The sequence below is a fragment of the Achromobacter sp. genome (genome assembly GCF_050285565.1).
Taxonomy (GTDB): domain Bacteria; phylum Pseudomonadota; class Gammaproteobacteria; order Burkholderiales; family Burkholderiaceae_B; genus Achromobacter.
Map to the genome: position 1 here is coordinate 458,018 of NZ_JBLZXG010000001.1, position 225,177 is coordinate 683,194.

Here is a 225,177-nt window from a genome sequence, read left to right on the forward strand (position 1 = left end):
GTGCGCGTCGTGCGAGTGTCCCGTAGTCGATCTCCTGACCAGTCTTGCCGTCGACGAGTGCGGTACGTTCCGGGTGCGATGCAGCTTGCCCGAAGACCGGAAGATGCAGCGTACGTGACGTGAACGGCGCATAGGTGGCGTTGACGGCGTCCCGAACTGCGCGCTGAGTGGGTGGAAGCAGCGATGGCAACGGCAGGTTCCAAACCTGCGGCTCGGACGAAAGCCGTTTGAGAAAACCGATATAGGCGTCGAACATCGCGTCGATCAGCCCCTCGGGAAACAATCCTTGCACGACATCCCAAGACAGCAGCAGTTCTCCATGATGCTCGTACACGTGGTGGTCGAGCCATACCTGCGGTGTTTCCGACAGGCCTCCGCCGGCCAGATCCGGAAAACCCGCCGGCAGGTTTTCAAGGAAACCATCGGCCAGGCCGAGCGTGCTGGTGAACACCACCGGCAGTGCGGCGGCCTGCAGTCCGACCGTTCGCGCGCGTTCGCGCTGCACCCAAATAGACGAGACGGCGCGATGCTCCAGTACTTCCGCGACACGGTGCTGCATATCTCGCGCGCAACCGAGCAGGTCGCTTCGGGATTGCGGGTCGAAGGCCACCGGCGCCAGCGCGGTGAAGTCGCCAAGTATCCGATGCACGTCCGGATGCACGTCGCGCCGGTCGAACAAGGTCAGGTTGAGCGTGTGTGCGGTGCCGCTACTCCACTGCGACAACACATGCGCATAGGCGGTTAGCAACAGGACCGACGGGGTCAGTCCATGATGGTGAGCGGCCTCGCGCAGGCTCTTCCAGCACGGTGCTGACAATCGGGTATGCCAGCGCGCGAATGTCGCGTGCCCAAGGGTGGCCGGCTCGCAGGCAAGCGGTAGCGCGGCCGTTGGCGGCAGGGTATCGAGCCGTTCAAGCCAGTAGCGTTTCGCCTCGTCTTGTGCGGCGGCGTCTGGAACCCACTGCGTTACGTAATCCCGAAAGCCCAGCCGCGGGGAAACAGGCACCTGCGAGGGGTCTCGGTACAACGCCGCGAGTTCGCCGAGCAGCAGCTTGATGCTGTACCCATCCAGTGTGAGATAGTCGAAGAACAGCCCCAGCCGGCAGCGACCGCCGGCATACGGCACCGCATGCACAAAGTGCAGTGGCGCCCGGCTGCGGGAGCGATCCCGTTTGTGCCAGCATCCAGCGATTCGCGCCTGTGCCGCGTCGGCATTCGGCGCGGGGGCGTCGATGTGCACAGTCACCGGTGGAACCTCTCGAGGTACGTGCTGGCGGCCGTTGTTGTCCACGCAGGCACGCAGCATGTCATGCCGATCCCAGAGCATGCGCCAAGCCGCGTCGAAGCGCTCCAGATCGACGTGTGCGCCATCGAGTTCAATCAGGTAAGTGGTGCCGCAGTGCAGCGGTAATCCATCGGCTTGCCCCATCCAGTACGCCCGCTGGACTTCGGTGAGTGCGAACGGTTCGTGGCGTGCGGATGCATCGGAATACAAGGCCGGAATGGGCGATGCGACCGTACCCTCCATCTGCCAGATCGCGGCAAAGTCCGCCAACACCGGTTGGGTGAAAAGCCGGCGCAGTGGTTGGGTGGCGTGCAACCCTTCGCGTTGCAGCCGGGCCACCACCTGGGTCGCAAGCAGGCTGTCGCCTCCAAGCTGGAAGAAATGATCATCGCGATAGATGCAGTCGCGCTGCAGCAATTCGCGCCAGACCGCAGCGATCATGTCTTCCAGCGGTCCGTCGGGTAGCGCCCGATCCGTAGCCGATGCCGAGAGCTGCGTGCCGATCAGCGTTTCCAGCGCGCGCCGATCAACCTTGCCATTGGTGCTGAGTGGCAAGGCATCAAGCACGTGCCAGTGTGTCGGCACCATGTAGTCCGGCAACAGGCCGCGCAACGCGGTGGCCAGCGTATTGGTGTCCAGTGTACCGTCGCCAACGAGCGCGGCCACCAGCGCCGACGGCTGCCCGGCGACCAGCGCGACGGCTTGGCGCACGGCCGGCTGCGCGAGCAAGGACGCTTCGATTTCGCCCAGCTCGATGCGATGTCCGCGCAGCTTGATTTGGTGATCGCGCCGACCGAGGAATTCGAGCGTACCATCGGGCCAGTAGCGCCCCATGTCGCCGGTACGGTACCAGCGCTTCCCATCGTGCTCGACGAAGCATTCGGCGGTGCGCTGCGGATCGCCGCGGTAGCCGCGTGCGACGCCTGTGCCACCGATCCACAGTTCGCCGGGTACCCAGTCGGGGCAGTCGCGGCCCTGCGCGTCGACCACCCGGAAACGCTGATTGGTTAGCGGTTTGCCGTAGGGAATCGAACGCCAATGGGCCGGGATCAGCCTTGGGACTTCGCACAGATTGGACCAAATCGCGGCTTCGGTGGCACCGCCCATGGCGATAAGACGGGTGCCGGGAGCCATCCGTTGGAGGTGTCGAGGCAGATCCAGTCCAATCCAGTCGCCGGAAACCATCGCCAGGCGTAGCGGTAAGGGTCGGCTGTCGCCTTCGGCGGCGACCAGCAGCATGTCTAGCAGTACCGGCACACTGTTCCAGAGCGTCACGCGGTGTTCGTGGACGAGTTGTAGCCAGGTCGCCGCGTTTCGTCGATCATCTTCTCCGAGCAGGACCACGGAGCCACCCACGCCAAGTAGACCGAAGAGGTCGTAGACAGACAGGTCGAAGTCCAGCGCGGAGACGGACAGTACGCGGTCGTTTGAGCCGACGGCATACCGCTGGTTGAGGTCATCAAGCGTGTTCGCGGCGGCGCGATGACTGATCTCGACGCCCTTGGGTTCGCCGGTCGAACCGGACGTGAAAATTACGTAGGCCGTATGACCCGGTTCGACGGACACAGGTTCTGGCAGTGGCGCTCTTTGCGCAGCCTCTGCGACATCGACCAGCGTGATGGAGCGCACACCGGAGTTTCGAACGTGTGTCGCATCCGTCAGCACATGCCGCACGCCGGCACGTCGATGAATGCGTTCCTGTCGTGCGGCGGGTTGCGCAATGCCGATCGGCACGTAGCACGCGCCAGCAGCGAGCACGCCGAGCACGCCGACGATCTGGTCGATGCCGCGGGGCTGCGTAACAGCCACGGGTTCACCGGGTTGTACCCCGCATTCGCACAGCAGCGCGGCCACCTGTAATGCCCGGTGAGCGAGCGTGCCGTAGTCGATCACATGGCCGTTCGTACCGTCGATGAGTGCGGTGCTTTCCGGGTGCGATGCAGCGTGTGCGAAGATCGGCTGATGCAGGGTGCGCGGCGTCAATGGAGCGTCGGTGGCATTGACTGCCTCGCGTATCGCACGCTGCGCAGGCGGTATTAACGCCGGAACAAATTCTTGCCACGTGCAGGCATCTCCGGCCAGATTTTCGAGCAGCCCGATATACGCGCCGAACATGGCTTCGATCAAGCCGTCGGGGAACAAAGCGTCTACCGCGTCCCACGCGAGCAGAACATCCCCGTCCATCTCGTAGACCTGGTGATCCAGCCAAACCTGGGGCGTTTGCGAGATCATGTAGCCGAGTTCACCCAGCGACTGGCGTGTGCAGGCGTCAAGCAGTGGCGTGCCAAGGTTGCAGGCGAATACGACCGGCGCGAAGCTGCGCTCGCCGTCGCCGCGCTGGGCCAGTTCACGCTGGATGCGTATGCCTGACCAGTCGCTGTGTGCGACATCGGCGTGGAACTGTGCTTGCAAGGCGCGCACGCGCGCCGCGAATGGTATCGACTCGCGGCAATCCACCTCGAGCAGCAGCAGATTGGTGAAGTCGGCTACCACGTCGTCCAGTCCAGGAGTATCGCCATGCCGGTCGAACAACGGCAAATTGAGCAGGAAATGCGGCAATGCGCTCCAGGCGGCCAGCACTTCCGTGTAGGCCGTCGCCAGGACCATCGCTGGGGTGACACGCGCCGCAGCGGCGTGCTGCTGGATGCGTGTCCACTGAGCGGCGGGCAATCGATGGCAGCGTCGCTCGAAGCGGGGTGTGGCGAGTGTTTCGGGGGAACAGCGCAATGGCAACGCGGGTGCGCCCGGCAATGCCGGTAGACGCTTGCGCCAGTAGGCCTGGGCACGGGCGAGCGAATCGGTTTGTCGGATAGCCTGCGTGTCGAGGTGATCGCCAAAGTGCCAGTCGGCGGGTGCGCGGGGCTCTGCGCCGCGGGCATACAGCGCGGCCAGATCGCGAAAGATGATGTGAAGGCTCTGCACGTCGGCGACCAGCAGGTCGATGTCCAGATGCAGTCGTGTCGCCCCGTTCGGCAACAGGCTCAGAGACAAAGCGGCGACCTCGCCTTCCTCTACCCGCAGGCGACGATGCGACAATCGCTCTCGGATCGCCAGCAGGGCTTGTTCGACGGCCTCTTGTGAACACTCCCTTAGATCCTGCACGTGAACCCGGCGGATGGTGTCGGCTGGCGCATCGGCGATCAACTGCCGTCCCTGCTGATCGAAACGCGCACGCAGCATACGATGGTGATCCAGCAGGCGCATCCATGCGTGTTCCAGGCGAAACGGATCAACCTCGCGACCATCTAGTTCAAGATAAGCGTGACACCCCACGCCACCGAGCACCTGCTCGTCACCGCGGCCAATCCAGTAGGCATGCTGTACATCGGTTAGCGCAAATGGTGCCGCGATGCTTTCTGCCAACGGTGGCGGTGTATCGGATGCGCCCTTGTGTGCAACGGGGCGGGCCAGGAGCGGCCACCACTCGCGCAGGTGGGGGCGTTCAATCAGTTGAGCGAAGCTCACGTCGGCGCCTGCCTTGCGCCACTGATTGACCAGGCGCATCAATTGCAACGAATCGAGACCGAGCTCGATCAGGTGATCGTCGTCGGCGAGTGGGGTATCTGGCTCGGTCAGCAACGCGCGCACCTGCGCGCGAATCCGCTCCGGGTGCAGGACGTGGGTGTCGCCCTTGTCGACCACGCGTCCGGCCGTCCGCGTTAGCCTCATGTGTGACTCCCCGCATTGACCAGAAAGCGGGACACGCTGGTCAGCTTCTCGCGCGTTTCTTCCAGCTCGCGCTCGGGAGTGGACATCGCGACGATGCCGGCACCCGCATGCAGCCAAGTGTGTTCGCGATCCTGGTATATCGAGCGCAGTACCAGCGCGGCATCCAGGGCGCCGTCGCTGTCGGCGATCATCACGCAGCCGCTATACAATCCGCGCTGAGCAGGCTCGTGGCGGCCGATGGCGTCAATCGCCTCGCGCTTGGGAATGCCCGAAGCAGTCACCGCCGGGAACAGGGCCTGGAATGCGTCCCAGGCGGTCTTGCCCCTTTCAAGGCGGCCGCGCACGCGCGAACCCAGATGCTGCACGGTTCCGCGCCGGCAGACCTGCATGAATTCGCCAACCTGGACGCTGCCTGGCGCGCACACCTGCGCCAGTTCCTCGAATGCCAACTTGACCGAGACTGCATGCTCGGCAATTTCCTTGGGATCGCTCAATAATTCCTCGCGCAACCGCGCTTCCTCATCGGGATCAGAACCGAGCGCACGCGTACCCGCTAGCGGCTGGGTGCTGACCCAACCATCGGCATCGACTTCCACGACGGTCTCGGGGCTGAAACCCGCACTGGCGAAATCGTCTCGACGCAATAGGAAAGAGCGCGCCGGCTGGTTGGCACGTCGTCCGACCAGATAGCTTGCGACCAGATCGACGGATCTCGGCACCGAGACCGCGCGTGACAGGATCACCTTGTCGTAGACGCGCGCCTGAATCTGCTGGATGGCAGCGGCTACCCGATGCCTGTACGGTTCCGCATCCGCGTGGCGGATGTCTACCGTCACGTTGCCGACGTGACACGACAGGTCATCGTTGGCCGGAAGCGCGTCGAGTCGCGCAAGCCATTCTGCCCACGCCGGCAGTGTGGTCTCGTCCAGCGCACGCAATGTGGCCCGCCCCTCCCGCAGACGTACTTCGATGGCTGGAGCAACCAGATGAAACAGCGGACGCGATGTCGGTACGGCAGGCAGCCCATGGAACAAGCGGGCCAGCTCGAAATCCGCCGTACCGTAGAGCCGGTAGCCGTCGACCGGTAACTCAGCCAGGGCTTGCGTGATCGACGTCGCAAAGTCGGCGAGCGGCCATGTTCGTCGTTCACCACGAAAATCGAGCGCGACATGTTGCGCATCGAGCGTGATCTGGGCCGTAGCGCCGACGCCAACTGACCATTCGCCATCGCGCTCATAGAGGATAAACGACGTATCGACCAGATCGTGCGCGACACGGGTGGCCAACACGAGCGGCGTCTGCGTGATCGAGAGGGTTCGTTCGTGATAGAGGGCTCGAGCGGTGGTGGTGGTTCGCTGGGCGAGCAGCGCCAGACGCCGCTTGTCGATTTTTCCCACGGTGGTCAGCGGCCAGGCCGCCGAGGTTTCGAGCTGGTCAGGCAGCTTGTGTCGCGGCAGGCCGCGCGAGCGCAGGAAATCGTGAAGCTCGCGCAGGCTCGGGGCATCGCCTTGCACGACGATGAAGGCACAACTGCGTTCGCCGAGTTCGGCGTCATCGAGCGCGATTACGACCGCATCCCGCACGGCAGGATGTTCGCGCAGGTGCTGCTCGATCTCGGCGGTGGCGATTTTCTCGCCAGCGCGGTTGATTTGTTCCTTCAGGCGTCCCTCGACGACCAGGTTGCCTTCTGGTGTGCGTCGTACCAGGTCGCCTGATCGGTAGTAGCCGTCTGCCGTGAAGGCGGTTGCGCCGCCTTGTGTACCACCGTAGTAGCTGCGGATGGTGTAAGGCCCACGCGTGAGCAACTCGCCGGTTTCTCCGGGAACCACATCGACGCCTTCCGCATCGACGATGCGAATCTCATCGTGGGGTGACAGCGGGCGTCCCTGGGTGTGATGGATCACGTCGTCCGAATCGTCCAGGCGGGTATAGCACAGCAATCCTTCGGCCATCCCAAACACCTGTTGGAGCCGACAACCAAGGACAGGTTTGATCTGTTGGGCCAGCGCCGGCTCCAGCCGCGCACCACCGACCTGCAGCCATTGCAGACTGGACAGATCCGTGGTGTCTCCCTCGCGAGCGTGCAGCCACAATTGCACGAGCGGCGGCACGAGCGCTGTCATGCTAACGCGCTCGCGAGCAATCAACGAAAACGCCTCGTCGCTGCTCGGGGTGCGCGCCATTACCACGCGGCCGCCGACAAAGAGCGTACCGAGAACACCTGGGCACGCGAGGGGAAAGTTGTGGGCAATCGGCAATGCCGCTAGGTAGACGCTGTTGGCAGTCAGGCCGCATAACGCGGCCGAGGCCTGGGCGTTGTAAGCGTAGTCGGCGTGCGTGCGCGGTATCAGCTTGGGCGCACCGGTCGTACCACCGGACTGGAGCAACAAGGCCGTGTCGTGGGGATGCGGCGCGGGATGCAGACCGAGCGGCGTGGCTTCCAGGGCTTCAAGCGTCAGGTGCTGTCCCGCATTCCCGTCGATGATCAAGTGTTGCAGGCACGGACACCGGGCTTGCAGGGCTTCGGCCATTGCGAGGTGGTCGAAGCCCAGGAAGCGATCCGGCATGATGCAGGCAACGGGTTGGGCTTGCGCGCACAGGCTTTCCAGGTCGCCCAGCCGTTGCGATGACATGGCCAGCAACGGCAGCGCACCCACGCGCATCAGAGCGAACAGCGAGGCCACAAACGCGATGCTGTTGGGTAATTGCAGCAATACGCAATCGCCGCGCCGAATGCCTAGGGTGGTAAAGCCTGCGGCGAGACGATCGGCGCGCTGATCCAGTTCCGCGTAGCTGCAACGTGAGGCGCCATCCACCAGCGCCACGCGCTCGCCATAGCGCTGCGCACACTGGTGCAAATGTTGACCGAGCGTCAGGCGCTGCCAGTACCCCTCACGTTCGTAGCATTCGATGCTGGCATCCGGCCAACCGCTGGCATGGGGCTTCATGGGTGACTCCCTGGCGCCGAACAAGGCGCACCAAATGATGATAAATAAGAATCATATCGATATCGTATGGCAGGACTACCCGAAAGGGGACCGCACTCCCCGCATCCGAATTCTTCTTTCATGAGGAATACGGTGCTTTGGTGGATGGACGATGAGCGCGCTATAAATCATCCGGTTCCGGGGAATGGGATGACCGAATCGGGTAGCAATACCCCCGCGATCCACGTACAAGATCAATATCAGAACCACGTGCCTGCTGCGTATCGCGTTGGGCACGCGCTATGCGTTTATCCAATGGAGATCGCCGCATGACCCAAACCCGTGCCGACGTACCGTGGCCTGCATTGCTCCGTCTGCTGCGCGGTTATCGCCTGCCTTTGGGGCTGGCGCTGTTGCTCACCGTTGGAGCGTCCGGACTGGAGCTGGTGCCCTATGTCCTACTGTGCGACTCGGCGATGCGGTTGCTCGCCCACGCGACGGCGCACGATTTCTTCCGTCTGGTGGGTTGGATGGCCCTTGCGCTGACCGGCAAATATCTGCTTTACACGCTGGCTTATTATTTGAGTCATCGCGCGGCATACCGCATTCTGATGCGAACGCGCCAGGTACTGGTGCGGTGTCTGGTGTGGGCGCCGTTGACCTGGCTGCAACATCATGGCTCGGGCTCCTTGAAGAAGCTGCTGATGCAGGACGTCGAACGGCTCGAACAGTTCATCGCGCACCATCTGGTGGAGATGACGGCGGCGATAGTCGCACCGATCCTGGTCGCTATTGTGCTGCTGTGGATCGACTGGCGTCTGGCCCTGGCGGCGGTGGTCACCCTGCCGTTGGCGATCCTGTTCCAGTCCATCGCCATGCGTGACATGAACGAACGCATGGCCGAATACCAGCAGGCGGTCGGTGAGCTGAACAGCGCCTCGGTCGAGTACCTGCGCAGCATGCCGGTAATGAAAACGTTCCGGCAGGATGCGCGTTCTTTCAGCCGCATGCGCGAGGGACTGGCTCTATATCACGATCTGGTAATTCGCGTGACGCGCAGCACGGTACCTGGCTGGTCGGTATTCATGGTTCTGCTCAATGCGAACATCGTGCTGCTGCTGCCGTTGAGCCTGTGGCTCGAACAGCATCACCAAATCAGCCTCGCGGAACTGTTGCTCGCCCTGGTGCTCGGCAATGGCATGCTCAAACCCCTATTCAAGCTGATGCGCTTCCAGGCACAGATCCGCGAGATACTGGAAGGCGTACGCCACATGCAGCCGTTGCTGGCTATGCACGAGCCCGTACCGCATATGCCTGCCGCCATTGACAGGTTCGACCTGCACTTCGACAACGTGGGCTTCAGCTATGGCAAATCATCGGTACTGCATGATCTATCGTTCAACGTTCCAGCAGGAAAGGTCACGGCTTTAGTCGGCCCCTCGGGTGCTGGTAAGACCACGGTGGCGAGCCTGCTCGGTGGCTTAATCGCGTCGGACTACGGCGAAATTTCCATTGGCGGCGCGCCGTTGATCGCAATCGGCGAAGCGCAGCGCGCGAGGCTGATCTCGGTGGTGGCCCAGGATACGTTCATCTTTCGAGGTAGCCTGCTGGAGAACCTGCGGCTGGGCCAGCCCGACGCGGACGATGCGCAGGTCCGCCACGCCCTGCGCATCGCTCAGGCCGAAGCGTTTGTCGACGCGCTGCCCGAGGGCTGGCACACGCAGGTGGGTGAAGCGGGCATTAGTCTCTCGGGGGGAGAACGCCAACGCATCGCGGTCGCCCGCGCACTACTGGCCAATACACCGATCCTCGTGCTGGACGAAAGCACGGCCTTTGCCGACAGCCGCACCGAGCGGCGTTTTTTCGAGGCTCTCCGCGAGGCCTGTCCAGATAAGACATTGCTGATCATCGCCCACCGGCTCTACACCGTGAAAGACGCTTCACAAATCGTGGTGTTGCAGGCGGGTAGTCTGCGCGATACGGGCGATCACGACAGTCTGCTGCGGCGCTGCGCCCTGTATCGGCAGATGTGGGAGGCCCAGGCACAGGAGGAGACGTGGACGGTTAGGGCCAGGGGGGGCGTCCCTCCCATCAGGGAGGTGGCGCATGGCTAATTTCGTGCGGGCCGGCTATCGCGTGATACATGCCAGCGGCCAATCTCCGGCGCGCATCTACGTGGGTCTGCTGCTGCGCGTGGTCGAGCGCGCTTTAGCGATTGCACCGCATTTCCTCGCCTGGTACTGGCTGTCGCGAATCGCGCCATTCGGCCCGGATACAACCGAGGCACGGGTGTGGGCCGTCCCGCTGGTTTGGCTTGTGTTCCTGCTGTTGGGGCAGATGCTCTTCTCGTACCTGAGTCAGATGAACTGCTTCCTGGGCAGTTACGCATTGACGATCGCATACCGTACCCGCGTGATCAATCACCTGCAACGGCTACCGCTCGGGGTATTCGCGCGCCAGCGCGTCGGTCATCTGGCTGCGGTGATAACGGACGACGTCAAGCGCATGGAGGACGTGTTCACGCACCTCATCGCTGAATTGCTGGCAGCGGTATCGGTTCCCTTGCTGTTTGCCGTGGCACTGGTCTGGATTGACTGGAGGCTGACGCTCGCCCTGCTGGCAACGTGGCCATTGGCGCTTGCGGTCATCAACGGTGCCAACCGGTTCTTTCTAGCGCGTGGTGCGCGCAAGCAGACGCTATTTCTGGATGTCAGCGGTCTGATTGTGGAGTTCATCGGAGGTTTGCGTACCCTGCGGTTATTCAACCGTGCGCAAGTGTGGCTGCAGCGGTTGGATGAGCGCTTTGCTCAGATCCGGCATCACAGCATGGGTGCCGAAGCCTGGGGCGGCGGTTCGGTGCAGGCGTATCGCTTCGTGCTCGAAGGCGGGTTGTTGCTGATGCTGGCCGTCGCGGGGTGGCTCGTCGCACATGCGACGCTGACGCCCGTGACCTGGCTGCTGTTTGTGCTGGTGGCCTATAAGGTGCTCGATCCGCTACTCGACGCCGCTGCCTACCTGATAGAACTACGCGCGTTGGTGCAAGGGGAAACACGCCTGCAACAACTCCTGGACGAACCTGTGTTGAAGGAAGGTGAGCGGAACGAAGCGCCACCAGGTCTGGCCGTGGCATATCGCGATGTGAGCTTCGGGTACGGCGCTGAATGTGTGCTGCACGACATTTCCTTTGATGCTTCCGAGCGCAGCGTGACCGCCATCGTCGGTCCTTCGGGGGCGGGAAAAAGTACGCTGCTGGAACTGCTCGCACGCTTCTACGATCCCCAGCGAGGCTGCATCACGCTTGGCGGCGTCGATCTTCGCGAATGGCGCAGCGATATGCTTTACCAGCAACTGGGCTTTGTTTTCCAGGACGTGCAGCTCTTTGACGGCAGCGTGATGGACAATGTGCGCATCGGACGCGAAGGCGCCAGCGACGAAGCCGTGATCGAGGCATGCCGCGCGGCCTGCTGCGATACCTTCGTCCAACGCTTGCCCGAGGGTTACGCGACACGCATCGGCGAGAATGGGCAGCAGCTTTCCGGTGGAGAACGCCAGCGCCTGTCCATTGCCCGGGCACTACTCAAGGATGCTCCGGTGCTGCTGCTGGACGAGGCGACCGCCTCGGTCGACCCACAATCGCAGCATGAGATCCAACAGGCTCTCGCGCGCCTAATCGCCGGGCGCACGGTCATCATGATCGCGCACCGCCTGCCTACCATCCGGCATGCCGATCAGATCCTGGTACTGGATCAGGGTTATATGCGGGAACGAGGCACCCATGAGACGCTGCTCGCGCTGGGTGGGCTCTACGCGGAACTGTGGCAGGAGCAGGCAGTTGAATCACTTTCCCCGGAAAATCATGCGCCTCTCATCTGAACCGGCGGCCACCGCGCAGCCCAATTCCCATCCCGCCCCGAATACGGTGGTTCCCCTGCATGACGGGGAAGTGATGATGGTTTGCGCACCGATCGCGTACGCAGCCACATGGCCGGTGACATGGCTAGATTTGCGGGAGCGGCAACGCCTTACCGCATACCGCTTTGCGGCCGATCGTCGACGGCATCATGCCGCCCATGCCCTCAAGCGGTGGGTGATCGGGCAACTTGTGAACCAACCTCCACAGCGCTTGGCCTTCACGGTGGATGGACGTGGAAAACCGCGGCTCGTGGAGCCGGCGCTGCACTTCAACTTATCGCACAGCGGCGGATGGGTCGCCATGGCGCTACGCCAGAACGCCGAGGTCGGCATCGACGTGGAGCAAGCACGCTTGCCAGCCGCCAGCCTGTCGTGGCCGACCATTCGCCATCCCGACGAATCGGAACTACCGGATACCGCGTCGTTCCTGAAAACCTGGACGCTCAAGGAAGCCGTTAGCAAGTGCTGCGGGGAAGGGCTAATGCTCGAATTTACTCGCCTGCGCCTTCGGCCAGATACGCAAACGGATTTCCGTTGTGACGATGGGCAACGGCACTGGCATGCCTGGCACGGGATGCTCGACGTCGACACCCATCTTGCCATCGCCTCGACCTCGGCGTGGTCGAGGCTGCGGTGGCTGCAGGTAGCGTGCGACTATTCCTTAAGCCAACGCTCTGCGACGCGCCTCGCTGGGCAGTGCGCCGAATTGCTTGCGAAAAGCATTGCTGAAATGGCTGATGTTGCTGTAGCCCAGTAGCGAAGCGGTCTCGGTGACACTATGACGCTGCAGGAGATGCCGGGCTCGCTCCATGCGCTCGCGCTGGAAAAGAGCATACACACTGATGCCGAACAGTAATTTAAAGCCTCGCTTGATCTTGAGCTGGTTCAGCCCTGTCTCACGTGCCAGTTGAGCAATCGTGGGCGGCTGGCTCAAGTTGCTAAGCAATTGCTCGCGAGCTACCAGAAGTTGCCGGCGCTCGCGTGGGCAGATGCCGGTGTCACCGGTTGCCGGCTGCAAGGATTTCAGGTGCCAGGCGAGGAACTCCAAGGCGGCGGAATGCACGAGCAGGGACGAGGGGCACTCGTCGGCCAGCAGACGACCAAGCCGGTCGGCTGCGTCGCGGATACGCAGGTTGTTGCGGTTGCGAAACAGGCAGAAATCGCGGCCGCGGGCAAGACACAACCGCTCGCATTCCTCAGCGCCAGCGAGCTGATTGAGCAGTTGTGGTGTAATTCGCAGCTCAATGTTGCAGCAATCCGCGCTGCATTCCAGTTGAAATCGTTTGCCCGGCGCGAAGACAGCCAGGACGTTGTCGCGGTCCAGGTCGAAGCTCTGACCGTCGTAGCAGACACGTGTTTCGCCACGCAACAGGCAATTGAAATGAACGCGTGCTCCTTCCTCTTCCGTCATTGCGCACAAGTCCTGCTCGGTGTCGAAGGCCTCCAGCGATACGGCCAGTCCTGGCTGCAGGTCGAGTGTCCGCACCTGTACGCCCGCGGGAGACAGCGACTGGCCTGGGCTGGTATCGAAGAACTCTGCCGACTTCAGTTCTTGCATGACGGACCTCCGGTGTGCGTGCTGTCGGCGCACTCCTACTGAGCGTAGTCCGAATGACACGGCGCGTCAGGGCAGACCACCCATCGGGCAGTACACCCTGGCGACGGCTGAGTTGACGGTGAAACGTCCTTGGCTATCCAGGAGGGGCGTTACGACGATATGAAAATAGTAATACGAACCGTTCGTATTTGAAATGGTGGCGAAGCACGAATGATGGATTTGCGCGGATGAGGCGTCCGATTGATCGATATCTCACCCGTACCGCTTCCTCGAAAATTCAACCGCCGTCTACGTCGCGTGCGCGTTGGTCTCTCAAATAGTCCCGTTCGGGGGAGTACAAACCTAATTGGGGTAGAAATGAAACTGGGAATCATTATCATTTTATGACTTGAGTTCTGGATTCCATCCCATGATCGCTACTTTTCCTCCCAGGTCTGTTTCCCTGCCTCGTCGACTGAACCTTTGTTTGGCATTGGCAGGAATCTTTATGGCAGCGCTATGCCACGCCCAAACCACCCCGGACAGTAATCAGACATCCGATTCGACCGATCATCACGTGCCCGTAGTGCCGGCTGTTGTCGTGACCGGCACTCAGCCGGGAGCGACGGCATTCCAGACGCCGGCCAGCATCAGCGTGGTCAGCGGACAGGCGCTGGAGGATGCCCACCTGGATACGCTGGGACAGGTAGCGCAACGGTTGCCCAATACGTCTGTGACCAGTTACACACAGACCAATCCGATCATCATGATCCGGGGGCTTGGCATCGATACCGACGAGTCGAACAGCGCCGCCATCCCGGTGCTGCTCGATGGCGTTCCGATATTTGGTCTGGCGGTGGGGCAGTTGTTCGATCTGGATCAGATGCAGCTACTGCGCGGCCCACATTCGCTGGATGGGCCGAGCGCGATCGGTGGCATGATCCTGTTGCAGTCGCGCGATCCGGATCGGGCCGCTGGCGGCAATCTTGCCCTTGACTACGGCAGTCACGGGCGTGAGCGCGCCACACTCAGTGGCGATCTGCCCTTATCGGATAGCACCGGCCTGCGTATTGCCGTGGGCGGCGAGCATGGCGACGGCTATACCGACAACACAACGCTGGGCCGAGACAACACGGCCGGCTGGAACAGCACCTTTGCCCACCTGAAACTACTGCACCGCGACGAGGCAGGCGGCGAATGGCGCTTTGGCCTGTATCAGATGAATTCGCGCGGTGGCAATGACTACTTCGCGATGCCGGGGCTGGCACGGGAACATCAATCTGGCGCCAGCGATACGGGGACGAACAAGACCGAGTTCACGTTGCTTTCAGGCAGTTACAACCGCGAATTCAGTGGGGGCACCAAACTCGCCGTTAATTTGGGTGCAAACCGGACGCAATGGAACTATTGGCTTCCTCAATCGCTGTTCGATGCGCGCAGTGGCTTCGACATGGTCACGCGCCAGTTCAGTGCCGAGGCTCGTCTGAGCGGGCAGCAGGGATCTATCGATTGGATGGTCGGCTTGTTCGACCAGCAAACGAAGCGTGAGGCGCCCTATTTGTACGACATGAGCCCGTACTACCGGAGCAGCACGCATGCGACCCTGGAAAGCAACTCGGCAGCCACTTTCGGCCAGGTTGGCTGGCGTTTCGCCCCGGCCTGGCGGATCGCGGCAGGGGTACGGGTAGAGTACGACCGCTCGCGCCTTGACTGGCGCGGCGATCAGGGCGGTCTGTACGACTCGACTGGCGACGGTATCCCCGATACGCCATTCAACAGTACCGAATTCGTCCAGGGCGCGCGGCTCAATCACACCGCCGTATTGGCGCGCCTGACGCTGGAGTACCAACCCAACGAACGCAACTATGGCTGGCTCACGCTCGCCAGAGGCTATGAGCCTCCGGGTTTCAATACCTACGCGAGCAAGGCCGATCAGGCCGGGCAACCTTATAACGCGGCGATCGCCAATTACATCGAGTTGGGCTATCGGTTGCGTGGGGTGGACGACGCCTGGGAACTGGGCGCCACGCTCTTCGACACGTTCCTGCATGACCAGCAGAACGTGGTCACGAGCAACGGCCAGACGGTGACGACCAATGCCCAGCGTTCGCACAGCCGGGGGGCGGAGCTCTCAGGTAAGTGGCGACCGTCGCGACAGCTTGAGTTCAATGCATTCGTTGGTCTTATCGACGCCAAATACGACGACTATGTGCTCAACGGTGTCAGCTATGCGGGTCGGCAATTTGCCATGACCCCGCGTCAGAGCGTTGGCCTGGCTGTTTCGTGGCATCCAACCGCGCAGTGGGATATGGGCGTGGGTGTGGTACGGCAGGGAGCGACGAACCTCTTTCCCAACAGCAATGTCGGCAACCACCCTTATACCCTTGTCGATGCGCACATCACTTACCGTGTCCGGCAATGGAGTATCGGCGTGTACGGCCAGAACCTGGGCAACGCGCACTATTTCACGCGTGCGGTTAACAATGGCTTTGTCGTCGCCGGTAATCCTCGCACGGCAGGCGTGCGCGTAAGCATGGACTTCTGATGGATCGCGAACTCGTCACTACCGACGGTGTGTTCGTTCCGTCCGGGCCGGCACACGCTAGCGAATACCTGGCGCTTGCCTTGATGTACTTCGCGCAAGGCTTGCCTTCCGGCCTGGCCTTCAATGCACTGGGTGCGCTGATTCGCCAGGGAGGCCATCCAGTGGCTGAGGTGGGACTCACTGGTCTGGCGTTCCTGCCCTGGGCTCTGAAGTTCCTGTGGGCCGGCCCGATCGATAACGCTTGCGCGCGCTGGGGCCACGCACGTCTGATCGGTGTGACGCAAACCTTGGCGGTGCTGCTGTATCTCGGACTGGCGCCTTTCCCGCCCGGGACATATCTGGTTGCGACCTTGATCGGCGTCATAGCGCTGAACAGCGTGTGCGCCACTCAGGATATTGTCACTAACGCCTATGCGGTTTCCCGTCTGCAAGGGCGCGCCGCTGGGCCGGCGAATGCGATCCAGGTTGCGGCGTTCATTGCCGGCATGCTCGCCGGCGGGGGCGGTTTGCTGGTGCTCCATGCCCACGTCGGTTGGGCGGACACAATGCTGCTCATGGCGTTGCTGCTGGTGCTGCTGTACCTGCCGTTAGGATTCGGCCGTCGCTGGCGCGATGGCACCGCGCCACGCCCAGCTACACAGCGCGTACGGTTGCGGGATCTGCGGCGGCACGCTGACTTGGGTTGGGCGCTGGCCATCGCACTACTGTTCAAGTTTGCCGGCACGGCCATCTCCACGTTGGTGCAACCCTGGCTGGTCGACCGCGGCCTGAGCCTGGCGCAGGTTGGCACATTGCAGATGAGCAACCTTATCGCCAATGCCGTGGGCGGCGTGCTGATTGGCGTACCACTGGTGCGATGGTTGGGCGATCGCCGCGCGGCGCTGGCGGGGTGTGTGATCGTTGCCATGCTGCTTGGCACTGCGTGGGGTCTCCAGGTCAACGGCTTGCATGACGCCCGCATCATCTATGTTGCCTTCGGCGTGCAGGCGCTGGGGGAGGGGGCGATGTATGTGGCCGTCTGGGCGCTGTTTATGAACTGGGCCTCGCCGCAGCGCCCCGGTACTGACTTCACTGCCATGCAGTGTTGTGAAAGCTTGGCTAATGGGTTGGCTGCTGGGGTGATAGGTGGGTTGAGCCAGCGTGTGGGCTACGGCCATGCTTTTGCCTTGGCTTGGCTGGCAGGCGGGATCGCGGTCGCGTTGATAGCGTGGTGCCTACCGCGCTTGAATTTGCTTCGGGAGTCGCGGGCATGATAATTATCTCCGACTAATTCCCTTTGACACGGATCGAGTTGCGTGTAGCCGCCCGATGCTGTTGCTGGAATGATCGGCTCTGATTTTGGGACCTCAGACCGGCCAGATGTCATGATCCGTCACGCGCTGGTTGCCATCACCATAGTGGGCCAGGTGAACATCGACCGGGAGATACACCCGGTGAGCGAATCCCTTATTGCTACAACCCTTGATGTGTACGAATGAGGGCCCTGCCCGACCCGTTCCGTCACTTCACGTGGCAATTGCAGGAAAGCGGTAGCGTCGTGACCTTCCCCCGCAAAGTGGACAGTTCAAAACTGGAGAGTGGCTGCCTCTTTGGGTTGCACTGACCACTTTTGAACGTACTCACTCGGGGTCAGATGACCGAGTGAACCGTGAGGACGATGATGGTTGTAATCGTCCTGCCAAGCTTGCAGTTTTTGCTGCAGGTCGTGCAGCGTGATGAATTCATGCACATTAAGGAATTCATCACGCAATCGACCGTTGAACGACTTGATGAGCCCATTATCCGTCGGCTTGCCTGGGCGTGTGTAGTCGAGTTTGATGCCGCGTCGGTATGCCCAGTCGTCTAATGCCCGAGACGTAAATTCCGTTCCGTTATCGACGGTGATCGCCTTGGGCCAGCCGCGCAGAACCGCAGACCGGTCCAGTGCCTGACCGACGCCCCGGCCCGTTTGCCGAAAGTTGGCCTCTAGACACACACTCTCGCGACTCCATTGATCGATGACGGTCAAGATGCGAACGCTGCGCCCATCTAGCATCTGATCATGAACGAAATCCATGCTCCAGTGCTGGTTCGGCCCAGTTGGCACCGGGGGCTTGCCCCGAAGTAGCGCAATGCGCTTGCGACGCTTGACCTTCATTCGCAGTTGCAAGCCTTCCAGGCTGTAAAGGCGATACACGCGTTTCTTGCCTACGTTCCAGTGTTCGCGTTGCAGCATCACTAACACGCGCCGGTAGCCGAACCTCGGACGACTCAGGGCAATGTCGCGAATGCGCTGACGCAGCGCGCTTTGGTCTCGCGCATGACTCTTGGCGTACCAGGTCGACCGTTGCAGCAACGCAAGTGCGCTGCACGCTGATCTGGAAGCGCTCGTGCATCCAAGCAGCCAGCTCGCGCCGCTTGGCGGCCTTCAGACTTTTTTTCGCACCACCTCCTGCAGGATCTGCTTGTCCAGTGTTAGATCAGCGACGATGCGCCGCAGCCGTGCGTTCTCATCCTCGAGCTGCTTGAGCTTACGCAGTTCGCTTACACCGAAGTCGGCGTACTTCTTCTTCCAGGTATAGAAGTTCGCCTCCGACACACCAAGCTGCCGACAGACGTCGACCACCGGCGTACCGCTATCTGCCAGTCGCAGCGCATACGTGATCTGCTCTTCGGTAAATCTCGACCGTTTCATGGCTTCTCCTCGCCCAAAGCGGGGCGCTGAGAAGCAACCATACCTCTAGTTTTGACCTGTACGGATATTCCCGGGGGCACGTCGTTTTCATGCGTACCGTGGCCTCAGAGCCGCTCCTGCATGATGCGGCGATACCACTCGTGGAAGTGCTGCATGCCGTCTTCCATCGGCGATTGATACGGGCCGGTCTCGTTCACGCCGCGCAGCATCAGCGCCTTGCGGCCGGCGTCCATGCGTTCGGCGATCTCGTCGTCCTCGATCGCCGTTTCCATGTAGGCCGCGCGCTGCGCCTCGACGAACTCGCGCTCGAAGGCGGCGATTTCCTCGGGGTAGTAGAACTCGACCACGTTGACCGTTTCCTGCGGACTCTTCGGGTACAGCGTCGATAGCACCAGCACGTGCGGATAGAGCTCGATCATGTGGGTCGGGAAATACGTGACCCAGACCGCGCCGAAGTCGGGCGCGTCGCCGGCGCGGAACGCCAGCAGGCGATCGTGCCATTGCTTGTAGACGTCCGAACCCGGCTGCGCCAGCGCGTTGTGCACGCCGACCTTCTGCAGGCTGTACCAGTCGTTGAATTCCCAGGTCAGGTCGTCGCAGGTGACGAAGCGGCCCAGGCCCGGGTGGAACGGGCCGACGTGGTAGTCCTCCAGATACACCTCGATGAAGGTCTTCCAGTTGTAGTTGCACTGGTGCACTTCGACGTGATCCAGCACGTAGTCGCCGAAGTCGAACTCGGGCCGCGCGAACAGCGGCGCCATGTCGGCGGCCGGGTCGCGCGGGCCTTCGAACAGCAGGCCATGGCAATCGCGCAGGCGGAACTTCTGCAGGTTCATGCACGGCGTGGTGTCGAACTGCGGCGCGCCCAGCAGCTCGCCCCGGTTGTTGTAGGTCCAGCGGTGCAGCGGGCAGACGATGTTGCCGCCGGTGGCCTTGAGGCTGCCGTGCGAATTGCAATGACCGGTGACGTCGCCGGCCTGACCGCCCAGCATCAATGCCTGGCGGTGGCGGCAGACATTTGAGATGAGTTCAACGCCCTGCTGGTTGCGAACCAGCACGCGCCCTCCATTTTCCTGGGCCAAGGTGCGCCAATCCCCGACCTCGGGCACCAGCTTCTGGTGGCCGACGTACAGCGAGGATTGCTTGAAAATGAGTTCTTGCTCGCGGGCAAAGAGGGCTTCGTCAAAGTAAGCACTGACGGGTAGCTGGGTGCGAGCTGGCACAACATGTGCCATCCGACCGATGTCGGTCATGATTCCCTCCGCTCGGATGAATATTTCCCCCAACGCCGCGCCCACTGTGTACTCCGTACCAGCTGGGCTGACTGCCCTCAATGGGGCCTCTTTCTGGGGCGGCCCGGCGTTAAAAAGCCAGGACGGCTTGAGCTTGGCCACGTCCCCACCGCGTTTGCTGTCTGCAATTGCGGTTTGCGAGAGGAGGGGCTAAATCCGTTCTGGCGCGAAGAAAAATCGGTGTCTGGCCGATCAAGTAAGCCGTCAATTGTACCCCAACCCTTTTTTCCACGCCCGTGAAGATCGGTGAAGCTTGGTCAAGCGCAAGCCGGGGCGGCCCGACCGCGCCAAAACCTGAATACCCTTGCGCGCCGTAGGTTTTTCAGACCAGCCTGCGCGTGGCGGGATGGCGTCGCAACAGCCAACTGCTGGCCGCCGACAACAGGAATACCGCCAGCGTCAGCAACGGCACGGCCCAGGCGTCGCGGCGCCCCCCGGTGATGGCGCCAGCCCGGTGCGCCACGTCCAGGAACAGCGGATGAATCAGGTAGACGCCGAAGGTCAGCGGGGCCAGCGCCGCCAGCCGGGGCAGGCGCGGCGACGATACGATGCACTGGAATGCCGCCAGCGACATGAACGGCACGGTCAGGCTGAAGTAGTCGTAGAAATAGGTGTCCAGTGTCCGGTCGCTGGACATGGTGTACACGCCCAGGGCGGTCGCGGCCACGCTCGCCCCCAGCACCAGGGCCGGGCGCGGCACGCGCAACTCGCCATCGAATATCTGGCGGCCCGCGACGAAATATCCCAGGTAGGGCAGGAACCACGTCAGGAAGAAGCCCGGTGGCGCGCCCAGCGCGCGCCGGTAGAGCGCATCGAGGATGGCCAGGCCCAGGATGCCGACCACCCAGAGCGAGCGCGAACGCGGCGTGCTGCGCGCATACAGCAGCCGCACCAGTGGGGCGAACAGGTACAGCCCCACGATCATGTAGAGGTACCAGAGATGGTAATAGGGCTGGCCCTGGGCGACCTTGCGCGGCCAGAACGAAAAATCGATGCGACCGCTGTCCCACCAGTCCAGGCCGGTGCGCCAGACCAGGTAAAAGAGGCTCCAGAACACCAGCGGCGTCAGGATCCGTGCCGCCCGTTTGCTGTAGAAGCGCCGCGCGTCCTGCGGTTTGGCGGGATCGAGCAGCAGGGCGCCGCTGACCATGACGAACACCGGCACGCACCAACGCGCGGCCGAGTCGTACAGGTTGGCGGCCAGCCAGGCGCCGTGGCCGTATGCCGCGGGTTCGCTGACGATCAGGGCGGCGCTGTGCAGCAGCACCACCGCCACGGCGGCGAGCCAGCGGGCGGCATCCAGTCGGGCGTAGCGGTCATCGGTCAAGGGCATCGGACTCCCGGGGCGGTTGCGGGGCGGGGACGTGGCCGCCGGGCGTCGCCCGGCGTGGCGGCTGTCCTGGCTTTCACCATAGCAGCCGGCGCCGCGCGGGGACTGTATCCAGGAGTTAGGTTGCGCATGAAAAACCGACAGGGCCCAGCGGGCGCTGTCGGTCGAAGGGGCCCTGGGGCACCGGTTCGCGGGGCCGGCGGGGCGCCGCGAACGTTTTGTCACGAAACCGGCGCGGCCATCATTGCAGAACGATGTTCGCTTGCTTGATGAGTTGCGAGACGACGGGTTGCTCGTTCTTGATCTGCTGGGCCAGTTCGGTGGGGCTGCCGGAGCGCGGGTCGATGCCCATTTCCAGCATGCGCTTTTTCACCGCCTCGTCCTTGAGCGTCTCGGCCAGGGCGGACTGCAGCTTTTCCAAGGCCGGGGCGGGCGTGCCCTTGGGCGCCACGAAGCTGAACCAGGCGGTCATGTCGAACCCCGCATAGCCCTGCTCGGACAGCGTCGGCAGTGTCGATTCGGTGGCCAGGCGGTTGGGACTGGTGATGGCGAATACCTTGACCTTGCCGGCCTCGGCCTGCGGCATGCCGGTGGCGACCATGTCGAAGAACAGGTCCACGTCACCGCTGATCAGGGCCGGCAGGGCCTGCGTCGCGCCTTTGAACGGCACGTGCAGGATGTCGATGCCGGCGCGTTCCTTGAACAATTCGCCCGCCAGGTGCGACGAGGTGCCGGCGCCGAACGTGGCGAAGGTCAGCTTGCCCGGATTCTGCTTGGCGTAGGCGACCACCTCGGCGGTGCTGTTGAACGGGCGCTTGGGGCTGGACAGCAGCACCAGCGGCCCCACGCCGACCATGCCGATCGGTGCGAAGCCGTCCGGGTCGTAGGGCAGTTCTTTATACAGATAGCGATTGGTCACCAGCGTGGAGTTGGTGGCCATCAGAATGGTGTAGCCGTCGGGCGCCTCGCGCGCGACGAAGGCGGCGCCGATCGAGGTGCCGGCCCCCGCCTTGTTCTCGACGATCATGGGCTGGCCCAGCGTCTTGGCCATGCGTTCGGCCAGGACCCGGGTCAGCACGTCGGTGGCGCCGCCGGCCGGGAAGGGCGAGATCACCTTGATCGGGCGGGACGGGTAGGAGTCGGCGTGGGCGCCCAGCGCGGCGACGCTGAGCAGCAAACCCGCCAGGAATGTGTAGCGCTTGCGAATCATGTTTTCCCCTTGAAATCGCGTGCATGAGTGGTTGGCCGGGCCCGGCTCGGCCAGCCCGATCCCCGCCGGGGCGGGAACGGAAGGCAGGCTTGCCAGGTCTCTTGGGTTGTTTTAAATTCCGTTAATTGGAATTTAATTTTGGTATTCGAAATAAACTATAAAAACGAAGCGAATAGAAATGCAATCTTTTTCTGACCCCAAGCGCATTGCCCATCCCGCCGCCAAGCCCGACCAGAAATTGGCGCTGAGCGCGCCGGCGCGCCGCAAGCGCGCGGGGGCGGTGGGCGAGGGGCCGGTGTCGCCGGACTTCATCACGGCGCTGGCGCGCGGCCTGGAAGTCCTGCGCTGTTTTCGGCCGGGGGTGGCGGCGCTGGGCAACCTGGATCTGGCGCGCCTGACCGGCCTGCCCAAACCCACCATCAGCCGTATCACCTACACCCTGACCGAACTGGGTTATCTGCGCTATCACTCGGACACCGGCAAGTATTCGCCCGGCTACGGCGTACTGGCGCTGGGGTTCGGCCTGTTGGCCGGCCTTGAGGTGCGTGAGCTGGCCAAGGCCTCGATGACCGACCTGGCGCGCAATACCGGCGGCGCGGTGGCGCTGGGCGCGTTCGACGGCGACGCCATGACCTACGTCGAGGCCATCCACGGTTCGTCGGCGCTGTACCTGCGCTTGCCGGTGGGCTACCGCGCCAGCCTCGACAGCGCCATGGGACGCGCCTATCTGGCCAGCCTGCCACCGGCCGCCTGCGCCGATGTGCTGGAACGGTTGGGCGCGGCCGCGCCGGCGGCGGCTGCCATCGAGCGCGCGCGCCGCGAATTGCGCGAGACTGGCTGCTGCTTCGCGATCGGCGAGTGGCAGTCGGGCATCAACGCGGTCGCCGTTCCCTTCGTATCCGTGACGGGCGAGGGCGTGTTCGTCATGAGCTGCGGCGGGCCGGAAGGTCTGTTGTCGGCAGCCGCGCTGCGCAGCCAGGTGGCCCCGGCGCTGCGGGCCGCCATCGCGGGGTTGGCGGGCGCCTGCGCCTGAGCGCGACGGCGCATCGGGGTGGGGACTTGGTATCTCGTACAATTCACGGATTGATCCACCCTTAGTGCCCCCGGAGGCCCGTTTGGCCAAACCTTCACAAGCCGATCCGCAGACCGACGACCGTCCCTTGCCCCAGGATTTCGAAACGGCCCTGGCCGAACTGGAATCGCTGGTCGCGGCCATGGAAGACGGCTCGCTGCCGCTGGAGCAATCGCTGGCCGCCTACCGGCGCGGCGTGGCCTTGACGCGGGTCTGCCAGGAACGCTTGGCGCAGGCCGAACAGCAGGTCAAGGTCTTGGAAGGCGACCTGCTGCGCCCGCTGGATCCCGCGGCGCTGGATGACGAATAAGAATCGGATGAAGCAAATTCAACTCGCTTTCCCGGAGTGGCTCCAGGGTCGAGTCCGGCAGGTCGAAGACGTGCTCGACGACCTCCTGCCGCCCGCCGACGCGGTGCCTGCCCGCCTGCATGAAGCCATGCGCTACGCCGTGCTCGGCGGCGGCAAGCGGGTGCGGGCCGCGCTGGTCTACGCCGCCGGCCAGGCCTGCCCGGTCAGCGGCAGCGTGCTGGCTGTCGAAGCCTCGCTGGACCGCGCTGCCGCGGCGGTGGAACTGATCCACGCCTACTCGCTGGTGCACGATGACCTGCCCTGCATGGACGATGACGTCCTGCGCCGCGGCCGCCCCACCACCCACGTGCAGTTCGACGAGGCCACCGCCATGCTGGCCGGCGATGCGCTGCAACCGCTGGCCTTCGACCTGTTGGCCTCCATGCCCATCGCCCCGGCCCTGATCGTGCAGGCCACGCAGTCGCTGGCGCGCGCGGCGGGCAGCCAGGGCATGGCCGGCGGCCAGGCCATCGATCTGCTCAGCGTCGGCCACCGCCTGTCGCGCGACGAACTGCAGCAGATGCACAGCATGAAGACCGGCGCCATGCTGGCCTGCAGCGTGGCGCTGGGCGGCATCGTCGCCGGCGCCAGCTCGGCCTCGCGCCAGGCGCTGGATGTCTACGCCCAGGCCATGGGGCTGGCATTCCAGGTGGTGGACGACATCCTCGACGTGACCGCCGATTGCGCCAGCCTGGGCAAGACGCCGGGCAAGGACGCGGCCGAGAACAAGCCGACCTACGTGTCGCTGCTGGGGCTGGACGAGGCCCGCGCGTTCGCCAGCGAGCTGCGCGAGGCCGCGCTGGCCGCGCTCGAACCGCTGGGCGATGCCGGCAAGCGCCTGGCCGAGCTGGCTGATTTCATCGTCCTTCGAGACCGCTGAACCGTGACCCGTCCGGGCTGGCCGCAGGCCGGGCATACGAACCCCATACAAGCATGACGACTGAATTACTGGATCGCATCCAATCCCCGGCAGACCTCAAGCGCCTGGATCGTCGCGAGCTCAAGCGGCTGGCCGACGAGTTGCGCGGCTTCGTGCTGGAGTCGGTCTCCAAGACCGGCGGCCACCTGTCGTCGAACCTGGGCACGGTGGAGCTGACGCTGGCGCTGCATCAGGTTTTCGATACGCCGCACGACCGTATCGTCTGGGACGTGGGCCACCAGTCCTACCCGCACAAGATCCTGACCGGGCGCCGCGCCGGCATGGCCAAGCTGCGCCAGCAGGGCGGCATCTCGGGCTTTCCCAAGCGCAGCGAATCCGAGTACGACGCCTTCGGCACCGCCCATTCGTCCACCTCGATTTCGGCCGCGCTGGGCATGGCGGTGGCCTCGCGCAACGCCGGCGTTCAGCGCCAGCACATCGCCGTCATCGGCGACGGCGCGATGTCGGCGGGCATGGCGTTCGAAGCCATGAACAACGCCGGCGTCACCCCCAACATCAACCTGCTGGTGATCCTGAACGACAACGACATGTCGATCTCGCCGCCGGTGGGGGCGCTGAACCGCTACCTGGCGCGGCTGATGTCCGGCCGCTTCTACGCCGCCGCCAAGAACGTCGGCCGCGCCGTGCTGCAGCACGTGCCGCCGGTGCTGGAACTGGCGCGCCGCTTCGAAGAGCACGCCAAGGGCATGGTCACGCCGGCCACGCTGTTCGAGGAATTCGGCTTCAACTACGTCGGCCCGATCGACGGCCATGACCTCGACGCGCTGGTGCCGACGCTGCAGAATCTGAAGGCGCTGCAAGGCCTGCAGTTCCTGCACGTGGTCACCAAGAAGGGGCAGGGCTACAAGCTGGCCGAGGCCGATCCGGTGCTGTATCACGGCCCGGGCAAGTTCGATCCGGCCGTCGGCATCCAGCAATCGAAGGCGCCGGGCAAGCGTACCTTCACTCAGGTGTTCAGCGACTGGCTGTGCGACATGGGCGAGCAGGACTCGCGCCTGGTCGCGGTCACCCCCGCCATGCGCGAGGGCAGCGGCCTGGTCGAATTCGAGAAGCGCTTCCCGCAACGCTACTTCGATGTCGGCATCGCCGAACAGCACGCCGTGACGTTCGCCGCCGGCATCGCCTGCGAGGCGCAGAAGCCGGTGCTGGCGATCTACTCGACCTTCCTGCAGCGCGGCTACGATCAGTTGATCCACGACGTGGCCTTGCAGAACCTGGACGTGACCTTCGCGCTCGACCGCGCCGGCATCGTCGGCGCCGACGGCGCCACCCATGCCGGCAACTACGACACAGCGTTCCTGCGGTGCGTGCCGAACATGGTGGTGGCCACGCCGTCGGACGAAAACGAAACCCGCCTGCTGCTGTCCACCTGTTATCAGTATCCCGGCCCGGCGTCGGTGCGCTATCCGCGCGGCGCGGGCTGTGGCGCGGCGGAAACGGCCGGCCTGGACACCGTCGAACTGGGGCGCGGCGTGGTGCGGCGCGAAGGCCGCAAGATCGCCATCCTCGGCTTCGGCACGCTGCTGCGGCCGGCGCTGGCGGTGGCCGACAAGCTCGACGCCACGGTGGCCGACATGCGCTTCGTCAAGCCGATCGACCGCGCGCTGATCCTGGACCTGGCCAGCCGCCACGATGCGCTGGTGACCATCGAGGATGCCGCCATCATGGGCGGCGCCGGCAGCGCGGTACTGGAGGTGCTGGCCGCCGAAGGCGTCGCGATCCCGGTGCTGCAACTGGGCTTTCCCGACGAGTTCATCGACCACGGCGACCAGTTGGCGCTGCTGGCCGGGATCGGTCTGGATGCCGCCGGCATCGAGCAATCGATCCGGGCGCGCTACGCTTCGCTGCTGGCCTGAGCGTCCGCGCACGGGGCCGGACAGCCGTTTGGCTCGTGTGGCGAAACAGTGTGTTCCGGCCCCGACAGCCTACGAATGAAAGGGTTTTCCCTGGCGCTGGCGGGACTTTGGGCGATAATGGCCCCCTCCTAAAGATTCCTGGGTCTGCGTGTTCACGCCACGCTCGTCGCCCAGACTGGTAAGCCGAAATGAATTCTCCGATCGACCCCGCCATCGTGATGCCCGACGTCCAGAGTTCGACGGACACGCGGCACATCCCGATCCAGCGCGTGGGCATCCGTGGCGTGCGCCACCCGATGCTCATCGAGAACGCCGACGGTTCGCCCCAGGGCACCGTGGCCAACTGGACCCTGACGGTGGCGCTGCCCCCCGAAGAAAAGGGGACACACATGTCCCGCTTCGTGGCGCTGCTGGAAAAGTACCGCAGCACCCCCATGACGCCGACGCTGTTCCGCGCCATGGCGGCCGACATGCTGCCGCTGTTGCACGCCGAACGCGGCGACATCACCGCGGCCTTCCCGTACTTCATCAACAAGTCGGCGCCGATCTCCGGCGTGCAGAGCCTGCTGGACTACGAAGTGCAGTGGATCGCCCGCGCACAGGGCGACCAGGTCGAGTTCGAACTGGTGGTGCAGGTGCCGGTGACCAGCCTGTGCCCGTGTTCCAAGGCCATCTCCGAATACGGCGCGCACAACCAGCGTTCGCACGTGACGGTCTCGGCCATCCTGGAATCCGACATCAGCATGGACGGCGTCATCCGCCTGATCGAAGACGAAGGCTCGTGTGAGCTCTGGGGCCTGCTCAAGCGCCCCGACGAGAAGTACGTCACCGAACGCGCCTACGACAACCCCAAGTTCGTCGAAGACCTGGTGCGCGACGTGGCGGCCCGCCTGAACGCGCATCCCGGCATCGCCCGCTACCGCGTCGAGGCCGAGAACTTCGAATCGATCCACAACCACTCGGCCTACGCCGTGGTGGAAGGCTGAGCCTTCCGTGCGTCATCCGGCGGCCACTGACTGGCCGCTCATCGCGCGGCTGCAAGGTTGGGAAGCGCGGCTGGCCGAGCAATTGGCCAGCCGCGGCCGTTTGGGCGTCGCCCTCTACGAATTCTTCCGTTTCGGGGTGAAGCAGGCCTGGGCCTGCCTGTTCGGCGGCCTGATGTGCGCGCTGCTGCTGGGCACGCACTGGTGGTATCCGCAAGATGCCTGGCTGGCGCGTTACGACTTCCTGACGCTGGCGGCGCTCGCCATCCAGGCCGCGCTGCTGGCGTTGCGCATGGAAACCTGGGACGAGGCCAAGGTCATCCTCCTGTTCCATGTGGTCGGCACCGGCATGGAACTGTTCAAGACGGCGGCCGGCTCCTGGATCTACCCCGAGTCCAGCGTGCTGCGCATCGGCGGCGTGCCGCTCTTTACCGGCTTCATGTACGCGGCCGTCGGCAGCTACCTGGCGCGGGTCTGGCGCCTGTTCGACTTCCGCTTCCGCGCTCATCCGCCCCTGGCCGCGACCGTGGCGCTGTCGGTGCTGATCTACGTGAATTTCTTCACCCACCACTTCATTGTCGACTTCCGCCTGGCGCTGTTCGGCCTGACGGCGCTGCTGTTCGCCCGCACCTGGGTCTATTTCCGCGTCTGGCGCGACTATCGCCGCATGCCGCTGCTGCTGGGGTTTGTGCTGGTGGCGCTGTTCATCTGGTTCGCCGAGAACATCGGCACCTTCGCCAACGCCTGGCGCTATCCCAACCAGTCGCAGGGCTGGGAGCTGGTCTCGATCGCCAAGCTGGGCTCGTGGTTCCTGCTCATGATCATCAGCTATGTGATGGTCAGCGTGGTCAGCCGGCCGCAGCCTATCGGTGTGGCGAATGCGCCGCGCCCGGTGGGGGGCGATAACGCGTCCCTGATTTCCTGAGTGCCGCCGGCTTGCGTCGGGCGAACCGATCGGCGATAATCGAGAGCTTTCTTGCTCGACCGCCCATGTTTTTTGGGCAGCGGGCTGCCCCTTGCAAGCCATACGCCTCGAAGAAAAAGACCAGTGATAGAGAAAGCACTGGAAAGCCGGAACCGCCCATGAAAGTGGGCAAACGACGGTGTCAGGCGGACGGTTGGCAAGACATCCTCAAGGAGTTTTACTCATGCGTCACTACGAAGTGGTGTTTATCGTTCACCCCGACCAAAGCGAGCAAGTGCCCGCCATGGTCGAGCGTTACCAAGCGCTGGTCACGGGCCAAGGCGGCTCGGTTCATCGCCTGGAAGACTGGGGCCGCCGTCAACTGGCCTACCCGATCCAGAAGCTCGTCAAGGCTCACTACGTCTGCCTGAACATCGAGTGCGGCCAAGCCACGCTGGATGAGCTGGAACACTCGTTCCGCTACAACGACGCCGTGCTGCGCCACCTGGTCATCAAGACCAAGAAGGCCCAGACCGCTCCCTCGATCATGATGAAGTCGGTCGAGCGCGAAGAAGCCCGCAAGGCTTCGGCGGAAGCTGTCGCGGCTCAGGCCGAGTAAGCAGGGCTCAGGCAGAGCCCATCCCATGAAGTCCCCTCGGTGCCTGGCAGGATGAACAAGCTGGAACTCAGCGCCCGCGTTCTCGAATGCGAGCCTTTGCGCCACACTCCCGCCGGTCTGCCAGCCCTGGAAATGGTGCTGGCGCACGAATCTGAGGTCATCGAAGCCGGCCATCCGCGCCGTGTCGAACTGACGATCTCGGCCGTGGCCCTGGGCGATCTGGCGTTGCTGTTGAAAGGAACGGCGCTGGGGTCTGAATTGCACGTGCAGGGGTTTTTGGCCCCGGTGCGCAAGGACTCCGTGAAGTTCAAGCTGCATCTGCAACAGGCGCGCAGGATCAGCGGCAGCGCAGGGCGCGATCCGCTGGTGGCTTGACGGGAAGGGCAACGGGCGCGCGAGCGCCTTCTGAATACGGATAGGTTACGGGGAGTCGGGCCCGATCAAGGTAGACCCGATCCTCTCAAACATAAGGCACATATCATGGCTTTCTTCGGAAAACGCAAGGAAAAACGCAAATTCACGCAGCAGAACCCGCTCTTCAAGCGTCGTAAGTTCTGCCGCTTCACCGCCGCCGGTGTCGAAGAGATCGACTACAAGGATCTGGACACCCTGCGCGACTTCGTGCAAGAAAACGGCAAGATCATCCCGGCTCGCCTGACCGGCACCAAGGCAATCTACCAGCGCCAGCTGGACACCGCCATCAAGCGCGCGCGCTTCCTGGCTCTGTTGCCTTACACCGACAACCACAACTAATCCGGGGCACTGAAATGCAAGTTATTCTGCTCGAAAAAGTCGTCAACCTGGGTAACCTCGGCGAAGTCGTGCGCGTGCGTGATGGCTACGCCCGCAACTTCCTGATCCCCCAGAAGAAGGCCCGTCGCGCAACCGACGCCGCCCTGAAGGAATTCGAAGCCCGCCGCGCCGAACTGGAAAAGATCCAGGCCGAGAAGCTGGCCGCCGCCCAGGCCCTGGGCGAGCGCGTCAACGGCTACCAGCTCAAGATCGTCCAGAAGGCCGGTGTCGACGGCCGTCTGTTCGGCTCGGTCACCAACGCCGACATCGCCGAAGGTCTGAAGAAGGCCGGTTTCGAAGGCATCGAAAAGGCGCAAGTGCGCATGCCCAATGGCCAGTTGAAGGCCATCGGCGAGTTCCCGATCCAGGTCGCCCTGCACGCCGACGTGGTCGTCGATGTCACGGTGCTGGTCGAAGGCGAACTGTCGTAAGCCTGACCCCGCGGTAGAAAAAAAGCCGGCCCGCGTGCCGGCTTTTTTTCTTTGCCCCTTGTTTCTCTTTGCTTTACCGGCTGTTATTTACGTGTAGTCTTGCGGGCTGCAATGCCTGTCTACGACGCTGTTTCCACCGAGGATCTCTTGACCCCGCCGCCCGTCCACCACAACGCCCCCCCCGGATTGCGCGCCTGGCTCGACAGCCTCGACGCCGAGCGCGAGCCGTCGGTGCGGGACGTCACCATCGATGGGGTGCGCTGCATCATCAAGCGCCGCCGGCCCAGCCTGGCGCGCGGGGTGAGCTACACGCTGCGCTACGCGCGCGCACTGTTTCTCGGCGTGGGCTGCAAGCTGTTCCTGGGCGAGTTCCCACGGCCCGGCATCTTGTTGCGCAATGGCCTGGAGCACGAGGCCCGGCGCCTGAAACAATTGCTGCAAGCCGGCAGCCGCGTGCCCGAGGTCTGGTGGCAGGAGGACGGGCTGCTGGTGCTGGAATTCGTCGGCGAGGACCTGGCCGACCTGATCCGCAACGAAGATACCACCTCGCGCCTGTGGCTGACGCGGGCGGCGGCGACCGATCTGGCCGCCTTCCATGCCCGCGGGCTGTGGCACGGTGGCGCACAAATCCGCAACATCACCTTGCGGGACGGGGAGCTGTGGCGCATCGATTTCGAGGAAAACATCGGCTCGACGCTATCGCGTCCGCTGGCCCAGGCCTATGATCTGTTCCAGATGCTGGCCTCGCTGGTGTCGTTGCGCAAATTGCCCGACGATGTCGGCCGCACACTGGGTAAACTGGCGCTCGAGGTCTATTTCGAATGCAACCCCGACCCCGAGGTCAAGGCCTGCCTGCGCCGCCTGACCCGGGTGCTGTCCTTCATCGCCACGCCGCTGCGGCCCCTGCTGGGCCGCCTGCCGTCGCGCGATGTGCAGGGATTCTTCCGCGTCGCGGACATCCTGCAGCCGTTACTATTGAAGCCATGAATACACCTGCCGATTCCCAGCTCGAATACCTGCGCGTTCCTCCCCATTCCATCGAGGCGGAGCAATCGGTGCTGGGTGGCCTGCTGCTGGACAACGCAGCCTGGGACCGCATCGCCGACGTGCTGGTCGAAGAAGACTTCTACCGTCATGATCACCGGCTGATCTGGCATCACATCGCCCGTCTGATCGGGCTGGCGCGGCCGGCCGACGTCATCACCGTGCATGAGTCGCTGGTCAGCGCCGGCAAGGCCGAGGACGCCGGCGGCCTGGCCTACCTGAACGCGCTGGCGCACAACACGCCGTCGGCCGCCAACATCCGCCGCTACGGCGAAATCGTGCGCGAGCGCGCCATGCTGCGCAAGCTGGTGTCGATCGCCGACGAGATCTCCTCGGCCGCCATGAATCCTCAGGGCAAGGAAGCGCGCCAGTTGCTGGACGAGGCCGAATCCAAGGTGTTCCAGATCGCCCAGGAAGGCGCGCGCGGCGCCGCCGGCTTTCAGGAAATCCAGCCGCTGCTGACGCAGGTGGTGGAACGCATCGACGAGCTCTACCACCGCGAGAGCACCTCCGACGTGACCGGCGTGCCCACCGGCTTCACCGACCTGGACAAGATGACCTCGGGCATGCAGGGCGGCGACCTGATCATCGTGGCCGGCCGCCCGTCGATGGGCAAGACCTCGTTCTCGATGAACATCGGCGAACACGTCGCCATCGAAGAGGGCCTGCCGGTGGCGGTGTTTTCGATGGAAATGGGCGCGGTGCAGTTGGCCATGCGCATGCTGGGTTCGGTCGGCCTGCTCGATCAGCACCGCATGCGCACCGGCAAGCTGATCGCCGAGGACTGGCCGCGCGTGACTCACGCGGTGCAATTGATGCAGGACGCGCAGGTCTACATCGACGAATCGCCCGCGCTCAGCCCGATGGAAGTGCGCGCCCGCGCGCGCCGCCTGGCGCGCCAGTGCGGCCAGCTCGGCCTGATCATCATCGACTACCTGCAGCTGATGTCGGGCAACGGCTCGGGCGAGAACCGCGCCACCGAAGTGTCGGAAATCAGCCGTTCGCTCAAGGGTCTGGCCAAGGAACTGAACTGTCCGCTGATCGCGCTGTCGCAGTTGAACCGCAGCCTGGAACAACGCCCCAACAAGCGTCCCGTGATGAGCGACTTGCGTGAATCGGGCGCCATCGAACAGGACGCCGACGTGATCCTGTTCATCTATCGCGACGAGGTCTACAACCCCGATTCGCCGGACAAGGGCACCGCCGAGATCATCATCGGCAAGCAGCGTAACGGCCCCATCGGCACGGTGCGCCTGACCTTCCAGGGGTCGAGCACGCGCTTCCTGAATTTCTCCGGCGCGCAGCCGCGCGACATGTACTGAGCGTGCGCCGCCTCGCCAAAAGAAACCCAAGCGGATCACTCAGGCCTTCGGGCTTTAGCTGACCGTCCAACTTCTGGGGGCAGTTCAGCGGGCGCGGTCTTTTCCTGCTGGCGTGGCGGATTCACTCTTCCGTTTCGGGCCGCTTGCCGTAGCGCGCGGCCAGCACGCCGCAGACCATCAGCTGGATCTGGTGGAACAGCATCAGCGGCAGCACGATGGCGCCCACCGCGTGGCCGGCGAACAGCACCTGGGCCATGGGAATGCCGCTGGCCAGGCTCTTCTTGGAGCCGCAGAACAGCAGCGTGATGCGGTCGGGCAGGTTGAAGCCGAACACCTTGCCGGCCAGCGCCGACAGCCCCAGCGCCAGCGCCAGGATGACCGCGCAGCACACCACCAGGCCGAGCAGCGCCGGGATCGGCGTGGCGCTCCACAGGCCTTCGTTGATGGCTTCCGAGAACGCGGTGTAGACCACCAGCAGGATCGAACCCTGGTCGACGAATTTCAGCATGGCCTTGCGCTTGTGCACCCAGGCGCCGATCCAGCGGCGCGCGAATTGCCCCAGCACGAACGGCAACAGCAGTTGCAGCATGATCTTGCCGACGGCGTCGAACGAGATCGGCGCGCTGCCGGCGTTGGCGACCACGGTGCCGACCAGCAGCGGCGTCAGGAAAATGCCCAGCAGGCTCGAGGCCGAGGCGCTGCACACGGCCGCGGGCACGTTGCCGCGCGCCATCGAGGTGAAGGCGATGGCCGATTGCACGGTGGCCGGCAGGCAGCACAGAAACAGGATGCCGAGGTACAGCTCAGGCGTGACCAGCGGTTCCAGCACCGGCTTGAGCGCCAGGCCCAGCAGCGGGAACATCAGGAAGGTGGCCGAGAAAATGGTGAGGTGCAGCTTCCAGTGGGTGAGGCCGGCGATGATGGCTTCGCGCGACAGGCGCGCGCCGTGCAGGAAGAACAGCAGGCCGACGGCGATGTTGGTGATCCAGCCGAACACCACCACGCCCTGGCCGTGGGCGGGCACGATGCTGGCGATGATGACGGTGCAGATCAGGTAGAGGGTGAAACGGTCGGGCAGGAGACGGACAAGACGTGACATGGAGGGGGCAGGGGGATGACGGAAAGCGGCGGCGCGCCGTGCGCGCCGGAATCGGGCCGTATTGTAGACGCGGGGGCGGGCAAGGCCGCGGGCAGGCCGGGGCGGATGTCCGCCTGCCGGGCCCTTGCCGGCTCAGGGTGTCATTGCCAGCGCCAGGTCGAACGCCGCGATCAGCGAGGCCTGGTCGGCCACGCCCTTGCCGGCGATGTCGAAGGCGGTGCCGTGGTCGACGCTGGTGCGTACGAACGGCAGGCCGACGGTGACGTTGACGCCGTGGTCCACGCCCAGGTACTTAACCGGAATCAGGCCCTGGTCGTGGTATTGCGCCACAACGATGTCGAACTCGCCGCGGCGGGCCCGCATGAAGACCGTGTCGCCGGGCCAGGGGCCGCTGGCGTCGATACCCTCGACGCGCGCCTGGCGGATGGCCGGCGCGATGATGTCGAGGTCTTCGCGGCCGAACTTGCCGCCTTCGCCGGCGTGCGGGTTCAGGCCGGCCACCGCCACGCGCGGCCGGGCAATGCCCATCTGGCGGCAGGCGCGGTCGGCCAGGCGCATGGCGGTCAGCTCGGCCTCGGGCGTGATGCGCGCCATGACGTCGGCCAGGGCGACGTGGATCGTCACCAGCAGCACGCGCAGTTCATCGTTGGCCAGCATCATGGCGAAATCATGGGTGCCGGAGCGTTCGGCCAGGATCTCGGTGTGGCCGGGATAATCGATGCCGCCCTCGTGCATGGACTGTTTGTTCAGTGGCGCGGTGACGATGGCGCGGATGCGGCCGGCCTGGGCGTCGTCGATGGCGGCGCAGACGTAGTCGTAGGCGGCGAGCCCGGCGGCGGCGTTGACCTTGCCGTAGGGCAGATCCATTGGCAAGGCCGCGCCACAGGCCACCACCTCGATGCGGCCGGCATCGCCACTGGCCTGGCCGACATGGGCGATTTCATGGATTTGCAGGCGGGCGCCCAGTGCGGCGGCGGCACGTCGCAGCGCGCCGGCATCGCCATACACCACGCAAGGCGCGTTCAGGCCTTGGGCACAGGCCTTGACGACGATTTCGGGGCCGATGCCGGCGGCATCCCCCATGGTGATACCCACGGGCGGGGGAGTCTTCACGATAGGTTCCCGGATCAGGGCTTCGGATTCTTGGGCGGTTCGATTTCGCCGCACTCGAACGTGACGGTGGCGCGCTTGGAGCCCAGGCCGGTGGCGTGGTTGGACGTGATCGCCGGCTTTTGCAGCTTGCGTCCGATCGACTGGCAGTACTGGTCGGCGCGTTGCAGCGCCTGATTCTTGATTTCGACCCAGGTCAGCAGTTGTGTGCCGGAGCTGTAGGTGACGCTGTAGGTGTTCTTGCCGGTGGGCGTCACTTCGCTCATGCTGGAGCAGGCAGCCAGCAGGGCGAGCATGGCGGAGGCGAGGGCAAGGCGTGCGAACATGGTGGATCCGTAAAAGGCGACAAATCACATTACAACATTATGCCGTCCGGACCGGGCGCCCGCCACGCCCGGGGAACGATGCGAAATGGGGGCGGCCGGATCAGGGCGCGCCGACGGCGCTGCGGCGGTCGACCTTGCGGCTGAGCACGATCGATGTCTGGGTCTGTTTGACGCCGTCGATCAGGCCGATGCGATCGAGCAGGGCGTCGAGCTGTTCATGGGTCTCGCAGCGCAGGAAGATCAGGTAGTCGTAGGGGCCGCTGACCGATGACACTTCCTCGACTTCGGGCATTTTTTCCAATTCGCGGATCACCGCCGCAGGCGTCTTGGGCAGCACGCTGATGAAGCAGTAGGCACGCACCGCGGCTTCTTCCAGCAAGCGTCCCAGGCGCACCCCGTAACCCGCCACGATATGTTCGCGCTCGAGACGCGCGATGCGCGCCACCACGGTGGTGCGCGCCAGCCCCAGCTTGCGCGCCAGGATCGCGGCGGGTTCGCGGGCGTTGGCTTGCAGCAGGCTGAGCAGTTGCCGGTCAATGGCGTCTAGGCGTTCGTTCATGCGCCCGACCATACAGGGGCGACGCGGCGCGCGTCAATGCGTGCGTCAGCCGTCCGATTCGGGCAGCAGGCCGCCGCGATAATCGCGCGCGGCCTCGCGCATCGCCGCGCTACGCTTCATGCAGGCGTGGGCGGCGGGACTTGCCCAGCGGTCGGCCCGTGCTAGGATTTGCGCCGACTTTATCGCCAGGAGGCTTACCCATGGACATCCAGGAACAAATCGCCGTCATCGTGCACACCATCTCGCACCAGGGCGGCCGTATCGACGCGCTCAATTCGGCACTGCTGACGATGCTGCATCTGGCCAAGGCCTCGCCCGGGCTGCGCGAGGCGATCGAGGCGCAGTTGGAGCAGAATTACTCCAGCCTGCTGGCGCGCTCCGAGAATCCCCAGTACGTGGCGGGTTTCGAGAGCGTGCGCGACCAGATCGTCGCCGCGTTGAAGTAGACCCCGGATCCGTCGGAGTTACCCACAGCTTCTGTGGACAAGCCTTGGGATAGCGCGGGCATAGAAAGCCTTTTCCCTTTGTTTACAACGGCTTGCGAGGGGCGATCAAAGGCGGCGCCAAAACCCGCCGTGGCCGGCCCGCGACAAGTGCCGGCAGAGGACACGCAAGCCGGGTAATATGCGGCCCCATGCGGAATCAGTATCCATTGGAACACCGGAACCGAGGCCTCGTGGCGCGGGTTTCGGAAGCGGCAAAGCTGGCGGCCTTCGACCCCGGCAAACTCTCTCCCGAGGCGCGCCAGAGCTGGGAACGCCTGGGCCATGATTTCAAGGCCTGGCACGACTTCGACCAGCGGCATCCGATCTTGCGGCGGTTGGCCCTGCTGCCGTTGATCGGCCGCTTGTACCGCGCGGCGCGCCGCCGCCACGTGTTGCGGGCCAGCGGCAAGCTGGTGTTCTGAGCCGGCCGCGGCCTCAACGGCGCCGCCGCCGCGCATACAACCAGTAGGCCAGCCAGACCGCCACGCCGATCGCCACGGCCACCGCCAGCTTGGTTTCCACGCCGTGCAGGCGCCCCAGCACGGACTCGATGGTCTGCCCGAACAGATAGCCCACCAGGCTGAAGCACGTCGCCCAGATCGCGGCGGCGATGGCATTGAGCACCAGGAAGCGCATGGGCGAGACTTGCGATACGCCCAGCGCCACCGGCCCCACCGTGCGCAGGCCATAGAGGAAGCGCAACGCCAGGATGAACCCGTGCGGATAGCGGTCGATCGCCGCCAGCGCCTTGCCGAACGCGGGCTGGGCGCGGATGCGCCGGACGTAGCGGTGCTCGCGGTAGCGCCGCCCCAGGTAGAACAGGCCCTGGTCGGCGAGGAACGAACCGGTGAACGCGCACAGCATCACGTAAGGCAGGTGCAGCAGGCGCTGGTGCGACAGAAAGCCCGCCAGCACCACCACGCTTTCGCCTTCGAGCAGGGTGCCTCCCAGCACGGCCCACAGCCCGTAGTCGACGATGAACTGGTGCAATGGGAGATTCATGGCTGGCGCTCGGCGACGATGCGCGCCAGCGTCGCCAGCGCTCGCGCGATCTCCGGCGTGTGGCGCTGGCCACAGCTGATGCGCAGGAAATGGTGGTAGCGGGTGCTGTTGGAGAACATGGCGCCCGGCGCCACGCGGATGCCCTGCCGCAACGCGGCCTCGAACACTTCCAGCCCAGAACGGCCATCCGGCATTTCCACCCATAGCAGCATGCCGCCCGTGGGCACGCTCAGGCGCGTGCCGCGCGGGAAATGCGCGGCGATGGCTTCGGCGGTCTGGTCACGCTGCATCTTCAGTTGCCGGCGCAGCCGTGTCAGGTGCCGGTCGTAGGCGCGCGAGCCGAGGTACTCGGCCACCGCCATCTGCGCCAGCGGCTCGTTCGGCCGGCTCTGCGCGAACTTCAGCATGGCGATGCGCGCCTTCCAGCGTCCGCCCAGCAGCCAGCCCAGCCGCATGCCCGGCGCCAGCGTCTTGTGCAGGGACGAGCAATAGATGACGTTGCCGGTCGGGTCCCAGGACTTGGCCGCGGCCAGTGGCGTATCGTCATCATTCAAGGCGCCGTAGGTGTCGTCCTCGATCAGCGGCACCTGTTGGCGTTCGCACAGGGCCACCAGGCGCGCCTTCTCGGCATCGGGCATGACGCAGCCCAGCGGATTCTGGAAGTTGGGCACCACCACCACCGCGCGGATGTTGCCGTGGGTCTGGAAGGCCAGGTCCAGCGCCTCGATGGACAAGCCGTGTTGCGGGCTGGTGGGGATTTCCAGCGCCCGCATGCCAAGGCTTTCGAGGATCTGCAGCAGGCCGAAATAGGTGGGCGATTCGACCGCGATGGTGTCGCCCGGCCGCGCCACGGCGCGCAGCGCCAGATTGAGGGCTTCGATGCAGCCGTGCGTGACGATGACATCGTCGGGCGTGGCATTGATGCCGTTTGCCAGCGCGCGTCGCGCCAGCACGGCGCGCAGCGACGGGTGGCCTTGCGGCGGCACCGGGCTGACCAGCACCTGCGGCGACTGCCGCAGCGTGCGGATCATGGCCTGTTTCAGGTCTTCCATGGGATAGGCGTCGGGCACCGCGGCGGCCAAGGCGAAGTTGGCGCTGACGGGATGGGCCTCGCACTTGGCGACGAAGTCCGACACGCGGTCATGGATGCCGACGTACTGGGCGGTGCCCAGCGCCTGGCGGATGTCAGGCTCGTTGACGGGTGGGATGCTGTTGCGGCGCGGCTTGAGGACGAAATAGCCGGAGCGCGGCCGGGCTTCGATCAGGCCATCGTCTTCGAGCAGCCGGCAGGCCTGCAGCGCGGTCGAGAGGCTGACGTGGTGGGTGCGTACCAGAGTGCGCACCGACGGCATGCGCTGCGCCGGGGCCAGGACCCCGGTCTGGATGGCGCGCCGGTAATGGTTCGCCAGGCGTAGATATAGCGGTTGCGGGTCCATGCGCCGATCATGCTCCCCGAGGTTGGGTTGAGGGTAGGCACAGATTTCCGCAAAGTACACCATAACAGTGCCGAAATCGATAGACTGCATCGGTACAGAAAGGAGGATTGTGTGGCTGTTGCGCAAAGCAGGGCGGGCGCAGACTGTAGGCGTCAGATTGGAGATGACCATGGCCCTTTTTCCCGCCCCCGCCCCCCGTTCGCAACGCTTCGACCTGCTGTGCGGTGCCAGCCGCCAGATGTACCTGCGGGGCGGGGCGACGGTGGTCTGCGTCACGGGCAGCCTGATGCTGGCCGAGCCGGCGTATCGCTCGGACGTGCCGCCAGGCGTCTATTTGCCGCCGCCCGCGCGCCTGCATGCGGGCGAGAGTTTCGTGCTGGCGGAGCGCGGTCCGCTGACGCTGACGGCGCTCACCCCGGCGCACGTGATTTGCCTGGAGCGCCCCGGTGCAATGGCCTGGATCCGGGCCATCGCCGGCTGCTGGCGGGGCCTGGCGCACAAGAATAATCCGGCCGGGCGGCTCGGTGCGCTGCACAACATTTCAAAATGATGTATGATTCACACATCAGACGCGGGGTGGAGCAGTCTGGCAGCTCGTCGGGCTCATAACCCGAAGGTCGTAGGTTCAAATCCTGCCCCCGCAACCAGTTTCAAGCAGTACCCGGCGCCCGGCGCGGCCCGTATTCCGGCCCGCCACCGCCCAGCAGAAAACCGCGACGCCAGTCGCGGTTTTTTTTCGTCCCGCGCTTGCCTTGTATCAAGCTGCCGTTCCAGTCGGGGCTTTCCCGGAGGCCGGCGGCCGCACAGCGTCCGAGGGCTGCGCTACCATGGTTCAGGCGCGCACGTCCGCCGCGCACACGAGGAGGGGCCATGGGCACGGCAAAATACGATCATCCCGGCTACGTTGCCGATACCGGTATCGAAGGCAAATATCACGTGGGCATCTGGTGCCCGCATGGCTACCCGGCCCACATCCATATCGGCCGGCCCGCCGAACGGGGCGATCCCCAGGCACTGCTGCGGTTGCGCATACCCGACGGGGTGTTCCAGTCGCTGCCCGACGATCCCGAGACCCTTTGCCGTCGCGCCTTGGGCCAGGCCCTGGACGCCGGGCTGCTGCGCGCGGTGGCGGTCGACGGCGAATACCAGGAATTGCGTTTCCAGCTCGACGCCGAGCCCTGGCCGGGCCCGATGCAGGCCGCGGGCAACACCTAGAAGGCAGTTCCCGTCAGTCGCGTCCCGCGGGGCGCGCCCCAGTTACCCACAGCGACTGTGGACAAGCCTTGGGATAGACGCTGCGCATGTCGCGATATCGTAGCAATATCAAAGGTTTGGCCACGGCGATGAAAAAATGCCCCATGCGGGGTTTTTTTTCGTCCGGCGCAAGCCGTGGCCGGCCCATGCGACAATCGCAGCCCCGGCGGTGCGTCCCACCCTGGTTTACCTGAACTTCGCTCCTCATGCCTTCCCATCCGCATCCCTCCCAGGACGCCCCGATCCCCTGCGGCAAGCGCGTGGCCGTGATCGGCGGCGGGCCGGCGGGCTTGATGGCCGCCGAGGGCCTGGCCGCGCGCGGCGCCCAGGTCGACGTGTACGACGCGATGCCGTCGGTGGGGCGCAAGTTCCTGATGGCCGGCCGCGGCGGGCTGAACCTGACGCACAGCGAAGCCGCGGCGCCGTTCCTGGCGCGCTATGGCGAGCGTGCCGCGCGGATCGAACCCTGGCTGCGCGAACTCGATGCGACCGGCCTGCGCGAGTGGGCGCGGCAGCTAGGCATCGAAACCTTCGTGGGTTCCTCGGGCCGCGTGTTTCCCGCCGAAATGAAGGCCGCGCCGCTGCTGCGCGCCTGGCTGGCCCGGCTGCGCGCCAGTGGCGTGCGCTTCCATATGCGCCACCGTTGGCTGGGCTGGCCGCCGGTCGTGGCGCCGGGCGCCGCCGAATTGCGCTTCGACACCCCCGAAGGCGTGCGCGGGCAGGCGGCCGACGCGGTGGTGCTGGCCCTGGGCGGGGGCAGTTGGGCCAAGCTGGGGTCGGACGGCGCCTGGCTGCCGGGACTGGCCGCGCACGGCATCGCCACGGCGCCGTTGCGGCCCGCCAATTGTGGTTTCGATGTGGCCTGGTCGGCGCACTTCCGGCAGCGCCATGCTGGCCAGCCTGTCAAATCGGTCACTTTGCGCGTGGTCGGGGAGGCCGGCCCCGGGCCGGCGCGCCAGGGCGAGTTCGTGGTCACGGAAAGCGGCATCGAGGGCAGCCTGGTGTATGCCCTGTCGGCGCCCCTGCGCGACCGGATCGAGGCTGCCGGGCACGCCATCGCGCTGCTCGATCTGGCGCCCGGCTGGACGCAGGAAAAGGTGTTGGCGGCGCTGACCCATTCGCGCGGCGCGCGCTCGATGTCGAGCCATCTGCAAAGCCGGCTGGGGCTCACGGGCGTCAAGGCGGGATTGCTGCGCGAAAGCGCCGGGGCCGAGACTTTCCGGGATCCCGAGCGTCTGGGGCGGTTGGTCAAGGCGCTGCCGCTGCGGCTGGAGCGCCCGCGGCCGATGGACGAGGCCATCAGCACGGCGGGCGGCGTGCGCTTCGAGGCGCTGACGCCCGGCCTGATGTTGCAGGCCGCGCCCGGCGTGTTCTGCGCGGGCGAAATGCTGGACTGGGAGGCGCCGACGGGCGGCTACTTGCTGACCGCGTGCATGGCCAGCGGGGTGGTGGCCGCGGCGGGCGTAGCGGATTTCCTGGCGGGGCGCTGAGCCGGGTCAGGAGCCGCGGGGATAGGAGGAGGCGCCCTGCGGCGGGCGCGGCGCGAGGTCATTGACGACATGGCCGACGACCGCGGGGCCGTCGGGCTGCGTGATGATGCCGATGACCCGGGTGACGGCGCTGGCGGGCACGCGGGTGCCTTGGCCTGGATCCTGCACCAATTGCCAGATCCTGGCGTCACCCACAGGTTCGCTCACGGGCGCGCCATTCGAGAAATCGAGACAATCGCGGGCGAATATCGACCAGTCCGAGGCGCTGCAAGGCAAGCCGTGCGCGGTGGCCAGGCGAGCCAACGCCAGAGGCGCATCCGCCTGGCTCGCGGCGTGCTGGGCGGCGGCGCCCAGCGAGACATCCAGCGACAGCAGGCGGAGGAACTCTACGACATTGTCGGTATTCATTCTGCGGTCTCCCTCTCTTGTTTGGGCTGTTCCGGGCGTCGGCCGGGGGGCGGCCGGGATGTCGGGTCAGCCGGGGCCTTGTCCCAGCATGGCGACCAGCGATTGCTTCAGGCGCGCCGAAAAAATGGGTACCGTGTGCGAGACGCCATTGCGGTCGATGCCTTCCTTGAGTTGCACCGACTGGCCCAGGAAGATGTCGGGCGCGCCGGCAATGGCGTTGTATCGGGCCAGCAGGTCGTCGACCTGTTCCTGGGCGTCGGCCAGGGTGCTGCTGGCGGCGAGGCGGCCGGCGGCATGGGCCTGGAGGATGCGGTGCAGATCGTCGATGAAGAGGGCCAATGCCGCCTGTCCGCGGCATTGCGGCTGCTCCCAGCCCCAGGCGTCGGGCATGGCGCCGCTGTTTTCCGATACGTGTTTCTTGGTCATTAGCGCATCCTAATCCATTGCCGCCAAATACGCGACAGCCGCGCGCGGCGAGGCCATGTGGCCGATGGCCAGCGCTTGCGTGCAGGCGCCAGGGCGTGGGCACCGCTGCGCAAATCGCGGCCTTTGCGGTATGCTGGCTCCGGTTTCCACGCCTCGACAAGGAGATGTCCATGAAGAACAAAGTGATTCTCGTCATGCTGCTTTCGATTGCCGCCATGTCGGCGGGGTGCAATACCGTTGCAGGGGCCGGCAAGGACATCCAGCGCGGCGGTGAAAAGATCGAGGGCGCCGCGACCAAGTAAAGGTGCCGGGCGTTCCGCGCGCCGCGTGCGCGACCAGGGCCACGTAGAAATGCCAGGGCATTTCGGGCGTGGCCTTTTTGCGGCCGCTGGCATAATCGCGGGAATCCGAATCCGATGGCAGGAAGAATCATGCGCAAGTCTGTGTGGGTGGGCGTCACGTTGCTGGCTTTGCTGGGCGGTTGCGCCAGCACCGGCGTGTACGAGTCCGAGGCCGTGCTGAAAGAGACGTTCAGCGTCGATACCAATTACCAGGCGGCATTCCGGCGCGCGGGCGAATACGTGCGGGCCTGCCATGTGAATGTGCAGCATCCCTACAACGTGGCCTACGCCTGGAAGCATGTCCTGGGCGAGAAGGGCGCGCCCGACGAGGTGCAGGTCTACAAAGTGGGTGAAACCGCCAAGATCCTCGAATTGATTTCGGCCGAGTCCGATGGCCCGGCCAAGGCCAAGGTCACTGTCACGGTCCTGGGCGAAGGCCGCTGGGATGCGGCCGAACTCGCCGCGGCGCGCGCCTCGATCCAGAGTGCCACGCCGGTCTGCCGCAAGGGCGGATAGGCATGGACGCACGCACCCGGCAGATCCGCGCCGCCGGCACGTCGTTCGCCTTGCTGGCGGGCGCGTTGCGCTTGCTGGGCTGGCTCAATGGCGGCGCCGCGCTGGGTCTGACGGCGTTCGCGCTGGGCATGGTGGGCGGCGATATCGCCGCCCCCGATCTGCAACTGCCTCTGATGCTGTTGCTGGCGGGCCTGCTGTTGGCCTGCCTGGGGGCGGTGTTCGCCTATCTGGCACAGGTCAGTCTGTTGCGCCAGGGCTACAACGGCCAGTGGACCCGCGCGCATCTGCCGGCGCAGGTACTGGGATTGCTTTGTTACCTGGCCAGCGCGCTGGCCTTCTGCGTCGGTTGCTGGTTGGCGGCCGGGCAGGCCACCACGGACGCGGCGCCGCACATGACGACCTACGCCCGCCGTTGAGTTTTAAGGGTAAACCCGTGTGCGCAAAAGTGTTGGACATGCACTTGCGTTGAGAATAATATGCGCAGTGCGTATATAAACCCCTCTCTCCGGGACCTGTCATGACCATTTCCCAGCAAGCCTTCCTGCGCGACGCCATGCGCCGCCTGAATCTCACGCGCGACGTGTTCGCGACGCGGATCGGCGTGAAACGCCGTGCCCTGGATACCTGGCTGTTGCCCGAGGGGTCGCAGGAATTCCGCGCCATGCCGGAGGTGGTGCAGCGCTTCGTCAGCGAAATCGTGCAGAACGGCGTCCTGCTCGAAAAATATACGCAGAGCGTACAAGATGGCCCGCTGCGCGAGCGTATCGCGGTGGAAGGCAAGCATCAGTTGCTGTCGGTGGATCAGTTCACGCGCGAGTCGGTCGAAGACCTGTTTCGCGTTGCCGACATGATGCAGCCCATCGCGCGTCGCCAGAAGGTCTCGCGCGTGCTCGAAGGCGCGGTGCTTGGGAACCTGTTCTTCGAAGCCAGCACGCGAACCCGCGTGAGCTTCGGCTCGGCCTTCTGCCGTCTGGGCGGTTCGGTTTGCGACACCACCGGCTTTACCTTCTCGTCGATGGCCAAGGGCGAGTCCATCTACGACACCAGTCGCGTCATGAGCGGCTACGTCGATGCGATGGTGATCCGCCACCCGGATCAGGGGTCGGTGGCGGAATTCGCGCGCGCCACCAACATCCCGGTGGTCAACGGCGGCGACGGCCCGGGCGAGCACCCCAGCCAAGCGCTGCTCGACCTGTACACGATCCTCACCGAGTTCTCGCGCCTGGGCAAGCTGCTCGATGGCGCGCACATCGCCATGGTCGGCGACCTGAAGTACGGGCGCACGGTGCATTCGCTGATCAAGCTGATGGCGCTGTACAAGAACGTCAAGTTCTCGCTGGTGTCGCCCAAGGGCCTGGAGATGCCGTCCTACATCATCGAGCAGGCCAGCCGCAACGGCAACATCATCGAGCAGAAGACCTCGCTGGCCGAGGGCCTGGCGGGCGCCGACGTGATCTACGCCACGCGGGTGCAGAAAGAGCGCTTCGCCAACGAAGAGAACGAAGGCTACACGCCCGACTTCCAGATCAACCGCGCCATCATCGATGCCTACTGCGGCCCGGATACGATCGTCATGCACCCGCTGCCGCGCGACAGCCGGCCGGGCGCCAACGACCTGAGCGTGGACCTGAACCATGATCCGCGCCTGGCGATCTTCCGCCAGACCGACAACGGCATTCCCATCCGCATGGCCATCTTCGCCGTGCTGCTGGGCGTGGAAGGACTGGTGCAGCACTCGCTGCGCGATGTGACGTGGCAGCACCCGTCGCACATCGGCCCGGACGACTCGGTGTTCCACGGCCTGGAGTAAGGCGCCCGCGGGGCGGCGCGGCGAGGCCGCCATGACGGCCGCCGCCGGCGATTTCAAGCATAATCCGCGCTGGTTTTTCCTGTCGCGTGTCGCTCCGAGACACGCCGGGGAATCTTCGGTCGGAAGGTCTTATGTCTTCGATTAGTCGCGCAGTCCTGTCTTCTCCTGATCCCGCCGGGCAGGGCTGTTATCTGAGCGCATCCAATGCCCAGGCCTGGGAGGCGGTCTATTCCTCGGTCGACGCCTATACCCGTGGCCAGGTCGCGGCGGTTGTGTCCGACAGCGCCAACGAACTGGTCGACGCCTTCTATTCCACCCTGCTGGGCGACGCCGAAGCGGGCCCGCGCCTGTCGCACGAGATCGTCGCCACGCGCCTGCATCAAGGCATGAAGGGCTGGCTCAAGGGCTTGCTGTGCGTGCGCGAGCAGGGCGACATCGCGGCGCTGATGGCGATCCAGAAGAAGGTCGGCGAGGTGCATGCGCGCGTGCATATCCCGATCCACCTGGTGATGGCCGGCGCGCGCATCCTGAAGAACGAAATCGCGCAGCGCCTGCGTGCCAGCGACCTGGACGGCGTGGCCGCATCGATCGCGACCCAGTATGTCTGCAACCTGTTCGACCTGGCGATCGAGCAGATGAGCCGCGCCTTCATGCGCGACATCAACCGTGGCGCCCGCAACGACGAGGCCTATCGCTTGTTCGCGCTGGGCCAGAACATTTCCACCGAGCGCGAGCGCCAGCGCGCCGCGCTGCTCGAATGGAGCCAGGCGGTGTTGATCGGTCTGCATTACCGCGCGCCCGAGCAGGTGCTGCCGCGACTGTCGGCCTCCGAGTTCGGCCTGTGGCTGCAACACAAGGGCGGCGTGCTGTTCGAGAGCGCGCCGGCGTTGCGCCAGATCACCGATGCGGTGGCGCGGCTCGATGACGTGGTGCTGCCCAGCCTGCTGCAGGGCAGTGCGCAGACGCTGCCCGACCAGGTGCGCGAGCTGCAGGAACTGGTGGCGCGCATCAAACACTTGCTCAACGGCCTGTTCGACATGGTGGCCGAGATCGAGAGCGGCAGCGATCCGCTCACCAACGTGCTGAACCGCCGCTTCCTGCCGTCGGTGATCGGGCGCGAGATCCTGATCGCCACGCGCGAGCATTCGACGTTCTCGGTGCTGTTGCTCGATATCGACCATTTCAAGGCCATCAACGACCGGCATGGCCACTCGGGTGGCGACCAGGTGCTGCGTCAGTTCGCGGAAGTCGTGCACCAGTCCTGCCGGTCGAGCGACTTCGTGTTTCGCTATGGCGGCGAGGAGTTCCTGGTGGTGCTGGTGGACACAGGCCGCGAGGCCGCGCTGGCGGTGGCCGAGAAGCTGGGGGCGGAGATCCGCCGCCACGCCTTCGTGATTGCGCAGGCCGGCAGCCTGCGCATCACCACCAGCATCGGCGTGGCGACCTTCGACGGGCATCCCGACTACGCCTACCTGATCGAGCGGGCCGACAAGGCGCTGTACCAGGCCAAGCAGTCCGGGCGCGACCGCTGCGTCGCGGCCTGAGGAGCTGCCCGGCGCAAGGCGGCCCAGCAGGCCCATGAAAAAGGCCGCCCGTTCCGGGGCGGCCTGTCGTGGCGGCGTCCGCGCGCGGGGCTCAGATCTTCTTTTCGCCGCCCAGCGCTTCGACCAGCTCGGCCAGCATCTTGGCCAGCTCGCCGGTCATGAGCATCATGTCGGAGTCGAACTTCTCGTCGTCATTGGCGGCGACGGTGTCGTTACCTTCCTTGAGCACGTCCAGCGGCGCGACGCGCTTGACGTCCAGGCCTTCGGTCAGCACGAACGAAATGCGGTCGGCCCAGGTCATGGCCAGGCGGGTGCACTGCTTGCCCGACTGGATGTGGCGGCGCACATCGTCGGCGTCGATCGAGTGCTTGACGTAGCGGATGGCCGCGCCGCTTTCGCCGGACGAGCGCAACTCGGTGTCCTGGTCGATGCTGAAGTTGGTCGGCGCTTCGTCCTCGGCCAGCCAGCCGGTCATGGCCGACGCCGGCGACTGGGCCACGTACAGGTTTTCGAGCGGGAACGGGTCCACGCACTTGGCCAACAGGCCGATCACTTCATCGGCTTTGGCCGAGGCGGCGGCATCGATCACCAGCCAGTGGTTCTGCGGGTCGATCCAGACGCGGGTGTCGCGGTAGACGCTGAAGGCGCGCGGCAGCAGCTCGTCGGTGACGCGCTCCTTGATTTCCTTCATCTGCTTGCGGCCCGGCTTGTAGCCCTGCTGCTCTTCGATTTCCTGGGCGCGCGCCTTGGCGACCTGGTTGACGACGGTGCTGGGCAGCAGCTTTTTCTCGGCGCGCAGATTCAGCAGGATCTGCCCGCCGACGACGTGGGCCAGCCCGCCGTTTTCACGCGGCGGCACCCAGCCCAGGCTCTGCATTTCGAGGTTGTTGCCGGCCTGGTAGGCATGCCGCGCGAGCGTTTCTTCAAGCTGCTCGCCGGTCAGCGTCCACGGCGAGGAAAGACGGTAAATCTTGAGATTCTTGAACCACATGAGCGTCGGCCAAAAGGGTTGATTCTATACGACGCAGACCGCTTTGCCGTCGCGGCAATACGATGGGGCGAGGCGACACGTTCTGTCACTGACAGGGACACAGCCATGCGGTAATGTCCGCCACATCCCTGTGCAATAGGAGAAGAAGCATGAAAATCGTCGGTGCCATCCTGATCGTGCTGGGCATTGCCGCCCTGGCCTACAAGGGCTTCAGCTACAAGTCCGAGGAAACCGTGCTGCAGGTCGGCTCGGTCAAGGCCACGGCCGAAACCGAGAAGTCCGTGCCGATCCCGATGTGGGCCGGCATTGCCGCGATCGTGGCCGGCGTGCTGGTCATCGGCGTGGGCATGCGTCGTTGAGGCGCCCATTGCGGAATACGAGGCGGCCGGCGATGGCCGCCTTTTTTCATGCCGGGGATATCCGTGGCGGCAAAAAAAGCGGCCCGGCTCAATAGAGGCCGGGCCGGTACGGGAGCACACAATACCGCGTCATAAAAGGCTCGCGGGGAACGCGGTATCGGTGTCAGAACACTAGCCCTGCAACCGCCTGGCAGGGGGATCAATCGCCGGGCGATGAGGCGCAAGGCCGTAATCTGAGGCGCCAGTCTAACGGGGGGGGTCTGACAGCGTCCTGAATCGGCCGGCGCGCTCATGCCGCGCGCGGGCGGGGCGCGGCGTTGCGGCAAAAAAAAAGCCCCCAAGGGAGCTTTTGAAAGGCCGGGCAGGCGCAGCAGTCCCGCCCGGCGGGGGATGGTCGGTCAGCCGTTGATGTCGTTGTCCTTGGATTCGCGCACGAACAGCGTGCCGATGACCAGGGTCATGACCGCGATGATGATCGGATACCACAGGCCGTCGTAGATGTTGCCGGTGGCGGCCACCACGGCAAAGGCGACCGGGGGCAGGAAGCCGCCGAACCAGCCGTTGCCGATGTGGTACGGCAGGCTCATCGAGGTATAGCGGATGCGGGTCGGGAACATTTCCACCAGCATCGCCGCGATCGGGCCGTACACCATGGTCACGTAGATCACCAGGATGGTCAGCAGCAGCACCACCATGACGGTGTTGGTCTGCGCCGGATCGGCCTTGGCCGGGTAACCGTGGCTGCGGATGGCGGCGGTCAGGGCCTTGTCGAGTTCAGCGGTCTTGGCCTTGAAGTCGGCGGGCGCCATGCCCTTGCCGTCGAACGAGGCGAACTCGTCATTGCCGATCTTGACCTTGGCGACCGCGCCGGCCGGGGCCGCTTCGTTCTTGTAGTTCACCGAATTGCGGGCCATGAACGACTTGACCACGTCGCACGAGCTGGTGAACGAGGCGGTGCCCACCGGGTTGAACTGGAACGAGCAGGTGGTGGGGTCGGCGATGACCGTGACCGGCGCGCTGGCCTGCGCCTTCTCGAGCGCGGGGTTGGCGAAGTGGGTCAGGCCCTGAAAGATCGGGAAGTAGGTCGCCGCGGCGATCAGGCAGCCGGCCATGATGATGGGCTTGCGGCCGATCTTGTCCGACAGGGCGCCGAAGATCACGAAGAACGGGGTGCCGATCAGCAGCGCGACCGCGATCATGATGTTGGCGGTGTTGGCGTCGACCTTCAGCGTCTGCGTCAGGAAGAACAGCGCGTAGAACTGGCCGGTGTACCAGACCACTGCCTGGCCGGCGGTCAGGCCCAGCAGCGCCAGCAGCACGACCTTCAGGTTCTTCCATTGGCCGAACGATTCGGCGATCGGCGCCTTCGAACCCTTGCCTTCTTCCTTCATGCGCTGGAAGGTCGGCGATTCGTTCAGTTGCAGGCGGATCCACACCGAGATGCCCAGCAGCACGACCGAGATCAGGAACGGAATGCGCCAGCCCCAGGCCTTGAAGTCGTCTTCGCCCATGAACGTGCGGATGCCCAGGATCACCAGCAGCGACAGGAACAGGCCGAGCGTGGCGGTGGTCTGGATCCACGAGGTGTAGAAGCCGCGGCGGCCATGGGGGGCGTGTTCGGCGACGTAGGTCGCCGCGCCCCCGTACTCGCCACCCAGCGCCAGGCCTTGCAGCAGGCGCAGCACGATCAGGATGGCGGGGGCGGCCAGGCCGATGCTGGCGTAGCTGGGCAGCACGCCCACCAGGAAGGTGGACAGGCCCATGATCACAATGGTGACCAGGAAGGTGTATTTGCGGCCCACCAGGTCGCCGAGGCGGCCGAACACCAGCGCGCCGAACGGACGCACCGCGAAGCCGGCGGCGAAGGCCAGCAGCGCGAAGATGAAGCCGGCGGTCGGGTTCACGCCGGAGAAGAAGTGCTGCGCGATGATCGCGGCCAGCGAACCGTAAAGATAGAAGTCGTACCACTCGAACACCGTGCCCAGCGACGAGGCAAAGATGACGCGGCGCTCATCCTTGGTCATCGGGCGCGGATTCGCGGATGAACCGCGGCCTGCCATGGTAGTTGTGCTCATGATGTCTCCTCGATTTTCTTGGCCGGCGGTTCTCCGCCGTGCTTGACCCTCCGCCGGCGGGGCCGACATCGAGCTATCGCAAGGTTGGCGGGCGAGGCTGACGAGGTACTGACGTGACCCTTACCTGAATCTTAAAATTGAAACTTAATGTAAGTGTGCCTGGGGAAGCTAGGGATAGTCCTAGGGGCGGAAGGGGGAACTCGTGGCGCCTTGCCAGCGTCGGCGCAGGCCGGCGCGGGGGGGCGCGATGCTAGTCGCCGAGGTCGTCGGCCGGCTCGGCGTAGAGCGGGAAGACCACGCGGATGCGGGTGCCCGGCAGGTCGGAGTGAGGCGTCGGGTGGTCGCTGACGAGCACGGTCGCCTGATGCTTCTGGGCGATTTCCCTGACGATCGCCAGGCCCAGGCCGCTGCCGTCCGACAGCGTACCCAGCACCCGATAGAAGCGGTCGAAGACGCGCTCGCGCTCTTCCGGCGCGATGCCGGGGCCGGAATCTTCCACCTCCAGGATGCCCTGGCCGCCGTGTCCCAGCACCCGCACCGTGATATGGCCGCCGCGCGGGGTGTAGCGCAGGGCATTGTCGACCAGATTGTTGAGCAACTCGGCCAGCAGTAGCGGGTTGCCGTTGATCTGGACCGGCGTCTCCGAACCCTCGAAGCCGAGGTCGGTGCCGAGCGACAGCGCCTGCGGCACCCAGTGCATGGCCTGCTCGTAGGCGATGGCGTTCAGGTCGGTAGCCGCCAGGCCGATGGCGTTGGGGTTTTCCGCCCGCGCCAGCAGCAGCAACTGGTTCACCAGACGGGTGGCGCGCTCGGAGCCGGTGACCAACTGGCGCAGGCTGGCCTGCATTTCCTCGGGACTGGCGTCGCGCAGGGCCAGTTCGGCCTGGGTGCGCAGACCGGCCAGCGGCGTCTTCAACTGGTGCGCGGCATCGGCAACGAAGCGGCGCTGCGCCTGCACGTTGGCCGAGAGGCGGTCGAGCAGGTCGTTCATGGCCGCCACCAGCGGCGCGATCTCGGACGGCGCGGCGCGCTCGTCGATGGGCGATAGGTCGTCCGGCCGCCGCGCCCGCAGCCGCTGCTGCAGCGCGTTCAACGGCGCCACGCCGCGCGACAGCCCGAACCACACCAGCAGCACCGCGATCGGCAGCACCACGAACTGCGGAATGATCACGCCCTTGATGATGTCGTTGGCCAGTTGCGTGCGCTTTTCCACCGTTTCGGCCACGATCAGCAGTGCCGGCTGGGTGTTGGGCAGGTTCAGGTCGACCCAGGTGTAGGCCAGGCGGACGCCGAAGCCGCGCAGGGTGTCGTCCTCATACTGCACTTCGCCGGGGCGCGGCTGGCCGACCGAGGCCGGCAGGGGCAGGGCGCGGTCGCCACCCAGGTATTCGCCGCGGCTGCCCAGGGCCAGCCAGAACACGCTGTCGGTTTCGTCGGCGCGCAGCACCTCGCGCGCCGCGTCGGTCATCTTCAGGACCGCGCGGCCGTCCTGGGCGTGGACCTGGCGGGTCAGCACATGCAGGTTGTTGGCCAGCGCGCGGTCGTAGGGCACGTTGGCGATGTTCTGCGCCACCACGTAGGTAATGGCGACGCTCATGGGCCACAGCAGGAACAGTGGCGCCAGCATCCAATCGAGGATCTCGCCCAGCAGCGAGCGCTGCGGCGGCGCGAAGCTGGGGCCGCGGGCCCCGGCCTGCATCACATCCAGCGCTTCCTGGTTGAGCGTCTCCGGCTGGGGCGGTTCAGCTTGCGAGGTAGGCCGCACCCTGATCCCGTTCGAGGCAATAGCCCAGGCCGCGCACCGTCACGATCTTCACGCCGCTGGGTTCGAGTTTCTTGCGCAAGCGGTGCACGTAGACCTCGATGGCGTTGGTGCTGACTTCCTCGCCCCATTCGCACAGGTGGTCGACCAGTTGGGTCTTGCTGACCATGCGGCCGCTGCGCGTGAGCAGGATTTCCAGCAGGCTGACCTCGCGCGCCGACAGATCCAGCGTCTGGTCATCGACCATGGCCACGCGCCCGGTCTGGTCGAACACCAGCCGCCCGTGCTTGAGCAGCGTGGCGCCGCCGCCGGCGCCGCGGCGGGTCAGGGCACGCACGCGCGCCTCCAGCTCGGACAACGCGAAGGGTTTGGCCATGTAGTCGTCGGCGCCCAGATCCAGGCCCTTGACGCGCTGCTCGATGCTGTCGGCGGCGGTCAGGATCAGGACGGGCAGGGCGGAATTGCGGGCCCGCAACCGGCGCAGCACTTCCAGGCCGGCCAGTTGCGGCAGGCCGAGATCCAGGATGAGCAGGTCGAAGGCCTGGGCCGCCAGCGCCGAATCGGCGGCCAGGCCGTCGCGCACGGCATCCACCGCATAGCCGTTGTGGCGCAACGAGCGTGACAGGCCGTCGGCCAGGATGCTGTCGTCTTCGGCGATCAGGATGCGCATGGGCAGTCGAAAGAAGGTGAAGCACGCCGCGCTGGACGGCGTGCGCATGCCGCCCTGGGCGGAACCGGGGCGGCGGGCCGGGGAGGCGCAATGGGGACATAGCGCCCGTTTTTTCCCCGATTCTGGCATACGGCACCGGGCTTGCCCACTCAGGGTATACGTGGAAAACTGTGGCACACTGTTTTTTTGTACAGTACAATCCGATGCCATAATCTGCGCTATCGCTTTCCGATCAACCGTCTCGATCACCCCCTTGCGACAACCCGCGCGCTGACCTTCACGCGCCGCGCCGCGATACTCGATACCCGATACGTTACAGACCCGACAGGACACTACATGGACGACAAAACCACCAAGGCCGCCGCTGCGGAAAAAGCCAAGGCGCTGGCCGCCGCGCTCTCGCAGATCGAAAAGCAGTTCGGCAAGGGCTCGATCATGCGCTACGGCGACAACGAGGTCTCGCATGACATCCAGGTGGTTTCCACGGGTTCGCTCGGTCTGGATATCGCGCTGGGCGTCGGCGGCTTGCCGCGCGGCCGTGTCGTCGAAATCTACGGTCCGGAATCGTCGGGCAAGACCACCCTCACGCTGCAGGTCGTCGCCGAAATGCAAAAGCTGGGCGGCACCTGCGCCTTCGTCGACGCGGAACACGCGCTGGATGTCCAATACGCGTCCAAGCTGGGCGTCAACCTGGCCGACCTCTTGATCTCGCAGCCGGACACGGGCGAGCAGGCGCTGGAAATCACCGACGCGCTGGTGCGCTCGGGTTCGGTCGACCTGATCGTCGTCGACTCGGTGGCCGCGCTGGTGCCCAAGGCCGAAATCGAAGGCGAAATGGGCGATTCGCTGCCCGGCCTGCAGGCCCGCCTGATGAGCCAGGCGCTGCGCAAGCTGACCGCCACCATCAAGAAGACCAACTGCATGGTCATCTTCATCAACCAGATCCGCATGAAGATCGGCGTGATGTTCGGCAACCCCGAAACCACCACCGGCGGCAACGCGCTCAAGTTCTACGCTTCGGTGCGCCTGGACATCCGCCGCATCGGCTCGATCAAGAAGGGCGACGAAGTGGTCGGCAACGAAACCCGCGTCAAGGTGGTCAAGAACAAGGTCGCGCCGCCGTTCAAGCAGGCCGAGTTCGACATCATGTACGGCACCGGCATCTCGCGCGAAGGCGAAATCATCGACCTGGGCGTGGCCGCCAACGTGGTGGACAAGTCCGGCGCGTGGTACAGCTACAACGGCAACCGCATCGGCCAGGGCAAGGACAACGTCCGCGAATACCTGAAGGAACACAAGGAACTGGCGATCGAGATCGAGAACCGGGTCCGCGAAAACCAGGGCATCGTCAGCCGCGCCGCGGAATTCGTGCCCACTGCCGAAGACGACAGCGACGAGTAACCCCGTCACCGTATCGTCCCGGGCTGGCCAGCCCGGCCGCCCGCGGCAGGCTCCCGTCCCGGGAGGCCTGCCGCTGGCACATGGAGCAAACGCATGAGCTGGAAACCGCCCGTCACGTCCGCCGACCGCCTGCGCGCCAGGCTGGACGATGAATTCGAGACCGTGGCCAAGCCCGAAGGCTTGCGCCGCACGTCGGACCTGCGGCGGGCGGCTGAATCCCGCGCCGCGTCCGACCACGATCTGGATGGCGCGGCGCCGGAGCAAGCCGGTGCGCCGGCGTCGCAGTGGCAGCGCAGTTCCGAACGGCGCGCGGCCGGCGGGCGTGGCCGGCGCGGCAAAGAGGGCGGCGAGGGTGCGCCGGCGTCCGAAGGCACGCCGCGCACGCCGCCCAAGGGGCCGTCGCTGAAGATGCGCGCGGTCGGTTATCTGTCGCGCCGCGAGCACGCCCGGGACGAATTGGCGCGCAAGCTCGCGCCCCATGCCGAAGACGCGGACGAAGTCGAGCGCGTGCTGGATGCGCTGGAAAAAGAGGGATGGCTGTCGACCGAGCGCTTCGCGCAAAGCCTGGTGCATCGGCGCGCCTCGCGCCAGGGGGCGGCGCGCATCGTGCAGGAATTGCGCCAGCACGGCGTGGACGACGTCCAGGTGTCCGAATTGCGCGAGCAATTGCGCGCCACCGAGCACCAGCGTGCGTTCGAGGTCTGGCAGAAGCGTTTCGGCGCCAAACCCGAGGATCGCGCCGCCTATGCCAAGCAGGCCCGCTTCCTGGCCAGCCGCGGCTTCGCGCATGACGTCATCCGCCGCATCCTGGGCGCGGGCGACGACGACTGAGCGTGCCACGCGGCGAGGGCAGTCAGCGCGTCGCGCTCCGCGCCGCCAACGCCCATTCCTTTATTTCACCGATTTGATGCCGCTCAGCGTCTTGAAGCAGACATCGCGGGTGAGCGTCAGGAACTCGTCGATGTATGACGCGTCGGTGTCCTCGCTGCGCACGGTCGCGTACAAGGTGCGCCACACGCCTTGCGGCCCGAGGCGGCACTGGCGCAGCCAGCCCTGGTTCATGTATTCGGTCAGCGCCCAGTTGGGCAGGGCGGCCACGCCGCGGTTGCTGGCCACCAGCTGGGCAATGATGGGGGTCAGCTCGGCCTTGCGGATGGCGGCTGGCTCGACGTCGGCGGGATCCAGGAACGCCGTGAAGACGTCCAGGCGCTGCTTGTCGACCGGATAGGTGATCAGTGTCTGGTCGGCCAACTGCTCCGGCATGATGAACTTACTGCCGGCCAGCGGATTCGATTCGGACACGGCCAGCACCAGCTCGTACTTGAACAGCGGCAGGTACTCGACCGCGTCCAGCGGTTGCGGATCGGAAGTGATCACCAGGTCGAGGTCGCCACGCACCAGCGCCGGCAGGGGCGCGAAGGAAAACGCCGCCGACAGATCCAGCGCCACGTCTGGCCATTGCGCGCGAAAGGCGTCGAGCGCCGGCATCAGCCACTGGAAGCAGGAATGGCAGTCAATAGCCAGGTGCAAGCGGCCGGTGCGGCCCGCGGCCAGCCGTTGCAGTTCCCGCTCGGTGGCGCGCATGCGCGGCAGGACTTCGTCGGCCAGCGCCAGCACCCGCAGGCCGGCGGTGGTCAGGCGGGCCGGGCGGGTACGGCGGTTTAGCAGCGGCGTGCCCAGCCGGGTCTCCAGGTCGCGCAACTGGTGCGACAGGGCCGACTGGGTCAGGTGCAGGCGCTCGGCGGCTTCCTGCAGGCTGCCGCCTTCACGGATGGCGGTCAGCGTTTCGAGATGGCGGATTTCCAGCATGGGGCGATGACGGTGAGAAGGACGCGGCGCTCCGGTGGCCAGCGTTGCCGGCCACCGGGGAGTGAGCGGGTATTGTATGAGATTTTTTCATCTTATGAATGTAGACATTGATTTTGATTCATTTTGCTTTGGCCTCAGAATAGCTGGCACTTGAACAGAATTTGTCTCATGACGGGATTTCCATGACTACGATTCATAATTTGGGGTTCCCCCGCATTGGTGCCCAGCGCGAACTGAAGCGCGCGGTCGAAGCCTACTGGGCAGGCAAGCAGACCGGCGAAGCGCTGGAACAGACCGGCCGCGAGTTGCGCGCCCGCCATTGGCAGGTGCAGGCCGCCGCAGGCGTCAAGTTCGTGCCCGTGGGCGATTTCGCCTGGTACGACCAGATCCTGGAATGGACCACGCTGCTGGGCGCCGTGCCCGCGCGCTTCGGCCAGAAGGACAACGAACCGGTCTCGCTGGACACGCTGTTCCGCATGGGCCGCGGCCGTGCCCCGTCCGGCAAGCCCGCCGCCGCTTGCGAAATGACCAAATGGTTCGACACCAACTACCACTACATCGTGCCGGAACTGGTGCCGGGCCAGACCTTCCGCATCGCCCGTGAATCGTTGTTCGAGCAGATCCGGGAGGCCCAGGCGCTGGGTCATGCCGTCAAGCCGGTGATCCCGGGGCCGCTGACCTGGCTGTTCCAGGGCAAGGGCGACGCCTTCGCGGACGGCGCGGCCGATGCGGCCAAGCTGCAACTGCTGGCCAACCTGGTGCCGGTGTACGAGGAAGTGCTGGCCCGTTGCGCCAAGCTGGGCGTGCAATGGGTGCAAATCGACGAACCGATCCTGGTGCTGGATCTGCCGCAGGCCTGGCGCGACGCCTTCAAGCAGGTCTACGCCACGCTGTCGGGCAGCCCGGTCAAGCTGCTGGTTGCCACCTACTTCGACGGCTTGAAGGACAACCTGGACACGGCGCTGGGCCTGCCGGTGGCCGGCCTGCACGTGGATCTGGTGCGCGCCCCGGAGCAACTGTCCGAGGTGCTGGCCGGCCTGGGCGCCGACAAGGTGCTGTCCGCCGGCGTGATCAACGGCCGCAACATCTGGCGTACCGACCTGGACGCCGCCATCGCCACGCTGGCGCCGGTCAAGCAACAGTTGGGCGAACGCCTGTGGCTGGCCCCGTCGTGCTCGCTGCTGCACGTGCCGGTGGACCTGGCCAACGAAACCGAGCTGGACGCCGAGCTCAAGAGCTGGCTGTCGTTCGCCGCGCAGAAGCTGGAAGAACTGAGTCTGCTGGGCCGCGCGCTGGATGGCGCCACCGCGCCCGGCGTGCAGGACGGCCTGGCCAAGCAGCGCGCCGCCCTGGCCGCCCGCCGCTCGTCCGCCCGCATCCACAATCCCGCGGTGGCGCAGCGCATGGCCGCGTCGGCCAGCGTGTCGCGTGAGCGCGCCCCGTTTGCTGGCCGCATCGCCCGCCAGCAGAAGGAACTGGGCCTGCCGGCGTTCCCGACCACCACCATCGGCTCGTTCCCGCAGACCGCCGAGATCCGCGCGCTGCGCCGCGACTGGAAGGCGGGCGCCCTGACCGACTCGGCCTACGAGACGGCGATCCGCAAAGAGATCGAGGAAGTGATTCGCTTCCAGGAGAAAGTCGGCCTGGACGTGCTGGTGCACGGCGAGCCCGAGCGCAACGACATGGTGGAGTATTTCGGCGAGCTGCTGGCCGGCTTTGCCTTCACCAAGAACGGCTGGGTGCAGAGCTACGGCTCGCGCTGCGTCAAGCCGCCGATCATCTTCGGTGACGTGGCTCGCCCCGCGCCGATGACGGTGGGCTGGTCCTCCTACGCCCAATCGCTGACCGACAAGCCGGTCAAGGGCATGCTGACCGGCCCGGTCACCATCCTGCAGTGGTCGTTCGTGCGTGACGACCAGCCGCGTGAACAGACCTGCCGCCAACTGGCGCTGGCCTTGCGCGACGAGGTGGTGGATCTGGAGGCCGCCGGCATCAATGTCATTCAGATCGACGAACCGGCCATCCGCGAAGGGCTGCCCCTGCGCCGCGCCGACTGGCAGGCCTACCTGGACTGGGCGGTGGACTGCTTCCGCCTGTCGACGGCCGGCGTGCGCGACGAGACGCAGATCCACACGCACATGTGCTATTCGGAGTTCAACGACATCATCGAGTCGATCGCCGCCATGGATGCGGACGTGATCACCATCGAGACGTCGCGCTCCAACATGGAACTGCTCAAGGCCTTCGAGGATTTCCGCTACCCGAACGACATCGGCCCGGGCGTCTATGACATCCACTCGCCCAATGTGCCCGAAGTGGACTGGATGGTCGGCTTGATGCGGAAGGCCGCTGCCCGCCTGCCCAAGGAGCGCCTGTGGGTGAACCCGGACTGCGGCCTGAAGACCCGTGCCTGGCCGGAAACCGAAGCCGCGCTGATCGGCATGGTGCAAGCCGCCCGCGCGCTGCGCGAAGCCGCCTGAAGCGCGGCGGCTGGCCGGGCGGGGGCCCCTGCGGGCCGCCAACCGCGAACCCCTGTGTTGTGTGCGGGATGCACATCGCAGGGGTTTTTTTCGTCGGGGCTTGAACGAATTCACGCCTTGTGGGTCAATAGGCAAACATCCCCTCTGCCGGATTGTCGCCGTACCTATGATTCTCCAAGGCCCCTATCGGCCGGATCTGCTGCAAGCGGAAACGCTGCCCGATATTCTGGAAGCCACGATCCTGCGGTATCCCACCGCCATCGCCATTCATTGGCTGGATCAATCCCTGACTTATGAAGACCTCGGACGCCGCGCCGACCTGGCCGCGCATCACCTGATCGAGGCCGGCGTGCGGCCCGGCGATATCGTCGGCCTGTGCCTGCCGCGCGGCGACGAACTGCTGGTGATGCAGGCCGCCATCGCCAAGGCCGGCGCCGCCTGGCTGCCCTTCGAGTCCGACACGCCGCCCGAGCGCATGCTGGTTTGCCTGCAGGACGCCGGTTCGCGCGGCCTGGTGGCCGGGGGCGAGGTGCGGCTGGACGGCATGACCACCTGGACGCCCTGGGAGCTTTCGGCGCCGGTCGAGGGCACCCTGCGCCGCCGGGTCGGTCTGTCGCCCGAACATCCCGCCTACGTGATCTACACCTCGGGCTCCACCGGCAAGCCCAAGGGCGTGCCGATCAGCCAGGCCAGCATCTGTCATTTCCTGCGCAGCGAAAACGAAGTGCTCGGCGTGCGCCACGGTGACAAGGTCTACCAGGGGTTCTCGGTCGCCTTCGACATGTCGTTCGAGGAAATCTGGATCAGCTACCTGGTGGGCGCCAGCTTGTGGGTGGCGCCCAAGATGCTGACCACCGACCCCGAGGCCCTGCCCGATGCGCTGGTGCGCGAGGGCGTGACGGTGCTGCACGCGGTGCCGACGCTGCTGGCGCTGTTCGCGCGCGATGTGCCGGGCCTGCGCATCGTCAACCTGGGCGGCGAGATGTGCCCGGAGTTCCTGGTGCAGCGCTGGGCCACGCCCGGCCGGCGCCTGTTCAACACCTACGGCCCGACCGAGACCACCGTGTCGGCCAGCCTGGCCGAACTGCTGCCGGGCCAGCCCGTGACCATCGGCACGCCGCTGCCCAACTACGGCATGCTGATCCGCGGCGAGGATGGCGCGGTGCTGCCGCAGGGCCAGACCGGCGAACTCTGTATCACCGGCCCCGGCGTGGCTGGCGGCTATCTGGGGCGGCCGGAACTGACGGCCGAGAAGTTCCTGGCCAATCCGCGCCCCAGCGGCGAGCACGACACCCGCATGTACCGCAGCGGCGACCTGGCGCGCATTGACGAGAACGGCCAGATCCAGTGCCTGGGCCGCAGCGACGACCAGGTCAAGGTGCGGGGCTTCCGTGTCGAGCTGGGCGAGATCGAGGCCGCGCTGTACCGGCAGGCCGGCGTCGGCGCGGCCGCCGTGGTGCTGCGCGACCTGGCGGGCATCGATCAACTGGTGGCGTTCCTGACGCCGGAAGGCGATGCCCGGCTCGATCCGCACGCGCTGCGCGCGGCGCTGGCGGCCGAGTTGCCCGCCTACATGATCCCGGCCCGCTTCGAGCTGGTGGCCGAAGTGCCGCGCCTGACCTCGGGCAAGATCGACCGCAAGGCCTTGAAGGCGCGCGAACTGGCCACCGCGTCCGAGCCCAGCGGCGAGGACGACACCCCGGTCTCGCCTGCCGAACACGCCTTGTTCGAGGCGTTGCGGCCGTTGTTCCCGGGCCAGCCGCTGCGGCTGGCGAGCGATTTCTTCCGTGACCTGGGCGGCCATTCGCTGCTGGCGGCGCGGCTGGTGTCCTCGCTGCGCAAACATCCGCAGTTCTCGGCGCTGACCATGCACGAGCTCTACCAGCATTCGGTGCTGGGCGCGCTGGCGGCGCGGCTAGACGCGCTGGCGGCCGAATCGGCGGCTGCGGCGGCGCCCGTCCAGCAGGCGCCGATCGAGCGCGTGCCGCAATGGCGCCGCTGGGCCTGTGGCCTGGCGCAACTGGCGGTGCTGCCGCTACTGATCGGCGTGCGCATGCTGATCTGGCTGACGCCGTTCTTCACCTATCACTATTTCACCGGCGACGAGGGCGATTCGGTGTGGCGCGCGGTGGCGCTGTCGATCGCCAGCTACCTGGCCTGCAACCTGCTCAGTTTCGGCGTGGCGGTGGTCTGCAAATGGGGCATCCTGGGCCGGCTCAAGGCGGGCCGCTACCCGCTCTACGGCTGGACTTTCTACCGCTGGTGGCTGGTCGACCGCATCTTCGATATTCCGCCGGCGCACCTGCTGGCGGGGTCGCCGTTGCAGGCCTGGTACCTGCGGGCGCTAGGCGCGCGCATCGGTCGCGATACCGCCATCAGTCGCATTTCGGTGCGCGCCCCGGACTTGCTGACGGTGGGCGACGGGGCCAGCATCGGCGCCGCCGTGAACCTGGAAAACTTCGAAGTGCGCGGTGCGCATTGGGAAGTCCGGCCCATCACGCTGGGCGAGAATGCCTATGTCGGTTCCTACGCGGTGCTGCAGGGCGACGTCGTGATCGAGGCCGACGGCCGGCTCGATGGCCTGTCATCGCTGCCTGCCGGATCCCGTATCCCGGCCGGCCAGATCTGGACCGGCGCGCCGGCGCGGCATGATCCGCAGGCACGCGCCCCCGAGTTGCCCGAGCGGCCGGCGCGCGAAGGGCGCTGGGCGCGGCTGGACGTGCTGGCCTACGCGGCCGGCGGCACGCTGATCGCGGCGCTGTTCTTCATGCCGGTGTTCCCGAGCTTCGTGCTGATCGACTGGATCGACGCGCGCTGGCTCGACCTGATGGGGGCGCGCGTGTCCTGGCCCTACGCGTTCCTGGTCTACCTGCTGCTGGCCCTGCCGGCCAGCGCCTTGCTGCTGTTTCTGACGGTGCTGGTGTCCGCCCTGTTGCGCTGGACGCTGCTGCCGCGCCTGGCGAGCGGCCGCTGGCCGGTCTATGGCCAGATCTACCTGCGGCGCTGGCTGACCAACCAGATCCAGGAGTCCAGTCTGAGCGTGCTGCACGGCCTGTACGCGTCGATCTACGCCGGCACCTGGTACCGGCTGCTGGGCGCCAAGGTCGGGCCCGGCACCGAGATCTCGACCGCGATGGGCATCGTGCCCGACATGCTGACACTGGGCCGCGACAGCTTCATCGCCGACGGCGTGATGCTGGGCGACGAGGAGATCGACCGCGGCTGGATGACCATGCGGCCGACCGTCATCGGCAACCGCAGCTTCGTCGGCAACGGTGCCTATGTGCCGGACGGCTCGGTGCTGCCCGACGATGTGCTGATCGGGGTGCAGAGCCGGGCGCCGGCCAATGCCCGCATGGCCAGCGGCCAGACCTGGCTAGGCAACCCGCCGCTGGCGCTGCCGGCGCGCGAGCAGGCGGCGGGCTTTCCCGAGCACCTCACCTTTCGCCCCAGCCTGGGCCGCAAGGTGGCGCGCGGCGCGGTCGAGTTGATGCGCATGATCCTGCCGCTGGCGGTGGTGATCGCGGTGGGCTACCTGACGGTGATGAAGGTCATCCCGATCGCGGCGCGCGACGGTTTCGTGGCGGCGTTCGACGAGCTGATGCTGGCCGGCGTGGCGTACGGCGTCGGCACTTTCCTGTTCCTGGTGCTTCTCAAGTGGTTGCTGATCGGCCGCTACCGGCCGCGCGCCGAACCGATGTGGACGCCGTTCGTCTGGAAGAGCGAAGCCGTCACCAGTCTGTATGAATCGATCGCGGTGCCCAATTTCTTCAATTTCCTGCGCGCCACGCCCTGGCTGCCGCTGGCGCTGCGCTGCATGGGCGCGCGCATCGGCAAGGGCGTGTTCATGGACACCACCGACGTCACCGAGTACGACTGTGTATCAATTGGGGACGATGCGGTCATGCATGCCTGGTCGGGTCCGCAGACCCACCTGTTCGAAGACCGTGTCATGAAAATCGGGCAGGTGCGGATCGGCAAGGGCGTCAATGTCGGCCCGCGCAGCACCATCCTGTACGACACCCGGGTCGAGGAGGGCGCCCGGCTGGGGCCGTTGACCCTGGTGCTCAAGGGCGAGAGCATTCCGGCCGGGCAGGCCTGGATCGGCAGCCCGGCCACGCCGTGGACGCGGCGCTGAGCCGGGGACGCGCGGCGCGCCCGCCGCCGGGGCTGGCGCGGCGCGCATTGTGACGGTCGGGGCAGGGCGGGCTGCGCTATACTTTGAAGGTTTTGTTGCCGCGCACCATACGCCGGCCGTCTCTGCCCCGCAGGCCCCAAGCATGCCCTTGCCACCGCCGGATTGTCCTCGCCAGCCGCTGCACACGCGTTCCATACGCGTGCAGTCGTATGCGCGCGATGACGGCAACTGGGACCTGGAGGCCGAACTCATCGACGTCAAGGCGTACGATTTCCCCAAGCGCGACGGCGAGATGTTCAAGGCGGGGCAACCCATCCACCATATGCACCTGCGCATCACCATCGATGGCGATTTCACCATCGTGGCGGCGCAGGCCGTCTATGATGCCGCGCCTTACGGCGAGCATTGCATGGCCATCGAATCCGCCTACGCTGACCTGATCGGCATGAACCTGCTCAAGGGGTTCCGCCGCCAGGTCAAGGAGCGCTTCGGCCATGTCGAGGGCTGTACGCACATGACCGAACTGTCGCAGGTGCTTCCCACCGCGGCGGTGCAGACCATGGCCAACCGCCGGCGGCAGGAAAGCAACCCGAACCGGCGTCCATTCCAACTGGACGGCTGTCATGCGCTGAGCACCGACGGCCCGGTGGTGGCTGAGCACTATCCCAAGTGGTACACCGGGGGCAGCGCTGAGGCATCGGCCGATTCGACCTCCGATTCACCTTCTCTTTCTCATACGTCCTGACAGGTAACACATGAAAATCCACGAGTATCAAGGCAAGGAACTGCTGAAGCAATTTGGCATCCCGGTGCCGCGCGGGATCCCCGCTCTTTCCGTCGACGAGGCCGTGGCTGCCGCTGAAAAGCTGGGTGGACCGGTTTGGGTCGTCAAGGCACAAATCCACGCGGGTGGCCGCGGCAAGGGCGGCGGCGTGAAGCTGGCCCGCTCGCTGGACGACGTGCGCAAGCTGGCCTCGGAAATCCTGGGCATGCAGCTGATCACGCACCAGACCGGCCCCGAAGGCCAGAAGGTCCGCCGCCTGTACATCGAAGACGGCGCCGACATCCAGAAGGAATACTACGTGTCGCTGGTCACCGACCGCGCCACGCAGAATGTCGCTTTCATCGCTTCCAGCGAAGGCGGCATGGACATCGAGGAAGTGGCTCACTCCACGCCCGAAAAGATCATCACCGAATACATCGACCCGCTGGTTGGCCTTTCCGCCGAGCAAGCCACCAAGATCGCCAACGCGATCGGCCTGCCCGCCGACTCGACCGCCCAGGCCGTTGACGTGTTCCAGAAGCTCTACAAGTGCTACATGGACACCGACGCCTCGCTGGTCGAAATCAACCCCCTGAACCGCGACAGCAAGGGCAACATCATCGCCCTGGACGCCAAGTTCAACTTCGACTCCAACGCCCTGTTCCGCCACCCGGAAATCGTCGCCTACCGCGACCTGGACGAAGAAGATCCGGCTGAAATCGAAGCCTCGAAGTTCGACCTGGCCTACATCCAGCTCGACGGCAACATCGGCTGCCTGGTCAACGGCGCCGGCCTGGCCATGGCCACCATGGACACCATCAAGCTGTTCGGCGGCGAGCCGGCCAACTTCCTGGACGTCGGCGGCGGCGCCACGGCCGAGAAGGTCACGGAAGCCTTCAAGATCATGCTCAAGAACAAGAGCGTGAAGGCCATCCTGGTCAACATCTTCGGCGGCATCATGCGCTGCGACGTCATCGCCGAAGGCGTGATCGCCGCTTGCAAGGCCGTCAACCTGAACGTGCCGCTGGTCGTGCGCATGAAGGGCACCAACGAAGAACTCGGCAAGAAGATGCTGGCCGAGTCGGGCCTGCCGATCATCAGCGCCGACACGATGGCCGAAGCCGCCACCCGCGTCGTCGCCGCCGTCAAGTAAATATATGCCCCCACGCCGCGCCCCTTCGTGGCTTGCTGCCCCCCAAGGGGGCGCTTTGCACCTTGGGGCGGCCCGGCGGTACAAAGAAAATCCAAGGATTCACAAATGTCGATTCTGATCAACAAGGACACCAAGGTCATCACCCAGGGCATCACGGGCAAGACCGGTCAGTTCCACACTCGCATGTGCCGCGAGTACGCCAACGGCAAGGCCGCCTTCGTGGCCGGCGTGAACCCCAAGAAGGCCGGTGAGGACTTTGAAGGCGTGCCGATCTTCGCGTCGGTCAAGGACGCCAAGGCCGACACCGGCGCCACCGTGTCGGTCATCTACGTGCCGCCCGCCGGCGCCGCCGCCGCCATCTGGGAAGCCGTCGAGGCCGAGCTGGATCTGGTGATTTGCATCACCGAAGGCATCCCCGTCCGCGACATGCTGGAAGTCAAGAACCGCATGAAGGCCAAGGGCAGCAAGACGCTGCTGCTGGGCCCGAACTGCCCCGGCCTGATCACCCCGGACGAAATCAAGATCGGCATCATGCCCGGTCACATCCACCGCAAGGGCCGCATCGGCATCGTCAGCCGCTCGGGCACCCTGACGTACGAAGCCGTGGCGCAAGTCACCGAGCTGGGCCTGGGTCAATCCAGCGCCGTTGGCATCGGTGGCGACCCCATCAACGGCCTCAAGCACGTCGACGTCCTGAAGATGTTCAATGACGATCCCGACACCGATGCCGTCATCATGATCGGCGAAATCGGTGGCCCGGACGAAGTCAACGCCGCTCAGTGGGCCAAGGACAACATGAAGAAGCCGGTCGTCGGCTTCATCGCCGGTGTCACCGCTCCTCCCGGAAAGCGCATGGGCCACGCTGGCGCGCTGATCTCGGGCGGCGCCGACACCGCCGACGCCAAGCTGGAAGTCATGGAAGCCTGCGGCATCCGCACCACGCGCAACCCCTCCGAAATGGGCAAGCTGCTCAAGTCGGTGCTGTAAGGTCGTGCGCATGAAAAAGGCCCGCTTCGGCGGGCCTTTTTTCGTTCGCGCTTAGGGAAATCCCGCGTCCATGACGCGACCGGTGAAACATACGGAAAGCTGAACGAAACTATAATGAAAGAAATTCTGCACGTACCCAGCAAGAATGCCGTCGGGCTCGCACCAAGACGGTCAGTACGTCTTTTTGTCTTTTCCACCCATTCATTTGGTTTGTCCTAGGGGGATCACGTCCTAGGAAAGAGAGGTATGGAACTCAGTTCAGCGGCATTCTGGTTAGCGTTGCTCCAGATCATTTGGGTCAACATTCTGCTATCGGGCGACAACGCCGTGGTCATTGCGCTGGCGGCGCGCTCGCTGCCGCCGGCGCAGCAAAAAAAAGCGATCGTGATCGGCTCGGCCGCCGCGATCATCATGCGTATCGTGCTGACGCTGGTCGCCGCCAAGCTGCTGATGCTGCCGTGGCTCAAGCTCATCGGCGCGCTGCTGCTGGTCTACATCGGCGTGACGCTGCTGTTGCCGGAAGGCGAGGAAGAGGGGGGCGGCAAGCACCATGGCAATCTGCTGACCGCGATCCGCACGATCATGATCGCCGACCTGGTCATGAGCCTGGACAACGTGGTGGCCGTGGCCGCCGCGGCGATGGGCGACACGACCCTGCTGGTGCTGGGTCTGGCGATCAGTATCCCGCTGGTCATTTTCGGCAGTACGCTGCTGCTCAAGGTTATCGAGCGCTTTCCGCTCATCGTCTGGGTGGGCGCGGCGCTGCTGGGCTTTATCGCTGGCGAATTGCTGGTGGGCGATCCGGCCTTGCAGGAACCGGTGGCGCGCATCGACGCGGCGCTGGGCGTGACGCAGCACAGCTTTGCCCTCATGACCGGGGCCCTGGGCGCGGTGCTGGTGCTGGCGATCGGTAAAGTTTTGCTGCTGCGCCAGAAAGCTGACTGAAAGCTGAACTACAATAATAAGTTGTTTTGAAGTAGCCCGCCGCCTGCCTGGCGCGCGGCGGGCTGGCCGGCACGGGGCCGGCTTTTATTTTGATAAATGCCTTCGGGGGTTCAAATTGCTTGAGTTTTTCCAGACGCTGAGTTGGGCAGCGGTATTCCAGATCATCCTCATCGACATCCTGCTCGGCGGCGACAACGCGGTGGTGATCGCGCTGGCGTGCCGCAACCTGGAGCCCAAGCAGCGCATGCAGGGCATCCTGTGGGGCACCGCCGGCGCCATCCTGCTGCGCGTGGTCCTGATCGCGTTCGCGCTGACCCTGCTGTCGATCCCGTTCCTGAAGGTGGTGGGCGGCGCGCTGCTGGTGTGGATCGGCGTCAAGCTATTGATTCCCGAGGACGACGCCCATGGCAACGTGAAGGGCGGGACGTCCATCATCAGCGCCATCAAGACCATCATCATCGCCGACTTCGTGATGAGCCTGGACAACGTCATCGCCATTGCCGGCGCGGCCCAGAATGCCCACGCCGACCATCAGATCGGTCTGGTGATCTTCGGCCTGGTCGTGAGCGTGCCCATCATCATCTGGGGCAGCACGCTGGTCCTGAAGCTGATCGACCGCTACCCCCTGGTGGTGACTTTTGGCGCGGCGCTGCTGGGCTGGATCGCGGGCGGCATGCTGGTCACGGACGTGTTTGTCGAAAGTCAATTCGGCGTCCAGCCCACTGCGGTTAAAATCGGCGTAGAAATCTTCGGCGCCTTGCTCGTTGTTGTCCTTGGACGGTGGCTGGCAAGCCGCAAAACCGCCACCAAGGAATCCGTACATGAGTCTGCGTAGATCCGCCGATCCCCAGCAAACCGAATCAGGCCTGAGCCTCCTGCAGGGCCTGTTCGTGCTGGCCATCCTCGGGGTCGTGGCGACGGTCATCGTCTCCAACTTCGTTTGATGGCGCGACGTGTCGCTACCGCAACGCTTGGTCATCGCGACCCGCGCCAGCCGGCTTGCCTTGTGGCAGGCCGAGCATGTGCGCGATCGGCTGCGCACGCTGTATCCGGCGTGCGCGGTTGAACTCCTCACCCTGACGACCCGCGGCGACCAGATCCTCGACCGCACCCTTTCCAAGGTGGGCGGCAAGGGCCTCTTCGTCAAGGAACTCGAAAACGCCTTGCTCGACGGCCGTGCCGATCTGGCCGTGCATTGCCTGAAAGACATGCCGGTCGATCTGCAGGCGCCGTTCGAGTTGTGCGCCGTCCTCGATCGCGCCGATCCGCGCGATGCCTTCGTCTCCAATCGCTACGCCACGCTGGCCGAGCTGCCGGCCGGCGCCGTCGTCGGTACCTCCAGCCTGCGGCGCGAGTCGCAGATCCGCGCGCGCTTTCCGCAACTGGCGGTCAAGCCGTTGCGTGGCAACCTCGACACCCGCCTGGCCAAGCTCGACCGCGACGAATACGACGCCATCGTGCTGGCTGCCGCCGGCCTGAAACGGCTGGGTCTGGCCGATCGTATCCGTGGCCTGCTCGACCCGGTGGAGTGCCTACCGGCGGCCGGGCAGGGCGCGCTCACCCTCGAGATCCGCGATGACCGCGATGACCTGCGTGGCTGGCTGGCGCCGCTGAACGACGCCGATGCCGCCTCGATCTCGCTGGCTGAACGCGCGGTGTCGCGCCGGCTGGGCGGTTCCTGTCAGGTGCCGTTGGCGGCCTATGCCGAAATCGATGGCGCCAGCCTGAGCCTGCGGGCGCTGGTGGCTTCGCCCGATGGCACGCGCATGCTGCGCGCCACCCGCAGCGGCCCGGTGGCCCAGGCGCAGGCGATCGGCGAGGCGGTGGCCGCCGAGCTGTTCGAGGCCGGCGCCCAGGCCATTCTCGACGAACTGTTGCAAGATTCCGCGCCCGAGTGATGGACGGGGCCGCCGCCCAAGCGCCCCGCGTGGCCGTGCTGACGCGGCCCGCCGGCCGCAATGAGGCGCTGGCCGACCGCCTGCGCGGGGCTGGCTGGACGCCTTGTATCCTGCCGGCGCTCGATATCCAACCCCTGACCCTCGCCGCGGCGGATCTGCCGCGGCCGGCGGACTACGACCTGGTGGTGTTCGTCAGCGGCAACGCCGCGAGGGTCTATCTCGACCAACTGGCGCGGGCGGATGGGCCGGCGGCCTGGCCGGCGGGTGTGATCGCCGCCACCGTTGGCCCGGCCAGCGCCGCGGGCCTGCGCGAGCTGCCGGCTTTTGGCGCGAATACAACAGTCCTGCATCCGGGCGACCAGGCCGCCAGCCACGATTCGGAGGCGCTCTGGGAGGTGCTGCGGGGCTTGCCGCGGCTGCCGGCCCGGGTCTTGCTGGTGCGGGGCACGCAGGGCCGGGACTGGCTGGGCGACCAGTTGCAGGCCCATGGCGTGGCGGTGACACGTCACGCGGCCTACGCGCGCCACCCCGCGCAATGGGACGAATCCGCTCTGGCGCCCCTGCGGCGCTGGGCCGCGCAGGGGGTTGCCGCCACCTGGCTCATCACCAGCGGCGAAGGCGCCGATGCGGTGCGCGACCACTTGCGGGCGGCCGGCTTGAGCGACTGGTGGAGCCGCTGCGGCTTCGTGCTGACCCATCCTTCGCTGGCCCGGCGCCTGCCGCAACCCGCGCCTGACATGGCCGCGCAAGCAATGGTAAAAATCTGCCTGCCCAACGACGAGTCGATTTTCCAGGCTTTTGTTGCTGCTTGATTCGTTGCTTCGGACGGACACCGAATACAATCGCGTCATGACAGACAAGACTCCCGCTACCGATCCGGCCGTTCATCCGGCCGCCCCGGGTGCCAGCGCGCCCGCATCGGCCCCGGCCGATTCCGTCAAGGCCCGTCCGGCCAAGCGCGGCAGTGGCCCGCTGGTCACCGCGCTCATCATCGTCATCCTGCTTGCCGCCGGCCTGGGCTATGCCCTGTGGCAGCAACGCACCCAGTTCGTCGCAGCCGGGCGCGAGGTCGCCTCGCGCCTGGAGACGCTGACGGCCGACGTGGCGCAAGCGCGCAAGGACACGCGCGAAGCCCTGGCCCTGGCGCAAGCCCAGGCCGGGCGCCTGGCCGACCTCGAAGAAAGCGTGCGCGAGACCCAGAGCCAGTACAGCGCCCTGCAACAGGCCTGGCAGAACTTCAACGACAGCGCCAGCGACGAGCTGCTGGCCAACGACGTCGAGCGCCTGCTGACGATCGGCAGCCAGCAACTGCGGCTGGCGGGCAACGTCTCCAATGCCATCGTCGCGCTGGAAACGGCCCAAGCGCGCCTGGCTCGCGCCGACCGCCCGCGTTTTTCCAGCCTGCAGCAAGCCATCAACGGCGACCTGGACCGCCTGCGCGCGGTGTCCACCGTCGACATTCCCGCCCAATCGGCCCGCATCGAACGCCTGACCGCGCTGATCGGCAAGGCGCCGCTGCTGGTGCCGGACGCCGCCGCGCCCGGCATCGCCCCGGCCGGCGAGGCCCGTCCCGCCGCGCCCGCGCCGGTGGCGGCCGATCCGCAGGCGGCGCTGCCGGCCGACGCGCCCTGGTGGCAACGCTGGCGCGCGGAAGTGGCCTCCTGGCCTGGCCGTGCCGGTTCGGCCCTGGCCCATGAGCTGGGCGGCCTGATCACCATCCAGCGCGTGGACGAGCCCGCCGCGCTGCTGTTGTCGCCGGAGCAGGCCGACCAGGTGCGTGGCACGCTGCGCCAGCGCCTCCTGACCGTGCAGCTCGCCATGCTGATGCGCCAGCCCGCCGTCTGGAAGAGTGAGCTCGACAACGTTGGCACCACGCTGGCCAAGTATTTCGACAACCGTTCCCCCGACACCGTCGCGGCCCAGAGCCTGGCCCGCGAACTGGCGCAGACCGACATCGCCGTGCGCATGCCCGATGTGTCCGACAGCCTGAATGCCGTGGCCGCCTTGCGCGCCGCCGGCTTCAAGACCAGCGACCAGGACTAAGGCCCATGCGTACCTGGTTCTGGACTCTGCTGCTCGCCGTCATCGCCGTCGCCCTGGCGGTGGTGCTGCGTTCCCATTCCGGCAACGTGCTGCTGCTGGTGTGGCCGTGGCGCATCTCGATGTCGCTGACGCTGGCCGTGCTGCTGATCGTGGCGGCCTTCGTGGTGCTGTACGTTGGCCTGCGTCTGCTGGCCTGGCTGCTGGCCATTCCCGATCGTGTGCGGGCCTGGCGCGGCAAGCGCGCCCAGGCGCGTGATCACGAACTGCTCGAGCGCGGCTGGATCGGTCTGCTCGAAGGCCGCTATTCGCATGCCGAGAAAGACCTGACCCGTCTGCTCGAACAGACCAAGGTGCAGACCCGCCGCGTGCTGGCCGCGCTGTCGGCCGCGCGGGCGGCGCATGGCCTGGGCGAATTCGATCGCCGCGACCGCCTGCTGGCGACCGCCCAGGAACAGGCCGGCACCGACCCCGGCCTGGTCGAAGCCACCGCGACAGTCTCGGCCGACATGCTGCTGGACCAGGGCCGCGCCGAACGCGCCCTGGCGGTGCTGGCGCCGCTGGCAGATGGCGGCGCGCGCCATCTGCACACCATGCGCTTGCTGCTGCGCGCACACACGGCGCTGCATCACGATGAACAGGTCTTCACGCTGGCTCGCGGGCTGTTGCGTCGCAACGCCCTGGCCCGCAGCGAGGGCGATCACCTGATCGACGCGGCGGGCGCCGCGCGCCTGCGCGCGGGCGCCGCCAGCGACGCCTGGCGCGCCATCTGGAAGGACCTCAAGGCCGAGGAACGGCTGTTGCCCGAAATCGCGCTGGCCGGCGCCGCCGCCTTCGAGGCGGCGGGCGAGGCCAACGAGGCGGCCAAGGTGCTCGAGGCCGCCATTGCCGTGAAGTTCAATCCCGCGCTGGTGGCTGCCTACGCCCGCTGCGATGCCGCGCAGGTGTCGCGCCGTCTGGCCAAGGCCGAGACCTGGCTGCAACAACGCCCGACCGATCCCGACCTGCTGACCGCGCTGGGCATGCTGTGCCTGAACGGCCAGTTGTGGGGCCAGGCCGAACGCTATCTGCTGCGCAGCCTGTCGCGCCGTGGCGACGCGCAGACGCATGCGCTGCTGGGCAGCCTGTACGATCGCCTCGACCGTCCGGCCGATGCCGTGCGCCACTGGCGCCTGGCGACGGCGGCCAGCATGGCGCTGCCGGTGCTGGCCGCCGACGCGGCGCTGCCGGCCGCGGATACCGGCTCGGATCCCTACCACCTGGACGCCGAGGGCGGCTATGCGGTGGGCCTGTCCGATGGCGATGCCGAGATCGGCGGCGACTATCCCGCCTTGCCACCGGCCGTGGCCGCGTCGGCCGCCGACTACGTGCTGGATCCGGATGCCCGCGTCAGCAAGGAGCAGCAGGCCCGGGCGCTGGCGCCCGAAGACGCGCCGGTCGTGGGCGGAACGTCCGACATCGACGAGTATTTCGACAGCGCGCCGATTCCGGCCGCGGCGTTCGACAATCCGGTGCCGACCTATTCGTCGCCGGCCACGCCCGCCACGGCGGCCACGCCCAAGCCGGCCGCCGTGCCGGTACCCACCACCAAGCCGCCGTTCAAGGACGACGGTTCGCTTTGATCCTCTTTTCAGTCTGACAAGGTTCAATCATGAGTTATGACCGCGTGTCCCCCGGCAAGAAGCTGCCGGAAGACTTCAATGTCATCATCGAGATCCCCATGAACGCCGACCCGGTGAAGTACGAGGTCGACAAGGAATCGGGCGCGATCTTCGTCGACCGCTTCATGCTGACGGCCATGCACTACCCGTGCAACTACGGCTACATCCCGCAAACGCTGTCGGAAGACGGCGACCCCGCCGACGTGCTGGTGCTGACCCCGTTCCCGATCCAGATCGGCGCCGTGGTGCGCTGCCGCGCCATCGGCGTGCTGGAAATGGATGACGAGTCGGGCGGCGATGCCAAGCTGCTGGCCGTGCCGATCGAAAAGCTGTATCCCCCGTACCGCAACATCAAGTCGTACGAAGACCTGCCGGCCGAAGACACGGCCCGCATCCAGCACTTCTTCGAGCACTACAAGGACCTGGAAAAGGGCAAGTGGGTCAAGGTCAAGGGCTGGAAGGGCGTCGACGCCGCCCACGAGGAAATCGTCAAGAGCGCCGAGCGCTACAACAAGGCCTGATCAGGCCTTGCCGCGCCGCGCCGGTGACGCACCGGCGGGCGCTTTCTGGCGGCGCGGCCGCGACGGCATGATGCCGATCGCCGCCGCGCCGTTGTCTTGCAGGTTCTGCAGATTCTGCGTGACCTGCGCCGCCGCGGCCTGGATGCGTTCCTGCAGCAGTGCCAGCCGCTTGGGCGAGGTGCGCGCCTCGGCGGCGATGAACACCAGGCTGCCCACCACCTTCTGGTCCGGCGTGAAGATCGCCGAGCCGATCCCCATCAATCCCGGATCGACCTCGCCGTGCGACACGCACACGCCGGCCGCGCGCAACTGCTTGAGGTTGGCGCGGAAGGCATCCCAGTCTTCGCCCAGCCCGGCCTCGCGGATCTCGCTGGCATGCCACAGCATCAGGTTGCGCAGTTGGTAGGGCGGCAGGTTGGCCAGGATGGGCTTGGCCGTGGCGCCGCGGAACATCGGGAAGGGGCGGCCGCGCGCATAGCTGGACTCGATCGAATGGTCGGTCCAGTAGCGATCCACGCACATGACCTTGTCGCCGTAATAGCTGCACAGCATCAGGTTGGCGTTGAGTTCGTCGCCGGCGGCGCGCATCACCTCGCGCGCCGCGCGCATCAGCGGATCGTGTTGGCGCAGGTGCCGGTCGAGTTCGATGATGCGAGATCCCAGCACGTAGGCGCCGCCCGCGGTGGGCGCCAGCAGGCCGCTCTCGGTCAGCGATTTGAGATAGCGGTAGGCGGTGGCGCGCGAGCACTCCAGATGCGCCATGACGTCCTCCTGGAACGCGGCGGTGGTGTCGTCGCGGAACAGGTCGAGGATGGACAACATGCGATCGGGAGTGCTCATTGCTGCTGACGTGCCTAGTGAATGTGGAAGCCGCCGTTGACGTCGACCACGATGCCGGTTGAGTAGGAGGACAGATCCGAGGCCAGGAACAGAATGGCCTGCGCCACTTCGGCCGGGGAGCCGAAGCGTTGCAGCGGAATGCCCTGTTTGAGTTCTTGTGCCCAATTTTCGCCGAATTTGCCGAGCGTCATGTCGGTCTCGATGATGCCCGGCGCGACGCAGTTGGCGCGCACCCCGCGCGGACCCAGTTCGCGCGCCAGCGCCTTGGTGAAACTGATCACCCCGCCCTTGGACGCGGCGTAGTGCGAGCCGCCCAGCAGACCGCCGCCGCGCAGCGCCGCGGTCGAGCCCAGGTTGACGATGGCCGGCCGGCGATCGCTTTCCAGCAGGCGCGGCAGGGCGGCGCGGGTGACGTTGTAGGTGCCGGTCAGGTTGACGTCCAGCATGCGGCGGAATTCGTCCTCGGGCAGGTCCCAGATGCGGGTGGCGGCGACGATGCCGGCGTTGTTCACCAGCACGTCGATGCCACCCAGCGCCCGCGCCGCCAGGCCGACGGCCTGTTCGCAGGATGCGGTGCTGGAGACATCGCAATGCAGGTTGAGGCGGCCGCCGGCCAGCACGGCGCCGTCCGTTTCCGGATAATCGCGGTCCAGCACGGCGACGCTGGCGCCTTGGGCCAGGAATTGCGCGACGATGGCGGCGCCGATGCCGCGGGGGTTGGCGCCCCCCGTGACGACGGCCCGCTTGCCGGCCAGCAGTCCGAGCGGGCCGCCGTTCATCGCTTCACCAGCGCGCAGCCGCCCTGATCCAGGGGGCGGAACGCCTGTTCGGCGGGGATCTTGCGCACCAGCTTGTAGTAGTCCCAGTCGCGCTTCGATTCCGACGGCTTTTTCACCTGGAACAGGTACAGGTCGCGCATCACGCGGCCATCCTCGCGGATGCGGCCGTTCTCGGTCATGAAATCGTTGATCGGCGTGTCGTGCATCTTCTTGATCACCACTTCCGAATTGTCGCTGCCGGCCGCCTTGACGGCGTTCAGGTAGTGCATTGTGGCGCTGTAGTTGCTGGCCTGCACCATCGACGGCATGCGGCCGGTGCGCTTGAAGTAGCGCTCGGACCACTGCCGCGCCTTGTCGTCCTGGTCCCAGTAGAACGGCTCCACCAGGTTCAACCCCTGCGCGTATTCCAGCCCCACGCTGCGCACGTCGACGATGCTCATGAAGAGCGCCGCCACGCGCTGCTTGCTGCCCATGATGCCGAATTCGAACGCCTGCTTGATGCTGTTGATGGTGTCGCCGCTGCCGTTGGCCAGGCCGATCACCTGCGCCTTGGAGGCCTGCGCCTGCAGCAGGAACGACGAGAAGTCGGCGCTGGCGATGGGGTGGCGCACGCTGCCGACCACCTGGCCGCCCTTGGCCTTGACCACCGCCATGGCGTCGCGTTCGAGCGAATGGCCGAAGGCGTAGTCGGAGGTGATGAAGAACCAGCTCTTGCCGCCGTCCTCCATGACGCCGCTGGCCACGCCAGTGGCGTAGGCATAGGTGTCGTAGGTCCAGTGCATGCCGTTGGGCGAGCAGGCCTTGCCGGTCAGGTCGGCCGAACCGGCGCTGGTGAAGATCACCACGCGCTTCATCTGGCGGGTCAGGTCCTGTACCGCCAATGCAATGGCGGAGTTGGGCACGTCCAGGATCAGGTCGACTTTGTCGTTCTCGTACCAGCGGCGGGCGATGGAGACGCCGATGTCCACCTTGTTCTGATGGTCGGCCGATACCACCTCTATCGGTTTGCCGAGCACGGTGCCGCCGAAATCCTCGACGGCCATCTTCACGGCCTCGACGCCGAACTTGCCGGACAGGTCGGCCATCATGCCAGACTGGTCACCCAGCACGCCGATCTTGACGACGTCGTCCGAGACCTGGGCCTGGGCCGACAGCGATACGGCGCCCAGCGCGCATGCGGCCAGGCAAAGCTTGAAACGGGTCTTCATGGTTTTGTCTCCTTGGGGGCTTGTGTCTTGGCGCGCCGCCCTGTGCCGGGCGGTCGCGCGGGTCTTGCCGGGGGCGCGTCTATTCCAGCGTCTGGCCGGCGTAGGCGTCGATGAACAGGTTCGGTTTGAGGAAAAAGCTCAGCACCAGCGCGCCGTGCGGGGCGCGCGCCACGTGGCGGTTGCCGCGCGGGCGCCAGACGTAGTCGCCGGCGCGCACTTCGCCTTCGGCGTCGACGATCGAGCCCTCCAGCACGTAGGTCTGCTCGACCTCGACGTGCTCATGCAGCGGCAGCTCGGTGCCGGGCTGCCAGCGGAACAGGGCGGTCAGCAGGCCGGATTCCTTGTCCTGCATCAGCACCTTCATGTCGATGCCTTCGACCTGCGTGGGTTTCCAGGGCAGTTCATCCACTTTCAGAAAGCGCGACGCCAGCGGCGGTAGCGCGTTGGCCGCAGGGCAGCCAGGGGTTTCGAGGGCCATGATGTCTCCTAGCCAAAACTCGTTATGGAAGAAAAACTAAAAATCTTGTTATTGAGTGTTTAAAAATAGTCGCGTATATTGAGATTAATGTCAATCACGTTTTCCAGCATGGACGGCGGAGCGACACAAGCCGGGCCAGGCGCGCCGCGCCTCGGGAAGCCTTTCCCGGGGCCGTGTTCCGAGAGACCCGGCGCCTATAAGACAAGGAGACAAGCTTTGAATCAGGACTATCTGGGCCGGACCTTCGGGCTGGCCGGGCGTACCGCGCTGGTGACGGGGGGCGCGCGCGGGCTGGGGTATGCGATCGCCGCCGGCCTGGGCCGGGCCGGCGCGCAAGTGGTGATCAACGACCTGTCGCAGGCCGCTTGCGAGGCCGCCTGCGCGCAACTGGCCGCGGCCGGCATCACGGCGCGCAGTGCGGTGTTCGACGTGGCCGACGGCGCCGCCGTGGCCGCGGCCATCGCGCAACTCGAAGCCGATGGCGTTGCCATCGACGTGCTGGTCAGCAACGCCGGCAATCAGAACCGCAAGCCGGTGATCGAGATGACGCCCGCTGAATGGCAGGCGTTGCAGAACGTCCACGTCAACGGCGCCTTCCATTGCGCCCGCGCGGTGCTGCCGGCCATGACGGCGCGCGGCTTCGGCCGCATTGTGCTGATGTCGTCGGTCGCGGGTCAGGCCACCATGCCGAACATTGCCGCCTACGCGACCGCCAAGGGCGCCATCGCGGCGTTCACGCGCGCGCTGGCGGTCGAGTATGGCGGCCAGGGCGTCACTTGCAACGCGCTGGCGCCGGGCTTCGTGCGCACCGACTTCACCCAGGGGCTGCAGGACAATCCGCAATTCCAGTCGTTCCTGTCGACCGCGGTGCCGGTGGGGCGCTGGGCCGCGCCGGAAGACATCGCGCCGGCCGTGGTCTACCTGGCCTCGCCGGGCGCCGCGTTCGTCAATGGCCACGTGCTGGCGATTGACGGCGGCCTGCTGGCCCGCATGTAGGAGGACGGCCATGAGCACCCAAGCGGTTCTGTCCGCCCAGGGGCTGGTCAAGCGGTTCGGCGGCTTCAATGCCGTCGATGGCGTGTCCCTGGCCCTGCGGGAAGGTTCCATTCATGCCTTGATCGGCCCCAACGGCGCCGGCAAGACCACCTGCTTTAACCTGCTGACCAAGTTCCTGACGCCCGACCAGGGCGTGATCCACTATCGCGGCCGCGATATCACCGCGCTGGCGCCGGAGCAGATCGCGCGCCTGGGCATCGTGCGCTCGTTCCAGATTTCGGCGGTGTTCCTGGGCTTGACCGTGCTGCAGAACATGCGCGTGGCGCTGATGCGCCAGCACGGCGACGGCTTGCGCTTCTGGCGCAGCCGCCGCAGCGTCGATCGTCTCAACGACCAAGGCCTGGCCTTGCTGGAGGCCGTGGGCCTGGCCGGCATGGCCGACACCACGGCGGCCTTGCTGCCCTATGGCCGCAAACGGGCGCTGGAAATCGCCATGACGCTGGCGCTGGAGCCGGAAGTGATGCTGCTGGACGAGCCGATGGCCGGCCTGGGGCAGGAGGACGTGGCCCGCATCGCGGCGCTGATCCGCCGCGTCTCGGCCAACCGCAGCATCCTGATGGTGGAGCACAACCTGTCGGTGGTCGCCGACTTGTCCGACACCATCACGGTGCTGGCGCGTGGCGCGGTGCTGGCGCAAGGCGATTACGCGGCCGTGTCGCGCGACGAGCGTGTCATCACGGCCTACATGGGCTCCGACGAGGGAGACGACTGATGCTGTCGATCAAAGACCTCAACGCCTGGTACGGCGAATCGCATGTGCTGCATGGCGTCGACATCGAAGTGCGGCGCGGCGAACTGGTCACCATCCTGGGCCGCAATGGCGCGGGCAAGACCACCACGCTGCGCGCCGTCATGGGCATTTTGGACAAGCGCCGCGGCTCGATCCGGCTCAACGGCCAGGAGACCGTGGGCATGGCGCCGCACCGCATCCCGCGCCTGGGCGTGGTGTATTGCCCCGAGGAACGGGCGGTGTTTCGCAGTCTGGACGTGACCGAGAACCTGCTGCTGCCGCCGCGCCTGGCCGACGGCGGCATGTCGTTGGACGAAATCTACGCCCTGTTTCCCAATCTGCGCGAACGCAGCGCCAGCTCCGGCGGCAACCTGTCGGGCGGCGAACAGCAGATGCTGGCCATCGCCCGCATCCTGCGCACCGGCGCCCAGTTGATCCTGCTGGACGAGCCCACCGAAGGGTTGGCGCCGGTGATCGTGCAACAGATCGGGCAGGCCATCCGCACGCTCAAGGAGCGCGGCTTCACCATCGTGTTGGTCGAGCAGAACTTCCGCTTCGCCACCAAGGTGGCCGACCGCCACTACGTGATGGAGCACGGCCGTGTGGTCGACCAACTATCGGCGCAAGAGGCGCGCAACGATCCCGCGCGGATCGCGCGCCGCCTGGGTGTCTGAGGGGAGAATCCTGTGTTCGAAATCTTCGGTGTGCCGTCCACGGCACTGTTCGGCCAGCTCCTGCTCGGCCTGATCAACGGTTCGTTCTACGCCTTGCTCTCGATCGGGCTGGCGGTGATTTTCGGCCTGTTGAACATCATCAACTTCGCCCACGGCGCGCAGTACACGGCAGGGGCGTTCCTGGCCTGGATGCTGCTGAATTACCTGGGTGTGAACTACTGGGCCGCGCTGGTGCTGGTGCCGCTCATCATGGCCGCGTTCGCCATCGTGATCGAGCGCGCGCTGATCGCGCGCACCTACCGCATGGATCACCTCTACGGGCTGTTGCTGACCTTCGGCCTGGCCTTGCTGATCGAGGGCGGGCTGCGCCAGGCCTATGGCGTTTCGGGGCTGCCCTACACCATCCCCAAGGCGTTGTCGGGCGGGGTCAACCTGGGCTTCATGTTCCTGCCCTGGTATCGCGGCTGGGCGGTGGTGGTGTCGCTGGTGCTGTGCCTGGCGGTGTGGGTGTTGATCGAAAAGACCCGGGTCGGCGCGATGCTGCGCGCCGCCACCGAGAACCCGACCATCGTGCGTTCGTTCGGCATCAATGTGCCGCTGCTGATCACGCTCACCTACGCGCTGGGCGTGGCGCTGGCCTCGGTGGCGGGCGTGATCGCCGCGCCCATCTATCAGGTCAGTCCGATGATGGGCTCGAACCTGGTGGTGGTGGTGTTCGCCGTGGTCGTGATCGGCGGCATGGGTTCGATCATGGGGGCGATTGTCAGCGGCTTCGGGCTGGGCATCATCGAGGGGCTGACCAAGGTGTTCTACCCCGAGGCCGCCAACCTGGCCATCTTCCTCATCATGGTGCTGGTGCTGCTGTGCAAGCCGGCCGGGCTGTTCGGCAAGCCGCTGCAGGTGCAGAACGTACTGGCGGCCGAGGCCACGCGCCAGCCGGTGCAATTGGGGCGGCGCGCCATGCGCTGGGCCATGGGCGGGCTGGCGCTGCTGGCGCTGGTGGCGCCGTGGTTTGTGTACCCCACGTTCCTGATGAAGGTGCTGTGCTTCGCGCTGTTCGCGGCGGCCTTCAACCTGCTGGTGGGGTATGTCGGCCTGCTCTCGTTCGGCCACGCGGCCTTCTTCGGCGCGGCTGCCTATGCCACCGGCATCGTCATGAAGCTGCTGGGCACGACGCCGGAGCTGGGCCTGTTGGCCGGGGTGTTGACCGGCGGGTTGCTGGGACTGGTGTTCGGCGCGATCGCTATCCGGCGCCAGGGCATCTACTTTGCCATGATCACGCTGGCGCTGTCGCAACTGGTGTACTTCATCGCGGTGCAGGCGGGCTTCACCGGCGGTGAGGACGGTCTGCAGAGCGTGCCGCGCGGCAAGCTGTTCGGCCTGTTCGACCTGGACGGCGTGATGCCGATGTACTACTTCACCCTGGCGGTGTTCGCGCTGGGCTATGCGTTCGTGTTGCGGGTGTTGAATTCTCCGTTCGGCGAGGTGATTCGTTCGGTGCGCGACAACGAGCAGCGCGCCCGCTCGTTGGGCTATTCGACCTCGCGCTACAAGCTGCTGGCCTTCACGTTGTCGGCCGCGGTGGCGGGACTGGCCGGCGGCCTGAAGGTATTGGTGTTCGGCGTGGCCTCGTTGACGGACGTGCACTGGCACGCCAACGGCGAGGTCGTGCTGATGGCGCTGCTCGGTGGCATCGGCACGGTGTTCGGGCCGCTGGCCGGCGCCTTCACCTTCGTGTCGCTGCAGAACTACCTGGCGCCGCTGGGGTCCTGGGTGTTGATTGTGCAGGGAGCCATCTTCATCCTCTGCGTCCTGTTGTTCCGCGACGGCATCATGGGACTGGTGTCCCGCGCCTGGCTGGCCGTTGCCCGTTCCAAGAAGGAGTCGTGATGTTCCTGCATGTTGTGATGTTGCGGCTTTCGGGCGCCGCCGACGCGCGTTTCCATGAGCGGGTGCAGGGCTACTGCGCCCGCATTCTGGCCGAGTGCGACGGCGTGGCCGCCTATGCCTTCCGGCCCAACCAGGCGAGCCGTTCGGATGGCCTGACCCATGCGGTGGTGGCGGGCTTTGCCGACGCCGCCGCCCATGACCGCTACCAGGTCTCGCCCGCGCACCAGGAGATGAAAGCCTACATGGCGGATTTCATCGAGCGCCTGGTGGTGTTCGACGGGGAAATCCCTACAATTTCCTGAATATTCGCGTTCCCGGAAAGGGATACACTCGCGGATGATTTTTGCCATCGGAACGTTCCACCCGTCATAGGTTGATAGATCATGGACTACGTATTGCCTCCCCAACCGCAGACCGCGGTTCCCGTTGCCGGCAGTGCCGCGCTGTTCCCGGTGCGCCGGGTCTACTGCGTCGGCCGCAACTATGCCGAGCACGCCAAGGAAATGGGCTTCACCGGCCGTGAAGATCCGTTCTTTTTCTGCAAGCCCGCCGACGCCGTGCTGAACGTGGCCGATGGCGAAACGGGCAAGATGCCTTACCCGCCCAAGACCTCCAACCTGCACTATGAAATGGAGCTGGTGGTGGTGCTGGGCAAGGGCGGCCGCGACATTCCGGTGGAACAGGCCAACGACTGCGTCTGGGGGTACGCGCTGGGTCTGGACATGACGCGCCGCGATCTGCAGGGCGAAATGAAGAAGCAGGGCCGCCCCTGGGAAGTGGGCAAGGCCTTCGACCTGTCGGCGCCGCTGGGCCCGATCCACCCGCGCAGCGTGGTCGGCACGCTCGACAAGGGCGCCATCTGGCTCGACGTCAACGGCCAGCGCAAGCAGTCCAGCGATATTTCCCAGATGATCTGGAACGTGCCGGAAAGCATCGCCTATCTGTCGGGGCTGTTCGAACTGCAGCCCGGCGACATCATCTTCACGGGCACGCCGGAAGGCGTGGGCGCCGTGGTCCAGGGCGATGTCATCACCGGCGGCGTGGAAGGGCTGGGCGAACTTCGCGTCCAGATCGTTTAAAGTAGGCGCCGGAACCGTTTCTTCACTTCAGGAGCGCCAGCATGCGCAGCAAGATCGTGCTGACCGCCTTCGTCGTGTTCGGCTTTGTACTCGCCGGTTGCAATACCGTGGCGGGCATGGGCAAGGACATGTCGCGGGCCGGCAACGCCATCACCAACGCCGCCGACAAATAATCGTCCGGCCCCGGTGATAAAAAGCCCCTTGAGCAATCGCTCAAGGGGCTTTTTGTTGGACGGTGCGGCGGGAGAGGCTACAACACATCCCCCGCGTAGTCGGCCAGGCGCGAGCGTTCGCCGCGCTGCAAGGTCACGTGGCCCGAATGCGGCCAGCCCTTGAAGCGGTCGACCACGAACGTCAGGCCCGAGCTGCCCTCGGTCAGGTAGGGCGTGTCGATCTGGGCGATGTTGCCCAGGCAGATCACCTTGGTGCCAGGGCCGGCGCGGGTCACCAGCGTCTTCATCTGCTTGGGCGTCAGGTTCTGGGCCTCGTCGATGATCAGGTACTTGTTCAGGAAGGTGCGGCCGCGCATGAAGTTCAGCGACTTGACCTTGATGCGCGAGCGGATCAGGTCCATGGTGGCGGCGCGGCCCCAATCGCCGTTGCCTTCGCCTTCGCCCATGTTGAGCACGTCGAGGTTGTCTTCCAGCGCCCCCATCCAGGGCAGCATCTTTTCTTCCTCGGTGCCAGGCAAAAAGCCGATGTCTTCACCGACCGGCACCGTGACGCGCGTCATGATGATCTCGGTGTAGCGCTTGGTTTCCAGCACCTGGGTGATGCCGGCCGCCAGCGCCAACAGCGTCTTGCCCGTGCCCGCCTGGCCCAGCAGCGACACGAAATCGCATTCCGGGTTCATCAGCAGGTTCATGGCGAAGTTCTGCTCGCGGTTGCGGGCGGTGATGCCCCAGACGTTGTTCTTGCCGTGGGTGTAGTCGCGCAGCGTCGCCAGCACCGCCATCTTGCCGCTGACCTCGCGCACCTGGGCATACAGGGGCATCTGGCCTTCGAAGTAGACGAACTGGTTGACCACGAACTGGGAACACAGCGGGCCGTGGATGCGGTAGAAGGTGGTGCCGCCCTGTTGCCAGGATTCGACGTCCTTGCCGTGCTTGTTCCAGAAGTCCTCGGGCAATTGCATCACGCCCGAGTACATCAGGTCAGAGTCTTCCAGGACGTGGTCGTTGAAGTAGTCTTCCGCGGCCATGCCCAGTGCGCGCGCCTTCAGGCGCATGTTGATGTCCTTGGACACCAGCACGACCTCGCGCTGCGGGTATTTTTCCTGCAGCGCCCGCACCACGCCCAGGATCTGGTTGTCGGCCTTGCCCATGGGCAGGTCCGAGGGCAGGGTGCTGTGGATGGCGGTGGTCTGGAACATCAGGCGCCCGGTGGCGTCCTTGTTGCCCAGCTTGGCCAATTCCAGGCCTTCGTCAAGCTGCGTGGCGTCCTGCACCAGGGCGTCGAGCGAGCGGCTGACCTGGCGGGCGTTGCGCGCGACTTCCGACATGCCCTTTTTCTGGTGGTCCAGCTCTTCGAGCGTCATCATCGGCAGGAAGATGTCGTGCTCTTCGAAGCGGAACAGCGAACTGGGGTCGTGCAGCAGCACGTTGGTGTCCAGCACGAACAGCTTGCGCGGCTCGTTCTGGGCGCGCGGCTTGGCGCGCTTGGCCGGCGCCGGGGCGGGTTTGGCCTGGCGCGCCTGGGCGCGCGGCGCGGGCGCGGCGGGCGCGGGCGGCGGCACCTGGCGCGCCGGGATCTGCGCCTTGCGGCCGGGAGCGGCCATGCCTTCGAGCTCGGGCTGCACCAGCAGCTCGTCCTCGTCGTCTTGGGCCAAAGCGGTCTGGGTGTTCGACCGCGCAGCGGCGGTCTTGGTGCTGCGGGCCTGCGCCCGGGCGTTATCGCCCGAGGGGAAGGTCAGGATGGCTGCGGGGCGGGTGGGCAACTTCGGAAGCGGCATATGCGTCACTCTCCAGTATGGGCCGGCTATGGCACCTGACGGGTATTCCTGTGCACGGCTTAACCGATGCTCTTGGCGGCCTGCAGGACTTCCTTGGCATGGCCCGGGACCTTCACCCCGCGCCACTCCTGCACCAGCACGCCGTAAGCGTCGATCAGAAAGGTGCTGCGCTCGATGCCGCGCACCTGCTTGCCGTACATGTTCTTCTGCTTGATGACGCCGTACAGATTGCACACGGTTTCGTCGGCGTCGGAGATGAGAGGGAAAGGAAGCTCGTACTTGGCCTTGAAATTCTCGTGCGATTTCAACGAATCGCGCGAGATCCCGACCACCACGGCGCTGGCCGACAGGAAGTCGGCGTGCAGGTCGCGGAAATCCTGGCTCTCGGTGGTGCAGCCAGGGGTGTTGTCCTTGGGGTAGAAATACAGGATCACGGCGCGACCCTGGCATTGCTCCAGGCTGATCGGCCCAATCGTGCTTTCAGCGGTGAACAGCGGGGCGGGCTTGCCGATGATGGGCCTCATCATGTCTGGGATTCTCCGTTGGGGGGGATGAGGGCGACGACCACGCGCCGGCCCTCCGCCATCAGGATGTTGTAGGTGCGCGAGGCGGCGTGGGTGTCCATGATTTCCACGCCGATGCCTGCCGCCAACAGGGGACGCAGCACTTCGGGACGCAGGAATTGTTGCCGGGCGCCCGTGCCGACCAGCAGCACCTCGGGCGCGTTGGCCGGGCGGCTGGGGGTGGCTTCGGGTTCGTCCAGGAAAGCCAACGGGTCGCGGACGGGCTCGGACAATCCGGCCGCCTGACGCAAGAGGGTGGGGGTGATGTCGGCCGGCGACTGAACGGGCCAATGGGTAACTTCGCCTTCGGGGCCAAAAGCGACCGAGGAGGAAAAACGTACCTGGTTGACCTCGATATAGCCGTCACCATAAGCGGTGACGGTGTTCAGGGCGGCCGTCGCAGGATCGGTATGCAGCTTCAATAAATACTCCGGCTTTATGGCTCCGATAATAGCGCATCAGGATGGCGGCATGTTGCATGGTTTCCACTGCGAAATTGGGGGCTTTTCCGTCCAATTTGCCGCCCAGGCGTCCTTGCGCTAGATTACAGGGTTTTGCTGCGCCGCAAACGTGTGGTGGCGCGGCTTTTGAGCCCGTTTCCCCTTCGCGCGCCCGCGCCCTGGATTTTTGCCCCTTCGCCCCCTAAGGATTCCCATCATGAGGAAGTTCTCTCGCATTGAGCGTTTGCCCCCGTACGTTTTCAACATTACCGGCGAGCTCAAGATGGCGGCCCGTCGGCGCGGCGAGGACATCATCGACATGTCGATGGGCAATCCGGACGGCGCCACCCCCAAGCACATCGTCGACAAGATGGTCGAGGCCACCATCCGCCCGACCACCCACGGCTACTCGGTGTCCAAGGGCATCCCGCGCCTGCGCAAGGCCATCTGCGACTGGTACCAGCGCCGCTACGCGGTCGAGTTCGATCCCGATTCCGAAGCCATTGTCACCATCGGCTCCAAGGAAGGCCTGGCGCACCTGATGCTGGCGACCCTGGACCGCGGCGATACCGTGCTGGTGCCCAACCCCAGCTACCCGATTCACATCTACGGCGCCGTCATCGCCGGCGCCAACATCCGCTCCGTGCGCATGACGCCGGGCGTGGACTTCTTCGAGGAACTCGAGCGCGCCGTGCGCGAATCGATCCCCAAGCCCAAGATGATGGTGCTGGGCTTTCCCAGCAACCCGACCGCCCAGTGCGTCGACCTGTCGTTCTTCGAGCGCGTGGTGGCCCTGGCCAAGGAACACGACATTCTGGTGGTGCATGACCTGGCCTACGCCGACATCACCTTCGACGGCTATGTCGCGCCCTCGATCATGCAGGTGCCCGGCGCGCGCGATGTCGCGGTCGAGTTCTTCACCATGAGCAAGAGCTACAACATGGCGGGCTGGCGCATCGGCTACATGGTCGGCAATCGCGAGCTGGTCGGCGCGCTGGCGCGCATCAAGAGCTATCACGACTACGGTACGTTCACGCCGATCCAGGTGGCCTCCATCGCCGCGCTGGACGGCCCGCAGGACTGCGTGAACGAGATCGTGGCGCAGTACCAAAGCCGCCGCGACGTGCTCGCGCGCGGCCTGCACGAAGCAGGTTGGAATGTGGAAATTCCCAAGGCGTCCATGTACATCTGGGCGCAGATCCCCGAACCCTACCGGGCGATGGGCTCTTTGGAATTTGCCAAGCGTGTCCTGTCGGATGCGAAAGTGGCCGTGTCCCCCGGGATCGGCTTCGGCGAGTATGGCGACGAATACGTGCGCTTCGCTCTTATCGAAAACGAGCAGCGCACCCGCCAGGCGGTGCGCGGCATCAAGGACATGTTCCGCAAGGACGGGTTGCTCTAGGCCCACCCCCGAAGCGCCTGCGGCGCTTCCCCCTCAAGGGGGCATGCCTGCGGACCGGCGGAGCCGGATCCGCGGCATCCCGATCGGGGGGCGCGTTTGTGGACTGCAGCCGTTATTGCGTGAGTGTTTGGAGAACTGAAATGAATTCCCCTCAACGCCCGCCCGCCGAGGGCGCCGCGATGAATCCCATGAAAGTGGGCCTGCTCGGCCTGGGCGTGGTCGGTGGCGGCACCTGGACGGTGCTGTCGCGCAACGCGGAAGAGATCGCGCGCCGCGCCGGCCGCCGCATTGAAGTGGCCCGCGCCGCCGTGCGCGATGTGCCCAAGGCGCGCGCCCGCGTCGGCGACACGCTGCCCGTGGACACCGACGTGCACGCGCTGGTGCGCGATCCCGAGATCGACATCGTGGTCGAGCTGATCGGCGGCGACACCCTGGCGCGCGAGCTGGTGCTGGAAGCCATCGCCAACGGCAAGCACGTGGTCACCGCCAACAAGGCGCTGCTGGCCAAGCACGGCAACGAGATCTTCGCCGCGGCGTCCGAGCGCGGCGTGATGGTGGCCTTCGAAGCCGCCGTGGCCGGCGGCATTCCCATCATCAAGGCGATCCGCGAAGGCCTGACCGCCAACCGCATCCAGTGGGTCGCCGGCATCATCAACGGCACCACCAATTTCATCCTGTCGGAAATGCGCTCACGCGGCCTGCCGTTCGCCGACGTGCTGGCCGAAGCCCAGCGCCTGGGCTACGCCGAAGCCGACCCCACCTTCGACGTGGAGGGCGTCGACGCCGCGCACAAGCTGACGCTGCTGGCCTCGCTGGCCTTCGGCGTGCCGGTGCAGTTCGACCGCGCCTACATCGAAGGCATCTCGCAATTGGCCGCCGAGGACATCGAACACGCCGAGCGCCTGGGCTACCGCATCAAGCTGCTGGGCATCACCAAGCGCCGCGCCGACGGCATCGAGCTGCGCGTGCATCCGGCGCTGGTGCCGGCCGAGCGCCTGCTGGCCAATGTCGAGGGCGCGATGAACGCGGTGCTGGTCAAGGGCGACGCCGTCGGCCCGACGCTGTACTACGGTCAGGGCGCCGGCGAAGAGCCGACCGCCTCGGCGGTGGTGGCCGATCTGGTCGACGTGACCCGCCTGCACACCGCCGACCCCGGCAACCGCGTGCCGCACCTGGCGTTCCAGCCGGACGCCATGTCCGACACGCCGATCCTGCCGATCGAGCAGGTCAGCACCTCTTACTACCTGCGCCTGCGCGTGGACGACCAGCCGGGCGTGCTGGCCGACATCGCGCGCCTCTTGGCCGACCGCTCGATCTCGATCGGGTCGATGATCCAGCAGCCATCGCACATCGGCGGCGCCGACATCATCTTCCTGACGCACGAAGCGATGGAAGGCAACGTCAACCTGGCCATCGAACGCATCGAGGCGTTGCCGTTCGTACGTTCCAAGGTCACGCGCCTGCGCGTGGAGCATTTGGTATGAAGGCCCACCCCCGAAGCGCCTGCGGCGCTTCCCCCTCAAGGGGGCGCGGGCGGCGGCCCGGCGGAGCCGGCTCCGCGCGGCCTCGCCTGGCGGGACGCAGTGCATTGTGGAGTCAATGACATGAACTACATTTCTACGCGGGGGGGCATGGCGCCCCTGCCGTTTTCCGACATCCTGCTCGAAGGGCTGGCGCCGGACGGCGGCCTGGCCGTGCCGGAGCAGTTGCCGCGGATCTCGGCCGAGACGCTGGAATCGTGGCGTGGCCTGCCGTACGCCGACCTGGCGTTCGAAGTGCTGTCGCGCTTTGCCACCGACATCCCGGCCGACGACCTGCGCCGCCTGACCCGCGCCGCCTATACCTCGCAGATCTTCAACAGCGAAGACATCGTTCCGCTGCGTCCGCTGAACGACGGCCTGTCGCTGCTGGGACTGTCCGAAGGCCCGACGCTGGCGTTCAAGGACATGGCCATGCAGTTCCTGGGCCAGGTGTTCGAATACGTGCTGACCCGCCGCGGCACCACGCTCAACATTGTCGGCGCCACCTCGGGCGACACCGGCTCCGCGGCCGAATACGCGCTGCGCGGCAAGCGCGGCGTCGCGGTCTTCATGCTGTCGCCGCACGGGCGCATGAGCGCGTTCCAGCGCGCCCAGATGTACTCGCTGCAGGACGAGAACATCCACAACATCGCCGTGCGCGGCGTGTTCGACGAGGCGCAGGACATCGTCAAGGCGCTGGCCGGGGACCTGGCCTTCAAGGCCAAGTACCGCCTGGGCGCGGTCAACTCGATCAACTGGGCGCGCATCGCCGCCCAGGTGGTGTATTACTTCCACGGCTGGCTGCGCGCCACCGACAAGCCGGGCCAGCAGGTTTCGTTCACGGTGCCCTCGGGCAACTTCGGCAACATCCTGTCGGGCCACATCGCCCGCGGCATGGGCCTGCCGGTGCGCCGCCTGGTGCTGGCCACCAACGAGAACAACGTGCTGGAGGAGTTCTTCCGCACCGGTATCTACCGTCCGCGTCCGGCCGAGCAGACCTACGCCACCTCCAGCCCGTCGATGGACATCTCGCGCGCCTCGAATTTCGAGCGCTTCGTGTTCGACCTGGTGGGCCGCGACGCCGACCGCGTCAAGGCGCTGTGGGCCGACATGGCTCGCGACGGTTTCTTCGACCTGTCGGCGCTCAAGCCGCAGTTCGAGGCGCAATACGGTTTCGTCGCCGGCGCCAGTTCGCATGAAGACCGCCTGGCGACCATCCGCTCGCTGTACGACCAGACCGGCGTGCTGGTCGATCCGCACACCGCCGATGGCGTCAAGGTCGCGCGCAAGCACGTCGAGCCCGGCGTGCCGATGCTGGTGTTGGAAACCGCCTTGCCGGCCAAGTTCTCGGAAACCATCGAGGCCGCGCTGGGCCGCCCGGCCACGCCGCCGGGCAACCTGGCCAACCTGGAATCGCTGCCGCAACGCGTCGAAGTCATGGACTGCGATGCCGCCGCGGTACGCCGCTACATCGAGGCCCACGCCAAGGTGTAAAGGCAGCTTGCGGTTGTATGGGGTTGCAACCCCTCGCCGGTGTGAGCCGCGAGGGGTTTTTTACGTTCTTACGCATTTTGGCCACATGCGGTCACTTCTTTCGGGCAGGCATCCGATACAGTAAATCCACCATTCACACTCGGAGAACACGCCCATGAATCTGAAGACCATGACGTTGGCCCTGGTGGTGACCGGAGTAGGGGTGCTGGCCGGATGCTCGTCGCCCTCGGTTATTCAGCAACGCGACGGAACCTCGACAGTGACGCCCGACGAGCCGACCTACGACAAGAAGTCCGGCATGTACGAGTACGATAAGGACGGCAAGAAGGTCCAGATCAACAAGGACGATGTGAAGTCGATCGAAGAGGTCAAGTAACCCTTCGCCAGACCTGCATGCAAAACCCCGGCCGAGGCCGGGGTTTTTTGCTTGGCTCGCGGCTTACTTGCCCGCGTCTTCGGCGTGGTAGCGGCCCACGCGCTCGACTTCGTTTTTCGAACCCAGGATCACGCTGACGCGCTGGTGCAGTTTTTCCGGCTGGATGTCCAGGATGCGCTGGGTGCCGTTGATCGCGGCGCCGCCGGCCTGCTCGATCAGGAAGCTCATGGGGTTGGCTTCGTACATCAGGCGCAGCTTGCCGGCCTTGCCGGGCTCGCGCGCGTCCCACGGGTACATGAAGATGCCGCCGCGGGTCAGGATGCGATGCACGTCGGCCACCATCGAGGCGATCCAGCGCATGTTGTAATCCTTGCCCAGCGGGCCCGTGGCGCCGGCCAGGCAGTCGTCGATATAGCGCTTGACCGGGGCCGCCCAGTGACGCATGTTCGACATGTTGATGGCGAATTCCTTGGTGTCCTCGGGCACGCGGATGTTCTCGTGGGTCAGCACCCACGATCCCATTTCGCGGTCCAGCGTGAAGCCCACCACGCCGTTGCCGATGGTCAGCACCAGCATGGTCTGCGGGCCGTAGACGGCGTAGCCGGCCACCACCTGCTTGTTGCCCGGCTGCAGGAAGTCGGCCTCACAGACCGGCGCGCCCGACACGTTGTGGGGCGCGTGCAGCACCGAGAAGATGGTGCCGATCGACACGTTCACGTCGATGTTCGACGAGCCGTCCAGGGGATCGAACAGCAGCAGGTATTCGCCCTTGGGATAACGGTTCGGAATCAGGTGGATGGTCTCCATCTCTTCCGACGCCATGGCCGCCAGGTGGCCGCCCCATTCGTTGGCTTCCAGCAGGATCTCGTTGGACAGCACGTCCAGCTTCTTCTGCACTTCGCCCTGCACGTTCTCGCTTTCGAGGCTGCCGAGCACGCCGCCGAGCGCGCCCTTGCTGACGGCGTGACTGATCGCCTTGCAGGCGCGCGCCACCACTTCGATCAGCAGCCGCACTTCCGGGGCCAGGGCCTGCGCGGAGCGTTGCTGCTCCACCAGGTATTGGGTAAGTGTTTTACGTTTCAAGAGGTTCTCCCTATGCTGCGAATTCTAAAGCCTTGGATACGATTTCCTGCACGTTGCGCGACAGCCCATCGTGGGCGCGCACCCGCTGCAGGGCTTGCTGCATGGGACCGCGCAGGGCAGGCACGTAGCGCGCCCAGTTGTCGAGCGCGCGCGCCAGGCGCGCGGCGATTTCCGGATTGAGCGCGTCCAGCGCCAGCACCTGGTCTGCCCAGAACGCGTAGCCCGATCCGTCGGGGTGGTGCATGCCGCGGGCATTGTTCAGGCAGAACTGGAAAATCAGCGCGCGCGCCCGGTTTGGGTTGCGCAACGTGAACGCCGGGTGCGTCATCAACTCGCGCGCGGTCTGCACCGTGGTGTAGCGCGCGGCGGCCTGGAGGGCGAACCACTTGTCCACCACCAGCGCGTTGTCGTGCCATTTGTCGTAGAACGCCGCCAGCGCCTGTTGCGGGAAGTCGCCCTGGCCGTAATTGATCAGGGCCGACAACGCCGCCATGCTGTCGGTCATGTTGCCGGCGTGCTCGTACTGCTGTTCGGCCAGGCGTTGCGCCTCGTGTTCGCCGCCCGCCATGAGGTGGCCGAGCGCCAGGTTCTTCAGGGCGCGCTTGCCGGCCGGCACCGGCGCGGGGCTGTATTCGCCCGGCGTCTGGTTGGCGTCGAAGGCCTGGCGGAACTCCGCCGCCAGTTGCCGGCCCAGCTCGGCGCGCAGGAAGTCGCGCGCCACCGCCAAGGCGGGCGGGTCGACCGCCAGCATGCGTTCGGCCAGGGTCTTTTCCGACGGCAGCGCCAGGGCGCGGGCGCGGTAGGCGGCGTCCAGCGCCGGGTCGGTCAACAGCGCGCGCCAGGCGGCGATGAAGGCCGGATCTGCATGCAACGTGCGGCCGGCCTGGCGCGCCTCGGCCAATGCCAGGATCTGGCGCGTGGCCAGTTCCTGGCCGGCCTCCCAGCGCGCGAAGGGGTTGCCATCATGCGCCGACAGCAGGGCCAGTTCCTCGTCGGTCCAGTCGTAATCGACGATCACGGGCGCGGAAAAATCGCGCAGCAGCGACGGCACCGGCATCTCGTCGATGCCGTCGAAATGCCATTGCTGGCTCTCGGTCGTCAGTTCCAGCAGCGCGGTGTCCTTGACCGCGCCGTCATGGCGCAAGGGCAGGGCGCGGCCGCTGCGATCCAGCAGGCCGATGGCGAAGGGGATGTGATACGGCGCCTTGACGAAGCCGGCCGCCTTTTTCTCGACGCCGACCGGCTGGCATTGCTGCGACAGCGTCACGGTGCAGCGGCGCGCGGCGGCATCGTGCGTCAGCTTGACCGTGACGCGCGGCGTGCCGGCCTGGCGATACCAGTTGCGGAACACGGACAGGTCGCGCCCCGGATGCTGGCGTGTGTAGACCGATTCCATGGCGGCCACGAAGTCGTCGCAGGTCACGGCCTGGCCGTCGTGGCGGCGGAAATACTCGTCCATGCCGGCGCGAAAGCCCGCTTCGCCCAGCAGCGTGTGCTGCATGCGGATGACCTCGGCGCCTTTCTCGTACACCGTGGCGGTATAGAAATTGCCGATTTCCTGGTAGCTGTCGGGACGGATCGGGTGTGCCATCGGGCCCGCGTCCTCGGGGAACTGCGCCGCGCGCAAGGTCACCACGTCGTCGATGCGCTTGACCGCGCGGGCGCTGGCGGCGGCGGTCTCGTCCATGCCCTGCGCCATCATGTCGGCGCTGAATTCCTGGTCACGGAACACCGTCAGGCCTTCCTTCAGGCTCAACTGGAACCAATCGCGGCAGGTCACGCGGTTGCCGGTCCAGTTGTGGAAATACTCGTGGCCGATGACCGATTCGATGCCCTCGTAGTTGGCGTCGGTAGCGGTGTCCGCGTCCGCCAGCACGTAAGCGGCATTGAAAATGTTCAGGCCCTTGTTCTCCATCGCGCCCATGTTGAAATCATGGACGGCCACCACCATGAAGCGGTCCAGGTCGAGCTCCAGGCCGAAGCGGGTTTCGTCCCAGCGCAGCGCCCGCACCAGGGAATCCAGCGCCCATTCGGTCTTGGTTTCGGCGCCCGGATCGCTGTAGACCTGCAACAGCACATCGCGGCCGCTGGCGGTCTTGACGGTGGTCTCGCGGTGGGTCAGGTTGCCGCCCACCAGGGCGAACAGATAGCAGGGCTTGGGGAACGGGTCTTCCCATTCGACCTCGTTGCGGCCGTCGGGCAACTGGCGCGAAGCGACCAGGTTGCCGTTGGACAGCAGCACCGGGTAGGCCGGCGCGGCGCGCAAGGTCACGTGGTAGCGCGACATCACATCGGGGCGGTCGGCGAACCAGGTGATGCGGCGAAAGCCCTCGGCTTCGCACTGGGTGAAGAAATTGCCGCCCGAGACATACAGGCCCATCAGGGTGGAATTGGCCGAAGGCTTGCAGCGGCTGACGATCTCCACGCTCGCCTCTGCCGGCAGGCCATACAGCGCCAGGCTGTGTTCGGACAGATGGTAGCGATCGGCCGGCAGCGCCTGGCCGTTCACGCCTACCGAGACGAGTTCCAGCTCTTCGCCGTCCAGCACCAGGGCGGCGTCGGCACTGGCGTCGGCTTTGCGCCGCACCTGCATGACGCAGCGCACCTCGGTGCTGTCGGGCGCCAGGTCGAAGGCCAGGGAGACTTGCGGAATGTCGTAGGGGTAGGGCTGGTAATCCTTGCGGTATACGGTAACGGGCGTGTCGGTGCGCATGGGATTGCAGTCCTGTATGAACGAGAGTCCTATTGTAGTGGCTGGGCCGCGGCGCGCAGGCGCACCGGTCTGGCCCGGGCGTAAACTTTCGGCATCCCGCGCGGTCAAAGCTCAGTATGATGGGCGCCGTTGCGCGCAATGAGGAGCTGCAAATGTCCCGTTCTTTCCCGTTCAATACCGGCCGTTGGGCCGCCATCCTGGCTGTATTGGGGGCGCTGGTGCTGAGCGGATGCGCCACCCCCACCGTCTCGGCGCGCGTCACCTCGTTCCAGCAATGGCCCAGCGGTGTAGAAGGCCAGACCTACCAGTTCGTGCCGGCCGACCCCTCGCAGGCCAATAACCTTGAATATCAGTCCTACCAGGACATGGTGCGCGCCGGCATCGGCGCCACCGGGCTGGTGGAAGCCCCGGCGGGCGCCAAGGCCCGTTTCAACGTGTCGTTCCGCTATGGCACGACGCAGACCCAAGTCATGGTGCGGCGTCCGTATGACCCGTATTTCAATGGGGGGTATGGCTACGGTGGTTTCTATGGCCCGCGTCCCTGGGGTGGCTACTATGGCTACTGGGGGCCGGAATGGGTCGATGTGCCGGTAGTGGCCCAGCGCAATACCCTCACGCTGCAGATCCACGACAGCCAGCGGGGCGGCGCCGAGGTCTACCGCTCCAGCGCCTTCATACTCAGCGAGCAGGACAATTTCGTCCGCATGATGCCCTATCTGGTGCGTGCAATATTTGACAACTTTCCAGGCAATAATGGTGCCGAGCGTGAAATCCAATTCCCCGTGCGGTGAATTTCAGCGGCCCCGGCAACCGTTCTAAAATAATAAGGGCGCACCATTTTGGTGCGCCCTTATTTTTCTTACTGAAAAATAGGTTTTATTCCTTGATGAGGAAACTGTCGCGCGTGGCGCCGGCGGCTTCTTCCGCGGCGAGCCAGCGCGGCGCCTTGCCACGGCCGCTCCAGGTCTCCCCGGTTTGGGGATGACGGTACTTGGGCGCAACGGCGCGTTTGGCGGCGTTGGCGGGACGGGCGGCGGCGCCAGCCTTGCGGCGGCCGCCGGTCGTGGCGCGGACAGGCTTGCCGGCGCCGTAGGCGGCGGCGATCTCTTCGGGGGTGATGTCGTACTCGCGCATCGAGGTGATGATCGAGGTGATCACCGGCTTGCGACGCTTGGTTTGAAGGATTTCAGCCTTCTTTTGGAGCTTGTTGATTTCCTTTTCGATCTTTGCTTGCAGAGCTGCGTAGGTTTCTCGGGCCATGGTTATTCCTGATTATGGAACTGCTTTAATCGCCGGCGGAGTTAGGTGTATTTGTTGTGCCTCGCATAATACAGAAATTGCCGCCCGTGTGCCGCAGTCCTGGACTAATTACTTTGTATCAAAACTGCCAGAGAGTCTTTAGGCTTGCGGATTCTCGTCAGGAACAAGTATTGGGAAGCCTATTCTCAAATTTGGGACTAATTGAAACAGCGGCGGCTTTGGTTCACAGGGCGGACGAATACGACACTCTTCCTGTCTGGATCGCGGATTTTTGTTTCATGAAGCGCGCGGATGGGGAAAGATCCGGGTTTTTCAGCGGCGAGTAAGAAAGTGTCGCCTGGGTTTTCCAACGCGCCCTCGGGGCATATCGGCGCGATTCCTGAAGAGGTCGGATGACCGGGCGGCGCACGTATTCACGCGGTTTCCCAGGGGTATGCGGATTTTCATTCCCACCCTTCGAGAAAGTTATGCGGGCGTGCGGATTCCCGTCGTTTTGTTGTTGGCTTCATTTTGTTGCCAAGTTGTATGACAAGCTTGCGTTCCAGCTTGGCCCCCCTCGGATCAGCGCCGGTGTGAACGGATTCTGGTTATCTGCGGCGGCGCCAGCATATTTTGCCCGCCATGGCGACGCGAGTTTGGAACACGCCCTGATTGGTTAACTTGCTAGGCAATATTCGCGGCCCGCGACGCCGGGCCCGTGTCGGCGGTACGATATAGCCTTGAGCGTCCTGGCAGCCGCGTGTCCGCGCCGGCGCCTCCCAACAGAGTCCTATGAAAATCACCGATCCCGCTATTGCATCCCTGGCCACCGCCAAATCGCTGTTGCTCGACCCCTGGGGACTGACCGAGGCCGACATGGCGCGCGCGCTCGGCGAAATCTTCACCCACAAGGTCGACTACGCCGATCTGTATTTCCAGTACACCCGCAGCGAAGGCTGGAGCCTGGAAGAAGGCATCGTCAAGACCGGCAGCTTCTCGATCAGCCAGGGTGTCGGCGTGCGCGCCGTGAGCGGCGAGAAAACCGCTTTCGCGTATTCCGATTCGCTTTCGGCCGACGCCTTGCTGTCGTCTGCCCACGCGGTGCGTGGCATTGCCCGCCGCGGCGCCGGCAAGGTCAAGGTGGCGGCGCAGGTCGAGGCCGAGATGGGCCGCAGCCTGTATGCCGATATCGATCCGGTGGCGACGCTGAGCGCCCCCGAGAAGGTTGCGCTGCTCGAACGCATCGAACGCATGGCCCGGGCCCGCGACCCGCACGTGATCCAGGTCATGGCCGGCCTGGGCGCCGAGTACGACGTGGTGCTGGTGGCGGGCAGCGATGGTCGCCTGGCCGCCGACGTGCGGCCGCTGGTGCGCCTGTCGCTGACCGTGATCGCCGAGCGCAACGGCCGTCGCGAAATGGGCCATGCCGGGGGGGGCGGGCGCCTGGGACTGGCGTATTTCACCGACGAAATGCTGCAGGGCTACGTCGAGCGCGCCGTGCATGAAGCCATGGTCAACCTCGAAGCCCGCCCCGCGCCGGCTGGCGAAATGACCGTGGTGCTGGGGTCGGGCTGGCCGGGCATCCTGCTGCACGAAGCGGTGGGGCACGGCCTGGAGGGCGACTTCAATCGCAAGGGCTCCAGTGTGTTCTCGGGCCGCATCGGCGAGCGCGTCGCGTCCAAGGGCGTGACCGTGGTCGACGACGGCACCATTCCCGACCGCCGCGGCTCGCTCAATATCGACGACGAGGGCAATGCGACCCAGCGCAACGTGCTGATCGAAGACGGCATCCTGCGCGGTTACATGCAGGACACCCTGAATGCCCGCCTGATGAAGACGGCGGCCACCGGCAACGGCCGCCGCGAATCGTTCGCGCACCTGCCGATGCCGCGCATGACCAACACCTACATGCTGGCCGGCGACAAGGCGCCCGAGGAAATCATTGCCTCCGTCAAGCGGGGGCTGTATGCGGTCAACTTCGGTGGCGGCCAGGTCGACATCACCAGCGGCAAGTTCGTGTTCTCGGCCTCCGAGGCCTACATGATCGAGGACGGCAAGGTGACGTATCCGGTCAAGGGCGCCACGCTGATCGGTAACGGCCCCGATGCCATGACGCGCGTCACCATGATCGGTGACGACCTGAAGCTGGATTCGGGCGTGGGCACGTGTGGCAAGGATGGTCAGAGCGTGCCGGTGGGCGTGGGCATGCCCACGCTCCGCATGGAAGGTCTGACGGTGGGCGGGACGGCCTGACCGCCCGGCAGCCTCCCGCGCCGGGTCATTTGCGGGCCGCCATGGCGCCTTGAAAAGCGGCGTGACGGCCCGAAAAAATTGTGCTAGAGTCTTTTCCCATGAAATTCGCTTCCCCCGCCTTTTACTTTTATTTTTTTGGTTTTCTGAAGCCGCTGGCGGAGGAAGGGAAGCGCTCAATCTGAAGTTTGGAAAGAATCCCCCCAAAAAAGCCGCCAGCGAACTGGCGGCTTTTTTTGTGCCGTCAGCTTGAGGAACAACCCCGGGACCGATCCCGGTGGCGGGAAACCCAGGAGCAGTACCGTGTCACACAATACCGACGACCTTCGCATCCGAGAAATCAAAGAACTGAATCCGCCCGCGCATGTCATGCGCGAGTTCGCCTGCACCAAAGAGGCCTCCGACACCGTATTCGCCGCCCGGCAGTCGATGCACCGCATCCTGCATGGCATGGACGACCGCATGATCGTCGTGATCGGCCCGTGCTCGATTCACGACACCCGCGCGGCCATTGAATACGCCAAGCGCCTGAAGCCGGTGCGCGACCGTCTCAGCGCGGATCTGGAAATCGTCATGCGCGTGTATTTCGAAAAGCCGCGCACCACGGTCGGCTGGAAGGGGTTGATCAATGATCCGGACCTGGACGGCAGCTTCGATATCAACAAGGGCGTGCGCGTGGCGCGCGAGCTGCTGCTGGACATCAACAGCCTGGGGCTGCCGGCGGGGTGCGAGTTCCTGGACATGATTACGCCGCAATATATTGCGGACCTGGTTTCCTGGGGGGCGATCGGGGCGCGCACGACAGAGAGCCAGGTGCATCGTGAACTGGCGTCCGGACTGTCGTGTCCGGTGGGTTTCAAGAATGGCACGGACGGCAATGTGAAGATCGCGGTCGACGCGATCAAGGCGGCGTCGCAGCCGCACCATTTCCTGTCGGTGACCAAGGGCGGTCATTCGGCCATCGTCTCGACCGCCGGCAACGAAGACTGTCACGTCATCCTGCGCGGCGGCAAGACGCCGAACTACGATGCCGCCAGCGTCGACGCCGCCTGCCAGGACATGGCCAAGGCCGGCCTGGCGCAGCGCATCATGATCGATGCCAGCCACGCCAACAGCAGCAAGAAGCCCGAAAACCAGCCGCTGGTGATCGAGGACGTGGCGCGCCAGATGGAAGCCGGCGACGCGCGCCTGGTCGGTGTAATGGTCGAAAGCCATCTGCTGGGCGGCCGCCAGGACATGGTGCCGGGCACACCCCTGGTGTACGGCCAGAGCATCACCGATGGCTGCATCGACTGGGACGCGTCGGTGGCCGTGCTCGAACGTCTGGCCCACGCCGTGCGTGAGCGCCGCCGCGTCGCGCTGACCTCTGGCAAGTGAGCCGGCCGGGCCGCAAGCCGTCCACGCGGGCGGTTTGCGGCGCAGCAAGGCGGGCGGCGTAGAATAACCGGATTACCCAATCCGAGAATCCGCTGATCATGAACGCTCCCTTGCACGCTGAATCGCTGCGCCGCGCGGTGCCGGCCGCCTGTCTCGAGGCCCTGCGCGCCCGCTTTGGCGATCGTTTCTCCGAATCCTCCGCGGTGCGCGAGCACCATGGCCGCGACGAATCGCCGTATCCGGCGATGCTGCCCGATGCCGTGGTCTTCGCCCAGAGCACCGAGGAAGTCGCCGCAGTCGCCCGGCTGTGCAACGAACATCGCGTGCCGCTGATTCCCTATGGCGCGGGATCGTCGCTGGAAGGTCACATCCTTGCGATCCAGGGCGGCATCAGCCTGGACCTGTCGCAGATGAACAAGGTGCTGGCCGTCAACGCCGAAGACCTGACCGCCACCGTGCAGGCCGGCGTGCTGCGCAAGCAGCTCAATGAAGAGATCCGCAGCACCGGCCTGTTCTTCCCGATCGATCCGGGCGCCGACGCCAGCCTGGGCGGCATGGCCGCCACGCGCGCCTCCGGCACCAATGCCGTGCGCTACGGCACCATGCGCGAGAACGTCATGTCGCTGACCGTGGTCACCGCCGACGGCCGCATCGTGCGCACCGCCGGCCGCGCCCGCAAGTCGTCGGCCGGCTACGACCTGACCCGCATCTTCGTCGGCAGCGAAGGCACGCTCGGCATCATCACCGAAGTCACCGTGCGCCTTTACCCGCAACCCGAGGCCGTGTCGGCGGCGGTCTGCAACTTCCCCACGCTCGACGCCGCGGTGCAGAGCGTGATCGAGATCATCCAGATGGGCGTGCCGGTGGCGCGCGTGGAGTTCATGGACGCGGCCAGCGTGCGCGCCGTCAACCTGCACAGCAAGCTGACGCTGCGCGAAACGCCGCTGCTGGTGTTCGAATTCCACGGCAGCCCGGCGGGCGTGCAGGAACAGGCCGAGACCGTGCAGGCCATCACCGCCGAGCACGGCGGCATGGACTTCGAGTGGGCCGAGCGTCCCGAGGACCGCAGCCGCCTGTGGACCGCGCGCCACAACGCCTATTTCGCCGGCCTGCAACTGCGCCCCGGCTGCCGCGCCAGCACCACCGATGTGTGCGTGCCGATCTCGCGCCTGGCCGACTGCGTGCGCGACACGGTCGAGGAACTGGACCGCGCCAGCTTCCCGTACACCATCGTCGGCCATGTCGGCGACGGCAACTTCCACGTGCTGATGCTGCTGGACGCCGACAGCGAGCGCGAATGGCAGGAATCCGAAACCATCAACCACAACCTGGTGCGCCGGGCGATCGCCGCCGACGGCACCTGCACCGGCGAGCATGGCGTCGGCCTGCACAAGATGCAATTCATGGCCGAAGAGCATGGCGATGACGCGCTCGACCTGATGCGCAGCCTCAAGCACGCATTCGATCCCAACAACATCCTCAACCCGGGCAAGATCGTGTCCTGGTAAGCCGTCCGAAGGGCGCAAGGAGAAAACCGGCGGGGCGACCCGCCGTTTTTTTTGTCGGCGCGCGCAGCGCGCTGTGTGGCGCGGGTGACAAGCATTCTCAAGCAAAGACGGCGCGATGGACGCCTGGCCGGCCGCGAGCGGAACCTTTTCCGGATCCTGGCGCTTTACGGCTGGTTACGTCTGCGGGACCGCGCGGCCGTTGGACGTACGCAAGGATGCGGGTAAATCCCGGCCTGCGTCCAGCCTGCGGTCGCGCTATTGTTGCGCTCATGAATTCACTGGTCGAAACCGGCCTGGCTCAAGTGCAGGCGCCTTATTCGTTGCAGCAACTCGTCGAGGCGTTGTCGGCCGCGCTGCCGTCGCATTGCGTGCTGTTTCGTGAGGAAGATACGCGTCCCTACGAATGCGACGGGCTGTCGCTGTACCGGGCGCTGCCCGCGGTGGTGGCGCTGCCCGAGACCGAGGAGCAGGTGCAGGCCGTGATGCGCATCTGCAAGCGCTTCAATGCGCCCCTGGTGGCGCGCGGCGCCGGCACCGGCCTGTCGGGCGGCGCCATGCCGCACAGCCAGGGCGTGCTGCTCGGTCTTTCCAAATTCAATCGCATCAAGCATATCGACCTGGCCAGCGCCACCGCGGTGGTCGAGCCGGGTGTGCGCAATCTGGCCATTTCCGAGGCCGCGGCGCCCTATGGCCTGTACTACGCGCCGGATCCGTCGAGCCAGATCGCCTGTTCGATCGGCGGCAATGTGGCCGAGAACTCGGGCGGCGTGCATTGTCTGAAGTATGGCCTGACCGTGCACAACGTGCTGCGCGTGCGCATGGTGACCATCGACGGCGATGTGGTGGAACTGGGTTCCGAGGCGCCGGACGCGCCGGGGCTGGATCTGCTGTCGGTGTTCATCGGTTCCGAAGGCATGCTGGGCGTGGTGACCGAAGTGACCGTCAAGCTGATTCCCAAGCCGGCCTGCGCGCAGGTGGTGATGGCGAGCTTTGCCAGCGTCGAGGCCGCGGGCAACGCGGTAACGCAGGTGATCGCGGACGGCATCATTCCCGCCGGCCTGGAGATGATGGACCGGCGCGCGACCCACATGGTCGAGCCGTTCGTGCGCGCCGGCTACGACATGGATGCGCAGGCCATCCTGCTGTGCGAGTCCGACGGCACGCCCGACGAGGTGGCGCACGAGATCGCGCGCATGGAAGCCATCTTCCGCGCCGCCGGCGCCACCCGCTGCCAGGTGTCGGCGTCGGAGGCCGAGCGGCTCAAATTCTGGGCGGGACGCAAGAACGCGTTTCCGGCCGCCGGGCGCGTGTCGCCCGATTACTACTGCATGGACGGCACGATTCCGCGCCGTCATCTGGCCCGGGTGCTGGGCGCCATCGAGCAAATGGAAGACGAGTTCGGCCTGCGCTGCGCCAACGTGTTCCATGCGGGCGATGGCAACCTGCATCCGTTGATCCTGTTCGATTCGAATAAACCGGACGAAGTGGAACGCGCCGAGAAGTTTGGCGCGGCCATACTCGAACTGTGCGTGCAGGTAGGAGGAACCGTGACTGGAGAGCACGGTGTGGGAATGGAGAAAATAAATCAAATGTGCGTGCAATTCTCTCGCGAAGAACTCGACGCGTTCCTGGCGGTCAAGCGGGCCTTCGATCCGCCATGCCTGCTCAACCCCGAAAAGGTCATCCCCACGCTGGCCCGCTGCGCTGAATACGGCAAGATGCACGTGCACGCGGGCGAGTTGCGCTTCCCGGATCTCGCACGCTTCTAGGACCTCTCCCTTATGGATTTCGTCCTGTCGGAATTGTGCGACCAGGTCATGACGGCTCGCGCCGGTCACAAGCCGCTGTTCGTCATGGGGGGCGGCAGCAAGGCGTTCTACGGCAACTACCGGCCGGTGACGCCGCAGGATGGCCATTGCCTGCTGGACATGACGCCGTATCGCGGCATCGTCAGCTATCACCCGTCCGAACTGGTGGTGACGGTCAGGGCCGGCACGCCCCTGGCCGAACTGGAAGCGGCGTTGGCCGAGCATGGCCAGATGCTGGCCTTCGAACCGCCGCATTTTTCGCCCGCCGCCACCATCGGCGGCTGCGTGGCCGCCGGCCTGTCGGGGCCGCGCCGCATGAGCGCGGGCGCCTTGCGCGATTTCGTGCTGGGGGCGCAGTTGCTGGATTCGGACGGCCGCGTGCTGTCGTTCGGCGGCGAGGTCATGAAGAACGTGGCCGGCTATGACGTCTCGCGCTTGCTGGCCGGTTCGCACGGCATCTTCGGCGCCATCCTGGAGGTGTCGCTCAAGGTGACGCCGCGGCCGATGGAGGAATTGACGCTGATGCTGCCGGCGACGCAAACCCAGGCGTTGGCCAGCTTCGCGCTATGGCGCGGCAAGCCGTTGCCGATCTCGGCCACCAGTTGGGTCGGCACGGCCGGCGACGAGGGCCGCATGCATGTGCGGTTGTCGGGCGCGCCGCCCGCCATCGCCAGCGCGCGGCAGGTCGTCGGCGGCGATCCGCTGGCCCCTGAGGCCGCTCAGGCGTGGTGGAGCGGCTTGCGCGAACAGACGCATCCTTTCTTCGCGCCGGGCCAGCCCTTGTGGCGGCTGGCGTTGCCGCCGACAGCGGCGGTGGTCGGCAGCGGTCAGACCTTGCTGGAGTGGGGCGGCGGCCAACGCTGGCTGGCGGGGCCGCAGGATGCCGGCGAACTGCGTGAACTGGCGCAGCGGCTCGGCGGCCATGCCACGCTGTTTCGCACGGGCGGTGCCAGGCCGCCGGCCGACGGCGTGTTCCATCCGCTGGCGCCGGGCGTGGCGCTGATCACGCGCCGCCTCAAGCAAGAACTCGATCCGGCGGGATTGTTCAATCCCGGCCGGCTGGTCCTGGAGCTATAGGCATCATGCAAACCAATCTGGCAGCCTGGGCCCGCGATACCGATCAGGGCAAAGAGGCCGACGCCATCCTGCGGCGCTGCGTGCACTGCGGATTCTGCACGGCCACCTGTCCCACCTACCAGGTGCTGGGCGACGAGCTCGACAGCCCGCGCGGTCGCATCTACCTGATCAAGCAGGTGCTGGAAGGCGCCGAGCCGACCCGCTCGACCCAGCAGCACCTGGACCGCTGCCTGACCTGCCGCAATTGCGAGACCACCTGTCCGTCGGGCGTGGCGTACGGCCATTTGGTGGATATCGGCCGCCAGATCGTTGAAGAACGGGTGCCGCGGCCCTGGGCCGAGAAGGCCAAGCGCAAGATGTTGCGCCGGGCGATGCTGTCGCCGCTGTTCGGGCCCGCCATGCGGCTCGGGCAGGCGGTGCGCGGTATCCTGCCGCCCGCGCTGCAACGCAAGGTGCCGCAGCGCCGCGCCGCCGGCGCCTTGCCGCCGGTGGCGGGACATGCGCGGCAGGTGCTGATGCTGGCCGGTTGCGTGCAGCCATCGATGATGCCGACGATCGATGCCGCCACCATCCGCGTGCTGGACGCCATCGGCATCGGCGCACGCATCGCGCCGGGCGCGGGCTGCTGCGGCGCGGCCAGCTTCCACCTGGATGCCCAGGCGGCCGCGCTCGACCAGATGCGCGCCAACATCGATGCCTGGTGGCCGCTGGTGAAGGACGGCGCGGTCGAAGCCATCGTCATGAACGCGTCGGGCTGCGGCGCCATGGTCAAGGAATACGCGCATCACCTGCGCCAGGATCCTGCCTATGCCCAGCGGGCGGCGGACATTGTGGCGCTGGTCAAGGACGTGGCCGAAATCGTCGCGCCGCATGCCGCGCAGCTACGCCAGCGGTTGGCCGACAAGGGCACGCGGGCAGCGTTTCATCCACCCTGCACGCTGCAGCACTGGCAGGGGTTGAGGCCGTTGTCGGAGCGGCTGCTGGTCGACCTGGGATTCGAGCTGCAACCGTTTGCCGAGCAGCATCTGTGCTGTGGTTCGGCCGGCGCGTATTCGGTGTTGAATCCGGAGATCGCGCTGGCGCTGCGCGACCGCAAGCTGGGCGCGATCGCCCCGGCCGCGCCGGACGTGATCCTGTCGGCCAACATCGGCTGCATCGGCCATTTGCAGAGCGGCATCGGCACGCCGGTGCGGCACTGGATAGAAGTCGTGGACGAGCGGCTGGCAGCCGCCTAGCGTGCCAAGGCGTCAGGCCCGGCGCGCGAGCCGGCGCCTTGCGGGAATGCCCCGCGAGGCCCGGGCATCGCGGGGCCGGCGCTTCATTCCACGGCCTTGACCATGTCTTCCAACACCTTCTTGGCGTCGCCGAAGACCATCATGGTGCGGTCCATGTAGAACAGCTCGTTGTCCAGGCCGGCGTAACCGGAGGCCATCGAGCGCTTGTTCACGATCACGGTGCGGGCCTTGTAGGCTTCCAGGATCGGCATGCCGGCAATCGGTGACTTGGGATCGTTCTTGGCCGCCGGGTTGACCACGTCGTTGGCGCCCAGCACCAGCGCCACATCGGTCTGGCCGAATTCGCTGTTGATGTCTTCCATTTCGAAGACCTGGTCGTAGGGCACTTCGGCCTCGGCCAGCAGCACGTTCATGTGGCCCGGCATGCGGCCCGCCACCGGGTGGATGGCGTACTTGACCATCACGCCGCGTTCGGTGAGCTTCTCGGCCAGTTCCTTGAGCGCGTGCTGGGCGCGGGCCACCGCCAGACCGTAGCCTGGCACGATGGTGACGCTTTCGGCGTTGGTCATCAGGAACGCGGCGTCCTCGGGGCTGCCCGACTTGACGCTGCGCTGCTGGCCGCCGCCGGCGGCCGCGGCCTCGCCCGCCTGGCCGCCGAAGCCGCCCAGGATCACATTGAAGAACGAGCGGTTCATCGCCTTGCACATGATGTACGAGAGGATGGCGCCGGACGAACCCACCAGCGAACCGGCGATGATCAGCATCGGGTTGTTGAGCGAGAAGCCGATGCCCGCCGCCGCCCAGCCCGAATAGCTGTTCAGCATCGACACCACCACCGGCATATCGGCGCCGCCGATCGGGATGATGATCAGCACGCCCAGCGCGAAGGCGATCAGCGTCATGATGATGAACGGCGTCCATGCCTGCGTCAGCATGAACCACACGCCCATCGCCAGCATCACCAGCGCGAGCGCCAGGTTCAGCATGTGCTGGCCGGGGAACACCACCGGCGCCCCCTGGAACAGCCGGAACTTGTATTTGCCCGACAGCTTGCCGAAGGCGATCACAGAACCCGAGAAGGTGATGGCGCCGACGAAAGTGCCGATGAACAGTTCGAAGCGGTTGCCGGTGGGGATCAGCGTGCCGGCGGTGACGATGCCGAAGGCGTGCGGCTCGGCCACCACCGCCACGGCGATGGCGACCGCCGCCAGGCCGATCATGCTGTGCATGAAGGCCACCAGCTCGGGCATCTTGGTCATTTCGACGCGCTTGGCCATCAGCGTGCCGATCGAGCCGCCGACCAGGAGCCCCAGCAGCACCCAGCCCAGCCCGATGCCGGCGGTGCCCGAGCGCGCCAGGCCGACGATGAGCGCGCCGGTGGTCAGCACCGCGATCGCCATGCCGGCCATGCCGAAGGCGTTGCCCAGGCGCGAGGTGGTGGGATGCGACAGGCCCTTGAGCGCCTGGATGAAGCAGACCGAGGCAACCAGGTAGAGCAGCGTGACGAGGTTCAGCGAGATCATTTCGCTTCCTCCTTGGCCGGCTTCCTGTCCTTTTTCTTGAACATTTCCAGCATGCGCCGCGTGACGAGGAAGCCGCCGAACACGTTGACCGCGGCCAGCGCCACGGCGAACACGCCCATGCCGCGCGCCAGTCCGCCTTCGGTCAGCGCCGCCGCCAGCATGGCGCCGACGATGATGATGGCCGAGATCGCGTTGGTCACCGCCATCAGCGGGGTGTGCAGCGCGGGCGTGACGTTCCAGACCACGTGGTAGCCGACGTAGATCGCCAGCACGAAGATGATGAGATTCATCAGGGTAGGGTTGATCGCTTCCATGCCTTTAGCTCCCGCGCGTCACATTGCCGCCTTCGCACACCAGGCAGGCCGCCACGATTTCATCGTCGCGCTGGATCGCCAGCGCGCCGTCCGTATTGATGATGAGTTTCAGGAAGTCGAGGATGTTGCGTGCGTACAGCGCCGACGCGTCGGTCGCGACCAGGCCGGGCAGGTTGGTCAGTCCGACCAGGGTCACGCCGTGCTTCTCGACCACCTTGCCTTTCTCGGACAGCGGGCAGTTGCCGCCACGCTCGACCGCCAGGTCCACCAGCACCGAGCCGGGCTTCATCGCCGCGACGGTCTCGGCCGACACCAGCGTGGGCGCGGGCCGGCCGGGAATGAGGGCGGTGGTGATGACGATGTCGGCCTGCTTGCAGCGTTCCGACACCAGCGTCGCCTGCCGCGCCATCCAGGCCGGCGGCATGGGGCGGGCGTAGCCGCCCACGCCCTGGGCGATCTCGCGTTCCTCGTCGGTCTCGAACGGCACGTCGATGAACTTGGCGCCGAGCGATTCGACCTGCTCGCGCGCGGCGGGCCGCACGTCGGAGGCCTCGACCACCGCGCCCAGGCGCTTGGCCGTGGCGATGGCCTGCAGGCCGGCGACGCCGGTGCCCAGCACCACGGCGCGCGCGGCCTTGAGCGTGCCGGCGGCGGTCATCATCATGGGGATCAGGCGGCCGTAGTAGTGCGCCGCCAGCAGCACGGCCTTGTAGCCGGCCAGGTTGGCCTGCGACGAAAGCACGTCCAGGCTTTGCGCGCGGGTGATGCGTGGCGCGGCTTCCAGCGCGAAGCCGGTCAGTCCGGCGGCGGCCAATTGCGCCAGTCCGTCGGCGTCGAACGGATCGAGCATGCCGATGACCACGCTGCCGGCCTTCATCTGCGGCAGTTCGGCCGGGGAGGGCGCGCGAACCTTCAGGACCAGCTCCGCCCCCAAGGCCTCCTGGGCGCTGCCGAGCGTGGCGCCGGCGGCCTCGTAGGCTTCATCCGGGTAGCGCGCCGCGCTGCCTGCGCCACGCTCCACGACAACGGTGTGTTTGCCGCCTACGTACTTCTTGACGGTCTCCGGTGTTGCTGCGACACGGGTTTCCCCGTCTCGGGTTTCCTTTGGTATCCCGATGTGCATCGACGCCTCTCCTCAGAAGGTTCGCCGTAGTTATAACGGATATACGACGAGGGGAGGAGTTTGTGCGTCGCCCAAAGAAAAGCCCCATGGGGTTAACCCATGGGGCCAGGGGCTCGCGCCCCGGTGCTACCGGCCAGACTGACAACGGGCTGCTGGCCGGCACTTGCGCGCAGGCGTCCGGCGTCAGGCCGTCTGCGCGCGAGTCCAGTCGATCAGCGCGGCGGTGAGATCGCGCAGGTCGGCTTTCAGGCGGCCGTAGTTGGCCGACGGACGCAGGCTGACCTCATCCATGTAAAGCTTGCGGTTGATCTCGATCTGCAGGCTGTGGCGGCCTTCCTGGGGACGGCCGAAGGCGCGCACCAGTTCGACACCCTTGTAGGGATCGTTCACGGTCACGTTGTAGCCGCGTTCGCGCAGCCAGGCCGCGATGAACTCGCGGAAGGCCGGGTCGCTGGTGCTGCCGTCGCGGTCGCCCAGCACGAAGTCGGGGTGGACCAGGCCGGGGCGGTCGGTGGCGTAGGCGCCGGCGACGCTGGGCATGGAGTGGCAGTTGATGTGCCAGACCTTGCCGAACTTCTGGTGGGCGCTGTCGAGCACCTGGCCGAGCGCGGCATGGTAAGGCTTCCAGCAGGCCTCGATGCGATGCGTCACTTCCGCGACGCTCAGCTTGCGGTCGTACAGCGGCGTGCCGTCGTCCAGCATGCGCCAGATCAGGCCCTTGCCCAGCTTGACCTTGGGCGAGGCGTTGACCGCGCCGGGCCAGGACCGGTCCAGCAGCAGTTCGTCGATTTCGTCGGGGGCGCGGTTGGCATCGATGTAGGCGCGCGGAAAGCTCGCGGCGATCATGGGCACGCCCATGTCGATGGCGTCGCCCCACAGATCGTCAACCCAGGTGTCCTCGGCGGTGCGCAGGGCGCCGAAATCCACGGCGGGCGCGAAGTCGGGCGGGTAGGTGGTGCCACTGTGCGGGGAATCCAGCACCAGGGGCGCCGAGGGCGCCGAGTTCGGATATTGCCAGGGGAGGTCGAGCCGATAGGACAGGGGTTGGGTGATTCGCATATAGGGGTCGTGCGTTCGTGAATCGGAGACCCCCGCGCGCCGCGCGGGCGCGGCGGGGGTCGAAGATCGCTCAGTCGATCTTCACGTTGGCTTCTTTGGCGATGCGCTTGTTCTTGGCGATTTCAGCGGCGATCTGCTTGGCGAAGGCTTCCGGGCTGTTGGCGGCCGGTTCGGCGCCCAGCGCTTCCAGGCGCGACTTGACGTCGGCGTCGGCGCTGACCTTCTGCACGGCGGCGTTCAGCTTGGCCAGGATCGGGGCCGGCAGCTTGGCCGGGGCGACCAGGCCGAACCACGAGGCGTCGTTGACGGCGGGCAGGCCGACTTCGGCGAAGGTGGGCACGTTCGGCAGGCTGGCCACGCGCTTGGGAGCGGCCACGGCCATGGCGATCAGGCGGCCGGACTGCACGTGCGGCAGGGTCGAGGGCAGGTTGTCGTACATGACGTCGACCTGGCCGGCCAGCGCGTCGTTCAGCGCCGGGCCGACGCCGCGGTACGGCACGTGCATCAGGTCGGTGCCCGAGGCCATCTTGAACAGCTCGCCCATCATGTGCGAGACCGAACCGTTGCCGGCCGACGCATAGGTCAGCTTGCCCGGCTGGCTCTTGGCCAGCTTGATGAACTCAGCCATGTCCTTGGCCTGCACCTTCGGGTTGATCGTCATGATGTTCGGAACCGCGGCCAGGTTCGAGACGGGCGTGAAGTCCTTCTCGCCATCGAACGGCAGGTTCGGATAGATGGCCGGGTTGATGCCGTGCGTGCTGACGGTGGCGATGCCCAGGACGTAGCCATCCGGCGCGCTGCTGGCGACGAACGCGCTGCCGATCGAGCCGCCGGCGCCGCCGCGGTTTTCCACGACGACGGTCTGGCCCAGTTCCTTGCCGAGCTTGTCGGCGAACAGGCGGCCGACGATGTCGGTGGTGCCGCCGGGCGGGAACGGCACGATCAGGCGGATCGGCTTGCTCGGGTAGGCGTCCTCGGCGTGGGCGATGCCCGAGGTCAGCGGCGTGGCCAGGGTCGCGGCGGCGACACAGAGGCCTAGGACTACATTACGGCGTTGCATGAATTCCCCTATGAATTGGAACGCGGATGCGCAAAGGCAGACGCAAACAGCAAGATTCTTTCGTGCAAGGCTAGTTTGCACAAACGAAACTTTCTCCTTAAGCTATGACTTTTTTTCATACCTCTCGCATGGCGGAGTTTTCTTTTTGTAACTTCGCCTCCGGCAAGTCCGGCTTCGAGGCATAGCCCCCATGAGACGTTTCTGTCCTTCGCTTACCGACCTGCAGGCCTTTGAAGTGGCCGCCAGGCATAGCAGCTTCACCCGCGCCGCCCAGGAATTGTGCGTCACGCAGGGCGCCGTGAGTAAGCAAGTGAAACATCTGGAAGAGTTCGTCGGCGTCGAACTATTCCTGCGTATCAGGCAAGGCCTCGTGCTGACCGAAGCCGGGCGCAGCTACCTGACCAAGATCCAGGCCGGGCTGGGCCAGATCGAGGCGGCCACCGTCGAACTGATTGCGCATCAGGGCCAGGGCGGCACGCTCAACCTGACCTGTATGCCGACCTTCGGCGCGCGCTGGCTGATCCCACGCCTGACGGCCTTCATGCGGCTGCGCCCGGACATCCACGTGGAATTCCTGCCTCACCGCCAGGGCTATGACTTTTCCTCGCCCGAGCTGGATGCCGCGGTCCGCTTCGGCGAAGGTATCTGGCCGGGCAGCGGCGCCGACTACATCGTCGGCCGCGAAATCCTGCCGGTCTGCAGCCCGCGCCTGATTCCCGGCGGCTGTAACGTGCCGGCGGATCTGCTGGCCTACCCCCTGCTGCACCATACCTCGGCCCTGGAGGGCTGGCGCGACTGGTTCGAGCAGGCCGGCTGCGACACGCGGCGCAGCCTGGAAGGCGCGCGCTTCGACCAGTACGCACTGCTGTCGCAGGCCGCCGCCGCCGGCTTTGGCGTGGCATTGATCCCGCGCTGCCTGATCGAAGACGAGCTGCGCGACGGCAAGCTGGCTGTGGCGATCCAACTGCCGATCCGCGCGCGCATGGGCTACTACCTGTGCTACCCGGACCAGAAGGCCAACCTGCCCACGTTGCAGGCGTTCCGCACCTGGCTGATGGAGGTTTCGCGGGCGGCCGAGCCGCGGCCCGAGGCCGAGGCTGGCGCACAGTAAAATGGCACCATCATGAGTCAAACATCCACCAAGAAGGGCCGCGTTGTCGTCGGCATGTCCGGCGGGGTCGATTCTTCGGTCACCGCCTGGCTGCTCAAGCAGCAAGGCTACGAGGTCGTCGGCCTGTTCATGAAGAACTGGGAAGACGACGACGATTCCGAGTACTGCTCCACCCGTCAGGACCTGCTGGACGCGGCCAGCGTGGCCGACCTGGTCGGCGTGGAATTCGAGTACGTCAATTTCGCCGCCGAATACAAAGACCGCGTGTTCGCTGAATTCCTGCGCGAGTATTCCGCCGGCCGCACGCCCAATCCGGACGTGCTGTGCAACGCCGAGATCAAGTTCAAGGCCTTCCTCGACCACGCCATGGCGCTGGGCGCCGAGCACATCGCCACCGGCCACTATGCCCGCGTGCGCGAAGTGGCGGCCGCGGGCGGCGGCTCGCGGTTCGAGCTGCTCAAGGCGCGGGACGGTTCCAAGGACCAGAGCTACTTCCTGCACCGCCTGAACCAGGCGCAGTTGTCGCGCACTTTGTTCCCGCTGGGCGAGATCCACAAGACCGAGGTGCGCCGCATCGCGCACGAGATCGGCCTGCACAACGCGGCCAAGAAGGACTCCACCGGCATCTGCTTCATCGGCGAGCGGCCGTTCCGCGAGTTCCTGAACCGCTACCTGCCGACCGAGCCGGGCCCGATCCTGACGCCCGAGGGCCAGCAGGTCGGGCGCCACCAGGGCCTGTCGTTCTACACGCTGGGCCAGCGCAAGGGCCTGGGTGTGGGCGGCGTCAAGGGCCGCCAGCGCGACGACGGCACGGCCGAGGCCTGGTACGTGGCGCGCAAGGACCTCGAACGCAACGTGCTCTACGTGGTGCAGGGGCATGACCATCCCTGGCTGCTGTCGGGCTCATTGCGGGCGCAGGATGTCAGTTGGGTGGCCGGACACGCCCCGGCCGCGGGAGAGTACGGCGCCAAGACCCGCTACCGCCAGGCCGATGCCGCCTGCCGCCTGGGCGACGCGGGCGCCGCGGGTTTCACGCTCGACTTCACCGAGCCGCAATGGGCGGTCACGCCCGGGCAATCGGCGGTGCTTTACGATGGCGACATCTGTCTGGGCGGCGGCATCATCGTCTAGGCTGGCCGGCCCATGACGGGCGATTGCAATACCGATAGCAGTTCCAGCCAGGCCCCGCGGGCGTCGTGTCCGCGGGGCCTGGCTCATGAAAAACGGCGCATGCCGACAACGAGGAGAGGGATGTGGATGTGACGATGGTGATTTGCCTGCTGGCGCTGGGCGCGGTGGCGGGGTTCGCGGCGGGTTTGCTGGGCATTGGCGGCGGTATGTTGCTGGTGCCGTTCCTGACCATGCTGTTCGCCTGGAAGGGCATGCCGGCCGACCTGGTGGTGCATGCCGCCATCGCCACCTCGATGACCTCGATCCTGTTCACATCGATTTCCAGTGTGCGCGCCCACCAGCAGCGGGGCACCATCAAATGGCCCATCGTCTGGGCCATGGCGCCCGGCATCATCGTGGGCGGCCTGCTGTCGGGCGGCGCGGTGTTCGCGGCGCTCAGCACCTTGTGGCTGTCGCTGTTTTTCGCGCTGTTCGTGGGCTATTCCGGCTGGAACATGCTGCGCAACAAAAAGCCCAAGCCCAGCCGCCAGATGCCAGGCGTGATCGGCACCAGCGCGGCCGGCGCCGGCATCGGCTTTCTGTCCGGGCTGGTGGGGGCGGGCGGCGGTTTCCTGTCGGTGCCGTTCATGGTTTGGTGCAACGTCGCGTTGCACAACGCGGTGTCGACCTCGGCGGCGCTGGGTTTTCCCATCGCGCTGGCCAACAGCATCGGCTACGTCGTGTCGGGCTTGAACGAAGGCGCGACCCGGCCGGGCATGCTGGGCTATATCTACTGGCCGGCCTTGCTGGTGCTGGTGTGCGTCAGCGTCTTGACGGCGCCGCTGGGCGCGCGCATGGCGCACCGGCTGCCGGTGCAGACCTTGAAGCGGGTGTTCGCCTGCCTGCTGTTCGCGCTGGCGGCCTATATGCTGTTCAAGGCCGGCCAGGCATTCTGGGCCTGAGCCGGACGTGAAACCGGCCGCGCGAGGCGGCCGGATCGGTGCGGGATGACGCCCGGAGGGGCGTCAGGCTGTCTTCGGGACGGTGTCCACGAACGACGGCCGCTGCGACAGCTTGTCGTACAGGCGCGCCAGGTTGGGATGGTTGGCACGCCAGTCCAGCTCGGCGAAGCGCAGGTCCAGGTAGCCCAGGCCACAGCCCACGGCGATATCGGCCAAGCTGTAATTGATGCCCATGCAGTGGGCATTGTCGCCCAGGCTCTTGTCCATGGCGTCCAGGCTGGCGTGGATCTTGCCGTACTGGCGTTCGATCCATTCGGGGCTGCGCTGCGCCTCGGGGCGCTGCTTTTCCTTGACGATGGTGACGCAGGCATCCAGCAGGCCGTCGGCGATGGCTTCCCAGCACTTGACGGCCGCGCGGTCGCGGCCCGGCTGCGGAATCAGGCGGGCGACGGGCGACAAGGTATCCAGGTATTCGACAATGACGCGCGAATCGAACAGGGCGCCGCCATCTTCCATGACCAGGCAGGGCACCTTGCCCAGCGGGTTGTACGTTTGGATCTGCGTGTCGGCGGACCAGACGTTTTCGAGTTCAAGCCGATAATCCAGCTTTTTCTCGGCCATGACGATACGCACCTTGCGCACGTATGGACTGGTAAGCGAGCCGATCAGTTTCATGGATTCACAAGCGGAGTCGGAAAGCGGCCGAAGTATAGCAGGCCGTATGACGGCCAAACCGTCCGCGGGACGGAATCCCACCCAGTTTGCCACAATGTTGCGCGGCCCTGAATGATAAAATCCCCGGGTTTTCCCATCCGCAGCTTTTTCCTTCCCAGACCATGCAAATCGCCGATCAGCTTAGCCAACTTAACGCCCTTTCGCCACTGGATGGCCGATACGCCTCCCGCGGCGACGCGCTGCGCGGGCTGCTCTCCGAGGCCGGTTTCATGGCCCACCGCGTCGAAGTCGAGGTGGCCTGGCTGGTGGCGCTGTCCGACGCCGGTCTGCCGGAATTGCCCGCCTTCTCCCAGGCAGCCCGCGCCCGCCTGCAACAGCTGGTGCGTGACTTCTCCGAGGCCGATGCCGCCCGCATCAAGGACATCGAACGCGTCACCAACCACGACGTCAAGGCGGTCGAGTACTGGCTCAAGGAAAAGGTCGCCGATCACGCCGAACTGGCGGCCGCGGCCGAATTCATCCATTTCGCCTGCACCTCCGAAGACATCAACAACACCTCGCACGCGCTGATGCTGTCGCGCGCGCGCAGCGAAGTGGTGCTGCCGCGCCTGCGTGAAATCGCCGCCAAGCTCAACGAGATGGCCGTGGCCCAGGCCGCCCAGCCGATGCTGTCGCGCACCCACGGCCAGCCGGCCAGCCCCACCACGCTGGGCAAGGAGTTCGCCAACGTCGCCGCGCGCCTGAACCGCGCCATCGCCGCCATCGAAGCGGTCGAGCCGCTGGCCAAGCTCAACGGCGCCACCGGCAACTACAACGCTCACCTGTCGGCTTATCCGGAAATCGACTGGCCCGCCTTCAGCCAGCGTGTGCTGGCCGGCCTGGGCCTGACGCAGAATCGCCACACCATCCAGATCGAACCGCACGATTGGATGTCGGCGCTGTTCGACGCCATCGTGCGCGCCAACATCATCGTGCTCGATCTGGATCGCGACATCTGGGGCTACGTGGCCCTGGGTTACTTCAAGCAGCGCCTGAAGGAAGGCGAGGTCGGTTCGTCGACCATGCCGCACAAGGTCAACCCGATCGATTTCGAGAACTCCGAAGGCAATCTGGGCCTGGCCAACGCCGTGCTGCGCCACCTGTCCGACAAGCTGCCGATCTCCCGCTGGCAGCGCGACCTGACCGACTCCACGGTGCTGCGCAACCTGGGCGTTGGCCTGGGCTACTGCCTGGTGGCCTGGGATGCCTGCATGCGCGGCCTGGGCAAGCTCGAAGTCAACGCCGCCGCCATCGATGCCGACATCGACGCCTGCTGGGAAGTGCTGGCCGAGCCGGTGCAGACCGTCATGCGCCGCTATGGCCTGCCGCAGCCGTACGAACAGCTCAAGGCCTTGACGCGCGGCAAGGGCATCACCGAGGAAGCCCTGCGAGAATTCATCCAGGGCCTGGCCCTGCCGGACGAACCCAAGGCGCGCCTGCTGGCGATGACCCCGCGTTCGTATATCGGTCTGGCCGCTGATCTGGCCCGGGCGGTATAGTCGCCACGCCGCGCGTCAGGCGCGCGGCATTCTTGTTGTTCTTACGGGAGATAGCAATGAAGAAGTTGTCCACGCTCGTCGCGCTGGCCTGTATGACCGTCGGGCCGCTGCTGGCGACCTCCGCCCAGGCGCAGTTCGCCAAGCCCGAAGATGCCGTCAAGTACCGCCAGTCGGCGCTGTCGCTGATGGCCTCGCACTTTGGCCGCATGACGCCGGTGATCAAGGGGCAGGCCCCTTACGACGCGGCCCAGATCAAGGCCAACGTCGAGGTGCTCAAGACGCTGTCGGCGCTGCCGTGGGCGGCTTTTGGCGCCGGTACGGAAGGCGGTGACGCCCGCCCCGAGATCTGGAGCGACGCGGCCGGCTTCAAGCAGAAGCAGCAGGCTTTCCAGGACAACATCGTCAAGCTGTCGGCCGCCGCCGATGCCGGCGACCTCGACAAGCTGCGCGCTGCCTTCGGCGACGTGGGCGCAAGCTGCAAGGCCTGCCACGACGCCTACCGCAAGAAGAAGTAAGCCGGCATGGCGCCCCCGCCCGGGCGTCTGCCCACAAGCCAAAGCCCCTCTCAAGGGGCTTTTTTATTGATACTCGCGGGCGGCGCGCGCCGTCACGACCTAGGAAAAGGACATGTCCGCCGCGATTTCCAGCGACCGGATCCACAGCACCAGGCCGGTGACACAGGCCCCCAGCACCAGCGCGCGCAGCCAGATCGCAATGCCGTCCTGGGTTGGTGGCGTACCGGCGGGAACGTCTTTGGGGTCGACATTGCCGGTGATGATGGCGCGCACCAACCGCTTGCGGCGCACCAGGGCGTACCAGACCACGGCCAGCAGGTGCAGGGCGACCAGACCGATGATGACCCATTCATTGAGCTTGTGCCACGAGGTCAGCAGACTGGCGGTGGACTCGCTGACATGGCCGAACAGCGGCCCCTGCGTCATGATGTCATCGGTGGTGAACAAACCGCTCACGGCCTGGAAACCGATCACCAGGAGCAGTGCCAGCACCGACAGCGCGCCCAGCGGGTTGTGGCCGGCGGGCGCTGCCGCGCCCTTCAGGTAGTTGGCGACCGCGTGCGGTCCGCGCACGAACTGGGCGAAACGCGCGTAGCGCGGGCCGACAAAGCCCCACAGTACGCGGAAGATGATCAAACCCAGCGCGACGCAGCCGAAACGCACGTGCCAATCCATGTAAAGACCGCCCAGCTTGACGCTGACGAAGGCACCGACGATACAGACGACGAGGGCCCAGTGAAAGAGGCGGGTGGGAAGATCCCAGATGCGGATGGCAAGCCGGTTGTTTTGCATGATGGTCGTGTCTTGACTGCGTTGCTCGCGACTTTATCACGCACAAATGAAACCGCCGCGGGGTGACCGCGGCAGATTTGCGCTGGCTCAGCGAGCAGTGCGGCGCACCGGTTCGATGCGATGCACGTGCTCGTGACGGAAGCGGATACGTTGGCCCGGAACCTTCTGTGCGGCCGCTCCGCACGGCACGACTTCGGTGGTGTACGTGGTCGTGCCGTCGATCGGCGCGTTGAAGATCACGGCGGCACGGATGGCCGGGCCGTGGGCCGGTTGCAGGTAAACGATATCGCCGATATGGATCGGCATGTTGTCCAGCTTGGTATGGGCCGGGCGTCGGATCAGGTCCGAGGTAGTGAAACGGGTATTCATCATGTTGTGTTCTCTTTCAAGTTCTTGTTATGGGGATTGCCGCGTAATGCATGCCGCGAAGAATGGCCGTGGCGCTGTCGCGCTCCGCGTCCCTCGTGCGCGCCGGGTCATGCATGACATTAACGCGTTTCCGCCACCGATCCTTTGCGCATTCTCATGGTTTGCAGGCGCGCCGGACTGGCTGCGGGGTGCGGTGCCGGGCCGGGCCCGGAAATCGCTGCCGGGTCTCCCGTCATCAGTGATGGGGGGCGGGCCTGGCTGGCGGTGGCGTGGCAACGCCACCGCGGGTCGACTGCAGCGGATCAGCGCTGCGCTGGATATTTTCCGAACAGACCGGACTCGGCGGCGTGCTCGGGGCGAAGTTGTCTGACTCGTCCAGGGGCGTCGTGCTATCGACGGGCCTGGCTGGCCGGCAACGGGGCATGTCAAGGAAAAGGGTTAGGCCTGATGGATCGGGCCCGTGCTCTGCGTTCTTAGGGTTATGTGTCGCAGAATAAGCGGAAAAAAAGCTTGGCCTCGATACGAGGGGTCAAGGTCTTTGACCAAAGAGCCCTTGTAGGCTCAACTCACAAGTATATGGCTAACGCGATGGTTTGGCAAGATCTTATTGGGAGTGCTCATCGCGGGGTCCGGGGGGGGGGCGGGCCGGTTCCGAGCCCTTTTGGGGATAGAACCGGCCTTCCGGCAGCGCCTTGGCGGAACACTCCGGCGGCGCAGGAATCCACGGCTCAGTGGGTCGCGGGGCGGGCCTGGCGCTGGGCCTCGATGATCAGCGCTTCCAGGCGCGGCGACATGCGCAGAGCGACCTGAGCGGCGGTCGAGCCGTCCGGGCGGGTGTCGGTCTCCAGCGCCAGTTCAATGCGTTCGCCATCGAAGGCGTCCGGAGCGGCCTGGATCTCGACGTAGCGTTGCATCAGTGCATCCACGGCTTTCTGGGCATCGGCCAGGGCTTCTTCGCCCAGATGCCCCGGGCGCAGGTACTGGTTGGCCACGCGCGCCAGGTCGTCCATGAAAAACAGCAGGGCGGCGGCGCCGCGGCAATCGGGATGGGCAAAGCCCCAGGTGGCGGGGGAGGCGTTTTGGGTCATTCAGGAGGAACGGTTAAAGATGGGGGAGGCCGGCGAGGGCCGTTTAACCGACATTCTAGGGGCTGTCGGCCCGGCGTGGGGGGCGCACCGATCAAGCCGGCGCCGGAGCTCCCTCGGCGTCGCCCGCTTGAGGCATACTTGGCGCCCCATGATCAGACTCGCACGCTCCACCGATCTGGCATTCCTGCCCGATATCGAACGCTCCGCCGCAGAACGCTTCCAGGGGACCGCGATGGCCTGGGCCGCCGCCGGCGACCCCTTGCCGCCCGCCGACCTGGCGCAGGCCGCCGCCGCCGGCCTGCTCTGGGTGGCAGCGGGCGACGACGGCCTGCCGGCAGGGTTCGCGCTGGCCCAGCCGATGGACGGCGACCTGTTCCTGGCGGAAATGTCCGTGGCCCTGCCGATGCAGGGGCGGGGGCTGGGGCGCGACCTGCTGCGCGCGGTGGTCGAACACGCGCGCGCCGCACGCGTCTATCGTGGGGTGGCGCTCACCACGGATCGAGAGCTGCCCTGGAATGGGCCGTTCTACCGGCGCCAGGGCTTTGCCGAAGTGCCCGACGCGCAACTGGCGCCCGCCCTGCGCGCGCGCTTGCGGGCCGAGGCCGACGCCGGCTTCGATCCGGCGCGCCGCTGCGCGATGCGCCTGACGCTGCCAGGCTGACTGATCGCGCCTGCGTTGTCGCGCCTGTGTCGTCATATCGATTCGATGGCAACAGAATCCGCCCGCCGGCGGCCCGCGCGGGGCGCTTCGGGATAATCTGGCCAGGGCACGCCGGCCATCGGCCCGGCGTCTGGAATGCAAGGCGTTGTGCAAGGAGGAAGGGCATGGCACTGTTGCGGATCTGCCTGGCCAGCCTGGCGGCGGCCGCGATGCTTGCGCTGGCCGCATGTGGCAATCGCGAACCGCAGGAGCGGGCGGCCTTCATCAGCCTGTTGCAGAGCCGGCTCGCGGCGGGCACCCTGGTGCCGATCGGCGCCCTCAGCGCGGCCGAGAAGGAGGCCGTGGGCCGCTATGACGATGCCTATGACCTGATGGTCGATTTCCAGGCCGCCATGGCCAAAGCGGCACAGCGGCTGCGCCCGGTGTTGGCGGCGGAACGCATCCAGTCTGTCGACGACATCCTGCGACGGCGCGAGGCGCTGCAGGCCGCGCGCAAGACCCTGGCCGATAGCGCCGGCGCCTTGCAGCAGGCCAAGGCACGCGCGGACAAGGCGAGGGGTGCACTGGAACTGGCGCCAGACCTGGCGCCCGTCTACGACGGGGTGTACGACGAGGCGGTCACGGCGCCAGCGGCCGAGTTCATGGACGCGGCTGCCGGCATGGACACGGTGGCTCGCGACGCGCTGGGCGTTGCGGATTTCGTCTCTGCCAACGGCGCCAGCATCACGCTCGAGGACGGGCAGGCCAAGGTCGCCACGCCCTCGTTGCAGCAAGCGCTCAACCTGCGGCTGCAAGGCCTGAATGCGCAATCGCAGGCGCTGGAGCAGGCGCGCGCCACCCTGTCGCGCGCGGCGGCGGGGAGCTGATCTTCCCGCGGGGCGATTCACGGAGCAGGCGTTGCTGGCGGTGACAATCGTAAGGAACGGGAGGCGGCGCCGCTTTGTACAATGCGGGTCTCGCGGTCATGCCGTGCCTAGGACGGAACATGAGTCAATCTTCCAGCTTGCACTATCGGATCTTCCTGCTCCTCCTGGTGGTCGTTTCCCTTGCTTTCGGCTGGTTGCTGTGGCCGTTCTACGGCGCCGTTTTCTGGGGCGCCATTCTCGCCATCCTGTTCGCGCCGTTGCAACGCCGCCTTGTGCCACGTATCGGCGGGCGCCGCAACCTGGCGGCGCTCATCACGCTGGTGTTGGTGCTGCTGCTGGTGATCCTGCCGCTGGTGGTGATCAGCGGCTCGCTGGTAAGCGAGGGAGCGAACCTCTACCAGAGCATCAAGTCCGGGCAGATCAACTTCGGCGCCTACTTCCAGCAGGCCATGGAGGCGCTGCCGCCGTCGGTGCATGACCTGCTGGCGCGCTTCGACCTGGCTGACATTCCCAGCCTGCAGGAAAAGCTGAGCGCCGGCGCAATGCAGGCCAGTCAATTCCTGGCAACGCAGGCGCTGAGCATCGGGCAGGATACGTTCCAGTTCGTGATCAGCTTCGGCATCATGCTGTACCTGCTGTTCTTTCTGCTGCGCGACGGCCCGCAACTGGCCCAGCGCGTCAAGCGCGCAGTGCCGCTGAGCGATGCGCACAAGCAGCACCTGTTCCGCAAGTTCACGACGGTGGTGCGCGCCACCGTCAAGGGCAATATCGCGGTGGCGGCATCGCAAGGCGCCCTGGGCGGCATCATCTTCTCCATTCTTGGCATCCAGGGCGCGTTGCTGTGGGGGGTCATCATGGGCTTTCTGTCGCTGCTGCCCGCGGTGGGCGCGGGACTGATATGGGCGCCCGTGGCGATTTATTTCCTGTTGACCGGCGCCACGATCAAGGGCGTGGTGCTGATCGCCTTTGGCGTCCTGGTGATCGGCATGGTGGACAACGTGCTGCGTCCGATCCTGGTGGGCAAGGACACCAAGATGCCCGACTATGTGGTGCTGATCTCGACCCTGGGCGGCATGGCTTTGTTCGGTCTGAACGGTTTCGTGATCGGTCCCTTGATCGCGGCGCTGTTCATGGCAAGCTGGGATCTGTTCTCGCCCTCCGAGGACGTCTCGGTGACACCGGCCGGCAAGCCGGTGGCGCCGGCTCCCAATTCCGCATCCAAGGTCTCGTCCACCCAGGCCGAATGACGCCGCGGCAGGCCGGGTGCGCCGGGCTCCTGTCCGTGGTCAAGACGGCGTCAGGGCGGAGCGTGTAAGGTGGTGGTGGCCGGCTCGTCGGGGCCGGCCCCGTGTTCGCGGCGCTGCCAGGTGGGCGGCGCCGCCAATTTCTCCAATGAGGAGCGCGTCGGATATGGACTGGAAACTGCACAAGTCGGGCTGGATCGAAGAGCGCAACTTCGACATCGAATTCGCCGAAACTCCCGAGGGCTATCGCGTCCGTGTTCGCGTCTTCGGCTTTCCGGTGCTGGAAGACACGCGCAACGCGTTCCCGAACGAAGCGCTGGCGGAGAAGGGCGCGCTGACCCTGCTCAAGAGCCAGTTCGCAGGCACCCCGGACCTGGAAGAAAAGTAAGCGCCATCCGGGCCGCGGCGCGGCCCGGATGATGCGCCCGGCCCGTGTCCCATGAGGCCGGGCGGGGGCCCATTCAGCGCAGCGGCATTCGTTGCCCGCCCACGACCAGGTCGCGGTCCTGGCGCGGTTCTGTGTGCACGCGACCCTGCGCCAGCGCGCCGCCGATGTCGATGTCCGGCTCGCCTTCCGCCTTGCGATGAGTCTTGGACCCAACCATGCGCCAGGTGTCCTCGCCCAGCCGCTGATAGCTCAGGAACGTCTGGTAGCCTGTCGTGTTGGCGTCCACGCGCGGCGGCACGTACAGAACCAGGTCATCCGCACCGGGGGCGGTGATATCGGCGTGGATCAGCCAGCAGCGGGCAGCGTTCAAGGTAGGATCGGCGGGGGCGGCGGAAGCGGCCTGCTCGGCGTTCACGCAGCGATCCAGCTCGAAGGGGCTTTGCTTAGCGGCATAACGCCACCAAGCATCCGGCACCGGACTGCCCGCGGGGTGGACCTGCAGGCTGTTCGGTTTGACCAGCGTGGCGGCCAGCCCGGATTTGCGCGAACCCCAGTCGTAATACTTGCCTTTCAGGGCATCGGCGGCGGCGATCGCGATCCGAGGGGATTGCGCCTGGGCGGCGCCGGCGGCCAGCGCGTGCACCGCCCGCCGGCCATATTCACCGCGATCGTTCGCGGCCGAGAGATAGCTGAATTCCTCGGGAGCCACGCGACCGTCGATCAGGCGTTGCACCTGACTGCTGATCTCGATGCGCTCGGGACTCAGGAGCGGGGTGCTCACCAAGGCCAGCATGAGCAGCGCGCAGAGGGCCGCGACGATGTTGGTGCCTCCAAGAATCGTGTGGAAGCGTCGCGGCGCCAGCGCCGCCCAGGCATAGCCCACCGCGTACAGCGTCAACAGGATCGCAGCGTAGACCCCCCAGGTTCGCGGCACGGTCCAACCGTACTGCCCGATGCGCACCAGCAGTCCGTACAGGGCCACCAGCGCGAGCGGCAGCAGGCCGCACGCCGCAACACGCAGCGCCGCGCGCAGGCGTGGACCGAAGGGCGGCGCCTCGGGGCCATCCTGCCAGGCGGAGTTGATGAGCTTGATCCACAGCGCGCTGAAGGCGATCAGCGCGCCCGCGGACAGGGCCCCGGCCCGCAGGTCCAGTGCCAGCCGGGCCGTCAGCGCCAGCACGAAGGCGATACCGACCAGCGCCACCAGGGGCAACAGCCACGCGGTGAGCGTGAGCCAGGAGCGCTGCAGCGTGTCCGCCAACTGCGGGCGCCGATGCACCCCCACCAGGCTGAGCGCCAGCGCCACCGGCATCACGGCGAGCACGAAGCGCTTGGATTGCACGACCTTGCCCACCGCCGCGATGCCGATCATGCCGAACATGGCACTGGCGGCCCAGCACAGCAGCCAGACCGCCAGCGTCAGGCCGCCGGCCAGCGCCAGCTTGACGGTATTGCGCCAGGCGGCGCGGAACACCGCGGGATAATTCCAGCCGGGCTGGGAGGGGGCCAGGGCCTGGATCAACGGCAGCAGCATGAAGCCGCTGGCGGCCGTGATCAGGGTCGCCGTGGCGCGCGCGCCGCTGTCGGTATACGGCAGCGGTTGCGAGCCCAGCAGCGGCATCAGGCCATACGCATGCAGCGCGGGCAGGACCAGGGCATAAGCCAGCAGGGCCAGCAGCCAGCGGCCGCCGGCATTCATGCCCGCCAGCATGGCGCCCGCCAACGGCACCAGCCAGATCCATTGGATCGCGAATAGCGTGACGGGCAGGTTGCGCCAGGGCCAGACACGGTTCAGCAGCGCGGTATGCAGCGCCAGCGCCAGCAGCGCGCCGAGCACGCCGTACAGCAGGATTGTCTTCTCGGGGGCGGACAGGCGGGAGGGGGAGGCCATGGTGGTCAGAAGTCTTCGCTGCGCCAGACCTTCAGCACGCGGCCGAAGACCTCGAAATCCATGCCTTCGGTGATATCCCAGGCATCGTACTTGGTGTTTTCGGACTTGGCCCGAACCACCAGCCCGGTGGCGGTGGGGATGCGTTGCAAACGCTTGATGAAACCTTCGCTGCCGACACGGAAGAAGTAGATGGCGTCGTATTCGACGGCTTGCACGCCGCGGTCGACGATCAAGGGGTCGCCGGGGTTGAACATGGGGCGCATCGAGTCGCCGAAGCCGGTGACGATGCACAGGTTCTTCGAGGCGGAATAACCCCGGACGTTCTTCTGCAGCCACTCGGGGCTGACGTTCCAGCTCTGGATGACACCGGGCTGGTCACGCAGTTCCAGGCCGTTTCCCATCGCGCCCCCGGTATCGAACTGGGCGATGAGGACATTGCCGTGATCCGGCCTGGCCAGCCGCGCGGGGTGGAAGGAGGCCAGCCGCCCCGATGGTTCGTCCGCGGCGAGGTCAGGGGAAAGATCGCGCCACAGGTCGGGATGGGGGGTGTCCATCCAGTGCGTGGGCTGCCCCAGCCCCGTGGCCAGCTTGGCCGCCAGCGCGTCGCCGACCCGGCGCGGGTGCTTGTCCCGCTTGCCCTGGAATCCCTGAAGGATCTGGTCGAGGTACTTGCGACTGACGCCGGCGCGTTCGGCCAGGCGGTCGACGCCGCCGGCTTCGTGCACGGCGAACTTGAGGTTGTTGAGTCGTATCGAGCGGATGTCCATGGTAGCGATGGTAGCAATCCGCTACTCGGAAGTACAGTAGCGATTCGCTGTTGATTTTTGGGTAGCGACTCGCTACCATGATTCCAATCCCGAAGATAGTCGTACCACCCGCAGCCTTCGCAGGCAAGGCGGCGTCCGAGGGACGGGTCCCGCCGGTCGGGGGGATGGGTGACCGGCAAATGTGCCCATCGAATCGCTACCGGAGTAGCGATCCACCCTGGCCGGCAAGCGGGATGCAGACGAACCGAAGGCTTGGAACAAGGAAAAAAATGGATAAGCATCTTGTCCGGGGGGCACCCCGATGAAATATGCGACAGAAGTCCTGGATCTCATGGCGGCGGCGCCGGGGCGTCCCTGGCGCATGGCGGAACTGGTGCGCGGCGCTGCCGGCGCGCGCGAACTGACGCGGCGTGAACGCAACGCGATGCGACAGGCAATCTTGCGGGTGCTCGAAACCCTGCACGAAGGCGGTCAGGTGGCGCGTATCGAACATGCGCGCAATTCGCGCAGCTATGTCTGGAGCGAAGTGCGACACAGTGGGGATTGCGGGCGCGCCTGAGGCCGCGAGACAATGCATCCGTGTTGTCGCGTTGCCCGCCGGCGACACGCACACAACAAGGCCCGCACATTGCGGGCCTTTTTTATGAGAGGGTATTTTTTGAGAAGGTGCACTGCCGAGAACGAACCTTCAGATGACGTGCGCGGCACCAGGCGAAACGCACGGTGCGACATGCCGGGGTTGCTGCGGCGGCAAACGTTGCGCGACAATTCGTTCATGCCGTCGCGGGTTCACCCGGCGGCCCAGCAGCAACAAGCAAACCAGGCCCGCCAACAGCGGGCCTTTTTTATGAGAGGGTACGTGTACCCGGCCGACGCGCCGCAAGGCGGCTGCAGCGGCTGATACGTCTCTTACCCTGCTTTCTTCGCAGTTTCCCACGACAGGCTCGCCATAGGCGGGCCTTTTTTGTTTGCACGCCCCGCGTTCTCGCAGAGACCGCGGGGCGTTTCGTTTGGCGCCGCCCGCGAGGCGGGGCCCAGCGGCCTGCCGCCTCGCCTTTGCCTGCATGACCGGGCCCGTCTCCCGCCCGTGGTGACCAGGAATGGCTCGAGGCGGCAGCCCGGTGGGCGACAGCCGGAATCCGCCGCAACCCGGCCGCACGCGACACGCAACGCGGCATCGCGCCCTGTGCGCAAGAAAGTCGGCGATCCGCCTCCAGGCATCTGGATTCCCCCAACCCGCCCTCGGGCATCTCAACACGATAAAGGAGCTCCGCATGGCGAATAGTTCGGCCACTGGCGGCTACCTGGCGCCGATCGCCATTTCTCCGCCCCTGGAGGATGCCGAACTCGAGGCGCTGTTCCAAGGGTTCATCGCCGGCGTGTCCGGCCTGTCCCTCAACCTGGTTCGTACGCGCTGGCCTGCCGCCGGCGTGGAACCGCCCGCGCAGACCGAGACCTGGTGCCTGATGGATATCCGGTCACAAGCCGCGGACGCCGGTCCGGTCGTCACGCACGACCCGGCCGGGGAAGGATCTGATTCATACGTTCGGCACGAACACATCGAGGTGCTTTGCTCGCTGTTCGGGCCGCGCGCGCTGCGCCACGCGGCGTTGTTGCGCGATGGCGCCGCCGTGCCGCAGAACCGCGAGCCCTTGCTGACGCAAGGCCTGGCGGTCAGCGGTGTCGGGCCGATCGTGGCCATGCACGAACTGGTGAATCAGCAGTGGATACGGCAGTTCGACATGAGCCTGCGCTTCACGCGCCGGGTCACGCGCAGCTATCCGGTCCTGAATCTTCTGTCGGCGCAAGTCACGACGCATGCCGCGTCGCTGGCTCCGACGGACAACATCAACCACCTTGCAGATTAAGGGATTTACCATGGCTAATGGATTGCCGGTATCACGCCTGATCAACGTCACGATCAACATGTCGCCGCTCGCGGCGCAGGGCGCGAGCCTGAACACCGCGCTGCTGCTGGGCTCGTCCGCGGTCATCGACACCGGCGAGCGCATGCGCGCCTATGGCGGCATCGACGCCGTCGCCGCCGACTTCGGCAGCAGCGCGCCGGAATACCGCGCGGCCCTGCTGTACTTCCAGCAGACGCCCCAGCCCGCGCAGCTGTACATCGGCCGCTGGGCCAAGGGCGCGACCTCGGCCACGCTGCGCGGCGCCGTACTGTCGGCCGCCGAGAAGCAAATGTCGGCCTGGACCGCGGTGACCGCGGGCGCCTTCACGCTGCCGATCGACGGCACCGCCAAGACGGTCAACGGCCTGGACTTCTCCGGGGCCACTAACCTGAACGGCGTCGCCACGATCATCTCGACGGCCCTGGCCTCGGCTACGGTAGTGTGGAACGGCTCGCAGTTCGTCGTGACCTCCAACACCTCGGGCGCTGCCTCGGCGCTGGGCTACGCCTCGGCCGCCGGCACTGGCACCGACATCTCGTCGATGCTGGGCCTGACCGCGGGCAAGGCTTCCGCGCCCGTGGCCGGCATCGTCGCCGAGACCCCGGTGGATGCCGTGTCGCTGTTCCTGGATCGCTTCGCCAACAAGTTCCTGGGCCTGGCCTTCGCCGACGCCGATATCACCGACGCGCAGCACCTGGCCGTGGCCGGCCTGATCGAAGCCGACCAGCGCCACCTGTACGGCGTCTCGACCCAGGCGCCGCAGGTGCTGGATCCGACCAATCAGGACGACATCGCCAGCCAGCTCAAGGCGCTGAAGTACAAGTACTCGATCGTGCAGTTCTCCAGCGCCAGCCCGTACGCGGTGGCCTCGCTGCTGGGCCGCCTGCTGACGGTGAACTTCAACGCCAACAACACCACCATCACGCTGATGTACAAGCAGGAGCCCGGCATCGTCGCCGAGACCCTGACCAGCAGCCAGGCCGACACGCTGGCGGCCAAGCATTGCAACGTGTTCGTCAACTACGACAACGACACCGCCATCATCCAGTACGGCGTGACGCCCAGCGGCATCTTCATCGACTCGGTCTACAACGCGATCTGGTTCCGCAACCGGGTCCAGACCGACGTCTACAACCTGCTGTACACCAGCCCGACCAAGGTGCCGCAGACCGACGCCGGCAACCAGTTGATCGCTTCGGTGATCGAGGCCGCTTGCGAGGCCGCCGTCAACAACGGCTACCTGGCCCCGGGCGTGTGGAACTCGGCCGGCTTCGGCGCCCTCAAGCAGGGCGACACGCTGGCCAAGGGCTACTACGTCTACGCGCCGGCGATTGCCACCCAGTCGCAGGCCGACCGCGAGGCGCGCAAGGCCGTTCCGTTCCAGGTCGCCGCCAAGGAGGCCGGCGCCATTCACACCGTCGACGTTCTGGTCACGGTCAACCGCTAAACAGGAGTAGCAGATGTCTACCTATTCGTTCGCTGATATCAGCGCCAGTCTCGTGGGCCCGGGCGGGGCGATTTCGCTGGGCTCCGGCTCGGGCGTGGCCGATGAAGGCATCGCCATCGCCGCCAAGGGCGAAAAGAGCGCCATGACGGTGGGCGCCGATGGCGAAGTCATGCACACGCTGCGCGCCGACAAGAGCGGCACCGTGACGCTGAGCTACCTGAAGACCTCGCCGGTCAACGCCCAGTTGCAGGCCCTGTACGACGCCCAGTCGCTGGACAGCCGCCTGTGGGGCAAGAACCTGATCACGATCACCAATCCGGCCACCGGCGACGTGACGGCGTGCCGTTCGTGCGCCTTCAGCAAGAAGCCCGATCTCACCTACAAGAAGGACGGCGACGTGGTGAAGTGGACCTTCGACGCCGCGAAGATCGACACGATCCTGGGAACCTACTAAGCCATGGCACAGGAACTTGATCTGAACGGCCACCGGTACTCCATCGGGAAACTGAGCGCCAAGCAACAGTTCCACGTGTCGCGCCGCATCGCTCCGATCGTTCCTACGCTGATTCCCGTGTTCGTCCGCCTCGCGGCGGGCGGGCGCGGGATCGCCGAGGATCCGGAGGGCATGGCCGACGTCCTGCAACCGCTGGCCGATGGCCTGGCGGCGATGAAGGACGAGGACGCCGACTACGTGCTGGACACCTGCATGCAGGCGGTCCAGCGCCGGCAGGAGCATGGCTGGGTTGCCATCTGGTCGGCCGGCCAGCGCGTGCCGATGTTCCAGGACATCGACCTGGCGGTCATGCTGCCGCTGACGCTGCGCGTGATCGTCGGAAGCCTCGGGCCTTTTATACAAGGGCTGCTTACCAGCCAGACCGGCAGCCCCGAGGCGACACAGGCTGGCTGAAGAGCCTGCCCGGTGGCGAGGATTGGCTGCTGGCGCCGGTCCTCGAGGGACTCTGCAAGTACGAGTCCCTCAAGGACGGCACCCTGGACCTGGCCGACATCGCGCTTCTGAACGATGCGCTGTCGGTGCGGGCCGACAACAAGGCGGAAGCATACCGCCGCCACATGGCAGAAAAACATGGCTAATACAACCGTGGCCATCGACCTGTCGGGGTTGATGGGCCCATTCAAGATCGACAAGGACGACCTGAAGGATCTCAAGCAGGCGATCGGCGACTCGCGCAAGCAGAGCCTGGCCGACGCGCTTGCGGTGTTCGCGGGGCGGGCGAAGAGCGTCGTCGACTTCGCCGAGAACAAGATTGCGCAGTTCGAGCAAGGCTATTTCGCCGCCAAGCTGGGCGGCACCTCGGGCAGGGACATGCGGGCGCTGGAAGCGGTGGCGCAGGACTTTGGCGTGTCCGTCGAATCGATGCGCAACAGCGCCCAGGCGCTGCATCGCAATGTGCGCGACAAACCCGAGACGGCGGCCTTGCTGGATAGCCTGCACATCGCCGCCACCGACGGCGCGGGCCGCCCGCGCGACACGGCCGACCTGATGCTGGAGTTGAGCGACGTGCTCAAGCGCATGGATCCGCCGCAGGCCAGGGCCACAGGGGAAGCCCTGGGCCTGGATGCCGCCTTCATGGAGGCCCTGCGCAACCCCGAGTTCGGGCAACGCCTGTCGCTGCAGCGCGATTCGCAGGAAAACCGCACCATTGAGGCCGCCGGCGAGCGTGCCCACCAATTGATGGGCACGGTGCGTGAATTGAGCGCCTCGGTCGACGCGATGTTTGCGCAGGCGCTGCTGACCATGGGGCCGCAACTGCAGCAGACGCTCGATGGCATTTCGGCCTGGTTCAAGGAGAACGGCCAGACCGCCGGCACGCGACTCGGCGAGGTCGGCAATTTCGTGCTGTCGCTGATGTCGCTGCTGGGGCCGGTGATCAGCCTGATCACCTGGCTCGACGGCGTGACGGCAGGCCTGAGTTCGCAGCTCCTGCTGCTGGCAGGCGGCTTTCTGATGCTGGGTGGCGGCGGTGTGGTGGGGGCGTTGGCGGGGCTGGTCTCGCGGCTGGGCGGCATGCGCTCGCTCATCGGCGGGCTGGTGTCGAGCCTGGCCTCGATGGCGGGCCGGTTCGGCGCCTTCCTGAGCGGCGCCTGGTCGGCGACCGGAAGTTTCCTGAGCGGCGTGTTCGGCAGGATGACGACGCTGGGCCGCGCCGCCGCCACACAGATGGGCAACATGGCCAGCGCGGTCTGGTCCTGGATGGGCAACATGGCCGCGCGCGGCGGCGCCTTGGTGGTCGAAGGGGTCAAGGCCGCCGGCGCAACCGCGTTGCAATGGGGCCAGTCGCTGTGGGCCGCCGCCGGTTCGTGGATCGGCCGCATCGTCGATGGCGCCAAGGTCGTGGCGCGCGGCGTGCTGGGGGCGCCAGCGGCGGTCGGCGCGGGGCTGATGCTCTATCCCAGTTCGCTGGGCGACGGCACGTTGAAATCGTTGCAAGGTGGGCCGGGCTTTCCGCCCGGCCCACCGGGCCGGGATTTCAATCCGCCGGGCAGCGGCATTCGGCCCGAGCATATGGACGGCGCCCAGGTCGAACCGTGGCGGGATTACCGCTCCGGGTTCGCCACCGGTGAAACGGCGGCCGGCGCGCTGTTGGCGCCGGCGACCGGGTCTGTGTCCATCAACGCAACCACGAATATCCATGTCAACGGGTCGACAGACCCGACTGCGACCGGAGAGGCCGTGGCCAATCAACAGAGCCGGGTCAATGCCGACCTGACGCGCAACCTGCAGGGATCCTATGGCTGACTTGAATATCGCGGGCGCCGACATGGTGGGCCTGCTGTCGAAAAAAATCGGCGACATCGTGGTGGAGGCGACGATCAGCGAGACCTTTGACGATGCGCTCAAGATCACCAGCCATCCGGTGGAGTCAGGGCCTTTTGGAAAATCGGCGATCAGCGACCATGCCTTCAAGCAGCCGCTGACCGTGACGATGAAGTGCGCCTGGAGCAACGCCTCCTACCAGGCCTTGCTGGGCGCGCAGGCCAAGGATGTGGCCAACGGCAAGGCGGCGGCCGACGATTATGCGACCGCCATCTATTCGCAGTTGCTCAGCCTGCAGGAGTCGCGTGAACCGGTGGAGGTGGTCACCAGCCGGCGGCGCTACGGCAGCATGTTGATCGAGAAGATCGGGGTCGAGAACAACAAGGAAGCATCCGGCGCCGTGTTTGCCACCGTGACGCTGCGTGAAGTGATCGTGGTGCAGACCCGCAGCACATCGCTGCCGCCGTATGCCGACCAGAAGGAAAAGGACAAGACCGCCGACAAGCAGAGCCTGGGCGTGAAAGCGTCCCGGCCGGTGGCGGCGCCCAAGGGCGGCTCGCTGCACTGGAACTAGGAGATACGCATGAACTACTTCGAGATACCCGTGTCGCCGATCCCGCAGGTGTTCGCCATCTCGCTGGGCGGCGACGACTACCGGCTGACGCTGCAATACCGCGACGGCTGGATCCTGGACGTGGCCGACGACCTGGGCCAGCCGCTGGTCTCGGGCATCCCGCTGGTCACTGGACTGAACCTGCTGGGCCAGTACCGGCACCTGGGGTTCGCCGGCGGCCTGCGGGTGACGGGCGCGGAATCGCCGGACGATGCGCCGACGTTCACCGACCTGGGCCGCGGCGCCCGGCTCTACTGGGTGGCGGACTGACATGGCCGGAACTTCGACAATGGAACCGATCGCCGTCTATGGCGATCCGGTGGGTGAGGGCGATGGCGTGCGCCAGTGGGGCCGGAAAGTGTCGTTGATCGTCGGCGATGAGCAAGCGCTCGACCTGTCGGCGCTGAGCTTCAGTTTCGGCATCAAGCGCAACGACGCCAAGTCGCCCAACACCGCCACCATCAAGGTGATGAATGCCAGCCGCGAGACGGCCAGCCTGGTGCAGCGGGAGTTCACCCGCGTCGTGCTGCAGGCCGGCTACGAGGGCAACTACGGCGTGATTTTCCACGGCAATGTGGTGCGCGCCAAATGGGGCGGCTCGGGCGAGACCGAAACGGTGCTGGAGATTACCGCGGCTGACGGCGACAAGGCCTACAACTTCGCGGTGGTCAATGCCACGGTGCCCAAGGGAAGTTCCCGCGCCGACAAGGTGCGGCTGCTGTGCTCGGCCATGAATCCGTATGGCGTCAGGCAGGGGTATGTGCCCGATCTGGGCGGCAAGGCCTCGATCCGCGGCGCGGTCATGTCCGGCATGGTGCGTGATCACCTGCAGGACGTGTGCGGCAGTTCGAACTCGCTGTGGAGCATCCAGGACGGCAAGGTGGTGGTGGTTCCCGAGACGGCCTACGTGCCGGGTTCGGTGCCCGTGGTGTCCCATGACACCGGCCTGGTCGGCATGCCCGAACAGGCGGAAAAAGGCATCAAGGTGCGCATGCTGCTCAACCCGAGCATCCGCGTGGGAGGACTGATCAATCTGGACAACAGCCGGATCGCCGAGTACGGCTTCCAGGCCCGCGGCGCCGCCAATGACGCGGCCGGGATCGACCGCAGCGAACAGCGCCGCATCAGCGGTGATGGTTACTACTACGTGATGGAAGTCGAACATCGCGGCAATACCCGCGACAACGATTGGTACACGGAAGCGCTGTGCCTGGCGACGGACGCGACGCTGTACCCGGGAGACCTGGGGCGGGCGGGCCAGGAGGGCGACGCGGCCAAGCCGGCCGACGTCGTCAAGTAGCGACCGGTGCGGCTCCGGCAGCCTTATTTCAGCAGGATGATTCATGAACAGACTTGAGAATCTGAACGATCCCGAAGCCGCGATCAGTGCGGCGCTACGCGGCGCACTGGCGCAGACCTGGACCGCCATGCCGGCCATCATCGGTGAATTCGACCCCGTGGCGATGACATGCACGGCGCAGCCGGCGATCCGGGCGCGCGTCACCACGCCCGAGGGCCGCCAGCGCAGCCTCGCGCTGCCGTTGCTGGTGGACTGCCCGGTGTATTTCCCCGCGGGCGGCAACTGCACGCTGACCTTTCCGGTGCAGCCTGGCGACGAATGCCTGGTGGTGTTCGCCTCGCGTTGCATCGACGCCTGGTGGCAATCCGGCCAGGTGCAGGACCAGGCCGAGATGCGGATGCATGACCTGTCCGATGGTTTCGTCTATGTAGGCGTGCGTTCGCAGCCGCGGGTGCTGCCCGCGGTCAGCACTCGCGCGACCCAGCTGCGCAGCGACGACGGCTCGACCTTTCTCGAGCTGGATCCCGTCGCCGGCAAGGTGAAGATCGTGGCGCCGGGCGGCTTCGACGTGGTCGCGCCGGTATCCGAGTTTTCCGGACAGGTGCTGGTCAACGGCCTGTTGAGCTACCTGGCCGGGCTGGTCGGCAGCGGCGGCCAGGGCAATACCGCCCAGATCACCGGCGTGCTGAACGTGATCGGCCAGATCCTGGCCAACGGCAAGCGGGTGGATGACACCCATACCCATACCGCCCAAGGGGCCAACGCGGTGACCACACCGCCCAACTGAGGACTTCCATGCGATACCGAAAACTGGACGCCGAGGGCGACTATTCATTCGGCTCCTCGCGGGCCGACTTCCTGCGCGACACGGCCGAGGCGGTGGCGCAAGCCGTCAAGACGCGGTTGATGCTGGCGCGCGGCGAATGGTTCCTGGATGTGACGGAAGGCATGCCCTGGCGCGGCGAGGTGCTGGGCAAGCAACCCAGGGCCAGCTACGACTGGGCCATCCGCCAGCACATCCTGGGCACGCCCGGCGTGACCGGCCTGGCCGAGTATTCGAGCCGGCTCGACCCGGATAGCCGCGGTCTGAGCGTGACGGCATCCATTTCAACCCTTTACGGCACGGCCACTGTGCAGGCGGCATTATGACGATTCTTTCCACAGCCCCGGTCATCGACGCCACGGGCATACGCGCGCCCAGTTATGGCGAGGTGCTGCAGTATTTCCAGGAGCGGTACCGCGGCATCTACGGCGCGGACACCTATCTGGAGGCGGACAGCCAGGACGGCCAGTTGCTGGCCGTGTTCGCCCTGGCCATCCATGAGGCCAACACCGCGGCGATCAACGTCTACAACGCGTTTTCACCCGCCACCGCCGCCAACGCGGCGTTGTCGAGCAATGTCAAGATCAACGGCCTGTCCCGTGGCGTGGCGACGCGTTCTTCGGTGGACCTGCGCATTGTCGGGCAAGGCGGTGTCACCATCGTCGATGGCGTTGCGATTGACGCCGATCGCGGCCGCTGGCTGTTGCCGGCCAGCGTGACCATCCCGCCGGGGGGCGAGATCACCGTCACCGCGCTGAGTCAGACACTGGGCGCGGTGACCGCGGCGGCCGGCAGCATCAACCAGATCGGCACGCCGACGCTGGGCTGGCAGTCCGTCAACAATCCGGCCGCCGCGACCCCGGGGGCGCCGGTTGAAAGCGATGCGGCCCTGCGCGTGCGGCAGGCGGTGTCGGTGGCGTTGCCATCGCGCAGCGTGCTGGAAGGCACGATCGGCGCGGTGGCGTCGGTACCGGGCGTGCTGCGCCATGCCGCTTTCGAGAACGATACCCCGGCAGCCGACGCCCAGGGTCTGCCGCCGCACAGCATCGCCCTGGTGGTCGATGGCGGCGATGCGGCGCTGATCGCGCAAGCCATCGCCGCCAAGAAGACGCCCGGCACGGGTACGCATGGCACGACCGCGGTGGTGGTCACGGACATCTACGGCATCGCGCATCGCATCCGTTTCTTCCGGCCTACCGTCGTGCCGCTCTCGGTGGAGGTGCAGATGCGTGCGCTGCCAGGCTACACCACGGCCATCGGGCAGGCGGTGCGGCAAGCGGTTGCCGACTACATCAGCGGCGTTGCGATCGGCGGCGGCGCCAGCGCCTCGGTGGAGTGGGCCGATGCCATCTCGGCGGCCAATGGCGTGCCGGGCAACGGCACCTTCAAGATCACCGGGCTGGCGTTGCGCGGTCCGGCCGGCAATGGGGCGCCGGATGTGCCGCTGGCGTTCAATGAAGCCGCCGCCGCGACCCCGGACGACGTGAAACTCACGGTGACCTGACATGGCCAATACAAACGACTACATCGCGCGGCTGTCGGCCTATCACCGTGGCAAGCCCAAGTTCACCGCTACCGTGACGGCACTGTGCGGCGCGGCGGCGGGCTTGCGCGAGCTGTACCGCGGCATGCCGGCGGCCTTCGACCTGGATCTGGCGGTTGGTGCGCAACTGGACGCGGTGGGGCGCTGGGTGGGGCTGGACCGAAAAGTCCGCACGCCGATCGCCAACGTCTATTTCTCGCACGACATCGACGGCTTGGGCTTCGACCAGGGGGTATGGCAGGGACCCTTCGATCCGGACAGCGGCCTGACCGCGCTGGACGACGACACCTACCGCCTGCTGCTGCGCGCCAAGATCGGCGCCAACCACTGGGACGGCACGCTGGAGACTTCGGCTGCCATCCTGGATCGCATCTTTGGCGGCGGCACCCACGTGTTCATCCAGGACAACGGCGACATGTCGGTCGATATCGGTGTCGCCGGCACGCCGCCGTCAGCGCTGTTCCTGGCGCTGCTGACGGGCGGGTACATCCCGCTCAAGCCGGAGGGCGTGCGCATCAGTTACTACGTCATCCCCTCGCAAGAGGGGCCTTTGTTCGGTTTTGACGTTCAAAACCACTATATCTCGGGGTTCGACAGCGGACTCTGGGGTTCGCTTTTTGCCGGTTGAATAAGGACAATTCCGTGGCTATCAATCAGATTCTTCCCTTCGGCACCGTTGCCGGTGCCAATGTGCTCGATCCCGCCGACTACCAGGCGCTGGCTGCCCGGCTGGCGGGCTTCTCGGCTGGCACGGCCAAATCCAAGGAACTCAACACCGTCTGGCGCCAGGCCTCTTTCGTGGCCGCGATGATCGGCCAGTACATCGCCGACAAGGCCGGCCAGGACGTGCTGGACAACGGCGACCTGGCAGCGCTGCAAGCCAAGTTCGTGGCGGCGCTGGCGGCCTCGCCGGCGCTGACCGGGACGCCGACGGCGCCGACGCCGATAGCAGGAGACAGTACGGAACGGCTGGCGACGACTGAGTTCGTCCGCGGCGCGCTGAACGATATCGGTGTGCCCAAACGCGTGATGATTACTTCGACGCAGGATTGGCCCATCCCTGCTGCATGGCGGGGAAAACTTGTAGATGTATTTCTGGTCGGCGGTGGTGGTGGTGGTGGCGGCGGTGCAGCAGGGGCCGATTCCTGGGGGGGCGGCGGCGGCGGTGGCGGCGGTGCCGGAGAGTGGAAATCGCTTCAGGTTCGACTGCCCGATGCGGCGACGATCCCGGTGACCATCGGTACTGCGGGAAGAGGGGGAGCGCTCGGCGGTGACGTGGGCGGCAATGGAGGAGCCGGGGGCGTCACCTCGCTAGGTTCCCTTGCATCTGTCAGTGGTGGCGGCGGCGGTGGTGCTGGAGGGGGGTCTAATTTCACGGGCCGACCGTTTCCGGGTTTAGGAGCAGTAGGCGCTGGTACCGGTTCGGGCGGTGCGGCGACGTCAGCATATGGTGTTTCGGGTAATGGCGGATGTGGAGGGAGTTCCCCGCTTGGGCGTGGTGGTCAAGGCGGAGCTAGATCAGGTCTTGCTGGATCTCCCGGCGGAGCGGGCACCGCTTCGCCGGACGCTAACTCCGGGGCTGGCGGTGGCGGTGGCGGTGGTGGCGTTGGTTCGGGATCCGGCAACGTCGGTGGTGCCGGCGTGGCCGGTGCAATCATTATTCAAAGGGCATGAGTATGCGTACATACATTCAAGTTCTCCACAGCAAGGCGCACTGGAAGTTCCAGGCTGAACAGACCCCGGTGTTTGCCGAAAGCATCGTTCTGGTCGACGTGACCGGCGTAGCGCCCGGACCCGAGGAGGGGTGGATCTATGCCGACGGCTCGTTCTCCCCATCTGATGCGCCGCTGTCGGGCTAATCGGGTTGGGCTTTCTCGGACTGGCTTTGCTGGCTTATTCGGCCCGCTCCGGCGGGCTTTCTTTTTGTACGGGAGGCAGCCATGCTCACCCTCACCTAGGAGCACAGCAACCATGGAACCAGGTTCGGCAGGTTTCAGCGGATTCGCCGCCCTCAAAATTGCGCTGGCGTTCGGCATGCCGGCGGCGATGGCGGCCTTGATCGGCATGTTGCTGATGCCGCCACGCAGCCCGCGCGAGTTCGTCGCGCGCACCGCCTGTACGGTGGTCAGCTCTTTTCTGTTCGGGCCTTTGTTGGCGATCGGCATGATCGCCTGGATGCCCGACATCATGTCATCCGCCTACTGGATGGCGCAGCGCACCGGGCTGGGCGAGGACGGGCTGTTGGCCATGTTCTACGTGCTCGGCCCCTGCATGCTGCTGGCCGGCTTGCCGGCCTGGTGGGTACTGGGCGCCTACCTGCGCCTGACCGCCAAGTTGCAGAACCAGGACCTGGTGGACTGGGCGGTGGAGATCCGGCGCAAGACGCTGGGCATGGAAACACAAACGGATAAGGAGGGCAGGCATGACGCTGGACCAGATCATGGATGACGCGCTGCGGCCGGCGATGGCGCTGCTGCCGGCGCGCATGGATACGCGCGAGGCGCAATGCATGCTGCTGGCGATCGGCCTGCAGGAGAGCCGCTTCGTGCATCGGCGCCAGATCGGCGGACCGGCTCGGGGCCTCTGGCAATTCGAGAAGGGCACGCGCGCCAGTCGCGGCGGGGTGTGGGGGATATTCCTGCACGCGGCGAGCCGCGATCCGTTGGTCGTCTTGTGCCAGGCGTGCGGCGTGACCTTTGATCCGGACGCGATCCATGCCGCGCTCGAGTACGACGATGTGCTGGCGGCAGGTGTCGCGCGGCTGTTGCTCTGGACCGATCCGAAGGCATTGCCGCCAGTCGGCGCTGCGGACGCGGCCTGGGCGCTGTATCTGCGCACGTGGCGGCCGGGCAAGCCCAGGCCTGACACTTGGGCCGGGTTGTACCGGCAAGCGGCGGCGGCCGTGCAGCGCCGTGCAGACAGGAGTGCGACCCATGTTGCAGCAATGGATTAAGCGGTGCCTCGGCGTGATGGCGGCAGTGCTGGCGGGTCTGGCCGCCGTTGCCGGGGTGTATTGGCGGGGGCGGGCCATGGGCCAGGCGCAGGAACGCTTGGACAGTGCGGCCCGCCTCCAGGAACGGGCCGGGCAGGCCCGCAAGGAGGCCAGGGATGTCCAGGAAAGGGTGGCTCGCAGCGATGACGATGCCGTGGTTGATCGTCTCAAGTCTGGGTGGGTGCGCGCCGCTTCCCGCGCGGACCGGGATTGAATATTGCGACCATGCCCGGCCGGTGTATTTCAATTCCGCCGCCGAGGTCGACGCCACGCCAGCGGCCGTGCGCCGGCAGATACTCGAACATAACGAGTTGGTCGCCAGACTCTGTTTTTGAGGTAAATTGGGACGCGACTCCCTCCGGCCGCGGGCTGATGTGCTTGCCGGTGCCGGTTGAACGTCGGATGGGTATGCTGCGGTCTGGTTCTGCAATAATTTCTGGTTTGCCGTCCTGTCGGGCATGAGGCCCGGCCGATAGTTCCAGGAGACGCGCCATGGGTCAGAAAGTGCAGTGTCGGCAAGCGCTTTGCGCCACGCGCAAGCGCTGGGAAAAACAGTATGGCTGATGGCGAAAGCCTGGCCGCCACGCGGACTCGCCCGCAGTACCGGTATTCGATGCGAACCGGTTTGCTGGCGTTGGTGTTCGCCTGTATCGCGCCCGCCCTGGTGGTGGCCTCGATCGCGGTCTACGAAAGCTATCAGATCCAGAAAGAGCGGATTTACCGCGATACGATTTTCCTGGCGCGCAACCTGACCGCCATTCTCGACCGCGAAATGACCGGGGTTCAGGCGGGTCTGCAGATCCTGGCGTCTTCGCCCGACCTGCTCAGCGGTGATCTGGCGGGGTTCCACCAGCGTGCCCGCCAAGCCATCAAGTTCCAGATCGTCGACAGCTATGTGCTGACCGACAAGGACGGTCATCAGGTGGTCAATACCCTGGTGCCTTATGGCACGACACTGCCGGCTTCGGGGGTGTCGCAGGAGTTGGCGCGGGTGTTCCGGGCGCGCGAACCGGTGCTGAGCAGTCTGTTCACGGGCGCGGTCAGCCGGATCCCGACCATTGCGCTCGGGGTGCCGGTGATGCGGGGTGACGAGGTCATCTACAGCCTGAATGTCGGCCTGTCGCCCGAGCGCATCGGCAATGTGCTCGGCCGACGCGGCCTGCCGGACGGCTGGGTGGCGGCGGTGCTGGACAAGAACGGCACCATCATCGCGCGCACCCGCGACACCGAGCGATTCGTCGGTCAGAAAGCCGTGCCGGCGCTGGCGCGCGCGGTGCAGATGGAAAGCGAGGGTTCGCTTGAAACCACCACCAAAGAGGGCACGCCGGTCTACACCGCCTTCAGCCGTTCCGCGCTGACGGGCTGGACGGTGGCGGCCGGGGCGCCGATGACTCTGGTGACGACCGACCTGTACCGTTCCATCGCCTGGCTGGCGCTGGGCACGCTGGCCGCCTTTGGCCTGGGCCTGTGGCTGGCGCTGCGGCTGGCCAATCGCCTGACGTCGGCGGTGCAGGGCCTGGTGGGGCCCGCGCTGGCCCTGGGCGAGGGCCGCACCGTGGAACTGCCCGGCACACGCGTCAAGGAGGCCGAGGAGGTCGGCACGGCGCTGCTGCAGGCTTCGCGCATGCTGGCGCATGCGCAGCACCTGGCGCACTACGATCCCCTGACCGGCCTGTGCAACCGGGTGCTATTCGGAGAACTGGTGTTGCGCGAACTGGCGGTGGCCCAGCGCAGCGGCAACTCCTTTGCCATCCTGGCGATCGATCTGGACGGATTCAAGGCCGTCAACGACCTGCATGGGCATGCGGCCGGCGATACCGTGTTGAAAGAGGCCGCTGATCGCATGGCCCGCGCCATCCGGGTGTCGGATGTGGCGGCGCGGCTGGGCGGCGACGAGTTTGCGGTGCTGCTGCTGGAAAGCGACCAGGAAGGCGCCCAGGAGGTGGCCGAGGCGCTGGTCGAAAGCCTGTCGCTGCCTTATCCGAAGATCCGGGTGGCGGTTTCCGCCAGCGTAGGCATCGCGGTGTTTCCGCAGTCGGGGGTCACCATGCTGCAGTTGCTGGAACGGGCCGATGTCGCCTTGTACCGCGCCAAGGGGCTGGGCAAGCGGCGGGTGGCGTCCGATCGCTGAGGCGGTGGCGCCCGGCCTGGGCCAGGCTGCCACCGCGCGGTTCAGGCATCGCGATAGGGCGTCGGCGGCGGCGTCAAGGCGGTCAGCACCTCCCCCGATTTCAAGCGGTAGCGTCGTTCGCCCAGGGCGATGACGTGCTCGCCTTCGGATGTCCTGAGGACATAGTGGACCGCCGCGGAAGTGCCGGCTTGCAGGTCGGTTTGTGAAAACACTTCGATGCGATAGAGTCGGCCCGATTCCGTCGTGGCGAGCACGTCGGACAGCCTGCGTACAGAGATGGTCATGCGGCTTGATCTCCCTTTTGCCCCTTGGTGAGGCGGTTGCGCCGCGCACCGGCATCGATTCCTCCGCATGCCGAACCCATGCCGCGGCCCTGTTCCCGTTTTCGCTACACTGCCTCGTTCGCGCGCATTGCCCGGCGCGGCGCATCGAGTGGAAATCGGGTAGTCGGAAAAACTAATGCAATTTGCTCCCAGCCGGAATACGGCGACCTTCCTGGGACTGATGGCTGTGGTGCTGTGGGGTACCGTGGTCGGCCTGATCCGCAGCGTCAGCGAAAGCTTCGGGCCGATTGGCGGCGCGGCCCTGATCTATACGGTCGGTTCGGTCTTCCTGGTGCCGTTGTTGGGATTTCCCCGGCTGCGTACGTTCCCGCGCGCTTATCTGGTGTCCGGCAGCATCCTGTTCGTCGCTTACGAAATCTGCCTATCGTTGTCCCTGGGCTTTGCCGCCAACCGTGGGCAGGCGATCGAGCTGGGCATCGTCAATTACCTGTGGCCGTGCTTTACCGTCATCCTGGCGATACTGATCAACGGCCAGCGCGCCGGCGTCTGGGTCGTGCCGGGCATTGCGTTGTCGCTGTGCGGCATCGTCTGGGTCGTCGGCGGCGACGGCGGCGTTTCGTGGCAACGCTTGGTCGCCAATGTGTCGAGTAATCCCCTCAGTTATGGCCTGGCGTTCAGCGGTGCCATCATATGGGCCGTTTATTGCAATGTGACCAAGCGCTATGCCGACGGCAAGAATGGCGTGGCGCTGTTCTTCATGTTGACCGCGGCCGCGCTGTGGATCAAATACGCGCTGAGCGCCGAACCGGCCCTGGCCTTCAACAGCGCCGCCGTGCTCGAATTATGTGTGACGGGCGGCGCCATGGCGGCGGGTTATGCGCTGTGGAACGTGGGCATACTCAACGGTAACCTGACCTTGCTGGCCACGGCGTCGTATTTCACGCCGGTGTTGTCGACATTTTTCGCGGCGCTGTGGCTGTCGACGCGCCTGACCGCGACCTTCTGGCAAGGCGTGGCCATGGTCACCGCCGGTTCGCTGGTGTGCTGGGCGGCGACCCGCGGCCGGCCGGCCCGCAATGGATGATTCCGGGCGTCGGCAAGCCGGCCGTGTCCGGCCTCAGCCGCGGTGCGGCCGCGCGTTCATTCCAGAACCATCGTCTGGGCCACGGCGTAGCCCAGCGGAATGAGCAGCAAGGAAGCGAACAGGGAACTGACAATCGCCGCCGATATCTTCAGCCAGGGCTCGGGCCCTGCGCTTTGAATCGTTTGAACCACCAACGCGACGATACCCACAACCATCAAACAGCTGATTACCACTGCTACGTAAGTCATGATGTCTCCGTCCTCGCCTGATTAAAGGGATTGCGGCGCCGCTGGTACGGTCTAGGTGTTTGGTCTGATTGTGCGCCTGTATTGCGGGTCATGGCGCTAGGGTTTTCCTGGCCCCGGGTTGAGGATGTGGCGTTTTCGCCGCGCACCGTGCAGCATGAAATCGCTGTGCGGCGCAGCATTGCCCCGATGTCGCCGCCAACGTGCTTTGCGCTACGATGGCAACGTCGAATCATTCGAATCCCCTCTTGAGGCCGCGAAAATGCCGCAACGACTCCGCCCCGGCACGCGCGCCACATTGCAGATCAGGCAATTGCTGCCAGGCGAGTTCGCCTGGATCATCACGTTGCTTGATCCCGATACCGGCAATGTGCGCAGCACCAATTATTCCGAACGTCGCTATGCCAGCCAGGACGAGGCCTCCGCGGCCGGCAAGGCGGCCGTGGTGGCATTCCTGGGCAGCAATGGCCCGAACGGCGTTGACGGCAAGCCGTCCAAATCCTGACCGCTTCTGTCCGGTAGCGCCCGCGAGCCCTCGAACGAGGGCTTTTTCCTGTCTCCCGCCCACCCAAGCCGGGCGGCGGGCACGGCGATTGCTGACAACCGGCGGCGCACTTTGACGCCGTCGAGGAGAACCGCCATGTCCCCCATCCAACATCGCCCCCCGGACACACCCGATGACGTGCCGGCCGACGATCCGCAACTGCCCGGCGATCCGTCGCCGGACGACCCGCGTCCGGATCCCAACCATCCGCCCGATGACCCGGGCCGGCCCGACGTGACACCGCCCGCGCCCGACCCGCGCGCGCCGGGCACCATCGACCTGGCCTGACCCGCCGGGATCATTCCCGATCGATCGAAGGAGGCTTGCATGCGTTCCATTCTGCTATGGCTGTTGGGCGTGCCCATTCCCATCATCATTCTGCTGGCGCTGTTCTGGCATTGATGGCCCGCTCCCCTGTGCGCCGGCAGCCGCCGCGCGCGAACTGAACAAGGAACCACCATGGAAAACGCAATATCGGGCGGCCGCGCCCAGGACGTCGCACTTCCGGTCCGCGAGTCGGCGGTATCCGCCGTCTCCTGGGCGGCGGTGTTCGCCGGCGCGGTGATCGCCGCGGCACTGTCGCTGGCGCTGTTTGCCGGCGGTTCCGGACTGGGGCTGTTATCGGTCTCGCCCTGGCGCGATGAGGGGCTGTCGGCCCCGGCGGCGGGCATCGGTATCATCGTCTGGATGCTGTTGACCCAGATCGTGGCCTATGGCATTGGCGGCTATGTTGCCGGCCGCCTGCGCACCAAATGGGCGGATGCGCACGTCGATGAGGTCTATTTTCGCGACACCGCGCACGGCTTTCTGGTGTGGGCGCTGAGCGCCGTCGTGAGCGCGGCCTTGCTCGGTTCCGCCCTGGCCACGCTGGCTTCCGGCGCGGCCAAGGCTGGAGCCTCGGTGGCGGCGGGCGCGGGGGCGATGGTGACCGCGACAGCGGCCGCCGGCGCGGGCGCCAGTGGCGGCATGGATCGTGCCGGCGACTATTTCACTGACGTGTTGCTGCGTTCAGAGCGGCCGGATGCGGCCGGCGACCGCGGCGCGGCCCGGGCCGAAGTGGGCCGGATCGTGGCGATGAGCCTGGCGCGCGGCGAGATGGCGCCGGCCGATCGCGATTATGTGGCCAAGGTGGTCGCCACCCAGACCGGCCTCGATCCGGCCACGGCGCAGCAGCGTGTCAACCAGACCCTGCAAACTGCCCGGCAGGCCGTCGATGACGCCAAGCGCAAGGCGCGCGAGGCGGCCGACCAGGCGCGCAAGGCGGGTGCGACGCTGGCGCTGTGGGGCTTTGCGTCCATGTTGATCGGCGCGTTCGTGGCCAGCCTGTGCGCCACCTGGGGCGGCCGGCGCCGCGATCTGCCGCTCAAGGCTTAGCGCGGTGTCGTGGCGTCCCCGCCGCGCGCCTCACCCGCACCCGGCGCAGCCAAATGAAAAAGGCCTTCACGCAATGTGAAGGCCTTTTGAATTCTTTGGTGGCGCATCCCTGATTCGAACAGGGGACCTGCGGATTATGATTCCGTCGCTCTAACCGGCTGAGCTAATGCGCCATCCCTATCGCCACCCAGTTCGAAGAGAGCTAAGCAACGAAGAACGAAATTCTAGCACGGAAATTTTGGTCGATGCAACAGGGGCTACGCTTTTTTGTGACCCGCCTCAGTCGTCCCGGGCCAGGCGGATGCCGGAGAACTGCCAGCGGGTCTCCGGCGGGAAGAAATTGCGGTAGCTGGGACGGATATGGCCGCGCGGGGTGGCGCAGGAGCCGCCGCGCAGCACGTACTGGTTGCACATGAATTTGCCGTTGTATTCGCCCACCGCCCCGGTGTCGGGCGTGAAACCGGGATAGGCGTCATAGGCGCTGGCGGTCCATTCCCAGGCGTCGCCGTAAAGCTGCGCGGGCCCGCCGGTGCCGAGCCGGGCGGGCGCGGGGCGGGGGTCGAGGTGGCCGTTTTCCAGCAGGTTGGCGCGGCTCGACCAGGCGCCGTCAGCCAATTGGCGCGCCGCGTGTTCCCATTCCGCCTCGCGCGGCAGGCGCACCCTGGCCCAGCGCGCGTAGGCATCGGCCTCGCAGTAACTGATGTGGGTGACGGGAGCTTGCAGCTCCAGTTCCTGCATGCCGCGCAGCGTGAACACACGCCAATCGTCGCGCTGGCCCTCCCAGTACAGCGGGGCGCGCCAGCCTTCGGCGCAGACGCGTTCCCAGCCCAGCGACAGCCACAGCTCCGGCCGCTTGTAGCCGCCATCGCGGATGAACGCCAGGTATTCGTGCTGCGTCACCAGGCGATCGGCCAGATGGAAGGGGCGCAGCAAGACCTCGTGCGCGGGACCCTCATTGTCGAAGGCGAAATCGCGGCCGTCGTGGCCGATGCGCACCACGCCGCCCGCGTAGCGGGTCCAGCCGGCCGGCGTCCCCGGCGGCAGGGCCGGCGAGCCCGGGGCTACGTAGGCAGGCCGCAGCGGATTGGCGTACAGCAGGTGCTTGAGGTCCGTCAGGATCAGTTCCTGGTGCTGCTGCTCGTGGTTCAGGCCGAGTTCCAGCAACGCGTCGAAAGCGGGATCGTTGCCGCCCAGCCGCGTGATCAGCGCGTGCATGGCCTCGTCCACATGCTGGCGGTAGCGCATCACATCCGCCAGGGGCGGCCGCGTCAGCAGCCCGCGTTGCGGCCGCGGGTGTTTGGCGCCGACGGCGTTGTAGTAGGAATTGAACAGCATCCGGTATTGCGGATGGAACCCGGGGACGGCAGGCGCGAAGTGGGCCAGCAGGAAGGTCTCGAAGAACCAGGTGGTATGCGCCAGGTGCCATTTGACGGGACTGCAATCCGGCATGGACTGCGCCTGGCAATCCTCCGGACTCAGCGGCGCCGCGAGCGCCATGGTGGTGGCGCGCACCGCGTCGTAGCGGTCGTGCTGGCCGGCCTGGCCGGCCGCGTAGGGGCCGTTGGCGGGGTGGGTCAGCAGGCAGGCGGGTTCCATGGCGATCCTCCGGGGTGGGGCGGGCGGGGCCGCGTCAGGCGCGCGCACTGAATACCGAAAACCAGCCGCGCGCGTCTGACCAATGCTCGATGGCGTCGAAGCCCGCGCGCCGCAGCAGATCGGTGAACGCGGGGGGCGTGAATTTGTACGAATTCTCGGTGTGGATCCGTTCACCGGCGGTGAAGTGGCGGGTGTCGCCGGGCCAACTGACGGTGACCGCATGACGCGCTTGCAGGTGCATTTCGATGCGCGATAGCTCGCTGTTGAACAGCGCCACGTGCGACCAGTCGTTGACGTCGAAGTCGCTGCCCAGCACGCTGTTGACGTGGCGCAGCAGGTTCAGATTGAAAGCGGCCGTCAGATGCAGGGCGTCGTCGTAGGCCGGCTCCAGCACCTGCCGGGGCTTGACCCGGTCGACGCCCACCAGCAGCCCGCCGCCGGCGCATTGGCGCCGGATGCGCCGCAGCATCGCCAGGGCGGCGTCCGGGTCCAGGTTGCCGATGCTCGAGCCCGGGTAGAAGAACAGGCGTTGCTCCGGCGCGATGTCGGCGGGCAGCGCCAGGGCCTGGGAAAAGTCCAGGCCGATCGGGGTGATGCGCAGCTCGGGGTATGACAGGCGCAGCCGGCGCACCGCCGACGCCAGGTAGTCGACCGAGATGTCGATGGGCACGTAATGACGCGGCCGCAGGCCGGCGAACAGTCGTTCGGCCTTGGCGCAGTCGCCCGCGCCCAGGTCGATCATGGCCTGTACCGGCCCGACACAGCGGGCAATGTCCTGGCCGTGGCGTTCGAAGATCTCGGCTTCGCAGCGCGTCGGGTAGTACTCGGGCAATTGCGTGATGGCGGTGAACAGCGACGAGCCGAGCGCGTCGTACAGGAACTTCGGGTCGATATGGGCGGAATCATCCAGCAGCCCATCGCGCAATTCCTGCTGCCCGGCGCTGGGGGGCGGGGAGGGGCGCGCGAGATAGTGCGGGTCGGCGCCGGCGAGCAGTGCTGAGGGAGAGACCATGCGTTCAGTTCCTTTTTTGAGGCCGATGAAGCGCATTGCAAAGGCCTATTGTGGCGGCCGGAGGGGTTCCGGTGTCAAGTCTAAGCCCCTGAAATGCAATGGACTTTTACTAAATCAACGTGACCGGCCGGTGGGCGTGCCCACGGGCGCCGGCCACCGGGCCGCAGTCGCTCAGCAAGTGGCGCGCCGCTGAAATATCGGTTAACGGCTGGTTGCGAAAGCTCGGGACGTGGCGCGCCGCGAATGGCCACAATGGGGCACGGCCAGGCGCTCGCGCCGGTTCGCGCCGGGCACGGCCACCCGCCGTGCCGACCGGCCCCATCCCTCACAAGCAAAAAAGGAGCGACCATGAATCGAAAGCACCAACGCGCTGAAATGGCCCTGCATCGCGAACGCGTGAGCGACAGCCTGCACGAGTTGCTGGCCGGCACGGAAGACCTGCTGCGTTCGACGGCTTCATATACCGGCTCCGAAATCGAGGCGGCGCGTGCGCGCCTGAAGCGGCAACTGGCCGAGGCGCGCGAGTCCGCGGGCGATTGGGAAGGGATGGCGCGGGAACGGGCCCGCCGCGCCACGGCCTACGCCGACGAATATGTGCATGAACACGCGTGGAAGTCGGTTGGCGTTGCCGCGCTGGTGGGCGTGCTGCTGGGCTGCTGCCTGCTGGCCAACCGGCGCTGAGCCGGCCCGCCATGCGGCCCTCACCGGCCCCGTCCGGGGGGGCTCGCGCAGTCGCCCGGGGCGCATCCGCGCGTTGGCGGCGCGCGCTGCGGGCGGCGCTAGCGGCATGCTGCGCGGCCATGCTGGCGGCCTGCGCCAGCGTGCCCGATGCGCAGCAACGCGCGGCTCGCAAGGCTCAGGCCGGCCTTTCTGCGGATGCGGCGCGGGACAGCTACCGCCGTGGCCACGACATCGCGGCGGATCCGCGCAATAACCAGGATGATTTCCTCGCCCGTCACCTGGCGGTGGAAGAAGCCGTCAGCGGCGCGCCGCTGTTGGCTGGCAACCGCGTGCGCCTGCTGGCCGATGGCCCCGGCACTTACCGGGCCATGCTGGGGTCGATCGCGCAGGCGCGGCGCTACGTCCACATGGAAACCTACATCTTCGATGACGACGAGGAGGGGGCGCGCTTCGCCGAGGCACTGATCGCGGCGCGCAACCGCGGCGCCGACGTCGCGTTGATGGTGGATGCGGTGGGCACCATCAAGACCCCCGACGCGCTGTTCCAGCGATTGCGCGATGGGGGCGTGCAGGTCGCGGTTTTCAATCCCGTCAGTCCGGTCAACGGCAGCCGCGCCGGCTGGTCGCCCAACCAGCGCAATCATCGCAAGATCCTGGTGGTGGACGGCAAGGTCGGGTACCTGGGCGGCATCAACGTCAGCGCCGTGTATGCGTCATCGCCGGCCGCTGACGGCGGCGCCTCGGGCGGCGCCGACGGCGCGCGCACGGATGCCCGCGCCGCGCCGTGGCGCGACACGCACCTGCGCATCGAGGGGCCGGCCGTGGCGCAACTGGAAGCGGTGATCCAGGATGGCTGGCAATCGCAGGCCAAGGAGCCCCTGCGGGGCGGCGGCCAGTTCATCGCGCCGGCGGCCACGGCACAGACGCGGGTGCGGATTCTGGCCAACCAGCCCGACCGCAGCGATGGCTATAGCGTCTATCTGACCTTGATGTCGGCCTTTGAAAGCGCGCAGCGCTCGATCCACATCACCATGGCGTACTTCGTGCCGGATCCGGCCTTTGTCGACGTGCTGACCGCGGCCGCGCAGCGGGGCGTGGATGTGGTGCTGGTGCTGCCCGGCTTTAGCGATTCGTCGCTGGTGTTCAACGCCGGCCGCTCCCATTACACGCGGCTGCTGCGGGCGGGCGTCAAGCTCTACGAACGGCGCGACGCGCTGCTGCATGCCAAGACGGCGGTGGTCGACGGGGTCTGGTCGACAGTCGGTTCGAGCAACATGGACTGGCGCAGTTTCGCGCTGAACTACGAGGTCAACGCGGTGGTGCTGGGGCCCGAGTTCGCGGCCGAGATGGAGGCACTGTTCCAGCGCGACGTGGCCGAGTCGGTGCGCATCACGCCCGAGGCCTGGCGGGCCAGGGGCGTGGATGATCGTTTCATGGAGTTCTTCTCGCGCATGTTCGAGCGCTGGCTGTAGGCGGCCGGCGGCGCCGGCCACGACTGCCGCCGCGTCCCGGCGTACCGCGGCTTCAGGCCGGGGCGCCTTGGGGCGGATGCGCCATGACCTGTTCCTGCGCCAGCGCGGTGCTGATGTCGTGGGTAGGCTGGAACGAATCGGCGCGCGCCATCGACCAGCCGGCGCGGAACACCTGGTGGCGGAACTCGCCGCGTAGCAACTCGCCCGGCGCCAGTTCGGGAAACAGGGCCGACAGCAGCCGGATCTCGCTCGAGGAAATGCGGCGCGCGATGTGATGCGGGCGCAACTGGTTCGGGTGCGTCAGGCCGGCGGCGGCCAGCAGTTCGGCCAGCGCATGCAGCGTGTTCTTGTGGAAGTTGGCCACGCGTTCGGCCTTGTCCGGCACCACCAGGGCGCGCTGGCGCAGCGGATCCTGGGTGGTGACGCCGGTGGGGCATTTGCCGGTGTGGCAGGCCTGGGCCTGGATGCAGCCGATGGCGAACATGAAGCCGCGCGCGGCGTTGCACCAGTCGGCGCCCATGGCCATGACGCGGGCCATGTCGAACGCCGTGATGATCTTGCCGGAAGCGCCCAGCTTGATGCGCTCGCGCAGATTCACGCCGATCAGCGTGTTGTGCACCAGGCGCAGCGCCTCGCGCAACGGCGTGCCGACATGGTCGACGAACTCCACCGGCGCGGCACCGGTGCCGCCCTCGGCGCCGTCGACCACGATGAAGTCGGGCGTGATGCCGGTCTCCAGCATGGCCTTGACGATGGCGAACCATTCCCACGGATGGCCGACGCAGAACTTGAAGCCCACCGGCTTGCCGCCGGACAGCTCGCGCAGGCGGGCCACGAATTTCATCAGGCCGATGGGGCTATCGAAAGCCGAGTGGCTAGCGGGCGAGTTGCAGTCCTGCCAGGGGGCCACGCCACGCGCCTCGGCGATTTCCGGCGTGACCTTGCCGGCCGGCAGGATGCCGCCATGGCCCGGCTTGGCGCCTTGCGACAGCTTGATCTCGATCATCTTCACCTGCGGGGTACAGGCGTTCCTGACGAAGGCCTCCTCGGAAAAGGCGCCGTGTTCGTCGCGGCAGCCGAAGTAGCCCGAACCGATGTTCCACACCAGGCTGCCGCCCGGCTGGCGATGGTAGCGGCTGATGCCGCCTTCACCCGTGTCGTGCGCGAAATTGCCCTGGCGCGCGCCCTCGTTCAGCGCCAGGATGGCGTTGGCCGACAGCGCGCCGAAGCTCATGGCGGAGACATTGAAGGCCGACATCGAGTAGGGCTGCGTGCAATCAGGGCCGCCGACCGTCACACGGAAATCCGTGTCGTTGATATGGGAGGGCGACATGGAATGGTTGATCCATTCGTAGCGGTCGCCATACACGTCTTCCTGGGTGCCGAAAGGACGCTTGTCGATCTCGCGCTTGGCGCGCTGATACACGATCGAGCGTTGCGCGCGCGAGAACGGCGAGGCCTGCGTGTCGTCTTCCAGGAAGTATTGGCGGATCTCGGGGCGGATGAACTCGAACAGGAAACGCAGGTTGCCAAGCACCGGATAGTTGCGGCGGATGGCGTGGCGCGTCTGGATCAGGTCGTACACGCCCAGCAGGCCCAGCAGCACGAGCGGCACGGCCGCCCATAACCACCAGTACGAGTCCGTGAATACCAGGATGGTGGTCGCGGCGGCGGCCACCAGGGTCAAGATAAAGGCCGTGTAGCGGCCGGCGATCCATTGCATGGTCCATCTCCGTATTGCGGAATGCAGCAACCATACACCAGGGCGGCTGTACAACCGGTGAACGGCTGGCGCGGGCCGGCGCCTGCATCGGATCCGTCTGTCATCGTGCAAGCGGCGTCAATGCGGGCGTTGCCGGGCATGGACGTAAAAAAGCCCCCAGGTCGCAGGCCGTTGCAGGAACCGTGTTTTTCAGCAACTGGACGCCGTCGGCGTCTTTTCGACTGCCAGGCCGAACAGCGGGCGCAGGCGCACGCCCAGGGCGCTGCCGGCAAATGCCGCCGGTAGCCACAGCCAGGCGTGCAGGCTGCCCGACAGAATGCCGCTGAAGTAGGCGCCGATGTTGCAGCCGAACGCCAGGCGGGCGCCATAGCCCAGCAGCAGGCCGCCGATCACCGCCCCGGCCAGCGAGCGCGCCGGCACTTTCCACACCGGCGCGAATTTACCGGCGGCGCTGGCTGCGGCCAGGGCGCCCAGCATCAGACCGATATCCATCACCGTGGTCACATCCTGGCGCAGCGGCGCGCCCAGCGCGGCCTGCTTGCTCCAGTAGGCCCAGGTGGCGACGTCAGCGCCCATCGCGTCCAACGCCTTGGCGCCCCACAGCGCGAACGCCGAGGTGATGCCCCACGGCCGGCCGGCCAGCGCCAGCGTGGCGAAGTTCAGCGCCACCAGCGCCACGCCGCCCCAGATGAGCGGCCACGGGCCCTGCAGCAGCGAGGCCGGGCGCGCGGTGCGCGCGGCGAACGAGATCACCTGGCCGTGACGGCGCTTTTCCAGCACGGTGGCGATCCAGGCGATCAGCGCGAACACAGCCAGGTTGGCGACGATGGCGGGCGCCAGGCCCCAGGTCTTGATGAGCGAAGTCGGTGCCAGCGCGGGTAACTGCGACCACCAGCCGAAATTGGCGGTGGCGATGACCGAGCCGATGATGAAGCACAGCAGCGTGACCAGCATGCGGGTGTTGCCGCCGCCCACCGCGAACAGCGTGCCCGAGGCGCAACCGCCGCCCAGTTGCATGCCGATGCCGAACAGGAACGCGCCCAGCAGTACCGATACGCCCGGGGGCGAGACCAGGCCATTGACGGGCTGACCGAACAACGAGCCCTGCGCCAGGAATGGGAAGAACAGCAGCACGCCGATGGCCAGCATGAACATCTGCGCGCGCAGGCCGGCGCCACGGCGGTCGGACACGAATACGCGCCAGGCCTGGGTGAAGCCGAACGATGCGTGATACAGCGCCACGCCCAGCAGCGCGCCGACGATCCACAGCGCGCCCTGGCGCCAACTGACGGTCTGGTTCAGGTAGAGGGCGCCGGCCAGCACCAGCAGCAGCGCGATCCAGAGCGGCTTGCGGTTGATCCGGATCGGCGGCAGCGCCGAAGGCAGTGGCAGGGTGGAGGCGTTGGTGCTCATGGTCGAGTCGGACAAATCGGTAAAGGGGAATCCGGCGAGGGAAAAGCAAACGGGCGCGTCGCCGCACCCGTCATCGTGGAATCCAGTCTAAAGCGGGAATAACATTTCTCAAAGCATCATTTTTCGCTATTGTAATAATCAATGGTTATTAAAAGTTCACCGTCACGCGATCGGGTGGGCGCTGATCCAGGCCACCAGCGCGCTGACCGTCAAGACCGACAGCACCGTGGATACCAGGATGGCACGCGACGTCACGCGCGCGTCGCGGCCATACATCTGCGCCAGCATGAAGGGGCCGGTGCCAATCGGCAGGGCGCTCATCAGCACCGCTGTCCAGGCCCACAGCGGCGGCATGGAAAACACCTGGAATGCCAGCAGCGCGGTCACGGCCGGCTGTAGCAGCAGCTTGCCGGCCACCAGCCGCAACACGCCCGGACCGGGGCTGACCGACTCGGTCTGGGCCAGGAACAGCCCGATGGTGACCAAAGCGCAGGGGCTGGCCGAGGCGCCCAGCAGCGACACATAGCGATCCAGTCCCTCGGGCAGCGCCAGGCCGGTGCCGGCCCACGCCAGCCCGAGCACGGGCGCGGCCAGCAGCGGATTGCGCATCAGCGCGCGGCCGACTTTGGCGAGCGTGGCGGCCAGGCTGGGCGCCTGCTGACGGTCGAATTCGATCAGGGCGATGGCGCAGCCGAACAGCACGCTGGCCGTCAGCAGGGTGCTGAAGGCCGCGGGCGCCAGGCTTTCGGCGCCGAACAGCGCCAGGCACAGGGGGATGCCCATATAGCCGGCGTTGGCGTAGGCGGCGGCCAGCCCTTCGATGCCGCGGTCGGTCAGGCCGCGCGGGCCGCGTTTGCGTGGCAGGAACGCCAGCAGGAAGGTGACGGCGATGCCGCCGGCAAAGGCGCCGACGAAGCCCCAGTGCGCCATGCGCGCCAGGTCCACCTGCGTCATGGCGCGAAACAGCAGCGCCGGCAGCGACAGGTAGACCACGTAGCGATTGAGCGCGTCGGTGGCGCCCGCGCCCAGGATGCGCCAGCGCGCCGCCAGCCATCCGGTCAGGATCAGCGCGAAGACCGGCAGGGCGGCGGTGATGACGGCATTCATGGCGGCGGAGCAAGGGAGCGCGAAAAGGCGCTCATTCTACTTGCCGCGCCACCGCGGGGGCGCGCGCCGAGCGCGTCACCAGCAGGATGCCGAGCGCCGCCAGTGCCATGCCGGGCCAGGCCAGCGGCGGGATCGGTTCGTCCAACACCAGCAGCGCGATGACGGCGGTCGAGGGTGGCACCAGAAAGAACAGCGCCGATACGCGCGAGGCCTCGCCGTGGCGCAGCATGGCCAGCAGCAGCGAGATCGCGACCAGTGAGTTGCCCACCACCAGATAGGCCAGCGATCCCAGCAGCGGCCCGGTCCAGGCGATGCGCAGCGGTTCCAGCCACAAGGCCAGCGGCGCCGTGACGGCCAGGCCCACGGCGTATTGCACTGCGTTGGACGTGACGGGATGGGTCTGCACGCCGAAGCGCTTTTCGTATAGCGTGCCGCTGGTGATGCAGAGCAGCGCGGCTACCCCGAACGCCAAGCCAAGCGTCGAGGTCAGGTCGACCGTGGCCTTGGCGACGATGACCAGCGCCGCGCCCGAGACGCCCAGCCCCAATCCGGCCCAGCGTCGCGCGTCGACGCGTTCGTGCGCGATCAGCGGCGCCAGCAGCCCGATCAGGATGGGCTGCAGCGAAGTGATCAGCGCCAGCCCGCCGGCCGACATGCCTTGCTTGAGCGACAGGTAGGTGAAACAGAAGTAGCCCGCCTGCAGCAGCAAGCCGACCATGGCCAGGTGAGCCCAGGCACTGGCGCCCTGCGGCAGCGGCGGGCGCAGGGCCAGCAGGAATGGCGCCAGCAGTGCCATCACGCAGGCGTAGCGCAGTGCCAGGAAGGTCAAGGGGTCGGCGTACGCCAGCCCCACTTTCAGCACCACGAAGCCGCTGGACCATAGCAGCAGGAAAAGCGCGGGCGCGAATTTCAACCAGGCGGGCGGTGCGGCTTGCGGCATGAGGGCGGTCAGCGGCGCGAATGGGCCAGTCGCGATGGTACGCCTGTTTCGCCGTTGCGCCATCCCTGCGAAAATGCCGGCAAAGGACTCATGTTCAGCAGCTGCGCGAGGAAAACAAATGGCTGGCCAAAAACCGACGGTACGCATCACTCTGGGAACCTGGGATCGCCTGCGCGACGACGCTTCGGCGGTTCGCTACGACGTGTTCGTGCGCGAGCAGAACGTGCCGCCCGAAGTCGAGATGGACGACGACGACGCGGTCTCGGTGCACGCGGTGGCCTACGCCGCCGACGGCACGCCGCTGGGCACCGGCCGTCTGCTGCCCGATGGTCACATCGGCCGTATGGCCGTGCACAAGCGGGCGCGCGGCCTGGGCGTGGGCGGTCAATTGCTCGACGCCCTGATCGGCCAGGGCCATGGCGACGGTCATCGCATGCTGGTGCTGCACGCGCAGACCCACGCCAAGGGCTTCTACGAGGCCCATGGTTTCCAGGTGGAAGGCGAGGAGTTCATGGAGGCCGGCATTGCGCACGTCGTTATGACGCGGGTGCTGGCATAGCATAGGTGGCCGGCAGTGCGGCGCCGCCGCACTGCGCTCACGGAAAAGCGAAAAGAAAAAACCCCGGACGCTTACGCGTACGGGGTTTTTCTTGGCGCATCACGACAGGTACCTCGTGATGTAATAATTGGTGCCCAGGAGAGGACTCGAACCTCCACACCTTGCGGCACATGGACCTGAACCATGCGCGTCTACCAATTCCGCCACCTGGGCGCTGATGTCTTACCTTCCGCGTCGCTTTCCGTTCAGCTTGCCACCTTGCGGTTTCTTGCTACCGGCTGCGTTTCGTTTCGTGTTCAACAGCAGAGGAACGAGATTATGCATACTTTTTTGGAAGTGTGCAAGTCATGCGGCATTTTTTTCACTTTTTTTTCGATGCGGCCGGCTTCGCTATAGTGTCGCCCCATGTCACGCTCCCTTTGCCTGCGCTGCAAGCGCCCCGAATCCCATTGTTTGTGCGCCCTGATCCCGGCGCTGGCCCCGCGGACCCGGGTGGTGGTGTTGCAGCATCCGAGCGAGGCGCGCCACGCGCTCAACACCGCGCGGCTCGCGGTGCTGGGGCTGAGCGGCGCCCGGCGTCTGGTCGGCGAGCGCTTTCAGTGTGAGCAGTGGGCCGAGCCGGGTTATGCGCCTTGCGTGCTGTTTCCGGGCGAGGGCGCCCAGGTGCTGGTGCCGGAGTGCGCCGCCGCGGTCAGCGGGCCGGTGCAGTTGATCGTGCCGGATGGCACCTGGACACACGCGCGCAAACTGCTGCACATCAATCCGCAACTGGCGGCATTGCCGCGCGTGATGTTGCCGCCCGGCCTGACCACGCGCTATCGGGTGCGGCATGCGGACATCGCGGGGGCGTTGTCCACGATCGAGGCGGTGACGCATGCGCTCAACGCGCTCGAGGCGCCGTGCAATTTTGATGCGCTGTTACGGCCGTTCGAGGCCTTGATCGATGGCCAGATCGCGGGAATGGGCGCGGACCTGTATGCGCGCCATCACCTGAACCGCAAGGTGCCCTGGCGCTGAAGGCCGGGCCGCGCGGAAGAATGCGGAAGGGGCTATTGGCGGGGCGGCAATTCCCATGCTCCGGCCGCGCAAAGCAAAATCATGCCGCCCCAAGCATGCCGCCCCAAGCATGCCAAACAAAGCAAAAACCCCGAAAATCTGGCGATTTCCGGGGTTTCAGCTTTTTTGCCAATGCTGTTTGTTGCTGTTTTTGTTGCCGTTCGTTTGGCAGTGCCGCGAGATTATTTTCATCGCGGCCCCAAACAGCCTCAATTCAGCCTCAGCTGAAATTCCGTGGTGCCCAGGAGAGGACTCGAACCTCCACACCTTGCGGCACATGGACCTGAACCATGCGCGTCTACCAATTCCGCCACCTGGGCACTGAGACAATTGCGGTCAGAACTTTGTGATACGCTGCCACTTCGATTGCATGAGGTTTTAGTTCTCATGTATTCAAAGCATGCTTGCAACGCAGCTTGCAAAGTAATTACCGTGATTGCAAAGTAACTACAAAACCACTCTACAATCCGTCTGACCATTTCTGCTTCAGTGTTCAGCCTTGGGCGAACCACAGAAGCTGCGCATTATATACGGAAAAATTAGCTTTGGCAAAACGATCGAATAACGAATCGAACAACAACAGATCCACTCCGTTGCCGGAAGCGCCGCCAGACTTCGATCCCGATGTCCCGTCCCGTGAAGCCATTCTGAAAGCGCTGCGATCCGCGGGGGCGCCGTTGTCCCCGGTGGAGCTGGCCGAGCGCATGGGGGTGGAGCGTCCCGCGACCATGGTGGGATTCGAACGCCGCCTGGGCGCCATGGAGCGCGATGGCCAATTGATGCCCAATCGCAAGGGCGTGCTGCTGCTGGCCACCAAGCTGGATTTCGTTGCTGGCAAGGTGCTGGGCCATCGCGATGGCTTCGGCTTCCTGTTGCGCGACGACGGCGGGCCGGATCTGTTCCTGTCGCCGCGCGAAATGCTCAAGGTGCTGCATGGCGACCGCGTGCTGGTCAAGCCGTCCGGCGAATACCGCGGCAAGCCGGAAGGCACCATCGTCGAGGTCATAGAGCGCCGCACCAATAAGCTGGTGGGCCGCTTCCTGCACGAGCATGGCCTGTCCATCGTGGTGCCGGAAGATCAGCGTATCAAGCACGACATCCTGATTCCGCCCAGCGATACCAACGGTGCCCAGCACGGGCAGGTGGTGTCGGTCGAGATCATGGAGCAGCCCACCCGCCACACGCAGCCGCTGGGCCGCGTGGCCGAGGTGCTGGGCGAGATCGACGATCCCGGCATGGAAATCGAGATCGCGGTGCGCAAGTTCGACGTGCCGGTGGAATTCTCCGAGGCGGCGCGCAAGCAGGCCGCGCGCCTGCCGGACGTGGTCCGCAAGGGTGACCTGAAAGACCGTATCGACTTGCGCGACGTGCCGCTGATCACCATCGACGGCGAAGACGCGCGCGATTTCGACGACGCCGTCTATTGCGAGGCGGTGGAACTGGGCACCGGCCAGCGCAAGCGGCCGGGCTGGCGCCTGCTGGTGGCCATTGCCGACGTCAGCCACTATGTGCGGCCCGGCGATGCGCTGGACGACGACGCCCTCGAACGCGGTACCAGCGTCTATTTCCCGCGCCGCGTCATCCCGATGCTGCCCGAGTCGCTGTCCAATGGCCTGTGTTCGCTGAACCCCGACGTCGACCGCCTGGTGCTGGTGTGCGACATGGTGATTCCGGCCTCGGGCGCCAAGGCCGGCACCGTCACGGCCTACCAGTTCTACAACGCGGTGATGCATTCGCATGCCCGCACCACCTATACCAATATCTGGGCGGCGCTGCAGCAGCCTGGCGGTCCGGCGGCTCACGCGATGCGTGCCGTCATGCCGCAGGTGCAGAGCCTGTATGAGCTGTTCCTCCTGCTGTCGCAGAGCCGCAAGAAGCGCGGCGCGATCGACTTCGACACGGTCGAGACCAAGATCGTCTGCAACGAACTGGGCCGCATCGAGCAGATCGTGCCGTCGGTGCGCAACGATGCGCACAAGCTGATCGAGGAATGCATGCTGGCCGCCAACACTTGCGCGGCCGACTTCATGGCGCGCAGCAAGCATCCGGGCCTGTACCGCATCCACGAGGGCCCGACGCCCGAGCGTCTGCAGTCGCTGCGAGAATTCCTGCGCACCATGGGCCTGTCGCTGGGCGGCGGCGATACCCCCACGGCCAAGGACTACGGCGACTTCCTCGACTCCGTGCGCGGGCGTCCCGACTACCAACTGCTGCAGACCATGTGCCTGCGTTCGATGCAGCAGGCCATCTACAGCCCGGACAACCTGGGCCACTTCGGCCTTTCCTATCCCGGCTACAGCCACTTCACCTCGCCGATCCGGCGCTATCCCGACCTGCTCACGCACCGCGTCATCAAGGCCCTGCTGGCCGGGCAGCGCTATGTGCCCAGCCTGGAAGAGCAGCCGGTCGTCATCGGCCGCACCCAGCGCGAGCACGAGCACGCCATCTGGGAAAAGCTGGGGCTGGTGCTTTCGGCCAGCGAGCGCCGCGCCGACGAGGCCTCGCGCGATGTCGAAGCCTGGCTCAAGTGCTGGTTCGTCAAGGAGCGCGTGGGCGAGGACTTCAGCGGCACCGTCACCGGTGTGGCCAGCTTCGGCATCTTCGTCACGCTGGACACGCTGCATGTCGAAGGGCTGGTGCATGTGTCCGAACTGGGCGGCGAGTACTTCCAGTTCAACGACGCGCTGCACGAACTGCGCGGCGAACGCACCGGCATGCGCTACCGCCTGACCGACAAGGTTCAGGTGCAGGTATCGCGTGTTGACCTGGAGGCGCGCCGCATCGAGTTCCGCCTGGTGCAGGGCACCAGCTTCGACGCCTTGCGCAAGGCGGCCGCGCGCGGTCCCGACGAAGGGCCGCGCCGCGTGAAGAAAGCGGCGGCGCCCAAGCCGGCCGCGCTCAAGGGGCAGACCGCCAAGGAACGGCGCGCCGCCGCCAAGAAGGCGAGCAAGCCGCCCAAGGCCGCGCAGCACGCCGCGCCCGCCAAGCAGGCCTCGCGCAAGCGCCACTGACCGCGGGCCGCGGCGTTTCCCCCGAGGCTGGGGTGGGCGCCGCGGCATCCCGCTGGCAAGGCGGGCGTCCTGGCCGCGCCACCCTGGGGGAGGCGCCGGCAATATGGAATGACGTCTTAAGGTATATGGCCGTAAGGGATAAGGCCATAAGGGGTAACATTGCGCCTGTGGCCGGTGCGTCCGGCGGCCCGTTCCGCTCCGGCGCGGGTATTCGTTTCTCTAAAGGTATTTGCATTTATGGCGTCGACCCAAGTCCTTGCCGGGTTTCACGCGGTTGTCGCGCGGCTGCGCCACGCGCCCGAATCGATCAAGGAAATCTACGTAGAAGCGTCGCGCCGCGACAAGCGTATGCAGACGTTCATCGAGCAGGCCGAAAAGGCCGGCTGCCGCCTGCATCCGGTCGCCATGGAACGGCTCGACGGCCTGGCGCGCGGCACTCGCCATCAGGGCGTGGTGGCGCTGGCCGAAGAGCGCCAACTGGCCGTGGACGTGGACGAGGTGCTCGATGTGATCGAGGGCCCGCCGCTGCTGCTGATCCTGGATGGCGTGACCGACCCGCACAACCTGGGTGCCTGTCTGCGCACGGCCGACGCCGCCGGCGTGCATGCCGTGATCGCGCCGCGCGACCGCGCGGTGGGCCTGAACAGCACCGTGCAGCGCGTGGCCTGCGGCGCGGCCGACACCGTGCCGTACCTGATGGTCACCAACCTGGCGCGCACCATGCGCGGCCTGAAGGACCGCGGCGTGTGGCTGGTGGGCACCGATGACCAGGCCGCGCAGAGCGTGCACCAGGTCGATGCGCGTCAGCCCATGGCCTGGGTCATGGGCGCCGAAGGCGAGGGCATGCGCCGCCTGACGCGCGAAACCTGCGACCAGTTGGTCAACATTCCCATGCTGGGTTCGGTCGAAAGCCTGAACGTCAGCGTGGCCAGCGCTGTCTGCCTGTACGAAACCGTGCGCCAGCGCCGGACCTGAACCCGTATTTCCGTAGCCCCTTCCTTCCCGCGTAGCCCATCATGCACCAGAACGGCTTTACCACCACGATCCTCCATTCCGACCGCCAGCAATCCGTCGAGCACGGAGCGGTGCATAAGCCGATGCATCCTTCGTCGGAGTTTGCCTACGCCGATGCGCGTGAGCTGGCCGCGGTGTTCCAGGGCAAACCGGGCTTCACCTACGCCCGCCAGGGCACGCCGACCACCATGGCGCTGGAGGCCAAGATCAATCAAATGGAGGCCGGCAAGGGCACGGTGAGCTTTGCCACCGGCATGGCCGCGCTGGCCGCCATCTTCACCACGCTGCTGCGCCGCGGCGACCACCTGGTGTCGAGCCAGTACGTGTTCGGCAACACCAACAGCCTGCTGGGCACGCTGCTGGAGCTGGGCGTGGAGATCACCTTTGTCGACGCGACCGACTCGGCGCAGGTGCGGGCCGCGATCCAGCCCAATACCCGCATGGTGTTCACCGAGACCATCGCCAACCCCGGGACCCAGATTGCCGACCTCGCGGTGATTGGCGAAATCTGCCGCGAGAAGCGGTTGGTCTATGTGGTGGACAACACGCTGACGTCGCCGTGGCTGTTCCGCCCGTCGACGGTGGGCGCGTCACTGGTGATGAACTCCTTGTCGAAGTACATCGGTGGCCACGGCAATGCGCTGGGTGGCGCGGTCACCGATACCGGCCTGTACGACTGGGCTGATTATTCGAACATCTACGACGCCTACCGCAAGGGCCCGTCCACCGGCTGGGGGCTGACGCAGATCAAGAAGAAGGGCCTGCGCGATATGGGCGGCACGCTGGCGGCCGAGCCGGCGCACCGTATCGCGGTCGGCGCCGAGACGCTGGCCCTGCGCATGGCCAGGCACTGCTCCAACGCGCTGGCGCTGGCGCGCTTTCTGGAAGAGCATCGCGGCGTGGCCAAGGTGCACTATCCCGGCCTGGCCAGCCACCCGCAGCACGCGCGGGCCGCGGCGCTGTTCGGATCGCGCTTCGGCGGTTTGCTGGGTGTGGAGTTGGCCGACGGCGTGGATTGCTTCGATTTCCTGAACCGCCTGCGCGTCGTGCTGATGGCCACGCACCTGGGCGACACGCGCAGCCTGGCGTTGCCCGCCGCGCACACCATCTATTACGAGATGGGCGCCGAGCGCCGCAAGCAGATGGGCATCGCCGACAGCCTGATCCGCGTGTCGGTGGGCATCGAGGATGAGACTGATCTGCTATTTGACTTCGATCAGGCCCTCAACGGCTGCCTGCAGGGATAATGCCCGCGGGGCTTCGGCGCGGCTGTGCGCGGGCCGCAACCTGGGCAGGAATCCATGCTTATACAGATCGCCGAAGTGTTCACCCCCGACGAGGCGGCCGCCATCCGCCAGCGTCTCGATGAGGCCGACTGGGTGGATGGCAAGGTCACCGCGGGCTTTCAGTCGGCCGCCGTCAAGCACAATCGGCAACTGTCCGAACAGCATCCGCTGGCGCAGGAACTCGGCAACCTGATCCTGCAGCGCCTGGCGGGCAACAACCTGTTCATGTCGGCGGCGCTGCCGCGCAAGATCTTCCCGCCGCTGTTCAATCGCTACGAAGGGGGCGAAGCGTTCGGCTACCACGTCGACAACGCCGTGCGCGGCATTGCCGGCACCGCCGAGCGCGTGCGCACGGATCTGTCGGCCACGCTGTTCTTCTCCGAGCCCGATGCCTACGATGGCGGCGAGCTGGTCATCGACGACACCTACGGGCCGCGCACCGTGAAGCTGCCAGCCGGCCACATGGTGCTGTATCCCGGCACCAGCCTGCACAAGGTCAACCCGGTCACGCGCGGCGCGCGTGTCAGTTCGTTCTTCTGGATGCAGAGCCTCGTGCGTGAAGACAGTCAGCGCGCGCTGCTGCTCGACATGGACGTGGCGATTCAGCGCTTGAATCAGGACGTGGCGGGGCATCCGTCGATCGTCCAGCTCACTGGTATCTATCACAATTTGCTGCGGCGCTGGGTCGATGTATGAGTCGTGCCGAGGGGGCTGTGCGGGGGTGTCGCGCAAACCCCGAAATGCGCGTTTATGTTTATTGCGGAAAGGCCTAAAAGCTAGTATTGGCGCGGCTTGACGTGAGGTTTTCGCTTGACAGCCGCTCCCCGCCAAGGCCTAATACACGTCTGCGTCGCTGACGGTTCGAGGGCTATGAAGCCCTTGAAACCTAGGCGGCGCAGCAGTTTAAAAGTTGTGCTTTGCAGCGCAAGAAAAAGTTTATCCACTAGTCTGTTCGTCGTTTGTCGGGTCTACACGCCCAGTTGTGGTTTCGTGCATGACAGCCATGATGAACTGCACTCCCGGCAGACTCCATACCTTGTGAGGGGTACACCTGAATGAACAAAACCGAACTCATCGATCACATTGCCAGCAAGGCCGATATCTCCAAGGCTGCCGCTGGTCGTTCGCTTGACGCCCTGATCGGTGCCGTCAAGACCACCCTGAAGAAGGGCGGTACGGTCACGCTGGTGGGCTTTGGCACGTTTGCCGTTTCGGCGCGCGCTGCTCGCACCGGCCGCAATCCGCGCACGGGCGAAACCATCAAGATCAAGAAGGCCAAGGTGCCGAAGTTCCGTCCGGGCAAGGCCCTGAAGGACGCCGTCAACTGATTGACGGTCAGGCGAATCGCACGGGCACGGCACCCGTTGATTTGCCCACTGGTACGCGGTCCGGTATACTCCGGCCCGCGTATTGCTTTTGAGTACCCCGGCTAGTGTTTCCATCGCGTCTCGTGCGCGGCGAAATCATCCTCAGGACGGGTGCTTAGCTCAGTTGGTAGAGCGGCGCCCTTACAAGGCGTAGGTCACAGGTTCGACCCCTGTAGCACCCACCATCAGCAAGCCGAACCAGAAACCCGCACACGGTAACGTGGCGGGTTTTTTGTTTGCGCGTTTATTGCGCGCGCGCAGGGCTTGCGGCGCGCCTAGGTGTTACGCTGTTGCAGACGAAATATGACGTGCGAATCATTCGCATTTAAGATATGATGCTTGGCTTGTACCGGTCAGCCTGCGCGCAGTCACGGCGCGCGTTTTTCTGGCTGGCCAGTTAAGTCAATGCATCCCAGGCTGATTCATGCCTAGCTTTCAACGTGGTTTGAACTCTTCACCGCCGTCTTCCCTTGGTATACGCATAGGCGCAGGCCTGGCGGTCGTTGCGCTACATGCCGCGGTGGTCTATGCCATTTACCTGGCACCCGAAAACCCGCCTGAACTGGAGGAGCCCGAGGCCATCATGGTGAGTGTGGTGGACGCGCCCGTTCCCCAGCTTGCCAAAGCCGACCCCACGCCGGAAGTGCCGCAGCCGGTGACGGAAACGCCGCCCGAGCCGCAACCCGAGATCGAGCCCGAACCCGATCCCAAGGTGGAACCGGAGCCCGAGCCCGAACCCGAGCCGGTGGTCGAAAAGCCGCCGATGCCGGCCCCCAAGCCGAAACCGAAGCCCAAACCCAAGCCCCAGCCCAAGCAGGAAGTCAAACCCGAGCCCAAGGCCGAGACGCCGCCCGTGGAAACTCCGCCCACCGGCACGCCGGACGGTGCGCAGACCACGCAGGCGCCGCGCCAGGGTCCGCCGCCCGACCAGATCCTGCAGGAAACCCAGATCGAGTACATGGGGGCGCGGCCGATGCCCAACTATCCGATGGCGTCGCGGCGCATGCGGGAAGAGGGACGGGTGGTGGTGCTGGTGGAAATCAATACCCAGGGGCTGGTCGAGCGGGCCACCGTCGATACGTCCTCGGGCTTTCCCAGGCTGGACGAGTCGGCACTGGCCGCCGCGCGCAAGGCCCGCATGAAACCCTATAGCCGCAATGGCGTGGCTTATCCCGCCAAAGCAAAAATTCCGTTCGATTTCGTAATGAGGAACTGAGATGTCCAACGCAATGCACAGCGCCACCCTGGTGGCGCAGGCGGCCACCAGCCCGGCAGCGGCTCCGGCGGCCGCGGCGCCCGCCGCCCAGCAGGCCGCGACCGCGGCCGGCGGCATCGTCCAGCAGGCCACCGGCGCCATCCAGCAATCCGCGGATGCGCTGCACAGCGCCGCCGCCGCGTTGCCGGCGGTCGCTCCGGCCCCCGCGCCCGTCCCCGACATGGGCTTCCTGCACTTCGTCGCCCAGAGCGACTTCGTCGGCAAGAGCCTGTTCATCATCCTGATCCTGATGTCGCTCGTGACCTGGTACCTGATCCTGGTCAAGGTCGGCAGCAACCTCAGCATGCGCCGGCGTTCCGCCGACTTCCTCAACAAGTTCTGGAACGCGAGCTCGCTGGAGCAGGTGGAAAACGAAATCGTGACGCACGGCGCGCGCGATCCATTCTCGCACCTGGCCAGTCACGCCATGTACGCCCAGGCGCATCACAACAAGTTCGGCGCCACCAAGCTGGAAGAAGCCGGCTCCAGCGGCGACTTCGTCACGCGCACCATGCGCAAGGTGATCGACGAGGAGACCGCCAAGCTGGAAAACGGCCTGACGGTGCTGGCTTCGGTGGGTTCGACCGCGCCGTTCGTTGGCCTGTTCGGCACGGTGTGGGGCGTGTACCATGCCCTGGTCGGTATCGGCCTGTCCGATGGCGTCACCATCAACCGCATCGCCGGTCCGGTGGGCGAGGCCCTCATCATGACCGGTCTGGGCCTGGCGGTGGCCATCCCGGCGGTGCTGGCCTACAACACCTTCGTGCGCAACAACCGCGTCTACCTGTCGCGCCTGGACGCCTTCGCGCACGACCTGTTCGCCTTCCTGACGACCGGCCAGCAAGTGGCGCTGTCGGACAGCAAGGTGCGTGCCCTGCGCCGCCAGCACGGTAACGGCGCCGCGGCCCAACGCGGGAGCGAATAATGGCTTTTGGCAGCTTCGACGGCAAAGGATCCGGGAGCCACACGGTTTCCGAGATCAACATGGTGCCGCTGATCGACGTCATGCTGGTGCTGCTGGTGATCTTCATCATCACGGCGCCGCTGCTGGCGCACTCGATCAAGATCAACATGCCTCAGGTGGCCGCCGAGCAGATCGAGGAAGACCCCAAGACCGTGGACCTGGCCATCGATGCTGGCGGCGCGTTGTTCTGGGATGAAAAGCCGGTCAATATCGACGACCTGCCCAACCGCTTCAAGTCGATCGCCGGCACCAAGCCGCAACCCGAGATCCGCATTCGCGCCGACCAGAACACGCGTTACGAGACGCTGGCCAAGGTGATGGCCTCGGCGCGCCGCTCGGGCATGACGCGCATCGGTTTCGTCACCACGCCGCCCTCGGGTGCGCCGGCGGCGGATGCCCCGGCGGCAGGCGGGCCCGCGCCGGCTCCGTCCGCGCGTTGAACGGTTCCTGGCAGCGGGGCGCATTTCGCGCCCCGTTTTTTCCGGGTTCGCGCTAGAATCGCGGCATGCGAGTTCTGGTAATCGAAGACGACACCACCCTGGGCCATGCGCTCCAGGAATTTCTGGCCGACCAAGGTTATGCGGTCGACTGGCTGACCGATGGCGACCGGGTTCTGGGCGCGCTGGCCGGCCAGCCGTATGACCTGATGCTGCTCGACCTCAATCTGCCGGGCATGAGCGGCCTGGATGTGCTGCGCCAGTTGCGCCAGGACGGCAACCAGGTTCCGGTATTGATCCTGACGGCCCGTGACGGTATCGAGGATCGCGTCGCCGGCCTGGACGCCGGTGCGGACGATTACGTCACCAAGCCTTTCGAGCTGCCCGAGCTGGCCGCCCGCGTGCGCGCCTTCGGTCGCCGCCGCGCCGGGCAGGCGCAGCCGCTGATCGAGGTCGGCCCGTTGGTATTCGATACCGTCGGCCGGGAAGTGCGCGCCAATGGCCAGCGTCTGTCGCTGTCGGTGCGCGAACTGTCCGTGCTGGAGATGCTGATGGCCCGCGTCGGCCGCGTGGTGACCAAACGCCAGATCGTCAATTCGCTGTCCGCCTGGGATGCCGATTTCAGCGAAAACGCAGTGGAAGTCTATGTGTACCGCCTGCGCAAGCGCCTGGAAGGCACGGGCGCCAGCATCCAGACGGTGCGCGGCTTCGGCTACATGCTGGATGTGGAAACGGCCTGACGGCCCGGCTGGTCGCCTCGACCGGCCTGGACGCGCCAGCCCGCGGCGGCCAGACTCTCCATCCGCCCACAGCGAGGGCACCGCGTCATGATGTCAGAACGCACTCCGTCCGCTCCCCCGGCCACGCGCCCCTTGCTCCCGTCCGGCTCGCTCGCGCGGCATCTGGTCATCCGGCTGATGCCGCCTATCCTGCTGCTGGTGCTGCTGGATCTGGCCGCCACCTGGGTCATCACCCACAAGATCGACATGTCGCTCTGGATGCTGGAAGACTTCTTCTGGCTGATGGTGGTGGGGCAGGTGCTGCTGATCGGCCTGTTCACCTGGGTGGTGATGCAGGGCGTGCGATCCGGCTTGCGCTCGGTCAACCACTTGTCCGAAGAAATCCGCCAGCGCTCCATTGACGACATGCAGCCGCTCGAAGTTGCCGGCGTGCCGGTCGAGATCGAGCCCTTGGTCACCCACACCAACGATCTGCTGTTGCGGCTCGATGCTTCGCTGGCGGCGCAGCGCCGTTTCATCGGTCATGCCGCGCACCAGTTGCGTACGCCCCTGTCCGGTCTGCGGCTGGAATCCGAACTGATGCTGGCGCGGCCCCTGCCCGACGATGTGCGGGCCCGTGCCGAACGCATCAAGGCGGTCAGTGACCGCATGATCCGGCTGGGTCAGCAGTTGCTGGTGCTGGCGCGCGCCGACCCCAATGCGCGGCCGCAGGACAGCTTTGTGCGCATCGACCTGTGCGAATGGGTGCGGGCGCATGGCGCCGAGTGGTTCCCGCGGGTGCGCGAGGCGCGCTATGAGCTGGACCTGGTGGCGCCGGACGCGCCGATCTGGATCGACGCCGATCCGCTGTTGCTGGCCGAACTGCTGGGCAACCTGATAGACAATGCGCTGCGCTATGGTAACGCCACCGGCAAGATCACGTTGATCGTCGGCGCCAACCCGCCGTCGCTGACGGTCGAGGACGACGGCCCCGGCATTCCGCCAGAAGAACGCGAACGTGTCTTCGAGGCCTTCTATCGTTCGCCGTCGGTCACGGCCGGCGGGACGGGACTGGGGCTGGCCATCGTGCGCGAGATCGCGCACGCGCACGGCGCCTGGTGGAAGCTCACCAGCCGGCCCGACTTTTCCGGAACGCGGCTGTCGGTCGTGTTTCCCGGCCCTCGCAAGGGGGCTCAACTCACTCGGCAAGAACCCACATCATGAGCCAGGGCTCGGTCAGCGTTCCTTCCTCTTCCTCCAACCAGGCGCACGGCGGCCACGCACCGTCGTCGCGCGCAGCACTCATCCTGGGCGCGCTCGGGGTGGTCTATGGCGATATCGGCACCAGTCCGTTGTATACCTTGCGTGCCTGCCTGACCGGGCTGAGCGTACACACCGACCTGGAGCCGGCCCATCTGTTGGGGGTGCTGTCCATCCTGTTCTGGATGCTGATGGTGGTGGTGTCGTTCAAGTACGTGACGTTGATTCTGCGCGCCGACAACCGCGGCGAAGGCGGCACGCTGGCACTGCTGGAGCTGGCGGTGCGTGGCCGCGAGGGCAAGCTGCGCTGGGTGCTGATCGTGCTGGGCATCTTCGGCGCGGCGCTGTTCTATGGCGACAGCATGATCACGCCGGCGATTTCGGTGCTGTCGGCGCTGGAAGGGATCAGCATCGTGTCGCACACGCTGGATGCGTGGGTGGTGCCGCTGGCGCTGGTGGTGCTGGTGGCGCTGTTCGCGATCCAGTCGCATGGCACGGGCGCCATGGGCAAGCTGTTCGGGCCGGTGATGCTGCTGTGGTTCGGCACGCTGGCGGCGCTGGGGGGGTGGCAGGTGTGGCAGACGCCCGAGGTGCTGGCCGCGCTGAATCCGATGTGGGGTCTGCGTTTCATCATCGAGTTCCCGTGGATCAGCTTCGTGCTGCTGGGCGCGGTGGTGCTGGCGTTGACCGGCGCCGAGGCGCTGTACGCCGACATGGGCCACTTCGGCCGGCCGGCCATCCGCAGCGCCTGGTTCAGCATGGTGTTACCCGCGCTGACGCTGTGCTATTTCGGCCAGGGCGCGCTGTTGCTGCGCGACCCCAGCGCGATCCGCAATCCGTTCTTCATGATGGCGCCCGAATGGGGCCTGGCGCCGTTGGTGGCGCTGGCGACGGTGGCCACCATCGTGGCATCGCAGGCGGTGATCTCCGGGGCGTATTCGGTGACGCGCCAGGCGGTGCAATTGGGCTTCTGGCCGCGCATGCAGATCCTGCATACTTCGGCGGTGGAGAAGGGCCAGATCTATCTGCCGCAAGTCAATGCGCTGCTGTTGTGCGCGGTGCTGGTGCTGGTGCTGGTGTTCCGCAATTCCGACAATCTGGCGGCGGCGTATGGTTTCGCGGTGACAGGGACGATGCTGACGACGTCGGTGCTGGCCTTCGCGGTGTTGCCGCGCGGCAGCACGGGGGCCAAGCGCATGCTGTGGTTCGTGGTGCTCGGTCTGTTGCTGCTGTTCGACGTGCTGCTGTTTTCGGCCAACGTGTTCAAGATCCACGAGGGCGGCTGGTTGCCGCTGGTGGTGGCGATCGTGGTGTTCACGCTGATGATGACATGGCGCCGTGGCCGCCGGCTGCTGTCGGAAATGCAGCAGCGTGATCGCCAGCCGCTCAAGGAATTCATGGAGCAGTTGGAGGCTTACCCGCCGTCGCGGGTGCCGGGCACGGCGATCTTCATGACGATGAATTCGGGCAATGTGCCGCCGGCCTTGCTGCACAATCTGAAGCACAACAAGGTGCTGCATGACCATGTGTTGTTCCTGACGATCCGGGTGGCGGACGTGCCGTACGTGTCGGAGGACGAGCGCTTTTCGGTGCAGAAGATGAGCGCGTCGAGTTGGGCGGCGACGATCAACTATGGCTTCAAGGAAGACCCGGATGTGCCGGAGGCGCTGCGGTTGGTGGCCGAGGCCTATCCAGAGCTGGATCTGGAGCCGATGCGCACGTCCTACTTCCTGTCGCGGCAGACGGTGGTGGCGGCCAAGAAGCCGGCACTGTGGCGGTGGCGGCGGGCGGTGTTTTCGTTCATGGCGCGCAATTCGACGCGGAGCACGAAGTTTTTCAAGATTCCGGCGAATCGGGTGGTTGAGATGGGGATGCAGGTGGAGTTGTAGGCCTGGTTTTTTCTGGCCTGGGACGTGAACTGACCCCAAGAAGTTGGACAGTTAAAAGCTAGGGGCCGAAGGCCTGGGTCCGGTACTGAGCCGGACTCAGGCCTTTTAGCTTGTGGTTGACCAGTTCGCCGGCCTGGCGCAGCGCCGACGTGATCCGGCGGTAGCCATAGCGCCCCTTGTGACGCGCATAGACGACACCGATCCTGGCCTTCAGGCCTGCGTACTTGTCCGCGGCGCCCTGCGCCTTCAGGTGGTAGTAGAACGTGCTGCGCGACAGCCGGGCTGCGCGCAGCAACAATGCCAGCGGGCGGGCCGACCTTAATCCTTGGACCATTTGCTTGCGACGCCAATGCGTCTACACCCCCAGCATCATACTGGGCACGCCAGATGCCGATGTTGCCTGCGTGACGGATGTCATAAAGCGCCGCAGCCTGGCGATCTGACAGGCCATCACGATCTATCCGCTCAAGCACCCCCTGCTTGAACGCCGCATCGTAGTGACTGAACTTTTTGGCCAGTCCAGCAGCGCCGTGCTGCTCATAGCTTGACACCCAACGGCGCAACATCGAATGCTCGATCCCATGCAGCCCGGCCACCTCTCGATAGCTAAGCTTGCCTGACACGTAATGCTTAACTGCCTTGAGCTTGAATTGCTCGTCGTACTTCGCCATGAAAAACACCCCAAAAGGTTGGATCGGTGCCCAACTTTTGGGGTGCAGTTCACTAAAGGGGCTTGTCGTTGGGCGGGAAGAATTACTTCTTCTTGGCCTCGTCCTTCAGTTGCGGCAGCGAGGTGCCGGAGGCGGAGAGCAGGCCGGTCTTGGTGTAGGTGAACAGCTTGGCGCGGGTGTCGACGATGTCGAGGTTGCGCATGGTCAGCTGGCCGATGCGGTCGGCGGGGGTGAAGGGCGCGTTCTCGACCTTCTCCATCGACAGGCGCTCGGGGGCGTAGGTCAGGTTGGGCGATTCGGTGTTGAGCAGCGAATAGTCGTTGCCGCGACGCAGTTCGAGGGTGACTTCGCCGGTGATGGCGCGGGCGACCCAGCGCTGGGCGGTTTCGCGCAGCATGATGGCTTGCGGGTCGAACCAGCGGCCCTGGTACAGCAGGCGGCCCAGCTTGCGGCCGCTTTCGCGGTATTGCTCGATGGTGTCTTCGTTGTGGATGCCGGTGACCAGGCGCTCGTAGGCGATGAACAGCAGGGCCAGGCCCGGGGCTTCGTAGATGCCGCGGCTCTTGGCTTCGATGATGCGGTTTTCGATCTGGTCGCTCATGCCCAGGCCGTGACGGCCGCCAATGCGGTTGGCTTCGAGCATCAGTTCGACGGGGTCGGCGTATTCGACGCCGTTCAGGGCGACGGGCTGGCCTTCTTCGAAGCGCACCGTGACTTCCTCGGCCTTGACGGCGACGTCGTCGCGCCAGAACGCCACGCCCATGATGGGCTTGACGATGCGGATGCCGGAGTTCAGGTGTTCCAGATCCTTGGCTTCGTGGGTGGCGCCGAGCAGGTTGGAGTCGGTGGAGTAGGCCTTTTCCGCCGACATCTTGTAGTCGAAGCCGGCCTGGCGCATGTATTCGGACATTTCCGAGCGGCCGCCGAGCTGGTCGATGAACTGCTGGTCGAGCCAGGGCTTGTAGATCTTCAGATCCGGGTTGGTCAGCAGGCCGTAGCGGTAGAAGCGCTCGATGTCGTTGCCCTTGAAGGTGCTGCCGTCGCCCCAGATGTTGACGTTGTCTTCCTTCATGGCGGCCACCAGCATGGTGCCGGTGACGGCGCGGCCGATGGGCGTGGTGTTGAAGTAGGTGATACCGGCGGTCGAGATGTGGAAGGCGCCGGCCTGCAGGGCGGCGATGCCTTCGGCCACGAGCTGCGCGCGGCAGTCGATCAGGCGGGCGTTCTCGGCGCCGTAGGCCATGGCCTTGCGCGGGATCTCGTCGTAGTCCGATTCGTCGGGCTGGCCCAGGTTCGCGGTGTAGGCGTAGGGGATGGCGCCGTTGTTGCGCATCCAGAGCAGCGCGGCGCTGGTGTCGAGGCCGCCGGAAAAGGCGATGCCGACCTTCTGGCCGGTGGGAAGGTTCGGGAGGATAGTGGTCATTGTTTGAGGTGAGACGCCAACGGGACTTTGACAGCAACGAGCCGCCAAACAAGAAAATCTGGCGGTCATTTTAACTCTTTTGGGCCGGCGTCCGGGGCGCGGGTTCGAACAGGGCTGCCAGGTTCAGTTGGCGGATCAGGTCGCCGGTGGCCGTGGCCAGCCGGGTGGCGGGGCGGTGGCGGGCGCTGGCCAGCACCAGATTGTTGGTGATGCCGGGGCCGACGATTTCGCTGAGCGACAGTGCGTGTTCGGCCGCCGGCCCGCGCGCGGCCGACCGCGGCAGGATGGCGTAGGCGTCGCCCTGCGCCGCCAGTTCGACGATGGTCTGCACCGCGTCGACCTCGGCCGCCACTTGCAGGCGCACGCCCTGGGCGCGGCAGATGCTCTCGACCAGGGTGCGGATGGCGTTGGGCAGGCTGGGCAGCACCAGCGGATAGGCGCCCAGCCCGGCCACCGCGACGCGCGCGGGCAGGGGCGGCTGGTGGTCGGGGGCGGCCACCAGCACCAGGTTTTCCCGGAACAGCGATTCGTAACCCAGTTGCGGCGACGGCGCCGGGTCGTACAGCAGGGCCAGATCGACCCGGCCGGCCAGCAGCCATTCGCGCATCTGTGCGCTCAGGCCTTCGGCCACGGCGATCGAGGCATCGGGAAAGCGGCGGCGGAAAGCTTGTACCAAGGGCGGGGTGAGAACCCGCGCGATGCGTGGCGGCAGGCCGACCACGACCTTGCCGGTGGGCGTTTCCCGCAGGGTCTGCAGGTCCTGCTTGGCGCGGTCGGCCAGGGCCAGCAGGGCGCGGGCGTGCTCCAGCAAGCGCAGGCCGGCCTCGGTGGGTTCGGCGCCCCGGCCGTTGCGGTAGAGCAGGTGCTGTCCCAGTTCCAGTTCCAGCAGCCGCACCTGGCGGCTGAGGGTGGGTTGGGCCACGTCGAGCATTTCGGCGGCGCGCGAGAAACTGCGCCGTTCCGCGACGCGTACGAAGTATTCGATCTGCTTCAGATCCATGCAGCGGCCAAGGGTTTGGGTATTGAAATTTTCTATATCTGAAATCAAAGATATAGCATTGTTAAACCCGGCGCAATCCACGAGCATGGCGTTTTCCTTGCTGGAACCCGCCGTGCCCGACTGCCGTCCCCCGCTCGCCACGCCTTCCCGTCCCCGTCACGCGCTGCCGGCCGGGACCTGCGACACGCATTGCCACGTGTTCGGCCCGGCCGAGGTGTTCCCCTATGCCCAAGGCCGTTCCTATACGCCGCCCGATGCGCCCTACGCCAGGATGGCGGCGCTGCATGCGCATCTGGGGGTGCAGCGCGCGGTGGTGGTGCAGGCCAACTGCCATGGCAATGACCACGCGGCCTTGCTCGACGCGCTGGCGCAAAGCCAGGGCCACTACCGCGGCGTGGCGTTGCTGGGGGCGGACGCCACGCCGGCCAGCGTGCGCCGGCTGCACGAGGGCGGGGTGCGCGGCGCGCGCTTTAACTTCGTGCCGCACCTGGGCGGCGCGCCCGACCCGGCGGTGTTCGACCACGTCATCGGCCTGATCGCGCCGCTGGGCTGGCATGTCTGCCTGCACCTGGACGGCGCCATGCTGCCCGAACTGCTGCCGCGCCTGCGTGCGCTGCCGGTGCCGTTCGTGATCGACCACATGGGCCGGGTCAAGGCCGCCGACGGCGTGCAGGCGCCGGCGTTCCGCGCGCTGCTGGATCTGGCGCGCGAGCCGCGCGCCTGGGTCAAGGTGTCGGGCATCGACCGCATCGCATCGGGCAAGCGCCCCTTTGCCGAGGGCATCCCATTCGTGCGCGCCCTGGTGGACGCGCTGCCCGAGCGCACGCTGTGGGGCACCGACTGGCCGCATCCGAACGTAGCCGGCGACATGCCCGACGATGGCGAACTGGCGGACGCTTTTTTCCTGGCCTGCCCGGACGCCGAGACGCGCCGGCAGGTCCTGGTGGACAACCCGGCGCGGCTTTACGGATTTCCGTAAGTGCGCCATCGCCTGTAGCCAGGCGCCAAGAAAACACGATATCCCGAGGAGACAATCCATGTTCAAGAAGCTCGTATTCGCCGGCCTGCTGGGCCTGGCCAGCCTGGCGCCCGCGGCGCACGCCGATGGGCCCGTGCGCCTGATCATTGCGTTCCCGCCCGGCGGCCCAGTGGACCTGGTCGGCCGGGTGCTGGCCGAACAGTTGGGCAAGGAACTCAAGCAGTCCGTCATCGTCGAGAACAAGGCGGGCGCCAACGGCAACATCGCCGCGGCCTACGTGGCCAAGGCGCCGGCCGACGGCTCGGTGCTGTTCCTGACCAGCGTGGGCGCGGTGTCGATCAGTCCGGCGCTGTACAAGGATCTGCCGTACGACCCGGTGCGCGATTTCGCGCCGGTGTCGCGGGTAGTCAACAATGCCACGGTGTTCGTGGTGAATCCGGCCAATCCGGCGACCGACGCGGCCGATTTCGTCAAGCGCTCGCAAGCGGCGTCGCAGTCGGCGGCCATCGGTTCGTCGGGCATCGGCAGCATTCCGCACCTGACGCTGGAAATGTTCGCCGACGCCAGCAAGGCCAAGGTGCTGCACGTGCCCTACAAGGGCGCCGCGCCCGTCATCAACGATGTGCTGGGCAATCAGGTGGCCGGCTTTTTCGGCGACGTGCCCGGCCTGATCGGCCATATCCAGGGCGGCAAGCTCAAGGCGCTGGGCATCGCCGCGCCGACCCGCCATCCGCTTCTGCCGCAGGTCAAGACGCTGGCCGAGCAGGGCATCGCCGGGGTCGAGTCGAACAACTGGTACGGCATCGTCGCGCCGGCCGCCACGCCGCCGGCCACGGTCGAGAAACTGAATCAGGCCCTGCGCGCCGCGCTGGGCAACGAGGCGGTGCGCGCCAAACTGGAGAAGTTCGGCGCCCAGGCCGCGCCCAGCTCGCCGCAGGAACTGGCGGCCCTGATCGCCGCCGACCGCGAGAAGTGGGGCTCGCTGATCCAGCGCAAGAACATCCGTCCGGAGTGAGCATGAGCGACTGCCGAGTCTCGCCGGTGGTGCCGGGCACGCGCCCGGCCCTGGCCGAAATGGAAGCGCGCATCGCGGCCGCGCGCGGCCGCATCTCGCCGCTGTATCAGGTGCTGCTGAACAGCCCCGCCGTGGTGCAGGGCTGGGAGGCGATGCTGACCGCGATCCGCCTGAACACCTCGCTGTCGCCGCGGGTGCGCGAACTGATCATCCTGCGCGTGGCGACCCTGAACAATGCACCCTACGAGTTCGATGCGCACGTGCCGCACGCGCTGGCCGCGGGCATGGCGCAGACCGTGGTCGAGCAGTTGCGCGGCGGCCCGCCGGCCAATGCGGTGACCGGACTGGAAGCGGGCGAGGCCGACGTGCTGGCCCTGACCGACGCCATGACCCGCGATATCGAGGTGCCGGACGCGCTGTTCGCGCCGTTGCGAACGCGTTACAACGATCAGGAACTGGTCGAGCTGACCGCGACGGTGGCGGCCTACAACATGGTGTCGCGCTTGCTGGTGGCGCTGCGCGTCGGGCACTGAAAGGAGCTTTGCATGGACAAGACGGTATTGCTGGTGTCGCTGGGCGAGCGTTTCGACGCGGCGCGCGCGGCCGATATGGCGCAACGCCTGACCGAGGGGCTGGACGGCGTGCGGCTGCACGCCTTCGCCGCGGTCGAGGAGAACGACACCTACGTGTATGTCGAGGGCGATGCCGGCGGTCAGCCGGAAGTGCAGGCGCGGCTGGCGGAACTGTTCCCCGGGGCGCAGGCGCGCGTGCTGCATCCGGCCCTGGAACTGGCGGGCGCGTCCGCGGGCGCCGAGGCGCCCTGGCACTACATTGTTGAAACCGACGTGCTGCCCGAGGCCGAAGCCGACCTGAACGCCTGGTACGACCAGGAGCATCTGCCCGGTCTGGCGGCGGTGCCGGGCACCGTGCGCGCGCGGCGCTACGAGTGCCGCGACCAGGGGCCGCGCTACCTGGCCTGTTACGACCTGGAGACCCGCGAGACCTTTGGCAGCCCGCCCTGGCTGGCGGTGCGGGCTACCGACTGGAGCAGCCGGGTGCGGCCGTCGTTCCGCAACACCCGCCGCACCATGTTCCAGAAGATTCTTTAAAGCAGAAGAACGAGGAGACAAGCATGAGCAAGCGATGGGCGCAGGTGTTGTTGTGCGGGGCGTTGGGCGCCGTGGGCGTTGCGGCCACGGTACATGGCGCGCCGGCGCCGGCCGCCGTGGCGCCGGCGGATCAGGTCGAGCGGGTGACGGTGCTGCCGGGCAACGGCGCCCGCATCGAGGTGCTGGTGCAGGGCCAGGGGCCGGCCCTGGTGCTGCTGCCCTCGCGCGGCCGCGGCCAGGAGGATTTCGATGACCTGGCGGCGCGCCTGGCGCAGGCCGGCTACCGCGTGCTGCGGCCCGAGCCGCGCGGCATCGGCGGCAGCAGCGGGCCGATGAAGGACATCACGCTGCATGACTTCGGCAACGACATGGCGGCGGTGATCCGCGATGTCGCCAAACAGCCGGTGGTGATGATCGGGCACGCGTTCGGCAACTGGGTGGCGCGCACGACCGGTGTGGACCACCCCGACCTGGTGCGCGGCGTGGTGATCGTGGCTGCCGCCGCCAAGAAGTATCCCGCCGGCCTGAGCGAGCATGTGGACCGCAGCGCCGACCTGTCGCTGCCGGACGCCGAACGGCTGAAGTCGATCCAGTACGCGTTCTTCGCCCCGGGCCATGACGCGAGCGTCTGGCTCAACGGCTGGTATCCCGAGGTCAGCGAGAGCCAGCGCCTGGCCGGCAAGGCCACGCGCCAGTCGGACTGGTGGTCAGGCGGCAGCAAACCGCTGCTCGACCTGCAGGCGGGCGCCGACCTGTTCAAGCCGGAATCGACCCGCAACGAGATCCGCGACGAATTCGGCGAGCGCGTGTCGGTGGTGGTAATCCCGGGCGCGGGGCACGCGCTGGTGCCGGAAGCGCCGCAGGCGGTGGCCGACGCCATCGTGCGCTGGGAGAAATCGCTCAAGCCCTGAATGCCCCGTCTGATGCGGGCAAGAAAAAGCAGCCCCGCAGGGCTGCTTTTTTCATGGGCGCGGCACTTACTTGAGCGGGCCCAGCAGCAGGAATTCCATCAGCGCCTTTTGCACGTGCAGGCGGTTCTCGGCTTCATCCCAGACCACGCTCTGCGGGCCGTCGATGACCTCGCCGGTGACTTCCTCGCCGCGGTGGGCGGGCAGGCAGTGCATGAACACGGCCTGGGGATCGGCGGCGGCCATCATTTCGGCGTCCACGCACCAGTCGGCGAAGGCGGCGCGGCGCTCTTCGTTCTCGGCTTCGTAGCCCATGCTGGTCCAGACGTCGGTGGTGACCAGGTGCGCGCCCTGGCAGGCCTGCATCGGGTCCTTGAACTGGCGCAGCACCTTGTCGGACGGCGTGCCGATGCGGGCGGCTTCGAGCTCGTAGCCGGCCGGGGTCGACACGTGCAGCGTGAAGCCGAGCATCTCGGCGGCCTGCAGCCAGGTGTAGGCCATGTTGTTGGCGTCGCCGACCCAGGCGACCGTCTTGCCGGCGATGGGGCCGCGGTGCTCGATGTAGGTGAAGATGTCGGCCAGGATCTGGCAGGGGTGGAATTCGTTGGTCAGGCCGTTGATCACGGGCACGCGCGAGTGCGAGGCGAAGCGTTCGATGCGGGTCTGCTCGAACGTGCGGATCATGACGATGTCGACCATGCGCGAGATGACGCGCGCGGTGTCTTCGATGGGCTCGGAGCGGCCAAGCTGGGAATCGTTGGAGGTCAGGTTGATGACCGAGCCGCCCATCTGGTACATGCCGGCCTCGAACGAGACGCGGGTACGGGTGCTGGCTTTTTCGAACACCATCGCCAGCGTGCGGTCGTGCAGCGGCATATGGGGTTCATAGCGTTTGAATTTTTCCTTGATCAGCCGTGCACGGTCCAGCACGTAGGCGATCTCGGCGGACGAGAAGTCCTTGAACTGCAGGAAGTGCCGCAAGGGGCCGTTTTGAGTCGTGGGAGGAGTCATGGTGATGTCACAGGTCAGGGGCCCGGACGGGCTCGTGGCCCGGGCGGGAGGTTGATTATGGATGTTCGGCCAAAAACTGTCGAATCAGCGGCGCCAGGATGGCGACGAGCTGGTCGGCTTCGGCGCGGGACAGGATCAGGGGGGGCAGCAGGCGGATGACGCGGTCGCGGGTGACATTGATCAGCAGGCCCGCCTGCAGGGCGCGCAGCGCCAGCACGCCACAGGGGCGGGTCAGCTCGATGCCGAGCATCAGGCCGCGTCCGCGCACCTCGGCCACGCCCGGCAGGCCGGCCAGTTCGGCGCTCAGCCGTTGCCGCAAGTGGCCTCCCACGCTGTGGGCGTTGTCCAGCAGCTTTTCCGATTCCAGCGCGTCCAGCACCGCCAGGCCGGCCGCGCAGACCAGCGGGCCGCCGCCGAAGGTGGTGCCGTGGCTGCCGGGGGTGAACACGCCCGCGGCGGGGCCGGCGGCCAGCATCGCGCCGATCGGCACCCCGCCGGCCAGGCCCTTGGCCAGCGTCATGACGTCCGGCACGATGTCGGCCCACTGGTGGGCGAACCATTTGCCGGTGCGGCCGATGCCCGACTGGACCTCGTCGATCATCAGCAGCCAGCCGCGCTCGGTGCACAGTTGTCGTACCTCCCGCAGGAAGGCGGCGTCGGAGGGACGGATGCCGCCTTCGCCCTGCAGGGCTTCGAGGAGCACGGCGGCCACGCGCGGCTCGGCGTCGCCGGCGGCGCGGATCGCGGCGGCGTCGTTGTACGGCACCTGGATGAAGCCCGAGGGCAGGGGCTCGAAGCCCTTGCGCGCCTTGTCGCTGCCGGTGGCCGCCAGCGTCGCCAGGGTGCGCCCGTGCCAGGACGAATCCATGGTGATGATGTGGGCGTGGGGGTTGCCGCGCTGGTAGGCGTAGTAGCGCGCCAGCTTGATGGCGGCCTCATTGGCCTCGGAGCCGCTGTTGTTGAAGACCACCTCCCGCATGCCGGACAGGCCCGCCAGGCGCGCGGCCAGCTCAGTCTGCTGCGGGATGTCGTAGAGGTTGGAGGTGTGGATGACGCGGGCGGCCTGCGCGCTGATGGCGGCGACCAGCCGGGGATGGGCGTGGCCCAGACAGGAAACGCCGATGCCCGCCAGCGCGTCCAGGTACTTGCGGCCCAGGGCGTCCCATAGCCAGACGCCCTGGCCGTGCGTGAACGCGACCGGCAACCGGGCGTAGATATTGGCCAGCGGCGAGGTCATCGCGGGTCCTCCTGGGCATTTTTCCCTGGGCGAAGCGCCGTGCGGGACAGGGCAAAGGATCAATCATATACAATTCGCGGCGCGGGGCGCATGTTTGATCACGCCGAAGATCCGGCTTCGTGAAGGGCGTCCCGTAGTGAAGAATCCATGGCAACTCGCGTCAGACAATTCGTAATTCATGGCGTTACCGAAAGCGGTAGCCGCTTTCGCCCCAGCGATTGGGCGGAACGGCTGGCCGGCGTAATGGCACAGTTCCGGCCCGCCGGCTGTGCGGGTAACCACCTCACCTATTCGCCCTACGTGCTGCCCGTCGTCATCGACGGCGTGCGCGGCATCGTGGTCGACCAGCGCTTGCGCGACCTCGAACCGCTGGCGTACAAGTTCGTGGTGGATTTCGCCCGCGACAACCACCTCAAGACGGAAGAACGCGAAATCTAGGCTTCCTCGAACCACAAAGCGCCCGAATCGGGCGCTTTGCCGTTTCAGGGGAGGCGCCCGCTCCGGCGTTACCGCCGGCGCGGGCGCCCGCCTACCCGCGGCCGGCGGGCGCGCGCTACTTGGCGTACACCAGGTCCCGCAATCCCAGCGACAGGCCCGGCCAGTAGGTGATCGCCATCAGGCAGACGATCACCACGCCCACGAACGGAATCAAGGGCTTGATCAGCCGTTCCAGCGGCAGCTTGGCCACCGCGCAGGCCGCGAACAGGTTCACCCCGAACGGCGGGGTGATCATGCCCAGGGCCAGGTTCACCACCATGATGATGCCGAAGTGCACCGGATCCAGCCCGAACTTCAGCGCCACCGGCAACAGCAGCGGGGCCAGCACCACGATCGAGGCCGAGGTCTCGATGAACATGCCAATCACGAACAGCGCCAGGTTCACCCCCATCAGGAACGAGAACTGGGTGTCGAACAGTTGCGCCAGCCATACGCCCAGCGCATCGGGAATGCCGGCGCGGTTGAGCAGGAAGCTGAAGACGCCGGCGTTGGCAATGACGAACATGATCACGGCCGTCGACACCACCGACTTGTGCAGCGTGTCCGACAACTGCCTGAAGCTGAGGCGGCGGTAGATGAACTTGCCGACCACCACCGCGTACATCACCGCCACCACCGACGCCTCGGTCGGGGTGAAGACGCCGCCGTAGATGCCGCCCAGGATGATCACCGGCATCATCAGCGCCAGCCAGGCGCGCTTGAAGGCCGGCCACAGCGGCAGGCGGCCTTCGCCGTCGCGCTTGCCCAGGTTGTTGCGCTTGGCGTAGAGCCAGACGTAGAACATCAGCGCCACGCCGATCAGGATGCCGGGCATCACGCCGGCGATGAACAGTTCGCCGGTGGAGGTGTCGGTGGACACCGCGAACAGGATCATCGGGATCGACGGCGGGATGATCACGCCCAGCTCCGCCGCGCTGGCCTGCAGCGAGGCGGCGAAGGGGGCGGGGTAGCCGTGGCGGATCATGGCCGGGATCAGGATGGCGCCCACCGCGAAGGTGGTGGCGACGCTGGAGCCGGCCACGGCGGCGAAGATCATGCAGGTCAGCACGCAGGTGCAGGCCAGGCCGCCCTGGATGCCGCCAACCACGCTCTTGGCGAACTCCACCATGCGTTCGGAGATGCCGCCGGCCTCCATCAGGTTGCCGGCCAGGATGAAGAACGGGATCGCGACCAGCGGATACTTGTCCAGCGCGGCATAGAGCTGCTGGGCCACCACCAGCCAGGGCAGGTTGGCGGCGCCGACCCCCGCCAGGCTGGCCAGCCCGATCGACACGGCGACCGGCACGGACAGCCCGAAGAAAATCAGCATCGAGACAATCATTAATTGGGACATGGCGATATCGGCTGCTTGTTCGGGGCGGGGCTCAACCTTGCGCGTCGTTGCGCACGGGGACGTCTTCTTCCTGGCCGGCGCACCAGCGCGCCAGCACGGCGATGGCGGCGAGCGTCGCGCCCACGGGGATTGCCAGGTAGATCCAGGAGATCGAGATGTCCAGGCTGGGTACATTCTGGAAGCGCACGCGATAGGTCATCTGGCCGCCGATCCAGGCGATGAAGCCGAGAAAGCCGGCGCAGACCAGGCCAATCACCGCTTCCAGCACGCGGCGGCGCGTGCCGCCCAGCAGGTTGCGCAGCAGCTCGACGCTGATCATGGCGCCGTGGCGGAAGGCCAGGGCCACGCCCAGCAGCACCGTCCAGATCAGCAGAGCGCGGGTCAGCACCTCGCTCCAGTCGGCGGGGGAATGCAGCACGAAGCGGGCGATGACCTGGTAGAAAGCGGCAGCCGCGGCGGCCACCAGCAGGAGTTGGGCGATGACCGACACCAGCTTGAACAGTAGGCGGTCGAAGGCGCAGAGCAGACGCATGAAGATTTCCAGGGGCGGATGACGAAATGCGCAAAGGCGGCGCGGCGGGCGCCGCCCGGTCGCTTGGCGGGGCGGGGTCGCCCGCCAGGTCGGCGCCCGGGCGGGGCGCCCGGCGCGGCCAGAACCGCCACTGACGAAAAACACTTCCGTCAGCCCGGCGCATCCGGCCGCGCCTTGCGCTTACTTGGTGTCGCGGATCGACTCGATCAGCTTCTTGTCGAACTTCTTGTAGTACTCGGGATAGGCCGGCTCGACGGCGGCGGCGAAGGCGGCGCGGTCGACTTCCGTGACCTGCATGCCTTCCTTCTTGAGCTGCTCGACGCCGGTCTTCTCGATGTTGTCGACGTAGGCGCGCATGGCCTGGGCCGACTCCTTGCCGGCCTTGTCGAACTTGGCCTTGTCGTCGGCCGACAGGCCGTCATAGACGTTGGACGACATCAGTACCAGCGCCGGCCCGTAGACGTGGCCGGTCAGCGACAGGTACTTCTGCATCTGCGACAGCTTGGCCGAGGTGATGACCGACAGGGGATTCTCCTGGCCGTCGATGGTGCCTTGTTGCAGGGCGGTGGCCACTTCCGGCCAGGCCATCGGGGTCGGCAGGATGCCGATCTGGCGGAAGGCGGTGATGTGGATCGGGTTTTCCGTGGTGCGGATCTTCAGGCCCTTGGCGTCCGCCGGCGTCTTGACCGAGCGTACGTTGTTGGTCAGGTGGCGAAAGCCCTGTTCGCCCCAGGCCAGCGCGATGATGCCGCGGCTGGGGAACTTCGCCAGCATATCCTGTCCGATCTTGCTGTCGAGCACGTTGCGCGCATGTTGCAGGTCGCGCAGCAGGAAGGGGATGTCGAAGACGCCGGTCTCGGGCACGAAGTTCAGGGTGGCGCCGGTCGAGACGATGGCCAGGTCGATGGTGCCGATCTGCAGGCCCTCGATCACTTCGCGTTCGCCGCCCAGTGCGCTGTTGGCGAATTGCTGTACCTTGTACTTGCCGTTGCTGGAGGCCTCGATGGATTTGGCGAAGGCGTCGGCGCCGGCGCCGTAGTGCGACGACGTTGACAGGGCATAGGCCATCTTCAGGGGGGCCTGGGCCGAGGCGGCCAGGGGCGCGGCGACCGCGCAGGCGGCCAGGATCGTGGCCGCGAGCCAGGATTTACGCATTGTCTTCTCCAGGGTTCGGTATTTTTTTGCAGTGGACTTGAGGCGCCGCGTGGCGCTTCGCGCATGATAGCGGGATTCGGCCCCCATTCCGGCCGTTGGTTAACATTGGCAGATGATGGATTTCCCTGATGTCTCGCGGGCCCGGCGCCCCGGTTTCTGGACCACCCTGGCGCTGGGCGCCCGCATGATGATGCGCGACGCCCGTGCCGGCGAGCTGCGGCTGCTGGTGCTGGCCCTGGTGGTGGCGGTGGCCGCGGTCACCAGCGTCGGCTTCCTGGCCGACCGCGTCAGCCGGGCGCTGGAGCGCGACGCCGGGCAGATGCTGGGCGCCGATCTGGTGCTGGACGCCGACGAGCCGGTGCCAGGGGCCTTCGTGGACCAGGCGCGCGAGCGTGGCCTGGAGGTCTCCAGCACTTGGCAGTTCCCGTCCATGGTCAGCGCCGGCGACGGCGCCCAGTTGGCCGCCCTCAAGGCAGTCGAGCCGGGCTACCCGCTGCGCGGCGCGCTGCGGGTGGCGGACGCGCCGTTCAACCCCGACGGCCCCACCCGCGATATCCCGCCCGAGGGCGCGGTCTGGGTCGACGGCCAACTGCTGTCGCTGCTAGGCCTGAAGGTCGGCGACACTCTCAACGTGGGCGACGCCCACCTGCGCATCGACCGGGTCATCACTTACGAGCCGGATCGCGGCATGCAGTTCGTCAACGTCGCGCCGCGGGTCATGCTGCGCGCCAGCGACCTGCCGGCCACTGGCCTGATCGCGCCCGGCAGCCGCATCGGCTATGCCCTGCTGGTGGCCGGCCAGCCGGACGCGGTGGCCGACTATTCGGCCTGGCTCGGCCAGCACCTCAAGCGCGGCCAGAAGGTCGCCACGCTGGAATCCGGCCGGCCCGAGGTGCGCCGCACGCTGGACCGGGCGCAGCGCTTCCTGTCGCTGGTGGCGCTGCTGGCGGTACTGATCTCGGCGGTGGCGGTGGCGCTGGCGGCCGGCCGTTACATGACCCGGCACCGTGATGGCATTGCCGTGATGCGCTGCCTGGGGGCGGTGCAATCGCAGATCGCGCGCATGCTGACCCTGGAATTCGCGTTGGTCGGCCTGTTCGCCTCGGCCGCCGGCTGCCTGCTGGGCTACGGCGTGCACCAGGTGCTGGTGATGGTGCTGGGCTCGCTGATCGATACGGCCCTGCCCGCGCCCTCGGCCATTCCGGCCCTGCAGGGGCTGTTGACCGGCCTGCTGCTGTTGCTGGGCTTCGCCCTGCCGGCCTTGGCACAGCTGCGCCACGTGCCGCCGGCGCGGGTGCTGCGGCGCGACGCGGATGTCATCGGCGCCCGCAGCGCGCTCGGGTACGGGGTCGGCGCGGCCGGTTTCGCGCTGCTGATCTGGTGGTTCGCCGGCGACGCCAGGCTGGGCGGCGTGGTGGCGGGCGGTTTCCTGGGGGCGTTCGCGCTGTTCGCGCTGGTGGCCTGGCTCTGCATCCTGGGGCTGGCGCGCCTGCGCGGCCTGGCCGCCGGCCTGCCGGCGCTGCGTTTCGCGCTGGCAGGCGTGGTGCGCCGGCGCGCCGCCACCATCACCCAGGTGTGCGCGCTGGCGGTCGGCCTGATGGCTCTGTTGCTGCTGGCCATGACCCGCACCGACCTGATCCAGGGCTGGCAGCGCACGCTGCCGCCGGACGCGCCCAACCGCTTCCTCATCAATGTGCAGCCCGATCAGCGCCAGGCCGTGACCGACGCGCTGAGCCGCGAGGGAGTGGGCCAGGTCGTGCTGTCGCCGATGGTGCGCGGCCGCCTGATCGCCATCAACGGCAAGCCGGTGGGGCCGGACGACTACGAGGAACCGCGCGCCAAGCGCCTGGTGGACCGGGAATTCAACCTGTCCTATGGCGAGCAGATGCCGTCGTCCAACCGCATCGAGCAGGGCCGCTGGCTCAAGCCGGGCGCGGCCGAGGTGTCGCTGGAGTCGGGCCTGGCCAAAACCCTGGGCATCAAGCTGGGCGACAAGATGACCTTCGACGTGGCCGGCCAGCAGTTCGAGGTGGCCGTGTCGAGCACGCGGCGGGTGGATTGGGATACGATGCGCGTCAATTTTTTCGCCATCCTGACGCCCGACACCCTGGCCGACATGCCGCAAAGCTGGATCACGTCCTTCTACCTGCCGCCCGAAAAGGCGCAGGTGCTGCCCGCGCTGGTGCGGCAGTTCCCGAACCTGACGGTGTTCGACGTGGGCGCCATCCTGCAACAGTTGCAGTCGGTGCTCAACGAGGTCGGCCGCGCGGTGCAACTGCTGTTCCTGTTCACCCTGGCGGCTGGCGTGCTGGTGCTGTCGGCGGCCCTGACCGCCACCCGCGACGAACGCATGCGCGAGGCCGCGGTGCTGCGCGCGCTGGGGGCCACGCGCCGTCAGTTGGCGCGCTCGCAGCGCATCGAATTGTGGGCCGTGGGCGGCCTGGCGGGCCTGCTGGCCGCGGCCGGCGCCAGCGCGATCGCTTGGGTTTTATCAACCCAGGTTTTCGATTTCACGATTACCCTCAGCCTTTGGCCCTGGCTGGTGGGGATCGGCGCGGGCATGCTTGGCGCCTGGACCGGCGGCGCGCTGGCGCTGCGCGGCGTGCTGCGCACCCCGCCGCTGGTCACCCTGAGAGAAACCTGATGACGTCCCCCGCCCAAACCCCTACCGAACCCGTGCAAGCCTCCCGCAGTATTTTCGATCTCCTGGGTGGCGAGCCCGGCGTGCGCGCCCTGGTCGACCGCTTCTACGACCTGATGGACATCGAGCCCGATCTGAAGGAACTGCGGGCCGCGCACGGCCCCAGCCTGGATCAGGCCCGCGACAAGCTGTTCTGGTTCCTGTGCGGCTACTTCGGCGGCCCCGACCACTATATAGAGCGCTTCGGCCATCCGCGTCTGCGGGCGCGGCACCTGCCGTTCTCGATCGGCCAGGTCGAGCGCGACCAATGGGTGGCCTGCATGGGCCGCGCCATGGAGGACGAGGGCATCGACCCCGCCCTGGTCGAGCGTCTGCTGCAATCGTTCTTCGGCGTGGCCGACTGGATGCGCAACCGTGAAGGCTGAGCGCGACACCAGCGGTGCCCGGCGCCATGCCTGGCCGGCGCCGCTGGCTGGCGCCATGCTGGCCGACCCGCGCCTGGGCGCTGCCGGCCCTGAGCTGTTCAACCCGGCCCACTACGGCGACCGCGCCCGGCCGGTGGACGCCGGTGGCCGCCAGGCCGCCTGGTTCGTGCAGGGCCAGGGCTGGCAGGGGGTGCTGCGGCGCTACCGGCGCGGCGGCCTGATCGCCAAGCTCAGCCGCGACACCTACCTGTGGGCGGGCGAAGGCCGCACCCGCAGTTTCCGCGAATTCCGCCTGCTTGCCGCCATGCGGGCCCAGGGGCTGCCGGTGCCGGCGCCGCTGGCCGCCGCCTATTGGCGCCAGGGGCCGACCTACCGCGCCGCCATCGTGGTCGAGCGCATCCCGGGCGTGCGGCCGCTGGCCCAGGCCTTGGCCGAGCCCTTGTGGCAGCCGGTGGCCGAGGCCATCGTGCGCATGCACCGGGCCGGCGTCTGGCACGCCGACCTGAATGCCTTCAACATCCTGATCGGCTCGGACGGCAGGGTCTGGCTGATCGACTTCGATCGCGGTACCCAGGGCGGCCTGTCCGACCGCCAGCGCCAAGGCAACCTGGATCGCCTGCGCCGCTCGCTGGTCAAGGTGGCGGGCGAGGACGGCGAGCGCTTCTGGCTCAAATTGCGCGACAGCTACTGGACTGCCTGGGGCGTCGGCGTGCAGCCCTGAGTCCGGTGGCGCCCCAGGCCCGATCCGGGCCAAATTGCGCCAAATTGCGCTAAATCTCCCGGTAAAGTTGGGCTGGCCATCGCTAAAAGGCTTTATGATTCCGCCTTTTGGTACTCCTGTAACTTACGGCATATCGCTGGGGGGCTGGTAATGAAACTACGGGCGGGAATGCGCTGGGCGCTGGGGACGATGCTGGTCGCGGCAGCCACGTCGGCGGCGGTGGCGCAGAACAAGGTCGTCAACGTCTACAACTGGGCCGAATACACGGCCCCGGACACGATCTCGGGTTTCGAGAAGGAAACCGGCATCAAGGTCCGTTATGACGTCTACGACAGCAACGACACGTTGCAGGCCAAGTTGCTGGCCGGCAAGTCGGGTTACGACGTCGTTGTCCCGTCCACGCATTACGCCTCGCGCCAGATCGAGGCCGGCCTGTTCCAGAAGCTGGACAAGTCCAAGATCCCCAACTGGAAGTACCTGGATCCCGACGTCATGGCGCTGGTCGCCGCGGTCGATCCCGGCAACGAATACGCCATTCCCTGGGGCTACGGCACCAATGGCCTGGGCTACAACGTCACCAAGGTCAAGCAGATCCTGGGCGAGAACGTCGACCTGGCCAACTGGGACATGATCTTCAAGCCCGAGAACGCCGCCAAGCTGAAGGAATGCGGCATCTCGATGCTGGACGAGGCCGCGCAGGTGTTCCCGGCGGTGCTCAAGTACCTGGGCAAGGACCCCAACAGCGCCAATCCGGACGACTACAAGGCCGCGCTGGACCTGCTCAAGCAGATCCGTCCGTACATCCGCCAGTTCAGCTCGTCGGGCTACATCGACGAGCTGGCGGTGGGCGACCTGTGCATGGTGTATGGCTTTTCGGGCGACGTCATGATCGCCCGCAAGCGCGCGCAGGAAGCCAAGAAACCCTATGAAGTGAATTACTTCATTCCCAAGGGCGGCGCTCCGGCCTGGTTTGACCTGATGGTCATCCCCAAGGACGCGCCGCATCCGCAAGAGGCCCTGGCGTTCATCAACTACATCGAGACGCCGCAGGTGCATGCCGCCATCACCAACACCATGTTCTACCCGAACGCCAACAAAGAGGCGCGCAAGTACGTGGTCAAGGACGTGGCCGACAACCCCATGATCTACCCGTCGCCCGAGGTCTCCAAGTCCTTGTATGTGATCAAGGCGCAGCCCTTGAACATCCAACGCCTGCAGACGCGCATGTGGGCCGAGCTGAAGTCGGGGCGCTAGTCATCATGAGCGATAGCCGTTACTCGGCGCAGCATGCGGCCGATCCGGACGAGTTCGTCCGGGTTTCCGATGTGGTGAAGATCTTCGGCGACGTGGTCGCTGTCCGTTCCGTCAATCTCTCGGTCAAGCGCAATGAGATCTTCGCGCTGCTGGGCAGCTCCGGCAGCGGCAAGTCGACCCTGCTGCGGATGCTGGCCGGTTTCGAGGAAGCCACCTCGGGCCAGATCCTGCTCGATGGCGAGGACATCACCAACGTGCCGCCGTACCGGCGGCCGGTGAACATGATGTTCCAGTCGTACGCGCTGTTTCCGCACATGACGGTCGAGGCCAACGTGGCCTTCGGCCTGAAGCAGGAAGGCGTGGACCGCGCCGAGATCCATGACCGCGTGTTCGAGGCGCTCGACCTGATGCAGATGGCCGGCTATTCGCGCCGCAAGCCCAACCAACTGTCGGGCGGCCAGCAGCAGCGCGTGGCGTTGGCGCGCAGCCTGGTCAAGCGGCCCAAGCTGCTGCTGCTGGACGAGCCGATGTCGGCGCTGGACAAGCAGATCCGCCAGAAGACCCAGATCGAGCTGGTCAAGATCCTGCAGCAGGTGGGCGTGACCTGCATCATGGTCACCCACGACCAGGAAGAGGCCATGACCATGGCGCACCGCCTGGCGGTCATGACCGACGGCCAGATCGTCCAATGCGGCACGCCGCAGGACGTCTACGCCTTCCCGAACTCGCGCTTCGTCGCCAGCTTCATCGGCTCGACCAACATGTTCACCGGCACCATCGTGGTCGATGAGCCCGACCATGTCGCCATCGAAAGCCCCGCGCTGAGCCGCCCGCTGTACGTCAGCCACGGCGTCAGCGAGCCGCTGGGCATGGATGTGCACGTCTCCATCCGCCCCGAGCGCATGGTGGTGTCGCGCCAGCAGCCCGAGGGCGACTACAACTGGGCCCACGGCATGGTCAGCCACATGGCCTGGATGGGCAGCTACGCGCTCTACCAGATCCGCCTGGACTCCGGCGCCATGGTCGAGGCCAGCGTGCCCAGCCTGCAACTGGCCCAACTGGACGCCCCAGGGATCGACGAAGAGATCTTCGTCAGCTGGGACGCCGACAGCGCGACGGTGCTGGCGTCATGAGCCGCTTCTCGCCCCGCGACTGGCTGCCCTCGGGCCGGGCGCTGGCGGTGGTGCCGCCGTTCGCCTGGCTGGTGCTGTTCCTGCTGGTGCCGTTCCTGCTGGTGTTCAAGATCAGCTTCGCCGAACTCAAGTTCGGCATTCCGCCGTACACCGCGCTGGCGGAATTCAAGGACGAGGCGGTGCAGTTCAGCCTGCACCTGCGCGGCTACATCCTGCTGTTCACCGACAGCCTGTACTTCGCCACCTACCTCAGCTCGGTCAAGATCGCCGCCATCACCACGCTCGCTTGCGTGCTGATCGGCTATCCCATGGCCTACTACATCGCGCGGTCGTCGCCGCGGGTGCGCAACCTGCTGCTGCTGGGCGTGATCCTGCCGTTCTGGACCTCGCTGCTGCTGCGCGTGTACGCCTGGGTCGGCATCCTGCGCAACGATGGGCTGCTGAACAACTTCCTGCAATGGCTCGGCGTCATCTCCAGCCCGCTGGAGATCTACCGCACCGACCTGGCCGTGTATATCGGCATGGTCTATGCCTATCTGCCGTTCTTCATCCTGCCGCTGTACGCCACGCTGGTGAAGATGGACCTGCGCCTGCTGGAAGCCGCCTACGACCTGGGCGCCAAGCCCTGGCAGGCGTTCTGGCAGATCACCGTGCCGCTGTCGCGCCAGGGCGTCATCGCCGGCGCCATGCTGGTGTTCATCCCGGCGGTGGGCGAATACGTCATTCCCGAAATGCTGGGCGGCGCCAACACGCTGATGATGGGCCGGGTCATGTGGAACGAGTTCTTCAACAACACCGACTGGCCGATGGCTTCGGCGGTGACGTGCGTGATGGTGCTGCTGTTGCTGGTGCCGCTGGCGCTGTTCCAGTACAACCAGGTCAAGCAGCAGGAACTGGCCAACGGAGGCCGCAAATGAACGGTCCCAACAAGACCTTGCGCGCCGTGGTGCTGGGGCTGGGCTACTTCTTCCTGTACGTGCCCATCATCAGCCTGATGGTGTTCTCGTTCAACGAATCGCCCGCCGTCACCTCCTGGACCGGTTTCTCGTTCCGTTGGTACCACTCGCTGTTCAATGACGACGCGCTGCTGCGCGCGGCCTGGCTGTCGTTCCGCATCGCCGCCATGACCGCCACCGCCGCCGTCATCATCGGCACCTGGGCCGGCTACGTGCTGGGACGCATGGGGCGCTTTCGCGGCTTCGCGCTGTACGTGGGCATGCTGAGCGCGCCGCTGGTGATTCCCGAAGTGGTGCTGGGCATCTCGCTGCTGCTGATGTTCGTGGAACTGCGCGGCCACCTGGGCTGGCCGGCCGAGAACGGCATCTTCACCATCTGGGTCGGTCACGTGACGCTGTGCATGGCCTTCGTGGCGGTGGTGATCCAGACCCGCATCCGCGACCTCGACCGCTCGCTGGAAGAGGCCGCGCTGGATCTGGGCGCCACCCCCATCACCGTGTTCTTCAAGATCACGCTGCCGCTGATCGCGCCGGCGCTGGCCTCGGCCTGGCTGCTATCCTTCACGCTGTCGCTGGACGACGTGGTGTTGGCGTCGTTCCTGTCCGGCCCCAGCTCAAGCACGCTGCCGATGGAAGTCTTTTCGCGCGTGCGGCTGGGCCTGAAACCCGAGATCAATGCGTTGGCGACGCTGTTCATCCTGGCGGTGGGCACCTGCGTCATCCTGGCCAACCGCATGCAATGGCGCAAGGAGTCCGAACCCAAATGAAGCAAACCACCCTGTATGGCCTGACCAAGTGCAGCACCTGCGTCAAGGCGCGCGAGTGGCTGACGGCGCATGGCGTCGACCACCAGTTCATCGACTACCGCGACCATCCGGTGGCGGCCGCCACCCTGAAGGACTGGGCCGGCCAGCTCGGCGGCTGGGAAAAGCTGGTCAACCGCGCTTCCATGACCTGGCGCAACCTGCCCGACGACCGCAAGACCGCCAGCACCGACGCCCAGTGGACCAAGCTGATCGCCGAGTTCCCGGCGCTGGTGCGCCGTCCCGTGGCGGTGACGCCGGATGGCGAAGTCGGTGTGGGCTTCAGCGAAAAGCGCTACGGCGAACGCTTCGCCTGAGACCGTGGCTGCCCGGGCCGACAAGGCATCGCGCGACGCCGGCAAGGCGTTGCCCGATGCCTTTTTTGATCGCGATGCGCGCCAGCTGGCGCGTGAACTGCTGGGCAAGGTGGTGCGTCATCGGGTCGACGGCCTGTGGCTGTCGGCGCGCATCATCGAGACCGAGGCCTACTACCTGGAAGACAAAGGCAGCCATGCCTCGCTCGGCTACACCCACAAGCGCCGCGCCCTGTTCATGGATGGCGGCGTGGTCTACATGTATTACGCGCGGGGCGGCGATTCGCTCAACTTCAGCGCGGGCGGGCCCGGCAACGCGGTGCTGATCAAGTCCGGCTACCCCTGGGTCGACGCGGTAGCGGGACCCGAGGCGCTGGTGCGCATGCAGGCCTTGAATCCCGATGCCCAGGGGCGGCCGCGCCCGCCGGGCCGGCTGTGCGCTGGCCAGACGCTGCTGTGCCGCGCGCTGGGCCTGAAAGTGCCGGACTGGGATGCGCGCCGCTTCGATCCGCGGGCGCTGTACGTCGAGGACGTGGGCGAGTCGCCGCAGGTTCTGATCAGCACGACCCGCCTGGGCATTCCCGCCGGACGCGATGAGCACCTGGAATACCGCTATGTCGACCCGGCCTATGCGGCCTGGTGCACGCGCAACCCCCTGCGCCGCGGGCAGCAGGCGGGGCGCGACTATCATTGGGTGGATCGGCAGGGCGCGCCGGTCGAGCGGGCGCCCTGAGGGGCGCTTCAGGCTTTCGGGCCGTTGCCGTCGACGCGGCCTGCCGCCCTGAGCGCGGCCTCGCGGGCGCGCCGGGCCATCGCGGCGCGCATGTCGGTATATTTGCGCCGGATGCGCTGGCGGTTCAGGCGCTTGCTCCAGGCGTAGATCGGCACCAGCGGCAGCACGCCGAAGCCGTCGATCAGGAACAGTCCCGATTTGCCGTCGGCATTCTGGCCACAGGCGATGTTGCTGGGCGACAGATCGTGCAGCACCACGTGGGCGTCGGCCAGATCCTCGATGAATTCATCCAGCTGGGCCGACAGGGTATCGTCCATCCTGCCCTGGCGCGCCAGGTCGGCCACGGTGGGGGCGATGTTGCCGGCCGCATCGGTGATCTTTTCGACCAGCAGGCCCAGGCCCAGCGTGGTCTGGGCCAGCCCCAGGATGCGCGCCATCGGAACCTGCCAGACGCCGGACGGGCGGGTGGTGGTGGTGACGTATTCGGTGATTTCGTTCAGGTAGACGCGGTAGGCGCTTTCACGCTGGTACTGCTTGTACCAGCGCTTGAACGGACGCGTTTCCAGGTAGACGGCGCGCGCCTGCATGTCCATGACCTTGACCAGCAGGGACGGGGCATGGGGATGCTGGAAGATGTGGCGATCCCCACCGACCGCGACCGGTGTCTCGTCATCGAGATTCAATGGGCCGAAAACGGAGTCGAAGGCGACGCGGGGAGGACAGAATGGGGCGAGATCAGCTGTATTCAACTGTTTTTAAGGTTATAGGTAAGCTGTTAACAGTTTAATGCCGTTGCTTGTTTTTGTTCTTTGTATCGCGCCGGGGAAGTCGTTTCGGATCGATACAGGGGGCGGAACCCCGCCCTATAATTTCGCGTGCCCGGCGTGGGCGCGCGCTTCATCGAGGGTCGGTTTTGTCGAATGATGTTCTGCTTTGGGTCGCCGCCGGCGGCGCCGTGCTGGCCTGCCTGGCTTGCCTGATGGGGTGGCTGTCGCGGCCACGGCGCGACGAGCGCCTGGACACGCTGCTGGAGGGGCTCGAGCGCACCGAACGGGCCCTGCGCGCCGATATCGCCGAGGGCCAGCGCGGCCTGCGCGCCGAATTTTCCGAATCCACCCGTGGCCTGCGCCAGGAGCTGGCCCAGTCGCAGGGCGAACTGCGCGCCGCCCTGACCCGCGACGCGCAGGCGGCACGGGCCGAATCGGCCGAGTCGCTGGCGCGCTTTGCGGCCGGCTTCGGCGACCAATTGCAGGGCCTGATTCAGATCAACGAGCGACGCCTGATGGAGGTGCGCGCGACGGTCGATCAGCGTCTTCAAGCGTTGCAGAATGACAACGGCGTCAAGCTCGACGAGATGCGCCGCACCGTCGACGAAAAGCTCCATGCCACGCTCGAGCAGCGCCTGGGCGAATCCTTCAAGCAGGTGTCCGACCGCCTCGAAGCCGTGCACAAGGGCCTGGGCGAGATGCAGGCCCTGGCCGCCGGCGTGGGCGACCTCAAGCGCGTGCTGACCAACGTCAAGTCGCGCGGCACCTGGGGCGAGGTGCAACTGGCGCGGCTGATCGAAGACAACATGACGCCGGAGCAGTACGCCAGCAATATCAAGCCGGTGCCGGGCAGTGACGCCGTGGTCGAGTTCGCCATCCGCCTGCCGGGGCGCGGCGATGGCGGGACGCCGGTCTGGCTGCCGATCGATGCCAAGTTCCCCAAGGAGGAATACGAGCGACTGATGGACGCCCAGGAAGCCGCCGACGCGGAGGGCGTGAAGGCGGCCGGCGCCGCGCTGGGCAAGGCGGTCGAGGTGCAGGCCCGGCTGATCGCCGGCAAGTACGTGGCGCCGCCGCACACCACCGATTTCGCCATCATGTTCTTGCCCACCGAAAGCCTGTACGCCGAGGTGCTGCGGCGCCCGGGGTTGCTGGACCGCCTGCACGAGCTGCGCGTCAACGTCGCCGGCCCCAGCAATCTGGCGGCGTTGCTCAACAGCCTGCAGATGGGTTTTCGGACGCTGGCCATCGAGCAGCGTTCGTCCGAGGTCTGGCAGGTTCTGCGCGCGGTCAAGACCGAATTCGGCAAATTCGGCGACGCGCTGGCCGGGGTCAAGAAAACGCTGGACAGCGCCAGCAGCAAGATCGGCCAGACCGAAGTGCGCACGCGCGCCATGCTGCGCAATCTGAAAAGCGTCGAGGCCTTGCCCGAGGCCGAGGCGCTGCGCCTGCTGGGCGCCGAGGGCGCGGCGGCCGACGAGGGCGCGGACGACCCCGCCACCGGCGCGCCCCGGGCCGCGCCGGGCGCCGACGCCTGATCCGCGCCGCCGCCGCCGGATGCGGCTTGTGACCCGGGCGCTCTGTCGATATCCTCATACTTGCGGCATTCCGCCGTCGATATCTGGAGCATCGTAAGCATGAGCACGGCTGACCGAGTTGATTCCTCTTCCTTCGACGCGATGGCGCTGGGCGCCGATATCGCCCAGGGAAACACGACGGCGCTTGCCGCGATGCAGCAGGCGGTGGAACGGGTGGCCGCGCGCAACCCGTCGATCAACGCGGCCTGTGGCGTGCGGGCCGAACTCGGCCTGGAGCAGGCGCGCGCGCTCGACGCCGAATTGGCGACCCTGTCGGCCGAACAGCGCCTGGCGCTGTTGCGCGACCGGCCGTTCCTGGGCGTGCCGACGCTGCTCAAGGACCTGGGCACCGCCGCCATCGGCCTGCCCAGCGCCATGGGCTCGGTGCTGTACGGCCAGGTGGAATGGCGCGTCGACGCCGAGATCGTCAAGCGTTACCGCCGCGCCGGCCTGATCCCGTTCGGCCGCAGCACCAGCGCCGAACTGGGCCTGAGCCCCACCAGCGAATCGCCGGTCTACGGCGCGCCGACCCAGAACCCTTGGAAGGCCGGTCACAGCGCCGGCGGCTCCAGTGGCGGCGCCGGCGCGGCGCTGGCCAGCGGCATGGTGCGCATCGCCCACGGCAGCGATGGCGGCGGCTCGATCCGCATTCCGGCCTCGTGCTGCGGCGTGCTGGGCCTGAAGCCCTCGCGCGGCATGATGCCGCTGGGCCCGCTCAAGGGCGAGGGCTGGGGCGGGCTGGCCACCGAACACATGATGACGCTGTCGGTGCGCGATTGCGCCGCGGCGCTGGACATCAGCGCCGGTGCCGACGTGGGGGCGCCGTATGCGGCGCCAGCCAGGCCGGGGCAGTCTTATCGCGACATCGTGGCGCGGGCGTCGGCCGATCCGCGCTCGTCACCGCGTCGCCGCATCGCCTATATCAACACCACCTATGAAGGCGAGGCCATCCATCCCGAGGTCGCGGCGGCGGTCGACGAGGCCGCGCGCCTGTTCGCCGGACTGGGCCATGAACTGGTGGTGGCCGCGCCGCCGGTGGGTTCCGAGGAGGTGCTCTCGCCGATGCTGCCGCTGATCGCCAGTGCCGCCGCCAACGCCATCGACAGCTTCGTCGGCGCGCGCAACCGCCGGCTGGCCGCCGACGAACTGCAACCCACCACGCTGGGCGCGCGCGAGTACGCGCGCGCCATTTCCGGCGCGCAGTACGTGGCCTGCGTCGATACTTGCCACGAGATCACGCGCCGCATTGGCCGCTTTCTGCACCGCGAGGGCACGCAGGGCTACGACCTGTTCCTGTCGCCGGTGCTGGCGCAACTGCCGGCGCCCATCGGCCGCTATGCCATGGACAACGCCGATTACCTGGCCTACCGCCTCGGCAAGAAGGGCGTGATCGGCTATTCGCCGTTCGCGCCGCTGGCCAACCTGACGGGCATGCCCGCCATCTCCATTCCGTTCGGCCTGTCGGCCGACGGCCTGCCCATCGGCATCCAGGTTATGGGCCCGCTGGGCAGCGAGGACTGGTTGCTGGAACTGGCCGCCCAGGTCGAGGCCCTGCGGCCCTGGCAGCGGGTGGCGCCCATCGCCAGATAGGCCCGCGGGGGCGGGGCGCGCCGCCACGCGCGGCGCATCAACGAAGAGGAGCCACCAGCATGCCGTCGTTCGTGACCCATACCGTACTGAACCAGGTCCCGCCCCTGGAGGACTATTCGCTGTTCGAGACCGACCCGGCGCTGCGCGAGGCGGCCGTCCGCGAAGGCGCTGGCGCCTGGGTCGGCGACCTGAGCGCGCATGGCGCCTGGCTCGGCCGCGCCCAGACCCTGGCCGCCGGCGCCGACGCCAACCGTTATCCGCCACGGCTGCAGGCCTATGACCGGGCCGGTCATCGCATCGACCATGTCGACTTCCATCCTGCCTGGCAATTGTTGATGAGCGGCATCGTGGCGCGCGGCCTGCACAGCCGCGCCTGGATCCAGCCAGTGCCGGGCGCGCAGGTGGCGCGGGCGGCGGCGTACCTGATGCAGGGCCAGGTCGAGGCCGGCACCCTGTGCCCGACCACCATGACCTTTGCCGCCGTGCCCCTGCTGCAACGCGAACCGGCGGGCGTGATCGACTACACCGGTGACTGGCTGCCCGCCCTGTATTCGCGCGAATTCGACGGCGCCGACGCGCCGCTGGCCGGCAAGCGCGGCGCGCTGATCGGCATGGGCCTGACCGAAAAGCAGGGCGGTTCGGATCTGCGCGCCGTCACCACGCGCGCCACGCCGCTGGGCGCGGCCGGGCGTGGTTGCGCGTATCTGCTGGTGGGCCACAAGTGGTTCTTCTCGGTGCCGCAGGCAGATGCCCACCTGGTGCTGGCGCAGACCGACGAGGGGCTCAGTTGCTTCCTGGTGCCGCGCTGGATTCCGCAAGGGCCACGCAACGCGGTTCGCATCCGGCGGCTGAAGGACAAGCTGGGCAATCACAGCAATGCCAGCGCCGAAGTCGAGTTCGAGGATGCCTGGGGTGTCATGCTCGGCGAGCCCGGGCGCGGCCTGGCGGTGTTGCTGGAGATGGCCGCCACCACCCGGCTCGATTGCGTGTTGGGCAGCGCCGCGCTGCTGCGCCAGGCGCTGGTGCAGTCGTTGCACCACGCCCGCCACCGCCACGCCTTCGGCAAGCCGTTGCTGGCACAGCCGCTGATGCGCAATGTGCTGGGCGACCTGGCGCTGGAATCGGAAGCGGCCCAGGCGCTGGCGCTGCGTCTGGCGCGCGCGGTGGACGAACGGAGCGATCCGGGCGCCCGCGCCCTGGCGCGGGTCGGCACGCCGGCCGCCAAGCTGTGGGTCTGCAAGCGCGCGATCACGGCCGTGGCCGAATGCATGGAGGCCTGGGGCGGCAATGGCTATGTCGAAGAAGGGCCGATGCCGCGCCTGTACCGGGAAACGCCGGTCAATTCCATCTGGGAAGGCTCGGGCAATGTCATGGCGCTGGACGTGCTGCGGGCGCTGCAACGCGAGCCCGAGGCGCTGCCGGCGCTGGAGGGCGAGTTCGCGCCCGCCACCGGCCGCTACCAGGACTTCGATGCGGCGCTGGCGCAGTGGCGGGCGCTGCTGGCCGATCCGGGCCAGGCCGAGTTCCAGGCCCGCCGTATCGCCTGTGGCCTGGCGCGGCTGTGGCAGGCGGCCCTGTTGATCCGGCACGCGCCGGCGCCGGTGGCGCAAGGCTTTGTCCGCAGCCGCCTGGGCGCGGCGGGGGGAGTGTTCGGCGAGCTGGCGGCCGGCATCGACGTGGCGGCGGTGCTGGCGCGGGCCTGGCCGGCCGCGGCCGCATGCTAAATTTCCCTGCTTCACTCACCTTTTTTGCGCATCCCCGCCATGCTCTCGCAACAAGAACTCAAGCAACAAGCCGCCGACGCGGCCCTGGAACTGGTTGAACAGGTCGCCGGACCCGATGTCATCATCGGCGTTGGCACCGGCTCCACGGCCGATCTCTTCATCGATGGCCTGGCGCGTTTCAAGGGGCGCATCGGTGGCACGGTGGCCAGCTCCGAGCGCAGCGCCGCGCGCCTGGCCGGCCATGGCTTGAAAGTGCTGGACCTGAACGATGTGACGTCGATGCCGCTCTATGTGGATGGCGCCGACGAGATCGACGCCAACCTGCACATGATCAAGGGCGGCGGCGGCGCGTTGACGCGCGAGAAGATCGTGGCCTCGGTGGCCGACCGTTTCATCTGCATCGCGGACGAATCCAAGCTGGTCCAGGTCATGGGCAAGTTCCCGCTGCCGATCGAGGTCATCCCGATGGCGCGCGAATCGGTGGCCCGCGCCATGAAGGCCATGGGCGGCCAGCCGCGCCTGCGCGAAGGCTTCGTCACCGACAACGGCAACATCATCCTGGATGTCTCTGGCCTGTCGATCACCGACGCCACCGGCCTGGAAGCCCGCGTCAACAATCTGCCGGGCGTGGTCACCTGCGGCCTGTTCGCCATTGCCGGCGCCGACGTGGCGCTGCTGGCCACCCAGAGCGGCATCCGCCGCCTGGATCGCCACGCCTGAGTGCGGGCAGGGGCCGGGCCGTCCGCGCTTGCGGGGGCTCCGGCCGCGATTCATAATCCTGTCACACTTGGGTCATAACCTTGCGGGTTGTGCAGGCCCATACTTGATCGAAACGCTTTCATATCGGGGCAATGCAATGAGACCAACCACGCAGGGAGCCCGGATGACGGAGCACACAAACAAGCAGTTCGACGCTGATCTGGAAAGCGTCCGTTCGCAATTCTTGCAAATGGGCGGCGTGGTCGAGGCCATGATCCAGGAAGCCATCGACGCGCTGGCCAGCGGTGACCTGACGCTGGTTGAAAAGGTGCGCGAGCGCGAAAAGGAAGTCAATCGCCACGAAGTGGAGATCGACGAAAGCATCAGCCGCATCCTCGCCCGTCACCAGCCCACCGCCATCGACCTGCGCATGCTGATGGCCGTGTCGAAGATGCTGACCGACATGGAACGCTCCGGCGACGAGGCCGAGAAAGTGGCCACCGTGGCGCGCCGCATCCATGAATCGGAAGTGCGCCATATCCCGGTGATCGAGCTGCGCCACATGGCCTCGAACGTGCGCACCATGCTGCATCAGGCGCTGGACGCGTTCGCCCGCCTCGACCCCATCCTGGCCGCCGCCGTGGTGCGCAGCGACAAGGAAGTGGACAAGGAATGGAAGGGCGCGCTGCGCCACCTGATCACCTACATGATCGAAGACCCGCGCACCATCTCGCGCGCCATCGACATGATCTTCATCGCCCGCGCGCTCGAACGCATCGGCGACCATGCCAAGAACATGTCGGAGCGCGTGATCTACATGGTCAAGGGCGCGGATGTGCGCCACACCGGCGTCAAGAACACCGAGCGCCTGGCGCGCGGCGAGCAAGACACGCCTGAGCAGGACGACTGATCGCCCCGGCGGCCCCGCCGCCGTGCTTTCGGCCAGCGAAACCCCCAAGCGCCGCGCGGCGTCTTGGGGTTTTTTCATGGCGGGCCTGCTACAGGGGCAGCTCGGCTCCCTGACACAACCGTGGATCCGGCACGCCCGGTTTGCCGGCGTTGATGCGGCCGGCCAGGCGCCGGCCGAAGGCCGGCAGGCCTTGGGCGCCGACCTCCAGGTCATACCAGCCTTCGCAGCCGGCGTACTTCAGTTCCAGCGCGCCGCCGGCCTGCACGTGCGCCATCGCGCGCCAGCCGTCGCCCATGCGCGATTCGACCTGCACCGGCAGGGGCGTGGCGCCATGGTTGACCAGCCGCAGGCGCAGGCCCGAGGTCACCGGTACCAGTTGCGCTTCCAGCAGGCCGCCATCGCGCTTGTCGCCGCGAAAGCGCCGATGGAATCCGTCGGGGCCGAGCAGCCAGAGGTCATAGGCGCCGTGGGCGTCTAGGCGCCAGCCGTCGTCCAGCCGCGCGCCCGCGCCGAGGGTGTAGCGGCGCGGGGCGCGCGCCAGCGCCAGGCGGTCGTACACGTGCAGCACCGCGCCGGCCGTGCCGGGATTGCGGAAAGTCAGGCGATAGTGTTCGCCGTCGGCGGTCATGCGGCCGACGGCCTCCAGCGCGTAGGGCAGGGCGCAGGCATGGCGCACGCTGTCGGCGTGCTGCGCGACGCGATCCCCGGCGAAGTCGAAGGCCGAGGTCAGGTCGCCGGCCACCACGCGGCGCCAGGCACTGATGTTGGGCTCGGGCACGCCGAAGCGGGCCTCCAGAAAGCGGATCACCGAGGTGTGGTCGAACACTTGCGAATTGACCCAGCCGCCGCGGCTCCAGGGCGATACCACCAGCATCGGCACGCGCGGGCCCATGCCGAAGCCGCGGCCGTGCAGGGCGGGCGGATCGTCCGGCGTGGCGGCGCTGGGGCCGTTGCGCGCGTCGTGGTATTCGCCGTCCAGTTCCACGGTCGACAGGCCGCCGCACTGGCCGTCGGCGGGGCGCGCTGGCGGCGCGGGCGGCGGCATGTGGTCGAAAAAGCAGTCGTTTTCGTCGTAGGTGACCAGGAACACGCAGCCGCTCCAGACGGCCGGGTTGCGCGTCAGGATGTCCAGCACGCGCTCGGTGTAGGCGCCGCCCTGGCGCGGGGACGAAACCTCGGGATGCTCGGAGTCGGCGGCGGGGGCGATGATCCAGGACACCTGCGGCAGCGTGCCCTGATTCACGTCGCGCGCCAGGTCGTCCAGGGTATGGGTGGCCAGGGCCCGGTCGCGCAGCGGCGCGGCGGCGCCACCGGCCTCATGCTGGCGGCGGTACTGGCGGAAACCGGCGAGCGGGTTGTCGTGGAAGTTGTCCGCCATGTCCTGGTAGATGCGCCAGTCGATGCCGGCGGCCTGCAGGCGTTCCGGATAGGTGGTCCAGCCGTAGCCCTGGTCGGCCGGGCCGAGGCGGTCGAAGGTGTTGACCAATGCCGGCCCGCCGGCGCGCCCCAGCGGGTCGTTGGTGCCGGTCCAGAGGAACAGGCGGTTCGGATTGGTGCCCGCCTGGATCGAACAGTGGTAGGCGTCGCACAGCGTGAAGGCATTGGCCAGCGCCGTCTGGAACGGCACTTCGGCGGGACGGTATGCGCCCATGCCGAGGCGCCGCTTGGCCACCAGCCACTGATCCATGCGGCCGTCGTTCCAGGCACGCTGGGCGTCGTCCCACGTATGCGGGGTGATGTAGCCGACCGGCGTGTGGCTGGCGCAGTTGGCCTGCAAGGCATAGGGGCGCGTTTGCTCGGCGCCGTCGCGCTGGGTCAGCACATCGCCATCCGCGGTCGGCACGAGATGCGGATCGGCAAAGCCACGCACGCCCGGCAGGGCGCCGAAATAATGGTCGAACGACCGGTTCTCCTGCATCAGGATGACGACATGCCGCACGTCGTGGAGCGTGCCGCTCCTGCGATCGGGGGCAACCGCCAGCGCGCGCCGGATGGCCGGGGGCAGGTCGGCGAAAGAGGCGGAACTCGGATCTGCGTTCATGACAGCGTTAATACGGCCAGCGATAAGGGAATCTTAAGCCAGTTGCGGCGCCCGGCCGCGGCGGCCGGCCAGAAGCAAGAAGCCCCTCGCGGACGAGGGGCTTCGCAGGCGTGCCGCGCGGCGGCGCGGCAGGATCAGGCCGAAGGCGGAACGTAGCCCTGGGCTTCGACGCTGCCGTCCTCGAACAGGAAGCGTTCCATCTGCTGCTGCAGGTACTTGCGGGCGCGGGCGTCGGCCAGGTTCAGGCGGTTTTCGTTGACCAGGCGGGTCTGCACCTGCTTCCACTCTTCCCAAGCTTCCTTGGAAACGCTTTGCCAGATGCGGGTGCCGAGTTCGCCGGGATAGGGGGGATAGTCCAGCCCTTCGGCTTCACGCTTCAATTTCACACAGTTGACGGTACGGGCCATGGTTCGCTGCCGGAAAGAATGGGTAATGCGCCATTTTAGCGGGCTTGGCGCCGGAAGGCCGCCAAGCCCCTGCGGACACTGCGGGTAGGCTCCGGGGCAGGCCCGGAGCGGGGGCGTCACAGCTTCTTGATGAACACCAGGCTGTTGCGCGAGCGGTTGTAGTTGTTCTGCTTTTCGCGCGGCAGGTCGGCGATGCCGCCCTGCACGAAACCGCGCTTCATGAACCAGTGCGAGGTGCGCGTGGTCAGCACGAACAGGCGCTTGGCGCCCGAGGCGCGGGCGCGCGATTCCATATGGCGCAGCAGGATCTCGCCTTCGCCCGAGCCCTGCCATTCGGGATGCACGATCAGGCAGGCCATCTCGGCCATGTGTTCTTCGGGGAAGTTGTGCAGCGTGGCGCAGCCGTAGATCACGCCATCGTGCTCCAGCACCGTGAAGTTTTCGACGTCGCGTTCGATCACGCTGCGCGGGCGCGGCACCAGCGTGCCATCGGCCTCCAGCGGTTCGATCAGGCTGAGGATGGCGCCGACGTCGTCCAGCGTGGCCGGGCGCAGGTCGTCCAGCGTGTCTTCCACCACCATGGTGCCGACGCCGTCGTGGGTGAAAATTTCCAGCAGCACGCTGCCGTCCAGCGCGAACGGCACCAGGTGGGCGCGGGCCACGCCGCGCTTGACCGCCAGCGACGCGTACTGCAGATAGGCGCCGGTTTCCTCGTCCAGCGAGCCGCCCGCCAGCAGGGCGTCGGCGTCGATGCGCGCCAGTTCGGTGTCGACCGAGCCGTCGTCATTGAGCACGCCCTGGCCGCTGGACAGGAAGATCAGCTTTTCGGCGCGTAGCGCCACCGCCACGCTGGTGGCCAGGTCTTCCATGGCCAGGTTGAAGGCATCGCCGGTGGGCGAGAAGCCCAGCGGCGACAGCAGCACGACCGACGAGCCCTTCTCGATGGCGAACTTGAGCGCGTCGACGTCGATCTTGCGCACCTGGCCGGTGTGCTTGTAATCGACGCCGTCCAGCACGCCGGTGGGGCGGGCGGTGACGAAGTTGCCGGAAATGACGCGGATGTGGGCATGCGACATGGGCGTGTTCGGCAGGCCCTGGCTGAAGGCGGCCTCGATGTCCAGGCGGATCTCGCCGGCGGCTTCCTTGGCGCATTCCAGCGCGGCGGCGTCGGTGGGCGCCAGGCCGCGATCGAACTGCTGGGTGAAGCCCTTGAGCCGCAGTTGTTCGTTGACCTGGGGGCGCGAGCCATGCACCAGCACCAGGCGGATGCCCAGCGACGACAACAGCGACAAGTCCTGCACCAGCGCGTTCAGCGCCCCGGCCTGCACCAATTCGCCGCCGAACGCCACCACAAAGGTCTTGCCTCGGAACGCGTGCACATAGGGCGCGACATCTCGGAACCATCGGACGAACTGGGCAGGGGCGAATTCGGGAGCTTCAAGGGCGGAGACAGTGTCTGGTTCCAGGTCGGGCATGATGGGTGGGGGAGTTCCGGAGGGTGGCAATAACGCGGCGCGGGCCGCGTCAACGCGCCGTGGCGACACGGCGTGGCGAAATTATATGACCGTGGGGCGTTTATATAATAGGCGGCTAACCGGACAAATCGTACATGCCAGAATCCTCCCGCCCGCGGCCGCCCGTGCCGGCCGACGGGCCGACCCGGGCCGCCGGCCGGCCGCGCGCCGACGCCGCGACCCCGGCGCCCCGCCCCGAGCGGCCCATCCCCGCCGTGACCTACCCCGAAGACCTGCCCGTCAGCGCGCGGCGCCAGGAGATCGCGCGCGCCATCGCCGGCCATCAGGTGGTCATCGTCAGCGGCGAGACCGGCTCGGGCAAGACCACCCAACTGCCCAAGATCTGCCTGGAACTGGGCCGCGGCCGTCAGAAGATGATCGGCCATACCCAGCCACGGCGGCTGGCCGCCACTTCCGTGGCCAAGCGCATCGCCGAGGAACTGAACACGCCGATGGGCGAGGTGGTGGGCTACCAGGTGCGCTTCAACGACCGCACCGGCCCGAACGCGTCGATCAAGCTGATGACCGACGGCATCCTGCTGGCCGAGTCGCAGCGCGATCCGCTGCTGCGCCGCTACGACACCATCATCATCGACGAGGCGCACGAGCGCAGCCTGAACATCGACTTCCTGCTGGGGTACCTGAAGCAGCTGCTGCCGCGCCGTCCCGACCTGAAAGTCATCATTACCTCGGCCACCATCGATGCCGAACGCTTCGCCCGCCATTTCGCCGCGTCCGAGGACAAGCCGGCGCCGGTGATCGAGGTCTCGGGCCGGCTGTACCCGGTCAAGGTGCGCTACCGCCCGGTGCGCGAGGACGCCGCCGAGGACGAGGCCATGCCCGCCAAGCCGGGCCGCGACCGCGAGCGCATGTCGGGCGACGAAGAGCGCGACCTGATCGACGCGATCGTCGACGCGGTCGACGAATGCGCCCGCCACGGTCCCGGCGACGTGCTGGTGTTCCTGCCGGGCGAACGCGAGATCCGCGAATCGGCCGAGGCGCTGCGCAAGCGCCATCCGGCCGGCACCGAGGTGCTGCCGCTGTATGCGCGCCTGTCGCAGGCCGAGCAGGAACAGATCTTCCATCCGCGCGGCAACGCGCGCCGCATCGTGCTGGCCACCAACGTGGCGGAAACCTCGCTGACCGTGCCCGGCATCCGCTTCGTGGTCGACAGCGGCCTGGCGCGCATCAAACGCTATTCCTGGCGCAACAAGGTCGAGCAACTGCGCATCGAGCCAGTCAGCCGCGCCTCGGCCAATCAGCGCGCCGGCCGTTGCGGCCGGGTCGGGCCCGGCGTCTGCATCCGTCTGTATGACGAGGCCGATTTCAACGCCCGCGCGCCGTTCACCGACCCCGAGGTGCTACGTTCGTCGCTGGCGTCCGTGATCCTGCGGATGAAGTCGCTCAAGCTCGATGACATCGAGCAGTTCCCGTTTGTGGAGGCCCCGCCCGGGCGTGCGGTGGCCGACGGCTATCACCTGCTGCAGGAACTGGGCGCGATCGAGCTGGCCGCGGCCGACGACGGCGACGACAGCGCCCGCACCGGCGCCTCGTTCGTCCTGACCCGCACCGGCCACGAGCTGGCCAAGCTGCCGGTGGACCCGCGCATCGGCCGCATGATCCTGGCCGCGCGCGAGCATCAGTGTCTGGCGGAAATGCTGATCATCGCCTCGGCGCTGTCGGTGCAGGACGCGCGCGACCGCCCCATGCAGGAGCGCGAGGCGGCCGAGGCCGCCCACGCCAAGTTCGCCGACGATAAATCCGAATTCATTTCTTTCCTCAAACTGTGGCGCTGGTACGGCGAACAGGTGCAGCACAAGGCCTCGCAGCGCAAGCTGGTGGGGCTGTTGCGGCAGAACTTCCTGTCCCCCATCCGCCTGCGCGAATGGCACGACGTCCATACCCAGTTGGCCGCGTTGGTGGGCGAGCAGGGCTGGCGCGTCAACCAGGTCGAAGCCACCTACGAACAACTGCACCTGGCGCTGCTGTCGGGCCTGTTGGGCAACATCGGCTTCAAGAGCGACGAGGGCGGCCACTACCAGGGCGCCCGCGATATCCGCTTCCACATCCATCCGGGCTCGCGCCTGGTGAAGAAGGCCGGGCGCTGGATCGTCGCCGCCGAACTGGTCGAGACCACCCGCCTGTACGCGCGCTGCGTGGCGCGGATCGACCCGGTCTGGCTGGAAAAGGTCGGCGCCCACCTGATCCGCAAGAGCTGGTCGGACCCGCGCTGGGAAAAGAAGGCCGGCCAGGTGGTGGCCAACGAACGCGCCACGCTCTATGGCCTGACCATCTACAGCGGCCGCCGCATCCAGTACGGCCGGGTCCATCCGCGCGAGGCGCGCGAGCTCTTCATCCGCCAGGCGCTGGTGCCGGGCGAGATCGACACGCGGCTGGCCTTCGTGGCCCACAACCGCAAGCTGATCGCCGGCATCGAGAAACTCGAGCACCAGACCCGCCGCCCCGACATCCTGGTCGATGACGAGCTGATCTACGCCTTCTACGATCGCCAACTGCCGGCCGACATCTCGCAGACCGCGACCCTGGAAAAATGGGTCAACGGGCTCGACAAGGCCGCCGCCGCCCGGCTGCTGCTGACGCGCGACGAGCTGATGCGGCACGAAGCGGCCGGCGTCACCACCGACGTCTTTCCCAAGAAGGTCGAGTGGCAGGGCGTGTCGATGGCGCTGGACTACCACTTCGAGCCCGGCTCGCCGCGCGACGGCGTGACGCTGGCGGTGCCGCTGTTCGCCCTGAACCAGATCGATCCGGCGCGCTGCGAATGGCTGGTGCCCGGCATGCTCAAGGAAAAGGTGCACCTGCTGCTCAAGTCGCTGCCGCAGAAGCTGCGCCGCCACTGCGTGCCGCTGCCTGACTACGCGGCCGGCTTCTACGATCGCTGGTTCGAGCGCCTGGGCGACCCGCAGACCGGCCTGGTGGACGCGCTCATCGCCGATATGTGGGACCAGGTGCAAGTGCGCCCGGCCGCCGCCGACTTCAAGCTGGAGACGCTGCCGGCGCACCTGTTCATGAACTTCCGCGTGGTCGACGAGCACGGCCGCATGCTGGCCGCCGGCCGCAACCTGGCGCAGTTGCGCGCCGAGTTCGGCAAGCAGGCCCAGGCCACCTTCCAGCAACTGGCCGCCAGCGACACCCAGGTGGCGCAGGCGCTGGCGCACGAGAACCTGACCGCCTGGACCTTCGGCCCGCTGCCGGAAATCATGGAGATCAAGCGCCGCGGCCAGTCGGTCATCGGCTACCCGGCGCTGGTGGACCGTGGCGCGCATTGCGACCTGGACGTATTCGACGACCCGGATGAAGCCCGCAAGGCGCACCGCGCCGGCCTGCTCAAGCTGTTCCGGCTGGGCCTGCGCGAACAGGTCAAATTCCTGGAAAAGAACCTGGCCGACCTGACCCGGATCAGCATGCTCTACATGACGCTGGGCACGCAGGAGGAACTGCGCGACCAGATCATCGACTGCGCCCTGGGCCAGGCCTGCCTGGCCGAGCCCTGGCCGGTCAACGAGCAGCAGTTCGAGGCGCGCCGGGCCGAAGGCAAGGGCCGGCTGGGCCTGCTGGCGCAGGAAGTGGCGCGCCTGGCGGGCACGGTGCTGACGGAGTACGCGGCGCTGCAGCGCAAGCTGCCGCAGGCCAAGCCGCACGCCGCCGCCTACGCCGACCTGCAGCAGCAACTGGGGGCGCTGATGCCCAAGTGGTTCATCCGCGACACCCCTTACGCCCAGTTGTCGCACTTCCCGCGCTACCTCAAGGCGGCGGTGGCGCGCATCGACAAGCTGCGCGCCGATCCCGGCCGCGACGCCAAGCTGGTGGCCGAGATGGCGCCGCTCTTGACCCAGTACCAGCGGGCGCGCTCGGCCCTGAAGGGGGCGCCCGACCCGCGCCTGGACGAGTTCCGCTGGTTGCTGGAAGAGCTGCGGGTGGCGCTGTTTGCGCAGGAATTGCGCACGCCGATGCCGGTCTCGGTCAAGCGGCTGATGAAAAGCTGGGAATCCCTGCAACGCTGATCCGCCGGTTTCAGGCGGGGCCGGTCGTGGCCCCGCCGCCCGGGTGAGCGGGGCGGCGCGAGCCGTCCCGTATTACACCCGGATTTCAGTCGTTTTCTGTTCAGTGACGCGTCATCTGGTTATGCTTCAATGCGCGGGCCTTCACCCCGCTCCCTGGAGCATTGCCGACATGTTCGAGCTCTTCAGCACCCGCACGCGCCCGTCCGCGTCGTCCCGCTCCTCGCCCAATCGCTGGGACTGGGCCCTGTTGCCGCTGGTCCTGGTGGTGCTGGCCGCCATGGCCTACGGCGCCTCGCAGATGAGCCGCCCCTTCGCCGTCGGCGAAGAACTGCCGATCTCGCTCGACCCGATCTACCTGCCGTACTACCTGCTGCGCACCATCCTGCGCATGTTCACGGCGCTGGCGTTTTCGCTGCTGTTCAGCTTCATCTTCGCGGCCATCGCGGCCAAGTTCCGCACCGCCGAAAAAGCCATGATCCCGATGCTGGACATCCTGCAATCGGTGCCCATCCTGGGTTTTCAGGCCATCGCCATCGCGCCCTTCATCGCCCTGTTTCCCGGCAACCTGCTGGGGGTCGAATGCGCGGCCATCTTCGCCATCTTCACCTCGCAGGCCTGGAACATGGCGTTCAGCCTGTACCAGTCGATGCGCACCGTGCCGGCCGAACTGAACGAGGCCGCGCGCGTGTTCCGCTTGTCCGGCTGGCAGCGCTTCTGGCGGCTGGAATTGCCGTACGCCACCCCGGGCCTGCTGTGGAACATGATGATGTCCATGTCCGGCGGCTGGTTCTTCCTGGTGGCGGCCGAGGCCATCTCGGTGGCTGGCCAGGACATCAAGCTGCCCGGCATCGGCTCCTACATCGCGGTGGCCATCGACGCCGAGAACGGCCGCGCCATCGCCTGGGCCATCGGCGCCATGATGGCCGGCATCCTGCTCTATGACCAACTGTTCTTCCGGCCGCTGCTGGCCTGGGCCGACAAGTTCCGCTTCGAGGAATCGCAGGCCGACGTGGCGCAGCAGTCCTGGCTGCTGGACTGGACCCGCCGCAGCCGCTGGATGCAGGCGCTGTCCAACCGGTTCTGGGCCCAGATGCGGCGCGCGCTGGGCTGGTTCAGCGTGTCGTATGACGGCACCTCGATCCGCGCCCGCGCCAAGGCGCCGGACCCGCGCTGGACCCGCGTGTGGGATTCCTTGCTGGCCGCTGGCGCGTTGCTGGCCACCTACAAGCTGGTCGTGTTCGTGCATGAGGAAGTGGGCTGGAGCGAAGTGCTGCACGTGGTCGGCCTGGGCGGCATCACGCTGCTGCGGGTGATGGTGCTGATCGGGCTGGCGTCGCTGATCTGGGTGCCGATCGCGGTCTGGATCGGCCTGCGCCCCAAGTATTCGCAGCGGGTGCAGGCAGTGGCGCAGTTCCTGGCCGCGTTTCCGGTCAACCTGCTGTTTCCGGCCGTGGTGTTCGTGATGGTGGCGTTGAAACTCAGCCCCAATATCTGGCTCAGCCCGCTGATCATCTTCGGCACCCAGTGGTACATCCTGTTCAACGTGGTGGCGGGCGCCTCGACCATTCCCAACGAACTGCGCCTGGCCGCCAGCAACCTGGGGCTGAAGGGCTGGCTGCTGTGGCGCCGGGTGTACCTGCCGGCGGTGTTTCCCAGCTTCATCACCGGCGCCATCACCGCCAGTGGCGGCTCCTGGAACGCCAGCATCGTGGCCGAATACGTGACCTGGGGCAATACCTCGCTGGTGGCCGACGGCCTGGGCAGCTACATCAAGCAGATGACCGAGCAGGGCGATTTCCATCGCATCGCGCTCGGCATCGGCGTCATGAGCATTTTCGTCATGCTGCTGAACCGGTTTTTCTGGCGCAAACTGTATTTGCTGGCCGAAGACCGCGGCCGGTAGGAGTCTTCATGAATTCCAATTTCCTGATCGAGCTGCACGACGTCGGCAAGTCGTTCCGCGCCGCGGATGGCACTGCCCGGCACGTGCTGGAACACGTGGATTTCACCTTGCGCGAAGGCGAGATCGTGGCCCTGCTGGGCAAGTCCGGCTCGGGCAAATCGACCCTGCTGCGCATCATGGCGGGGCTGGTCAACGCCGACCAGGGCACCGTCACCTACCGCGGCCAGCCCGTCTACGGCCCGGCCGCCGGCATCGCCATGGTGTTCCAGTCGTTCGCGCTGTTCCCGTGGCTGACCGCGCAGCAGAACGTCGAACTGGGGCTGGAAGCCCAGGGCGTGGCGCCGGCCGAACGCGCCAAGCGCGCCGACGCGGTGCTTGACCTGATGGGCCTGGGCGGGTTTGGGGGCGCGCTGCCGCGCGAACTGTCCGGCGGCATGCGCCAGCGGGTCGGCATCGCCCGCGCGCTGGTCATGAACCCCGACGTGCTGCTGATGGACGAGGCCTTCTCGGCCCTGGACGTGCTGACCGGCGAAACGCTGCGCGACGACATGCTGGAACTGTGGGACGAGAGCCGCATCTCGACCAAGGGCATCCTGATCGTCTCGCACAACATCGAGGAAGCGGTCATGATGGCCGACCGCATCATCGTGTTCTCCAGCGACCCCGGGCGCATCCGTAGCCAGGTGCAGATCGGCCTGCCGCGGCCGCGCAACCCCGATTCGCCGCAGGTGCGGGCCCTGATCGACGAAGTCTACGCGCTGATGACGCAGCGCCCGGCGCATGACATGCCGACTCCGCGTCAGCAAGGCCTGGGCTACCGCTTCCCGCACACCGAAGTCGAGCGCATGGAAGGCGTGCTGGACGTGCTGGCCGAGGCGCCCTTCAACGGCCGCGCCGACCTGCCCAAGCTGGCCGAGGAAGCCGAGATTTCCGACGACGATCTGCTGCCGGCCTGCGAAGCGCTGGGGCTGTTCGGCCTGGCGCAGATCGACAAGGGCGACATCTTCCTGACGCCGCTGGGTCAGCGCTACGTGCAGGCCGACCAGGGCCAGAAGCAGGCCATCTTCGGCCGCCAGTTGCTGGCCCACGTGCCGCTGGCCGCGCACATCCGCCACAGCCTGGAACAGGAACCCGCCGGCGAGTTGCCGGAAAAGAACTTCCTGGATTCGCTGGAGGAATTCCTCAAGCCCGACGAAGCCGAGCGCGTGCTGAAGATCGCGGTGGAATGGGGCCGCTATGGCGAAATCTATGGCTACGACTACCACACCGGCCTGTTGACTTTGCCGGAGCGCGACGCGGGGTAGGGGGCGGCGGCGGGCCGCCCGGCCCGCCGCGGTGATGCGCTCACAGGGCGATGAAGCCCGCGATCACCAGGATGATCAGGCCGTACTTGGTGGCCTTGTAGACAGTGCGGTTCCAGGCCTTGAAGGCCTTGCGCTTCTGGTCGATGACCCAGTGCGCATGGGTTAGTTTGTTGATGGCGCCGGTCTGGTCGCCACCGTCGTTGGGCGAGCTGGCCGCCGACATCACCACCCGGCCGAACCAGCGGTTGAAGGCCTCCGCCCAGCCCCACTTGAGCGGCCGTTCGACGTCGCAGAACAGGATGATGCGGTTCTGGTCGGTGTGGTTGTAGGCCTCGTGCACGTAGGTTTCGTCGAACACCACGCTTTCGCCGTCGCGCCAGCTATAGGATTCGCCGTCGACGATGATGTGGCAGCGGTCGTCGTTGGGCGTGGCCAGGCCCAGGTGGTAGCGCAGCGAGCCGGCGAACGGGTCGCGGTGGGCATTGAGCTTGCCGCCCGGCGGCAGCTCGGCGAACATGGCCGCCTTGACCTTGGGCAGCGTTTTCAGGATGGCCACGGTCTTGGGGCACAGCTCCTCGGCCGACGGGTGGCGGGCGTCATACCACTTCAGGTAGAAACGCTTCCAGCCGTACTTGAAGAACGAATTGAAGCCGATGTCGTTGTGGCTGTCGGCCGCCTTGATGCGGCGCATCTCGGCCATCTGCAGGGCCTCGTCGCGGATCGTTTCCCAGTTATCGTCCAGCACCTTGAGCTCGGCGATCTCGCTGGTGGTCAGGTAGGGGGTCGACGGCACGCGCGAGGTCAGCACCATGAAGGCGTTGACCGGCGCCAGCAGCACCGAGTGATCCAGCAGTTGCCGGCCCAGCGGCAGCTTGACGCGGCCGCGGAAGTGCGCGAACAGGATGGCGGCGAGCCAGATCCCGGGTATCAGCCATTTCATAGGTAAATCTCGTCCTGCGGCAGGTGAGTCAGGTGCAATCGCCTATTGTTACACAGGCCCGCTCCAGGGGCGTCGGCGCAATCGGGCGCAGGGCGCTTTTCGGTCTTCCGACTAGGTACAATTCCCGCTATGTCCGAAGCCGTAACAACCCCGTCCCCCTTTGTCCACTTGCGTGTCCACTCCGAGTTCTCGGTGGTGGACGGCATCGTGCGCATCCCCGACCTCATCAAGCGTGTCGCCAAGCTGGGCCAGCCCGCCGTGGCGCTGACCGACCTGTCGAACCTGTTCGGCCTGATCAAGTTCTACAAGGGCGCGCGCGGCGCCGGCATCAAGCCCATCGCCGGCTGCGACGTCTGGCTCAGCAACGACGAGGATCCCGCCAAGCCGTTCCGGCTCCTGCTGCTGGTGCGCAACCACCAGGGCTACCTGAACCTGTGCGAACTGCTGTCGCGCGCGTTCCTGACCAACCAGGGCAAGGGCCGCGCCGAGATCCGCCGCGAATGGCTGCAAGGCCAGGACGGCCTGATCGTGCTGTCGGGCGGCCGGGGCGGCGACGTCGGCCAGGCGCTGGACGCCGGCAACGCGGCGTCGGCGCTGGCGCTGGCGCGCCAGTGGGCGCACCTGTTCCCGGGCAGCTACTACATCGAACTGCAACGCGCCGGCATGGATGGCGACGAAGCCTACACCCAGGCCGCCATGCGCCTGGCGGGCGAGGCCGGCCTGCCGGTGGTGGCCACGCACCCGGTGCAGTTCCTGGATGAATACGAATTCCAGGCGCACGAGGCCCGCGTCTGCATCGCCGAAGGCGAGATCCTGGCGAACCCGCGCCGCGTGCGCCGCTTCACCAAGGAACAGTACCTGCTCAGCTCCGAGGAAATGGCGCGCCGCTTCGCCGACGTGCCCTCGGCGCTGGCCAACACGGTCGAGATCGCCAAGCGCTGCAACCTCAGCCTGGTGCTGGGCAAGCCGCGCCTGCCCAACTTCCCCACGCCCGACGGCGTGTCGCTGGACGATTACCTGGTGCAGTTGTCCGAAGAAGGCCTGGAAAAACGCCTGGCCTTCCTGTTCCCGGACGAGGCCGAACGCGAGTCCAAGCGCGCGCAGTACTACGAGCGCCTGCGCTGGGAATGCAAGACCATCATCCAGATGGGCTTCCCGGGCTACTTCCTGATCGTGCAGGACTTCATCAACTGGGGCAAGAACAACGGCGTGCCGGTCGGCCCTGGCCGGGGTTCGGGCGCCGGCTCGCTGGTGGCGTACGCGCTCGGCATCACCGACCTCGACCCGATCCGCTACGACCTGCTGTTCGAGCGCTTCCTGAACCCCGAGCGGGTCTCGATGCCCGACTTCGATATCGACTTCTGCCAGGACAACCGCGAACGCGTTATCGACTACGTCAAGGAAAAGTACGGCCGCGCCGCCGTCAGCCAGATCGCCACCTTCGGCACGCTGGGCGCCAAGGCCGTGGTGCGCGACGCCGGCCGGGTGCTGGACATGCCCTACATGTTCTGCGACGGCCTGTCCAAGCTGATCCCGTTCAACCCGATGGATCCGTGGACGCTCGAGCGCACCCTGAAGGACGAGCCGGCCTTCAAGGACCGCTACGAACAGGAAGAGGAAGTGCGCGCGCTGGTCGATCTGGCCAAGCCGCTCGAGGGCCTGACCCGCAACATCGGCATGCACGCCGGCGGCGTGCTGATCGCGCCCGGCAAGCTCACCGATTTCTGCCCGCTGTATTGCCAGCCGGGCCAGGAGAACAGCGCCGTCTCGCAGTTCGACAAGGACGACGTCGAGGCCGCCGGCCTGGTCAAGTTCGACTTCCTGGGCCTGCGCAACCTGACCATCCTGGACTGGGCGGTGCGCTACGTGCGCCAGTTCAACGAGGACAAGCGCGACTTCGACGTCATGGCGCTCAGCCTGGACGATCCGGCCGCCTACAAGATCCTGTGCGACGCCAACACCACCGCGGTGTTCCAGCTGGAATCGCGCGGCATGAAGGAACTGCTCAAGAAGCTGCGGCCCAACACCTTCGAAGACATCATCGCCATGCTGGCCCTGTATCGTCCGGGGCCGCTGGAATCGGGCATGGTGGACGACTTCGTCAACCGCAAGCACGGCCGCGCGGCCGTGGACTACTTCCACCCGGACCTGGAAGCGACCCTCAAGAGCACCTACGGGGTCATCGTCTACCAGGAACAGGTGATGCTGATCTCGCAGATCATCGGCGGCTACTCGCTGGGCGGCGCCGACCTGCTGCGCCGCGCCATGGGCAAGAAAAAGCCCGAGGAAATGGCCAAGCACCGCGAGCTGTTCGAGAAGGGCGCCAAGGAAAAGGGCCACGACCCGGACCTCGCGGTCAAGCTGTTCGACCTGATGGAAAAGTTCGCGGGCTACGGCTTCAACAAGTCGCACTCGGCCGCGTACGCGCTGATCTCGTACCAGACCGCCTGGCTCAAGGCCTACCACCCGACCGAATTCCTGGCCGCCACCATGTCCTCCGACATGGACGACACCGACAAGGTTCAGATCTTCTGCCGCGACGCCCAGGACAACGGCGTCGAGGTGCTGCCGCCGGACGTCAACTTCTCGGGCTACCGCTTCGAGCCGGTGGCCGACAAGTACACCGAAAAGGGCAAGCCGCCGCGCACCATGCGCTACGGCCTGGGGGCGGTCAAGGGCACCGGCCAGGGCGCGGTCGAGGACATCCTGCGCGCCCGCAAGGAAGGCGGCCCGTTCCAGAATCTGTTCGACTTCTGCCGCCGCGTCAGCAAGCACGCGGTCAACCGCCGCACCATCGAGGCCCTGATCAAGGCCGGCGCGTTCGACACCATCGAACCGAACCGCGCCGCCATGCTGGCCTCGGTGCCCACCGCCATGGAAGCGGCCGAGCAGGCCGCGCGCAGCGCCAACCAGTCGTCGCTGTTCGGTGACGACAGCAGCGACGTGGTGGCCGGCGAACTGGCCAAGGTCGCGCCATGGGATCTGCACAAGAAGCTGACCGAGGAAAAATCGGCGCTGGGCTACTACTACAGCGGCCACCTGTTCGACGCCTGGCGCGACGAAGTGCGCCAGATCGTGCCGATGCAGTTGGCGCGGATCGAGCCGCAGCGCGACCTGCAATGGATGTGCGGGGTGCTGGCCAGCGTGCGCGTCATGATGACCCGGCGCGGCAAGATGGTGTTCGCGGTGCTGGACGACGGCACCGCGCAGGTCGAGATCTCGGTGTTCAACGAGCTTTACGAAAAGCACCGCAACCGCCTGCGCGAAGATCAGTTGGTGATCGTCCAGGGCAAGGTCAGCAACGACGACTATTCCGGCGGCATGCGCATCGTCGCCGAACAGCTGTATGACCTGCAACTGGCGCGCGAGGCGCGCGCCAAGTCGCTGCGCGTCAAGCTCAACGGCGGCGCCGACGCCGCGCGCCTGCGCCAGATGCTCAACCCGTTCCGCGCCGAACCCGAGAACGGCATCCCCGGCGTGCCGGTGGACATCGTCTACACCAAGAACAATTTCCTGTGCACCGTGCGGCTGGGCGAGGAATGGCGCGTGCGCATGGCCGACACCCTGCTCGAGAACCTGAACGCCTGGACCAAGCCGAACGGCGTGGAGGTCACCTACTGATGCGCATCGTTCACTCTGAAGCCGCCACCAGCTTCGGCGGCCAGGAAGGCCGTATCTTCAAGGAAATGAATGCCATGCGCGCGCGTGGCCATCACCTCGAAGCCATCTGCCAGCCGAGCGCGCTGCTGGCCGAGCGCCTGTCGGACGCCGGCTTCACCGTCCACACGCTGGAGATGGATGGGCCATTCAATTACCTGAAAGGCGTTGCCGCCATCCGCCGCATCCTGCGCGAAGGCCGCTTCGACGTGCTCAACACCCACAGCCGGCGCGACACCGTCATCGCCGCGGCTGCCGGCCGCCTGGCGGGCACGCCGCTGATCGTGCGCACCCGCCACTTGTCCAACAAGGTCGGCTCGCTCTGGTCGTACACGCGCCTGCCGCATCGCGTCACCACCGTTAGCGACCACGTGCGCGAGCACCTGATCGAGCGCGGCGTGCCGGCCAGCCACATCGCCACCGTCTATTCGCCGATCGTGCTGCCGCCGCCGGTCGAACACTCGACCCTGCGCGAAGAGCTTGGACTGGCGCCAGACGACCTGGTGGTCGGCTGTGTCGCCGTGATGCGCGCCACCAAGGGCCACAAAGACCTGATCGACGCCATCGCGCCGCTGATGGCCACGCGGCCCAAGCTGCACCTGGTGTTCGTGGGCGGCGGTTCGCCGGTGTTCGAGCAGACCCAGGCCTATGTGGCCGAGCGCGGCCTGCAGGACCGCATCCACCTGATGGGCACGCGCCGCGACGTGCCCAACCTGCTGGCCGGCTGTGACCTGTTCGCGCTGGCGACCCAGCAGGAAGCGTCCGGCACCGTCTACGTCGAGGCGCAGGCCAGCGGCCTGCCGGTCATCGGCACCGACGTCGGCGGCGTGTCCGAAATGTTCCGTGACGGCGAAACCGGCATCCTGGTGCCGCCCAAGGACCCGGCCGCGCTCACCGCCGCGCTTCAGAAACTCATTGACGATCCCGCCTTGCGCCGCCGCATGGGCGAGGCCGGCCGCAAGATGGTCTGGGAAGAGGGCGTGTTTTCGCCCGCCCGCCTGGCCGAAACCACCGAGGCCGTCTACACCCGCTGGCTGGCGGAGCGGCGCGGATGAACGCGCCCAACGTCCCGGTGCTGATGTACCACCACGTCACGCCGGCCGGCGGCATGATCAACGCCATGCCCGACGTGTTCGAAGCCCAGATCGCGCGCCTGGCGCGGGCCGGCTACCAGTCGCTGTCCACCGAGCAGTTCGCCGCCTACCTGGCCGGCGCGCCGGCCCCCGAGCGCTCGGTGCTGATCACCTTCGACGACGGCTATCTCAACAACTGGGTTCACGCCCATCCGGTGCTGGCGCGTTACGGCATGCGCGCCGTGCTGTTCACCATCACCGGCTGGATCGGCGACGGCCCGGCGCGTCCGCACGCGGGGCAGGGGCTGCCGCTGCCGGCCACGCCCGACCACGACGCCAGCAAAAAGCTGATCGCCGAGGGCCGCGGCGATGATGTCATGCTGCGCTGGAGCGAGATCGAGGCCATGCGGGCCGCCGGCACCTTCGAATTCCATTCGCACACCCACACCCATACGCGCTGGGACAAGGTCTGCGGCGCCGATGTCCAGGCGAAGAAGGCCCACATTGCCCAGGAACTGTCCGATTCTCGCGAGACCCTGACGCGCCGCCTGGGCGCGGTCAGCGATCATCTGTGCTGGCCGCAGGGCTATTTCGACGGCGACTACGTGGCGGCCGCCAGGCAGGCGGGCTTTCGCCACTTGTACACTACCGACCCTTTCGGCCAGAACACCCCCGGCGCCGACCCCGCGCACATCTACCGCTTCGCGGTGCGCAACCGGGGCGGCACCTGGTTGAACCGGCGCATCTGGCTGTCGCGCGATCCCTTCTGGGGACCGCGCTATCACGCCTGGAAGGCCTGGAAAAAGCGTCTTAGGAATCGCGGATGAAGTTATCAGTCATAGTCATCACCAAGAACGAAGCGGCCAACATCGCCGAGTGCCTCAAGTCGGTCGCCTTCGCCGACGAGTTCATCGTGGTCGATTCGGGCAGCACCGATGGCACGGTGGAACTGGCGCGCGCGCTGGGCGCGCGGGTCGAGGTGACGGCCGACTGGCCCGGTTTCGGTCCGCAGAAGAACCGCGCGCTCGACCTGGCCACGGGCGATTGGGTGCTGTCGATCGATGCCGATGAACGCGTCACACCCGAGCTGGCCCGCGAGATCCAGGAGACCCTGGCGGCGCCGCGCGCCGACACCTACGAGATCGCCCGCCTGTCGAATTTTTGCGGCCGCGACATCCGCCACAGCGGCTGGTGGCCCGACTACGTGCTGCGCCTGTTCAAGCGCGGCGCAGCGCGTTTCAACGACGCCGCCGTGCACGAGCGCGTGGTGCCCGCCAATGGCCAGCCGCCGCTGCGGCTCAAGGGCTACTTCCATCATTACCCGTACGACAACCTGGACGCGCTGGTCACCAAGATCAACCGCTATTCGTCGGACGCCGCCGCCATGATGTACGCCAAGGGCAAGCGCACCTCGGTGTTCGGCGCGCTGGGCCACAGCTTCTGGACCTTCGTGCGCATCTACCTGATCCGGCGCGGTTTCCTCGACGGCCGCCACGGCCTGGTGCTGGCCGTGACCGCGGCGGCGGGCAGTTTCTTCCGTTATTCGAAGCTGATGTTCCTGGCCGAGAAGAACAAGTGAAGATCCTCTACACCAACTTCCACGCCAACAATGGCGGGGGACACGTTACCTACATCATCAACCTGGCCCGCGCCCTGGCCGCCGAGCACCAGATCACCGTGGCCGCGCCGGCCAGCAGCCGGCTGTACCGCTATGCCAAGGCGATTGCCGGCGTCACGGTGGTGGACATGCGCTACACCACGCGTCCCTCGTCCTGGTTCGGCGACCGGGCGCGGCTGCGCCGCCTGATCAAGCAGGGCCGCTTCGACATCATCCACGCCAACGGCTCGGCCGACCACAAGCAGGTCATGCTGGCCACCCTGGCGCTGGCGCGCCGCCCGCGCATCGTGTTCACCAAGCACAACGATCACCCGGTCAACAGCTTCGGCCACAAGCTGCGCGTGGCCTTGGCCACCGATCACAGCATCGCGGTCAGCGACTACATCCATCGCCTGCTGGCCGATTCGCCCTACCGCAAGCGGCCCATCACCACCATCCGCCACGGGATCGACACGCGCTTTTTCGCGCCGCCGCCGCCCGACAGCCTGGACAAGCTGCGCGAGATCTTTTTCGGCCCGGACTGGCACGGCAAACTGCTGCTGGGCAGCGCCGGCGGCACCGACTACGACAAGGGCTGGCTCGACCTGGTGGCCGCCGTGGCGGCGCTGCCGCCGGGCGACAAGGAACGCGTGCGGCTGCTGGTGGCCGGCGATCCGCCGTCCGAGGCCAAGCTGGCCCGCGTGCGCGAACTCGGCATGATCGACCAGGTGCGTTTCCCCGGCCTGCTCGACGACGTGCGCGCGGCGCTGGCCTCGTGCCACGCCGGCTTCGTGCTGTCGTACCGCGAGGCCCTGTCGTTCGCCTGCCGCGAGATCATGGGCCTGGGCCTGCCGGCGCTGGTCACCGACGCCGGCGGCCTGCCCGAGAACGTCACCGACGGCGTCGACGGCTGGATCGTGCCGGTGCGCGACGTGGCCGCCATGACCGCGCGCCTGCGCCTCATGCTGGACGATCCGGCGCAGGTCCGCGCCATGGGCGCGAACGCCCGCGCAACGGCCGAGCGTGACTTCAACCTGGCGCGTTTCGCGCAAGCCACGGTCGACGTCTACCAGCGTACATTGGGCGGACACTGAGCCCTTATAATCCGCGCTATGTCTATCCCAATTCTCATGTACCACCAGATCGGCGAGCCCAATCCCAAGGGCACGCCGTTTCGCGGCCTGACGGTGCACCCGGACGATTTCGCGCGCCAGATGCGCTGGATGCACCGCCTGGGCTACCGCGGCCTGTCGATGCGCGACATCATGCCGTACGTGCGCGGCCAGCGCCGCGGCAAGGTGTTCGGCCTGACGTTCGACGACGGCTACCGCAACGTGGTCCAGAATGCGATGCCGGTACTGGACAAGCTGGGCTTCACCGCCACCAACTACCTGGTGGCCAACCAGTTCGACGGCGGCAACGTCTGGGACGCCAAGATCGGCATCCCGTTCTCGCCGCTCATGACGGTAGACGAAATGCGCCAGTGGGCCGCCTCCGGCCACGAGGTCGGCTCGCACACGCTGGATCACGTCCACCTGCCCGAAATGACGCCCGAAGAGGCGCGCCGCCAGATGGTCGAATCCAAGGACGTGCTCGAACAGGCGCTGGGCGCGCCCGTCACTGCGTTCTGTTATCCCTATGGCGACCACGGCCCGGAGCACCTGGTCATGGCGCGCGAGGCCGGCTACGACAACGCCACGCTGACCAAGCGCGGCCTGGCCAACGCCAGCGACGATCCCTTCGGACTGCCGCGGGTGACGGTGTCGCGTTCCACCGGCATTTTCCGTTTCCTGCAGAAATGCCTGACTCGCTATGAAGACAAGCGCGGGCGCGGCTGAGCGGCGGCTGCGCATCGCACTGCTGGTCGACCGCTTTGGCAACCGCTTCGGCGGCGCCGAGGCCTATGGCGTCGAGCTGATGCGCGTGCTGGGCCAGCGCCACGATATATCCGTGGTGGCGCGCGACTTCGACAGTGATCTGCCCTTCGCCTTCCTGCCGGTGCGCTTTCCCGGCTGGCTGCCCAGTTGGATGCGGGTGCTGTATTTCGCCTGGCGGGCCGACCGCCTGACCCGTGGCCGCTACGACATCGTGCATTCGCACATGAACGGCTGGGCCGGTGAAATCCAGGTCATGCACGTCACGCCGGTGCGCTACAACCGCCTGACGCGGGTCAAGCCGCTCAAGCGCGCGCTTGCCTGGCTCAGCCCGCGCCTGGCCACCTACCTGCTGCTCGAGAAATTCCGCGTGCGTCCCGCGCCGGCGCGCCGGGTGGTGGCGGTGTCCGGCCTGATCATGGATCAACTGCACCGTAGCTACGGCCCGCAGTTGCCGGTCGAGATCATTGCGCCCGGGGTCAAGCTGCCGGCGCCCGAGGCCGCGGCGGCCCGCGCCGACACCCGGGCGCAGGTCGGCTGGGACGCCGACACCATCGGCTGCCTGCTGGTGGCGCGCAACCCGCTGCGCAAGGGCCTGCCGGCGCTGCTCGACGCGCTGGCGCTGCTGCCGGCCCGCTATCGCCTGCTGGTGGTGGGGGCGGATCAGGCCACCCGCGACCGGGTCCGCGCGGCCGGGGCCGTGGCCAGCCGCGTGACGTTGGTCGACCCGACGCCCGAGGTCGCGCGCTATTTCGCCGCCGCCGACATCTACGCCCACCCGACGCTCAACGACAGCTACGCCATGGCGCCGCTGGAAGCCATGTCGCATGGCCTGCCGGTGGTGGTCAGTTCGCCGGCGTATTGCGGCTTTGCCCAGTACCTGTCGGCCGGCAAGGACGCGCTGATCCTGCAGGACCCGCGCGACGGCGCCCAACTGGCCCAGGCCTTGCAGCGGCTGGGAGACGAGCCGGAGTTGCGCGCCGCGCTGTCCGAGCGCGGCCTGGCCATCGCCCGCGACCAGAGCTGGGAGGCCGTGGCCGCGCGCTACGAAGCGCTGTACCAGGCGGTGCTGGCCGAGCGCGCCTGACGCTTGCCGCGGGCTTCTAGAACTGCAACGGGACCGCCAGGGTCCCGTTTGCATTCGATGCGATTCAATGCGCCGCCGGCGCGGTGGCCTGTTCCAGCTCGCCCAGCCAGCGGATGGCGTACTCCCGGTCGCTGCCGCACATGTCCGCCTGCGCCTGCAGTCCGCCGCAGAAATCCGGCCGCGAGGGCTGGCCGAAGATCGCGCAACGCATGTCCGGCAGTAGCTGGATACAGGGCACGCCCGCCGGCTTGCCGTCAGGCATGCCAGGAATCGGCCGCGTGATCGACGGCGCGATGCAACAGGCGCCGCAGCCCGGCCGGCAGGCCAGCGTCGCCGTCATGCTCAGACCCATCCACGCAGCCAGTAGACGAACAGCCCGGCGTATTCCTTGATGATGGAACGGCTGGCGTCGAAAGTGCGTTGATCGGGCAGCCACGGATTCAATGAACCATCGGCGGGCGCCACGATCTGCGGCGGGGTGGGCGCGGCGATGGCCACCACGCCCTGCTTGGAAAAGGCCGCCATGGCGCGCGGCATGTGCAGGGCCGAGGTCACCAGCAGCACCTTGCCGATACCGCGTGTCTTGAGCTGGTCCTCGGTCAGGGCGGCGTTCTCGTAGGTGGTGCGGCTGGCGTTTTCCAGGATCAGCGCCGATTCCGGCACGCCCTGCTGGCGGATGGCGTGGGCCATGCCGCGCGCTTCGCTGACGTCGCCCTCCAGCGCGCCGCCGGACAGCACCACCTTGGGCGCGCGGCCCGCCAGGTAGAGCTGGGCCGCGGTGTCGATGCGCACCACGGCGGTGTCCTTGTCGTACGGCAGGAACCAGTTGGCGCGGCCATTGGCGGTGTTGCCGCCCAGCACCACGATGGCGTCGGCGCTCGGCGATTCGGCCGGCGGCAGGTGCGGGTAGCGCTTTTCCAACGCGCCGCCGAGCCATAGCGAGGTCGCCGGCAGCGACCACGCCAGGGCCCAGAGCAGACCGGCGACGATCAGGGTGCCGCCGGTCTTGCGCAGCCGGAACAGGCCCAGGACCAGACCGACCACCACCAGGGTCAGGCACAGGTTGTAGGGAATGATCAGATTCGTGAGATAGCTGGACATGGTCATTTCTAGACAAACTGTTTACTGCGCGTCGTCCAGCATCGCGTTGGCCCGCTCTTGCACGGTCTCGATGGAGGGCCACGCCGTTTCCGAACCGACGCATACCGCGCGCGGCGACCACGGCCCGGTACGGCCGGGTCGGGTGACACCGAACAGCGTCAACTCCCGGGCGCCCGCCGCCGCGGCGACGTGCGAAACCCCGGAGTCGTTGCAAATCACCAACGCCGCGCGCGTCGTCAAGGCGGCGAACGCGCCCAGCGGTAACGGTGGCAGCAACTGGGCCGTCGGCGCATTGCGCCGGGCTTCGTCGGTTTCCGCTGGAGGGGGGCACATTACCACGGTATGGCCCCGGGCCTGTAGCGCGCGGGTAAGTGTATCGAATCCAGGCCACACCTTGATTTTGCCTTTGTGCAAACCGGTTGCCGTGGGCGCGATCAGGACGAAGCGCTGCCCGGCCAGGCCGGCCGCCTCCAGCGCCAGCGCCGCGGCGTCCTGGTGGGCCGGCGTCAAGGGCAGGTCGAGCGTGGGGCCGGGCTCGGCGGGGCCCGTTGGCAGCCCCCAGCGTGCCAGCGCCTCGCGCGTCAGGTGATGCCAGGATTGCACCGCATGCAGGGCCGTCTGCGGCTTGGCCACCGGCCAGCGCAGCAGGAAACTGCGGCCATCGTCGCGGTAGCCGGCCGACGGCACCCCCGCCAGCCGGAACACGAGCGCGCTGGACAGCGAATCCGGCAATAGCAGGCCGCGCGCGCGGCGGCCCGCCGCGCCCTGGGCGCGGCGATGGGCGCTGACCGTGGCGCGATCTGGCCCCACTTTCCCCAGCATCGGCAGGAACTCCCGTTTCTCGATGCCGTCCAACAGATCCCGCGCCCAGGGGCGGGCGCAGATGACCAGGGGCAGGCCGGCCGCCTGCAAGGCACGCAGGCTCGGCAGGCTCATGCAGACATCGCCCACCCAATTGGGCAGGCGGACGTAGAGACAACTGATTTCGGACATGGACAGGCGCGCGGCACGTTAGGGGCTGTAAAGGGGGACGCCCGGCCTCGCGCGGCAACGCGTAGCCAGTACAATCCGGGGCACAATTGTATAAAAGCGAGTGATTCCATTGAATTCTGCCGCACGCAACGCGCCCGCGGGCTCCCAGCCCGTCAAAGCTGAACTCTGGAGCCGTATCTATAGCCGGGTCGGTTCCTACTGGAAGGGGCTGGTGCTGGCGACCCTGCTGATGGCCGGCGCCGCCGCCACGCAACCCACGCTGGCCGTCATTATGAAGCCCTTGCTGGACGACGGCTTCTCGGGCGCCAAACCCTACTATGTCTGGGCGCTGCCGTTGGCGGTGATCGGCCTGATCTTCCTGCGCGGCGTCTGTAACTTCTTCAGCGACTACCTGCTGGCCTGGGTGGCCAACAACGTCCTGCTGGGCATGCGGCGCGACATGTTCGAACGCCTGCTGGGCCTGCCCGATGCCGACTTCAAGCGCGGCGACACTGGCCGCCTGCTGAACCGCTTCACCATCGACGCGGGCAACGTCACCGGCTACGCCACCGATGTCATCACGGTGCTGGTGCGTGAAACCCTGGTGGTCATCGCGCTGATCTGCGTGCTGCTGTACACCTCGTGGGTGCTGACCCTGATCATCCTGATCATGCTGCCGGTGTCGGTGCTGATCGCGCGCACCTTCATCAAGCGCTTGCGCCGCATCAACCGCGACACCGTCAACATGAACGCCGAGCTGACCCGCGTGGTCAGCGAGGGCATCGACGGCCAGCGCGTCATCAAGCTGTTCGACGGCTACGAGGTCGAGCGCGGCCGCTTCGATTTCGTCAGCAGTCGCCTGCGCCGCTTCGCCATGCGCACCGCCACCGCCGACGCAGCCCTCACGCCCCTGACCCAGGTGTGCATCTCGATCTCGGTGGGCGCGGTCATCGCCGTGGCCTTGGGCCAGGCCAACAACGGCTCGCTCACGGTCGGCAGCTTCGCCTCCTTCATGGCGGCGCTGGCGCAGATTTTCGACCCCATCAAGCGCCTGACCAACCTGGCCGCCCGCATGCAGAAGATGCTGGTGTCGGCCGAGAGCGTGTTCACGCTCATCGACCAGATCCCCGAAAGCGACACCGGCACGCGCGAACTGCCCGAGCCGGTGCGCGGCAAGGTCGAATTCCGCAACGTCACCCACCGCTTTTCCGACGCCGACCGCGACACCGTCAACGATGTGTCCTTCGTGGTCGAGCCCGGCCAGACCGTGGCCCTGGTGGGCCGCTCCGGCAGCGGCAAGACCACGCTGGTCAACATGCTGCCGCGCTTCGTGTTGGCCGACAGCGGCGCCATCTACGTCGACGACGTGCCGATCAACGACCTGAAGCTGCGCAGCCTGCGTTCGCACCTGTCGCTGGTCAGCCAGGACGTGGTGCTGTTCGACGACACCATCGCCGCCAACGTCGGTTACGGCGCCCTGGGCGAAGCCAGCGAACAGCAGGTGCGCGACGCGCTCGCCGCCGCCAATCTGCTGGACTTCGTCGAAGGCCTGCCGCAGGGCATCAACACGCCCGTCGGCGAAAACGCCGCCCGCCTGTCCGGCGGCCAGCGTCAGCGCCTGGCCATCGCCCGTGCCCTCATCAAGAACGCGCCCATCCTGATCCTGGACGAAGCCACCTCGGCGCTCGACAACGAATCCGAGCGCCAGGTGCAGGCCTCGCTCGAGCGCCTGATGAAGGGGCGCACCACGCTGGTCATCGCGCACCGCCTGTCGACCGTGCAGAACGCCGACCGCATCATCGTGCTGGATGCCGGCAAGATCGTCGAGCAGGGCGCCCACGCCGAGCTGCTGGCCGCCAACGGCCTGTACGCTTCGCTCTACAACATGCAGTTCCGCGAAGACTGATCGCGCGCGGCGCCGCGTGCGCCGCGCCAGGCCACCCGGGAGCCGCCCATGTCCTTGCCCGCAGAAGGCAACCAGCTCGTCAACGTCGTTGTTCTGCTGGGAGCGGCGGTGATCGCGGTGCCCCTGTTCAAGCGCCTGGGGCTGGGCTCCGTCCTGGGCTATCTGGCCGCCGGCCTGGCCATCGGCCCGTTCGGCATCGGCTGGTTCTCCGATCCCCGTTCCATCCTGCACGTGGCCGAACTGGGCGTGGTGATGTTCCTGTTCATCATCGGCCTGGAAATGCAGCCCTCGCGATTGTGGAAGCTGCGTGGCGAGATCTTCGGCCTGGGCGTGGCCCAGGTGGTGGCCTGCGGCGCGCTGCTGACGGTGGTTGGACTGGCTGCCGGCCTGTCTGGCCCGGCGGCTTTCATGGCGGCCATGGGCTTCGTGCTGTCGTCCACCGCGATCGTCATGCAGATCCTGGCCGAACGCGACGAAACCGCCAGCGCCCAGGGCCAGCGCATCGTGTCCATCCTGCTGCTCGAAGACCTTGCCATCGTGCCGCTGTTGGCCCTGGTGGCGCTGCTGGCGCCGCCCGGCGCCGGCCAACATGGCGATCCCTGGCTGCAGGCGGCCATCGCCCTGGGTTGCGTGCTGGCGTTGCTGGCGGCCGGGCGCTGGCTGCTCAACCCCTTGTTCCGCCTGCTGGCCGCGGCGCGTGCCCGCGAAGTCATGACCGCCGCCGCGCTGCTGGTGGTGCTGGGCGCGGCGCTGCTGATGGAACTGGGCGGCCTGTCCATGGCGATGGGCGCGTTCCTGGCCGGCGTGCTGCTGTCCGAATCCACCTTCCGCCATCAGTTGGAAGCCGAGATCGAGCCGTTCCGCGGCATCCTGCTGGGCCTGTTCTTCCTCGGCGTTGGCATGTCGCTGGACCTGGCCGCCGTGGCGCGCGAGTGGCAACTGATCCTCGCCGGCGTAGTGGTGTTCATGCTGGTCAAGTCGATCGGAGTCTACCTGGTGGCGCGCCTGCTGCGCGCCAGCCACGCCGAGGCGCTGACCCGCGCCGCGCTGCTGGCGCAGGGCGGCGAATTCGCCTTCGTGCTGTATGGCGCGGCCGCCGCCGCCGGCATCTTCGACGCGCACCTGGCCGCGGTGCTGATCGCGGTCGTCATCATCTCCATGGCGTTCACGCCGCTGTGCGTGCTGGCATTGCGCTGGCTGCTGCCCAAGCCCGTGCCGTCGATGGAAGGGGTCGATGTGGCACAGGACCTGGAAGGCTGCGCGCTGATCGTCGGCTTCGGCCGTTTCGGCCAGATCGTGACCCAGGCGATGCTGGCGCGCGACATGAAAGTGTCGATCCTGGACACCGACACCGACGCCATTCGCGCGGCGGCCAAATGGGGAGTCAAGGTCTATTACGGGGACGGGACGCGCATCGACATGCTGCGCACGGCGGGCGCCGAGACTGCCAAGGCCATCCTGATCTGTATCGACAATCCGCAGTCGGTCAATCACATGGTCAAGCTGATCAAGGCCGAATTCCCGCTGGTGCAACTGGTGGTGCGGGCCTACGACCGCATCCATTCGCTGGCCCTGGCCAGGGAAGGGGTCGACTACCAGGTGCGCGAAACCTTCGAGTCGGCGCTGGTTTTCGGCGAAGCGGCGCTGCGCGCGGTCGGCGTGCCGCCGGACGAGGCCGCCGAAGTCGTGGCGGACGTGCGCAGGCGCGACAGCGAACGCTTCGAGCTGGAGGTGGCCGGCGGCCTGTTCGCCGGGCGTTCGCTGTTGTACGGCAACATGACCGGCCCCGCCGACGGCAGGAACGACCAGCGTGACCGCGAAACGGTGGCGCCCGCGGGTCACGCCGAACCTGGCGCGCCGGCATGACCGGCGTATGACCGGCGCGGGGCTTCAAATATTACATTCACTTTGCATTACTTTACGCATCATTTCACGCGCAAGTCCGGGCGGCTGAGGTAGATTTATCTGCAACCGCGCTTCACTTCCGAAGCGTTTCTGCCAGGGGGCTGCCATGCTGCAATCGGATCGGATTTCCACGACCCCGCACGCTGTCGGGTTTGAACTGGCTCGGCGCCAGGCCATGACCTTGCACTGCGGCTTTTCCGCCGGCGCCATGCGCCAATTGGTTCAGGTGGCGGGCGGCGCCGGCCAGGCCTGGGCCATCAACGCCCACCGCGAAACCGACAAGGTCCGCAGCGCCAAGGCTTTTCCGTTCCGCATCGCCGCCACGGCGTCCTGACGCCGCTCCCGGCGCGCGGCCAGGCACCAGGCCTACGTGTCCGCCAGCAACCTTACCGAAATGCTGGCGGCCGGCATCAGCCGTCCCCTCCGCGGCTACAACCTGCCGCTCCCGTTCCTCGATGCCGATCGCTTCAAACGCTACAACGACCGGGATGGTCATCAGGAAGGTGACGGACTGCTGAAGATGCTGGCGCTCGCCATGCACGGCAAGGCGCGGCGCCCGCGTGACCTGGCGGTGCGCACCGGCGCCGCCTCGTCGCGAGACGGCGCATTGGCGCGCAAAAAAAAGACGGCCCGCATGGGCCGTCCCGATTGCCGCGAGGCTGCGCCGGCTCAGCGACCCAGCATCACCGCCTGCAGGCGCGTCTGCGCCTGCTGGACCTTCTGCGCCTGGGCGCTCAGTTCCTGCAGCAGCGTGTTCAGCTCGGCCAGCACGGCGGGATCCTGCACGCGCGGGGCCGGGCCCGACAGATCGATCTGCGCCTTGTGCGCTTCCACGTACTGCGCCACTTTCAGGCTGCTGTCCAGGGTGCCGCTGATCTGTGGCAGCACTTCGCGGAAGGTGTTGGCGGGCACCGTTACGGTCTTGTCGTAAGCCTTGTCGTACACCGCCTTCAGGTCATCGGGCTGCTTGAGCTGCGCGCGCGCGGCGTCGGCCTTGGCCTGCTCCTTGGTCAGCGCCTCGCCCATGTCCTTGAGCGCGGTCTGCACCGTCTTGATGTCATCACGGCGCGCGATCACATCGTTCAGCGAGCGCACGGCGCCTTTCTGCATCAGGTTGCCCATCGGCTTGACCGAGGCGTCCATGCCGGCGTTGAAGTCGGTGATCACCGCGTATTGCGCGGCATAGTCGCCGAACGACTTCTTCTCTTCTTCCGTCAGTTGCGGCACGCGTACGCCCGGTTTGTCGACGATGCGGGTCTGCAGGAATTGCGTGAACGCGGCGCGTTGCTCGGGCTCCTTGTTGCCGCAGGCAGCCAACACCAGCGGCAAGGCCAGGGCCAGCAGCACGAACGGACGGAACAGGGTTTTCATTATGTGATTCTCCGGAAAACGTGGGAAATGGCTGGGCCCCTGGACTGTGGGGCCAGCCAGCCGGTGGCGAGCTTATCGGGTCATCGCCGCCGTCGCCATCGGTTTCAAACTTCATTTCAATCGAAGCGCCGCGATACAAAATTCACACACATTGACGTGAAAGTTTGCGCGGCAACTGATATCGCGCGGGCGAGGGCTGGCCCGATGGCAAGAAAGCCGCTGGCGCGGCTTTCCGGTATCACGAATCATGCGGGGCCGGCATCGGGCCGGCAAGACGACAGGCCTCAAACTAGGATGATGTCGTATTTTTCCTGTGAATACGTGCTCTCGACTTCCAGCGACACCCGCTTGCCCACGAAGTCGCCCAGCATCGCCAAGTGCTGGCTTTCTTCCTCCAGGAACAGGTCCACCACGTCCTGCGACGCCAGGATGCGGAACTCCTTGGGATTGAACTGGCGCGCTTCGCGCAGGATTTCGCGCAGGATCTCGTAGCAGACCGTGCGCGGCGTGCGCACATTGCCGCGCGACTCGCACATGGGGCAGGGCTCGCACAACTGGTGCGCCAGCGAATCGCGGGTACGCTTGCGCGTCATCTCCACCAGGCCGAGTTGGGTGAAGCCGTTGACCGTCATGCGGGTTCGGTCCCGCGCCAGCGCCTTCTTCAACTCGGCCAGCACGGTCTCGCGGTGTTCCTGTTCTTCCATGTCGATGAAATCCAGGATCACGATGCCGCCCAGATTGCGCAGCCGCAACTGGCGGGCGATCGCCTGCGCGGCCTCCAGGTTGGTCTTGAAGATCGTGTCGTCGAAGTTGCGGCCACCGACGAAGCCGCCGGTATTGACGTCGACCGTGGTCAATGCCTCGGTCTGGTCGATGATCAGGTAGCCGCCCGACTTCAGGTCGACGCGGCGCGACAGCGCCCGCGCGATCTCCTCGTCGACATTGGCGGTATCGAACAGGGGGCGCTCGCCGCTGTAATGCTGGATGCGGTCGACCACCGAAGGCGTATAGACGCGGGCCCACTCCCGCATCGCCGCGGTGGTGGTGCGCGAATCCACCAGAATCGCGCCCGTGGTGGGCCCCACCATATCGCGCAGCACGCGCTGCGCCAGCGTCAGGTCCTGATGCAGTAGCGCGGGTGCCGCCTGACTACGCGCGGCTGCCTGCACGCTGGCCCACAGTTTGCGCAGGTATTCCAGGTCGGCGGCCAGTTCCTCGTCATTGGCGCCTTCGGCCTGCGTGCGTACGATGAAGCCGCCTTTCTCCTCGGGCGGCATCAGCGCCTGCAGGCGCTCGCGCAACTGGATGCGTTCGGACTCCGAGTCGATTTTCTGGGAAATGCCGATATGCGGATCGTGCGGCAGGTACACCAGCATGCGGCCAGCCATGCTGATCTGCGTCGACAGACGAGCGCCCTTGGTGCCCAGCGGATCCTTGACCACTTGAACCATGATGGTCTGCCCCTCGAACAACAACTTTTCGATCGGCGTCGGGGTCAGGCCCTGGCTACGCTCGCCCCGGTTCTCGCGCAGATCCGCGATGTGGATGAAGGCGGCGCGCTCCAGACCGATATCGATAAA

Annotated in this window: 209 protein-coding genes, 5 tRNA genes and 3 pseudogenes (2 of these 217 only partly in view); 146 read left to right on the forward strand and 71 right to left on the reverse strand. The window is 66.5% G+C overall.

Going from position 1 to position 225,177, the window contains the following annotated elements; all coding sequences use genetic code 11:
- Together ACN6O8_RS01990 and ACN6O8_RS01995 are read right to left on the reverse strand one after the other, a co-directional pair.
- Positions 1-4,927, reverse strand: partial view of an amino acid adenylation domain-containing protein gene (locus tag ACN6O8_RS01990; RefSeq protein WP_427989404.1) — the 5' portion only. Its footprint begins 1,685 nt before the window's first position; 4,927 of the gene's 6,612 nt are visible here — the first part of the coding sequence; its start codon is at positions 4,925-4,927; the stop codon falls past the left edge of the window.
- A 23-nt stretch (positions 4,928-4,950) separates the two neighbouring features.
- Entirely contained in the window at positions 4,951-7,902 is a 2,952-nt protein-coding gene (locus ACN6O8_RS01995; RefSeq protein ID WP_427989405.1) for a salicylate synthase, read from the reverse strand.
- A 308-nt stretch (positions 7,903-8,210) separates the two neighbouring features.
- Here ACN6O8_RS01995 and ACN6O8_RS02000 point away from each other — a divergent pair, with 308 nt between their 5' ends.
- From ACN6O8_RS02000 to ACN6O8_RS02010, 3 genes are read left to right on the forward strand one after another with little or no spacing between them, the layout of a single operon-like run.
- Positions 8,211-9,995 carry an ABC transporter ATP-binding protein gene (locus ACN6O8_RS02000; protein WP_427989406.1) on the forward strand — a complete coding sequence of 595 codons (1,785 nt, stop codon included), beginning with the start codon at positions 8,211-8,213 and terminating at the stop codon, positions 9,993-9,995.
- Positions 9,988-11,754, forward strand: a complete 1,767-nt coding sequence (locus ACN6O8_RS02005) for an ABC transporter ATP-binding protein (protein ID WP_427989407.1) — start codon at positions 9,988-9,990, stop codon at positions 11,752-11,754. The genes ACN6O8_RS02000 and ACN6O8_RS02005 overlap by 8 nt, the downstream gene beginning before the upstream one ends.
- Positions 11,714-12,550, forward strand: coding sequence for a 4'-phosphopantetheinyl transferase family protein (locus ACN6O8_RS02010; RefSeq protein ID WP_427989408.1), 837 nt, complete (start codon positions 11,714-11,716; stop codon positions 12,548-12,550). The genes ACN6O8_RS02005 and ACN6O8_RS02010 overlap by 41 nt, the downstream gene beginning before the upstream one ends.
- Here ACN6O8_RS02010 and ACN6O8_RS02015 read toward each other — a convergent pair.
- Positions 12,455-13,351 (reverse strand): helix-turn-helix transcriptional regulator, encoded by an 897-nt coding sequence (locus tag ACN6O8_RS02015; RefSeq protein WP_427989409.1) that lies wholly within the window; start codon positions 13,349-13,351, stop codon positions 12,455-12,457. The two genes, ACN6O8_RS02010 and ACN6O8_RS02015, sit on opposite strands and share 96 nt — an antisense overlap.
- Before the next feature lie 409 nt (positions 13,352-13,760).
- Here ACN6O8_RS02015 and ACN6O8_RS02020 point away from each other — a divergent pair, with 409 nt between their 5' ends.
- Both ACN6O8_RS02020 and ACN6O8_RS02025 read left to right on the forward strand, forming a co-directional pair.
- Entirely contained in the window at positions 13,761-15,875 is a 2,115-nt protein-coding gene (locus ACN6O8_RS02020; RefSeq protein ID WP_427989410.1) for a TonB-dependent receptor, read from the forward strand.
- Entirely contained in the window at positions 15,875-17,128 is a 1,254-nt protein-coding gene (locus tag ACN6O8_RS02025) for an MFS transporter (RefSeq protein WP_427989411.1), read from the forward strand. The genes ACN6O8_RS02020 and ACN6O8_RS02025 overlap by 1 nt, the downstream gene beginning before the upstream one ends.
- A gap of 311 nt (positions 17,129-17,439) precedes the next feature.
- Here ACN6O8_RS02025 and ACN6O8_RS02030 read toward each other — a convergent pair.
- From ACN6O8_RS02030 to ACN6O8_RS02045, 4 genes and pseudogenes are all read right to left on the reverse strand, one after another.
- Positions 17,440-18,549: pseudogene (locus ACN6O8_RS02030) on the reverse strand (IS3 family transposase).
- 104 nt (positions 18,550-18,653) lie between these two features.
- Positions 18,654-19,802: an aromatic ring-hydroxylating oxygenase subunit alpha gene (locus ACN6O8_RS02035; RefSeq protein ID WP_427989412.1), complete on the reverse strand. Its 1,149-nt coding sequence runs from the start codon at positions 19,800-19,802 to the stop codon at positions 18,654-18,656.
- Positions 19,803-20,163: 361 nt separating this feature from the next.
- Positions 20,164-21,174: an acyltransferase gene (locus tag ACN6O8_RS02040; RefSeq protein WP_427989413.1), complete on the reverse strand. Its 1,011-nt coding sequence runs from the start codon at positions 21,172-21,174 to the stop codon at positions 20,164-20,166.
- A gap of 238 nt (positions 21,175-21,412) precedes the next feature.
- Positions 21,413-22,381 carry a Bug family tripartite tricarboxylate transporter substrate binding protein gene (locus ACN6O8_RS02045; RefSeq protein WP_427989414.1) on the reverse strand — a complete coding sequence of 323 codons (969 nt, stop codon included), beginning with the start codon at positions 22,379-22,381 and terminating at the stop codon, positions 21,413-21,415.
- Positions 22,382-22,559: 178 nt separating this feature from the next.
- On the opposite strand from ACN6O8_RS02045, the gene ACN6O8_RS02050 reads away from it, so the two are divergent.
- The 12 genes from ACN6O8_RS02050 to ACN6O8_RS02105 all read left to right on the forward strand — a co-directional run bounded on the left by ACN6O8_RS02050 (position 22,560) and on the right by ACN6O8_RS02105 (position 32,693).
- Positions 22,560-23,414 (forward strand): IclR family transcriptional regulator, encoded by an 855-nt coding sequence (locus ACN6O8_RS02050; protein ID WP_427989415.1) that lies wholly within the window; start codon positions 22,560-22,562, stop codon positions 23,412-23,414.
- 82 nt (positions 23,415-23,496) lie between these two features.
- On the forward strand, positions 23,497-23,763 hold the full coding sequence (locus tag ACN6O8_RS02055; RefSeq protein WP_049072439.1) for an exodeoxyribonuclease VII small subunit: 267 nt from the start codon (positions 23,497-23,499) through the stop codon (positions 23,761-23,763).
- A 7-nt stretch (positions 23,764-23,770) separates the two neighbouring features.
- Positions 23,771-24,682, forward strand: coding sequence for a polyprenyl synthetase family protein (locus ACN6O8_RS02060; RefSeq protein WP_427989416.1), 912 nt, complete (start codon positions 23,771-23,773; stop codon positions 24,680-24,682).
- Between the two features lie 53 nt (positions 24,683-24,735).
- Positions 24,736-26,598 carry a 1-deoxy-D-xylulose-5-phosphate synthase gene (gene dxs / locus ACN6O8_RS02065; RefSeq protein ID WP_427989417.1) on the forward strand — a complete coding sequence of 621 codons (1,863 nt, stop codon included), beginning with the start codon at positions 24,736-24,738 and terminating at the stop codon, positions 26,596-26,598.
- 188 nt (positions 26,599-26,786) lie between these two features.
- Positions 26,787-27,584 carry a GTP cyclohydrolase FolE2 gene (gene folE2, locus ACN6O8_RS02070; protein ID WP_006388366.1) on the forward strand — a complete coding sequence of 266 codons (798 nt, stop codon included), beginning with the start codon at positions 26,787-26,789 and terminating at the stop codon, positions 27,582-27,584.
- A 7-nt stretch (positions 27,585-27,591) separates the two neighbouring features.
- Positions 27,592-28,506: a DUF817 domain-containing protein gene (locus ACN6O8_RS02075; protein WP_427989418.1), complete on the forward strand. Its 915-nt coding sequence runs from the start codon at positions 27,592-27,594 to the stop codon at positions 28,504-28,506.
- Between the two features lie 223 nt (positions 28,507-28,729).
- Positions 28,730-29,104: a 30S ribosomal protein S6 gene (gene rpsF, locus ACN6O8_RS02080; protein WP_020924524.1), complete on the forward strand. Its 375-nt coding sequence runs from the start codon at positions 28,730-28,732 to the stop codon at positions 29,102-29,104.
- Positions 29,105-29,155: 51 nt separating this feature from the next.
- A complete protein-coding gene (priB, locus tag ACN6O8_RS02085; RefSeq protein WP_006393716.1) occupies positions 29,156-29,479 on the forward strand; it encodes a primosomal replication protein N in 324 nt (107 codons plus the stop codon).
- Positions 29,480-29,584: 105 nt separating this feature from the next.
- On the forward strand, positions 29,585-29,857 hold the full coding sequence (gene rpsR / locus ACN6O8_RS02090) for a 30S ribosomal protein S18 (RefSeq protein WP_006218308.1): 273 nt from the start codon (positions 29,585-29,587) through the stop codon (positions 29,855-29,857).
- A 14-nt stretch (positions 29,858-29,871) separates the two neighbouring features.
- On the forward strand, positions 29,872-30,327 hold the full coding sequence (rplI, locus tag ACN6O8_RS02095) for a 50S ribosomal protein L9 (RefSeq protein WP_020924523.1): 456 nt from the start codon (positions 29,872-29,874) through the stop codon (positions 30,325-30,327).
- A gap of 147 nt (positions 30,328-30,474) precedes the next feature.
- Positions 30,475-31,314 (forward strand): RIO1 family regulatory kinase/ATPase, encoded by an 840-nt coding sequence (locus ACN6O8_RS02100; protein ID WP_427989586.1) that lies wholly within the window; start codon positions 30,475-30,477, stop codon positions 31,312-31,314.
- A complete protein-coding gene (locus ACN6O8_RS02105) occupies positions 31,311-32,693 on the forward strand; it encodes a replicative DNA helicase (protein ID WP_006388372.1) in 1,383 nt (460 codons plus the stop codon). Before ACN6O8_RS02100 ends, ACN6O8_RS02105 begins: the two co-directional genes overlap by 4 nt.
- Positions 32,694-32,814: 121 nt before the next feature.
- On the opposite strand, the gene ACN6O8_RS02110 is transcribed toward ACN6O8_RS02105, so the two are convergent.
- From ACN6O8_RS02110 to ACN6O8_RS02125, 4 genes are all read right to left on the reverse strand, one after another.
- The gene (locus tag ACN6O8_RS02110) at positions 32,815-33,792 is read right to left on the reverse strand and encodes a bile acid:sodium symporter family protein (protein WP_427989419.1); all 978 of its coding nucleotides are present in this window, start codon (positions 33,790-33,792) and stop codon (positions 32,815-32,817) included.
- A gap of 132 nt (positions 33,793-33,924) precedes the next feature.
- Positions 33,925-34,905, reverse strand: coding sequence for a 4-hydroxythreonine-4-phosphate dehydrogenase PdxA (gene pdxA / locus ACN6O8_RS02115; RefSeq protein ID WP_427989420.1), 981 nt, complete (start codon positions 34,903-34,905; stop codon positions 33,925-33,927).
- A 14-nt stretch (positions 34,906-34,919) separates the two neighbouring features.
- Positions 34,920-35,228, reverse strand: a complete 309-nt coding sequence (locus ACN6O8_RS02120) for a hypothetical protein (RefSeq protein ID WP_427989421.1) — start codon at positions 35,226-35,228, stop codon at positions 34,920-34,922.
- Positions 35,229-35,328: 100 nt separating this feature from the next.
- Positions 35,329-35,787 (reverse strand): Lrp/AsnC family transcriptional regulator, encoded by a 459-nt coding sequence (locus ACN6O8_RS02125; protein ID WP_427989422.1) that lies wholly within the window; start codon positions 35,785-35,787, stop codon positions 35,329-35,331.
- Positions 35,788-35,987: 200 nt separating this feature from the next.
- On the opposite strand from ACN6O8_RS02125, the gene ACN6O8_RS02130 reads away from it, so the two are divergent.
- Together ACN6O8_RS02130 and ACN6O8_RS02135 are read left to right on the forward strand one after the other, a co-directional pair.
- Entirely contained in the window at positions 35,988-36,233 is a 246-nt protein-coding gene (locus tag ACN6O8_RS02130; protein WP_427989423.1) for a hypothetical protein, read from the forward strand.
- 230 nt (positions 36,234-36,463) lie between these two features.
- Positions 36,464-36,694 (forward strand): hypothetical protein, encoded by a 231-nt coding sequence (locus tag ACN6O8_RS02135; protein WP_427989424.1) that lies wholly within the window; start codon positions 36,464-36,466, stop codon positions 36,692-36,694.
- Positions 36,695-36,707: 13 nt separating this feature from the next.
- On the opposite strand, the gene ACN6O8_RS02140 is transcribed toward ACN6O8_RS02135, so the two are convergent.
- Positions 36,708-37,274, reverse strand: a complete 567-nt coding sequence (locus tag ACN6O8_RS02140; RefSeq protein WP_427989425.1) for a DedA family protein — start codon at positions 37,272-37,274, stop codon at positions 36,708-36,710.
- Positions 37,271-38,710, reverse strand: coding sequence for a PLP-dependent aminotransferase family protein (locus tag ACN6O8_RS02145; protein ID WP_427989426.1), 1,440 nt, complete (start codon positions 38,708-38,710; stop codon positions 37,271-37,273). The genes ACN6O8_RS02140 and ACN6O8_RS02145 overlap by 4 nt, the downstream gene beginning before the upstream one ends.
- Positions 38,711-38,879: 169 nt before the next feature.
- Here ACN6O8_RS02145 and ACN6O8_RS02150 point away from each other — a divergent pair, with 169 nt between their 5' ends.
- From ACN6O8_RS02150 to ACN6O8_RS02165, 4 genes are all read left to right on the forward strand, one after another.
- Entirely contained in the window at positions 38,880-39,260 is a 381-nt protein-coding gene (locus tag ACN6O8_RS02150) for a hypothetical protein (RefSeq protein ID WP_427989427.1), read from the forward strand.
- 20 nt (positions 39,261-39,280) lie between these two features.
- A tRNA-Met gene (locus tag ACN6O8_RS02155) sits at positions 39,281-39,357 on the forward strand.
- A 223-nt stretch (positions 39,358-39,580) separates the two neighbouring features.
- Entirely contained in the window at positions 39,581-39,925 is a 345-nt protein-coding gene (locus tag ACN6O8_RS02160) for a hypothetical protein (RefSeq protein WP_427989428.1), read from the forward strand.
- Positions 39,926-40,170: 245 nt separating this feature from the next.
- Positions 40,171-41,454, forward strand: coding sequence for a TIGR03862 family flavoprotein (locus ACN6O8_RS02165; protein WP_427989429.1), 1,284 nt, complete (start codon positions 40,171-40,173; stop codon positions 41,452-41,454).
- Between the two features lie 6 nt (positions 41,455-41,460).
- On the opposite strand, the gene ACN6O8_RS02170 is transcribed toward ACN6O8_RS02165, so the two are convergent.
- Together ACN6O8_RS02170 and ACN6O8_RS02175 are read right to left on the reverse strand one after the other, a co-directional pair.
- Positions 41,461-41,862, reverse strand: a complete 402-nt coding sequence (locus tag ACN6O8_RS02170; RefSeq protein WP_427989430.1) for a hypothetical protein — start codon at positions 41,860-41,862, stop codon at positions 41,461-41,463.
- Positions 41,863-41,928: 66 nt separating this feature from the next.
- A complete protein-coding gene (locus ACN6O8_RS02175; RefSeq protein WP_427989431.1) occupies positions 41,929-42,288 on the reverse strand; it encodes a hypothetical protein in 360 nt (119 codons plus the stop codon).
- Between the two features lie 170 nt (positions 42,289-42,458).
- On the opposite strand from ACN6O8_RS02175, the gene ACN6O8_RS02180 reads away from it, so the two are divergent.
- The 5 genes from ACN6O8_RS02180 to ACN6O8_RS02200 all read left to right on the forward strand — a co-directional run bounded on the left by ACN6O8_RS02180 (position 42,459) and on the right by ACN6O8_RS02200 (position 46,499).
- Entirely contained in the window at positions 42,459-42,590 is a 132-nt protein-coding gene (locus tag ACN6O8_RS02180; RefSeq protein WP_006388387.1) for an entericidin A/B family lipoprotein, read from the forward strand.
- 129 nt (positions 42,591-42,719) lie between these two features.
- Entirely contained in the window at positions 42,720-43,145 is a 426-nt protein-coding gene (locus ACN6O8_RS02185) for a BPTD_2524 family lipoprotein (protein ID WP_427989432.1), read from the forward strand.
- A gap of 2 nt (positions 43,146-43,147) precedes the next feature.
- Complete coding sequence (locus ACN6O8_RS02190) at positions 43,148-43,561, forward strand: hypothetical protein (protein WP_427989433.1); 414 nt, start codon at positions 43,148-43,150, stop codon at positions 43,559-43,561.
- Positions 43,562-43,662: 101 nt separating this feature from the next.
- Positions 43,663-44,955 carry an aspartate carbamoyltransferase gene (locus ACN6O8_RS02195; RefSeq protein WP_049072460.1) on the forward strand — a complete coding sequence of 431 codons (1,293 nt, stop codon included), beginning with the start codon at positions 43,663-43,665 and terminating at the stop codon, positions 44,953-44,955.
- 131 nt (positions 44,956-45,086) lie between these two features.
- Positions 45,087-46,499: a diguanylate cyclase gene (locus tag ACN6O8_RS02200; RefSeq protein ID WP_427989434.1), complete on the forward strand. Its 1,413-nt coding sequence runs from the start codon at positions 45,087-45,089 to the stop codon at positions 46,497-46,499.
- A 91-nt stretch (positions 46,500-46,590) separates the two neighbouring features.
- Here the strand turns inward: ACN6O8_RS02200 and ACN6O8_RS02205 are convergent, their stop codons facing one another.
- Complete coding sequence (locus ACN6O8_RS02205; protein ID WP_427989435.1) at positions 46,591-47,490, reverse strand: recombination-associated protein RdgC; 900 nt, start codon at positions 47,488-47,490, stop codon at positions 46,591-46,593.
- A gap of 149 nt (positions 47,491-47,639) precedes the next feature.
- On the opposite strand from ACN6O8_RS02205, the gene ACN6O8_RS02210 reads away from it, so the two are divergent.
- A complete protein-coding gene (locus tag ACN6O8_RS02210) occupies positions 47,640-47,849 on the forward strand; it encodes a hypothetical protein (protein ID WP_006388393.1) in 210 nt (69 codons plus the stop codon).
- A gap of 398 nt (positions 47,850-48,247) precedes the next feature.
- On the opposite strand, the gene ACN6O8_RS02215 is transcribed toward ACN6O8_RS02210, so the two are convergent.
- From ACN6O8_RS02215 to ACN6O8_RS02225, 3 genes are all read right to left on the reverse strand, one after another.
- Positions 48,248-49,909 carry an MFS transporter gene (locus ACN6O8_RS02215; RefSeq protein ID WP_427989587.1) on the reverse strand — a complete coding sequence of 554 codons (1,662 nt, stop codon included), beginning with the start codon at positions 49,907-49,909 and terminating at the stop codon, positions 48,248-48,250.
- Between the two features lie 265 nt (positions 49,910-50,174).
- Positions 50,175-51,551 carry a sensor histidine kinase N-terminal domain-containing protein gene (locus tag ACN6O8_RS02220; protein ID WP_427989588.1) on the reverse strand — a complete coding sequence of 459 codons (1,377 nt, stop codon included), beginning with the start codon at positions 51,549-51,551 and terminating at the stop codon, positions 50,175-50,177.
- A 115-nt stretch (positions 51,552-51,666) separates the two neighbouring features.
- The gene (locus tag ACN6O8_RS02225) at positions 51,667-52,356 is read right to left on the reverse strand and encodes a response regulator transcription factor (protein WP_006393745.1); all 690 of its coding nucleotides are present in this window, start codon (positions 52,354-52,356) and stop codon (positions 51,667-51,669) included.
- A 336-nt stretch (positions 52,357-52,692) separates the two neighbouring features.
- Between ACN6O8_RS02225 and recA the strand changes: the two genes are divergently transcribed.
- Together recA and recX are read left to right on the forward strand one after the other, a co-directional pair.
- A complete protein-coding gene (gene recA, locus ACN6O8_RS02230) occupies positions 52,693-53,757 on the forward strand; it encodes a recombinase RecA (protein WP_427989436.1) in 1,065 nt (354 codons plus the stop codon).
- Between the two features lie 93 nt (positions 53,758-53,850).
- A complete protein-coding gene (recX, locus tag ACN6O8_RS02235) occupies positions 53,851-54,588 on the forward strand; it encodes a recombination regulator RecX (RefSeq protein ID WP_427989437.1) in 738 nt (245 codons plus the stop codon).
- A gap of 60 nt (positions 54,589-54,648) precedes the next feature.
- On the opposite strand, the gene ACN6O8_RS02240 is transcribed toward recX, so the two are convergent.
- Entirely contained in the window at positions 54,649-55,566 is a 918-nt protein-coding gene (locus tag ACN6O8_RS02240; RefSeq protein ID WP_427989438.1) for a LysR substrate-binding domain-containing protein, read from the reverse strand.
- 182 nt (positions 55,567-55,748) lie between these two features.
- On the opposite strand from ACN6O8_RS02240, the gene metE reads away from it, so the two are divergent.
- From metE to ppa, 13 genes are all read left to right on the forward strand, one after another.
- Entirely contained in the window at positions 55,749-58,046 is a 2,298-nt protein-coding gene (metE, locus tag ACN6O8_RS02245; RefSeq protein ID WP_427989439.1) for a 5-methyltetrahydropteroyltriglutamate--homocysteine S-methyltransferase, read from the forward strand.
- Between the two features lie 166 nt (positions 58,047-58,212).
- The gene (locus tag ACN6O8_RS02250) at positions 58,213-62,184 is read left to right on the forward strand and encodes a Pls/PosA family non-ribosomal peptide synthetase (protein WP_427989440.1); all 3,972 of its coding nucleotides are present in this window, start codon (positions 58,213-58,215) and stop codon (positions 62,182-62,184) included.
- 142 nt (positions 62,185-62,326) lie between these two features.
- Positions 62,327-62,929 carry a DUF2889 domain-containing protein gene (locus ACN6O8_RS02255; protein WP_006388408.1) on the forward strand — a complete coding sequence of 201 codons (603 nt, stop codon included), beginning with the start codon at positions 62,327-62,329 and terminating at the stop codon, positions 62,927-62,929.
- A gap of 10 nt (positions 62,930-62,939) precedes the next feature.
- Positions 62,940-64,100: an ADP-forming succinate--CoA ligase subunit beta gene (gene sucC / locus ACN6O8_RS02260; protein ID WP_427989441.1), complete on the forward strand. Its 1,161-nt coding sequence runs from the start codon at positions 62,940-62,942 to the stop codon at positions 64,098-64,100.
- A gap of 105 nt (positions 64,101-64,205) precedes the next feature.
- Positions 64,206-65,087 (forward strand): succinate--CoA ligase subunit alpha, encoded by an 882-nt coding sequence (gene sucD / locus ACN6O8_RS02265; protein WP_006388410.1) that lies wholly within the window; start codon positions 64,206-64,208, stop codon positions 65,085-65,087.
- 246 nt (positions 65,088-65,333) lie between these two features.
- On the forward strand, positions 65,334-66,032 hold the full coding sequence (locus ACN6O8_RS02270; protein ID WP_427989442.1) for a TerC family protein: 699 nt from the start codon (positions 65,334-65,336) through the stop codon (positions 66,030-66,032).
- 115 nt (positions 66,033-66,147) lie between these two features.
- Complete coding sequence (locus tag ACN6O8_RS02275; RefSeq protein ID WP_427989443.1) at positions 66,148-66,867, forward strand: TerC family protein; 720 nt, start codon at positions 66,148-66,150, stop codon at positions 66,865-66,867.
- Positions 66,854-66,976, forward strand: coding sequence for a hypothetical protein (locus ACN6O8_RS02280; protein ID WP_049072475.1), 123 nt, complete (start codon positions 66,854-66,856; stop codon positions 66,974-66,976). The genes ACN6O8_RS02275 and ACN6O8_RS02280 overlap by 14 nt, the downstream gene beginning before the upstream one ends.
- Positions 66,977-66,985: 9 nt before the next feature.
- Positions 66,986-67,930: a hydroxymethylbilane synthase gene (gene hemC / locus ACN6O8_RS02285; RefSeq protein ID WP_427989444.1), complete on the forward strand. Its 945-nt coding sequence runs from the start codon at positions 66,986-66,988 to the stop codon at positions 67,928-67,930.
- On the forward strand, positions 67,930-68,742 hold the full coding sequence (locus tag ACN6O8_RS02290) for a uroporphyrinogen-III synthase (RefSeq protein ID WP_427989445.1): 813 nt from the start codon (positions 67,930-67,932) through the stop codon (positions 68,740-68,742). Before hemC ends, ACN6O8_RS02290 begins: the two co-directional genes overlap by 1 nt.
- A gap of 37 nt (positions 68,743-68,779) precedes the next feature.
- A complete protein-coding gene (locus ACN6O8_RS02295) occupies positions 68,780-69,973 on the forward strand; it encodes a uroporphyrinogen-III C-methyltransferase (RefSeq protein ID WP_427989446.1) in 1,194 nt (397 codons plus the stop codon).
- A 5-nt stretch (positions 69,974-69,978) separates the two neighbouring features.
- Complete coding sequence (locus tag ACN6O8_RS02300) at positions 69,979-71,592, forward strand: heme biosynthesis HemY N-terminal domain-containing protein (protein WP_427989447.1); 1,614 nt, start codon at positions 69,979-69,981, stop codon at positions 71,590-71,592.
- Positions 71,593-71,621: 29 nt separating this feature from the next.
- Complete coding sequence (gene ppa, locus ACN6O8_RS02305; protein WP_054433335.1) at positions 71,622-72,152, forward strand: inorganic diphosphatase; 531 nt, start codon at positions 71,622-71,624, stop codon at positions 72,150-72,152.
- On the opposite strand, the gene ACN6O8_RS02310 is transcribed toward ppa, so the two are convergent.
- The 4 genes from ACN6O8_RS02310 to ACN6O8_RS02325 form a co-directional block, all read right to left on the reverse strand.
- Positions 72,153-72,992 carry an IclR family transcriptional regulator gene (locus ACN6O8_RS02310; RefSeq protein ID WP_427989448.1) on the reverse strand — a complete coding sequence of 280 codons (840 nt, stop codon included), beginning with the start codon at positions 72,990-72,992 and terminating at the stop codon, positions 72,153-72,155. It lies immediately after the preceding gene.
- A gap of 14 nt (positions 72,993-73,006) precedes the next feature.
- Entirely contained in the window at positions 73,007-73,771 is a 765-nt protein-coding gene (locus ACN6O8_RS02315) for an SDR family NAD(P)-dependent oxidoreductase (RefSeq protein WP_427989449.1), read from the reverse strand.
- Positions 73,768-74,979, reverse strand: coding sequence for an ABC transporter substrate-binding protein (locus ACN6O8_RS02320; RefSeq protein WP_427989450.1), 1,212 nt, complete (start codon positions 74,977-74,979; stop codon positions 73,768-73,770). The genes ACN6O8_RS02315 and ACN6O8_RS02320 overlap by 4 nt, the downstream gene beginning before the upstream one ends.
- A gap of 79 nt (positions 74,980-75,058) precedes the next feature.
- Positions 75,059-75,457: a cupin domain-containing protein gene (locus tag ACN6O8_RS02325; protein ID WP_049072486.1), complete on the reverse strand. Its 399-nt coding sequence runs from the start codon at positions 75,455-75,457 to the stop codon at positions 75,059-75,061.
- Positions 75,458-75,673: 216 nt separating this feature from the next.
- Here ACN6O8_RS02325 and ACN6O8_RS02330 point away from each other — a divergent pair, with 216 nt between their 5' ends.
- The 7 genes from ACN6O8_RS02330 to ACN6O8_RS02360 all read left to right on the forward strand — a co-directional run bounded on the left by ACN6O8_RS02330 (position 75,674) and on the right by ACN6O8_RS02360 (position 81,059).
- A complete protein-coding gene (locus ACN6O8_RS02330; RefSeq protein WP_427989451.1) occupies positions 75,674-76,453 on the forward strand; it encodes an SDR family NAD(P)-dependent oxidoreductase in 780 nt (259 codons plus the stop codon).
- A gap of 10 nt (positions 76,454-76,463) precedes the next feature.
- Complete coding sequence (locus ACN6O8_RS02335; RefSeq protein WP_427989452.1) at positions 76,464-77,225, forward strand: ABC transporter ATP-binding protein; 762 nt, start codon at positions 76,464-76,466, stop codon at positions 77,223-77,225.
- On the forward strand, positions 77,225-77,917 hold the full coding sequence (locus ACN6O8_RS02340) for an ABC transporter ATP-binding protein (RefSeq protein ID WP_427989453.1): 693 nt from the start codon (positions 77,225-77,227) through the stop codon (positions 77,915-77,917). The genes ACN6O8_RS02335 and ACN6O8_RS02340 overlap by 1 nt, the downstream gene beginning before the upstream one ends.
- A gap of 12 nt (positions 77,918-77,929) precedes the next feature.
- A complete protein-coding gene (locus tag ACN6O8_RS02345) occupies positions 77,930-79,807 on the forward strand; it encodes an ABC transporter permease (protein WP_427989454.1) in 1,878 nt (625 codons plus the stop codon).
- Positions 79,807-80,109, forward strand: a complete 303-nt coding sequence (locus tag ACN6O8_RS02350) for a Dabb family protein (protein WP_427989455.1) — start codon at positions 79,807-79,809, stop codon at positions 80,107-80,109. The genes ACN6O8_RS02345 and ACN6O8_RS02350 overlap by 1 nt, the downstream gene beginning before the upstream one ends.
- An 81-nt stretch (positions 80,110-80,190) precedes the next feature.
- Positions 80,191-80,886 carry a fumarylacetoacetate hydrolase family protein gene (locus tag ACN6O8_RS02355; protein WP_427989456.1) on the forward strand — a complete coding sequence of 232 codons (696 nt, stop codon included), beginning with the start codon at positions 80,191-80,193 and terminating at the stop codon, positions 80,884-80,886.
- Positions 80,887-80,927: 41 nt separating this feature from the next.
- On the forward strand, positions 80,928-81,059 hold the full coding sequence (locus ACN6O8_RS02360) for an entericidin A/B family lipoprotein (protein WP_006388428.1): 132 nt from the start codon (positions 80,928-80,930) through the stop codon (positions 81,057-81,059).
- Positions 81,060-81,136: 77 nt separating this feature from the next.
- Here the strand turns inward: ACN6O8_RS02360 and ACN6O8_RS02365 are convergent, their stop codons facing one another.
- From ACN6O8_RS02365 to ACN6O8_RS02375, 3 genes are read right to left on the reverse strand one after another with little or no spacing between them, the layout of a single operon-like run.
- Positions 81,137-82,837, reverse strand: coding sequence for a PhoH family protein (locus tag ACN6O8_RS02365; protein WP_427989458.1), 1,701 nt, complete (start codon positions 82,835-82,837; stop codon positions 81,137-81,139).
- Between the two features lie 59 nt (positions 82,838-82,896).
- Positions 82,897-83,361 carry a peroxiredoxin gene (locus ACN6O8_RS02370; protein ID WP_427989589.1) on the reverse strand — a complete coding sequence of 155 codons (465 nt, stop codon included), beginning with the start codon at positions 83,359-83,361 and terminating at the stop codon, positions 82,897-82,899.
- Positions 83,361-83,822, reverse strand: coding sequence for an Mth938-like domain-containing protein (locus ACN6O8_RS02375; protein WP_427989459.1), 462 nt, complete (start codon positions 83,820-83,822; stop codon positions 83,361-83,363). The genes ACN6O8_RS02370 and ACN6O8_RS02375 overlap by 1 nt, the downstream gene beginning before the upstream one ends.
- A gap of 235 nt (positions 83,823-84,057) precedes the next feature.
- On the opposite strand from ACN6O8_RS02375, the gene alaC reads away from it, so the two are divergent.
- The 4 genes from alaC to ACN6O8_RS02395 all read left to right on the forward strand — a co-directional run bounded on the left by alaC (position 84,058) and on the right by ACN6O8_RS02395 (position 88,632).
- On the forward strand, positions 84,058-85,242 hold the full coding sequence (gene alaC, locus ACN6O8_RS02380) for an alanine transaminase (RefSeq protein ID WP_427989460.1): 1,185 nt from the start codon (positions 84,058-84,060) through the stop codon (positions 85,240-85,242).
- Positions 85,243-85,421: 179 nt separating this feature from the next.
- Positions 85,422-86,726 carry a homoserine dehydrogenase gene (locus tag ACN6O8_RS02385; protein WP_427989590.1) on the forward strand — a complete coding sequence of 435 codons (1,305 nt, stop codon included), beginning with the start codon at positions 85,422-85,424 and terminating at the stop codon, positions 86,724-86,726.
- A 120-nt stretch (positions 86,727-86,846) separates the two neighbouring features.
- On the forward strand, positions 86,847-88,256 hold the full coding sequence (gene thrC / locus ACN6O8_RS02390; RefSeq protein WP_427989461.1) for a threonine synthase: 1,410 nt from the start codon (positions 86,847-86,849) through the stop codon (positions 88,254-88,256).
- 154 nt (positions 88,257-88,410) lie between these two features.
- Entirely contained in the window at positions 88,411-88,632 is a 222-nt protein-coding gene (locus tag ACN6O8_RS02395) for a YgdI/YgdR family lipoprotein (protein ID WP_006388435.1), read from the forward strand.
- Positions 88,633-88,695: 63 nt separating this feature from the next.
- Here ACN6O8_RS02395 and ACN6O8_RS02400 read toward each other — a convergent pair whose 3' ends face one another.
- Both ACN6O8_RS02400 and pepN read right to left on the reverse strand, forming a co-directional pair.
- Positions 88,696-89,715, reverse strand: coding sequence for a class 1 fructose-bisphosphatase (locus ACN6O8_RS02400; protein WP_427989462.1), 1,020 nt, complete (start codon positions 89,713-89,715; stop codon positions 88,696-88,698).
- Positions 89,716-89,725: 10 nt separating this feature from the next.
- The gene (gene pepN, locus ACN6O8_RS02405) at positions 89,726-92,428 is read right to left on the reverse strand and encodes an aminopeptidase N (RefSeq protein WP_427989463.1); all 2,703 of its coding nucleotides are present in this window, start codon (positions 92,426-92,428) and stop codon (positions 89,726-89,728) included.
- A gap of 152 nt (positions 92,429-92,580) precedes the next feature.
- On the opposite strand from pepN, the gene ACN6O8_RS02410 reads away from it, so the two are divergent.
- Complete coding sequence (locus ACN6O8_RS02410; RefSeq protein ID WP_427989464.1) at positions 92,581-93,219, forward strand: DUF4136 domain-containing protein; 639 nt, start codon at positions 92,581-92,583, stop codon at positions 93,217-93,219.
- Positions 93,220-93,304: 85 nt separating this feature from the next.
- Here the strand turns inward: ACN6O8_RS02410 and ACN6O8_RS02415 are convergent, their stop codons facing one another.
- A complete protein-coding gene (locus ACN6O8_RS02415; RefSeq protein WP_427989465.1) occupies positions 93,305-93,688 on the reverse strand; it encodes an H-NS family nucleoid-associated regulatory protein in 384 nt (127 codons plus the stop codon).
- A gap of 771 nt (positions 93,689-94,459) precedes the next feature.
- Here ACN6O8_RS02415 and tldD point away from each other — a divergent pair.
- From tldD to glcF, 6 genes are all read left to right on the forward strand, one after another.
- A complete protein-coding gene (tldD, locus tag ACN6O8_RS02420) occupies positions 94,460-95,920 on the forward strand; it encodes a metalloprotease TldD (RefSeq protein ID WP_427989466.1) in 1,461 nt (486 codons plus the stop codon).
- Positions 95,921-96,220: 300 nt separating this feature from the next.
- Positions 96,221-97,294, forward strand: coding sequence for a 3-deoxy-7-phosphoheptulonate synthase AroG (aroG, locus tag ACN6O8_RS02425; RefSeq protein ID WP_427989467.1), 1,074 nt, complete (start codon positions 96,221-96,223; stop codon positions 97,292-97,294).
- 98 nt (positions 97,295-97,392) lie between these two features.
- Positions 97,393-98,802 (forward strand): FAD-binding oxidoreductase, encoded by a 1,410-nt coding sequence (locus ACN6O8_RS02430; protein ID WP_427989468.1) that lies wholly within the window; start codon positions 97,393-97,395, stop codon positions 98,800-98,802.
- A 269-nt stretch (positions 98,803-99,071) separates the two neighbouring features.
- Positions 99,072-100,571 carry an FAD-linked oxidase C-terminal domain-containing protein gene (locus tag ACN6O8_RS02435; protein ID WP_427989469.1) on the forward strand — a complete coding sequence of 500 codons (1,500 nt, stop codon included), beginning with the start codon at positions 99,072-99,074 and terminating at the stop codon, positions 100,569-100,571.
- 12 nt (positions 100,572-100,583) lie between these two features.
- A complete protein-coding gene (gene glcE, locus ACN6O8_RS02440) occupies positions 100,584-101,687 on the forward strand; it encodes a glycolate oxidase subunit GlcE (protein ID WP_427989471.1) in 1,104 nt (367 codons plus the stop codon).
- Positions 101,688-101,692: 5 nt separating this feature from the next.
- The gene (glcF, locus tag ACN6O8_RS02445) at positions 101,693-102,922 is read left to right on the forward strand and encodes a glycolate oxidase subunit GlcF (protein ID WP_427989472.1); all 1,230 of its coding nucleotides are present in this window, start codon (positions 101,693-101,695) and stop codon (positions 102,920-102,922) included.
- An 83-nt stretch (positions 102,923-103,005) separates the two neighbouring features.
- Here glcF and ACN6O8_RS02450 read toward each other — a convergent pair whose 3' ends face one another.
- The 5 genes from ACN6O8_RS02450 to ACN6O8_RS02470 form a co-directional block, all read right to left on the reverse strand.
- On the reverse strand, positions 103,006-104,445 hold the full coding sequence (locus ACN6O8_RS02450; RefSeq protein ID WP_427989473.1) for an NAD(P)(+) transhydrogenase (Re/Si-specific) subunit beta: 1,440 nt from the start codon (positions 104,443-104,445) through the stop codon (positions 103,006-103,008).
- Positions 104,442-104,759, reverse strand: coding sequence for an NAD(P) transhydrogenase subunit alpha (locus ACN6O8_RS02455; protein ID WP_006388447.1), 318 nt, complete (start codon positions 104,757-104,759; stop codon positions 104,442-104,444). Before ACN6O8_RS02455 ends, ACN6O8_RS02450 begins: the two co-directional genes overlap by 4 nt.
- 4 nt (positions 104,760-104,763) lie before the next feature.
- On the reverse strand, positions 104,764-105,882 hold the full coding sequence (locus ACN6O8_RS02460; protein ID WP_427989474.1) for a Re/Si-specific NAD(P)(+) transhydrogenase subunit alpha: 1,119 nt from the start codon (positions 105,880-105,882) through the stop codon (positions 104,764-104,766).
- Between the two features lie 183 nt (positions 105,883-106,065).
- Positions 106,066-106,941, reverse strand: coding sequence for an N-formylglutamate amidohydrolase (locus ACN6O8_RS02465; RefSeq protein ID WP_427989475.1), 876 nt, complete (start codon positions 106,939-106,941; stop codon positions 106,066-106,068).
- 70 nt (positions 106,942-107,011) lie between these two features.
- Positions 107,012-108,001: a Bug family tripartite tricarboxylate transporter substrate binding protein gene (locus ACN6O8_RS02470; RefSeq protein ID WP_427989476.1), complete on the reverse strand. Its 990-nt coding sequence runs from the start codon at positions 107,999-108,001 to the stop codon at positions 107,012-107,014.
- Between the two features lie 190 nt (positions 108,002-108,191).
- Here ACN6O8_RS02470 and gcvA point away from each other — a divergent pair, with 190 nt between their 5' ends.
- The 3 genes from gcvA to ACN6O8_RS02485 all read left to right on the forward strand — a co-directional run bounded on the left by gcvA (position 108,192) and on the right by ACN6O8_RS02485 (position 111,184).
- Entirely contained in the window at positions 108,192-109,112 is a 921-nt protein-coding gene (gene gcvA / locus ACN6O8_RS02475; RefSeq protein ID WP_427989477.1) for a transcriptional regulator GcvA, read from the forward strand.
- Between the two features lie 12 nt (positions 109,113-109,124).
- A complete protein-coding gene (gene mnmA, locus ACN6O8_RS02480) occupies positions 109,125-110,243 on the forward strand; it encodes a tRNA 2-thiouridine(34) synthase MnmA (RefSeq protein ID WP_427989478.1) in 1,119 nt (372 codons plus the stop codon).
- Positions 110,244-110,365: 122 nt separating this feature from the next.
- Positions 110,366-111,184 (forward strand): sulfite exporter TauE/SafE family protein, encoded by an 819-nt coding sequence (locus tag ACN6O8_RS02485; protein ID WP_427989479.1) that lies wholly within the window; start codon positions 110,366-110,368, stop codon positions 111,182-111,184.
- Between the two features lie 63 nt (positions 111,185-111,247).
- On the opposite strand, the gene ACN6O8_RS02490 is transcribed toward ACN6O8_RS02485, so the two are convergent.
- Entirely contained in the window at positions 111,248-111,859 is a 612-nt protein-coding gene (locus ACN6O8_RS02490) for a glutathione S-transferase (protein ID WP_427989480.1), read from the reverse strand.
- Between the two features lie 161 nt (positions 111,860-112,020).
- Between ACN6O8_RS02490 and purB the strand changes: the two genes are divergently transcribed.
- A complete protein-coding gene (purB, locus tag ACN6O8_RS02495; RefSeq protein WP_427989481.1) occupies positions 112,021-113,397 on the forward strand; it encodes an adenylosuccinate lyase in 1,377 nt (458 codons plus the stop codon).
- A gap of 56 nt (positions 113,398-113,453) precedes the next feature.
- On the forward strand, positions 113,454-113,912 hold the full coding sequence (locus tag ACN6O8_RS02500; protein ID WP_427989482.1) for a c-type cytochrome: 459 nt from the start codon (positions 113,454-113,456) through the stop codon (positions 113,910-113,912).
- Positions 113,913-114,011: 99 nt separating this feature from the next.
- On the opposite strand, the gene ACN6O8_RS02505 is transcribed toward ACN6O8_RS02500, so the two are convergent.
- The 3 genes from ACN6O8_RS02505 to ACN6O8_RS02515 form a co-directional block, all read right to left on the reverse strand.
- Positions 114,012-114,704 (reverse strand): cytochrome b/b6 domain-containing protein, encoded by a 693-nt coding sequence (locus ACN6O8_RS02505; protein WP_427989483.1) that lies wholly within the window; start codon positions 114,702-114,704, stop codon positions 114,012-114,014.
- An 87-nt stretch (positions 114,705-114,791) separates the two neighbouring features.
- Positions 114,792-115,073 carry a hypothetical protein gene (locus ACN6O8_RS02510; RefSeq protein ID WP_427989591.1) on the reverse strand — a complete coding sequence of 94 codons (282 nt, stop codon included), beginning with the start codon at positions 115,071-115,073 and terminating at the stop codon, positions 114,792-114,794.
- A gap of 728 nt (positions 115,074-115,801) precedes the next feature.
- Entirely contained in the window at positions 115,802-116,161 is a 360-nt protein-coding gene (locus ACN6O8_RS02515; protein WP_427989484.1) for a hypothetical protein, read from the reverse strand.
- A gap of 148 nt (positions 116,162-116,309) precedes the next feature.
- Between ACN6O8_RS02515 and ACN6O8_RS02520 the strand changes: the two genes are divergently transcribed.
- The 4 genes from ACN6O8_RS02520 to ACN6O8_RS02535 all read left to right on the forward strand — a co-directional run bounded on the left by ACN6O8_RS02520 (position 116,310) and on the right by ACN6O8_RS02535 (position 119,320).
- Positions 116,310-116,822, forward strand: coding sequence for a GNAT family N-acetyltransferase (locus tag ACN6O8_RS02520; RefSeq protein ID WP_427989485.1), 513 nt, complete (start codon positions 116,310-116,312; stop codon positions 116,820-116,822).
- Positions 116,823-116,986: 164 nt separating this feature from the next.
- Entirely contained in the window at positions 116,987-117,688 is a 702-nt protein-coding gene (locus ACN6O8_RS02525) for a DUF3053 family protein (RefSeq protein WP_427989486.1), read from the forward strand.
- Positions 117,689-117,807: 119 nt separating this feature from the next.
- Positions 117,808-118,935 (forward strand): AI-2E family transporter, encoded by a 1,128-nt coding sequence (locus ACN6O8_RS02530; protein WP_427989487.1) that lies wholly within the window; start codon positions 117,808-117,810, stop codon positions 118,933-118,935.
- Positions 118,936-119,098: 163 nt separating this feature from the next.
- Entirely contained in the window at positions 119,099-119,320 is a 222-nt protein-coding gene (locus tag ACN6O8_RS02535; protein ID WP_427989488.1) for a hypothetical protein, read from the forward strand.
- A 73-nt stretch (positions 119,321-119,393) separates the two neighbouring features.
- Here the strand turns inward: ACN6O8_RS02535 and ACN6O8_RS02540 are convergent, their stop codons facing one another.
- The gene (locus ACN6O8_RS02540; RefSeq protein ID WP_427989489.1) at positions 119,394-121,211 is read right to left on the reverse strand and encodes a DUF4153 domain-containing protein; all 1,818 of its coding nucleotides are present in this window, start codon (positions 121,209-121,211) and stop codon (positions 119,394-119,396) included.
- Between the two features lie 5 nt (positions 121,212-121,216).
- Positions 121,217-121,978: a S24 family peptidase gene (locus ACN6O8_RS02545; protein ID WP_427989490.1), complete on the reverse strand. Its 762-nt coding sequence runs from the start codon at positions 121,976-121,978 to the stop codon at positions 121,217-121,219.
- Positions 121,979-122,339: 361 nt separating this feature from the next.
- Here ACN6O8_RS02545 and ACN6O8_RS02550 point away from each other — a divergent pair, with 361 nt between their 5' ends.
- From ACN6O8_RS02550 to ACN6O8_RS02645, 20 genes are all read left to right on the forward strand, one after another.
- Positions 122,340-122,537 carry a hypothetical protein gene (locus tag ACN6O8_RS02550; RefSeq protein ID WP_427989491.1) on the forward strand — a complete coding sequence of 66 codons (198 nt, stop codon included), beginning with the start codon at positions 122,340-122,342 and terminating at the stop codon, positions 122,535-122,537.
- A gap of 715 nt (positions 122,538-123,252) precedes the next feature.
- Positions 123,253-123,846: a phage neck terminator protein gene (locus ACN6O8_RS02555; RefSeq protein WP_427989492.1), complete on the forward strand. Its 594-nt coding sequence runs from the start codon at positions 123,253-123,255 to the stop codon at positions 123,844-123,846.
- Positions 123,847-123,856: 10 nt separating this feature from the next.
- Positions 123,857-125,332 (forward strand): DUF3383 domain-containing protein, encoded by a 1,476-nt coding sequence (locus ACN6O8_RS02560; protein ID WP_427989493.1) that lies wholly within the window; start codon positions 123,857-123,859, stop codon positions 125,330-125,332.
- A 13-nt stretch (positions 125,333-125,345) separates the two neighbouring features.
- Complete coding sequence (locus ACN6O8_RS02565) at positions 125,346-125,786, forward strand: phage protein (RefSeq protein ID WP_006388470.1); 441 nt, start codon at positions 125,346-125,348, stop codon at positions 125,784-125,786.
- A 3-nt stretch (positions 125,787-125,789) separates the two neighbouring features.
- The gene (locus ACN6O8_RS02570; RefSeq protein WP_427989494.1) at positions 125,790-126,239 is read left to right on the forward strand and encodes a phage tail assembly chaperone; all 450 of its coding nucleotides are present in this window, start codon (positions 125,790-125,792) and stop codon (positions 126,237-126,239) included.
- A 29-nt stretch (positions 126,240-126,268) separates the two neighbouring features.
- Positions 126,269-126,424: a DUF6889 family protein gene (locus ACN6O8_RS02575; RefSeq protein ID WP_427989592.1), complete on the forward strand. Its 156-nt coding sequence runs from the start codon at positions 126,269-126,271 to the stop codon at positions 126,422-126,424.
- Positions 126,417-128,090, forward strand: coding sequence for a phage tail protein (locus ACN6O8_RS02580; RefSeq protein WP_427989495.1), 1,674 nt, complete (start codon positions 126,417-126,419; stop codon positions 128,088-128,090). Before ACN6O8_RS02575 ends, ACN6O8_RS02580 begins: the two co-directional genes overlap by 8 nt.
- Positions 128,083-128,682 carry a phage baseplate protein gene (locus ACN6O8_RS02585; protein WP_427989496.1) on the forward strand — a complete coding sequence of 200 codons (600 nt, stop codon included), beginning with the start codon at positions 128,083-128,085 and terminating at the stop codon, positions 128,680-128,682. The genes ACN6O8_RS02580 and ACN6O8_RS02585 overlap by 8 nt, the downstream gene beginning before the upstream one ends.
- Positions 128,683-128,691: 9 nt before the next feature.
- Positions 128,692-128,991, forward strand: coding sequence for a phage baseplate plug family protein (locus tag ACN6O8_RS02590; protein WP_427989497.1), 300 nt, complete (start codon positions 128,692-128,694; stop codon positions 128,989-128,991).
- Positions 128,992-129,010: 19 nt separating this feature from the next.
- Positions 129,011-130,021, forward strand: a complete 1,011-nt coding sequence (locus tag ACN6O8_RS02595; RefSeq protein ID WP_427989498.1) for a phage protein — start codon at positions 129,011-129,013, stop codon at positions 130,019-130,021.
- Positions 130,022-130,064: 43 nt separating this feature from the next.
- Positions 130,065-130,808, forward strand: coding sequence for a Gp138 family membrane-puncturing spike protein (locus ACN6O8_RS02600; protein ID WP_427989499.1), 744 nt, complete (start codon positions 130,065-130,067; stop codon positions 130,806-130,808).
- 8 nt (positions 130,809-130,816) lie between these two features.
- Complete coding sequence (locus ACN6O8_RS02605) at positions 130,817-131,170, forward strand: hypothetical protein (protein WP_427989500.1); 354 nt, start codon at positions 130,817-130,819, stop codon at positions 131,168-131,170.
- Positions 131,167-132,348: a baseplate J/gp47 family protein gene (locus ACN6O8_RS02610; protein WP_427989501.1), complete on the forward strand. Its 1,182-nt coding sequence runs from the start codon at positions 131,167-131,169 to the stop codon at positions 132,346-132,348. The genes ACN6O8_RS02605 and ACN6O8_RS02610 overlap by 4 nt, the downstream gene beginning before the upstream one ends.
- A gap of 1 nt (position 132,349) precedes the next feature.
- Entirely contained in the window at positions 132,350-133,015 is a 666-nt protein-coding gene (locus ACN6O8_RS02615; protein ID WP_427989502.1) for a DUF2612 domain-containing protein, read from the forward strand.
- 14 nt (positions 133,016-133,029) lie between these two features.
- Entirely contained in the window at positions 133,030-134,061 is a 1,032-nt protein-coding gene (locus tag ACN6O8_RS02620; protein WP_427989503.1) for a hypothetical protein, read from the forward strand.
- A complete protein-coding gene (locus ACN6O8_RS02625) occupies positions 134,058-134,246 on the forward strand; it encodes a hypothetical protein (RefSeq protein ID WP_427989504.1) in 189 nt (62 codons plus the stop codon). The genes ACN6O8_RS02620 and ACN6O8_RS02625 overlap by 4 nt, the downstream gene beginning before the upstream one ends.
- A gap of 112 nt (positions 134,247-134,358) precedes the next feature.
- Positions 134,359-134,835: a hypothetical protein gene (locus ACN6O8_RS02630; RefSeq protein WP_427989505.1), complete on the forward strand. Its 477-nt coding sequence runs from the start codon at positions 134,359-134,361 to the stop codon at positions 134,833-134,835.
- Positions 134,810-135,340, forward strand: coding sequence for a hypothetical protein (locus ACN6O8_RS02635; protein ID WP_427989506.1), 531 nt, complete (start codon positions 134,810-134,812; stop codon positions 135,338-135,340). Before ACN6O8_RS02630 ends, ACN6O8_RS02635 begins: the two co-directional genes overlap by 26 nt.
- Entirely contained in the window at positions 135,321-135,593 is a 273-nt protein-coding gene (locus ACN6O8_RS02640; protein ID WP_427989507.1) for a hypothetical protein, read from the forward strand. Before ACN6O8_RS02635 ends, ACN6O8_RS02640 begins: the two co-directional genes overlap by 20 nt.
- Before the next feature lie 342 nt (positions 135,594-135,935).
- Complete coding sequence (locus ACN6O8_RS02645; protein WP_427989508.1) at positions 135,936-137,510, forward strand: diguanylate cyclase; 1,575 nt, start codon at positions 135,936-135,938, stop codon at positions 137,508-137,510.
- Positions 137,511-137,551: 41 nt separating this feature from the next.
- Here ACN6O8_RS02645 and ACN6O8_RS02650 read toward each other — a convergent pair whose 3' ends face one another.
- Positions 137,552-137,794, reverse strand: coding sequence for a 6-phosphofructokinase (locus ACN6O8_RS02650; RefSeq protein ID WP_427989509.1), 243 nt, complete (start codon positions 137,792-137,794; stop codon positions 137,552-137,554).
- Between the two features lie 175 nt (positions 137,795-137,969).
- On the opposite strand from ACN6O8_RS02650, the gene yddG reads away from it, so the two are divergent.
- Positions 137,970-138,878 carry an aromatic amino acid DMT transporter YddG gene (gene yddG, locus ACN6O8_RS02655; RefSeq protein WP_427989510.1) on the forward strand — a complete coding sequence of 303 codons (909 nt, stop codon included), beginning with the start codon at positions 137,970-137,972 and terminating at the stop codon, positions 138,876-138,878.
- Between the two features lie 56 nt (positions 138,879-138,934).
- Here yddG and ACN6O8_RS02660 read toward each other — a convergent pair whose 3' ends face one another.
- Complete coding sequence (locus ACN6O8_RS02660; RefSeq protein WP_427989511.1) at positions 138,935-139,126, reverse strand: hypothetical protein; 192 nt, start codon at positions 139,124-139,126, stop codon at positions 138,935-138,937.
- A 259-nt stretch (positions 139,127-139,385) separates the two neighbouring features.
- On the opposite strand from ACN6O8_RS02660, the gene ACN6O8_RS02665 reads away from it, so the two are divergent.
- The 3 genes from ACN6O8_RS02665 to ACN6O8_RS02675 all read left to right on the forward strand — a co-directional run bounded on the left by ACN6O8_RS02665 (position 139,386) and on the right by ACN6O8_RS02675 (position 141,041).
- Positions 139,386-139,628, forward strand: a complete 243-nt coding sequence (locus tag ACN6O8_RS02665; RefSeq protein ID WP_427989512.1) for a hypothetical protein — start codon at positions 139,386-139,388, stop codon at positions 139,626-139,628.
- A 135-nt stretch (positions 139,629-139,763) separates the two neighbouring features.
- A complete protein-coding gene (locus tag ACN6O8_RS02670) occupies positions 139,764-139,955 on the forward strand; it encodes a hypothetical protein (RefSeq protein ID WP_427989513.1) in 192 nt (63 codons plus the stop codon).
- Positions 139,956-140,126: 171 nt separating this feature from the next.
- Positions 140,127-141,041 carry a hypothetical protein gene (locus ACN6O8_RS02675; RefSeq protein ID WP_427989514.1) on the forward strand — a complete coding sequence of 305 codons (915 nt, stop codon included), beginning with the start codon at positions 140,127-140,129 and terminating at the stop codon, positions 141,039-141,041.
- A gap of 96 nt (positions 141,042-141,137) precedes the next feature.
- Here the strand turns inward: ACN6O8_RS02675 and ACN6O8_RS02680 are convergent.
- The 3 genes from ACN6O8_RS02680 to egtD form a co-directional block, all read right to left on the reverse strand.
- Positions 141,138-141,214: transfer RNA gene (locus tag ACN6O8_RS02680), tRNA-Met, on the reverse strand.
- 106 nt (positions 141,215-141,320) lie between these two features.
- Entirely contained in the window at positions 141,321-142,637 is a 1,317-nt protein-coding gene (egtB, locus tag ACN6O8_RS02685) for an ergothioneine biosynthesis protein EgtB (protein WP_427989515.1), read from the reverse strand.
- Between the two features lie 34 nt (positions 142,638-142,671).
- Positions 142,672-143,649 carry an L-histidine N(alpha)-methyltransferase gene (egtD, locus tag ACN6O8_RS02690; protein ID WP_427989516.1) on the reverse strand — a complete coding sequence of 326 codons (978 nt, stop codon included), beginning with the start codon at positions 143,647-143,649 and terminating at the stop codon, positions 142,672-142,674.
- A gap of 348 nt (positions 143,650-143,997) precedes the next feature.
- On the opposite strand from egtD, the gene ACN6O8_RS02695 reads away from it, so the two are divergent.
- Positions 143,998-144,330 carry a DUF883 family protein gene (locus tag ACN6O8_RS02695; RefSeq protein WP_427989517.1) on the forward strand — a complete coding sequence of 111 codons (333 nt, stop codon included), beginning with the start codon at positions 143,998-144,000 and terminating at the stop codon, positions 144,328-144,330.
- 119 nt (positions 144,331-144,449) lie between these two features.
- Positions 144,450-145,802: a phospholipase D-like domain-containing protein gene (locus ACN6O8_RS02700; RefSeq protein ID WP_427989518.1), complete on the forward strand. Its 1,353-nt coding sequence runs from the start codon at positions 144,450-144,452 to the stop codon at positions 145,800-145,802.
- A 52-nt stretch (positions 145,803-145,854) separates the two neighbouring features.
- Here ACN6O8_RS02700 and ACN6O8_RS02705 read toward each other — a convergent pair whose 3' ends face one another.
- The 4 genes from ACN6O8_RS02705 to ACN6O8_RS02720 form a co-directional block, all read right to left on the reverse strand.
- Positions 145,855-147,525 (reverse strand): FMN-binding glutamate synthase family protein, encoded by a 1,671-nt coding sequence (locus ACN6O8_RS02705; protein ID WP_427989519.1) that lies wholly within the window; start codon positions 147,523-147,525, stop codon positions 145,855-145,857.
- A 189-nt stretch (positions 147,526-147,714) separates the two neighbouring features.
- Positions 147,715-148,938 carry a YeeE/YedE family protein gene (locus tag ACN6O8_RS02710; protein WP_427989520.1) on the reverse strand — a complete coding sequence of 408 codons (1,224 nt, stop codon included), beginning with the start codon at positions 148,936-148,938 and terminating at the stop codon, positions 147,715-147,717.
- A gap of 162 nt (positions 148,939-149,100) precedes the next feature.
- Positions 149,101-150,045, reverse strand: a complete 945-nt coding sequence (locus ACN6O8_RS02715; RefSeq protein WP_427989521.1) for an AEC family transporter — start codon at positions 150,043-150,045, stop codon at positions 149,101-149,103.
- Positions 150,046-150,076: 31 nt separating this feature from the next.
- Positions 150,077-150,985: a DMT family transporter gene (locus ACN6O8_RS02720; protein WP_427989522.1), complete on the reverse strand. Its 909-nt coding sequence runs from the start codon at positions 150,983-150,985 to the stop codon at positions 150,077-150,079.
- Positions 150,986-151,103: 118 nt separating this feature from the next.
- Here ACN6O8_RS02720 and ACN6O8_RS02725 point away from each other — a divergent pair, with 118 nt between their 5' ends.
- Entirely contained in the window at positions 151,104-151,544 is a 441-nt protein-coding gene (locus tag ACN6O8_RS02725; protein WP_427989523.1) for a GNAT family N-acetyltransferase, read from the forward strand.
- A gap of 128 nt (positions 151,545-151,672) precedes the next feature.
- Here ACN6O8_RS02725 and ACN6O8_RS02730 read toward each other — a convergent pair.
- Positions 151,673-151,757, reverse strand: a tRNA-Leu gene (locus ACN6O8_RS02730).
- A 192-nt stretch (positions 151,758-151,949) separates the two neighbouring features.
- On the opposite strand from ACN6O8_RS02730, the gene ACN6O8_RS02735 reads away from it, so the two are divergent.
- Positions 151,950-152,561, forward strand: coding sequence for a tRNA-uridine aminocarboxypropyltransferase (locus ACN6O8_RS02735; RefSeq protein ID WP_427989524.1), 612 nt, complete (start codon positions 151,950-151,952; stop codon positions 152,559-152,561).
- An 81-nt stretch (positions 152,562-152,642) separates the two neighbouring features.
- Positions 152,643-152,828, forward strand: coding sequence for a hypothetical protein (locus ACN6O8_RS02740; protein WP_427989525.1), 186 nt, complete (start codon positions 152,643-152,645; stop codon positions 152,826-152,828).
- 7 nt (positions 152,829-152,835) lie between these two features.
- Here the strand turns inward: ACN6O8_RS02740 and ACN6O8_RS02745 are convergent.
- Positions 152,836-152,920, reverse strand: a tRNA-Leu gene (locus tag ACN6O8_RS02745).
- Between the two features lie 225 nt (positions 152,921-153,145).
- On the opposite strand from ACN6O8_RS02745, the gene rnr reads away from it, so the two are divergent.
- From rnr to ACN6O8_RS02805, 12 genes are all read left to right on the forward strand, one after another.
- The gene (gene rnr, locus ACN6O8_RS02750) at positions 153,146-155,611 is read left to right on the forward strand and encodes a ribonuclease R (protein ID WP_427989526.1); all 2,466 of its coding nucleotides are present in this window, start codon (positions 153,146-153,148) and stop codon (positions 155,609-155,611) included.
- Positions 155,612-155,848: 237 nt separating this feature from the next.
- Positions 155,849-156,586: a 23S rRNA (guanosine(2251)-2'-O)-methyltransferase RlmB gene (gene rlmB / locus ACN6O8_RS02755; RefSeq protein WP_427989527.1), complete on the forward strand. Its 738-nt coding sequence runs from the start codon at positions 155,849-155,851 to the stop codon at positions 156,584-156,586.
- Between the two features lie 41 nt (positions 156,587-156,627).
- Complete coding sequence (locus tag ACN6O8_RS02760; RefSeq protein WP_427989528.1) at positions 156,628-157,872, forward strand: cystathionine gamma-synthase family protein; 1,245 nt, start codon at positions 156,628-156,630, stop codon at positions 157,870-157,872.
- 54 nt (positions 157,873-157,926) lie between these two features.
- Entirely contained in the window at positions 157,927-158,607 is a 681-nt protein-coding gene (locus tag ACN6O8_RS02765) for a Fe2+-dependent dioxygenase (RefSeq protein WP_427989529.1), read from the forward strand.
- Positions 158,608-158,966: 359 nt separating this feature from the next.
- Positions 158,967-159,239 (forward strand): HU family DNA-binding protein, encoded by a 273-nt coding sequence (locus tag ACN6O8_RS02770; RefSeq protein WP_003812968.1) that lies wholly within the window; start codon positions 158,967-158,969, stop codon positions 159,237-159,239.
- Between the two features lie 148 nt (positions 159,240-159,387).
- A tRNA-Val gene (locus tag ACN6O8_RS02775) sits at positions 159,388-159,463 on the forward strand.
- Between the two features lie 239 nt (positions 159,464-159,702).
- Positions 159,703-160,494: an energy transducer TonB gene (locus ACN6O8_RS02780; RefSeq protein ID WP_427989530.1), complete on the forward strand. Its 792-nt coding sequence runs from the start codon at positions 159,703-159,705 to the stop codon at positions 160,492-160,494.
- Between the two features lies 1 nt (position 160,495).
- Positions 160,496-161,458 (forward strand): MotA/TolQ/ExbB proton channel family protein, encoded by a 963-nt coding sequence (locus ACN6O8_RS02785; protein ID WP_427989531.1) that lies wholly within the window; start codon positions 160,496-160,498, stop codon positions 161,456-161,458.
- Positions 161,458-161,937, forward strand: coding sequence for an ExbD/TolR family protein (locus tag ACN6O8_RS02790; protein WP_427989532.1), 480 nt, complete (start codon positions 161,458-161,460; stop codon positions 161,935-161,937). Before ACN6O8_RS02785 ends, ACN6O8_RS02790 begins: the two co-directional genes overlap by 1 nt.
- Positions 161,938-162,002: 65 nt before the next feature.
- Positions 162,003-162,674 carry a response regulator transcription factor gene (locus tag ACN6O8_RS02795; RefSeq protein WP_024068289.1) on the forward strand — a complete coding sequence of 224 codons (672 nt, stop codon included), beginning with the start codon at positions 162,003-162,005 and terminating at the stop codon, positions 162,672-162,674.
- Positions 162,675-162,851: 177 nt separating this feature from the next.
- On the forward strand, positions 162,852-163,877 hold the full coding sequence (locus tag ACN6O8_RS02800; protein WP_427989533.1) for a sensor histidine kinase: 1,026 nt from the start codon (positions 162,852-162,854) through the stop codon (positions 163,875-163,877).
- Positions 163,874-165,802, forward strand: a complete 1,929-nt coding sequence (locus tag ACN6O8_RS02805; protein WP_427989534.1) for a potassium transporter Kup — start codon at positions 163,874-163,876, stop codon at positions 165,800-165,802. Before ACN6O8_RS02800 ends, ACN6O8_RS02805 begins: the two co-directional genes overlap by 4 nt.
- Positions 165,803-165,860: 58 nt before the next feature.
- Here the strand turns inward: ACN6O8_RS02805 and ACN6O8_RS02810 are convergent, their stop codons facing one another.
- From ACN6O8_RS02810 to ACN6O8_RS02825, 4 genes and pseudogenes are all read right to left on the reverse strand, one after another.
- Complete coding sequence (locus tag ACN6O8_RS02810) at positions 165,861-166,136, reverse strand: IS3 family transposase (protein WP_427989535.1); 276 nt, start codon at positions 166,134-166,136, stop codon at positions 165,861-165,863.
- 184 nt (positions 166,137-166,320) lie between these two features.
- A pseudogene (locus tag ACN6O8_RS02815) lies at positions 166,321-166,473 on the reverse strand (transposase); the annotation flags it as partial.
- Between the two features lie 82 nt (positions 166,474-166,555).
- Positions 166,556-167,896 (reverse strand): argininosuccinate synthase, encoded by a 1,341-nt coding sequence (argG, locus tag ACN6O8_RS02820; RefSeq protein ID WP_427989536.1) that lies wholly within the window; start codon positions 167,894-167,896, stop codon positions 166,556-166,558.
- A gap of 70 nt (positions 167,897-167,966) precedes the next feature.
- Entirely contained in the window at positions 167,967-168,896 is a 930-nt protein-coding gene (locus ACN6O8_RS02825) for a LysR substrate-binding domain-containing protein (protein WP_427989537.1), read from the reverse strand.
- Positions 168,897-169,008: 112 nt separating this feature from the next.
- Between ACN6O8_RS02825 and ACN6O8_RS02830 the strand changes: the two genes are divergently transcribed.
- The 5 genes from ACN6O8_RS02830 to ACN6O8_RS02850 are packed head-to-tail and all read left to right on the forward strand — an operon-like array spanning position 169,009 to position 172,910.
- Entirely contained in the window at positions 169,009-169,875 is an 867-nt protein-coding gene (locus ACN6O8_RS02830; protein ID WP_427989593.1) for an amidohydrolase family protein, read from the forward strand.
- A 58-nt stretch (positions 169,876-169,933) separates the two neighbouring features.
- The gene (locus ACN6O8_RS02835; RefSeq protein ID WP_427989538.1) at positions 169,934-170,890 is read left to right on the forward strand and encodes a Bug family tripartite tricarboxylate transporter substrate binding protein; all 957 of its coding nucleotides are present in this window, start codon (positions 169,934-169,936) and stop codon (positions 170,888-170,890) included.
- 2 nt (positions 170,891-170,892) lie between these two features.
- A complete protein-coding gene (locus ACN6O8_RS02840; RefSeq protein ID WP_427989539.1) occupies positions 170,893-171,423 on the forward strand; it encodes a carboxymuconolactone decarboxylase family protein in 531 nt (176 codons plus the stop codon).
- A gap of 12 nt (positions 171,424-171,435) precedes the next feature.
- Positions 171,436-171,999: a hypothetical protein gene (locus tag ACN6O8_RS02845; protein ID WP_427989540.1), complete on the forward strand. Its 564-nt coding sequence runs from the start codon at positions 171,436-171,438 to the stop codon at positions 171,997-171,999.
- 23 nt (positions 172,000-172,022) lie between these two features.
- Positions 172,023-172,910: an alpha/beta fold hydrolase gene (locus tag ACN6O8_RS02850; protein WP_427989541.1), complete on the forward strand. Its 888-nt coding sequence runs from the start codon at positions 172,023-172,025 to the stop codon at positions 172,908-172,910.
- A 66-nt stretch (positions 172,911-172,976) separates the two neighbouring features.
- On the opposite strand, the gene argF is transcribed toward ACN6O8_RS02850, so the two are convergent.
- A complete protein-coding gene (argF, locus tag ACN6O8_RS02855; protein ID WP_427989542.1) occupies positions 172,977-173,918 on the reverse strand; it encodes an ornithine carbamoyltransferase in 942 nt (313 codons plus the stop codon).
- Positions 173,919-173,973: 55 nt separating this feature from the next.
- Positions 173,974-175,155: an aspartate aminotransferase family protein gene (locus ACN6O8_RS02860; RefSeq protein ID WP_427989543.1), complete on the reverse strand. Its 1,182-nt coding sequence runs from the start codon at positions 175,153-175,155 to the stop codon at positions 173,974-173,976.
- Between the two features lie 147 nt (positions 175,156-175,302).
- Between ACN6O8_RS02860 and ACN6O8_RS02865 the strand changes: the two genes are divergently transcribed.
- Positions 175,303-175,593: a DUF3579 domain-containing protein gene (locus ACN6O8_RS02865; RefSeq protein ID WP_006388526.1), complete on the forward strand. Its 291-nt coding sequence runs from the start codon at positions 175,303-175,305 to the stop codon at positions 175,591-175,593.
- A 115-nt stretch (positions 175,594-175,708) separates the two neighbouring features.
- Here ACN6O8_RS02865 and ACN6O8_RS02870 read toward each other — a convergent pair whose 3' ends face one another.
- The 3 genes from ACN6O8_RS02870 to ACN6O8_RS02880 all read right to left on the reverse strand — a co-directional run bounded on the left by ACN6O8_RS02870 (position 175,709) and on the right by ACN6O8_RS02880 (position 178,673).
- Entirely contained in the window at positions 175,709-176,986 is a 1,278-nt protein-coding gene (locus ACN6O8_RS02870) for a TRAP transporter large permease (RefSeq protein WP_427989544.1), read from the reverse strand.
- Positions 176,987-177,017: 31 nt separating this feature from the next.
- Positions 177,018-177,518: a TRAP transporter small permease gene (locus ACN6O8_RS02875; protein ID WP_427989545.1), complete on the reverse strand. Its 501-nt coding sequence runs from the start codon at positions 177,516-177,518 to the stop codon at positions 177,018-177,020.
- A gap of 180 nt (positions 177,519-177,698) precedes the next feature.
- On the reverse strand, positions 177,699-178,673 hold the full coding sequence (locus tag ACN6O8_RS02880; RefSeq protein WP_427989546.1) for a TRAP transporter substrate-binding protein: 975 nt from the start codon (positions 178,671-178,673) through the stop codon (positions 177,699-177,701).
- 112 nt (positions 178,674-178,785) lie between these two features.
- Here ACN6O8_RS02880 and ACN6O8_RS02885 point away from each other — a divergent pair, with 112 nt between their 5' ends.
- The 9 genes from ACN6O8_RS02885 to ACN6O8_RS02925 all read left to right on the forward strand — a co-directional run bounded on the left by ACN6O8_RS02885 (position 178,786) and on the right by ACN6O8_RS02925 (position 187,653).
- Positions 178,786-181,317, forward strand: coding sequence for an ABC transporter permease (locus ACN6O8_RS02885; protein ID WP_427989547.1), 2,532 nt, complete (start codon positions 178,786-178,788; stop codon positions 181,315-181,317).
- Entirely contained in the window at positions 181,317-181,739 is a 423-nt protein-coding gene (locus ACN6O8_RS02890; protein ID WP_427989548.1) for a group II truncated hemoglobin, read from the forward strand. Before ACN6O8_RS02885 ends, ACN6O8_RS02890 begins: the two co-directional genes overlap by 1 nt.
- A gap of 55 nt (positions 181,740-181,794) precedes the next feature.
- Entirely contained in the window at positions 181,795-182,460 is a 666-nt protein-coding gene (locus tag ACN6O8_RS02895) for a 3-deoxy-D-manno-octulosonic acid kinase (RefSeq protein WP_427989594.1), read from the forward strand.
- 150 nt (positions 182,461-182,610) lie between these two features.
- On the forward strand, positions 182,611-183,714 hold the full coding sequence (locus ACN6O8_RS02900; protein WP_427989549.1) for a polyamine ABC transporter substrate-binding protein: 1,104 nt from the start codon (positions 182,611-182,613) through the stop codon (positions 183,712-183,714).
- Positions 183,715-183,719: 5 nt separating this feature from the next.
- Entirely contained in the window at positions 183,720-184,847 is a 1,128-nt protein-coding gene (locus tag ACN6O8_RS02905) for an ABC transporter ATP-binding protein (protein WP_427989550.1), read from the forward strand.
- A complete protein-coding gene (locus tag ACN6O8_RS02910; protein ID WP_427989551.1) occupies positions 184,844-185,764 on the forward strand; it encodes an ABC transporter permease subunit in 921 nt (306 codons plus the stop codon). Before ACN6O8_RS02905 ends, ACN6O8_RS02910 begins: the two co-directional genes overlap by 4 nt.
- Entirely contained in the window at positions 185,761-186,570 is an 810-nt protein-coding gene (locus ACN6O8_RS02915; RefSeq protein WP_006384055.1) for an ABC transporter permease subunit, read from the forward strand. Before ACN6O8_RS02910 ends, ACN6O8_RS02915 begins: the two co-directional genes overlap by 4 nt.
- Complete coding sequence (locus ACN6O8_RS02920; RefSeq protein WP_006393878.1) at positions 186,567-186,923, forward strand: Spx/MgsR family RNA polymerase-binding regulatory protein; 357 nt, start codon at positions 186,567-186,569, stop codon at positions 186,921-186,923. The genes ACN6O8_RS02915 and ACN6O8_RS02920 overlap by 4 nt, the downstream gene beginning before the upstream one ends.
- Before the next feature lie 49 nt (positions 186,924-186,972).
- Entirely contained in the window at positions 186,973-187,653 is a 681-nt protein-coding gene (locus ACN6O8_RS02925) for a DNA-3-methyladenine glycosylase (RefSeq protein WP_427989595.1), read from the forward strand.
- 8 nt (positions 187,654-187,661) lie between these two features.
- Here the strand turns inward: ACN6O8_RS02925 and ACN6O8_RS02930 are convergent, their stop codons facing one another.
- Positions 187,662-188,402: a PhoP regulatory network YrbL family protein gene (locus tag ACN6O8_RS02930; protein ID WP_427989552.1), complete on the reverse strand. Its 741-nt coding sequence runs from the start codon at positions 188,400-188,402 to the stop codon at positions 187,662-187,664.
- A gap of 230 nt (positions 188,403-188,632) precedes the next feature.
- On the opposite strand from ACN6O8_RS02930, the gene rmuC reads away from it, so the two are divergent.
- From rmuC to phoU, 5 genes are all read left to right on the forward strand, one after another.
- Positions 188,633-189,958, forward strand: a complete 1,326-nt coding sequence (gene rmuC, locus ACN6O8_RS02935; protein WP_427989597.1) for a DNA recombination protein RmuC — start codon at positions 188,633-188,635, stop codon at positions 189,956-189,958.
- 99 nt (positions 189,959-190,057) lie between these two features.
- On the forward strand, positions 190,058-191,587 hold the full coding sequence (locus tag ACN6O8_RS02940) for an amidase (RefSeq protein WP_427989553.1): 1,530 nt from the start codon (positions 190,058-190,060) through the stop codon (positions 191,585-191,587).
- Positions 191,588-191,646: 59 nt separating this feature from the next.
- Positions 191,647-193,311, forward strand: a complete 1,665-nt coding sequence (locus ACN6O8_RS02945; protein ID WP_427989554.1) for an isovaleryl-CoA dehydrogenase — start codon at positions 191,647-191,649, stop codon at positions 193,309-193,311.
- A gap of 39 nt (positions 193,312-193,350) precedes the next feature.
- Positions 193,351-194,031, forward strand: a complete 681-nt coding sequence (gene rpiA / locus ACN6O8_RS02950) for a ribose-5-phosphate isomerase RpiA (RefSeq protein ID WP_427989555.1) — start codon at positions 193,351-193,353, stop codon at positions 194,029-194,031.
- 163 nt (positions 194,032-194,194) lie between these two features.
- Positions 194,195-194,920, forward strand: coding sequence for a phosphate signaling complex protein PhoU (gene phoU / locus ACN6O8_RS02955; RefSeq protein WP_427989556.1), 726 nt, complete (start codon positions 194,195-194,197; stop codon positions 194,918-194,920).
- Between the two features lie 88 nt (positions 194,921-195,008).
- On the opposite strand, the gene ACN6O8_RS02960 is transcribed toward phoU, so the two are convergent.
- The 3 genes from ACN6O8_RS02960 to argA form a co-directional block, all read right to left on the reverse strand.
- Complete coding sequence (locus tag ACN6O8_RS02960) at positions 195,009-196,961, reverse strand: phosphocholine-specific phospholipase C (protein ID WP_427989557.1); 1,953 nt, start codon at positions 196,959-196,961, stop codon at positions 195,009-195,011.
- A 134-nt stretch (positions 196,962-197,095) separates the two neighbouring features.
- Positions 197,096-197,368 carry an oxidative damage protection protein gene (locus ACN6O8_RS02965; RefSeq protein ID WP_427989558.1) on the reverse strand — a complete coding sequence of 91 codons (273 nt, stop codon included), beginning with the start codon at positions 197,366-197,368 and terminating at the stop codon, positions 197,096-197,098.
- Between the two features lie 116 nt (positions 197,369-197,484).
- Positions 197,485-198,843: an amino-acid N-acetyltransferase gene (gene argA / locus ACN6O8_RS02970; RefSeq protein WP_427989559.1), complete on the reverse strand. Its 1,359-nt coding sequence runs from the start codon at positions 198,841-198,843 to the stop codon at positions 197,485-197,487.
- 134 nt (positions 198,844-198,977) lie between these two features.
- On the opposite strand from argA, the gene hrpA reads away from it, so the two are divergent.
- The 3 genes from hrpA (at position 198,978) to ACN6O8_RS02985 (ending at position 206,114) form a co-directional block, all read left to right on the forward strand.
- Positions 198,978-202,907, forward strand: coding sequence for an ATP-dependent RNA helicase HrpA (gene hrpA / locus ACN6O8_RS02975; protein WP_427989560.1), 3,930 nt, complete (start codon positions 198,978-198,980; stop codon positions 202,905-202,907).
- 169 nt (positions 202,908-203,076) lie between these two features.
- Positions 203,077-204,810: an ABC transporter permease gene (locus ACN6O8_RS02980; protein WP_427989561.1), complete on the forward strand. Its 1,734-nt coding sequence runs from the start codon at positions 203,077-203,079 to the stop codon at positions 204,808-204,810.
- 8 nt (positions 204,811-204,818) lie between these two features.
- Positions 204,819-206,114 carry a nitrate/sulfonate/bicarbonate ABC transporter ATP-binding protein gene (locus ACN6O8_RS02985; protein WP_427989562.1) on the forward strand — a complete coding sequence of 432 codons (1,296 nt, stop codon included), beginning with the start codon at positions 204,819-204,821 and terminating at the stop codon, positions 206,112-206,114.
- A 40-nt stretch (positions 206,115-206,154) separates the two neighbouring features.
- Here the strand turns inward: ACN6O8_RS02985 and lpxO are convergent, their stop codons facing one another.
- Positions 206,155-207,054 carry a lipid A hydroxylase LpxO gene (lpxO, locus tag ACN6O8_RS02990; RefSeq protein WP_427989563.1) on the reverse strand — a complete coding sequence of 300 codons (900 nt, stop codon included), beginning with the start codon at positions 207,052-207,054 and terminating at the stop codon, positions 206,155-206,157.
- Between the two features lie 129 nt (positions 207,055-207,183).
- Here lpxO and dnaE point away from each other — a divergent pair, with 129 nt between their 5' ends.
- The 7 genes from dnaE to ACN6O8_RS03025 are packed head-to-tail and all read left to right on the forward strand — an operon-like array spanning position 207,184 to position 216,342.
- Positions 207,184-210,675 (forward strand): DNA polymerase III subunit alpha, encoded by a 3,492-nt coding sequence (dnaE, locus tag ACN6O8_RS02995; protein ID WP_427989564.1) that lies wholly within the window; start codon positions 207,184-207,186, stop codon positions 210,673-210,675.
- A complete protein-coding gene (locus tag ACN6O8_RS03000; protein ID WP_427989565.1) occupies positions 210,675-211,766 on the forward strand; it encodes a glycosyltransferase family 4 protein in 1,092 nt (363 codons plus the stop codon). Before dnaE ends, ACN6O8_RS03000 begins: the two co-directional genes overlap by 1 nt.
- Positions 211,763-212,611, forward strand: coding sequence for a polysaccharide deacetylase family protein (locus ACN6O8_RS03005; protein WP_427989566.1), 849 nt, complete (start codon positions 211,763-211,765; stop codon positions 212,609-212,611). Before ACN6O8_RS03000 ends, ACN6O8_RS03005 begins: the two co-directional genes overlap by 4 nt.
- Positions 212,608-213,363: a glycosyltransferase family 2 protein gene (locus tag ACN6O8_RS03010; RefSeq protein WP_427989567.1), complete on the forward strand. Its 756-nt coding sequence runs from the start codon at positions 212,608-212,610 to the stop codon at positions 213,361-213,363. Before ACN6O8_RS03005 ends, ACN6O8_RS03010 begins: the two co-directional genes overlap by 4 nt.
- The gene (locus ACN6O8_RS03015) at positions 213,360-214,475 is read left to right on the forward strand and encodes a glycosyltransferase family 4 protein (protein ID WP_427989568.1); all 1,116 of its coding nucleotides are present in this window, start codon (positions 213,360-213,362) and stop codon (positions 214,473-214,475) included. Before ACN6O8_RS03010 ends, ACN6O8_RS03015 begins: the two co-directional genes overlap by 4 nt.
- Positions 214,476-214,493: 18 nt before the next feature.
- Positions 214,494-215,219 carry a polysaccharide deacetylase family protein gene (locus tag ACN6O8_RS03020; RefSeq protein WP_427989569.1) on the forward strand — a complete coding sequence of 242 codons (726 nt, stop codon included), beginning with the start codon at positions 214,494-214,496 and terminating at the stop codon, positions 215,217-215,219.
- Entirely contained in the window at positions 215,194-216,342 is a 1,149-nt protein-coding gene (locus tag ACN6O8_RS03025) for a glycosyltransferase family 4 protein (protein ID WP_427989570.1), read from the forward strand. Before ACN6O8_RS03020 ends, ACN6O8_RS03025 begins: the two co-directional genes overlap by 26 nt.
- Positions 216,343-216,406: 64 nt before the next feature.
- On the opposite strand, the gene ACN6O8_RS03030 is transcribed toward ACN6O8_RS03025, so the two are convergent.
- From ACN6O8_RS03030 to ACN6O8_RS03040, 3 genes are read right to left on the reverse strand one after another with little or no spacing between them, the layout of a single operon-like run.
- A complete protein-coding gene (locus ACN6O8_RS03030) occupies positions 216,407-216,682 on the reverse strand; it encodes a YkgJ family cysteine cluster protein (protein WP_427989571.1) in 276 nt (91 codons plus the stop codon).
- A 2-nt stretch (positions 216,683-216,684) separates the two neighbouring features.
- Positions 216,685-217,449, reverse strand: coding sequence for a YdcF family protein (locus tag ACN6O8_RS03035; protein WP_427989572.1), 765 nt, complete (start codon positions 217,447-217,449; stop codon positions 216,685-216,687).
- Positions 217,450-217,464: 15 nt separating this feature from the next.
- Positions 217,465-218,436: a glycosyltransferase family 9 protein gene (locus ACN6O8_RS03040; protein WP_427989573.1), complete on the reverse strand. Its 972-nt coding sequence runs from the start codon at positions 218,434-218,436 to the stop codon at positions 217,465-217,467.
- Between the two features lie 109 nt (positions 218,437-218,545).
- On the opposite strand from ACN6O8_RS03040, the gene msbA reads away from it, so the two are divergent.
- The 4 genes and pseudogenes from msbA to ACN6O8_RS03060 form a co-directional block, all read left to right on the forward strand.
- Positions 218,546-220,321 (forward strand): lipid A export permease/ATP-binding protein MsbA, encoded by a 1,776-nt coding sequence (gene msbA, locus ACN6O8_RS03045; RefSeq protein ID WP_427989574.1) that lies wholly within the window; start codon positions 218,546-218,548, stop codon positions 220,319-220,321.
- A gap of 48 nt (positions 220,322-220,369) precedes the next feature.
- Positions 220,370-222,187 (forward strand): monovalent cation:proton antiporter-2 (CPA2) family protein, encoded by a 1,818-nt coding sequence (locus ACN6O8_RS03050; RefSeq protein ID WP_427989575.1) that lies wholly within the window; start codon positions 220,370-220,372, stop codon positions 222,185-222,187.
- A 214-nt stretch (positions 222,188-222,401) separates the two neighbouring features.
- Entirely contained in the window at positions 222,402-222,560 is a 159-nt protein-coding gene (locus tag ACN6O8_RS03055) for a hypothetical protein (protein ID WP_427989576.1), read from the forward strand.
- A 60-nt stretch (positions 222,561-222,620) separates the two neighbouring features.
- A pseudogene (locus ACN6O8_RS03060) lies at positions 222,621-222,797 on the forward strand (diguanylate cyclase domain-containing protein); the annotation flags it as partial.
- Between the two features lie 98 nt (positions 222,798-222,895).
- Here ACN6O8_RS03060 and ACN6O8_RS03065 read toward each other — a convergent pair.
- The gene (locus ACN6O8_RS03065; RefSeq protein ID WP_427989577.1) at positions 222,896-223,597 is read right to left on the reverse strand and encodes a DUF3053 domain-containing protein; all 702 of its coding nucleotides are present in this window, start codon (positions 223,595-223,597) and stop codon (positions 222,896-222,898) included.
- Positions 223,598-223,881: 284 nt separating this feature from the next.
- Positions 223,882-225,177 carry the 3' portion of a ribonuclease G gene (rng, locus tag ACN6O8_RS03070; RefSeq protein ID WP_427989598.1) on the reverse strand. It continues 168 nt past the right edge of the window, so only the last 1,296 of its 1,464 coding nucleotides appear in the window; its start codon lies beyond the right edge, outside the window; the stop codon is at positions 223,882-223,884.

Excerpts from the sequence above, each read along its gene's own strand:
- ACN6O8_RS03025 (WP_427989570.1), top strand. The coding sequence starts at position 215,194 with ATGAAGACAAGCGCGGGCGCGGCTGAGCGGCGGCTGCGCATCGCACTG.
- ACN6O8_RS02060 (WP_427989416.1), top strand. The coding sequence starts at position 23,771 with ATGAAGCAAATTCAACTCGCTTTCCCGGAGTGGCTCCAGGGTCGAGTC.
- priB (WP_006393716.1), top strand. The coding sequence starts at position 29,156 with ATGAACAAGCTGGAACTCAGCGCCCGCGTTCTCGAATGCGAGCCTTTG.
- ACN6O8_RS02415 (WP_427989465.1), bottom strand. The coding sequence starts at position 93,688 with ATGGCCCGAGAAACCTACGCAGCTCTGCAAGCAAAGATCGAAAAGGAA.
- rmuC (WP_427989597.1), top strand. The coding sequence starts at position 188,633 with ATGGGGTGGCTGTCGCGGCCACGGCGCGACGAGCGCCTGGACACGCTG.
- ACN6O8_RS02270 (WP_427989442.1), top strand. The coding sequence starts at position 65,334 with ATGGAACTCAGTTCAGCGGCATTCTGGTTAGCGTTGCTCCAGATCATT.
- ACN6O8_RS02450 (WP_427989473.1), bottom strand. The coding sequence starts at position 104,445 with ATGATCTCGCTGAACCTCGTCACGCTGCTCTACCTGGTTGCCTCGGTC.
- ACN6O8_RS02105 (WP_006388372.1), top strand. The coding sequence starts at position 31,311 with ATGAATACACCTGCCGATTCCCAGCTCGAATACCTGCGCGTTCCTCCC.
- hrpA (WP_427989560.1), top strand. The coding sequence starts at position 198,978 with ATGCCAGAATCCTCCCGCCCGCGGCCGCCCGTGCCGGCCGACGGGCCG.
- thrC (WP_427989461.1), top strand. The coding sequence starts at position 86,847 with ATGAACTACATTTCTACGCGGGGGGGCATGGCGCCCCTGCCGTTTTCC.
- ACN6O8_RS02435 (WP_427989469.1), top strand. The coding sequence starts at position 99,072 with ATGAATTCACTGGTCGAAACCGGCCTGGCTCAAGTGCAGGCGCCTTAT.
- ACN6O8_RS03000 (WP_427989565.1), top strand. The coding sequence starts at position 210,675 with ATGCGCATCGTTCACTCTGAAGCCGCCACCAGCTTCGGCGGCCAGGAA.
- ACN6O8_RS02800 (WP_427989533.1), top strand. The coding sequence starts at position 162,852 with ATGCCGCCTATCCTGCTGCTGGTGCTGCTGGATCTGGCCGCCACCTGG.
- ACN6O8_RS02220 (WP_427989588.1), bottom strand. The coding sequence starts at position 51,551 with ATGCTGGCGCCACTGTTCCTGCTGTGGCCCATGAGCGTCGCCATTACC.
- pepN (WP_427989463.1), bottom strand. The coding sequence starts at position 92,428 with ATGCGCACCGACACGCCCGTTACCGTATACCGCAAGGATTACCAGCCC.
- ACN6O8_RS02175 (WP_427989431.1), bottom strand. The coding sequence starts at position 42,288 with ATGACCAAGAAACACGTATCGGAAAACAGCGGCGCCATGCCCGACGCC.
- ACN6O8_RS02165 (WP_427989429.1), top strand. The coding sequence starts at position 40,171 with ATGCCTTCCCATCCGCATCCCTCCCAGGACGCCCCGATCCCCTGCGGC.
- ACN6O8_RS02510 (WP_427989591.1), bottom strand. The coding sequence starts at position 115,073 with ATGAATACCCGTTTCACTACCTCGGACCTGATCCGACGCCCGGCCCAT.
- rpsF (WP_020924524.1), top strand. The coding sequence starts at position 28,730 with ATGCGTCACTACGAAGTGGTGTTTATCGTTCACCCCGACCAAAGCGAG.
- ACN6O8_RS02825 (WP_427989537.1), bottom strand. The coding sequence starts at position 168,896 with ATGGATCTGAAGCAGATCGAATACTTCGTACGCGTCGCGGAACGGCGC.
- ACN6O8_RS02705 (WP_427989519.1), bottom strand. The coding sequence starts at position 147,525 with ATGCAATGGATCGCCGGCCGCTACACGGCCTTTATCTTGACCCTGGTG.
- ACN6O8_RS02665 (WP_427989512.1), top strand. The coding sequence starts at position 139,386 with ATGCCGCAACGACTCCGCCCCGGCACGCGCGCCACATTGCAGATCAGG.
- ACN6O8_RS02785 (WP_427989531.1), top strand. The coding sequence starts at position 160,496 with ATGTCCAACGCAATGCACAGCGCCACCCTGGTGGCGCAGGCGGCCACC.
- ACN6O8_RS02190 (WP_427989433.1), top strand. The coding sequence starts at position 43,148 with ATGGACGCACGCACCCGGCAGATCCGCGCCGCCGGCACGTCGTTCGCC.
- ACN6O8_RS02515 (WP_427989484.1), bottom strand. The coding sequence starts at position 116,161 with ATGACCCAAAACGCCTCCCCCGCCACCTGGGGCTTTGCCCATCCCGAT.
- ACN6O8_RS02120 (WP_427989421.1), bottom strand. The coding sequence starts at position 35,228 with ATGTTCGCACGCCTTGCCCTCGCCTCCGCCATGCTCGCCCTGCTGGCT.
- ACN6O8_RS02765 (WP_427989529.1), top strand. The coding sequence starts at position 157,927 with ATGCTTATACAGATCGCCGAAGTGTTCACCCCCGACGAGGCGGCCGCC.
- ACN6O8_RS02725 (WP_427989523.1), top strand. The coding sequence starts at position 151,104 with ATGGCTGGCCAAAAACCGACGGTACGCATCACTCTGGGAACCTGGGAT.
- ACN6O8_RS02215 (WP_427989587.1), bottom strand. The coding sequence starts at position 49,909 with ATGGCAGGCCGCGGTTCATCCGCGAATCCGCGCCCGATGACCAAGGAT.
- ACN6O8_RS02945 (WP_427989554.1), top strand. The coding sequence starts at position 191,647 with ATGCCGTCGTTCGTGACCCATACCGTACTGAACCAGGTCCCGCCCCTG.
- ACN6O8_RS02640 (WP_427989507.1), top strand. The coding sequence starts at position 135,321 with ATGTTGCAGCAATGGATTAAGCGGTGCCTCGGCGTGATGGCGGCAGTG.
- ACN6O8_RS02790 (WP_427989532.1), top strand. The coding sequence starts at position 161,458 with ATGGCTTTTGGCAGCTTCGACGGCAAAGGATCCGGGAGCCACACGGTT.
- ACN6O8_RS02850 (WP_427989541.1), top strand. The coding sequence starts at position 172,023 with ATGAGCAAGCGATGGGCGCAGGTGTTGTTGTGCGGGGCGTTGGGCGCC.
- ACN6O8_RS02890 (WP_427989548.1), top strand. The coding sequence starts at position 181,317 with ATGACGTCCCCCGCCCAAACCCCTACCGAACCCGTGCAAGCCTCCCGC.
- ACN6O8_RS02320 (WP_427989450.1), bottom strand. The coding sequence starts at position 74,979 with ATGAAGACCCGTTTCAAGCTTTGCCTGGCCGCATGCGCGCTGGGCGCC.
- ACN6O8_RS02370 (WP_427989589.1), bottom strand. The coding sequence starts at position 83,361 with ATGAGGCCCATCATCGGCAAGCCCGCCCCGCTGTTCACCGCTGAAAGC.
- dxs (WP_427989417.1), top strand. The coding sequence starts at position 24,736 with ATGACGACTGAATTACTGGATCGCATCCAATCCCCGGCAGACCTCAAG.
- ACN6O8_RS02525 (WP_427989486.1), top strand. The coding sequence starts at position 116,987 with ATGGCACTGTTGCGGATCTGCCTGGCCAGCCTGGCGGCGGCCGCGATG.
- mnmA (WP_427989478.1), top strand. The coding sequence starts at position 109,125 with ATGAGTCAAACATCCACCAAGAAGGGCCGCGTTGTCGTCGGCATGTCC.
- ACN6O8_RS02185 (WP_427989432.1), top strand. The coding sequence starts at position 42,720 with ATGCGCAAGTCTGTGTGGGTGGGCGTCACGTTGCTGGCTTTGCTGGGC.
- ACN6O8_RS02170 (WP_427989430.1), bottom strand. The coding sequence starts at position 41,862 with ATGAATACCGACAATGTCGTAGAGTTCCTCCGCCTGCTGTCGCTGGAT.
- ACN6O8_RS02045 (WP_427989414.1), bottom strand. The coding sequence starts at position 22,381 with ATGATTCGCAAGCGCTACACATTCCTGGCGGGTTTGCTGCTCAGCGTC.
- rplI (WP_020924523.1), top strand. The coding sequence starts at position 29,872 with ATGCAAGTTATTCTGCTCGAAAAAGTCGTCAACCTGGGTAACCTCGGC.
- ACN6O8_RS02835 (WP_427989538.1), top strand. The coding sequence starts at position 169,934 with ATGTTCAAGAAGCTCGTATTCGCCGGCCTGCTGGGCCTGGCCAGCCTG.
- ACN6O8_RS02980 (WP_427989561.1), top strand. The coding sequence starts at position 203,077 with ATGTTCGAGCTCTTCAGCACCCGCACGCGCCCGTCCGCGTCGTCCCGC.
- ACN6O8_RS02595 (WP_427989498.1), top strand. The coding sequence starts at position 129,011 with ATGGAACCGATCGCCGTCTATGGCGATCCGGTGGGTGAGGGCGATGGC.
- ACN6O8_RS02590 (WP_427989497.1), top strand. The coding sequence starts at position 128,692 with ATGAACTACTTCGAGATACCCGTGTCGCCGATCCCGCAGGTGTTCGCC.
- ACN6O8_RS02985 (WP_427989562.1), top strand. The coding sequence starts at position 204,819 with ATGAATTCCAATTTCCTGATCGAGCTGCACGACGTCGGCAAGTCGTTC.
- ACN6O8_RS02365 (WP_427989458.1), bottom strand. The coding sequence starts at position 82,837 with ATGCCGCTTCCGAAGTTGCCCACCCGCCCCGCAGCCATCCTGACCTTC.
- ACN6O8_RS02290 (WP_427989445.1), top strand. The coding sequence starts at position 67,930 with ATGGACGGGGCCGCCGCCCAAGCGCCCCGCGTGGCCGTGCTGACGCGG.
- ACN6O8_RS02720 (WP_427989522.1), bottom strand. The coding sequence starts at position 150,985 with ATGCCGCAAGCCGCACCGCCCGCCTGGTTGAAATTCGCGCCCGCGCTT.
- alaC (WP_427989460.1), top strand. The coding sequence starts at position 84,058 with ATGAGGAAGTTCTCTCGCATTGAGCGTTTGCCCCCGTACGTTTTCAAC.
- ACN6O8_RS02140 (WP_427989425.1), bottom strand. The coding sequence starts at position 37,274 with ATGAATCTCCCATTGCACCAGTTCATCGTCGACTACGGGCTGTGGGCC.
- ACN6O8_RS02630 (WP_427989505.1), top strand. The coding sequence starts at position 134,359 with ATGGAACCAGGTTCGGCAGGTTTCAGCGGATTCGCCGCCCTCAAAATT.
- ACN6O8_RS02735 (WP_427989524.1), top strand. The coding sequence starts at position 151,950 with ATGTCACGCTCCCTTTGCCTGCGCTGCAAGCGCCCCGAATCCCATTGT.
- ACN6O8_RS03050 (WP_427989575.1), top strand. The coding sequence starts at position 220,370 with ATGTCCTTGCCCGCAGAAGGCAACCAGCTCGTCAACGTCGTTGTTCTG.
- ACN6O8_RS03030 (WP_427989571.1), bottom strand. The coding sequence starts at position 216,682 with ATGACGGCGACGCTGGCCTGCCGGCCGGGCTGCGGCGCCTGTTGCATC.
- ACN6O8_RS02965 (WP_427989558.1), bottom strand. The coding sequence starts at position 197,368 with ATGGCCCGTACCGTCAACTGTGTGAAATTGAAGCGTGAAGCCGAAGGG.
- ACN6O8_RS02860 (WP_427989543.1), bottom strand. The coding sequence starts at position 175,155 with ATGACCTCGCCGCTGGCCAATATCTACGCCCGGTTGCCGGTCGCGTTC.
- ACN6O8_RS02610 (WP_427989501.1), top strand. The coding sequence starts at position 131,167 with ATGACGATTCTTTCCACAGCCCCGGTCATCGACGCCACGGGCATACGC.
- ACN6O8_RS02880 (WP_427989546.1), bottom strand. The coding sequence starts at position 178,673 with ATGCGTAAATCCTGGCTCGCGGCCACGATCCTGGCCGCCTGCGCGGTC.
- phoU (WP_427989556.1), top strand. The coding sequence starts at position 194,195 with ATGACGGAGCACACAAACAAGCAGTTCGACGCTGATCTGGAAAGCGTC.
- ACN6O8_RS02280 (WP_049072475.1), top strand. The coding sequence starts at position 66,854 with ATGAGTCTGCGTAGATCCGCCGATCCCCAGCAAACCGAATCAGGCCTG.
- ACN6O8_RS02795 (WP_024068289.1), top strand. The coding sequence starts at position 162,003 with ATGCGAGTTCTGGTAATCGAAGACGACACCACCCTGGGCCATGCGCTC.
- ACN6O8_RS02805 (WP_427989534.1), top strand. The coding sequence starts at position 163,874 with ATGAGCCAGGGCTCGGTCAGCGTTCCTTCCTCTTCCTCCAACCAGGCG.
- ACN6O8_RS02535 (WP_427989488.1), top strand. The coding sequence starts at position 119,099 with ATGGACTGGAAACTGCACAAGTCGGGCTGGATCGAAGAGCGCAACTTC.
- ACN6O8_RS02340 (WP_427989453.1), top strand. The coding sequence starts at position 77,225 with ATGCTGTCGATCAAAGACCTCAACGCCTGGTACGGCGAATCGCATGTG.
- ACN6O8_RS02020 (WP_427989410.1), top strand. The coding sequence starts at position 13,761 with ATGATCGCTACTTTTCCTCCCAGGTCTGTTTCCCTGCCTCGTCGACTG.
- ACN6O8_RS01995 (WP_427989405.1), bottom strand. The coding sequence starts at position 7,902 with ATGAAGCCCCATGCCAGCGGTTGGCCGGATGCCAGCATCGAATGCTAC.
- ACN6O8_RS02650 (WP_427989509.1), bottom strand. The coding sequence starts at position 137,794 with ATGACCATCTCTGTACGCAGGCTGTCCGACGTGCTCGCCACGACGGAA.
- ACN6O8_RS02565 (WP_006388470.1), top strand. The coding sequence starts at position 125,346 with ATGTCTACCTATTCGTTCGCTGATATCAGCGCCAGTCTCGTGGGCCCG.
- ACN6O8_RS02600 (WP_427989499.1), top strand. The coding sequence starts at position 130,065 with ATGAACAGACTTGAGAATCTGAACGATCCCGAAGCCGCGATCAGTGCG.
- ACN6O8_RS02460 (WP_427989474.1), bottom strand. The coding sequence starts at position 105,882 with ATGCACATCGGGATACCAAAGGAAACCCGAGACGGGGAAACCCGTGTC.
- ACN6O8_RS02315 (WP_427989449.1), bottom strand. The coding sequence starts at position 73,771 with ATGAACGGCGGCCCGCTCGGACTGCTGGCCGGCAAGCGGGCCGTCGTC.
- ACN6O8_RS02615 (WP_427989502.1), top strand. The coding sequence starts at position 132,350 with ATGGCCAATACAAACGACTACATCGCGCGGCTGTCGGCCTATCACCGT.
- ACN6O8_RS02205 (WP_427989435.1), bottom strand. The coding sequence starts at position 47,490 with ATGTGGTTCAAGAATCTCAAGATTTACCGTCTTTCCTCGCCGTGGACG.
- ACN6O8_RS02455 (WP_006388447.1), bottom strand. The coding sequence starts at position 104,759 with ATGGAAGCGATCAACCCTACCCTGATGAATCTCATCATCTTCGTGCTG.
- yddG (WP_427989510.1), top strand. The coding sequence starts at position 137,970 with ATGCAATTTGCTCCCAGCCGGAATACGGCGACCTTCCTGGGACTGATG.
- ACN6O8_RS02225 (WP_006393745.1), bottom strand. The coding sequence starts at position 52,356 with ATGCGCATCCTGATCGCCGAAGACGACAGCATCCTGGCCGACGGCCTG.
- ACN6O8_RS02025 (WP_427989411.1), top strand. The coding sequence starts at position 15,875 with ATGGATCGCGAACTCGTCACTACCGACGGTGTGTTCGTTCCGTCCGGG.
- ACN6O8_RS03005 (WP_427989566.1), top strand. The coding sequence starts at position 211,763 with ATGAACGCGCCCAACGTCCCGGTGCTGATGTACCACCACGTCACGCCG.
- sucC (WP_427989441.1), top strand. The coding sequence starts at position 62,940 with ATGAAAATCCACGAGTATCAAGGCAAGGAACTGCTGAAGCAATTTGGC.
- ACN6O8_RS02015 (WP_427989409.1), bottom strand. The coding sequence starts at position 13,351 with ATGCAAGAACTGAAGTCGGCAGAGTTCTTCGATACCAGCCCAGGCCAG.
- ACN6O8_RS02770 (WP_003812968.1), top strand. The coding sequence starts at position 158,967 with ATGAACAAAACCGAACTCATCGATCACATTGCCAGCAAGGCCGATATC.
- ACN6O8_RS02355 (WP_427989456.1), top strand. The coding sequence starts at position 80,191 with ATGGACTACGTATTGCCTCCCCAACCGCAGACCGCGGTTCCCGTTGCC.
- ACN6O8_RS02695 (WP_427989517.1), top strand. The coding sequence starts at position 143,998 with ATGAATCGAAAGCACCAACGCGCTGAAATGGCCCTGCATCGCGAACGC.
- ACN6O8_RS02700 (WP_427989518.1), top strand. The coding sequence starts at position 144,450 with ATGCTGGCGGCCTGCGCCAGCGTGCCCGATGCGCAGCAACGCGCGGCT.
- folE2 (WP_006388366.1), top strand. The coding sequence starts at position 26,787 with ATGAATTCTCCGATCGACCCCGCCATCGTGATGCCCGACGTCCAGAGT.
- ACN6O8_RS02150 (WP_427989427.1), top strand. The coding sequence starts at position 38,880 with ATGGCCCTTTTTCCCGCCCCCGCCCCCCGTTCGCAACGCTTCGACCTG.
- ACN6O8_RS02645 (WP_427989508.1), top strand. The coding sequence starts at position 135,936 with ATGGCTGATGGCGAAAGCCTGGCCGCCACGCGGACTCGCCCGCAGTAC.
- ACN6O8_RS02130 (WP_427989423.1), top strand. The coding sequence starts at position 35,988 with ATGGACATCCAGGAACAAATCGCCGTCATCGTGCACACCATCTCGCAC.
- ACN6O8_RS02865 (WP_006388526.1), top strand. The coding sequence starts at position 175,303 with ATGGCAACTCGCGTCAGACAATTCGTAATTCATGGCGTTACCGAAAGC.
- ACN6O8_RS02810 (WP_427989535.1), bottom strand. The coding sequence starts at position 166,136 with ATGGTCCAAGGATTAAGGTCGGCCCGCCCGCTGGCATTGTTGCTGCGC.
- ACN6O8_RS02520 (WP_427989485.1), top strand. The coding sequence starts at position 116,310 with ATGATCAGACTCGCACGCTCCACCGATCTGGCATTCCTGCCCGATATC.
- ACN6O8_RS02145 (WP_427989426.1), bottom strand. The coding sequence starts at position 38,710 with ATGGACCCGCAACCGCTATATCTACGCCTGGCGAACCATTACCGGCGC.
- ACN6O8_RS02040 (WP_427989413.1), bottom strand. The coding sequence starts at position 21,174 with ATGCCCTTGACCGATGACCGCTACGCCCGACTGGATGCCGCCCGCTGG.
- ACN6O8_RS02585 (WP_427989496.1), top strand. The coding sequence starts at position 128,083 with ATGGCTGACTTGAATATCGCGGGCGCCGACATGGTGGGCCTGCTGTCG.
- ACN6O8_RS02780 (WP_427989530.1), top strand. The coding sequence starts at position 159,703 with ATGCCTAGCTTTCAACGTGGTTTGAACTCTTCACCGCCGTCTTCCCTT.
- ACN6O8_RS02335 (WP_427989452.1), top strand. The coding sequence starts at position 76,464 with ATGAGCACCCAAGCGGTTCTGTCCGCCCAGGGGCTGGTCAAGCGGTTC.
- gcvA (WP_427989477.1), top strand. The coding sequence starts at position 108,192 with ATGAGACGTTTCTGTCCTTCGCTTACCGACCTGCAGGCCTTTGAAGTG.
- ACN6O8_RS02210 (WP_006388393.1), top strand. The coding sequence starts at position 47,640 with ATGAAAATCGTCGGTGCCATCCTGATCGTGCTGGGCATTGCCGCCCTG.
- ACN6O8_RS02385 (WP_427989590.1), top strand. The coding sequence starts at position 85,422 with ATGAATCCCATGAAAGTGGGCCTGCTCGGCCTGGGCGTGGTCGGTGGC.
- ACN6O8_RS02250 (WP_427989440.1), top strand. The coding sequence starts at position 58,213 with ATGATTCTCCAAGGCCCCTATCGGCCGGATCTGCTGCAAGCGGAAACG.
- egtB (WP_427989515.1), bottom strand. The coding sequence starts at position 142,637 with ATGGAACCCGCCTGCCTGCTGACCCACCCCGCCAACGGCCCCTACGCG.
- ACN6O8_RS02505 (WP_427989483.1), bottom strand. The coding sequence starts at position 114,704 with ATGCAAAACAACCGGCTTGCCATCCGCATCTGGGATCTTCCCACCCGC.
- ACN6O8_RS02500 (WP_427989482.1), top strand. The coding sequence starts at position 113,454 with ATGAAGAAGTTGTCCACGCTCGTCGCGCTGGCCTGTATGACCGTCGGG.
- dnaE (WP_427989564.1), top strand. The coding sequence starts at position 207,184 with ATGTCCGAAGCCGTAACAACCCCGTCCCCCTTTGTCCACTTGCGTGTC.
- ACN6O8_RS02490 (WP_427989480.1), bottom strand. The coding sequence starts at position 111,859 with ATGAAACTGATCGGCTCGCTTACCAGTCCATACGTGCGCAAGGTGCGT.
- ACN6O8_RS02660 (WP_427989511.1), bottom strand. The coding sequence starts at position 139,126 with ATGACTTACGTAGCAGTGGTAATCAGCTGTTTGATGGTTGTGGGTATC.
- glcF (WP_427989472.1), top strand. The coding sequence starts at position 101,693 with ATGCAAACCAATCTGGCAGCCTGGGCCCGCGATACCGATCAGGGCAAA.
- ACN6O8_RS02760 (WP_427989528.1), top strand. The coding sequence starts at position 156,628 with ATGCACCAGAACGGCTTTACCACCACGATCCTCCATTCCGACCGCCAG.
- ACN6O8_RS03020 (WP_427989569.1), top strand. The coding sequence starts at position 214,494 with ATGTCTATCCCAATTCTCATGTACCACCAGATCGGCGAGCCCAATCCC.
- ppa (WP_054433335.1), top strand. The coding sequence starts at position 71,622 with ATGAGTTATGACCGCGTGTCCCCCGGCAAGAAGCTGCCGGAAGACTTC.
- ACN6O8_RS02300 (WP_427989447.1), top strand. The coding sequence starts at position 69,979 with ATGCGTACCTGGTTCTGGACTCTGCTGCTCGCCGTCATCGCCGTCGCC.
- ACN6O8_RS02915 (WP_006384055.1), top strand. The coding sequence starts at position 185,761 with ATGAACGGTCCCAACAAGACCTTGCGCGCCGTGGTGCTGGGGCTGGGC.
- ACN6O8_RS02875 (WP_427989545.1), bottom strand. The coding sequence starts at position 177,518 with ATGCGTCTGCTCTGCGCCTTCGACCGCCTACTGTTCAAGCTGGTGTCG.
- ACN6O8_RS02350 (WP_427989455.1), top strand. The coding sequence starts at position 79,807 with ATGTTCCTGCATGTTGTGATGTTGCGGCTTTCGGGCGCCGCCGACGCG.
- tldD (WP_427989466.1), top strand. The coding sequence starts at position 94,460 with ATGAAAATCACCGATCCCGCTATTGCATCCCTGGCCACCGCCAAATCG.
- ACN6O8_RS02050 (WP_427989415.1), top strand. The coding sequence starts at position 22,560 with ATGCAATCTTTTTCTGACCCCAAGCGCATTGCCCATCCCGCCGCCAAG.
- ACN6O8_RS02900 (WP_427989549.1), top strand. The coding sequence starts at position 182,611 with ATGAAACTACGGGCGGGAATGCGCTGGGCGCTGGGGACGATGCTGGTC.
- ACN6O8_RS03065 (WP_427989577.1), bottom strand. The coding sequence starts at position 223,597 with ATGAAAACCCTGTTCCGTCCGTTCGTGCTGCTGGCCCTGGCCTTGCCG.
- ACN6O8_RS02555 (WP_427989492.1), top strand. The coding sequence starts at position 123,253 with ATGGCGAATAGTTCGGCCACTGGCGGCTACCTGGCGCCGATCGCCATT.
- ACN6O8_RS03055 (WP_427989576.1), top strand. The coding sequence starts at position 222,402 with ATGACCTTGCACTGCGGCTTTTCCGCCGGCGCCATGCGCCAATTGGTT.
- ACN6O8_RS02465 (WP_427989475.1), bottom strand. The coding sequence starts at position 106,941 with ATGCGAATCACCCAACCCCTGTCCTATCGGCTCGACCTCCCCTGGCAA.
- ACN6O8_RS02625 (WP_427989504.1), top strand. The coding sequence starts at position 134,058 with ATGAGTATGCGTACATACATTCAAGTTCTCCACAGCAAGGCGCACTGG.
- ACN6O8_RS02295 (WP_427989446.1), top strand. The coding sequence starts at position 68,780 with ATGACAGACAAGACTCCCGCTACCGATCCGGCCGTTCATCCGGCCGCC.
- ACN6O8_RS02035 (WP_427989412.1), bottom strand. The coding sequence starts at position 19,802 with ATGACCGACATCGGTCGGATGGCACATGTTGTGCCAGCTCGCACCCAG.
- ACN6O8_RS02240 (WP_427989438.1), bottom strand. The coding sequence starts at position 55,566 with ATGCTGGAAATCCGCCATCTCGAAACGCTGACCGCCATCCGTGAAGGC.
- ACN6O8_RS02395 (WP_006388435.1), top strand. The coding sequence starts at position 88,411 with ATGAATCTGAAGACCATGACGTTGGCCCTGGTGGTGACCGGAGTAGGG.
- ACN6O8_RS03040 (WP_427989573.1), bottom strand. The coding sequence starts at position 218,436 with ATGTCCGAAATCAGTTGTCTCTACGTCCGCCTGCCCAATTGGGTGGGC.
- lpxO (WP_427989563.1), bottom strand. The coding sequence starts at position 207,054 with ATGAAATGGCTGATACCCGGGATCTGGCTCGCCGCCATCCTGTTCGCG.
- ACN6O8_RS02005 (WP_427989407.1), top strand. The coding sequence starts at position 9,988 with ATGGCTAATTTCGTGCGGGCCGGCTATCGCGTGATACATGCCAGCGGC.
- glcE (WP_427989471.1), top strand. The coding sequence starts at position 100,584 with ATGGATTTCGTCCTGTCGGAATTGTGCGACCAGGTCATGACGGCTCGC.
- ACN6O8_RS02895 (WP_427989594.1), top strand. The coding sequence starts at position 181,795 with ATGCTGGCCGACCCGCGCCTGGGCGCTGCCGGCCCTGAGCTGTTCAAC.
- ACN6O8_RS02110 (WP_427989419.1), bottom strand. The coding sequence starts at position 33,792 with ATGTCACGTCTTGTCCGTCTCCTGCCCGACCGTTTCACCCTCTACCTG.
- ACN6O8_RS02310 (WP_427989448.1), bottom strand. The coding sequence starts at position 72,992 with ATGAGCACTCCCGATCGCATGTTGTCCATCCTCGACCTGTTCCGCGAC.
- argF (WP_427989542.1), bottom strand. The coding sequence starts at position 173,918 with ATGACTCCTCCCACGACTCAAAACGGCCCCTTGCGGCACTTCCTGCAG.
- ACN6O8_RS02960 (WP_427989557.1), bottom strand. The coding sequence starts at position 196,961 with ATGAACGCAGATCCGAGTTCCGCCTCTTTCGCCGACCTGCCCCCGGCC.
- ACN6O8_RS02715 (WP_427989521.1), bottom strand. The coding sequence starts at position 150,045 with ATGAATGCCGTCATCACCGCCGCCCTGCCGGTCTTCGCGCTGATCCTG.
- metE (WP_427989439.1), top strand. The coding sequence starts at position 55,749 with ATGACTACGATTCATAATTTGGGGTTCCCCCGCATTGGTGCCCAGCGC.
- ACN6O8_RS02325 (WP_049072486.1), bottom strand. The coding sequence starts at position 75,457 with ATGGCCCTCGAAACCCCTGGCTGCCCTGCGGCCAACGCGCTACCGCCG.
- rlmB (WP_427989527.1), top strand. The coding sequence starts at position 155,849 with ATGGCGTCGACCCAAGTCCTTGCCGGGTTTCACGCGGTTGTCGCGCGG.
- ACN6O8_RS03010 (WP_427989567.1), top strand. The coding sequence starts at position 212,608 with ATGAAGTTATCAGTCATAGTCATCACCAAGAACGAAGCGGCCAACATC.
- ACN6O8_RS03035 (WP_427989572.1), bottom strand. The coding sequence starts at position 217,449 with ATGACCATGTCCAGCTATCTCACGAATCTGATCATTCCCTACAACCTG.
- ACN6O8_RS02885 (WP_427989547.1), top strand. The coding sequence starts at position 178,786 with ATGATGGATTTCCCTGATGTCTCGCGGGCCCGGCGCCCCGGTTTCTGG.
- ACN6O8_RS02180 (WP_006388387.1), top strand. The coding sequence starts at position 42,459 with ATGAAGAACAAAGTGATTCTCGTCATGCTGCTTTCGATTGCCGCCATG.
- ACN6O8_RS02605 (WP_427989500.1), top strand. The coding sequence starts at position 130,817 with ATGCGATACCGAAAACTGGACGCCGAGGGCGACTATTCATTCGGCTCC.
- ACN6O8_RS02840 (WP_427989539.1), top strand. The coding sequence starts at position 170,893 with ATGAGCGACTGCCGAGTCTCGCCGGTGGTGCCGGGCACGCGCCCGGCC.
- argG (WP_427989536.1), bottom strand. The coding sequence starts at position 167,896 with ATGACCACTATCCTCCCGAACCTTCCCACCGGCCAGAAGGTCGGCATC.
- ACN6O8_RS02360 (WP_006388428.1), top strand. The coding sequence starts at position 80,928 with ATGCGCAGCAAGATCGTGCTGACCGCCTTCGTCGTGTTCGGCTTTGTA.
- ACN6O8_RS02560 (WP_427989493.1), top strand. The coding sequence starts at position 123,857 with ATGGCTAATGGATTGCCGGTATCACGCCTGATCAACGTCACGATCAAC.
- recA (WP_427989436.1), top strand. The coding sequence starts at position 52,693 with ATGGACGACAAAACCACCAAGGCCGCCGCTGCGGAAAAAGCCAAGGCG.
- ACN6O8_RS02160 (WP_427989428.1), top strand. The coding sequence starts at position 39,581 with ATGGGCACGGCAAAATACGATCATCCCGGCTACGTTGCCGATACCGGT.
- ACN6O8_RS02125 (WP_427989422.1), bottom strand. The coding sequence starts at position 35,787 with ATGAACGAACGCCTAGACGCCATTGACCGGCAACTGCTCAGCCTGCTG.
- ACN6O8_RS02195 (WP_049072460.1), top strand. The coding sequence starts at position 43,663 with ATGACCATTTCCCAGCAAGCCTTCCTGCGCGACGCCATGCGCCGCCTG.
- ACN6O8_RS02670 (WP_427989513.1), top strand. The coding sequence starts at position 139,764 with ATGTCCCCCATCCAACATCGCCCCCCGGACACACCCGATGACGTGCCG.
- rpiA (WP_427989555.1), top strand. The coding sequence starts at position 193,351 with ATGCTCTCGCAACAAGAACTCAAGCAACAAGCCGCCGACGCGGCCCTG.
- ACN6O8_RS02550 (WP_427989491.1), top strand. The coding sequence starts at position 122,340 with ATGGCGGAACTGGTGCGCGGCGCTGCCGGCGCGCGCGAACTGACGCGG.
- ACN6O8_RS02940 (WP_427989553.1), top strand. The coding sequence starts at position 190,058 with ATGAGCACGGCTGACCGAGTTGATTCCTCTTCCTTCGACGCGATGGCG.
- ACN6O8_RS02570 (WP_427989494.1), top strand. The coding sequence starts at position 125,790 with ATGGCACAGGAACTTGATCTGAACGGCCACCGGTACTCCATCGGGAAA.
- ACN6O8_RS02530 (WP_427989487.1), top strand. The coding sequence starts at position 117,808 with ATGAGTCAATCTTCCAGCTTGCACTATCGGATCTTCCTGCTCCTCCTG.
- ACN6O8_RS02870 (WP_427989544.1), bottom strand. The coding sequence starts at position 176,986 with ATGTCCCAATTAATGATTGTCTCGATGCTGATTTTCTTCGGGCTGTCC.
- ACN6O8_RS02545 (WP_427989490.1), bottom strand. The coding sequence starts at position 121,978 with ATGGACATCCGCTCGATACGACTCAACAACCTCAAGTTCGCCGTGCAC.
- ACN6O8_RS02540 (WP_427989489.1), bottom strand. The coding sequence starts at position 121,211 with ATGGCCTCCCCCTCCCGCCTGTCCGCCCCCGAGAAGACAATCCTGCTG.
- ACN6O8_RS02580 (WP_427989495.1), top strand. The coding sequence starts at position 126,417 with ATGGCTAATACAACCGTGGCCATCGACCTGTCGGGGTTGATGGGCCCA.
- ACN6O8_RS02910 (WP_427989551.1), top strand. The coding sequence starts at position 184,844 with ATGAGCCGCTTCTCGCCCCGCGACTGGCTGCCCTCGGGCCGGGCGCTG.
- ACN6O8_RS02920 (WP_006393878.1), top strand. The coding sequence starts at position 186,567 with ATGAAGCAAACCACCCTGTATGGCCTGACCAAGTGCAGCACCTGCGTC.
- ACN6O8_RS02635 (WP_427989506.1), top strand. The coding sequence starts at position 134,810 with ATGACGCTGGACCAGATCATGGATGACGCGCTGCGGCCGGCGATGGCG.
- ACN6O8_RS02200 (WP_427989434.1), top strand. The coding sequence starts at position 45,087 with ATGTCTTCGATTAGTCGCGCAGTCCTGTCTTCTCCTGATCCCGCCGGG.
- ACN6O8_RS02710 (WP_427989520.1), bottom strand. The coding sequence starts at position 148,938 with ATGAGCACCAACGCCTCCACCCTGCCACTGCCTTCGGCGCTGCCGCCG.
- argA (WP_427989559.1), bottom strand. The coding sequence starts at position 198,843 with ATGCCCGACCTGGAACCAGACACTGTCTCCGCCCTTGAAGCTCCCGAA.
- ACN6O8_RS02675 (WP_427989514.1), top strand. The coding sequence starts at position 140,127 with ATGGAAAACGCAATATCGGGCGGCCGCGCCCAGGACGTCGCACTTCCG.
- sucD (WP_006388410.1), top strand. The coding sequence starts at position 64,206 with ATGTCGATTCTGATCAACAAGGACACCAAGGTCATCACCCAGGGCATC.
- ACN6O8_RS02255 (WP_006388408.1), top strand. The coding sequence starts at position 62,327 with ATGCCCTTGCCACCGCCGGATTGTCCTCGCCAGCCGCTGCACACGCGT.
- recX (WP_427989437.1), top strand. The coding sequence starts at position 53,851 with ATGAGCTGGAAACCGCCCGTCACGTCCGCCGACCGCCTGCGCGCCAGG.
- ACN6O8_RS02845 (WP_427989540.1), top strand. The coding sequence starts at position 171,436 with ATGGACAAGACGGTATTGCTGGTGTCGCTGGGCGAGCGTTTCGACGCG.
- ACN6O8_RS02905 (WP_427989550.1), top strand. The coding sequence starts at position 183,720 with ATGAGCGATAGCCGTTACTCGGCGCAGCATGCGGCCGATCCGGACGAG.
- ACN6O8_RS02470 (WP_427989476.1), bottom strand. The coding sequence starts at position 108,001 with ATGCAACGCCGTAATGTAGTCCTAGGCCTCTGTGTCGCCGCCGCGACC.
- ACN6O8_RS02740 (WP_427989525.1), top strand. The coding sequence starts at position 152,643 with ATGCCGCCCCAAGCATGCCGCCCCAAGCATGCCAAACAAAGCAAAAAC.
- ACN6O8_RS02430 (WP_427989468.1), top strand. The coding sequence starts at position 97,393 with ATGAACGCTCCCTTGCACGCTGAATCGCTGCGCCGCGCGGTGCCGGCC.
- ACN6O8_RS02000 (WP_427989406.1), top strand. The coding sequence starts at position 8,211 with ATGACCCAAACCCGTGCCGACGTACCGTGGCCTGCATTGCTCCGTCTG.
- rpsR (WP_006218308.1), top strand. The coding sequence starts at position 29,585 with ATGGCTTTCTTCGGAAAACGCAAGGAAAAACGCAAATTCACGCAGCAG.
- purB (WP_427989481.1), top strand. The coding sequence starts at position 112,021 with ATGCAAATCGCCGATCAGCTTAGCCAACTTAACGCCCTTTCGCCACTG.
- egtD (WP_427989516.1), bottom strand. The coding sequence starts at position 143,649 with ATGGTCTCTCCCTCAGCACTGCTCGCCGGCGCCGACCCGCACTATCTC.
- ACN6O8_RS02410 (WP_427989464.1), top strand. The coding sequence starts at position 92,581 with ATGTCCCGTTCTTTCCCGTTCAATACCGGCCGTTGGGCCGCCATCCTG.